The sequence below is a fragment of the Paenibacillus sp. FSL H3-0457 genome, assembly GCF_037981725.1.
In the GTDB taxonomy this organism is placed as follows: domain Bacteria; phylum Bacillota; class Bacilli; order Paenibacillales; family Paenibacillaceae; genus Paenibacillus; species Paenibacillus amylolyticus.
Window position 1 is genome coordinate 57,672 of the sequence record NZ_CP150283.1, and the last position, 230,686, is coordinate 288,357.

Genomic DNA, 230,686 nt, shown 5'->3' on the forward strand with positions numbered 1-230,686 from the left:
TGGGTACTGCTGCTTACGTTTATGGGGTTCCTGCTCGGAAAGGCAATGATCCTGAATGAGTTATCTCCCTTTGCCATTGCTTACTTCGCTGTAATTGCTTTCATGCGCAGGGATTACATCATTCCGGTAGGCGCTGCACTTCTCGCAGGCAGTCTCTTTGCACCGTTTCCAGTACCACTCATTGTTGCATCGGAGATCGCCATCTTTTATCTGCTCTTCCGGGGTCTGGAGTCATATGATCGTGCTGAATTATCTTATGCACCAACGATGGTGTTTACGACTACATTTATGGTCAAGTTATTCGCGGTTGTGATCGGACCATCCTTCAGCTGGTACGCGATGCTGATGCTCACGATGGATTCGGTATTAAGTTTCGTGCTCACCCTTGTTTTTATACAAGCCATACCGATCTTCACCTACCGCAAAAAAAAGTTCAGCCTAAAGAACGAGGAGATCCTCTGCCTGATCATATTGCTCGCTTCCGTTATGACGGGAGCCGTAGGGTGGACCATTCAGTCTTTATCCGTCGAGCATATGCTCTCCCGTTATCTCATATTAATCTTTGCGCTGGTGGGCGGAGCCCCCCTTGGAGCCTCAGTTGGGGTCATTACCGGCTTGATTCTGAGTCTGGCTGACATGTCAGCGGTGTATCAGATGAGCCTGCTTGCTTTTGCCGGGATGCTGGCGGGTATGCTTCGAGAGGGCAAACGTGCGGCGGTTGCACTGGGTATGCTGCTGGGTTCGTCCATTCTATCCATATATCTGGGCGGACCGGGCGATGTGATGAACTCATTATGGGAGACGTGTGCAGCTATCGCACTATTCATGTTAACACCTAAAAGCCTGATGACGGCGATATCCAAATATGTACCGGGTACGCAGGATCATACCAAATCGCAGCATGAGTATGCCAAACGGATACGGGATATCACGGCAGAACGGGTAACCCGGTTCTCACAGGTATTCCGTCAATTGTCACGTAGCTTCGATCAGATGTCGGGTGCAGGAGAGCAGGTACAGAAAGAAGGTGGAATGGACCATTTCATGAATGCGGTTGCCGAGGGCACATGTGCGAGCTGTTTCAAGCGTACACAATGCTGGGATGCGAAGTTTATTCAAACCTACAAATATATGACGGACGTGATGAGTACGATTGAAGGAAACCCTGAGATCTCAGGCAAGCAGATTCCAGTCGACTGGAACAGGGTGTGTGCGAAACCGGAAGAGGTCCTTGAAGTCATGCGTGCCCAGTATGGACTGCATCAACATAACATGCAATGGAAGCGTCAAATTATCGATAGCCGGCAGCTGGTTGCAGAGCAATTGTCCGGTGTATCTCAGGTCATGGAGGACCTGGCCAAAGAAATTCAGCGGGAAAGTGATGAGATGGTACAGCAGGAGGAGCAGATTCGGGACGCACTGGAGTCACTGGGCTTGTCCATTCACTCCATTGAGATCATCAATCTGGAGGCAGGCAATGTAGAGATTGAGATTGTACATGCATATACACGTGGATTCGATGAGTGCCGGAAAATGATTGCTCCGCTGATCTCGGATGTACTGGACGAGCATATTGCCGTCTTGCATGAGACCATGACCGATCCTCGTCAGGGACTGGCAACTGTTACGTTTGGTTCAGCCAAAACGTTCGAGGTAACCACGGGTGTTGCTGCCGCCGCAAAAGGGGGAGATGTGATGTCAGGCGACAGCTTCAGTACGGTTGAGTTAGGCAATGGTACATTTGCAGTGGCGCTCAGTGATGGAATGGGCAATGGAGAACGGGCACGCATGGAGAGCAGCGCGGCGCTGAACATACTGGAACAGTTGCTACAGTCCGGCATGGACGAGAAACTGGCGATCAAATCCGTGAACTCTGTTCTGATGCTGCGCTCCCCTGAAGAGATGTATGCCACAGTGGATATGGCGCTGATTGATGAATATACGGCAGAGACCACGTTTATGAAAATCGGATCGACGCCAAGTTTTATCAAACGAGGACAGGAGGTTATTCAGGTTTCAGCCAGCAATTTGCCAATCGGTATTATTAAAGATATTGAAGTGGATCTGGTGACGGTACAGCTTCAGCCGGGGGATATCCTCATTATGATGACGGATGGCATCTATGATGCACCGGGGTATGCGGTGAACAAAGAGTTATGGATGAAACGGCTCATTCAAGAGATTGATACAGATGATCCACAAGATTTGGCCGATTGCCTGCTTGAAAGTGTCATAAGATATCAGCAGCATGAGATATTGGATGATATGACCGTCGTTGTTGGAAAAGTAGAGCATTTCCGCCCTGAATGGGCCACACTGCGTGTGCCTGGCATCAACCGGATGGAGCGTCCACGGACCGTCAGTTAATTGCATATTCTTCTGTTTGAAGTCTCTTCATTCTGGCAATGCTAGTCATAGAGTTGGAGAGTAACGAATAACGGAGGGATATCGGATGAAGCAAATCTTATTGATCACCGACGGTTGTTCCAATGTAGGACCAAGTCCAGTGCTGGCAGCGGCCGAAGCGCTGGAAGAGGGGATTACGGTTAATGTGGTTGGCGTGATTGATTATGGAACCATTGGTGAGTTGGGTAGCCGGGAGATTGAGGATATTGCCAGAGCCGGAGGTGGAATCAGCCAAATTGTAGGTACACGTCAGCTTGCTCATACGGTGCAGATGATGACAAGGAAAACGGTGGTTCAGACCATTCAGCAGGCGGTTAATAGAGAGTTAACACAAATTTTGGGAGAGAAGGAGCCCAAAACGGTAACCGATCTGGAGCCTGCACAACGCGCCCGGGTCGTGGAAGTGATGGATGATATGGCTGAAACTACAGCCTTACAGGTTATATTGTTAATCGACGTCAGTGCCAGCATGAAGCCCAAACTGGCTGCGGTAGAAGAAGGCATTCGTGATTTAATGTTAAGTTTGCAGGCGCGTATAGGTGAGAGCAAGCTTTCCGTATTTCATTTTCCGGGACGACACAGTGGAGAAGATGCGGTAATGGATATTGACTGGACAACGGATCCAGGCCGTGTTCGGTCCTTGTTTGGAAGGTTGCAGATGAAGGGTGCAACGCCGACAGGTCCTGCAATTCAGAAGGTGATTGATTTTTACCGTTATGGTACACTGGAGAAACAGCAGGAAATAGAAGGGAACTATCGCATTGAAAGAGAAGGGATGCTCGGTGACAACGTTGTCTGACGCCTCTTTCCCACCAGGAACAGTGGTTACAGGGAAATGGAATCGCAGTCGTTACACGATTCGGAAGCTACTGGGCAAAGGAGCTAATGGCATCGTTTTTCTTGTCCAACGGGGTGAAAATGGCAAACACTACGCGCTAAAAATGGGATTTGATCCGGTTGATCTGCAATCGGAAGTCAATGTGCTCAAATCTTTTCAACTACAGCGTAATCATGAGGCCCTTCGGCAGAGCGGCATTCCTTCCTATCTTAAAGATGTGGATGATTATGCCGTTCGTGGCCGGGATATTCCCTTTTATGTGATGCGTTACGTTAGAGGTGAGGCACTTCATCACTTTATTCGGCGTCAGGGGACAGACTGGACACTTCTGGTGGGACATAGACTCTTGCAGAAGCTGGCACAATTGCATCAGGCGGGATGGGTGTTTGGTGATCTCAAACCTCAGAATGTGTTGGTATCCGACTATGGGCAGGTGGAATTGATCGACTACGGCGGAGTTACGTCTATTGGTCGAAGCGTCAAACAGTTCACCGAATGGTATGATCGGGGCTTCTGGAATGCAGGCAGCCGTACGGCAGATGGTACCTATGATGTATTTGCATTTGCATTATTGTTGATTCATGTACTTGAAGCAGACGCGCTCAAGGCACTGGCAGCCGAGGGATTACCGCAACTGCGAAGTGTGAATCAGCTCGTAGCGCTGGTGGAGCGCAGTGAACGACTGGGTCCTTTTCGCAATTGGACAACTCAGGCATTACGAGGTCAGTTTCGTGATGCAGGTCATGCGGCACAAGGGTGGAAGGAAATGATGGCACGCCCCACGCCTCTCCGCCGTCGTTCCAAAAGTACCACACCGCGCTGGCTTAAAAACGCATTCGCTGTATCTGTGATATTACTTATTGGAGTGCTCATCTATGCACTACTTTTCTGATCTGTGAGAGTGCATATACATAACGCAAGGAATGAGGAACAGGTATGGAGGCTTTACGCTGGAACATGCTGGTGAAGAACGTGCTGGATGCAGCGGAAGAGCATCAGTTATGGGTTCCCGGGGATCGGATTGTCGTCGCAGTATCGGGCGGGCCGGACTCGGTAGCTTTTTTGCATATCATGCACGAGATCAGCAAGCGGCATGTGCCACTTGAATTGATCTGTGCCCACGTGCATCATGGCTTCCGGAGTGAATCTGATGATGAAGCGGAGAAAATGATGGAACTGGCACAGCAGCTTGGTATTAAATTTGAATGGACCAAGGCCGATGTACCTTCATATATGGAGTTGACGGGTCAAGGACCACAGGAAGCAGCCCGCAACAAGCGATATGCCTTTTTGCACGAAGTGGCTTCCAAATATAATGCGGCAAGCATCGCTTTGGCACATCATGCCGATGATCAGGCGGAGACAGTCATGCTTCATTTGATTCGTGGAACCGGCTTGTCGGGACTCTCAGGAATGAAGTTTAAAAGACGAGAAAAAAATGTGGAACTTATTCGTCCATGCCTTCGTATAAACAAGACAGACCTTGTAGAAGCTTGTAATACCCAGGGTTTTATGTATTTCAATGATGAGAGCAACGCCCTGCGTAAATATCGGCGTAATGCCATTCGCTTGGATGTGCTTCCTTTTTTGGGGCAGTATAATGGACAACTCACGCCGTCATTGAATCGGCTTGCCGAAATTGTGGGTGATGAAGACGATTTCATGGAGCAGAGTGCATATGACACATACAGGTGTCTAGTGCAGGTGAACGGCGGAAGGCAAACCTTTGAGGTGCCTTCCTTCTTGAAGTTACATGTCGCTTTACAACGAAGGTTGATTAAACTAATATTGAATTATCTGCCTTTGGACAGTGATTTTGTCGACTTTACCCGTATAGAAACCATTCGACGCAAGGTCATGGAGACCCATGTGACGACCTGGAGCCTGGATATAGGACAGACACTCGCCTGCACTCGGGAGTATAATCTGATTTCTTTTGGCATACGGACGGACGTACAGGATCAATCTTACGAGTATCGTCTTGCGCAATGGAGTGGAACTTATGAGCTTTCACTCACCCCAATTAACCGGTATATTCGGTTGATGACGGTGAGTCCCGAGGACTATCATGTACCGGAATCGGCGGATCAAGCCGCGTTTGATGCGGATCAACTGCTTATGCCGCTGGTTGTGCGTTCACGGTTACCTGGAGATACCATGAAAGTGATGGGATTAAACGGAAGCAAAAAGGTGAAAAATATTTTCATCGATGAGAAAATCCCCCCATCTGTCCGTCCACGTATTCCTGTGGTATGTGATGGAGCAGGTCATATCATCTGGTTACCGGGTGTTCGACGGTCCAGTGTGGCTCCTGTCAGGGAGGGCACTTCCGCAATCCTGTACATGACTGTAGGCGATTCAGCGATTCAGGGGTAGTGGTTATGGTTCAGGTAAGGCTTTCATAGTATAACTTAGGAGGTTCGCACAGTTGCAGAACGACATTCAGGAAGTATTGATCAGTGAAGAAGAAATTCAGAGTAAAGTCAAGGAATTAGGCGCAACACTAAGTGCCGAATATGCAAATCGCAATCCTTTGGTCATTTGTGTGCTCAAGGGTGCGTTTATATTTATGGCTGATTTGGTTAAAAACATAACGGTACCTGTTGAAATGGATTTTATGGCGGTATCCAGTTACGGCGCTTCCACCAAGTCATCAGGTGTTGTCAAAATCATTAAGGATCTGGATGTATCCGTTGAAGGACGGGAAGTTCTGATTGTCGAAGATATTATCGACAGCGGACTTACACTCAGCTATCTGATTGAACTGCTAGAAAACCGCGGTGCCGAGTCGGTGCGAGTGGTTACGCTGTTCGACAAGCCTTCAGGCCGTAAAGTTGAGTTGGAAGCTCATTACACAGGCTTTGACATTCCTGACGCGTTCATCGTTGGTTACGGTTTGGATTTTGCGGAGAAGTACCGGAACCTGCCCTATATCGGGATTTTGAAGCCGGAAGTCTATAGTAGCTAATATCCTGCCCGACCCAAGCCTTGAGCTGTTCTTGGCTTCTGTTGAGAAGCCATGTCGGGCTATGTTAAAATAATTAAAGTGTCTCGAGAGGAGGTAGGGGATGAATCGGTTCATCCGGAATTCTGGTTTTTATTTGATTCTTTTTTTAGTTGTGGTGGGGATAGTCCAGTTCGTCAGCAATGGCGGCGAAGCCACCGATAATCCTAGATATGATCAGTTGCGTGCAGCGATCAAAGCCAACAATGTCTCTGAATTGACGGTTCAATTCAACGGTCAAACGTATCTCGTGACCGGTCAATACAAGAAGGCACCTGATGGCGCCAAATCAGAAAATTTCTCAACGTATATTCCTCCTACGGATGAGGCAATTAGTGAGCTTGTAGCTGCAAGTGAAACTAACAATTTCCAATATCATCAGGAGCCAATGAAAGGTGACAGCATCTGGTTGACGTTGCTGACTTCCTTTATTCCTTTGATCATTATGTTCCTGCTGTTCTTCTTCCTGTTTAATCAGGCTCAAGGCGGCGGCGGTAAAGTAATGAACTTTGGTAAAAGCCGTGCTCGTCTCTACAACGAAGAGAAGAAGCGGGTTACATTTGAAGATGTTGCGGGTGCTGACGAAGAGAAACAGGAACTTGTTGAGGTTGTAGACTTCCTCAAGGACCCTCGTAAATTCGCAGCAGTAGGTGCGCGGATTCCTAAGGGCGTATTGCTCGTAGGGCCTCCAGGTACCGGTAAAACATTGCTCGCTCGTGCCGTAGCCGGTGAAGCGGGTGTACCATTCTTCACTATTTCAGGTTCCGACTTCGTGGAAATGTTTGTCGGTGTCGGTGCATCACGTGTTCGTGATTTGTTTGAAAATGCGAAGAAAAATGCCCCATGTATCATCTTTATCGATGAGATTGATGCTGTAGGACGTCAGCGTGGTGCTGGTCTCGGTGGTGGTCACGATGAACGTGAACAGACACTCAACCAGTTGCTCGTTGAGATGGACGGATTCGGAGTTAACGAAGGTATTATCATCATAGCCGCAACGAACCGTGCAGATATTTTGGACCCTGCCTTGCTGCGTCCTGGACGTTTTGACCGTCAAATTACGGTTGACCGCCCTGATGTAAGAGGTCGTGAAGCTGTCCTGAAAGTACATTCCCGTAATAAACCACTGACCAACGATGTGAAGATGGATATTATCGCGAAACGTACAACAGGTTTCTCCGGTGCAGATTTGGAAAATCTCTTGAACGAAGCGGCGCTGATTGCAGCACGTCGTAACCGTAAAGATATTTCCATGAAAGAAGTCGACGAAGCGATTGACCGTGTTATTGTTGGTACGGAGAAGAAAAGCCGTGTCATCAGTGATCGCGAGAAACGCATTGTTGCTTATCATGAAGCAGGTCATACCATTGTAGGATACTTCCTGGAACATGCCGATATGGTACATAAAGTGACCATCATTCCGCGCGGACGTGCGGGTGGATATGTAATCATGTTGCCAAAAGAAGACCGTATGCTGGTTACCAAGCAGGAATTGCTGGATAAAGTAACCGGACTTCTCGGGGGTCGTGTAGCTGAAGAATTGTTCATCGGAGAAATTGGTACTGGTGCATACAGTGACTTCCAGCAAGCGACAGGTATTGTTCGCAGCATGGTTATGGAATACGGTATGAGTGAGAAATTGGGACCTATGCAATTCGGAAGTTCACAAGGACAGGTATTCCTTGGTCGGGATATCGGTCATGAACAGAATTACTCAGATTCCATTGCTTACGAGATTGATCAGGAAATGCAACGCTTTATCAATGACTGTTATGAGAAGTGTAAGGACTTGCTTGTTAAACATTCAAAAGAGATGCACCTGATCGCTCAAACTTTGCTTGAGGTTGAGACTTTGGAAATGGATCAGATCAAGCAATTGATCGAAACAGGTTCTTTGACTCCAAAAGCAGAGAATGACAATGATGGTGAAGGCACACCAACTGAAGGCGGAGAGCCAATCATCGACACCATCGGTGATGTGCGTGTTCGTATTCAAGGTAAAGATGAAACGCCTGAGCCACCAGCCGGAGATATTCCAAACGAAGCTCCGAATCTGGAAAAGGGTAATAACAATAACCCGGATGATGGCGGAACGAAGCCAACGTCTTAATGCACAATACATCTGGCTATAATAGCAGGTGAAATCAAGAGAGCCCTCGGGGCTCTCTTTTTTTATCCATTATTTTAAAAGAGGATAGATAAAGATAAACGGGAGTTAGATGGCGAACCAGTTAGCAAACAGGTGGTTACAGCGCTGTTCCGGGCCTTTTTCATTTATTGACAGAGTCGTGAACGTTGTGTAAATTAGTTGTTAAACCGCTTGTGATTCGTTTCTCAAGCGAAGATAACGACTTAGGTTAGCCCACGAAACAGCGCATGACGCTGTCCCGATAAAGGAGAGGATCACAGGTGGAAGCTCTGGCTTTAGAGCGCAAGGCTGAGATGAACCGCGAGCTGCGTGAGCGGCTTATGGTGTTGAAAAAGGAACGTAATGCCATTATTCTTGCCCATTATTATCAACGTGACGAAGTACAGGAGGTTGCCGACTTCCGTGGAGATTCATTTCTGTTAGCCCAGAAGGCAGCACAAACAGATGCGGATGTGATTGTTTTCTGTGGTGTTCATTTTATGGGTGAAAGCGCTAAAATTCTGGCGCCAAATAAAACAGTTATTATCCCGGACGAACGTGCGGGCTGCCCAATGGCAGATATGGTGAATGTGGATGGACTACGCAAATTGAAAGCACAACATCCTAATGCCAAGGTGGTTACGTATATCAATTCCTCGGCTGAGATCAAAGCAGAGACTGACATCTGTTGTACATCAGCGAACGCAGTCCGGGTTATTCAATCGGTGGATTCCGACGAAATTATCTGGGTACCGGATAAAAACCTGGGACATTATGTGCAGCAGCATACAGACAAGAAAATGATTATCTGGGAAGGTTACTGCAACACTCACGATATGCTTACAGTCAAAGATGTGGTGGAGATGAGAGCCAAGCATCCAAATGCAGAGTTTGTTGTCCATCCAGAGTGTCGCCCTGAGGTTGTAGAAATGGGTGATTTTGTAGGCAGCACAACAGCTATTCTGGAGTATTGCAAAAATTCATCAGCGAAGGAATTTATCGTAGGTACCGAAGATGGTACAGGATATCAGCTTCGTCTGGATAGCCCGGATAAACAGTTCCACTTTGCTACCAAGTTCCTCGTATGTCCCAACATGAAGGTGAACAACTTGAAGAAACTGGTGAAATGCCTGGAAACGATGAAGCCGCAAATCTACGTGCCACCGGCCGTTGCCGACAAAGCCAGAGAATCACTAGAGCGTATGTTGTTGGTAAAATAGGATGCGCTACTCTTGCTCCAAGACAGGTGAATAACATGATACCGCAATATTTAGTTGATTTCGATCTGTCTGCGCTACCCATGGTAGAGACGGATGTACTGGTTATAGGCTCAGGGATTGCTGGTTTGTTTACTGCCATTAAGGCAAGCGAACAACAACGTGTATTAATGATCACGAAGAAGTCATTACTTGAAAGTAACACCAGATATGCGCAGGGAGGCATCGCTGCGGTTATTGCTGAGGATGATTCGCCTGCTTACCACTTGCAGGACACACTTGTAGCAGGAGCGGGCTTATGCCGCTCCGAAGCGGTAGAGGTATTGGTGAATGAGGGGCCGGACGGAGTGAAGGAACTGATTCGTTTGGGTACTTTATTTGATCTGGAGAACGGCGAGTTGGCGTTGACGCAGGAAGGTGCGCATAGCCACCGCCGTATTTTGCATGCTAACGGAGATGCAACAGGATATGAGATTGTACGTGCGCTTGCTGTTGAAGTGAATGAGCATCCCGGGATTGAAGTTTGGGATGAGCATTTTGTTGTTGACCTAATTACGGATCGAGATCGAGGGGAATGCATTGGCGCTCTGGTTCAGAAGGATGACGGATCGCAAGTGTTCGTGAAGGCACAGGCAACCGTTCTTTGTTCTGGTGGGGCAGGACAACTGTACCGATACACGACGAATCCCGATGTAGCTACTGCCGATGGTGTAGCCATGGCTTATCGGGCTGGGGCTATTGTTCGTGACATGGAATTTATCCAATTCCACCCCACCTCTCTATGTTACCCTGGGGCCCCGCGTTTCCTTGTGTCAGAAGCCGTACGCGGCGAAGGAGCATATTTGCGCAATGTGAAGGGTGAGCGCTTCATGGATCGTTATCATGCCCAGCTTGAACTGGCCCCACGAGATATCGTGGCACGAGCGATTGTTAGTGAGATGGAGTCCACCAACAGTACCTTTGTGTACTTGGACATTACACATGAACAGCCAGAGATGATCAAGCATCGGTTCCCTACCATATATGAGACTTGTATGCGTTATGGATTAGACATGACAACGGACTGGATTCCCGTTGCACCTGCTGCCCATTACATGATGGGTGGAGTGAAAACGGATTTAAGTGGAGAGAGCAGCATCTCCCGATTATTTGCTTGTGGCGAGGTGTCTTCTACAGGAGTGCATGGAGCCAACCGCCTGGCAAGCAATTCTTTATCAGAAGCGATTGTATTTGGGCGGAGAATTGTTGATCGTATTCAATCTCTCCCTCCGCTTGGTTTATTACAAGCAAGAGGGGCTAAGCCTTCATCTGTGGACATGAATAACATGAATAACATGAATAGCAAGATCATGAAAGAGCAAAAACCTATATCTGAAAGACGTTTACGACTACAGAAAATGATGGTTCGTCAGGTAGGCTTGCGCCGGAATGGTGAGGACCTGCAGAAGGCCATGGACAAGCTGCAACAGGAATTGCAATTTTTTGATCAGACACTCACGCATAAGGAAGAGCTGGAGTATGCCAACCTTCTGACCTGTGCCTGGTTAGTTACCAGCGGGGCATTACACCGCGAGGAGAGTCGGGGGGCTCACTATCGAGAGGATTTCCCGGCGCGTGATGATATCGTGTGGCAGAAGCATAGTCTGCAACAGCGAGAACAAGCGATTGTGGAGGAATTGATGTCATGATACTGAATGGATATAATGAAGGGCTTATCGAATCGATCAAAAACTGGCTTCGTGAAGATGTTGGTGCAGGTGACGTTACAACGAGTGTGACGATCCCGGCAGGCAACCAATCCAAGGCCATTATACACGCCAAAGACAATGGTATTATTGCAGGCATGACCGTAGCTGAACTTGTATTCCAGGTCGTTGATCCTGATCTTGTATTTACACCGAAGGTAACAGACGGAGACAAGGTTAGCCATGGCACAATTTTGGCTGAGGTAGAGGGAAGTACACATTCACTGCTTACGGGGGAACGACTGGCACTTAACTTGCTGCAACGTATGTCCGGAATAGCTACGCGTACGCGTGCCTACGTGGATGTGCTGGATGGTCTTGAGACCAGGCTCGTGGATACACGTAAGACAACGCCGGGCCACCGACTACTTGAGAAATACGCAGTGCGCGTGGGTGGCGGAGCGAATCATCGATTTGGACTGTACGATGCCGTTATGATTAAGGATAACCACATCAAGGGTGCAGGCGGAATCACCGAGGCGGTACAGCGTGCGCGAACCGTTATCCCACATACGATGACGATTGAAGTGGAGACTGAAAATCTGGAGCAGGTGAGAGAAGCCTTGCAAGCCGGGGCAGATATCATTATGCTGGATAACATGCATCCAGAGCGGATGCGTGAAGCGGTTGAACTTATTCGTGAACAGGCTCCTCATGTGAAGGTTGAAGCATCCGGTAACGTGTCTCTTCAGACCATTCGTGGTATTGCAGAGAGTGGTGTGGATGTAATTTCGGTTGGCAGGTTAACCTATTCCTTTGAGAGCCTGGATATTAGTCTGGATTTAAATGAAAAGAAAGAGGGGTGAACCTCTTTGATTCTAGTTGTAGACGTGGGGAACAGCAATATGGTGCTCGGCGTATATCAAGGCCGGGAATTGCTGCACCACTTTCGTCTGAGTACATCACGTCAGTCAACAGTGGATGAATACGGCGTATTGATTTATAATTTATTTCATATGTCCGGCATCAGGGCAAGTGACATCGAAGGTGTCATCATCTCATCTGTGGTTCCGCCACTGGTGAATGTAATCGAAGCGATGTGTGAGAAGTATGTAGGCAAAAAAGCTTTGCTCGTTGGGCCTGGTATCAAAACTGGCTTGAATCTGCGATACGAGAACCCTCGTGAAGTGGGTGCAGATCGTATTGTTAATGCAGTGGCAGCCGTTGAGAAGTATGGCGGCCCTCTCGTCGTGGTCGATTTCGGTACCGCAACGACTTTTGACTGTATTGACGAGAAAGGCCACTATCTGGGGGGAGCTATTGTACCTGGCATTCAGATCGCCACTGAAGCGCTCTATGAGCGGGCATCCAAGTTGCCTCGTATAGAGCTGGAGAAACCTAAAAAGGTTATTGGCCGTAATACTATTCATGCCATGCAAGCAGGTATTATATATGGCTATGCAGGGCAGGTAGATGGTATTGTAGAACGTATTCGCGAGGAGATGGGAGCGAAGCCCCGAGTCATCGCGACGGGTGGTCTCGCTACACTTATCGCAGAAGAAACCCGTAGTATAGAGGAAGTTGATCCGCTGCTTACGCTTGAAGGGCTGCGTATTATATATGAGCGGAACCGGGAAAGGTGAGCATAGTGACGGCATACAGCGGGCTGAGATTACAGCTTAAGTGTTGTGCCGTTTTTTCTGTGTTACGACTATTATGGCGATACGCCAAAGGAGGCTGAATGACTTGGAAAACAACAACAAGCATGACCGGTTAATTCGTGGTACAGCAATGAATGGAAAGGTAAGAGCCTTTGCTATCCAGACTACGGAACTGGTTGAGGAACTACGCAGAAGACACGATACGTTTCCCACGGCTACAGCAGCCATGGGGCGTACGGTTACAACAGCAGCCATTATGGGTGCAATGCTCAAAGGTGAAGAGAAGTTAACGATACAAGTCAACGGTGATGGGCCCATTGGACAGATTGTAGCTGATGCCAATGCGAAAGGCGAAGTACGAGGATATGTTTCTAATCCGCATGTACATTTGCCAAGTAATAGTATGGGTAAACTGGACGTTGCAGGCGCAGTTGGAACGGAAGGTTTCATCAACATAACGAAGGATTTGGGGCTGAAAGAGCCATATCGTGGCAGTGTGCCTATTATTTCAGGAGAACTGGGCGAAGACTTCACGTACTACTTTGCTCAATCGGAGCAAACCCCTTCTGCTGTAGGTGTTGGTGTGCTCGTTGATACGGATAATTCCGTTATTGTCTCAGGTGGATTCATTATGCAGCTGTTGCCGGGATTGACAGATCCAGAGATCACGGCGATCGAAAACGCCATTAGTACGTTGCCGCCAGTGACGACGTTGCTGGAGCAGGGACTTGAATTGGAAGAGTTGCTTCGCCGATTGTTGCCAGATGTACAAGTGATGGAAGGATTGGATATTCATTTTAGCTGTGAGTGTTCACGTGAGCGGGTAGAGAAGACACTAATCAGCCTGGGCCAAACGGAGATGGAGCAATTAATTGAAGAAGAGGGCCAGGCTGAAGTGGTCTGCCAATTCTGTAATGAAGCCTATGACTTTAACAAAGAACAACTTGAGACCATCCTAGAGCAAGCCAAGAACTGATCTATGCGGGGACGGGATGCGGAATGACAAGACAGGAAAAAGGGTTGTGGACGGCTGTAATTGTCTTGACGCTAGGTATGCTGGTCATGGGTAGTGTGATGGCTATGCATGGTCTCAGACAGGGCAAAGACGAGGCAGATGCGTCTCATGATGCCAATACGGAAGAAGGAAGCACCGTAGCGACGATCAACGGAGAAGTTATCACGGACAAAGAGTGGACCGATGCGCTGAAAAAACGCTATGGCAGCGAGTTATTACTCCAGATGTTAAACCGTAAAGCAGTATTTGCCGAAGCAATTGAACGCAAGCTGATCGTCACTCCCCAAGAGATTGCAAGAGAACTTGCCGCCGCGATGGATGGGTACGATTCAGAGAAATCATATTTTGACGAAATGAAGTCCCAATTGGGTCTGTCGAAACAGGAGCTTGAGTTGGAAGCCGGTTACAGGCTGCTGCTTGAGAAAATTGCAACGATCGGCATACAGATCAAGGATGCAGATATTGAGCATTACTGGACTGAACACCGTGAGGATTACGTTTCCCCCGAGAAATATGACTTATCCATCATCGTAGTGAAGGAAGAAGAGGAAGCCGATTCCTTACTAGATGCGTTGGAGAAGGGGGAAGACTTTGAAGAAGCTGCTCGCAAGCAATCGACAGACAGCTTCTCTCGTGATGCTGGTGGCAGGCTGGGATGGATTGAGCGGAATGATCCATTCCAGTCAGAAGAAATCCTTCAACTTGCTGCCGGGCTGGATGTAGGCGATATTGCCGGACCGGTTCGAGTGGAAGAAGGTTATGTTATTATCAGACTTAATGATAAAGAAGAACGCCAGGTGCAATCTGCCGAAGAAGTCCGTGAGGAGATTCGAATGGAACTGGCTCTGAGTCAGGCTGATCCGTTGCCGCAGGTAGAGCAAATGCTGCGTAACAAGTATGAAGCCGTAATCCTGTCCGAGATTCCTGCCTCCTGAATGCAATGGAAAATATTGTCTCGTACTGCTGCATCTTGATAAAAATACTCTGTCTGCGGTCTTAGGGCCAAAGGCAGAGTATTTTTTTTGAGTACTCATATTGACAATAAGGGTTAACGTTGATAAGATAAAAATAATAAATACCTACTCGTTTACTCGGATATAAAAGATTTATTTATGAACAAAGAAACTTTCGGAAACCTCCGCCCTGTCTAGAAATCTTAGCAGTAAGGGATAGGATCAACAGGATTTCCGCAGTTCTTCTATAACAGCTAGAGGCTATCGGCCGCACAGTATAGGTTAACAGGACTCAAGTTTTATTCATCCACTAAGGAGGGCATTCATATGGCTAAAGTAGTTAATAACGTAACAGAACTCATCGGAGGTACTCCGCTTGTTCGTCTGAACCGTATCGTACCTGAAGGCAGTGCTGAAGTATTCGTGAAGCTGGAGTACCAGAATCCAGGTTCAAGCGTGAAAGACCGTATCGCAATTAGCATTGTGGAAGAAGCGGAAAAAGAAGGCAAGCTAAAACCAGGTGATACCATTATTGAAGCAACAAGTGGTAACACGGGAATTGGACTCGCGATGGTGGCTGCAGCCAAAGGCTACAAGTCCGTTATTGTAATGCCTGAGACGATGAGCTTGGAGCGTCGTAACTTGCTTCGTGCGTATGGTGCTGAGCTTGTGCTTACACCTGGAGCTGAAGGTATGAATGGTGCTGTTAAAAAAGCCGAAGAACTGCTGAAAGAAAACCCATCCTATTTCATGGCTGAGCAATTTAAAAATAAAGCCAACGTGAAGATCCACCGTGAAACGACTGGCCCTGAGATTGTTGAAGCAATTCAATCTGTAGGCGGTACGTTGGATGCTTTCGTTGCAGGAATCGGTACAGGTGGAACAATTACAGGTGTAGGGGAAGTGCTGAAAGAAGCTTTCTCTGGTATTAAAATTGTTGCAGTTGAGCCAGCAGCTTCGCCAATTCTGGCGGGCGGCAAACCAGGACCACATAAGATCCAGGGGATTGGCGCCAACTTTATCCCTGAGATTCTGGATCAGGAAATCTATGATGAGATCATTCACATTGAGAATGATGATGCATTCGAGACGGCTCGTCAGGTAGCGAAGGAAGAGGGCATTCTGTCCGGTATTTCTTCCGGTGCGGCGATCCGTGCAGGTCTTCAGGTTGCGAAACAGTTGGGTGAAGGCAAGCGCGTGGTCGTAATCGTGCCAAGTAACGGCGAACGTTACCTCAGCACACCTCTTTACAACTTCGAAGGCTAAGTCTACAAATGACAAAACCAATCCTCCTTGCCCGTATGACGGGTATGGAGGATTTTTGGCGTAATGCTTTTAAAAGGGGCGACGCTTTAGTATACTATCAGACAATAGAACTAGCGACAGATGGAGGGCGGCACACCGCAATGACACACCTGATGACAACATACGCCGACTGGATGGAGTGGGCTGAACAAGGCTGGACCATGATGCCCTATATCACAAAGTCGGATGAGGGACCGTATCATGGCGGTTTACCGTTATCGTGGGAGGCAGCCTGGGAGCAGGCGTCACCATACGCAATTGTGCTGGAGAATGGCAAAGGCGGGAGATATACATTTCTGGGGTTAGACCCCGTATCCGTTATTTCCGGTAAAGGTCAAGAATCGGTTATTCATGATGTGACGCAAGGAACCACCTCGACGGACAGCGGTAAGCCGCTTGATGTATTGAAGAGATGGACTGCCCCATATAACGCACCCAAGGTTAATGGGGCTCCAGACTTTGGGGGTGGATACGCAGGTTATCTCAGCTACGATGTAGCAAGATCATTGGAGAAGCTTCCAGTCTTGGCTGAAGATAATCCGGCTCTACCGGATTATTGGTGGATGCGCTTTGAAGAAATATGGGCGTATGACCATGAGCAGCAGGCACTTTTCTGCATGGTTCATCTGGCTATAGAGCCTAACCGGAACGAAACGGATATCCGTAGTCTATATTCAGCGGCAGAAGCACGAGCGACAGCGATGCAGAAACGTTGGCTTCATATTATGGGGGCTGCACAGGCTGAGGAACAACAACAGGCACTGGAACGCCGCAACAAGCAGGTCAATCGTACCCCGCAGCCTGAAGATGCGGAAAGGGAATCGGAAGGATGGGAAACCTCCTTTCCCCAGGAGGACTTTGAACAAGCTGTGCGTACGGTACAGGAATATATCAGGCAGGGCGATGTGTTCCAGGTGAATCTGTCCTTAAGACAGGAAAAGCGTCTTCATTCGAGCGCTGAGCATATTTATGAATGGCTGCGCCTTGTGAATCCATCACCATATATGGGTATGCTGCGTAGTCCAGACTTTCAACTGGTAAGTGGTTCTCCCGAACTTCTGGTCAAAGTGGAGAATGGCAAAGTCAGTGCACGTCCCATCGCAGGGACCCGAAGAAGGGGCCGGGATAAAGCAGAGGATGAAGCTATGGCGGATGAACTGCTCAGCAGTGAGAAGGAACGGGCGGAGCATATTATGCTCGTTGATCTGGAACGTAATGATATCGGACGGATTGCAGCCTACGGTTCGGTTCATGTGCCTGAATTGATGACCATCGAGAAGTATTCCCATGTCATGCATCTCGTTTCCCAGGTGGAAGGCAGGCTGGCAGAAGGGTTATCCGTATTTGATGTGATCGCTGCGACATTCCCGGGTGGAACGATTACCGGAGCGCCGAAAGTCCGCACCATGGAGATTATCGAGGAACTTGAGCCTGTGCGGCGTGGGCCTTATACGGGTTCCATCGGGTGGATGGATTACAGTGGAAATATGGAATTGAACATCGTCATTCGTACACTTGCCATTAAGGACGGTATTGGTTATGTACAGGCCGGGGCAGGGATTGTTATTGATTCCGATCCATATCGGGAATACAAGGAATGCCGCAACAAGGCAAGAGCCATGATGAGAGCTGTGAATTACAGCGAAGAGGCGGAAGCAAGCAGAGCTATTGAACAAGAACAAGCGAAAAGAACAGAAGCTGTTAACTAAACTAAACTAAACTAAAATAAAATAAAACGAAGCAACCGTCACTTGTATTGACGGAAGATGAGGAGGAGCAGGCATATGATACTGGTTATCGATAATTACGATTCCTTCACGTACAACCTGGTTCAATATCTGGGTGAACTGGGTGAGACGGTGGAAGTTCGCCGCAACGACGAGATTGATCTGGCAGGCATAGAGGCACTGGCACCTGATCATATTCTGATCTCTCCGGGCCCGTGTACACCGAATGAAGCAGGCATTAGCTTGGCAGTCATTAATCATTTCAAGGGAAGCATTCCGATCTTTGGTGTTTGTCTGGGACATCAGTCCATTGGACAAGCGTTTGGTGGCAATGTCATTCGTGCGGAGCGCATGATGCACGGCAAAACATCCGAGATGCACCACAATGGGACATCGGTCTTTGCCGGATTGCCATCTCCATTCACAGCTACCCGTTACCACTCCCTGATTGTCGAGCGCAGCAGCTTGCCTGACTGCCTGGAGATTACAGCGGAGACAGCTGAAGGTGAAATTATGGGTTTGCGTCACAAAGAATATGCGATTGAAGGTGTTCAATTCCACCCGGAATCCATTATTACAGACCATGGTCATCAGATGCTTCGTAACTTTTTGTCCCAACAAGTGAAGGTATAACATGCAATATGCCGCGATAAATGGAGAGTTGGTCAATATGGCGGCGGCCGTGGTTCCTGTAACGGATCACGGCTTTTTGTACGGACTTGGACTGTTTGAGACGTTCCGGACGTATCAAGGTGTCCCATATCTTTTGGAACGGCATCTGGAGCGCATGGCCTCGGGGTGTAAGGAACTTGGCATTCCTTTTACAACGACCGCGGCAGAGGTGACAGGTTGGCTTCAACGTTTGATGGATGCGAACGGACTTCGGGATGCGTATGTGCGTTATACGGTATCAGCCGGTGAAGCACCGCTAGGCTTACCTTCTGGTGATTATTCGAAGCCAAATCATATTGTATTGGCAAAAGCATTACCTGAACCTTCTCCCTCTTTATATGAAAGCGGCAAAATGCTCCAACGGTTGTCTACACCTCGCAACACGCCCGAAGGAGAAGTTCGGTTCAAGTCGCTGCATTACATGAACAGCATTCTGGCCAAACGGGAGCTTAATGGATACGGTCAGCATGTGCTGGGTGCAGAAGGGCTACAATTAACCCGTGATGCTTATGTGGCTGAGGGTATTGTTAGCAATGTGTTTTGGGTACGGGAAAATGTGCTTTACACGCCAGCACTCTCAACCGGCATTCTGCCGGGTATCACGAGAGCTGTGGTAATGGAGATTGCCTCGCAGCAAGGAATTCCCTGCATAGAAACGCTAGCCTCTTGGGAGGATCTCCTGCAAGCAGATGAAATATTTCTAACCGGCTCGGTGGCCGAACTGGTTCCGGTGACAACTCTGCGGGATCAGGACGGAGCCGAAACGATAATTAGCAACGGACATATTGGCCCGGTTACAGCAGTCCTTCTGGGTATGTACCGGCAGAAAGCGGGGTATACTTCATGACACTTACACCTGTAATCTATGAACGGAACTATGCATGGGGGCCAGCTGAATTGAAGCTGGGTACAAGAACACAGATTATGGGCATTCTTAACGTCACGCCTGACTCGTTCTCGGATGGTGGACGTTATACCAACGTGGAGCGGGCGGTTGCCCATGCCAAGCAGATGATGGAGGATGGGGCGGACCTGATTGATATCGGCGGGGAGTCCACCCGGCCAGGTTCAGATATTGTGGGCGCCGATGAAGAGCTTAGCCGGATTATTCCGGTTATTGAAGCATTGCATCAGCAAGCCCCGGACATTCCGATATCGGTAGACACGTATAAAGCTGATGTTGCACGTCAGGCTATTCTGGCAGGTGCCCATATTATTAATGATGTGTGGGGTGCCAAGGCAGATGCAGATATGGCCCGCACGGCAGCAGAGCTGGGGTGTCCCATCATTCTGATGCATAATCGGCAGGATCGGAATTACACCGATTATCTGAGTGATGTCGTCATCGATTTGCAGGAGAGCATACAGATTGCATTAACAGCCGGCGTGAAAGCAGAGCAAATTATCCTGGACCCGGGCATTGGTTTTGTGAAGGATCTCGGAGAAAATCTGAAGCTCATGTCATCGCTCGGTTTGCTCAATGAAATGGGATATCCCGTTCTGCTAGCCACCTCACGCAAAAGATTCATCCAGAACACCCTGGATGTCGGGGCGGATGATGCGCTGGAAGGAACGGCTGCGACCGTTGCATTTGGCATTGCCCAAGGCTGCCAGATGGTTCGGGTTCATGATGTGAAACCGATTCGGCGGACGGCAGACATGTGTGATGCCATGTTGTATGCTTCTCCGGGTATACGGAGGAAATAATGTGGCGGGTCCCTGGTGACCCGTCCAGTGGAAGCGCAGCGTTTTTCAAAGGCGAAGCTAAGGCATAACTTCAAATAGATTAAAATTTCAATATATATAGAGGGCAGGCGGATCGTATGGATAGAATGGTATTGCATCGTATGGAGTATTACGGATATCATGGTGTTTTTGCAGAAGAACGGAAGCTTGGGCAGCGGTACTATATTGATCTGGAGATTGATATGGACCTGGGTGAGGCCGGACGTAACGATGATCTGACCAAAACGATTAATTATGCGGAGATCCATGAGCTGGTAAAACAGATTGTAGAGAATAAGTCATTCCAGTTAATTGAAGCTTTGGGCGAACATATTGCATCTTCTTTACTAGACACTTATACTATTATCAATGCATTGACAGTCAAGGTGACGAAGCCACATCCGCCATTCGATATTCATTTTGAGGGCGTAACGGTAGAGCTTCGCCGCACAAGAAAGTGAGAACCGATCATGATTGCACATTCGACCTCTGAATCTTCAGAGGCTTATATTGCTTTAGGGGCCAATTTGGGTGACCGGGAACAGACGCTGTTTGAAGCATTGTCTTTGCTGGATGAACACCCTCATATATCCGTTCTGCGTTGTTCTGCACTATATGAGACGGAGCCTGTAGGATATGTAGATCAGCCTGCGTTTCTGAATATGGCAGTCGCCGTACAGGCGATACTGACACCTGAGCAGTTGCTCACGGAATTATTGGATATCGAGAATCGGCTTGGCCGTGTTCGTGATATTCGCTGGGGACCGCGCACCGTTGATCTGGATCTGCTCTGGATGCAAGGTGAGACGCGAGATACCGAATTGCTTCAATTGCCTCATCCCCGCATGGGAGAACGGGCTTTTGTGCTGGTCCCACTGTCGGATATCGTACCGGAGGGCGAGATTTCAGGTTTGTATACCTTTGTACACTCATCGTTGTCTGTACTGGATGGAAAGGATGGAATACAGCTTTGGAAAACATGCAATTGGCCAACCGAATCCGGGCATTCCGGAAGCTGAAAGGTTTAACACAACATGAACTTGCGGCCGAGACCGGCATCTCGCTGGCCATTCTGGGAACCATTGAACGGGGAAACCGTAAGGTATCACAGCAAGAACTCGATCGAATTGCTGGTGTGCTGGCAATCAGTATCGAGGAGTTGCGGGGCAACTAGGACCGTTTCGGTTTCGCCATGTTACAACAACCAAGACACCGATCAAACTTTATATCGTGATATATATACAGAATTAAAAAAGGAGTGGAACGACTACCGTGCTTAACATTGGTGGCATTGAAATGAAAAACCAGGTCGTACTTGCGCCGATGGCTGGCGTATGTAATCCGGCTTTTCGTTTGATCGCAAAAGAATTCGGAACAGGTCTCGTATGCGCGGAGATGGTGAGTGGCAAAGCCATTGTCCATGGCAACCAGCGTACACGTGAGATGTTGTTTGTAGATGAGCGTGAGAAACCGCTGAGCCTTCAGATTTTTGGGGGAGATCGTGATTCCCTTGTAGAAGCAGCCAAAATCGTGGACAAAGAAACCAATGCAGACATCATCGATATTAACATGGGATGCCCTGTGCCAAAGGTAACAAAATGTGATGCCGGTGCACGTTGGTTGCTTGATCCGAACAAAATCTATGAGATGGTATCCGCTGTCGTGGACGCGGTGGAGAAGCCGGTGACGGTCAAGATGCGTATCGGCTGGGATAACGAGCATATCTTCGCGGTGGAGAATGCGCTCGCGGTTGAACGTGCTGGCGGACAGGCGGTAAGTGTACACGGCCGCACGCGTGAGCAACTCTATACAGGCACAGCTGACTGGTCACACATCAAAGATGTAAAAGAAGCTGTCTCTATCCCAGTGATCGGCAATGGTGATGTCCATACACCAGAGGATGCACGCCGTATGCTGGATGAAACGGGTTGTGACGGAGTTATGATCGGTCGTGCCGCCCTGGGTAACCCATGGATGCTGTATCGTACCATTCAATACTTAAGCACGGGGGAATTGCTTCCTGACCCGAATGGCGAAGAGAAGATCCGTGTTGCCATCCTGCATATGGATCGCCTGATCGCATTGAAGAATGAGACAGTTGCCGTACGCGAGATGCGTAAACATCTGGCTTGGTATTTGAAAGGCCTGAAAGGATCTGCCCGCATCAAGGATGTTATTATGGAAGGAACCAAGCGGGACGAGATGGTACAGATTCTGGAGAACTTTGTGAGTCAGCTGAAAAGCGAAGGTAATTTGGAGTCAGAACCGGTAATCACCGGAAATGCATCTTAATTATAAACGCATCTGTAAAACGTTTACACCTATAGGGGACGTAACATTGACTTTTCGAGATCGTTCCCCTATAATTTCTCAGTATAAATTCGCCATGTGCGTTAATAAGGCTATAGCATCAGGAGGAATATTCTATTTCTCTGGAGAACTTCATATAGTTTTGAAGATGTATGCGAGCGGAGCTCTGTAACAAGCACTGATTCCGTTGCCGTACAATCAAATTTATTCCCATGACAGGAGAATCGGTTGAGATGAGCGACAAGGAAGTTATCCTTACACCAGAAGGACTCAAGAAGCTGGAAGAAGAATTGGAAACATTGAAATCAGTGAAGCGCCGCGAAGTGGCTGAACGGATTAAGGTAGCCATCGGGTATGGAGATATCAGTGAAAACTCTGAATACGAAGACGCGAAGAATGAGCAAGCTTTCATTGAAGGACGTGTAATCACGTTGGAGAAATTGCTTCGTAACGCGCGGATTATTAACAGCGACGAGATCGATACCGATGCCGTAAGCGTGGGTGCAACCGTCACTGTAGAAGATCTGGAGTTTGGCGACATCACGGAATATACGATTGTAGGTACTGCGGAGGCAGACCCGCTTCAGAACAAGATATCGAACGAGAGCCCTGTAGGTAAAGCGATTCTCGGCAAGAAAAAAGGTACAGTTGTTGATGTAAGTGTGCCTGCCGGCGTAATTCAATATAAAATTATGGACATTAAAAAGCTATAGCAACGAAGCAGTTGGGCACGGTAAACAAAAGCTTCCTTAGGGAAGCTTTTTCAACATTAGAGGAAAAACGACCTCTCGCGATGCCTGCAATGTAAATAAGGAGATGAATACAGATCATGACGGATGAAGTCTTGAATCAGGAAACCGAACTTAGCGAGCTTTTACAAATTCGCCGTGACAAATTGGACGAGCTCCGCAAATTGGGAATCGACCCTTTTGGCCAAAAATACGTACGTACCGAAGAAGCCGGCTCCATTCTGAAGAAGTATGAAGAACTGACCAAGGAAGAGCTGGAAGAGAAGCACATCGAAGTCAGTATTGCCGGACGGATTATGGCGAAGCGGGGAATGGGTAAAGCAAGCTTCGCACATATTCAGGACCTGAGCGGCAGAATCCAGATCTATGTTCGTCAGGATAGCGTGCCTGAAGACAAGTATGCGGCATTTAGCCTGCTGGACCTTGGCGATATCGTTGGGGTAACGGGTGTGATCTTTAAGACCAAAACAGGTGAAACTTCTGTCAAAGTGAAAGATATTGAAGTGCTGTCCAAATCGCTCTATCCGCTTCCGGATAAATTCCATGGTCTCACTGACGTAGAGCTGCGTTACCGCCAGCGTTATGTTGACCTGATTATGAGCCCGGACGTACAACAGACCTTTATCGCACGTTCCAAAATCATTCAATCGATGCGTCGTTACCTGGATTCCCTTGGATATCTGGAAGTGGAAACACCTACGTTGCATACCATCGCAGGAGGAGCGGCAGCACGTCCGTTCATCACACATCACAATGCGCTTGATATGGAACTGTACATGCGGATTGCGATTGAACTTCACCTGAAACGTCTGATTGTTGGTGGGCTGGAGAAGGTATATGAGATCGGCCGTGTATATCGGAATGAAGGTATGTCCACACGTCACAATCCGGAGTTCACCATGATTGAATTGTATGAGGCATATGCCGACTACAAGGATATTATGCAATTGACGGAGAACCTGGTTGCTCATATTGCACAGGAAGTACTGGGTACGCAAGTGATCCAGTATGGAGATTATGAAGTAGATCTTACGCCACAGTGGCGCCGTGTTACGATGGTGGATGCAGTTAAGGAAGTTGTAGGCGTAGACTTCTCCGTACACATGACGGATGAGGAAGCACACAACTTGGCGAAGGAACATAAGGTTCCGGTTGAAAAACATATGACATTTGGTCATATTCTGAACGCGTTCTTTGAAGAATTTGTAGAAGAGACGTTGATTCAACCGACATTCATTATGGGACATCCTCTTGAAATCTCACCACTAGCGAAGAAAAATGATGTAGATCCGCGTTTCACGGATCGCTTCGAATTGTTCATCGTTGGACGCGAGCATGCCAATGCCTTTACAGAGCTGAATGATCCAATCGATCAGCGTCAGCGCTTTGAAGCACAGATGCTGGAGAAAGAACATGGGAACGACGAAGCTCATGAGATGGATGACGACTTCATCCGTGCGCTCGAATATGGTATGCCACCAACAGGCGGATTGGGAATCGGGGTTGATCGTCTGATCATGCTGCTTACCAACTCCCCGTCGATTCGTGACGTACTGCTCTTCCCGCACATGCGTCCTCGTACGCAAGATTAAATAAGGAACGTAGGATACGTTCATAATAGAAGAGGAACCTGCCGTTCAGTATCATGCTGGGGCAAGTTCCTCTTTAGGTTTACATAGACGCTAAAAATAAAGTTTGTCAGAAGGCCCTTGCTCACAGCACAACATTAGGGTAACACCGCGTCTTGAAATTGTTAGATTAACCTGTTCGTATTTTTGTTAAAAGAGGTGCCCTTCATGAAGTTCAGGCTTCACTTTGCCAAATTCTTATCTCCTCCGTTAATTCTGGTCGGTGGTTTTCTGCTTATCATTGCGATTGGAACGGTGCTTCTCATGTTGCCAATCTCCAACCAAAGCGGTATGCATTTGGCGTTTATTGACGCGCTCTTTACATCAACCTCTGCCGCATGTGTAACTGGACTTGTCGTTGTGGATGTAGGGACGACCTTTAATTTGTTTGGTCAGATCGTCATTATGGTATTAATGCAGCTTGGTGGACTCGGATTCATGACCATGGCTACCCTCTTTGCGCTTGTATTGGGCAAGCGAATCTCACTCAAGGACAGGTTATTACTCAAAGAAGCCATTAATGCAGACAGTATGGAAGGGATAGTACGCATTATCCGCAAGGTGTTGATTTTCTCCTTTACCATTGAAGGGGTGGCTGCTGTCATACTTGCGCTGCGCTGGGCAACGGAGATGCCATTGGGTCAGGCCGTATACTATGGAATATTTCATTCCGTTTCATTGTTTAATAATGGCGGCTTTGATTTGTTTGGCAACAGCTTTCAATACTACACTGGAGACTGGATATTCAATGTGACCGCTTCTGTGCTCGTAGTCTCTGGTGGACTGGGTTTTGTTGTATTGAATGACCTTTTTGAGTATCGCAAACGCCGCCGTTTGTCTCTTCAGTCCAAACTGGTGCTGTCTGTATCCGGAGCGCTGATCGGTATAGGAGCGATTGTCTTGTTTGTTTTCGAATTCACCAATGGACATACACTGGCTTCACTCACATGGAGCGAGAAGATCTATGCGTCCTTCTTCCAGTCTGTCTCTACACGTTCGTCGGGAACGAGCACAATCGATATCACGGAGATGAGGCAGGCTACCCAATTCTTCTTCATTCTGCTGATGTTTATCGGGGCTTCCCCAGGGTCGACCGGGGGCGGAATCAAGACGACTACATTCCTGATCATGATTGGTGCGGTGTATGCCATGATTCGGGGAAATAAGGATATTGTGTTTTTCCGCCAGCGTGTTCCGAAAGAACTGCTGATGAGGGCGTTGACCATTATTATGGTTTCTCTGATCATATTCATGATCGTGGTGATGCTTCTGCTTACGACAGAGGATGCGCCATTCCTTTCACTGATGTTTGAAGCTGCATCCGCAATCGGTACCGTGGGTCTTTCTGTGGGAGTGACTGATGAGTTGACCAATTGGGGAAAAATTATTATTACCTTTACCATGTTTGTAGGTCGGATCGGGCCATTAACCATCGCGTATGCTCTTCGTCCGCGCAAAGAGAAGAAACTGTATCGTCATCCGGAAGGCCGGATCATTATCGGATAAAAAGAAAAACCGTCAGACATTCAGAACTAACTCCTGTTATCGTAACGGGCCTTAGTCACAACGAATGTGCTGCGGTTTTTTTTGGTTTAACGACACAAGGAAGCAAGATGCAAAGTGAGAACATCGTCCATGAGCTTGGCATTCATCTGATCCGGTCTAAGCACGGTGTGTATGCCTAAGCCATCTACCAGTGCATACAATCTCTCGATCTCCAGTTCTTTGTCCAGATCGGGTCTGGAGAGGTCGAGCTTTATCAGGTAGGTGATAACAGAGCCTACAGCTTGTCTGAGTTCATCATATACGGTATTAGCAAGTTCTTTGAGTGTAGGATCGGTTTTCGATCTGGCTGTAAAAGCGTACCACACCTCCATTTCGGCCAGTTTTTCTTCCGTGTTTGGTAAGAATTCAAGCAATAGGCATTTCATATTGTCCATGGGAGAGCCAGTAAAGGACATTTTTTGGACTCGATGAGACACCCGTTCAGATACCAAATTCATGGCATATCGTAGTAGTTCCGATTGAGTAGAAAAGTAGTGACGCATCGAACCGACCGAAACTCCAGCTTCTTCAGCAATATTCCGAACAGAGGCCTGTTCCATGCCATCTCTTCGTATAATACGCCAAGCTGCCTCGGCCACGAGCACGCGCTGTTTATCGTGATCAACAAGTTTAGGCATAGGCATATTATATCACTGTTGATTATTATAGTACACACGTGCTAAATTAAATTTAATACATTTGTATCAAAAAAGGAGAGGCTGAAATGATTGGTTATTTCATTATAGGTTGTGAGATTGCCTTTTGGGTGTTTGTGTTCGCAGGTCTGAGTGTCAGGTATCTCCTTGGCATGAAGCGAATAGGCATCGGTTTGTTAATGGCGACGCCGGTTATCGATCTGTTATTGCTGGTAGCTACAGTTATGGATCTACAGCGAGGAGCTACAGCAAGTATGATTCATGGTATAGCTGCGGTGTATATAGGAGTAAGCATTGCCTATGGTCACCAGATGATCGCTTGGGCGGATCGATATTTCCTATATTGGTTCAAAGGTGGAGAAAACCCTCGTAGTAACAAGTTATATGGTAGAGAACATGCGAGTCGTGAGCGTAGTGGATGGTTTAGACATCTATTGGCTTGGGCTATAGGAAGTGCTTTTTTATTGGCCATGATATGGTGGATTGGAGATGCTGAACGTACAGCTGTCTTCAATAATCTGATCAGAGTGTGGGGAATGATACTCGGTATCGATTTTCTGATAAGTTTTAGTTACAGTTTATGGCCAAGAAAGGTTCCTGCTAGGAATGTTAAACGTTAAAGTTAAAAATGGACGTATGTATGAACTTGCTAAGTTGGGAGAATACCATATGTACGTCTGTATTAGATCGAACCAATTGTTAATATAGTTTCAAAAAAAGACTTGCATTCAATAACTGTACATGGTATATTCTAATTCCGGCCAAGAAAACACGGTTTACACGGTGCGGCAAGCAAATGAAGTAAGCTTCGAAAGAAACTTAAAAAAAGAGCTTGCAAAGTTGGTTTGGATGTGATAAGATATAAAAGTTGCTGAAGAGAACGACATTCGGTAACAAAATAAGTTTGATCTTTGAAAACTGAACAACGAGTGAGTAAACATTCTGCTTGCAGAATGAACGCGAAAGTTTGAAACAAGCCTTGGCTTGGATCGACTAGAGCACAAATGAGATTTTTAATCTCGTCAGATTCAAAATGAGCTTATCGCTCTTTTCAATACTTTATTGGAGAGTTTGATCCTGGCTCAGGACGAACGCTGGCGGCATGCCTAATACATGCAAGTCGAGCGGACTTGAAGAGAAGCTTGCTTCTCTGATGGTTAGCGGCGGACGGGTGAGTAACACGTAGGCAACCTGCCCTCAAGTTTGGGACAACTACCGGAAACGGTAGCTAATACCGAATAATTGTTTTCTTCGCCTGAAGGGAACTGGAAAGACGGAGCAATCTGTCACTTGGGGATGGGCCTGCGGCGCATTAGCTAGTTGGTGAGGTAACGGCTCACCAAGGCGACGATGCGTAGCCGACCTGAGAGGGTGATCGGCCACACTGGGACTGAGACACGGCCCAGACTCCTACGGGAGGCAGCAGTAGGGAATCTTCCGCAATGGGCGAAAGCCTGACGGAGCAATGCCGCGTGAGTGATGAAGGTTTTCGGATCGTAAAGCTCTGTTGCCAGGGAAGAACGCTTGGGAGAGTAACTGCTCTCAAGGTGACGGTACCTGAGAAGAAAGCCCCGGCTAACTACGTGCCAGCAGCCGCGGTAATACGTAGGGGGCAAGCGTTGTCCGGAATTATTGGGCGTAAAGCGCGCGCAGGCGGTCATTTAAGTCTGGTGTTTAATCCCGGGGCTCAACCCCGGATCGCACTGGAAACTGGGTGACTTGAGTGCAGAAGAGGAGAGTGGAATTCCACGTGTAGCGGTGAAATGCGTAGATATGTGGAGGAACACCAGTGGCGAAGGCGACTCTCTGGGCTGTAACTGACGCTGAGGCGCGAAAGCGTGGGGAGCAAACAGGATTAGATACCCTGGTAGTCCACGCCGTAAACGATGAGTGCTAGGTGTTAGGGGTTTCGATACCCTTGGTGCCGAAGTTAACACATTAAGCACTCCGCCTGGGGAGTACGGTCGCAAGACTGAAACTCAAAGGAATTGACGGGGACCCGCACAAGCAGTGGAGTATGTGGTTTAATTCGAAGCAACGCGAAGAACCTTACCAGGTCTTGACATCCCTCTGATCGATGCAGAGATGTATCTTTCCTTCGGGACAGAGGAGACAGGTGGTGCATGGTTGTCGTCAGCTCGTGTCGTGAGATGTTGGGTTAAGTCCCGCAACGAGCGCAACCCTTATATTTAGTTGCCAGCATTTCGGATGGGCACTCTAGATAGACTGCCGGTGACAAACCGGAGGAAGGTGGGGATGACGTCAAATCATCATGCCCCTTATGACCTGGGCTACACACGTACTACAATGGCCGGTACAACGGGCTGCGAAATCGCGAGATGGAGCCAATCCCAACAAAGCCGGTCTCAGTTCGGATTGCAGGCTGCAACTCGCCTGCATGAAGTCGGAATTGCTAGTAATCGCGGATCAGCATGCCGCGGTGAATACGTTCCCGGGTCTTGTACACACCGCCCGTCACACCACGAGAGTTTATAACACCCGAAGTCGGTGGGGTAACCGCAAGGAGCCAGCCGCCGAAGGTGGGATAGATGATTGGGGTGAAGTCGTAACAAGGTAGCCGTATCGGAAGGTGCGGCTGGATCACCTCCTTTCTATGGAGAATCGTTTCCTGCAACGGAAACATTCAAATACGCAGCTTAGCTGCAAAACACTCACTCGTTGTTCGGTTTTGAGAGCTCAAACTCTCAAACAGCTTGCTTTTGCATGGAGCTTGTTCTTTGAAAACTAGATATCGAAACGAAACAAACGCGAATTAGAACATTCCTTTTTAGCTGAACTTGTGTTAAACAAGTTTCAATAAAAACGGTAGATTGCACGTACGATGGTATCGAATGGGAGCGAATTTTGGCTTTGCGCAAGCAAAACAAGGGAAGCGAGCAGTCGAAACCGGAGCACGAGGTTAAGCTACTAAGAGCACACGGAGGATGCCTAGGCGCTAGGAGCCGATGAAGGACGTGGCGAACAACGAAACTGCCTCGGGGAGCTGTAAGCAAGCTTTGATCCGGGGGTGTCCGAATGGGGAAACCCAGCTGGGGTAATTTCCAGTTACTCACAACTGAATACATAGGTTGTGTAGAGGCATACCAGGGGAACTGAAACATCTAAGTACCCTGAGGAAGAGAAAACAATAGTGATTCCGTCAGTAGCGGCGAGCGAACGCGGAGAAGCCCAAACCAGAGAGCTTGCTCTTTGGGGTTGTGGGACGTCTCACATGGAGTTACAAAGGAACCGGTTAAGCGAAGAGGTCTGGAAAGGCCCGCCAAAGAAGGTAAAAGCCCTGTAGTTGAAAGTTGGTTCCCTCCGAGACGGATCCCGAGTAGTGCGGGGCACGTGAAACCCCGTATGAATCCGGCAGGACCATCTGCCAAGGCTAAATACTTCCTAGCGACCGATAGTGAAGCAGTACCGTGAGGGAAAGGTGAAAAGCACCCCGGAAGGGGAGTGAAATAGAACCTGAAACCGTGTGCTTACAAAAAGTCAGAGCCCGTTTTAGGGGTGATGGCGTGCCTTTTGTAGAATGAACCGGCGAGTTACGTTCCCGTGCAAGGTTAAGGTGAAGAGCCGGAGCCGCAGCGAAAGCGAGTCTGAATAGGGCGAATGAGTACGTGGACGTAGACCCGAAACCGGGTGATCTACCCCTGTCCAGGGTGAAGGTGCGGTAACACGCACTGGAGGCCCGAACCCACGCATGTTGAAAAATGCGGGGATGAGGTGGGGGTAGCGGAGAAATTCCAATCGAACTCGGAGATAGCTGGTTCTCCCCGAAATAGCTTTAGGGCTAGCCTCGGAAAACAGAGTCGTGGAGGTAGAGCACTGATTGGGTGCGGGGCCCGCAAGGGTTACCAAGCTCAGTCAAACTCCGAATGCCATAGACTTACTTCCGGGAGTCAGACAGTGAGTGCTAAGATCCATTGTCAAAAGGGAAACAGCCCAGACCATCAGCTAAGGTCCCCAAGTGTGTGTTAAGTGGGAAAGGATGTGGAGTTGCACAGACAACCAGGATGTTGGCTTAGAAGCAGCCATCATTGAAAGAGTGCGTAATAGCTCACTGGTCGAGTGACTCTGCGCCGAAAATGTAACGGGGCTAAACACACCACCGAAGCTATGGCTTGATGCTTTGCATCAGGGGTAGGGGAGCGTTGTATAAGGGTTGAAGGTGTACCGTAAGGAGCGCTGGACATTATACAAGTGAGAATGCCGGTATGAGTAACGAAAAGATCAGTGAGAATCTGATCCGCCGAAAGCCTAAGGGTTCCTGAGGAAGGCTCGTCCGCTCAGGGTAAGTCGGGACCTAAGGCGAGGCCGAAAGGCGTAGTCGAAGGACAACAGGTCGAAATTCCTGTACCACCGTAAGCCGTTATGAGCAATGGGGGGACGCAGTAGGGTAGTGACGCGGACTGATGGATGTCCGTCTAAGCAGTAAGGCTGATGTGTAGGCAAATCCGCACATTGTAAGGCTGAGCTGTGATGGGGAGCGAAAATTATAGTAGCGAAGGTCATGATCTCACACTGCCAAGAAAAGCCTCTAGCCAGGTGATGGTGCCCGTACCGCAAACCGACACAGGTAGGCGAGAAGAGTATTCTAAGGCGCGCGGAAGAACTCTCGTTAAGGAACTCGGCAAAATGACCCCGTAACTTCGGGAGAAGGGGTGCCCCGGTAGTGTGAATAGCACGAGGGGGCCGCAGTGAAAAGGCCCAAGCGACTGTTTAGCAAAAACACAGGTCTGTGCGAAGCCGTAAGGCGAAGTATACGGGCTGACGCCTGCCCGGTGCTGGAAGGTTAAGGGGAGTGGTTAGGAGCAATCCGAAGCTGTGAACCGAAGCCCCAGTAAACGGCGGCCGTAACTATAACGGTCCTAAGGTAGCGAAATTCCTTGTCAGGTAAATTCTGACCCGCACGAATGGCGTAACGACTTGGGCGCTGTCTCAACGAGAGATCCGGTGAAATTTTAATACCTGTGAAGATGCAGGTTACCCGCGACAAGACGGAAAGACCCCATGGAGCTTTACTGCAGCTTGATATTGAATTTGGGTACGATCTGTACAGGATAGGTGGGAGCCTTTGAAGTGTGAGCGCCAGCTTGCGTGGAGGCAACGTTGGGATACCACCCTGATCGTATCTAGGTTCTAACCTGGTACCGTAATCCGGTGCGGGGACAGTGTCAGGTGGGCAGTTTGACTGGGGCGGTCGCCTCCTAAAGAGTAACGGAGGCGCCCAAAGGTTCCCTCAGAATGGTTGGAAATCATTCGAAGAGTGCAAAGGCATAAGGGAGCTTGACTGCGAGACCTACAAGTCGAGCAGGGACGAAAGTCGGGCTTAGTGATCCGGTGGTACCGCATGGAAGGGCCATCGCTCAACGGATAAAAGCTACCCTGGGGATAACAGGCTTATCTCCCCCAAGAGTCCACATCGACGGGGAGGTTTGGCACCTCGATGTCGGCTCATCGCATCCTGGGGCTGAAGTAGGTCCCAAGGGTTGGGCTGTTCGCCCATTAAAGCGGTACGCGAGCTGGGTTCAGAACGTCGTGAGACAGTTCGGTCCCTATCTGTCGTGGGCGTAGGAAATTTGAGAGGAGCTGTCCTTAGTACGAGAGGACCGGGATGGACGTACCGCTGGTGTACCAGTTGTTCCGCCAGGAGCACCGCTGGGTAGCTATGTACGGACGGGATAAACGCTGAAAGCATCTAAGCGTGAAGCCCCCCTCAAGATGAGATTTCCCAGTATGTAAGACCCCTTGAAGACGACGAGGTAGATAGGCTGGGGGTGGAAGTGCAGCAATGCATGGAGCTGACCAGTACTAATCGGTCGAGGGCTTATCCAATAGCAAGTTGTAATTCGCGTGTTTCGTTTCGAATCTAGTTTTCAGAGAACAACAACTCTGAATGTAAGCTAAGCTATGCGTTTGGTGGCGATGGCGGAGGGGTTCCACACGTACCCATCCCGAACACGACCGTTAAGCCCTCTAGCGCCGATGGTACTTGGACCGCAGGGTCCTGGGAGAGTAGGACGCCGCCAAGCAAAGAACCACTGCCGATGTTATTCGGTGGTGGTTTTTATTATATAGTTTTATTATGCAGTATGGGATTAAAATACAGATTGAATTTGTTAATTTATCAGCACAATAGGATGTATACAGGTAACGTTATTCGATACGAATTGACGTTTTTTTGCGTAATAACTAGACTTGTCCGCTCTGGAAAAACAGTTGTGTTCATCAGGCAATACACCTGATATAACCAAGTACTTTTCCTTGACAGTCTAAATATCGCTTTGCTAAGATGGCAATAATAAATTTTTCAGAAAACGTATTTTCGGCGTAAAATACAGCCTGGAATCTTCGGGTTTTGGACCGTAAAGCTGAGCAAACATAAGGAGGAACACTTGCGTGTGGGAAGATAAATTTGGTAAGGAAGGCCTCACCTTTGATGATGTATTGCTAGTGCCACGGAAATCCGAGACACTGCCTAAAGAAGTAGATGTATCTATTCGTTTGAGTGATACTGTAAAGCTAAATATTCCTTTGATCAGTGCGGGTATGGATACAGTAACTGAAGCGACATTGGCTATTGCCATTGCACGTGAAGGCGGTATCGGTATTATCCATAAAAATATGTCGGTTGAACAACAGGCAGAAGAAGTAGATCGTGTTAAGCGTTCGGAGAGTGGTGTTATTACAAACCCGTTCTCACTGACGGCAGATCATCTGGTATCTGATGCGGAAGCAGTAATGGCGAAATATCGGATCTCCGGTGTACCTATTATTGAAGGAGATCAGAAGCTGGTTGGTATTTTGACCAACCGCGATTTGCGTTTTATTCATGATTACGGCATCAAAATTAGCGAAGTCATGACTCATGAGAATCTGGTTACCGCTCCTGTTGGCACTACACTGCAAGAAGCTGAAGGTATCCTTCAGAAGCACAAGATTGAGAAACTTCCATTAGTTGATGAGACAAACACGTTGAAAGGTCTTATCACGATTAAAGATATTGAGAAAGCCATTCAATTCCCTCATGCAGCCAAAGATGCTCAAGGACGTTTGTTGGTTGGTGCAGCGATTGGTATTTCCAAAGATACATTTGAACGTGCAGATGCTTTGGTACAAGCTGGTGTCGACCTGATTACGGTAGACTCGGCTCACGGACACCACATCAATATCATTGAAGCTGTACGTCAGCTTCGTGAACGTTTCCCTAGTCTGACCATCGTTGCAGGTAACGTCGCTACTGGCGCTGCCACTCGTGACCTGATCGAAGCAGGGGCTTCGGTAGTCAAAGTCGGAATTGGTCCAGGTTCGATTTGTACAACACGTGTTATTGCTGGTATTGGTGTACCTCAAGTAACTGCAGTGTACGATTGTGCAACAGTGGCACGCGAATATGGAGTTCCGATTATCGCGGATGGTGGAATTAAATATTCTGGTGAAATTACAAAGGCACTGGCTGCAGGCGCACACGCGGTGATGCTGGGAAGTTTGTTTGCCGGCACAGCAGAAAGCCCGGGAGAAACTGAAATCTTCCAAGGACGTAGCTACAAAGTATACCGCGGTATGGGTTCAATGGCTGCAATGAAACAAGGCAGTAAAGATCGTTACTTCCAAGATGATGACAAAAAACTGGTTCCGGAAGGAATCGAAGGTCGTGTCGCTTACAAAGGGCCTTTGTCTGATACGATCCACCAACTGATTGGTGGCCTTCGTTCGGGTATGGGATACTGTGGTACAAGTAACTTGGAGCAACTTCGTAACGATACAGGCTTTATCCGAATTACAGGTGCGGGACTGCGCGAAAGTCATCCCCATGATGTACAGATTACCAAAGAAGCACCTAACTACTCGTTGTAATCTGAAGAGAGTTAATCATTTCCAGGACAGGCTCGGTGATTTTCACCGGGTCTGTCTTTTTTTGCAGATACCCCTGTGATAGAATAGAACAAGCGGTGACGATCCATGGATGGATTAAGGCGTTGCGGCGGCTTTTTGACGTGAATCTATGAATATGGTTTTGAAAAGCAAATGCAGTGCCAGAAAAGGCTGCCAGATAAACAGAAGCGCGGACGTCCTTTTACATAAGCATTTGCAAAATGCGGACTAAGTGACAATCGATAACGAACTTTGGGAGCAATAATATTGCTCGTTCGATACAGCGCATATAGCACACATCTCATACATCAAACACACAGGTTAGGGAACAAGAAAATCGCAGCATAAGCTGCACTGAAGCAATTAACAATGCTTTGGATCGAAGGGAGTATTCATCATTGAAAGCCAAACACATGAATAAAAAGAAACGCCAAATGCTCAAAAAGAGCGTAGCCTCGGTAATGCTAATTAACATGCTTTGCATGTCTGCAGTAATGCCGGTCATGGCTGCTGCGGACAACTCCAGTCAGGTTCTGACTGCTGCGGCAACAACAACAAAGACGGAAAAAGCCGTAAAGGTGCCTGGGGTAGACTCACTTGGGCTTGAGGTTAGATCAGCGGTGCTAATGGAAGCCTCAACGGGACAGATTCTACTAAATGTCGATGCGGATAAAGCGATGCCACCTGCAAGTATGACCAAAATGATGACAGAGTACATTGTCGCCGAACAAGTCAAACAAGGTAAATTCGGTTGGGACGATATTGTAACTGTTAAAAAGAATGCTGCACAAAGTATCGGGTCGCGAATTTTCCTCGCGGAAGGTGACCAGCACACAGTTAAGGATCTCTATATTGCTATGGCTGTTGGCTCTGCCAATGATGCTACGGTTGCTTTGGCTGAACATGTTGCCGGTTCGGAAGAAGCTTTCGTGAAAATGATGAATGATGAAGCGAAGCGTATGGGCATGAAGGATACATTCTTCATCAACTCTTCGGGTCTGGATCGAGCAGATATGCCTGCTGATTTCCGCCCAGCTGAAGACAAGGAAACAGTGATGTCCGCTCTGGATGCTGCAATTCTATGCCGATACATCATTATGGATCACCCGGACTACACAGAATTTACAACGATTCAATCCTACAAGTTCCGTCCCAATGATAAAGCTCCAATTATCAATTACAACTGGATGCTGGAAGCGAATAAAAATATAACCAATTTCAAAAGCTATGCCTATGAAGGTCTGGATGGAATGAAAACAGGCCATACCACGAACGCAGGTAATAACTTTACAGGTACAGCAGAACGTAACGGTATGCGTCTAATTAGTGTTGTTATGGGCACAGATTCGGAATCCGCACGTTTCAGAGAAACTAAAAAGGTATTGGACTATGGATTTAACAACTTTGAAGTGAAACAGGCTGTTGCAGGCAAGACCAAAGTGACGGGCTGGGAAGCGGTACCTTTGAAAAAAGGGAAAGAAACAACCGTTCCTGTTGTAACAGATAATGCGGTAAGTTTTGTTGTACCCAAAGGTACTCAGAACCTGGATGTGACATTCAAAGCCAACGTAACTGAGGCTGACAAGCTGGTAGCACCACTCAAGGCAGGTACGAAGGTTGGTACGGTAACGTACACGTATAAAGCAGATGGAATTGAGCCACAGGAAAAAACAGTGAACTTGATCACTGCTGAAGAGGCTGAAAAAGGCGGATGGTTCCGTTTGTTCTTCCGTGCTGTGAAGGATTTCTTTGTGGATCTTTTTGACGGAATCAAAAACCTGTTCTAAGCCTTAGCAAACTTCATGGAAAGAGTATGATCATGATTTTAAGCTTACATGGTCATATCATTGACAAAATACAAGTTATTCCGACCGGATGGATTGTATATTTACAATTTTTCCGGTAAAATATCAAGTTAGAATTCACGTATGATGAAGTAAAAAAGTACAATGTTTGTTTACCGTATGCAAGATCGTGGCTGGTAAGAGAAGGGGAATGAGCGTATGAAGATCGGCGTTTTAGCACTTCAAGGAGCTGTCACAGAGCATATTCGAAGTATTGAACGTGCTGGAGCAGAAGGTATAGCTATCAAACAGGTTCAGCAATTGGAGGACTTGGATGGTCTTATCCTTCCTGGCGGGGAAAGCACGACGATCGGTAAACTGATGCGCAAGTATGGGTTTATGGATGCCATTCGGGCGTTTGCTGCTGAGGGCAAACCGGTATTTGGTACCTGTGCTGGCTTGATCGTTATGGCTAAACACATTGCAGGGCAAGAAGAAGCTCATTTGGAGCTAATGGATATGACAGTATCCCGAAATGCATTTGGACGGCAGAGAGAGAGTTTTGAGACGGATTTGCCAGTCAAAGGCATTGAGGAGACGGTAAGGGCTGTATTTATACGGGCGCCCTTGATCGAGAGTGTCGGAGACCAGGTGGAGGTACTCTCCACATACAAGGATGAGATTGTTACGGCTCGTCAGGGACATTTGTTGGCTTGCTCCTACCATCCGGAATTGACGGATGACTATCGTCTGCATACTTATTTTGTAGACATGGCCAGATCCTACAAACACACGGTAGACTCTAAATAATGCATGATGTACAACCTATGATCTCCCGGTCATCGGATCACTTCACCAGAAGCCGTGTAAGGCCACTGGTTGGCAGTTGCATCTGAACGGATGCCTGATGTTGCCTGTATCTGCTTCATAGCGGGAATCGCAGCGGAGGGTGACAAGGGGGATATAGGTTGTTTTTTGGGTTACAGGTTCCGATAAGTATATAGTAAGGTGTATACAGTAGAGTTTTGAGAATGGATTTAACATAAGGCTTCACGTTGTGAGGTTATTTAGGAGGGGTATATCGTGCTTGATGTGAAAATATTGCGGAATGAGTATGCACGTGTAGAAGAAGCATTGACTAAACGTGGCAAATCGCTGGATCTTATCGCTGGATTTACCGAGATGGATGCCAAGCGTCGGGAATTGCTTCAAGAGAGTGAAACACTGAAGAGCCGTCGGAATACGGTCTCTGCGGAAGTTGCTAGACTGAAGAAAAATCGTGAGAATGCTGATGATCTGATTGTGGAGATGCGCGAAGTGTCTGATCGAATCAAAGCCATGGACGAGGAAGTTCGGGAACTGGAAGTGAAGATCAATGATCTCACAATGGCGATTCCGAACATTCCTAACGAAAGCGTACCTATTGGAGCTTCTGAAGACGACAATGTTGAGATTCGTCGTTGGGAAGAGCCAAAGTCATTTACTTTTGCACCAAAAGCACACTGGGAAATTGCACAGGATCTCGATATTCTTGATTTTGAAGCGGCTGCCAAAGTAACAGGTTCCCGTTTTACCTTTTATAAAGGTCTGGGCGCACGTCTGGAACGTGCATTGATTAACTTCATGATGGATCTGCACAGCGATCAACATGGATATGAAGAGATTCTGCCTCCATACATCGTTAATCGGGACAGCTTGTTTGGAACAGGTCAACTGCCTAAGTTCGAAGAAGACCTGTTCAAGTTGAAAGATACCGAATATTATCTGATCCCTACTGCTGAAGTTCCGGTAACGAACTATCATCGCGAAGAGATTCTAAATGTAGATCAATTGCCTAAGCACTTTGTGGCATACAGCTCTTGTTTCCGTTCTGAAGCCGGTTCGGCTGGACGGGATACACGCGGCTTGATTCGTCAGCATCAATTCAACAAAGTAGAGCTGCTCAAGCTATCTACTCCGGAGACTTCGTATGAAGAGCTGGAGCAAATGACTCAAAATGCGGAGCGTGTGCTTCAATTGTTGGGCTTGCCGTATCGCGTCCTGACTTTGTGCACGGCAGATATGGGCTTCACTTCAGCTAAAACGTATGATATTGAAGTATGGTTACCTGAGAGCAATACCTATCGTGAGATTTCTTCGTGCTCCAACTGTGAGGACTTCCAGGCACGTCGTGCCAATATCCGTTTCCGCAGAGAGCCAAAAGCCAAACCGGAATTTGTTCATACATTGAACGGGTCAGGATTGGCGGTTGGGCGGACGGTAGCCGCTATCCTGGAGAACTATCAACAGGAAGATGGTACGGTTGTCATTCCTGAAGCATTGCGTCCTTATATGGGCGGTATCAGTGTGATTGCACGTCGTTCTTAAGTAAGAGTTAGCTAACCATCCTCATCAGGGGGATACAAATTCAATCCGTCATTTTGGAATGGCGGATTGGAGTGTTTTGTATAACTGAGGCAGTTGTCTGATACGGAATTATCAATTTTAATATAAAAAGGTTGCATTATAATGTCGAGATGTGGTATGATACTTTTCGTGGCAAGTTTATAAAAGTTAATTCCCTGGAGAGGTACCGAAGCGGTCATAACGGGGCGGTCTTGAAAACCGTTAGGGGGCAACTCCACGTGGGTTCGAATCCCACCCTCTCCGCCATACTACACTTATAACAAGGATTCGAGCGATATCGCTCGGGTCCTTTTTTGCGTTGTGAGTTTGTCCAGCGTAGTGAGCATACAGGCTGGTGACCGATGTATATGTTGCACAGCACAACGTTATATTTTGAATAAGTCTAATATGTATAAAAACATCATCATCGCCGCACTTTATAGGAGTGGAGGTGGTAAGATGAACCGCGAGTTAAACATCGATCAGACAGAGCTTGTAGGGGCCTGGCAAGAACGTTTGCCTCAAGTCCTGAATGTTGGAGATCAGGCTCAGGTAATGGCCGATGAAGCCGATCAGCAGGCGATTCGGATACACATTGCTACAGCAGGGCACGAGATGTACTCTTTTGATTTCAAATGTGCATATGTCGATTCCCGTGAAGTCAGCGTACAGCTGATTGATGTGGAACGGGATGGACAAACGACGGATGAGCGTACAGAACCGATTCAGGAACTGGCTCACGATTATACACGGCATATTCATGAATGTGCCCAGTCGTTACAATCCCAGACGAGATAATAGCCTGAAATCTGAAGGAGTGAACTCAATTGACTAAAGCCAAAGCGGGAGTAGACAAAAACCTGCAAAATGTAGTCGATGATCTGGAGCAACCTACCGTAAACAGTCATCATGCCCAGCAAATTCAGCAAGATATTAATGATCGCCGTCATCAGGATGCACTGAATCATGACAAAACGGAAGATAGGGACCCATCCCATTCCTAACAATGATGAGGGGGCAATAATATGAGCAAACCAAAAACAATTCCCGTACCGGAAGCGCAAGCATCCGAACAGCATCGTCATTCATCCAAACGTTCTTCCATGCAGGAACCATTATCCGGTTCCAAAAAAGTAAAAAATCAAAATCATGTGGATCATTTGAATCCCCAAGGTTAATAGAAGAAACAGATTCACGCAAAAGTCCCTTGTTACCTAACAGGGGGCTTTTGCGTATTCATACATATATAAAGACAGGCACATGGTTATTCCCAAAGCTGACATAGGTCTTTGTAGCCATTTTAAAGAGGAAAGATCACATTTTTCCCAAATTAGGTTTCGGTATCTGGTGATATGGTATATCATTGATATTGAATTACTTTTTTTTGGGGTTATCACGAGAGGAGAGAAACAAATGACTAAACGTATGGGGGCGCTTCTTCTCACGTTGCTGTTGACCGTATCTATGGCATTGACAGCATGTAGCAGCAAGCAGGAACCAAAAGAGGCATTGAAGACGGCTGCGGCCAATGCTTCCAAATTGACTTCGTATGAAATGAGTTCTAATTTCACTATTAATGAATTGAGCTATAAACCTGGGGATGCTTCACAAACTGATCCTACCATGACTCAGTTTATGAGCATGCTGAAGGATGCTCAGTTGAATGTAACAGGTGTATACCAAAGTGAGCCAATGCAGACAGAGATGACTCTTGGCATCGAGCTTAAAGGCGACATGGGTATGACTTTTAACATCCCAATGGTGATGACGGCAGAGAAACTCTATGTGAAAGTGCCGAATATTCCGTTCTTCCCGATTCCGGAGAACGTTGTAGGCAAATTCCTGGAACTTGACCTGAAAGAACTGGCTGAGCAAGAGGGTACAGAATGGAACCCTGATGCTATGGATGCAGCCAAAACGCAAAAGCTGAGCAACGAAGTTATGGACGCAGTGCTGAGCGAGTACGATCAAGCTAAATTCTTCAAAAATCTAGACACCAAAGATGCAAAACTTCCTGAAGGTGTAGATGCGAAGCAAGTTGTACAATTCTCAGTGAATAATGACAATGTTAAAGAAGCAGTTACTGTACTGGTAACAAAAGCTATGCCTAAAGTATTGGATATTCTGTCCAAAGAGGAATATCGTGAAATGCTGCAAATGGATCAGGCTGATATCGACAAAGCTAAAGAAGATCTGAAGATCACTGAAGCAGATCAGGCTGAAATGGCTAAAGACTTGGATAAATTGAAAGATGTTCTGACAATCAACCAATTCAACATCGATTTCGCATTGGACAAAAACGACTTCCCTGTATATCAAAAGATGGTCGCTGATGTGCTGATCAAGCCAGAAGGTACAAAAGACGAAGTGAAATTGGCATTTACCGGTTCCAATACGTACACTAAGATTAACGAAAAAGCAGCATTCAAAATCAACATCCCTACTGGCGATGACGTAATTACTATGCAAGAGTTCGAAGAACTGATGAACGCTTCATACGGATACTAATCTCGCTGAGTTCAAACCGTCTGTGATTCAAGTGAAGGATAATCTCCTTCCGCTTGGGTACAGGCGGTTTTTTTGTTAGACAGCGTAAGAGGGGATATCCGTAAAATAATTGATCTTTGAAGTTGAATCGTGGATGGTGATATATACAAATAAAACCGCACTCTCTCCTACATAACTAGGGTAGTGCGGTTTTGTACATTAAACTTGTATATTGTTGAATTGGGAATACAGACAGCTTTATTGGGAAGCTTCTAAATCAATTAATTCGTAAGTTCGTCCAAGTCTTCAGCAAGTACAGCATAGATCTGATGATCCTGATATTTGCCGTTGATCTTGAGGTATTTGCGAGCAGTACCTTCAAACTGGAATCCGTTCTTCTCCAGAACGCGCTGTGAACCTTTGTTGGAGGGCAATACTGCAGCCTGAATCCGATTTAACTTTAGCGCACGGAAGCCATAAGCTACGGCCAGTTTAACCGCTGCTGTCATTCGTCCGCCACCCTGATAATCTGGATGGATAAAGTAACCCATATCCGCATAATTGGCAACGCCCAATACGACATTGTTGATACTTACTTGTCCAATTAGCAGGCTGTCTTTAATAGTATAGATTCCAAATTGATATCCTGTACCATCTTCTGCTGCCTTGACCCGATCCTCAATCCGCCGAGTCTGAGCATCCAGTGTATAGAATTCATCGTCTCGCACGGGTTCTACAGACTGGTAGGGGACGCGTGTGACCTGAATCAGGTCCAAATAGGACTGTGTATCTTGGGGTGTGAGCAACCGAAGGCTTATGCCATTGGCTGTATCATAGAGTGTTAGTGCCATTACAGCACACTTCCTTTCTAATTGGGATGTTTGTAGTCGGTGACTACTTTAACTTTTGGCGCAGACTTCTGAAAAATTGAGTTAGCATCGTGGAGCATTCAGGCTGAAGGATATCCGGAATCACCTCGGTGCGATGGTTAAAACGAGGCTCCTGTAACAGGTTCATCAGTGTACCTGCACAGCCTGCCTTGGGATCAGCCGTACCATAGATTACGCGGGGGACCCTGGATTGTACAATTGCACCTGCACACATTGGACAAGGTTCTAGTGTGACGTACAGAGAACAATCCAACAAACGCCAAGCTCCGATGGTCTCGCTGGCCTGACGAATAGCCACCATCTCTGCATGGGCGGTGGAATCCAGTGTAGTTTCACGCAGATTGTATCCCCGACCAATAATTTGGTTATTTTGTACGATTACAGCTCCAATCGGCACTTCCCCAAGAGCCTCAGCTTTGTAGGCCTCGGCAATGGCCTCCCGCATCCAGTGCTCATGCTGAGCTTCCTCAGATAAATGCGCAAGATCGGTCTGAAGAAAATGGTCAGTCATTACTATATAACTCCTTCCAAAATCGTTTATTCAGCGAACAAATATTCGGGTTGTTAACATGTTGTGTATAGAATTGTGGATAACCGTGTAGTTGCTCACATAGTTATAAACAAACTATCCACAAGCCTGTGGGTATGTGGATAAATATAGTGATTAATTTCATTGTAGAGTTCGAAAATGCAAAAAACAACGAATTTCGAGCTTTTCAGTCATTCGGTAACTTTTGGACACAGGTCAATTATCCTTTTCAAAAAGACATACAAGCGTTATGATGGAGATAGGTTTTGCCATATATCGCCAGAGGGTACAAGCCGAGAGGTGAACAAAAAAACTTGTCTATTAAAACGAAATTATCCATGATTATGTCGTGCTCAGTGCTTGTTATTTTAGTGTTGAATATCGCACTGAGTTATTATACTACAGAAGAGAATCTGAGGCAGGACAGTGAAACCAAGATGGTACTCACTGCAAAGCAGATTGCAATTGCTGTCGAACAGAATCAATACAGTTCGGATTATGTAAAACGGCAGATTGGAAACAATCTGTGGCTTGCTGCTGTCATGGCAGCGGAAGAATTGGACCCGGATATTAATAATATCACAAATGAAGAACTTGTACGCTTGAGCCAAAAGGTCGGCGTCTCACATATTTCGTTAATGGAGCAGACGGATGATGACATCGTTGTTAACCGCTCCTCAGATCCGAGAGAAATCGGGCTGTCCACCAAATCCATGACTTATTGGTATCAGGCCTTTAAGCAATTGTTTGAAAAACAACAGGTGACGATTCCCCAAGGGCAGAAGTTGGAGCATTTCTGGTCAGATGGATTCGAATACTCGACATCCAGTCCTTCGGATATTGATATCTGGGGTTACTACCATGATGGAAAGAGAAACTACATAATCAATCCCTTCTATAATAATACGGAAGTTGATGACTATGTGAAAATCTCTAGTCCGGATGAGATTTTAAATAAAATTCGTGAGGTCAATCCCTCCATTCTGGAGATTACAGGCATCAATCCGTTGACTTTTGGCAGCCCGAACATGGGTGATGACGGAAGAGATTCGAACTTTAGCAAGTTGAATAACAGACCGATTCGTTTTGGTACATACCAGTATGGTTCTACGGATGAGGATCATCGTGCTGTGGTGCGCGCCATTCGAACAGGGCAAAATGTATCTTTTGTCAGTGAAACGCACGAACAGAAGGTACTGAAGAGTTTTATTCCCATTTTCACACCCAATCAGTCTTCCTATGTGATCAGTATTGTCATGGACTATAAGCAAATATCCTCCATGGTATCTGAGCAGTTGGTGAGCCATGCCTCCATATCGTTGGTTTTGCTGGAGATTGTGATCTTTGGCAGCTATTTGCTCGCAGGGTATATTACACGTCCGATCCAATCCATACTGGGCAAAGTGAATGATGTAGCGGATGGGCACTTTGATTTCCGTCTGAAAGTACGGAGGAAGGATGAACTTGGCCAACTGGCCAATCGTATTAATGCCATGATTCGTAATCTGGGCCATTATACGAGCCGTCTGAAACAGATGTATGAAGAGAATCGGGCAGTGAAAGAACATCTGGAGTCCATTATCAATCAGACAGCGGATGCCATTCACATTACGGATCTTGAAGGAAAAGTGCTTCGGGTTAACCGCGCATTTGAACAATTATATGGCTTTCGAAGTCGTGAGGTGGAAGGTCGTAATCTGAAGATCATCCCGCCAGAGGCAGAAGAAGAAATGAAACGTCAGCATGCCCAACTCGTTGAGGGGATGTCCATTACGTCCAACGAAACCACCTGGATGAAGAAAGACGGGACCCGAGTAGAGGTCAGTGTCAGTACGGCTCCGGTACGAGACGAGGCTGGAGAGATTACCGCGCTCATTAGTGTCTCCAGGGACATTACAAGTCGTAATCGGATGGAAGAGCTGCTGAGACGTTCTGAGAAGCTAACAACCGTGGGCCAGCTTGCAGCAGGTGTGGCACATGAGATTCGTAATCCACTGACCACGCTGCGCGGATTCCTGCAGTTACAGCAAGAGAGCAACAAGCTGAATCATCGTCATCTGGATCTGATGTTATCGGAGCTGGATCGAATCAACCTTATTGTTGGTGAATTTCTGATTCTTGCGAAACCACAGGCGGTTCATTTTCAGAATCGGGACATTCGTTTTATTCTTGGCGATGTCATCTCGTTATTGGATAGTCAGGCGCATCTGCATGGTGTAGAATTTGTACTGCGTGCCTCATCCGATTCGGCTATGGTACACTGTGAAGAGAACCAATTGAAGCAGGTATTCATCAATTTGCTGAAAAATGGTATGGAGGCCATGCCAAATGGAGGAAACATCCATATCAAGCTCAAGCATGACGAGCAGTCGAAACGCGTCAGAATTGAGATCAGGGATGAAGGCATTGGTATCCCGGAAGAGATGATGCCCAAGCTTGGGGAGCCTTTCTTTACGAATAAAGAGTCTGGAACAGGGCTTGGCCTGATGGTCAGTCAGCGCATTATTCAATCACATAAGGGCATGATGGATATTAAAAGCGTCATGAACAAGGGAACAACGGTTATTATTGAACTGCCTGCATCCGAGCAACAACTGGAAGTTATTGAGGTAGATCAGGTAACAGATGACACACTTACAGATGAAGAGAAATAGATGAGGTGAGATTACCTTTTGCGTATTAATAAATTTATTAGTGAAACAGGTTATTGCTCCCGGCGTGAAGCCGACAAGTTGGTGGATAGTGGTCAGGTAACCATTAATGGAGTTAAGGCTGAACTGGGCAGTCAGGCAGAAGAAGGCGACGATGTACGAATCAATGGCAAGCCAATCAAGGAAAAGAGAAAACACGTATATATCGCGCTGAATAAACCGATCGGGATCACAAGTACAACCGAGCAGCATATTCAGGGCAATATCGTTGATTTTGTCGGGCACGATGAACGTATCTTTCCTATTGGACGTCTGGATAAGGACTCGGAAGGTTTGATCCTGATGACCAATGATGGTGATATCGTTAACCGGATTCTTAGATCAGAAGGGCGCCATGAGAAAGAGTATATCGTTACTGTTGATCGATCTGTAACCCCGAGTTTCCTTAGAGGTATGAGCACTGGGGTGAAGATCCTGGGTGAAAAGACCCTGCCTTGTACAGTGACCCGGATGACGGATCGAGTATTCCGTATCATCCTGACTGAAGGAAAGAACCGTCAGATTCGGCGGATGTGTAGTGCCTTTGGTTACGAGGTTCGTAAGTTGAAGCGTATTCGGATCATGAACATCCATCTTGGAGAAATGGCGACAGGTTCATGGAGGGAGCTTACCCCTGCTGAAAAAGCGGAGCTGGGCGGTCTGTTAGACTATTCACTGGAATAGTTGATTCGAGTTCCACTAATTAACTGATTGAAGCCCTGCTTTCCGAAAAGGAGTGCAGGGCTTTTTGGTGCAGATTTAATGAAGACTAGTCAATAATACCGAATAGTACGGAAATATGTAGATGAACCAGGCATAAGCCTTATAAAACCAAAAAGACCGTTCTCCTTGTACCTGGAGAACGGTCTTTGGTTAATGAATCGCTGCAGGCCTCTAGTTTCCTCCGCCAACGGCTTTTACATTTGTATTGTTACTTTGATACTTCCGAATGATAGATACCTCTACACGGCGATTCTGTGCCCGTCCCGTATTGGTGTCATTGCTGGCAATTGGGTGATACTCTCCATAACCACTTGGTGTGAATTTGGAAGGGTCCAATTTCGAGTTCAGCAACAGGATTTTCAGGAAGTTGAGCGCACGATCTGCGCTTAGATCCCAGTTATCCTTATATTGGTTGTTCGAAATGGGAATATTATCGGTATGACCGGATACAACCACTTCATATTCAGGGAACTCCTGCAGCATGCTTGAGATTGCTTTGGCCAGGGATCGTGATTCAGGCTTCACATCTGCTCGGCCTGAGGAGAACAGGGCGTTATCACTGATGGTGATCTTCAATTCAGACTGATTCAGCTTGGTGTTCAGCTGGTCTGAAAGTCCGTTCTTCGAGATATATTTGTCGAGCCGCTCTTTGAGTTTCTCCAGGTCTTCTTGTTCTTTCTTAGCCATCTGTGCATCTGTAATCTGAGCTGGTGTTTTCTTGGTGATTTCTGTAGGTTCCTGTTTGTTCTTACCCAAATCAGCACCTGGCGTATCCGGATTCATGGACGAATGGTCCAGAATCCCGGAACCTCCATTTAATGCACTGTTTAGTGCGGAAGCCATCTGCTCGAACTTAGCTGCATCGATTGAACTCATACCGAACAATACAATAAACAGAGCGAGCAACAAGGTCATCAAGTCGGAATAGGGAAGCAACCAGCTCTCGTCTATATGCTCTTCATGTGGTTCGTGCTTCTTAGCCTTTTTCACCTGGTGATCCCTCCTTCTCTTCCAGTTGTTTACGTTCGGAAGGTGTCAGGAATACGGATAACTTTTGGTTGATGGCGATGGTGGAGACACCGGATTGTATGGATAACAGTCCTTCAACCATCATCAGCTTGATCTCCATTTCTTGCTTGGACATCCGTTTCAGCTTGTTAGACATCGGGTGCCATAACACGTAACCACTAAATATACCAAGGAGTGTTGCGATAAATGCTGCCGCAATCGCATGGGAGAGTTTCTCCATGTCACTGAGATCGGCAAGTGCTGCGATGAGACCTACAACGGCCCCGAGAACCCCGAGCGTTGGTGCGTACATCCCCGCCTGAGCGAAGATCAAGGCACTGCCACGGTGGCGCTCTTCTGTAGCATGAATATCTTCCATGAGCACATCACTTACAAATTCCTGATCGTTGCCGTCTATAATCATACGCATACCGCCACGAAGGAACTGATCGTCAATCTCTTCTACTTTTGATTCCAGTGCAAGCAAACCTTCACGACGGGTAGTGGAAGCCCAATCCATAAATGTGCCGATCAGGGATACGCGATCAATAAGTACTTGATTTTTGAAAACAATCCCGAAAAGCTTAGGGATTTTCTTAACTTCAGACATCGGAAATGCGATAAAGATGGTTCCTGCTGTACCAACAAAGATAATAATGTAGGCTGCGGGATTGTTAACCAGGTTGATTAAGGGCGCACCCTTCAAGAACATACCAAATACAAGGGAGACCAGCCCCAAAATTAGTCCAATAATCGTTGAAATGTTCATCATACACCTCATCCATGAGATAAAATTGAATCCTTTCAAGCGGCTGTGTTCGGGCTTCCGGACGAATTTTTGGCCGCAATCCGTTCAATGTTAGGCAATCCTTACGGTTGCTAAAACAGTTAAAACGGTCATATATGTATTTATCGACCAGAAGGCCTTTTTTTTTAAGGGCTATTTTCAGGTATAATAAGATCAAATCCGCTCCTTAGGGGCCGAATAGGAGTGAAAAGCCAATGGGCGTAAAGCATGGACGGGATTATGAAGGAATTTTGACAGATCTGACAACGGCAATCGGACGCATACCGGATCGGTATGTTTTCTTTGAAATGGACGCGGAAGAGTGGGGGAGACTGGCTGCATCTGACCAACTTGAAGTGGATGAGGCGTTGGCGGAGGATCTGTTCTATGCGCTGGGCGAGGAGTCCGTTATTCCGGTTGGAAGTGGCGTGGTCATCCATGATAAGGAACAGCACCGCATTCATATTTTGATCGGGGAAGAAGAGTTGACATTTGTACCTTTAATTTAGTGTGTTTACATGCATTTTCAGGGGTATGAATGGAACTGGAATTGTCCTCAAAGCCTTATGGTTAGTGGTTCTATGCCATGTAGTTGATTGGATTTTGAAGCTTGTCCGTGGTAAGATGTTAGTCGTGAAATGGGCCAACCGCATGGCGGTGAGCCTGGCCTTTGAGGTTGCTGTTGATAGCGCCGAAGGTGTCGGTGGTTATACGGACTCACGTCTGTAATGTACCATCCTATGGGGAGGAAGATAACGCATGGTTTTTTCGCAAGAGGAAGTCGAAGCTCATCTGGGGAGGCTGGAAGGCTGGGAACTGGAAGAGGGACGGTGGATTGTACGTAAATTCGTGTTCTCCAACTACATGAAAGGGATTGCATTTGTGGATGAGGTCGCTGCGATCTCGGAAGCATTCAATCATCATCCTTTTATTACGATTGATTATACAACGGTTACGCTGCGTCTCACGTCATGGGATGCGGGTGGTATCACATCTGTAGATATCAAGGAAGCAGGGCAATATAACGAAGCTTATGACAAAATGAGGTCGGAATAACGGGTCAGTTATTATCGCGCGGCCAGAAGTGAGTGAACCATACATGTCAGACTATAATCAGAAACAACCTCTTATTGCTGTCGTAGGCAGTCTCAATATGGATCTTGTGGTGAAGACAGACACAATTCCGGAAGAGGGAGAGACGGTGAGCGGTGAGGAGCTGCATTATCTCGCTGGTGGCAAAGGGGCCAACCAGGCTGTTGCCGCTGCGCGTCTGGGTGGACAGACTACGATGATTGGTGCGGTGGGATCGGACGGTTTTGGCGAACGTCTGCTGCACAGTCTGACGGAAAGTGGTGCAGATGCCTCGAAGGTTCGCATATTGGAAGACACGGTTACAGGGACGGCTTCCATCTGGCTCTCTCGGGGAGACAACCGGATTATCGTTATTCCTGGTGCGAATGGGCAAGTGGTACCTGAGATGCTGGAAGAGGCGGATACGGTAAAAAGCCTGACTGCAGCCGCAGCGGTGCTGCTGCAGCTGGAGATCCCGCTGCCAGCGGTTACCCGCGCCGCCCAACTGGCGGCTGAAGGCAGCGCACTGGTGGTGCTCAACCCGGCTCCCGCGGTGCCGGGTCTGCCCCAGGAGCTCCTGCGGTGCGTCGACGTTGTCACGCCGAACCGCAGTGAGCTTGCCGTGCTTACCGGCCGGGATCATCTCCGGCCGGAAGACCTGGATGCGGCGGTCGCAGAGCTCGCCGCATCCCTCGGGGCCGCTGTCGTCACGACGCTCGGCCCCGAGGGGGCTGTGTACGCGGCGGTGCCTGGTGGCCGCGTACAAGCAGGGCGTGCCGGCGCGTGCCGTGCGCCCGGCTACGCCGTAAGCGCCGTCGATACGACCGGCGCTGGCGATTGCTTCAACGGCGCGCTGGCGGTAGCCCTCGCGCGCGGTGAGACTTTGGACGCGGCCGTAGGCTTCGCCATGGGTGCGGCCGCGTTATCCGTGACAAAGCTCGGCGCCCAGTCCGGGATGCCGTCCGCACGTGAAGTTGAGGCCTTTCTGGCTGAGCATGCGGCAGAGGCCTAATAAATAGCATAACAAAGAGGCGCTTATTCTCCCAAAAGGGGATTAAGCGCCTCTTTGTTATGCGTATGCAGAGATTATTTCTTCTCTGACAGCCACATGGCGATATTTGCAATCTCTTCGTCCTGCAGTTTGCCCTTGAAGGAAGGCATACCACCTTTACCTTTGACAATCGTAGAATAGATCTTCTCCAGATCATCCTGGCTGCCGATGTTGGCCAGAGCAGGTCCTACGCCACCTTGAAGCTGATCCCCGTGACAGGAGATACAATTGGCTTTGACCAGTGCTTCAGCTTGTCCGGCATCCAATGTGACTTCCGGCATGGTTGGCTTGGCTTCTTCAGCCACTTCTTCTTTCCCTGGAAGCGTAAACATTAAAACAATAGCTAAAGCGCATGCTGCAAAAAATACTCCGCTCATGATCCATTTGTGCATCCCTTATGTCCCCTCCAGAATGAAAGATCATCTAACCTGAAACTATCCATATCATTATAACGGAACCTGTACTGACATCATAGCATTTTGTGGGAATTTTTTGAACTAATCACATAACAAGGGGCAAATTTGGTTGTTTTGCAATGGATTCTAACCGCGAGGCCCTTCATAAACCATACAGTGAAAGGGCTTCAAGCCGCTTGGGGTCTGTCGTTCGTATGTATCCTGGGTGACAAATCCACTCTTCAGATAGACTTGAATGGCACGAGCATTCCAAGTGAGTACTTCCAGATCAATCTCATTCGTGGGATTTCGGCGAATAGCTTCCTGTACAATGGCAGAGACAAAAGCTGTCCCTTGACCCTGACCACACAGCTTTGGATGCATGCCAAGGCCAATCCGGGTTACCCCTTGAAGTGGGAAGTATTGAGCAAACCCACATATACGATCGTTCTGATCCAGGACGATCGCATATTGCTCCTGCCGCAGCTGTGCATCTCCGAATTCCACTTCCAGAGCTTTCATCTGCTCCCAGGGGAGCCAGCTGTAGATATTGTAAGGCGGATCATACTGCCAACTGCAGATAAGCTCCGCATGTTCTTCTCGCATGGGTACAACGTGAAACGTCACAGGGGTTTCCTTCATACACCTGCATGCTCCTTTCCTTGAAACAGAACTCTTTGTCCACTCTACAAAAGTGATGTTCATTTAGCAAGTCTTCCTTCCCAAGAAAAAAAATGAAACAAAAGTTCCGGTAATTTCGTTTATATTATAACGGGATGGGTAAAAACATCATAAGGGCACGGACGAACGAACGCAAAATGAACCTGTTGATGTCGCAGGATATGCCCCGAGTATAACTTGCAACATGAATAAGGATTGAAGCACAAAAAAACCGCCGGATACATTCCTGCGGAGAATGTACCGGGCGGTTCTGTTATGCTTCTTGCTTCGTTCCAGTATGGTTAATGGTTACAGCATCATGTTGCTCAGCTTGTCCCTAGTCAAGGGCCAGTGATTCATATGCGTCCGTGCTCATAATCCGTTTTGCGCCAACATAACGATTGGCCCAATAGTTTTCACTCAATGCACTGATCGTAACACCTTTGGAAGAAGAGGAGTGTGCGAACTTTCCATCCCCTACAAAGATTCCTACATGAGATACGCCTTTACCTGTTGTATTAAAGAACACCAGATCGCCAGCTCTCATTTCCATGCGGGATACGGAATCGCCCATGTCGAATTGGGAACTGGATTGGCGTGCCAAATCAATACCCAACTTGTCGAATACATACCGTGTAAATCCGGAGCAGTCAAAGCCGTTGAGCGTTGTTCCCCCACTTTTGTATGTAGTTCCCATTGCTGAATCAATTACTGTGTCCATCTTTGAATCTGCGAATGCGCTACCTGCACCAAGCGATAAAGCGAATGTGATGCTAAGTACAGCTGCGGTTAATTTCTTCTTGAACAAGAGATATTCCCCTTCCAATGCCTGCGAGGTTAGCTTAAGGATTCGGTTGAAGGTCCCCTATGATCCCTCTGTAGCAAGATCAATTCACCCATAACTGGTTCCCCCGCTTCCCAGGTGCCAGGAATTTGGCTATGCTAGTTATGCACCTGCGAAATCAAGAAATGACGATTTAATTTTAAGTAGTTACAAATATGAATGTAAAGATTACAAAGTTGTTACTAAAAACTCACTGCGATTATTGTAACAGAGGAGTACGGCTTTGGCAACGTTTAGCAACAAATTTAGCAAAAAAAACCTCGACCTTTGACGGGGAAAGGTTGAGGTTTGCCTATTTATAAGTACATATTAGGCCATGAGTTTAACATGTGATGGTAACAATTTTTAAACTATCTGCTCTCACCTTTGGATATTTTGGACTGCCATAATCGGAAATGGCTGCATATTTTCCACAGACTCAATAGACATCTGGCAAGTGGATACGTCTGTTGTAGTATAAGTCCGGTCAGTCCCGTTAATAACCATGAGGCTGTAGTGAATGCCCCAAAGACGAGCAGGTGTACTCCGCCCAGCAGTAATGCAATGCCGATTACAGCGATGAGATGACGCAGTGCAATCCAGAGGGCTTTGAGGGTACCGTGAGCCCCGCCTTCTCCTTCTGGTGCCGAAACACCGAACTGCATGTAGAGTATGACATGGTGGATGATCCAACCATATACAACCCAGGCAGCAACATAAGGTATACCAGGCAACAGTAATTGAAGGGAATGAAATCCGTCCATGAGAATCGAGTAGAGCTTCGGTATGAGCCAGTAGGCGGGCAGAAGTATCAATAATGTACGTATGGTGTGGAGCAGCAGCATCGGTTTCCACAGATTTTTGATTCCGCGGACAAACGGAATGCGCTCTTCTGTAGAATTAAAGTGCTGAAGTGAGTAGAGCAGTCCTGCCTGAATGAGGGGGCTGATCAACATGCGAACCAGCAGCATGCCCCCGAGAATCCATAGATAACGATGAACCTCCGGATGGGTAGACAGGTTAAGTTGACTTTCCATTTTGAACAAAAGAGTACTCAGCTCACCGGCATCAGCATCTGGATAGCGAAGGAGTAGTGGGATGACCGCCGATTGTACCATTCGATAGAAGAAATATCCCCAAATGAGTTGATAGAGAAATAAGAGTGCGGCAATGAACATATGCTGACGGACGAGAAACCAGCCTTCACGTATTTTCGCTTTCACCGTTTCCACCTCACCATGACAGACCTCCGAATATGGCTTCTATTAGTTTGGTTACACTCATGCTCCAGCGGGACTTCGCCCGCTCATCCAGTCCGGATTTCAGGAAATTGTTCATATGGCGGTTCTCCAGCACGATCGAGTACAGGGGATCGGTCATGGCCCAGGATACGGGGGATGTGTGAGTTAATTTATACGTGATGCGATCTTCTTTGCCATTCCATTGCTTGGTGAGGATATGTCCGTCTTCAAAAGCAATGCGAACAGGAACGGCGCTGTAATCACTGCCTTTTTTTGCAATTGTCACGGATGACTCGTACAATGTTTGACCGTCTTTCTGTACGGGCGTAACACGAATCTTCTCTACAGCAAAGTCAGCCATCCCGTTACCATAGACATATTGGTCAAAATAATCAGACCAGGAAGTGCGGGTCACTTGTTCCACAATTTTCTGAAAATCAGCCGAAGTGGGATGTTTGAAACGGTACTTCTTCACATAGGTAGAGAGAATACGTTCCATCTTTTTGGTACCGACTTGATGTTCGATACCAAGCAATACAAGCTTGCCACGTGTATAGACATTGGCTGCATACTCATTCTGTGAATCAAACTTCCAGGATTCTTGTGTTAAGGATGAAGGAGACGTAATCAGTCCCGATTGTACCGGCAGATTCGGAATCAATCCGTATTCCTGCTCCATTAGTTTGTCTTCTGCATAAGAGGTGAACCCCTCATCCAGCCAGGCTTCCTCGAATTCGTTGCTGGCAACCATGCCGTAGAAGTACTGGTGTCCGATCTCGTGGACTACGGTACGTTCCAGGTCATAACCTGGCGTAGTGTCATCGGCTCCAAAGGCCGTAACTAGCGTAGGGTATTCCATACCTCCAGCGCCGTTCCCCGCTTTGGGTGGAACTACGATGGATAAGGTAGCGTAAGGATATGGGCCAAACCATTTGCTATAATTGGCTAGAGCGGCCTTCGCGGCGTAGAAGTAACGTTCTTTCAGATCCTGATGAGCAGGGTCCAGATATAACTTGATTCGTACACCAGGCACATTGGGTGCAGAGAAGGGTTCCTCGGCGTAGACAAAATCCGGTGAAGCTGCCCATGCGAAGTCATGCACATCATCGGCGTAAAATTGATAGACCTTTTCTCCATTCTTCACCACGGCTTGCTGCGTCGGAAATCCAGTAGCAGCTACTTTGTATGTTTCAGGCACCCGAATACGCACACTATATATACCGAAGTCAGCGTAAAACTCTGAATTGCCATGGTACTGGTGCAGATTCCAGCCTTCCGTTGTTCGTCCACGTCTGCCCACAGGTTCATAGGCACTTAATTTGGGAAACCATTGACCTGCCATGACAAAATGATCAGCAGTTCCCATCCGGGCAAAAATCTTCGGCAGATTCACTTCAAATCGGGTGTGGAGCGTGATGCTTTCCCCGCCTTTGACGGGTTTGGGCAAGCGTACTTTAATGAGGGTGGTGTCCTTGATATTTCCGTCATCTGGTTGCACATACTGCATCCGGTGTAGCAGAGAGAGCCCGTCCTCCGTTTTCATTTCGGTAATGTTCATAGAGCCGTAGCCATTGGTAGGCATGACATCACCCCGAAGCTTTCCACCGGATTCCTTCATAAAGGTGGTGTCAGCAGAAGAGAAGGCGTTGGGATACATATGAAAGTAAAGCTCGCTGACGGTTTTTTTACCTGGATGTGTCCAGGTAATCGTCTGAGTCCCTTCCAGTACATTCCCTTCGACCAGTTTTACATCCATGTGATATTCCACAACACGGTTGCTGTACACTTCGGCAGTAGGGGTCTGTACACTTTCTGGAGGTGCTGGCGTTGGGGCTATTGCCTTAGGCTTGCCCGATTCGGGGGCGAGTACTGGCAATTCGGAATGAGTTGAGCGATTATAACCCAGAGTGATCCATATCCCTCCGGCAAGTACACACAGGGCCAGGGATGCAGTGAGCCAGCTCTTGGCGCGTCGTGGAATCATCGTTAAATACCTCCCGTTGACAAGCATCTACAGCATGTATATGTTTGCAATGGGGCAATTATTAGTTAAAATATTTGTATCAACCCTTGGAGGTTATAAACATGGACCAAAATGAGCAAAACGGCAAAAAACAGATTGCCTTGAATATCGTTAGTGCAAAAAGCAAGCATAAAGGCTTCGGTGCAGGCTCCATTGAGCTGAATAACCTTTCCCCGGTCATTATTGATAATGGCGAAGCCAAAATCGATATCGGTGCGATGCATGCGAAGAGCAAAGTGGAACGCAATATCAAGTTCTCTACCAATCGTGAAGATGTGCCCAACGGACGCCAGGTATGGCTGGTGTGGGTAGCTGTCGATCGCACGGAGGAAGGCCAACTCTATGGTGGAGCAACGGCATGTGAGATGTGGATTGATACGGAAGCAAGACGTGGATGGAAACTGCTGGCCGAACATGTGAATCGCATGGATTATGCCTTGAAGCGTCGCTTCATGTTGGATGAGCTTGGACCTGAAGCTCGAGCTGCACTTAAGACACTGCTGATCTCACACAACGAAGACTGGTGGAATGCTTCTCCAGATGTATTGAAGGAAGCACTCGCCTAAGGCAGATCTTTCAACACAGTATAAAAGAAAAAAAGCAAAAGGCCCCTTGACCGGAAAGTTCGGTAGGGGGTCTTTTGCTTGTGCTTTAATCCTATTCATCGATCTGAATAATTATGAGTTTTCATCCGAAGTGAATTTCCAATTGTTCAATATAACCAGGGGTTATAGGTGACGCAACTAAGTCATTGCGCATTTGCGTCATTCTACCCACCAACGTTTGAAATCTCCCCACCAGGAATGTTTCTCTTCCTGAATACCTTGTTGATTCTGTACCTGACGGGTCTTCTCATCTTCTCCAGAATCCGAATCATCCGTCGTGCCATGGCATACCTCTGTCGGTTCAGTACCATCAATGAAAACTTCCAGCCGTTTCTCTTCACAACCGTTGCCTGCCAGCTTGCCGGATTCCGGGTCAATATAGACACTTACGACATGATCGGGCACGGTGAAGATTTTGGGTGGTACGCTCGCAAGTGCCTGTTCTGTGAACTGGGCAAAGATCGGCGCTGCCCGGCGGCCATCCGAAGTTGAGATGGCTTTGCCTTGATCGTACCCAACCCATACCGCGGTGGAGAGCTCAGGTGTGAACCCAACCAGCCAGGCATCCGTGTTGGTTGTTCCCGTTTTTCCCGCTACCGGACGTTTGATCGCCTTAGACACCCGGTTGCCCGTTCCTCCATTTTCGAAGACACTTTCCATTAAACGAGTCAGTACATAAGCAGCAGCAGGTTCCACAACGGTCTCAGCCTTTGTCTGAGGCGATTCATAGAGCACACGTCCTGCGGCATCCGTCACTTGCAGAATGGCTACAGGTGGCGTCCGTTGTCCACCAGCAGCAATGACGGAAAAGGCCGAAGCCATCTCCAGCGGGCTGACAGGTGACGTTCCCAGTGCAAGAGAAGGTACGGCACTCAGGTTGCTTGTAATGCCGAGGTTTTTTGCCATACTCACAACCTGCTCAGGACCGATCTGCATAATGGTGTTCACCGCATAGATATTGTCTGAAGCGGCGATCGCCTGTCTTAGATCAATCTCACCCAGATACTTGTCTCCAAAGTTGCCGGGTTTATAGGTTTTGCGGTCATTGTCATAGTGAAAAAGGGTAGGTTCACTGTTAAATATGGATGCACTGGTAAGCTGCTTGGACTCAAGGGCTGCCAGATACATAATCGGTTTAAACGCCGAACCCGGTTGGCGCGTAGTCGCCAATACATGGTTAATCTGATTGGTGCGGTAATTCTTGCCGCCTACCATGGCTTTGATGTAACCCGTCCGAGGGTCGATGGACACCAGAGCCGTTTCCAGCTCACTTTTGGCATCCATACCCTTCGCTATGGCGTCTTCCGCTGCTTTTTGTACACGCAGATCCAGGGTGGTGTAGATGTTCAATCCCCCATGATCCAGCATCGCTTCACTGATTCCCAGCTCTTTGATGGCCAGATTCCGGATATAGTCACGGAAATACGGGGCACTTTCCACCGTTTTACGCTCGCTCTCCGGTTTGAACGAAAGCATTTTCTCATAGGCCTTATCCGCTTCGGCCTGGGTGATCTTGCCGATATCAGCCATGGCATTCAGCACAATCTTCTGTCGGTCTTTAGCATTCTTCATATGGTTATAGGGTGAATAGTAGGTAGGTCCTTTCGGGATTCCTGCTAGCATGGCACTCTCTGCGAGATCCAGCTGTTTGGCTGATTTGCCAAAATACATCCGCGAAGCCGCTTCGATTCCGTACGCACCATGCCCATAATAGATTTCGTTCAGATACATCTGCAAAATTTCATCCTTGCTGTATTTCATCTCCAATTGTGCCGTGTACATGGCTTCCTTGGCTTTGCGAGTCCATGTTTTCTCATGAGATAGATACAGGTTACGCGCCAGCTGTTGAGTCAATGTACTTGCACCTTGCGACATCTGCATATGTTCGAGGTTAACGAGCACAGCCCGTCCCATCCCTTGCACGTCGAACCCGTAGTGATTATAGAATTTGCGGTCCTCTACAGCCAAAGTGGCATGGACCAAATCTGGAGCGATATCCTCCAGTTGAACGGGTACAGAGTCTTTGCCACCTGCGGAGAAGGTAGCGATGACTTCACCCTGACTGTCCAGTAATCTGGAATTCCGATCAGAGTCTGCTAGGGGAAGGCTGGTTGCGTATAGATAGACCAATCCTGCAGCGGTAGCAAGTATGGCGAGCACGGCGAGCAGAGACAGGTTTTTAAACAATTTACGTACACGGAACCCGCGTTTGCGGGTCTTTTGATTTGGCTTGGTCATGGAACGGGCTCCTCTCTTTTCTTCCAGTATGGGACTTGATTGGCAGGGATATTCAATCGGGTGCATAAGCGAACAAAATGTAGCATTTTCGCCGGAAAAACCGTTTTGCAGTATAAACGTCAATCGCGTATAATGCAAAAGGGTAATGAAAAGGTAAGATTCGGCACAAGATACTAAAGCGCGTAAGGACGAACAGACGAATGGTCATTGATTCATTGATTAGTCAGACGCTCTGCATGCTCTGGTCAAATTTAATCTATATAATGAAGTGAACCGCGGACCTTTCCCGCAGGCCAGCAATGATAACGCGATATGGCGCCGAACGCTGGACGTGCTTGGGCGAACCGATTATAGTGCACAGCGCTTGATCGGGTATGGCTGATCATTAACTTTACGGAAAGAAGGTAGAGATTATGGAATTGTGGTTTACGGAGAAACAGACCCCGGTATTCGGGATCACCGCGAAGATTAAGCAGACCTATGTTACAGAGAAAACGGATTTTCAAGATTTGGCCATGGTAGAGACCGAAGAATTCGGTAACATGTTGCTTCTTGATGGCATGGTGATGACGACTGTAAAAGACGAATTCGTATATCACGAAATGGCGGCACACCCTGCGCTGAACACTCACCCGAATCCGAAAAAAGTTCTGGTTGTAGGTGGCGGCGATGGCGGAGTCATTCGTGAAGTCATTAAACATGCTGCTGTAGAAAAAGCTGTTCTCGTCGAAATTGACGGTAAAGTTATTGAATACTCTAAAAAATATTTGCCTGAAATCGCCGGCAAGTTGGACGAGCCTAATGTTGAAGTGCTCGTGAACGACGGCTACATGCATATTATTGAACATAAAAATGAATACGATGTGATCATCGTAGACTCCACGGAGCCTGTGGGCCCGGCTGCGCCATTATTTGAGCGTGGGTTCTACCAAGGCATCTACGAAGCATTGAAAGAAGACGGAATCTTCGTTGCCCAAACAGACAACCCTTGGTTTAAGGCGGATCTGATCCAGAAGGTGAACAAAGACGTCAAAGAAATCTTCCCGATCGTACATGTGTACGGCTGTAATATTCCAACCTATCCAAGTGGTTTGTGGACATTCACCATGGGTAGCAAGAAACATGACCCGCTTGAAGTGGATGAGACTCAAATTCCGGAGATGGATACCAAGTATTACTCTCCACGTCTGCACAAAGCAGCATTTGTACTTCCTAAATTCGTGGAAGATTTAACGAAATAAAAGGGGAAATCATTAATGAAACTGGATCAAGCTTATTCAGGAAACGTATTTATTTGCAGCTCTGAGGATTATGAGAACTCCAAAGCAGTTATCTATGGCATGCCGATGGATTACACCGTCAGCTTCCGTCCGGGTTCCCGTTTCGGCCCATCTCATATCCGTCAAGCATCGGTTGGACTTGAAGAGTACAGCCCATATCTCGACAAAAGCATTGTAGACATGACATACTTTGACGCTGGAGACCTGCTCTTGCCTTTTGGTAACGCTGGACGCAGTCTTGAGGTAATTCATGAATACATCGGCAGTCTGCTCGCTGACGACAAATTCCCAGTTGGTCTCGGTGGCGAGCATCTGGTTACTTGGCCAGTCATCCAACAGATGTACAAGAAATACCCGGATCTTATCCTGATTCATATTGATGCACACGCTGACCTTCGTGAAAACTATGAAGGCGAGCCATTGTCCCACTCCACACCAGTACGTAAAGCAGCTGAGTTGATGGGTGGCAAAAATATCTATCAGTTCGGTATCCGTTCCGGTTCCCGTGAGGAGTTCCAGTACGGTCGCGAGAACATCAACTTCTATCCATTTGAAGTGGCAGCTCCGATGAAGGAAGCTCTTCCGAAGATGGGCAACCGTCCGGTGTATGTGACCATCGACATCGATGTGCTTGATCCGTCAGCAGCGCCAGGAACAGGTACAGCAGAAGCGGGCGGCATTACGTCTAAGGAACTGCTGGAAGCCATTCATATGATCGCAGGATCTGATGTAAATGTAGTTGGTTGTGACTTGGTTGAAGTTGCACCAATCTATGATCCAACACAACAGACACAGATTGTAGCTGCGAAGCTGATCCGTGAAATGCTGCTTGGATTCGTGAAATAATCACAGAATAATCGATAAGTATAACGCTCTCTGTCTGCGCGGGTTCAACTTTGCGCAGGGGAGGGCGTTTTGTATTGTTAACTTTTGTACAGAGTTGTGCTATACTGACTACATAAGTATTCAGTAGTATATTAATTGATATATTACATTCGTGAAGTATATGGTGATCGGGTTCGGTCATATACTAAAAAGAGCCTTTACCGCTGCCAACGGTAAAGACTCTTAGGACCCGAAAGGCTGTGGATTGCCACGGCGCGCATGAACTAAATAATGCTATTCAAGCAAAACCCACCGTCAGGCTTCCGACCTTATGAGGTGGGTTTTCGCTTGCTACGAAACTTTTTGCGCAACCAACGGTAAAGCTTTCGCCCACTCAGTACAATACTGAGGATCGCAGCAATCCATCGGATTACATCAAGCAACGCCACAAGTTTGACCAACGACGTCACCCCCTTTCGGGAAGCTGCGCCGTGGTCTGGAAAACATCCACCGATATTCAAAAGTCCATAACATTAATTATAGCACGTATGTTCCCTTGCCTCTACCATTTATTTCATGTGTTAGTATGGACTCTCCTCTTACACAGATATCGTGCCTTGGTATGACTCTATCTTAATATTTGTGTATAATATGGAAATAGAGGAAGGGCAAGGTGGATGTGAATGCGTGTGATTCGGACTCAATTGAGTATGTATCCCAAGTGGCTGACTGCAGTTTTTATAGTGTTTGTCATCAATTTTGTATTAGCAGTGACGATATTTCTCAACTTTACGTTGATGGTGGCTGATCTGGCTATGCTTTTTGCTGCATATAGTATTCGGGAATATAAATACAACAAAATATATTTTAGTTTATGTCTTTTATTAAGTATCAGTTTTGTTATCCTTGGTATCAGGACATTTCCCATTTAACTTAGAGTACACAACGTTTAGTAATCAACCACCCTTGCCTGCATGATACCAATCATGGGTAAAGGTGGTTTTTTTCTTGCAAAATTGTCATCAGGGTTAATCAGATTGTTACGTTAGAACCATCAAATTTGGGTAAAACCATAGAAGGAGGTGTTACGATGACAACCAAGAGTACAATGACATGGAAACGGATTAGTGCACTCGCATTATCGTTAACGCTGGCTTGGGGGATGGGTCCGGTACATATGCTATCAGGTGCTAACGCTGCATCCTCACAGGCATGTGGAAAGGGAGATCATGGACTATCTGCTACATTAAAAAAGGGCAGCGGTGTGGAAGAGCAACACCTGCAATTTACTGACATTGATTTTCTTAATGATACGACTGGACGAGCTGGGGGTGAAGGCTTCCTGATCGGTACCTCGAATGCAGGATGTACGTGGCAGTCCATATATACCGGGCAGTGGCAATTCACTCAGCTTGATTTTCCCAATAATGTGAACGGATATGCGCTGGCGCGAGTGAAGGATTCACCTGCAACCTATCTGATCCGTACCCATGATGGGGGATCGCACTGGACGCGGCTCGATACGCCGGGCATTCAACTCAAACGAATTGATTTTCGCAATAAAGATGTAGGTTATGGTTACACCTATAATGGTGCATATCAGACAAAGGATGGCGGGGTAACCTGGAGTAAATTGAATACGCCTGCCAACACGCGTGCAGCTGCCTTTGCAACAGAGAAACAAGGGTATGCCGTCGTGGTTGTACCTGGATCGGGGTATCATCTGAAGCAAACGAGTGATGGCGGCAAAAACTGGACAACCTCTCTTCGAGTTGTCTCAGACACATGGAGCGGAGCGGATCTGTATGCACATGGCCAGCAAGTATGGGCCCTTCTGTATGGTGATGCAGGCATGTCCCAACAATCGTACTCCCTCTATGCGAGCGGTAATCAAGGCAAGAACTGGACCCAAGTATTTGCGCAATCCACAGCAGGGGGAGGTCCTGCACCAGGTACAAACAGTACGGGCAAAGGAAACGGACCAGCCAACCCGGGTGGTCACCCCGGCAACATGGCGTTGATTGGTAATCAGACGGCGTATCTGTCTGCAGGTTCACCCGCAGCTGGCAAAGTGGGTATTGGACGTTCTTATGATACAGGTTCCACGTGGAAAAATATTGACCTGAAAGATCCGGGATACAGTTCCCGTATCTCGTTCCCATCGGCCAAGACGGGTTGGCTCGTAGTCACAAGTGATAACTCTCCTGCGATCTATCAGACTACAGATGGTGGAACGACGTGGACACAAAAAATGTTGTTGCCTTCAGAGCAGGATTAAATAGCCTGTGAATCTGAAATAACAACGGAGCAAATCCAAATTAGAAATGTATAAAAATCAATTTGGTAAGTCTCTGTATGAATTTCTATAACAAACAAGCCTCTTCCTAATCAATTACACAGGAAGAGGCTTGTTTGTGTAGAAATAAAAACGGTTGAAACCTACTCTGAAACGAGTTATTGTAAGCGATAACAATATAATTTATGGGGGTTGAAATAATGGTTGATGTTATTTTAAAGGCCGATTCAGATCAAGGATTAATAAATCGCAATATATATGGTCACTTTTCCGAACACTTGGGACGTTGTATTTATGAGGGGCTGTGGGTAGGAGAAGATTCACCTATTCCGAATACGGATGGGATTCGAAATGATGTATTGACGGCCTTGCAGAAGCTTAATATTCCAGTACTTCGCTGGCCAGGCGGTTGTTTTGCCGATGAATATCACTGGAAAGATGGTGTAGGTCCGAAGAGTGAGCGTGCTCGTATGATCAATACACACTGGGGCGGTGTGGAAGAGAACAATCACTTTGGTACACATGAATTCTTGAGATTATGTGAGCTACTCGGCACGGAGCCATACATCAGTGGCAACCTGGGTAGCGGTACAGTGCAGGAGATGCAGGAATGGGTGGAGTACATCACATTTGACGGCGAATCCCCGATGGCGAACTGGCGTAAGAGTAATGGTAGGGAAGAACCGTGGAAAATGAAGTATTTTGGCGTGGGAAATGAGAACTGGGGATGCGGCGGCAATATGCGTCCTGAATATTATGCGGATGAATATCGTCGGTATGCTACATATGTACGTAACTATTCCGGGAACGAGATTTATAAAATCGCTTGTGGGCCCAACGAAGGCAACTATGAATGGATGGAAGTCCTGATGCGGGAGGCTGCTCGCTTTATGGATGGAATCAGTCTTCATTATTACACTATCCCTACAGGAGAGTGGAATGATAAAGGCGCAGCTACAGGATTTGGTGAGGCTGAATGGTTCACTACCTTGAAAAAGACGCTCCATATGGAGGAATTACTGGTGAAGCACTCCGAGATTATGGACAAATATGATCCAGAGGGCAGAGTCGGCATTATTGTGGATGAATGGGGCACGTGGTATAACGTTGAGCCGGGAACCAATCCAGGGTTCCTGTATCAACAGAATACGATGCGGGACGCTGTGCTTGCAGGTGTTAACCTGAATATTTTCAACCAACATAATAAACGGGTACACATGGCAAATCTTGCGCAGATCGTCAATGTGCTTCAATCGCTTGTGCTCACGGAAGGGGACAAAATGCTCCTGACCCCTACGTACCATGTATTTGATATGTATCAGGTCCATATGGATGCACAGCGACTGGATTTGAATTATGAAAGCCCAGGATACACATTCGGAGAAGAGACCATTCCGCAACTCAGCTTATCAGCTTCCCGCAACAAGGATGGGGTCATTCATGTGACAGCTTGTAATCTGAGTCACACGGATGAGTTGGAAGTTGTGTGTCAGCTGGACGCAGCTCAAGCGGCTAAAGTAAACGGGCAGATTCTGCACCATACTGATTTTGGTGCATTTAATACCTTTGAACAGCCGAATCATGTTCAGCCTGTGGCGTGGGATGGAATCACACTGGAGAATAACACACTGCGTTTTGTCCTTCCACCAGCATCGGTTGGGGTGCTCGCTGTCGAGGGTTAATGCATGAAAAGGCAGGAACCTTGCAAAGGCTGTAATGATCAGTACGATGTGAAGATTAGCGATGCCAAAATGGCCAGACTTGTGGAGATTGCCTCACGTTCGCGTCCGACGGTACAGGATGAGGAATATGAACGTCGGCTATCCATCTGCTCTGCTTGTCCGGGATTGCAATATGGCACAACTTGTCGGCATTGTGGTTGTCTCGTACAGGTGCGAGCGAAGCTGAGTGAGTCGACATGTCCTTTTCCTTATGAATCCCAATGGGCCTGATCGGAGGAACGAATCTTATTATAATGAAGCAAAAGGGAGTTGCACTTTACCGGTGCGGCTCTTCTTTTTTGGCTTGATGAGGAAAAAACTCTGAATTTGGATTTGAATTGAGCGAGGGAACTGGATATAGTTATACAGTAGAGTGTAGGATAGCGAGCTATCCGGGAATATGAGCGCGTATAGCGACACAACAATACGGGAAGGGCTGTTCTCACCAGCCGTGCCTGATTTTGCGTCGCCTCGAATATAATGGAGGTTAACATTCATGTCGAACATGCGACCGGTACACATCCGGCTGCACAGCCGTTATGAAGGTGAAGATGTGCTGCAGGAAATGCAGGGTGAAGCCGTGTTAAAAGGGTCTGTTCTTTATGTTCGTTATGAAGAACCGCAGGTTGGACCTGAGGGAGGTACAACCCGTACAACATTGAAGCTGGGCGGACAATCCATCAAGATTATACGTCATGGTGAGGTGGAATCGGAGCAGACTTTTGAGTTGAATCGGAAGCTTCCTGGTTTCTACCGATCACCATACATGTCGTTTGCCCTGTCCACGCATACACAGAAGCTGGAACTTTCCATTCAGGGATTGAGCGCACGCGCAGCGTGGAGCTACGACTTTTACCGCTTTGATGAAGAATCTGGACATTTCGCGATTAGTTTGCATATACAGGAGGAACCAATTTCATGACACGTAATCCACTAGATACGATTAACGAACGGGTAAGTACGGCCATCGGCAACGCCATTGTGACGGCCGGAATTGTTACGCAGGACGAATTGCCAGCCATCACATTGGAAGTGCCGCGTGAGAAGACACATGGAGACTTGGCGACCAATGCTGCCATGCAGCTGACCAAGATTGCCAAGCGCAATCCGCGTCAGATTGCTGAAGAGATCATTGCCAATCTGAATCTGGCTGAAGCAGGAATCGAGAAGGCTGAGATTGCGGGCCCAGGATTCATTAACTTCAAATTGGACAAGAGTTACCTTTATCCAGTACTTGCGCTTGTGCAGGAGCAGGGTAAAGATTACGGAAGAATTAACATCGGAGAAGGACGCAAAGTCGAGATGGAGTTTGTCAGTGCCAACCCGACAGGCAGCCTGCATCTGGGTCATGCCCGTGGAGCAGCTGTAGGTGATGCACTATGTAACATCCTTGACTACGCAGGATATGATGTAACCCGTGAATACTACATTAATGACGCAGGTAATCAGGTGTTTAATCTGGCTCGTTCCATTGAAGCTCGTTATCTGCAAGAGCTGGGTCAGGATGCTGAGATGCCTGAAGACGGTTATCACGGTGAAGATATTAAAGGATTCGCCAAGCAGCTTGTTGCTGAAAAGGGTGACGAATTGCTGTCCATGCATCCGGGTGACCGTGCGGCTTATTTCCGTGACTTTGGTCTGGAGAAGGAACTGGACAAGATCAAACGTGACTTGAATCGCTTCCGTGTTAACTTTGACATCTGGTTCAGCGAAACTTCCCTGTACGATAACGGAGAAGTGCTGCGAGTGCTTGATGAATTGCGTGACCGTAATGAGATCTATGAGCAAGATGGAGCAACTTGGTTGAAAACGATGCAGTACGGTGACGACAAAGAACGTGTATTGATCAAGAACGATGGCACGTATACTTACCTGACGCCAGATATTGCTTATCACCGCGACAAATATGCTCGTGGATACGACACGATGATCAACATCTGGGGTGCCGATCACCATGGATATATTCCACGGATGAAAGCCGCGATGCAAGCACTGGGTAATGACCCTGAGAAACTGGTGGTCTTGATTGCACAGATGGTGAGCTTGTTCCAGAACGGTGAAAAAGTGAAGATGTCCAAGCGTACAGGTAAAGCTGTAACGATGGAAGATCTGATGGATGAAGTCGGCATTGATGCCATCCGTTACTTCTTCACAATGCGCAGCATGGACTCCCATCTGGACTTTGACATGGACCTTGCGATTTCGACATCCAATGAGAATCCGGTATTCTACGTACAATACGCGCATGCCCGTGTATGTAGCGTATACCGTCAGGCTGAAGAACAAGGTATTGAACTGTTGCCACTGGCACAGATTGACCTGTCCAAGCTGACAACAGAGCACGAGTATGACCTTCTCCGCAAAATGGGAGAGTTGCCTGAGGAAATCTCGGCAGCAGCAACAGGATATGCGCCTCATCGTATCATCCGTTATGTATACGAGTTGGCATCCCTGTTCCACAGCTACTATCGTGCAGAACGTGTCATTACGGAAGACACGCAGCAAACTCAAGCACGTCTGGCACTGATCGGTGCTGTACGTACCGTTATCGCAACAGCGCTTCGTCTGGTAGGCGTAACCGCTCCTGACAAAATGTAAATTCCAGGCTAGCGGCACATCCGCCGCTCTGCCTAACAAAAAAGTCTCCAAGTCCACGTTGCAACTGCAACGTGGTACATGGAGACTTTTTTTATTGTGTACCCGGAGTTGAAGAAAACGAAATGCCTGACCCATCCAAGGCACACTAGCCTGCTCTGACATCACAGTGGGCGTAACCTAGAGTTTCAGCCGCTACGTAATACTCCCTCGTGCGTACTGCCTGGTCCGGGCTACTGCGTTTCGCCACGAAGCCTCAATCAAGTTCGGCTGACGGCTGACAGAGCTGGCTCACTCCCCGCCCTCCTGCATTAGCTTCAGGGCATCAATCTCACCACCACGCACCTTGCTCTTTGCTGTGGTAGTCTTGCGAGCACGCAAAGGGATCGTAGCACGTTTGACGAGTGTCTTGATTTCACTAGGGGATAACCCCGGATGTTTGGAGAGTAGCAAGGCGATAGCGCCACTCACATGGGACGTCGCCATGGATGTGCCGCTCATCTCGTGATGCTTGCCTTGTACCCAGGAAGAGACAATTTTATCACCGGGTGCATAGACATCCACATATGCGCCACGATTGCTGAAGGACGCAATACGTCTGTTTTTGTCGGTTGCCCCAACAGATATGGTCTGGGGATACCGTGCAGGGTAATCAATACTGCGGCGTTTGCCGTCATTTCCTGACGAAGCAACAATAACGATTCCAGCATGGTATGCACGATTGACAACGTCAAGAAGCGCCTTGCTGCGTGTTTTCATGCCAAAGCTCATATTGATGATATCGACCTTGTTGCGCACACACCAGTCGATGCCAAGTACAATATCGGATACATAAGCCGATCCGTTGTGGTCAAATGCTTTCACCGGATAGATCAGGGAGCGTGGAGCTACACCAATCATGCCTGCGGTACTGTTGGCAGCAGCGATAGTCCCTGCTATGTGGGTGCCGTGTCCGTTATCATCATGAGGAAGCAGGCTGCGGTTTAACAGATTGATTCCGCGTGCCAGGGAATAACGAAGATCAGGATGGTGATAATCAGCACCTGTATCAATCACACCGATTTTAATCCGGTGTCCGGTAGACACAGACCATACTTTGGGCGCCCGAATCTGCTTCACTCCCCAGGGTATGCCTTGAGCATTGCTTGGTTTGCTGTGGAGTGCGTTGGCATGAAGGGAGATGGGAACGTCTTCTTCAATCGTAATTTCATCCCCATAGCGGTATAGGTCCTCCGGGCGTTGGACTGGAGCGATAATGGAACGAGCTAGTCGCGAGGAACGGACAGCCCCAAGGTCGGTGAATTCATTCCGCATTCGGGACAATTCTACGAGACAGGCCTCGTACTGCTGCGGTTTGGCAAATCGGATCAAATATCGCCCTCCCTGTTCTGGTTCAGGGCGTCGCATTCCGTCAATCAATTGATGCAATAAACCAGTATAGTCCATAATGGGCAGCCCCCTTCGGGATGAACATGCTGAGGTATTCTATGAATGCGCTCATCCCGCCGCATGGGGAACTTGCCCTTTTTTTACAAAAACACATTCTCTTCGTGTCAAAACGGGCGCAGGGACATATGATGGATGGAGAGCTAGAGGGCTCTTGCGGGGAACCTGGTGAGGAGTAATCCTCCAAGGGTATACAGTCAGAAGGCGGAGGGGACTCCGTCTTTTTTATTATGGAGTTGTCTCTTTGGCAAAGAGGATATTCCTGTGGGTTTGATGTCACTTCACGTTTAATATGTGGACATATTGTTGCTGCTCTCCGCATTTGCGTCACATCCGTACATAAAAACTTGCTTTTTAACGCTAAATAGGTTTTACTTAGGTTTGTTAATGGATATGTTATACGTAACAGTCCAGTTCGTAGGGGTTAAAAAGTGAATTTTGTGTGAGAGGAAGTGTCTGCAGTGAGTACCTCGCTCAATTTGAAAATTGATAAAGAAAAGGTAAAAGAGATTCCTTTGGTGGACCTTGCCTTTATGGTGCTGAAAGCGGCTAATACGCCGTATTACTATCGTGACTTAATGAATGAGGTAGCGAAGCAGCGCGGAATGACTGATGAAGAAATCAACGAGTTTATCGCCCAGCTATATACCGAGATTAATATCGATGGCCGTTTTGCTTGCGTCGGTACAAGTCTGTGGGGCTTAAAGCGCTGGTATCCGGTAGCTGGAACAGAAGATTCCATGACGGGTGCGAAGCGTCCGCGTATCATCAACGATGAAGACGATGATCTGGAAGATGAAGACTTCGGTGAAGAAGAAGACAGCTATAGCAGCGATGAAGGCTTCGACAGCACGGATAAAGACGAAGAAGAAGACGAAGAAGAGGAAGAAGAAGACGACATCTTTGACGAAGAAGACAGCGAAGAAGAAGTGCTGGTTGAAGATGACGATCTGGAAGATGAAGACCTCGAAGAAGACGAAGAAGAGTCCGAAAACGAGGATGAATTTGACGACGATTCTGATAATCGGTAGTCATTTTTGACGTCTATAATTTACCCGTTTCCCCGGAATAGTCAGCCTTGACAGCAGACGGGGTAACGGGTAAACTATTGCATGGGCTTATGAATGAGCGACAATATATTTATGTTTTTTATAGAAGGTGCCCCGTCCTGCGGGAGTACTTTTTTTTGTATTTTTAGAGGCATAATTTTGCAAAATGATTTTTTTCCGTATGCTCCCGGCCAACATTTCGTGGCCCGTTTTTGTATATCAAAAACACCAAATGGAATGAAGGCCATCGGAATATTTGCACCATTTTTTGCTGTAGAACAACGTGTATTTAAACCGACTTCGCAGAAAGAGCAGTTCGCAGATGCAGGGAATTTCTGCCATTGCTCTTTTTAACGATGATTACCTGGGAAACAGGTTACGATAACACCATATATCGCCTGAATTTCTGTACTTATATTAGGAGGGTAATAACAGTGACAAAGTATATTTTCGTGACGGGCGGAGTTGTGTCCTCCCTGGGCAAAGGGATTACGGCTGCTTCTCTGGGCAGATTGCTGAAAAACAGAGGGCTTAAGGTAACGATCCAGAAATTTGATCCATATATTAACATCGACCCGGGAACAATGAGTCCTTATCAGCACGGCGAGGTTTTTGTAACGGATGATGGCGCGGAAACGGATCTGGACCTTGGCCACTATGAACGTTTTATTGATATCAATCTCTCCAAAAACAGCAACGTCACGACTGGTAAAGTATACTCTTCCGTCATCAGCAAAGAGCGGCGCGGGGAATATCTGGGCGGAACGGTACAAGTTATTCCACACATTACGAACGAGATCAAAGAGCGTGTATTCCGCGCTGGACGTGAAGCGGGTTCGGATGTGGTTATTACGGAAATTGGTGGAACAGTGGGCGACATTGAGAGTTTGCCTTTCCTGGAAGCTATCCGTCAGATCAAGAGTGATGTAGGTCGCGACAATGTGATGTACATCCACGTAACACTTATTCCTTATATCAAAGCAGCTGGTGAAGTGAAAACAAAACCAACGCAACATAGTGTTAAGGAATTACGCAGCATCGGTATTCAACCCAATGTGATTGTATGCCGTACGGAGTATGAATTGTCTAAAGACATGAAAGCCAAGATCGCTCTCTTCTGCGACATTGATGAGAATGCCGTGGTTGAATGTCGTGATGCAGACACGTTGTATCAAGTACCTTTGAACCTGCGTGAAGAAGGCTTGGATGAGATCGTGGTAAATCACCTGAAACTGACTACTCCTGCACCGGATATGAGCGAGTGGGAAGGGCTGGTTGACCGGATCAACAAGTTGGAGCATACAGTTGAGATCGCTATTGTTGGTAAATATGTAGCGTTGCATGATGCATACCTGAGTGTTGTTGAGTCGTTGTCTCATGCAGGATTTGCATCCAATGCTGATGTGAAAATTCGCTGGGTTCCTTCTGAAGATATTACGGATGAGAATGTAGGCGACTTGTTACATGGTATTGGGGGTATCCTTGTTCCTGGTGGATTCGGAGATCGTGGTATTGAAGGTAAAGTATCGGCAATCCGTTATGCTCGTGAGAAACAAATTCCGTTCTTTGGTATTTGCCTGGGTATGCAGGTTTCCGTTATTGAGTATGCACGCTCCATCGTTGGCTTGAATGGTGCGAACAGTTCCGAAATTAATCCGGCTACGGAATTCCCTGTGATTGACCTGTTGCCTGAGCAAAAAGATATCGAGAATCTGGGTGGCACGATGCGTCTGGGTCTGTATCCTTGTAAGCTTCAGGAAGGTTCTTTGGCGATGGCTTGCTATGATGACGAGCTAGTGTATGAGAGACACCGTCACCGGTATGAGTTTAACAATGAATACCGTGAAACGATCGAAAAAGCAGGACTGGTTATCTCGGGTACATCCCCGGATGGACGTCTGGTTGAGATCGTGGAACTTCCAGGACACCCATGGTTCCTGGCGGTACAATTCCATCCGGAATTCACTTCCCGTCCGAACCGTCCGCAACCATTGTTCCGTGATTTTGTAAAAGCTTCTCTGGAGAATGCGCAGAAGTAATACATGGTTTTATTGTTTAACGTAATAGATATTGGGGATGTTCCTGGCAACCATAGCGGATGCCGGAACATCCTTTTTTTTTCGTAAAAAGTGGGTGGAAATGCTTTTTGTCATTTTGTGAAGGTAGCAGGATTTTAATGGAAGAGGTAGAATACTTATCATGACGACTATGGGATAGTTATCCAGATTCGAAGGTGTGCATGCTTTCCTAATTCTAGGAGGTTACAGAGTGGAAGATAAAAAAGTTTTGATTGTTGATGACCAGAATGGTATTCGAATCCTGTTAATGGAAGTGTTCAGCAGTGAGGGGTATAACACGTTTCAAGCACCCAACGGCAAGGTTGCTCTGGAGATTGTGAATAATGACAAGCCTGACCTGGTATTGCTCGATATGAAGATTCCTGGGATGGACGGTCTGGAAATCCTGAAGCATATTAAAGAAATTGATCCGGGTATCAAGGTGATCATGATGACCGCTTATGGTGAACTGGACATGATTAAGGAAGCCACGGATCTCGGAGCGCTCATGCACTTTACGAAACCGTTTGATATCGACGAGATGCGAGTGGCTGTGAATATGCAACTTCGCAACGGTACCGCCAATAAATGCAGCTGAATCCTGTTGATACAGGATTTTTTTGCGTGTGGAGAACATAGAAGGTACTTGGTGGGAAAATGAGGTATTTCACTCCTTTATCCGGGGAATATTGGAAATGGGGAAGTTATAAAGCGGTGTCTATGAAAACTGTGCTGCAAAGCACAGCATTTTTGCAAATGCTTGTTTAGTATTTGACATGGGATGTGGTATAATAAGCCCGTATGTGATTTCGGCTAAAAACCATAGACACAACCCAAACCCCTAGGAGGATTGAAACCATGCCATTAGTATCTATGACAGACATGTTGAACAAAGCACTTGAAGGAAAATATGCAGTTGGTCAATACAACATCAATAACCTTGAGTGGACTCAAGCGATTCTTGGTGCTGCTGAAGAAGAGAAATCCCCAGTAATCTTGGGTGTATCCGAAGGCGCAGCACGTCACATTGGTGGCTTCTACACTGTAGTTAAAATGGTAGAAGGACTCATTCACGACATGAAAATCACTGTTCCAGTTGCAATTCACCTGGACCACGGTTCAAGCTTCGACAAGTGTAAAGAAGCGATCGACGCTGGATTCACATCCGTAATGATCGACGGTTCCCACCACTCTATCGATGAGAACATCGAAATGACTAAAAAAGTTGTTGAATATGCACACGCTAAAGGCGTTTCTGTAGAAGCTGAAGTAGGTACTGTAGGCGGACAAGAAGACGACGTTATCGGCGGTATCATGTACGCTGACCTGAACGAGTGTATCCGTATCGTTAAAGAAACAGGCATCGATACATTGGCACCAGCTCTTGGTTCCGTACACGGTCCTTACCATGGCGAGCCTAACCTGGGCTTCAAAGAAATGGAAGAAGTTCGTGACGCGGTACAAGTTCCACTCGTATTGCACGGTGGTACAGGTATTCCTAAACACGACATCGACAAAGCCATTTCCCTGGGTACGTCCAAAATCAACGTAAACACAGAGAACCAAATTGCTTTTGCAAGAGTGGTTCGTGAAGTGCTTGCAGCTAAACCAGACGCTTACGATCCACGTACATTCATCGTACCAGGCCGTGAAGCAATTAAAGAAACCGTTAAAGGTAAAATCCGCGAGTTTGGTTCTAACAACAAAGCGTAATTTATCTTTACCAGTTCCATACTGTGAAATGGAAAAACACCGCCTAGCCGGTGTCTTTCCATTTTCACACCTTATTTCTACATCGGAAGCCAACAGCACGTATTGCCGTTCATCGGCTGCAAAACACGTAGGGGGACATTAAGCTTTATGGAAAAATTGATGATTAGTGGCGGACGTCCGTTACAGGGAACTGTAACTATAAGCGGCGCCAAGAACAGCGCCATTGCGCTTATTCCTGCAGCATTGCTTGCCGAGTCAGAAGTCGTGTTGGACAACCTGCCGCTTTTGAGTGACGTGGCGGTTTATGCAGAAATTTTGGAGGAACTCGGAGCACATGTGACTTGGGAAGGCAGTCAGATGAAGATTGACCCTTCTGACATTAAATCCATTCCTATGCCGAATGGTCCCGTGAAGAAGCTTCGTGCTTCGTATTATATGATGGGTGCATTGCTAGGGCGTTTTAAAGAAGCGACCATAGGTTTACCAGGGGGCTGTAATTTTGAGCCTCGTCCAATTGATCAACATATCAAAGGGTTTGAAGCGCTTGGCGCAACCGTAACAAACGAACATGGCTCCATTCATTTGCATGCCAAAGAGCTGCGGGGAGCAAAAATCTATCTTGATGTAAGCAGTGTCGGCGCAACCATTAATATCATGCTGGCGGCTACTCGTGCCAAAGGCTCTACAATTATCGAAAACGCGGCTAAAGAGCCTGAGATTATAGATGTAGCAACACTTCTGAATTCCATGGGTGCCAGCATCAAGGGTGCAGGTACCGAAACGATCCGTATTGAAGGGGTCTCGGAGCTTAAAGGCTGCCGTCATTCCATCATTCCGGACCGTATCCAAGCAGGTACGTATATGATCGCTGCAGCGGCAACGCGCGGAGATGTTCTGATTGACAATGTGATTCCCAAACATCTGGAAGCTTTAACGGCAAAGCTGCTAGAAATGGGTGTTGGCATTGAGGAATTGGATGAAAGTATACGTGTCATTGGTAAACCAAGCTATAACCATGTGGACGTGAAGGCACTTGTATATCCTGGTTTCCCAACGGATCTACAGTCACCCATGACCAGTGTTTTGACACAGGCAACTGGTGTGAGCGTCCTGAGCGACTTTGTATACAGTAATCGATTCAAGCATGTGCCTGAGTTGGTGCGGATGGGCGCAAAGATTCGAGTAGAAGGACGGTCAGCAATTATTGAAGGCAGTGCATTAAACGCGGCCAAAGTAAAAGCATCCGATCTTCGCGCTGGAGCAGCGCTGGTGATTGCAGGTCTCACCGTCAGTGAAGGTGTGACTGAAGTAACGGGGGTCGAATATATCGACCGCGGTTATGATCATCTGGTGACTAATCTGCGCCTGCTCGGTGCAGATGTATGGCGGGAAACTGATTAATAGGAAGCATTATGCATGATTCAGTCATACACAAGTTTTTTTAACTGAACTGCATATCTTTTTGTTGATTAGGTAAACCTGTTTTAATAGAGTTCTCAGTCTCTCCGGCATAAGACGAAATGTTACTGTTTCCTTTACCGGAGGGTCTTTTTTTGAATTAAACTTCATATGGCTGTAAGAACATCATTTCTCATCCCCAACCCCGGTTTTGTTTGAACTGCGCTCCATAGCCGGTCTATCCGGATTGATCGCCTCAATGCATCGTTCACTCAATAGCGGATCTTGCCGAATGTTGGCCATCCCACCCGGAAACTTACACTCAAAGACAAGTATTTGCATTATAACGGTTACATTCCGTACAATGGACAGAAGGGATTGTGGCAGACGCCGCTCTCTATAGCCGGAACATCTAGCGAAACTATCCATTTCACACGGACTTATTAATTGAATAGGTGGTTATTATATGGATCTACAAATTTCCGATTTGGAAGAAATGAAACTAACGGACCTCTACAAACTGGCCAAAAAATATCAGATACCTTACTATGGTACGTTAAAAAAGAAAGAATTAATCTTTGCTATACTACGTGCACAAGCTGAACAGAGTGGCCTGATGTTCATGCAAGGCGTACTCGAGATTTTACCTGAAGGTTACGGATTCTTAAGACCTATCAACTACTTGCCAAGTACGGAAGACATCTACATCTCAGCTTCTCAGATTCGCAAGTTTGACCTAAGAACAGGTGACCTCGTATCAGGTAAGTGTAGAACGCCTAAGGAAAACGAGAGATACTTCGGTTTGTTGCAAGTCAACGCTGTAAATGGTGAGAATCCATCGGCGGCTGCAGAGCGACTTCACTTCCCGGCACTAACCCCACTGTATCCGCAGAAAAAACTGGTTCTCGAAACATCCCCCGACCATTTGTCCACACGAATTATGGATGTGCTCGCCCCGGTAGGATTGGGACAGCGCGGATTGATCGTAGCACCTCCCAAAGCGGGTAAAACGCTTCTCCTCAAAGAAATTGCCAACAGCATCTCAACTAACAATCCTGAAATTGAACTGTTTGTCCTGTTGATTGATGAACGTCCAGAGGAAGTAACGGATATGTCGCGTTCGGTAAAAGGGGAAGTTGTGGCTTCGACATTTGATGAACTGCCTGAGAATCATATCAAGGTGGCGGAATTGGTGCTTGAGCGTGCGCTTCGTCTGGTTGAGGCCAAAAAAGATGTTGTTATCCTGCTGGATAGCATTACGCGTCTTGCCCGTGCATATAACCTGGTTATTCCACCATCCGGTCGTACGCTTAGTGGTGGTATTGACCCAGCTGCGTTCCATCGTCCGAAACGTTTCTTTGGTTCTGCTCGGAATGTGGAAGAAGGCGGAAGCCTGACTATCTTGGCAACGGCATTAATTGATACTGGATCACGTATGGATGACGTCATTTATGAAGAGTTTAAGGGTACAGGTAACATGGAGCTCCATCTGGACCGTCGTCTGGCAGAGCGCCGCATATTCCCGGCGATCGACATTCGTCGTTCGGGTACACGTCGTGAAGAAGTGTTGCTCAGCAAGGAAGAGTTGGATACAATCTGGGCAATTCGTAAAAACATGAATGATTCCCATGACTTTGTTGAAGGATTCCTGAAAAAACTTCGTAACAGTAAGACAAATGCAGAGTTTTTGGCGGCATTTGATTCGGCTGGTAATAGCCCGACAAGCAATTCGGGTACAACAACAACCCGTCGCTCACCTAGACAGACAGCAACGTCAGGTACATCGACTTAAGTGTCGTTCAACCAATAACATACTTTTACAGCGTTGCTGTGAATTTTACAATACACTCGTCGTTAGGTTTAACCCATTAGATGTGAGGAGAACATCATGTATTTAGTATACGCAGATGAAAAAGGTAATGTATTTGATCATCCTTCCCTGTACGGGCTTGCCCGCAGTGGAGATATGATCGTTGAGATTATGGAAGACGAACTCATCCCTTTGCCAGAGGGTGCAACGTTGGTTGGACTCCCGAGCACCCGGCCCATTGGTATGGACCCGGATACCGGTGAGATGCTACCAATGCCAACGGACACACAGGCTGTAGGTGCTTTGCTTCCACAGGGATTCACTCGTTTGTGTCTCCCTGGATACGTGAAGACGGATAAGGAGTATAAGTTGCCGTTATTCGGCTATTCCGCAGTAGTCTGGAAAGATGGCGGTTTCTATGTCACCGCTTCGAAGTCGGATAGTCCTGAAAAATGGAATCCACTCAACTGTGATCGTGACGATGTGCGTTCCGGGGTCAAACGATTGACGGAACAATACCCCGAGAACCGTCTTTACACCCATCTATCAAACTGTGCGCTTGGATATGAATGTCTAACTTCATCAAACACGTTCCTGAATCGTTGGGAAGGTGGAGTGCCGGTATCCTATTCTTGCAATGCGGGCTGTTTCGGGTGTATCTCCGAGCAACCGGATGATAGCGGCTTTGTTTCCCCGCAGACACGTATGAACTTCCGACCACGTGTGGATGAGATTGTGGAGGTTATGCTGGAACACTTGAAGACGCCGGAGTCCATCATTAGTTTTGGACAAGGTTGTGAAGGGGAGCCTTCCACACAGGCCAAGCTTATTATTGAAGCGATTCGCGAAGTGCGTTCCGTAACGGACATGGGGTATATCAACATTAATACCAATGCCGGTCTGAATGATCATATTAGAGGTATTGTAGATGCTGGATTGGATCTGATGCGCGTAAGTACAATTAGTGCACTGGATGACCATTATAACGCCTACTATAAACCGCGTGGTTATACTTTAGCCAATGTTGAGAAATCGATGAAATACGCAGCGCAGCAGGGTGTATACACGTCCATTAACTATCTGATCTTCCCAGGTGTAACAGATCGTGAAGAAGAGATTGAGGCGATGATTGAGTTTGCAAGAAGAACCGATCTACGCTTGATTCAGATGCGTAATCTCAATATTGATCCAGAGAGCTATCTGGAATTAATTCCTCCTGCTCAAGGTGATATCTTGGGCATGAAGCAGATGATTGAGATTTTTGAAGACGAGTTGCCTGATGTTGTGATCGGATCGTATACCCATGTTCCACCCGCTGGAATGGCACGTCCAAAACGGTTAATTACCTCTTAACATTAATGGATTGCAACAGGCGCAAGGTCGTGTTATAATCTCAGGGTTGTGCCATTTACTCTGGGTCCGCTTGAGGCTCAGGGCGGAAAGAGGTGAAAGGTAATGAAAGAAGCAATTCATCCTAATTACACGATTGGTCAAGTATCTTGCGCTTGCGGGAATACTTTTGAGACAGGTTCGGTTAAAGACGGACTTCGTGTAGAGATTTGCTCCGCGTGCCACCCGTTCTTCACAGGTAAACAGAAGTTTATCGATGCTGGCGGCCGTGTTGATCGTTTCAAAAAGAAATACGGAATCTAATTGGACAATTCTTGGAGTTGTCTGCTAATTGCATCCAACACACCCCTGCTGATCTGGCAGGGGTTTTTTATATGTTATATGTAAGCGAAGCCGCATTCACGTTCCTCTGGTTGCAATTTGGATAACCTTACGTTATACTATTTCTTACCGTGCTAGATGGGGAGGTAGCGGTGCCCTGTAACTCGCAATCCGCTATAGCGAGGTTGAATTCCTGCTAGAGGTTTTGCCGATGTGAGGTTTGGTCCCTAAACGTGGTGTTGACGGTTGGGTCCTCCGCAATGAGTACTCATGAACCTGGTCAGGTCCGGAAGGAAGCAGCCATAAGTGAGATCACTCTTGTGCCGGAGGGTTGCCTAGCTCGAGCTATTGTTCAGGGGTGCCACTTGGATCGCAAATATCGATAGCAGGTGCACGGCTTACCTTTTAAATGTAGAGACCTTTGCAGTTGTATGTATGCAGAGGTCTTTTTGATATGTCTTAATAAACCACGCATGAATGAGTCAGATAAAGTTTGGATTCACCCTAGAATATAGTATAATAGGGGAACGACAAAGGACTCGAATGCGAAGTGGAAGGAAGGTAACGCATCATGGAGCATATCGCGTTATACCGGGCTTGGCGTCCCCAGTCGTTTCAAGATATGGTGGGGCAACAGCATATTATTCAGACCTTGCAGAACGCGATTCGTGAACAGCGGACTTCCCATGCCTACTTATTTAGCGGGCCCAGAGGAACGGGGAAGACAAGTGCCGCCAAGATTTTGGCCAAAGCTGTGAACTGCGAACGTGGGCCTGCGCCTGAACCTTGTAACGAGTGTGAAGCTTGCCGCAGAATTACGACTGGCGCTGTGATGGATGTGCAGGAGATTGACGCTGCATCCAATCGGGGCGTTGAGGAAATCCGTGATCTTCGGGAAAAGGTTAAATATGCGCCAACCGAAGTCCGGCAGAAAGTCTATATTATTGATGAAGTGCACATGCTGACAACGGAGGCATTCAATGCTTTGCTCAAAACATTGGAAGAGCCACCACCACATGTGATGTTTATTTTGGCAACAACGGAACCGCACCGCCTTCCGGCTACCATTATATCGCGCTGTCAGCGATTTGATTTTCGTCGGGTGTCCCTGGAAGAGCAGACAGCGAGACTTACACTGATCTGTGAACAGGAAGGCATGGAAGCTGACCAGGATGCGCTCCAATACATTGCCCGTTTATCGGACGGTGGAATGAGGGATGCACTTAGTGTGCTGGATCAGATCTCTTCATTTACGGATGGACGAGTAACGTACCAGCAGGTTATGGACATGACGGGTGGAATTGCTTCAGAGCAATTTGCCAAACTGGCTGCTTCGCTGCTCAAAGGTGATGTTGGTCATATTTTGCAGATGATTGAAGGTTTCATGCATGAAGGAAAGAGTGCAGACAAGTGCATGGAGAATTTACTGTATTATTTCCGTGATTTGCTTATGATTAAGATGGTACCTGATGCAGATAAACTGACGGACCGGGTACTTAATCCGGAGTCTTTCCGTGATATGGCGGAGTCATTCACCAAGGAACAACTGTTCCACATGATTGACACCCTTAATCGGTACCAGAGTGAAATGAAATATGCAGTACAACCACAGACATTATTTGAAGTTGCATTGCTTAAACTGTGTAGTATTCCAGCTCAAGGTGAGGCTTCTGTTCAGGTGGGAGCTTCAGCTCATGCAGCACCTGCTGATGGGGGAGAGATCAACCGCTTGAAGCAGCAGCTTGCTGAGTTGGAGAAGAAGTTGGATCGTGCACTGAAAAGTGGTTTGTCTGGTGGAGAAGGTTCATCGAGTGCTCCATCTCGCCCGGCAACAAGAGCGCCGGTATCGAGAGGCAATTCACCTGCGAAGCTTCCTGCACAGTTGGATCAGTATGTTGCGCGCAAGGGAGCCCCTGAGTTCGCAGAGATCAGCAAAAAATGGAGTCAGATCCTGCAACGAGTGAAGGAAGAGCGGGTTACCGTTCACGCCTGGTTTGTGGATGGTGAGCCGGTATCATTGCTTGAAGACAATGTGTTGGTTGCTTTTAAAAACAATATTCACCGTGAAACGACGGAGAAGCAGGCTAACCGCGAAGTCATTGAGCGGGTGTTGTCGGAACATCTTGGGCGTTCGGCACGATTGGTGACGATGATGCTCAAAGATTGGACCGGAGCAATGGAGGGAGCTTCTGAAGCGCCAAAGGAGGACTTTAAGCTTGAACCTGAGCATGAAGACGGCGGTTCAGGCAACAAACAGCCTTGGATTGATGAAGCCATCCAGCTCTTTGGTGAGGATCTTGTAGTGATCAAAGAATAATGCGCATAGCGCGATAACCATAACAAAGGAGATGAACAATTATGAACAACATGAACCAAATGATGAAACAAGTGAAGAAAATGCAGGAGCAAATGCTGAAAGCACAAGAGGAACTGGCGGACAAAACAGTCCAAGGTACTTCTGGTGGCGGTGTAGTGACGGCTGAAGTTAACGGACACAAGAAATTGCTTGCTATCACGATCAAACCTGAAGCGGTAGATCCGGAAGATGTTGAAATGTTGCAGGATCTCGTTATGACAGCTGTTAATGATGCTATGGCCAAAGCCGATGAGATTGCCAACAAGGATATGGGCAAGTTCACAGGCGGCATGAATATTCCGGGATTATTTTAATTAAAAAATTGATCCTGTCAAAGGAGACACAATCGATTGTATTATCCCGAACCAATAGCCAAGCTGATTGATGCCTTCACCCGGTTGCCGGGTGTGGGTCCCAAGACGGCAGCGCGTTTAGCTTTTCATGTGCTTAACATGAAGGAAGATGACGTTATCGATTTTGCCAAAGCGCTCGTTAGTGTGAAGCGTAATCTTCATTACTGTTCTGTATGTTGTAATATTACTGATACGGACCCATGTCGCATCTGTCAGGATAAGTCCAGGGATGTATCTGTTATCTGTGTAGTTCAGGATTCGAAAGATCTGGTGGCCATGGAGCGCACCAAGGAATTCGATGGGTACTATCATGTGTTACAGGGCGCGATTTCACCTATGGAGGGAATTGGCCCAGACGATATTCGTTTGAAGGAACTCCTGGTTCGATTAAGTGATGAACGTATAAAAGAGATCATCTTGGCAACGAACCCCAACATTGAGGGTGAGGCTACAGCGATGTATATCTCCCGGTTGGTGCGTCCGTTTGAGATCAGTGTGACTCGTATTGCGCATGGATTGCCTGTAGGTGGCGATCTTGAGTATGCGGATGAAGTGACCCTTTCCAAAGCGTTGGAAGGTCGCAGGGAGATGCGTTAGTGTGATCGATTTGTATTACGCAGCGGACTTCCTTGGAAACTTCGGATGCTAAATAAGTTTCGATATGCAAAGAGAGCCTTAGGGCTCTCTTTTTTTATGGAAAAAATGAATGTCCGAGTTCTAAGTTTGTCCTTTCCCTGATAAGTATGAGAATATGCTGTGCTGATCAGGAGGGGGAGAGATTATGTTTTTGTGGCGAAACACACGGAACTCGGTAGAGAAACACAACAGAATGTTGAAGGAACTTGAGGCGGATCAGATCTATGCAGATATTCAGATGGCTAAGCAGGAATGGGAACGGGCTATGAGACAGTTTGAAGATGCACAGGGACAGGATGAGATTGATTATGCTATTTATGTATTGGAGGCAGCTGAGCGGAAGTACCAGATCCACTTGAGAAGAGCAAAGCGAGCCAGAGCTAATGATGATGTTACATCACAGCGAGGGGTTAGTATGTAGAGTCACGTTTACATTAAACACGGAGGTGAAACATATGAAGAGTATTATACTGGGAAGTGTATTGGTTATATCGTTACTGGGGCTTATCGTTATTTTATTCAGAAAGCGGATAGGGTTATCGTTTTTCACGTCATTTGGAATTCATCTGGTGCTGGCTGCAGTAGGGATATATATCGTGAATTATTCCGGCTGGATTACAGGGACCTACATCCCGCTGAACCCTGCAACGATAGGGACGGTAACTGTTTTGGGATTGCCAGGTGTGGGGCTATTATTAGGGTTGAAAATTTCTTTGTTCGGATAGTTGACTCGCAGGATATTTATATGGTACATTATATCTCGTTGCTTTGCTTGCTTGGTTAGATGCTTTAGATGAAATGAAGGAGTTCATTGCGAACTTCGAAAAATAATTTCAAAAAAACACTTGACCAAAACAAACGAAGTATGATATATTATAAAAGTCGCCGCTGAGAGAAAATGGTGACGAAAAAACGAGTTTGATCTTTGAAAACTGAACAACGAGTGAGTAAACATTCTGCTTGCAGAATGAACGCGAAAGTTTGAAACAAGCCTTGGCTTGGATCGACTGGAGCACAAATGAGATTTTTAATCTCGTCAGATTCAAAATGAGCTTATCGCTCTTTTCAATACTTTATTGGAGAGTTTGATCCTGGCTCAGGACGAACGCTGGCGGCATGCCTAATACATGCAAGTCGAGCGGAGTTGATAGGAAGCTTGCTTCCTTGATACTTAGCGGCGGACGGGTGAGTAACACGTAGGCAACCTGCCCTCAAGTTTGGGACAACTACCGGAAACGGTAGCTAATACCGAATAATTGTTTTCTTCGCCTGAAGAGAACTGGAAAGACGGAGCAATCTGTCACTTGGGGATGGGCCTGCGGCGCATTAGCTAGTTGGTGAGGTAACGGCTCACCAAGGCGACGATGCGTAGCCGACCTGAGAGGGTGATCGGCCACACTGGGACTGAGACACGGCCCAGACTCCTACGGGAGGCAGCAGTAGGGAATCTTCCGCAATGGGCGAAAGCCTGACGGAGCAATGCCGCGTGAGTGATGAAGGTTTTCGGATCGTAAAGCTCTGTTGCCAGGGAAGAACGCTTGGGAGAGTAACTGCTCTCAAGGTGACGGTACCTGAGAAGAAAGCCCCGGCTAACTACGTGCCAGCAGCCGCGGTAATACGTAGGGGGCAAGCGTTGTCCGGAATTATTGGGCGTAAAGCGCGCGCAGGCGGTCATTTAAGTCTGGTGTTTAATCCCGGGGCTCAACCCCGGATCGCACTGGAAACTGGGTGACTTGAGTGCAGAAGAGGAGAGTGGAATTCCACGTGTAGCGGTGAAATGCGTAGATATGTGGAGGAACACCAGTGGCGAAGGCGACTCTCTGGGCTGTAACTGACGCTGAGGCGCGAAAGCGTGGGGAGCAAACAGGATTAGATACCCTGGTAGTCCACGCCGTAAACGATGAGTGCTAGGTGTTAGGGGTTTCGATACCCTTGGTGCCGAAGTTAACACATTAAGCACTCCGCCTGGGGAGTACGGTCGCAAGACTGAAACTCAAAGGAATTGACGGGGACCCGCACAAGCAGTGGAGTATGTGGTTTAATTCGAAGCAACGCGAAGAACCTTACCAGGTCTTGACATCCCTCTGATCGATGCAGAGATGTATCTTTCCTTCGGGACAGAGGAGACAGGTGGTGCATGGTTGTCGTCAGCTCGTGTCGTGAGATGTTGGGTTAAGTCCCGCAACGAGCGCAACCCTTATATTTAGTTGCCAGCACTTCGGGTGGGCACTCTAGATAGACTGCCGGTGACAAACCGGAGGAAGGTGGGGATGACGTCAAATCATCATGCCCCTTATGACCTGGGCTACACACGTACTACAATGGCCGGTACAACGGGCTGCGAAATCGCGAGATGGAGCCAATCCCAACAAAGCCGGTCTCAGTTCGGATTGCAGGCTGCAACTCGCCTGCATGAAGTCGGAATTGCTAGTAATCGCGGATCAGCATGCCGCGGTGAATACGTTCCCGGGTCTTGTACACACCGCCCGTCACACCACGAGAGTTTATAACACCCGAAGTCGGTGGGGTAACCGCAAGGAGCCAGCCGCCGAAGGTGGGATAGATGATTGGGGTGAAGTCGTAACAAGGTAGCCGTATCGGAAGGTGCGGCTGGATCACCTCCTTTCTATGGAGAATCGTTTCCCGAGTGGAAACATTCAAATAAGCAGGTTCTTAGAACCTGCGACAGCAATTCATTTCGGTCCATTACTTCGGTGTGGATGAAATGAAGAGCACAAGCAACTCACTCGTTGCTCAGTTTTGAGAGCTCAAACTCTCAAACGTTTGGTGGCGATAGCGAAGGGGTTCCACACGTTCCCATCCCGAACACGACCGTTAAGCCCTTCAGCGTCAATGGTACTTGGACCGCAGGGTCCTGGGAGAGTAGAACGTCGCCAAGCGTAACCCATTTTGGGTTCAAATAGTATATATAATGTGGGCCCTTAGCTCAGTTGGTTAGAGCGCACCTCTGATAAGGGTGAGGCCGGTGGTTCGAGTCCACCAGGGCCCACCATTTGTATCTTTTAATTTTACATGGGGCCATAGCTCAGCTGGGAGAGCGCCTGCCTTGCAAGCAGGAGGTCAGCGGTTCGATCCCGCTTGGCTCCACCAAAAATGTTTTACAAGTTTGTTCTTTGAAAACTAGATATCGAAACGAAACAAACGCGAATTAGAACATTCCTTTAAGCTGATCTTGTGTAAACAAGTGAAGTGTTTTTATAAGGTAGATTGCACGTACGATGGTATCGAATGGGAGCGACTTTTGGCTTTGCGTAAGCAAAACAAGGGAAGCGAGCAGTCGAAACCGGAGCACGAGGTTAAGCTACTAAGAGCACACGGAGGATGCCTAGGCGCTAGGAGCCGATGAAGGACGTGGCGAACAACGAAACTGCCTCGGGGAGCTGTAAGCAAGCTTTGATCCGGGGGTGTCCGAATGGGGAAACCCAGCTGGGGTAATTTCCAGTTACACCTAACTGAATACATAGGTTAGTGTGAGGCATACCAGGGGAACTGAAACATCTAAGTACCCTGAGGAAGAGAAAACAATAGTGATTCCGTCAGTAGCGGCGAGCGAACGCGGAGAAGCCCAAACCAGAGAGCTTGCTCTTTGGGGTTGTGGGACGTCTCACATGGAGTTACAAAGGAACCGGTTAAGCGAAGAGGTCTGGAAAGGCCCGCCAAAGAAGGTAAAAGCCCTGTAGTTGAAAGTCTGTTCCCTCCGAGACGGATCCCGAGTAGTGCGGGGCACGTGAAACCCCGTATGAATCCGGCAGGACCATCTGCCAAGGCTAAATACTTCCTAGCGACCGATAGTGAAGCAGTACCGTGAGGGAAAGGTGAAAAGCACCCCGGAAGGGGAGTGAAATAGAACCTGAAACCGTGTGCTTACAAAAAGTCAGAGCCCGTTTTAGGGGTGATGGCGTGCCTTTTGTAGAATGAACCGGCGAGTTACGTTCCCGTGCAAGGTTAAGGTGAAGAGCCGGAGCCGCAGCGAAAGCGAGTCTGAATAGGGCGACTGAGTACGTGGACGTAGACCCGAAACCGGGTGATCTACCCCTGTCCAGGGTGAAGGTGCGGTAACACGCACTGGAGGCCCGAACCCACGCATGTTGAAAAATGCGGGGATGAGGTGGGGGTAGCGGAGAAATTCCAATCGAACTCGGAGATAGCTGGTTCTCCCCGAAATAGCTTTAGGGCTAGCCTCGGAAAACAGAGTCGTGGAGGTAGAGCACTGATTGGGTGCGGGGCCCGCAAGGGTTACCAAGCTCAGTCAAACTCCGAATGCCATAGACTTACTTCCGGGAGTCAGACAGTGAGTGCTAAGATCCATTGTCAAAAGGGAAACAGCCCAGACCATCAGCTAAGGTCCCCAAGTGTGTGTTAAGTGGGAAAGGATGTGGAGTTGCACAGACAACCAGGATGTTGGCTTAGAAGCAGCCACCATTGAAAGAGTGCGTAATAGCTCACTGGTCGAGTGACTCTGCGCCGAAAATGTAACGGGGCTAAACACACCACCGAAGCTATGGCTTGATGCTTTGCATCAGGGGTAGGGGAGCGTTGTATAAGGGTTGAAGGTGTACCGTAAGGAGCGCTGGACATTATACAAGTGAGAATGCCGGTATGAGTAACGAAAAGATCAGTGAGAATCTGATCCGCCGAAAGCCTAAGGGTTCCTGAGGAAGGCTCGTCCGCTCAGGGTAAGTCGGGACCTAAGGCGAGGCCGAAAGGCGTAGTCGAAGGACAACAGGTCGAAATTCCTGTACCACCGTAAGCCGTTATGAGCAATGGGGGGACGCAGTAGGGTAGTGACGCGGACTGATGGATGTCCGTCTAAGCAGTAAGGCTGATGTGTAGGCAAATCCGCACATTGTAAGGCTGAGCTGTGATGGGGAGCGAAAATTATAGTAGCGAAGGTCATGATCTCACACTGCCAAGAAAAGCCTCTAGCCAGGTGATGGTGCCCGTACCGCAAACCGACACAGGTAGGCGAGAAGAGTATTCTAAGGCGCGCGGAAGAACTCTCGTTAAGGAACTCGGCAAAATGACCCCGTAACTTCGGGAGAAGGGGTGCCCCGGTAGTGTGAATAGCACGAGGGGGCCGCAGTGAAAAGGCCCAAGCGACTGTTTAGCAAAAACACAGGTCTGTGCGAAGCCGTAAGGCGAAGTATACGGGCTGACGCCTGCCCGGTGCTGGAAGGTTAAGGGGAGTGGTTAGGAGCAATCCGAAGCTGTGAACCGAAGCCCCAGTAAACGGCGGCCGTAACTATAACGGTCCTAAGGTAGCGAAATTCCTTGTCAGGTAAATTCTGACCCGCACGAATGGCGTAACGACTTGGGCGCTGTCTCAACGAGAGATCCGGTGAAATTTTAATACCTGTGAAGATGCAGGTTACCCGCGACAAGACGGAAAGACCCCATGGAGCTTTACTGCAGCTTGATATTGAATTTGGGTACGATCTGTACAGGATAGGTGGGAGCCTTTGAAACGTGAGCGCCAGCTTGCGTGGAGGCAACGTTGGGATACCACCCTGATCGTATCTAGGTTCTAACCTGGTACCGTAATCCGGTGCGGGGACAGTGTCAGGTGGGCAGTTTGACTGGGGCGGTCGCCTCCTAAAGAGTAACGGAGGCGCCCAAAGGTTCCCTCAGAATGGTTGGAAATCATTCGAAGAGTGCAAAGGCATAAGGGAGCTTGACTGCGAGACCTACAAGTCGAGCAGGGACGAAAGTCGGGCTTAGTGATCCGGTGGTACCGCATGGAAGGGCCATCGCTCAACGGATAAAAGCTACCCTGGGGATAACAGGCTTATCTCCCCCAAGAGTCCACATCGACGGGGAGGTTTGGCACCTCGATGTCGGCTCATCGCATCCTGGGGCTGAAGTAGGTCCCAAGGGTTGGGCTGTTCGCCCATTAAAGCGGTACGCGAGCTGGGTTCAGAACGTCGTGAGACAGTTCGGTCCCTATCTGTCGTGGGCGTAGGAAATTTGAGAGGAGCTGTCCTTAGTACGAGAGGACCGGGATGGACGTACCGCTGGTGTACCAGTTGTTCCGCCAGGAGCACCGCTGGGTAGCTATGTACGGACGGGATAAACGCTGAAAGCATCTAAGCGTGAAGCCCCCCTCAAGATGAGATTTCCCAGTATGTAAGACCCCTTGAAGACGACGAGGTAGATAGGCTGGGGGTGGAAGTGCAGCAATGCATGGAGCTGACCAGTACTAATCGGTCGAGGGCTTATCCAATAGCAAGTTGTAATTCGCATGTTTCGTTTCGAATCTAGTTTTCAGGGAGCAATCCTTGAATGATGTTGATGATTGTTATTTGGAGAGATACCCAAGTGGCTATAAGGGGACCCTCTGCTAAGGGGTTAGACTGCGTAAGCGGTGCGAGGGTTCGAATCCCTCTCTCTCCGCCATCTTTACCTAAAGATGGACAAGCAATCAAGACACAATTAATATGGCGGTGTAGCTCAGCTGGCTAGAGCGTACGGTTCATACCCGTAAGGTCGGGGGTTCGATCCCCTCCGCCGCTACCATATTACCCAGGAGGCTTAGCTCAGCTGGGAGAGCATCTGCCTTACAAGCAGAGGGTCGGGGGTTCGATCCCCTCAGCCTCCACCATATACGCCGGTGTAGCTCAACTGGTAGAGCAACTGACTTGTAATCAGTAGGTTGGGGGTTCAAGTCCTCTCGCCGGCACCATTAATGCCTGGAACCGTGGTGTAGTTGGCCTAACATGCCTGCCTGTCACGCAGGAGATCGCGGGTTCGAATCCCGTCGGTTCCGCCATTAATCCTAAAAATTAAATATGGCTCGGTAGCTCAGTCGGTAGAGCAGAGGACTGAAAATCCTCGTGTCGGCGGTTCGATTCCGTCCCGAGCCACCTTTAATCCCTGGAGGATTAGCGAAGTGGCCAAACGCATCAGACTGTAAATCTGCTCCCGTACGGGTTCGGTGGTTCGAATCCATCATCCTCCACCAGTTTTATGAGTCATTAGCTCAGTTGGTAGAGCACCTGACTTTTAATCAGGGTGTCGAAGGTTCGAGCCCTTCATGACTCATCTTTAAGAAAAGAGTGATTAATCATTAATTTGATTAGCTGCTCTTTTTTTGTTATGTAATTTTAGCTCAATATGGATATTTATTAATGCTGGGCAAGATATGATAAACTAATAGAAAACATGCAGAGTGGTGACGTTCATTATATGAAGCTCATACCTGATTTAAAACAGCAAATTGAAGTCATTATAGGCACAAATTTGGACGAATATGAAATTACAATAGAAGAATGGATGCAATCTGTTGCCAATCTAGTTGGTAATCATGAAAATTTAGAGACCTTTGGTGATGAAGGTGAGTGTCAGGAGTTATCTGATCAATCTGCACCTCCAATTTCATCCGATGTAATCAGTTTGAATACGGGAAAGCGTATATTTTTTAAGGTTCGGATGAATGAGCAAGAAGAGACTGTCGTGTGTTGGGGATGCCCTGCAAAATCAATTACCGTAGAAACACGACAATTGATTGAGCTTTTGATCCGCACTAACACGGCTCTACCCGATGAGGTACAACCTGTTGTATATGAGAATGATAGGGAGCAGTATTTGACTGAATTGGGTCTCTGGCTTAAAGAGCAGATCGAAGAACCAACCAAGCAGGAATCTGAAGCGGTTCCTGATCGCTTTGTGGTGCCCGCAGGATTAAATGCTGAGAAGATTCTCTTCTTGCTGCAAGGCGATACACCGGATGCACATCGTTTACGGTCCAAGGAACTCAACAAGTTGCTTGAGAGTTACTTTGGCGAGGAAATTGTCTTGATTCCTTTGGGGGAGCAAGAGTGGATTTTTATGGGTGATAAAGAAATTGTTACAGAAGAAGCCGAGGAAGATACAACGGAGGCCAAAAAGGATTCACTGAACGCTTTTTGTCTGGGGTTGCATGAATTGGTTGCCAGTGAGTGGGCTGGGGTGTTCCATCTGTCTGCATCTCTGCCATGCATTCCTGCGCAACAACTTGTATCGGTCACAACTCTTCTTAGAGAGAGTGTTCACTTAGGGAGAGCATTCCATGTTACGCAGCATATTCATCTCCCATGGGATCTTCACCTGGAGAGGTTGGTAGCGAGCATTCCAGATGATCAACGTATACGTTTTATAAAGGAAACTGGTAAAGACACGGTAATCTTCAATGACAGTGAGACACTTGCTACGCTGGAGACTTTTTTTAGCCTGGACTGTAATGTCAGCGAGACAGCGAAACGACTTTTCATTCATCGTAATACGTTGGTATACCGCCTGGACAAGATCAAACAGGAGATTGGCTATGATGTGAGGCACTTCGAAAGTGCCGTTCTAGTGCAGTTTTTACTACTAATGTACAAAGTGACGAAAAAGCATTGATATTTTTGTGCAGTTTGCGAATAGTCAAACCTCACGTAGATAGGGTATTATAAAAATACAAATTGTATTCGATTACAAAATGATCTCTGAGGAGGCAACATTCATGGCTGGAGTACGTTTAGAGCATATTTTCAAAAAATACCCGGGTTCTGATAAAGCAACTGTAGTTGACATTAACCTGGACATTAAAGATAAAGAATTTCTGGTACTGGTAGGTCCGTCCGGTTGTGGTAAATCAACAACACTTCGTATGATCGCAGGCCTTGAGGAAATTTCTGAAGGTAAACTCTATATCGGTGACCGTGTCGTTAATGATGTTGCACCTAAAGACCGCGATATCGCGATGGTATTCCAATCCTATGCCTTGTATCCACATATGAGCGTATATCAAAACATGGCGTTTGGTTTGAAATTGCGTAAGGTTAAAAAAGATGAGATCGACAAACGTGTACGTGAAGCAGCTAAAATCCTGGATATCGAACATTTGCTTGAGCGTAAACCTAAGGCATTGTCCGGTGGTCAACGTCAACGTGTAGCTTTGGGACGTGCGATTGTCCGTGATCCACAAGTGTTCTTGATGGATGAGCCTCTCTCCAACTTGGATGCCAAACTGCGTGGTCAAATGCGTGCTGAGATCACTAAACTTGCGAAACGTTTGGAAACAACTGTTATCTACGTAACGCATGACCAGATCGAAGCTATGACGATGGGTGATCGGATCGTTGTTATGAAGGATGGTATCATCCAACAAGCAGCTTCTCCGGAAGAGTTGTATAACCTGCCGGCTAACCTGTTCGTAGCTGGTTTCATCGGTTCCCCGACAATGAACTTTATCTCGGGTAAACTCGCTGAGCAAGGTACTAGCATGCATTTCATAGCTCCTGGTGTGGATGTTGAAATCCCGCAAGGTAAAGCACAAGTGTTGAAATCTAGAGGATACATTGGTAAAGAAGTGATTCTGGGTGTTCGTCCAGAAGACATTCACGAAGAGCCAGTATTCCTGGAAGCATCCCCGAACTCTGTATTCTCTACACACGTAGATGTTACAGAGAACCTGGGTCACGAAATGCTCCTCTATTTGAGCGGTGTTGGTAATGATACAACGATCGCACGTGTAGACGGACGTTCTAACACTCGTGATGGTTCCACAGTTAAAATGGCCATCGACATGAACAAAGTTCATATCTTTGACAAAGAGACTGAAGTGAACGTACTTCTTCAAGACAAATAATACTGGGATTCCTCGGTGACGATGGAACCTGACAGTTAACGCAATTATACATTGTAATGAGAGCCCCTTCCGTTATTGCTGGAAGGGGCTTTTTTAAGATTAATGAATTTATAAGTTTCGGCAGAGTTGAAGGATTAATAATCGTAAGAAAAACACCCCTTAAACTACGAATGTAGTATCCTAGAAGGTGCTTCGATCAGAAGACTTTTCTTACTAATGGTTGTCGGAGGCTGCGATTGCATTCATCCCGGAATTCATTTAAGATTATTTGAAGGTCTGTCTTCATTTATTTGAGAGAATCGACTGTTGGAAGGGTATGCATTCTGTACCCCATGTTGTGAATGCGCTAATAATGAAAATAACTGATACACGATCTGATGTACATAGAGGGACAGCTAATGCTGAAAGGAAGAGACAAATGGCGAAAAAAGTGAAAGTATCTGAACTGGTGCAGCAATTTCAGTTGGAGGTTGTTTCTGGATCTCACGGATTGAAAAGAGTCATTACGGTAGATGACCTGAACCGTCCTGGTCTGGAAATGGCCGGTTATTTTGAATACCATCCACAAGAACGGGTACAGCTGCTTGGAAGAACGGAGTTAGCTTTCTTTGCAATGTTACCTGAGCAAGAGCGGCGCGATCGTATGCAACGTCTTTGTACGGAAGAGACGCCTTGTATCGTTGTCACGCGTGGACTGGAAGTTCCGCAAGAGCTGATTGATATCAGTGAAGAGCAGAATCTGGCTGTACTTCGTAGCAACATGGCTACTACGATTCTATCCAGCCGGATCACGGGATTCCTGGAAAAGAAATTGGCACCAACAGCAACCATTCACGGTGTACTTTGTGATGTCTATGGCGTAGGTATGCTGATCACAGGTAGCAGCGGTATTGGTAAGAGTGAAACAGCGCTTGAACTGGTGAAACGTGGACACCGACTGATTGCCGATGATGCGGTAGAGATCCGCCAAACGTCAGATTTTCAGCTGCACGGTACTGCACCTGAATTGATCCGCCACTTGCTCGAGATTCGAGGTGTCGGTATTATCAACGTCATGACATTATTCGGGGCTGGTGCGGTTCGGAATAACAAACGGATTACTTTGGTTGTACGTCTGGAAGCATGGCAGCAGGATAAACAATATGATCGTCTGGGTCTGGATGAAGAGACTACACGTATCATTGATACGGATGTACCTCTTGTTACAATCCCTGTTCGTCCGGGACGGAACTTGGCGGTTATTATTGAAGTGGCAGGTATGAACTATCGCCTGAAACAGATGGGTCTGAATGCTGCGCTGCAATTCACGAACAAGCTGACAGCAACCATCTCGGAAGATATGGAAGACATGGATTAAGAAACATTTTATACAAGGAAATGAAGATAAATGGTTGACATGTACTGCTTCTCTTAAGGCGCAGTGTATGCCAACCATTCGTCATGCGTGCGATTGATTGAATAAATAGGAGTGTGAATGAATGGATACATTATTACTGTTGAACCCGATTGCGTTCTCTATTGGAGCGTTAAAGGTTCACTGGTACGGGCTTATTCTTGGTGCTGCGGCACTTATAGGACTCCTGCTCGTGATCCGGGAGGGCAAACGATACAATATTCCACAGGAAGTGTTCATGGACATGGTCCTGCTGGGTGTGCCTTCTGCCATCATTGGTGCCCGCATCTACTACGTAGCATTTAAATGGGAAGATTATAAGGATAATTTCTGGGATGTCTTTAAAATATGGAATGGCGGTATAGCCATCTATGGTGCACTTATTGGTGCTATTATCTGTGCAGTTATTTTCTTCCGTCGTAAAGGATATAACTTCTGGCGTATGGCCGATATCTGTGCGCCTGGACTGCTCGTTGGACAGTTGATCGGACGCTGGGGGAACTTTGTGAATCAGGAAGCCTACGGCGGTCCTGTGGAAGAATCATTTTTGACAGACAAGCTTCATCTGCCGGACTTTATTGTGAATCAAATGAACGTAGAAGGCGTATTCCACCACCCTGCGTTTTTGTATGAATCGATGTGGAGTCTCGTTGGTCTGGTCTTGCTGCTGGTTCTGCGTCGTCAGAAGTTTCTGCGTTCAGGCGAACTGTTCATGTCTTATTTCATCTGGTACTCTATCGGTCGCTTCTTTATTGAAGCTTTGCGTACGGACAGTCTGGGCTTCCAGGCTCCGCAGTGGGTTGCTTCACTAGTGAACGGGTTGTGGTCTCCAATGACTGCAATGGGCTTTGAACAAGGATATCTTGATCCTGCTTACGGTAACGTAAGAATCTCGCAACTGCTCGCGATTGGCATCATTATTGTTGCTGTTGTATTCATTGTGGTGAGAAGAGTGACAGGTAAAGCAGATGTTCGTTATAGTGATCCGATTGTATCGTCCAAAGTTACCTCAGATGATATGGAGCATACGGGAACAGTTGCTGGCAAAGAGAATAAGGTAACACCTCCAGCCAAAGATGAATCCAAGCAAGTTGATGATAAAAAGGAGTAATGCAACATGATTGACACGGTATTGTTTGATCTGGATGGAACGATTATTGATACCAATGAGTTGATTATCAGCTCATTCCAGCATGTCATGGGGGGATGGGAGCATTCAGCTCCATGGACACGGGAACAGATCATTCCACATATGGGTGGCACACTGGAGCAGCAAATGCGCACTTTCTCTGGCCAGGAGGAAGTCTCCGAGTACGTGAAAGGTTACCGTGCTTATAATGATATCCATCATGAAGCGATGGTTAGACCATTTCCACATGTTATTGAGGTAGTAGAGGCGCTGCATCAGGCAGGCATTGTGATGGGTGTGGTCACAACCAAGATTCGTCCATCTACATTAAAGGTGTTGGAGCGTTTTGACCTATTGAAGTATATGAAGACGATTGTAACAGTGACCGATGTGACGAATCCGAAGCCGCACGCTGAACCTGTACTGAAAGCGATGACGGAACTGGGTGCAGATCCTGCCAAAACGTTAATGGTGGGTGACAGTCCAGTGGATATCCAATCGGCACAGAATGCGGGCGCACTCTCGGCGGGGGTTGCATGGTCTCTTAAAGGAGAAACAATCCTGAACGGATATGGACCCGACTATATGTTGCATGACATGAGAGACTTGTTGAAACTCATCCGTATTGAAACGGGACGTTCATGAGAAAAGTAACCCGCTATCCGGTAGAGGACCAGAATGCACTTTGGCATATCTACAAGACAGTGAGTCCGTGGAAGGGCGTTCGTAATTTTATCTGGATCCAGTTGTCACGTTATTGTCCAATCCTATCGGTGAAGAACTGGATTTACCGCCGAATGCTCGGTATGAAGGTGGGAAAACACACAGCCTTTGGCCTGATGGTGATGGTGGATGTGTTTTTTCCGGAGAAAATAACGGTTGGCGAAAACTCGGTCATCGGTTACAACACAACGATTCTCGCTCATGAGTATCTCATTAAGGAGTACAGGCTCGGTGAGGTGATTATCGGGGAAAATGTACTAATTGGTGCTAACACAACGATACTTCCCGGGGTAACCATAGGAGATGGAGCCGTTGTGGCTGCTGGAGCAGTCGTACATAAGGATGTTGCACCAGGAGCTTTTGTTGGAGGTAATCCACTGCGTGATTTATCCCGCGCGGCAGCTTCTACGGAAGAAACTGTCTTTAACACGGATGATTCTTCTCAGGGTAGTGTGCATTGAGTCAATAAAGTAATGAATGAAGATGAATCAATGAAGATGATTCGAAGTAAAAAGCTGCTGACGGCAGCTTTTTTCGTATATAAATACCGATTGGCGAGCGTTACGTTGTGTATATAAAACGATATGTCGATCCAAGGGCAATCAAGCTTTGGTATTGTTGACGGTAGTGCGGATTTCATGTTATCATATCCCATATCCTTTAGTTTGTTAGCACTTTACCATGTGAAAGTATTCTTGGAGAAATGAAGCATGATAAGGATTGGAATAAACCAATAGTTGAAGGCTTATGCGATAATACTGTGATTCAGGTTTATAAGATAGAATGGGGATTTACACTACATAAATCCTGTTGAAATAGAACGAGTGCAACTCTTAAATTACTGACTCGGGGTGAATATTACCAATGTCCAAACCAAAAGGTTTTGAAAAACCGACCGGATTCCGCGACTATACACCACATGTAGTATCCAAGCTGCGGACGATTGAACGCAATGTACTGGAATGTATGGAACGCTGGGGTTACCGTCAGATTATCACACCAACGATTGAATATTACGATACGGTAGGTGTGGCAAGCTCTACATCAGATCGTAAATTATTTAAATTGCTAAACAGCAGGGGAACCACACTGGTACTCAGATCGGATCTAACGGCTCCTATTGCACGCGTCGTTTCATCCATGCTCAAAGATGAGCAGTTGCCGCTGCGTCTGTCCTATCATGCGAACGTATTCCGTTCTATTGAAGAGGAAGCTGGGCGTGAAGCTGAATTTTTCCAGACGGGCGTGGAGTTGGTTGGAGACGACTCACCTGAGGCGGATGCAGAAGTCGTTGCGCTTGCGATCGCCTCTTTGCAGGCAGCGGGCGTGTCTTCTTTTAAAATAGCAATGGGTCATATGGGATTCCTGAACGGATTACTGGAGGAAGTGATTCCAGGCCAGACCGCTGAGCAGGAGCAATTGAAGGAAGGGTTGCTCGGACGTGATTATGTCGGCTATCGCCAGTCAATTGAAGCATTGAATCTGGAGCCTAAGTTGAAAGAACAGCTTGAAGCGATCCTGCGTCTGCGTGGTGGTAAGGAAGTATGCACACATGCGGTAGAGCTAAGTTCAAGTGCTGAAGCAGCACAGTCGATTGCACATCTGTGTGCCGTATTCGAAGTGTTGGAGGCGTACGGTGTATCCGAGCATGTGCTGATTGATCTGACGATGATCGGTGATTTCTCCTATTATACGGGCATGACCTTTGAAGGGTATGCAGCCGAACTGGGATCTCCGGTATGTAGCGGCGGACGGTATGATAATCTGTTACAACAGTTTGGTCGTTCATTGCCAGCTACAGGATTTGCACTGAAAACGAACCGTATTATTGATGGTGTTCATGGCATTACGATTGAAGAGAAAAAACCGATACTTATCCAATATACCCCGAAACGTCGGGCTGAGGCACTAACAGAAGCGGCAAGATTACGCAGTATGGGACAAAATGTAGTGACACTCCTTCTTCCTGAAGATGGGGTTGGGGCAAGTGCCGTATCGGTTGAAGCAAGAACCGCTCAGGCTGAGCAGGTTATTACTTACGGATCTGAAGAAGGAGGACGCTGAGATGTCGGATATTCTGAAGGTGGCCATGCCGAAGGGCCGAATCTACAAAAAAGCCTCCAAATTGTTTCGTGAAGCGGGGCTGGATATTCCAGAAGACGTGGACGATACACGCAGATTGGTCATCGAAGTACCGGAAGCGGGAATGGAATTCATTATGGCGAAGCCAGTAGATGTTCCAACGTACGTGGAGTACGGTGTTGCCGATATCGGAATTGTTGGTAAAGACGTGCTGCTAGAGGAAGATCGGGATGTGTACGAACTGTTGAATCTGGGAATCGCTCAGTGCCGTATGTCTGTGATCGGACTTCCAGACTGGAAGCCAGGCATCCAGCAACGTGTTGCAACGAAGTATCCAAGGATTGCTTCACAGTATTTTCGGGAGCAGGGGCAGCAGGTCGAGGTGATCAAGCTGAATGGTTCCATTGAGCTAGCGCCCCTGATTGGTCTGGCAGACCGGATTGTCGATCTGGTGGAGACAGGTCAGACACTGCGCGAGAACGGATTGGTGGAGATGACAGGCATTCTGGACATCACCAGCCGTCTTATCGCCAATCGGGTAAGTTATCGGATGAAAAATGCACGAATCCAGGCTTTATGTGATGCACTTCAGCAGGTCATTCCAGCATCGAATGAGATTTCGGCGGGAAGCTTTCGGGGATAAACTACTGCGTCAGAAATATAGATGAGAAACATGTAAAGCAGAAGCAGAAGCAAAAGCAAGAGTAAGAGACACAAAAAGGAAACGAATCGGCCACAAAAAGGCAGGCATTACAGAGGATGAGGAGGTTGTACGTATGAAAATTGTACCTGCACGGGAGTTTGATCTGAAGCGGGAAGTGGAGTATGGCACGCCGGAGCAAAATGAAACGGTACGGCGTATTGTCAGCGACATTCGCCGTGAGGGTGATACGGCACTGCTGCGTTACACGGAGCAGCTGGACCGCACAAAGCTGACGGCCGCGGAATTGCGCGTGCCGCAGGAAGAGCTACAGGCGGCTTATGCAGCCGTGGAGCCATCCTTTGTGACGGCGATTCGGCAAGCCGCCGCCAACATTCGTGCGTTTCATGAGAAACAGAAACGCAACTCGTGGATGGATTGGCAGCCGGACGGCAGCCTGCTGGGCCAGGTCATCCGACCGCTGAAGCGGGTCGGCGTCTATGTACCTGGCGGCAAAGCAGCGTATCCATCGTCTGTGCTGATGAATGTGATTCCGGCACAGGTGGCAGGCGTGCCGGAGATTGTTCTCGTGACGCCGCCGTCAACGAACGGTGGCGAAGGTATTAACCCGTACATCCTCGTTGCTGCTGCGGAAGCAGGCGTGAGCGAGATGTACCGGGTTGGCGGCGCTCAAGCCATCGCCGCCCTGGCTTACGGCACGGAGAGTATTGCACCGGTCGACAAGATCTGTGGACCGGGCAATATTTACGTGGCGCTCGCGAAGCGCGAGGTGTACGGGGCGGTCGATATCGACAGTATCGCCGGGCCGAGTGAGATTGTGGTGCTCGCCGATGATACGGCGAATCCGGTGTACGTCGCCGCCGACCTGTTGTCGCAGGCGGAACATGACGAGATGGCATCGGCCATTCTCGTCACGAATTCGGCCACGCTGGCGGAAGCCGTGCAGGGCGAAGTGCAGCGGCAGCTTGAAGTGCTGCCGCGGCGTGATATCGCTGCTGCTTCCGTGGAGCAGTATGGCGCTATTATTGTAGTCGATTCCATCGATGAGGGAATTGACGTGGTGAACCGGCTCGCACCGGAGCATCTGGAGATCATGGTGCAGGAGCCGATGGCTTACGCTGGCCGGATCGAAAATGCCGGTGCGATCTTCCTCGGCCCATACAGCTCGGAGCCGGTAGGGGATTACTTTGCCGGACCGAATCATATTATTCCAACCAATGGAACCGCGCGATTCAGTTCACCGGTGGATGTGGATGATTTTATCAAGAAATCGAGTCTGATCTATTATAGTAAAGAAGCGCTGCTGCAGAACGGAGCGGCTATTATAGAGTTGGCCCGCCATGAGGGTCTTGAAGGGCATGCCCGTGCAATTGCTGTACGGTTAGAACAGGAAGGAAAGGCGGAATCGGACAATGGATAAGCAAAATAATGGTGTGGAACTTGAAAACAAAGGTGCAGTGCGCCAAGCAGAGGTTGACCGCAAAACAAACGAGACCAATATCCAATTGGCCTTTAATGTAGATGGAACAGGACAATCCACGATTGAAACGGATGTACCTTTCCTGAACCATATGCTGGATCTGTTCACCAAGCACGGACAATTCGACCTGAACGTGCAGGCTCGCGGAGATATTGATATCGACGATCATCACACGGTTGAAGACATCGGAATCTGTCTGGGACAGACGTTGCGAGAAGCGTTGGGTGACAAACGCGGTATTAAGCGTTACGCCAGTGTTTTTGTACCAATGGACGAGGCACTCGCTCAGGTCATTATTGATGTGAGCAACCGACCTCACTTTGAATACCGTGCAGAATACCCTTCCCAACAGGTAGGCAGTTTCTCCACGGAGCTGGTACATGAATTCCTGTGGAAATTGGCGCTCGAAGCTCGAATTACGTTACATGTCATTGTGCACTATGGTCAGAACACCCACCACATGATTGAAGCGATCTTTAAGGCGCTGGGACGTGCACTGGATGAAGCAACGATGATTGATCCACGTGTAACGGGTGTGCCTTCCACGAAGGGAGTGCTGTAGACGATGGCGATTGCAATTGTCGATTACGGTATGGGTAACCTGCACAGCGTCGGCAAAGCGGTCGAACGTCTTGGCTACGAAGCGCTGGTCACGGGTGACCGGGAAGAGATTCTTGGCGCAGATGGTGTCATTCTGCCAGGCGTAGGTGCTTTTGGTGATGCGATGGTTCATCTGCGGGAGAGTGGACTGGATACGGTGGTGAAGGAAGCCGCTGCCGGGTCCAAGCCACTGCTCGGTATCTGTCTGGGCATGCAATTGTTATTCAGCTCAAGTGAAGAGCATGGGGAGCATGAGGGACTGGATATTTTGCCAGGTAAAGTGGTGCGATTCGCACCAGGAGAGCTGAAAGTTCCTCATATGGGATGGAACCGTTTGGAATTCCTGCACGCGGAAAATCCTCTATTTACGGGGCTTGAGGCAGGTCACGTCTATTTTGTCCATTCCTATCATGCGCTTACTGAAAACAGGGACGATCTGCTGGCGGTAACGGATTACGGACATCCAGTGACAGCCATTGTAGGCAGAGGATCCAACTTCGGCATGCAATTCCACCCGGAGAAAAGTGGAGAGCTTGGTATAAAGCTGCTCGGCAACTTTTTGGCTCTGACAGGAGCACCTGTACAAAGGTAAAACATCATCTCTTCTTAACTATAGAAAGCGTACAAATCTAATTCATATTCAGGAGGCCTTGTATGTCATCTTTTATCCTATATCCGGCGATTGATATCCGGGACGGCAAATGTGTAAGACTGGTGCAGGGAGATTATAATCAGGAGACCGTGTATAACGATGACCCGGTTCAAGTGGCTCTATCCTGGGAGAAACAAGGCGGTACATTTGTCCATCTGGTGGATCTGGATGGTGCGAAAGCGGGTCATCCTGTTAACGATGAGCTGATCGGGCGGATTGCGTCGGCTGTGAACGTACCTGTTCAGGTGGGCGGCGGACTTCGTACGGTAGCGGATGTAGAACGTTTGCTGGGTCTGGGTGTTAGCCGGCTGATCATTGGAACAGCAGCGATTGAGGATCGTGCTTTTACAGAGGAAGTACTGGGACGTTACGGCGACAAAGTGGCAATTGGCATCGACGCTCGTAATGGTTACGTGGCAACCCGCGGATGGCTTGAAACATCGGAAGTACAGGCAGAGGTGCTCGCGAAGGAACTGGCGGCATATGGCGCAGAAACGTTTATCTTTACGGATATATCCCGTGATGGCATGATGCAGGGTCCTAACGTAGAAGCGATTGTATCTCTTGCCAAGGCGAGCGGACGGACGGTTATTGCTTCCGGTGGTGTAAGTGTGATGGATGATCTGCTTCGTCTGAGTTGTCATGCAGATGATGGTGTTGGTGGAGCGATCGTGGGTAAAGCGCTGTATACTGGGAGTATCGATCTGTCTGAAGCAGTACGTGCGGTAAACAAGTAAAGGATATTCGGGTAGAGAGGAAGAGGTAGCATGCTGGCAAAAAGAATCATCCCCTGTCTGGACGTGAAGGACGGCCGGGTCGTCAAAGGCGTCAACTTCGTTAATCTCCGCGATGCGGGTGATCCGGTAGAGCTGGCGGCGCTATATGACCGCGAGGGCGCGGACGAATTGGTCTTTCTCGATATCTCCGCTTCAGTGGAAGGTCGCGAAACGATGGAAGAAGTCGTGCGGCAGACAGCAGGCGAGATCGCTATTCCCTTTACGGTAGGTGGTGGCATCTCCAAGGTAGAGGACATGAAGCGGATTCTCCGTGCAGGAGCGGATAAAATTGCAGTGAATACAGCCGCGGTACTTAATCCGCAGTTGATTGCAGATGGTGCACGTCGCTTTGGCTCGCAGTGTATCGTGGTAGCGATCGATGCCAAGTATAACGAAGCTTGGGGCGAATGGGAAGTCTATACCCATGGTGGACGGAAACCATCCGGGATCAAGGCGCTGGAATGGGTTAAACAGGCTGAGAGCTTGGGCGCGGGGGAGATTCTTCTCACAAGTATGGACGCGGACGGAACAAAAGACGGCTTTGATCTGAAGCTGACGGCAGCGGTATCCGAATCTGTGCGTATTCCAGTCATCGCATCGGGCGGTGCGGGCAAGGAATCTCATTTCTATGATGTATTTACCACAGGCAAAGCGGACGCAGGGCTGGCCGCAACGATTTTCCATTACAAAGAAATCGCCGTACCGGCGTTAAAACAACATTTGAGAGAACAAGGGGTGGAGATCCGTGACTAAAGTGAGCGATGAAATCAAGGAACAGTTGTCCTTGGAACAGGTTGTGGAACACATTCGTTGGAGTGACGGTTTGGTTCCTGCCATTGTGCAGGATGTGGATACTCGTGAAGTTTTAATGATGGCTTATATGAATCGCGAATCCCTGAAGTTGTCGCTGGAATCCGGTGAGACCTGGTTCTGGTCACGCTCGCGTCAGGAGTTGTGGCATAAAGGGGCAACATCTGGCAACGTGCAGACGATTACTTCCCTAAAATATGATTGTGACGGCGATACCTTGTTGGTTGAGGTGAAACCGAACGGTCCGGCTTGCCATACAGGGGCGGTAACTTGTTTCCATAATGAAATCATTGGTTTGCCAGAGAAATCGGCTGACAAGGCTTCGGATGAAGCGGGTGCGGCATCTGCTTCTGCAAGTTCCGGTTCCGAAAGTCGCTTTGAGGTATTGGCTGAACTGGAATCCGTTATTGCAGAGCGTGAACGTGAGCGTCCTGAGGGTGCATATACAACGTATCTGTTTGATAAAGGTGTAGACAAAATACTGAAAAAAATCGGTGAAGAAGCGTCCGAGACAATCATCGCCGCCAAAAATAAAGATAATGACGAGCTTCGTCTGGAAGTCAGTGACCTGATGTATCACCTGCTCGTCCTGTTACAAGAGCGCAAGCTACCGCTGGACGACATTATGTCAGAGCTGAGCCGCCGTCATGAACGGCCTCGCCGCGATTAGGAGGCGAGCTACGTGCGTATAGACTATCATACACACCATGAGCGGTGTGGACATGCCGTGGGCAAACTGGAAGAGTACGTGCAGCGTGGTGTGGAGATCGGACTATCCCAGATTGGATTGTCCGATCACATGCCATTGTTGCATGTCGATCCGGCTCAATATTATCCGGAAATGGCGATGCCTATGGATGAACTGCCGCGTTATGTAGAGGAGTGTTTCTCCCTGAAAGAACGTTACCGTGGTCAGATTGACGTACGTGTTGGTCTGGAAGGTGACTATATTGAAGGCTGGGAAACAGAGATCCGTGCAATCATTGAGCGTTATCCATGGGATTATGTGATTGGCTCTGTGCATTTTCTTGGGGAATGGGACATTACGGATTTCCGCCAGACCCATCACTGGGAGGGCAAAGACATCCTTGAAGTATATCGTCAGTACTACGATGCCGTAAGCAAGGCAGCCGCCACGGGGATGTACGATATTATGGGCCATACGGATGTCATTAAACGGTTTGGCTTTGTTCCTTCAACAGAGCAGACAGAAGAACGTATCTCACTGGAGAACGCAGCGTTGCAGGCTATTGCCAAAAGTGGCTGCGCCATGGAGCTGAATGCTTCCGGGTTATCGAAGCCTTGTGCCGAGATGTTCCCTAGTCGCAGAATGTTGACGGAAGCCATTCGAATGGGTATTCCATTAACCATGGGCTCTGATGCACATGACCCAATGAAGCTGGGCGATTATTTGCGTGAAGCTGAAGCACTTTTACATGAGTTGGGCTGTACGGAAGTCGCTGTTTTTGAAGGCCGTCATCGCTCGTTCATTCCTTTAAATGTATAAGCCATTAGAGTATAATGAGGGTAGGAAATAACCTTTTAGAGGTAGTTCAAAAAGTCCGCCTTTGATTACGAAGGATGCCTAATGGCATCTTCAGCATCGAAGCTGGAATTCAGCCGAAATAGGTGGATGCTTACGAAGTATGTTTCCTCTGGAAACATTGTGGTTGCTCACGTAGTTTTGCCTACGCTCCGCTACTCCATTTCTAGCTTTATCCCATCTTCTCGGTACCGAAAACCGGTCTTTTTGAACACTCGCTTTTAGATAAGGGATTATATAGGGACTTCAACCCTCGGGAGGGCATTATGCAGCATTCGTTACGTATTTTTTCCGGTTCATCGAACCCTAAGCTGGCAGAACAGGTATGTGACAAGCTGGGTGTACAACTGGGCAAGATCAAGCTGTCCAGGTTCAAGAGCGGAGAAATATACGTTCATTATGAAGAAACGATCCGTAATTGTGATGTGTTTCTGGTACAGTCGTTGTCTCATCCGATTAATGAGCTGTTTGTCGAGCTGTTGGTGATGATTGATGCCGCAAAGAGGGCTTCAGCGCGCACTGTGAACATCATTGTTCCGTATTACGGCTATGCTCGTCAAGAGCGCAAATCCGCTCCACGGGAACCGATCTCGGCCAAGATGGTAGCAGATGTATTAACTACGGCTGGCGCCAATCGAGTGGTAACGATCGACCTGCACGCAGCGGCCATTCAGGGATTCTTCAACATTCCGGTTGACCATATGACATCACTGGATCTGATTAGTGATTATCTGTTAAGCAAAGGAATCGAGAACCCTGTTGTCGTCTCCCCGGATGCGGGACGAGCATCGATGGCAGAGAAGCTGGCGAACCGTCTGGATTCTCCATTTGCCATTATGATCAAGAAACGTCCAAGCCATAATGAATCGGTGATTACCCATGTCATTGGTGATGTAGAAGGACGGACACCTATTATTATTGAGGATCTGATTGACACTGGAACAACCATTCTGAATGTTGTGGAAGGGTTGAAGGAACGTGGCTCCAAAAATGTATATGTATGTGCAACACACGGATTGTTCTCGGATGGGGCAGTAAGTAAATTGAATCACCCGTCAATTGAAGAGGTGGTCGTTACGGACTCGATCGCACTGCCAGATGACCACCCTGAATGCTTCAAAGTGTTACCTGTTGCGCCAATGCTGGCCCGCGCCGTACGCATTATTGTGGATGGTGGCTCCATGGCCACATTGTTTAAAGATTCTGGCATATAGAGCATCGAGGATATAACGTTGTGTTGCCAGATGAACTGTTCCGTGTCTGAGTTGTTGTCTGCTCAGCACGGTTTTTTTGTTTTTGCGCTTTGAATTCAATTCTTGCTTTGTTGCTCAGAGGCTTGTGCTATAATAACATAAAATCAGTTATGATAGCGTTATCATATAGTATTCAGCCCCTAAGGTGAGATGGATGCTGAACAGTAGAACCACGGCTGAGAACATTGGCATCGTGGAGTGAGGAGTGGGGTCTATTGTCGCGTACTTGGTATTATCGACTGTTGTTTTCGTATTTCCCTATTTTCTTTTTTACCATGACGATCCTTATTTTTATCGCATTTGTTTTCATAAATGACGTCTCTAGGGAAGAGACCAGAAAGGCAGATCGGATCTCCTCCAGTTACTTGGAGTCTACACTGGATCGTACGATCCGGGATATTGAGCTATCTGTGACCGAAACAGTACAGAACACACAAGCTTACAAGCTTTATTTTAATAACACCGTCCAGACCAGCTCGGACACGGTCTATTCAATTGCACAGAATTTGCGCGAACTGTCCAGTTCTTCTTCATGGATTCAATCCATCTATATCTACGACAAGAGAAACGACAGAGTTTTGACAGTAAGTGGCTCCAGAGAATCGGACAGCTTCTCGGATAAGGTGTGGATTGATCGGATTGTTAACGGGCCAATCGGGTCGGGCTGGCAACCAGTCCGGGAAATCGAGGTGGACTTTCAGCAACCTGTACGGGTACTGACAGTGAATAAGGGCATGCCTTTACCTTTTGGCTCCGAGGGTACACTGGTCATTAATATCAAGATGAGCAGTATTGAGCAAAGTGTGGATAGTATGGTTAATGGGCAACTTTCCTTTCTGACGATTACGGATCGTGAGGGCAAGATTGTGTATAATGCCCATTCCGATTATGAAGGCGCAGTGAATGGAAAGGAGCTAAACCATTTACCGCTAGACAGATTGGGCTGGACCCTGTCCAGTGGAATTAAGGCGGGCAACTTGTTTGGCTGGGTATCCGTAGTTTCCTACGTGTGGATTGTAATTGGAATGGTGACTGTTATCTGTGCCATCGTTTATATAGTCTATATTACTCGTCGTAACTATAAGCCTATTCAGATTATCATGAACCGGATTGAAGCTCATCAAATCCGTGCGTTGGAAAACTCAGGCACTCGGACCGATGAGATGAAGATGATTGATGGTGTTCTTGAGAATCTGATCAATCATATGATGGACTATGATAAGAAGAGCAGAGAGAACGCACTTTTACAACGCAGCAGGCTGTTTAATGCCTTACTGCTTGGGGAACATATGGATCAAGTTTCAGAGCAATTGAAGGATCTGTCTCCTTTTGATGAAGTGCATGACTCGTCCCGTTTTGCCGTTGTGGTTGGAGAAATCAACAAGTATGAAAAGGGGTTCCAGGAACGGTTTACGAGAGGTGAACAAAATACGCTGAAGTTTGCTTTGATGAACGTTCTGCAGGAACTATCACGTAATATGGGAGTACAGTGCTGGGCGGAATGGATCAGCGCAGATCGAGTAGCGATACTCTTTCTGTCCAAAGAAGATAGTGACAGTAACAGCTCGGATATGTCAGGGAAGATTCGCATTGTGGCAGAGGAATGTCAATCTTGGGTGGAACAGAATCTGCGTATTTCCCTTAGCTTTGGTATTGGGCCTATTGCTGAAGGCATAGGATCGATTCGGGATTCCTATGCAGCAGCCGAGACGGTAATGCAACGCAAGCTTTTGATGAATGGTGACGTGGGGCAAGCCGAGTGCGGAGAGCATCAGCATCCTTTGCTGGATACTTACACTTACCTGCAGATGATTGCCGACTTTGTTAAACGATTCCGCATGTCGAGTGTTCAGTGGCGTGATCAACTGGAAGAGATTTTCACAGCATTTGAGCGAAATAAACTGCCAGATGACGAGATTCGCTCTCTCATCCAGGCGATGTTACAGATGCTCAGTAGAGAAGTCGCAATGATGTCAGAGAAGCTGCAAGAAGAGCTGTCAGAAGAGAACATTAACAAGTGGCTCAAGTTGATGGAAGAGGCAGAGACACTTGAGGATATCAAAGGCCTTCTGTTTGATAATCTGACGGATCTGTTCAGAACCTATGTGTCGGTCACTGAAACCAAGAGTTACAAAGCAATGGTTAACGAAATGAAAGCCTATATTGAAGAACAGTTTGCTAATCCAGATCTTTCATTGAAACATCTGAGTGATCGATTTCAGATTACGGGCAAACATGCGAGTTATTTGTTTAAGACCGAATTCAACATGAAGTTTGTTGATTTTGTTACAGAGCTTCGCATGAAGGAGGCCGAACAGCTTCTGTTAAAAACGGATCATTCCTTGCAGGACATTGCTTTGAAAGTAGGATACGCGAACGGGATTACTTTAGGCCGTGTGTTTAAACGGGTGATGGGTATTACACCAGGGGATTATCGTCGTTTGAAACGTGAACACCTTGATCTCGAAGAATGACAAGAATATAGATGTTCATGGCTTAAGTAAATACAGGGTGAGTTTTAGGCAGTCGCTCTTCACTGAGAGAGCGGACAGTCTGGGATTCACCCTGTTTGTATTATTCAGTTATAAACTGAAAGGGAAGTAACTACTTGTGTGCGAGATTACAAGGACATCCCCACTTTTTTCTATTTACGATTATAAGCAGTATGTGAAAATGGTTTATCCGAATATGAGCAGAGTGTTCTGTGTCAGAGGGGGCAGACTAGCACTAAAGCCTTTAGTAGCAAGGGGTTGGAAAATAGTCAGTCTGCGATAATAATCAGAGTGTATAAACCATAATTCGTATGTAAACGCTTACGAAACTAGTTTATTGTAAGAAAGACGAGAGATGTGGAATACTCAGAGCAAGCTTTTAAAAACATTCACGCAAAGCCAAAGGGGATGAACGGAATGACAAGAAAAGGGAGTCTAAAGAAGTTGATGGGTTTGGCGCTTACAGCAGTAATGGGCGTCTCACTACTTGCGGGGTGCTCATCTGCTGATAACAAATCAGCAGAAGGTGGGGCATCTGGCGATGGAAAACGCGTCACATTAAAGGTGGAGCTTTTCGACCGTGGTAAAACACCTTCTCAGTACACGATCTCAAATAACTTTATCTCTCAAATGATTCAAAAGAATTTTGGTGATCCGAACAACATTGACGTACAGTTCGTACCTGTTCAACGTTCTGAGGAAGTAACCAAGCTGAATGTCCTGATGGCTAGTGCTTCGGACGTTCCGGATATTGTCTTCGTTTATGACTCCAGCGTGTTTTACCGCTATGCACAACAAGGCGGGTTGACAGATGTAGGTGATCTGATTAATCAGTATGGACCGAATCTGAAAAAGTTTTTGGGCGAAGATACATTAAAGTTTGGTCAAGTGGAGGGACAGCAGTTTGCTATACCGGGTAAACGTGCGATTACAGCGCGGTACAGCTCCTTCATTCGTCAAGATTGGTTAGATAAGCTGGGAATGCCAGCACCTCAAACAACAGATGAGTTGTATAACACAGTGAAAGCTTTTAAAGAAAAAGATCCTGGCAATGTGGGAAGTCAAAACATTCCTATGGGTTTTGCGCTTGCACCAGCTTCCTATGAACCACTCATCTATTCTTTCATTAAGCCAATCGCTGGTGATAAGACTTATGCTCAACGCTATGAACTGCCTCTGCATGAAGGATTCAAAGAATCCATGCAGTTCTTGAACAAGCTATACAACGAAGGATTGATCAGTAAGGATTTCAGCTTGGATAAGGATAAAACCCAGTTAAACAAAGACGTTGCAAATGGAAATACTGGTTTCTTCTCTGAAGATGTGGACTCTATTTTCTGGCCAGATGGATCTTATGATCTTTTGAAAACAAACAAACCGGACAGCAACTTGGCTCCGCTCGATGCATACACCAATGCGAATGCTGATGGAAAACATATCAAGTCTCGTTATGGTTCGAATGGTATGTACATCATGATTCCGAAGAGCAGCGAACGTGCGGCAGAAGCAATTAAATATCTGGATTGGATGGCTTCCGATAAAAACCTCACTGCCATTTATGATGGTGTGGAAGGCGAGAACTATGATCTGGTAGACGGCATTCCGGTTGCTAAAGCAGACGCTACTCAAGAAGCAAAAGATCGTCTGTTCAATGCAGGAGATACCGCAATTATTTCGAACGGTAAAAACCTTGGTGATCAAGCACAAAATGAAAAAGCTTGGATCATGGGATTCCCTCCAGCGAATCAGGAAATTTTGAAAAAAGCACTTGAAGTTGCAAACACAGATACTGTTGGACCAATTGTCTTCAGCAAGCCAATTCAGACAGAGATGAAGTATAGCACAGCACTGACAGATAAATTGGACGTTATTATCGTAAAAACAGCGATGGCAAAACCTGAAGAATTCGATGCTGTATTTGAAAAAGAAATGGCTGACTACATGTCCTTGGGTGGAACAGAGCTGAAAAAAGAATTGGAAGCTGCTGAACAATAAGTTTGAACAAAATGTGTGTAAATTGAAGTGTTTCGATGAAGCCTGTGCCGTCTCTTGGATGGCGGCATAGCGTTTCTTCGTTTGTGAGGAGGAGAGAGAGACATGACCACATACTTGAAGAGATACTGGCAACTGTATGCGCTAATTTCACTACCCCTTATTTATTTTATCATTTTCCGATACGGACCAATGTACGGTGTGCAGATCGCTTTTAAAGACTTTAACCTGTTTCAAGGTATTAACGGTAGTGAATGGATCGGTTTTGATGCTTTTCGCGAGGTATTCGCAATGCCGGACTTCTACACTACGCTACGTAACACATTTATGCTGAATTTTCTTGATCTGATCGTTTCATTCCCTGCTCCAATCATTCTGGCCATTATGCTCTATGAGGTAAGGTTTAAATGGTTTAAGAAAATTTCACAGACCATTTTGTACATTCCTCACTTTATCTCCTGGGTTATCATCGGGGGAATTGTATACCAATTGTTTGGTAATCAATCCGGTATGGTAAACGGTATTCTGGAAAGTATGGGCCTAAATTCAATTCCGTTTTTGACAGAGAAAAACCCTTGGCTTGTTACTTACCTGTTCACAGGTGTGTGGCAAAGTGCTGGGTGGGGAACCATTCTATATCTGGCTGCATTAACCGGCGTTAACAAGGAATTGTTCGAAGCAGCTGAGATTGATGGTGCAACGCGGCTGAAGAGAATCTGGCATATTACACTGCCAAGTATTAAACCAACCATTGTAACCTTGCTTATCCTTAATCTCGGAAATATGGTCAGCATCGGTTTTGACCGGCCTTATGTTATTGGTAATACGGCTGTTCGTGAATATTCCGATGTACTCAGTACCTTTGTATACAGAATGGGTATACAGTCTGGACAGTATACACTTGCAACGGTTGTCGGCTTATTCCAGGCTGTTGTCGGATTGATCTTTGTACTCGGCTCAAACTATATCTCGAAGAAAACAACCGGTGAAGGAATACTATAATTTTAGGGAAATAATAAAATTTGTTACATTTGGTTTGTTGAACGTATAGACCATCAGTAAAGGAGTTGTGCGCAGATGAGTGACCGCACCTCGAACCGGATTTTTGATATTGTCAATGTCTCCTTTATCACCTTATTTGTTATATTCTGTCTTGCTCCGTTTCTGCACACGATTGCGATATCGCTAAGTTCGAACCGGGCCATTACATCAGGTGAAGTAACCATCTTCCCAAAGGAATTTAACTGGGATGCATATGGGCAAGTATTTTCGGATCATTCCATGATCTATTCACTAGGCTTCACCACGGTTCTTACGATAGCTACGACAGCGCTGTGCATGTTGTTTACCATTGCTGCAGCGTACCCGCTCACGAAGAAAAAATTAAAAGGTCGCAAAATGTTTATGTACGTCATCATCATCACCATGTTCTTCAGCGGAGGGATTATTCCCGAATATTTGCTGATTCGTGACCTGCATTTGCTGAATTCCGTTTGGGCTTTGATTCTACCAGGATTAGTGAGTCCGTTTAACTTGATTATCCTGATCTCCTTCTTCCGTGGGATACCGGAGAGCTTAGAAGAATCGGCTGAGATCGACGGAAGCTCACATGTACACACGCTCTTTAAAATTATTCTGCCATTATCCATGCCAGTAATCGCTACACTCAGTTTGTTCTATGCGGTTGGACGCTGGAATGGTTTTCAGGATTCCCTGATGTACATCACGGATCCGAAGCTATATCCACTTCAACTAAAGCTCTATCAAATGGTACAGAACAACATGGTTAGTGAGCTTACATTAATGGAAGGTGCCAACCGGACCAGATTAACTCCAGAGAGTCTTAAGGCTGCAACGGTCGTGTTCGCAACAGTACCTATCCTACTGGTATATCCATGGTTGCAAAAGTATTTCGTCAGCGGTGCGATGCTGGGAGCGGTTAAAGGATAATTTTGGGTGATCCCCGTACACACAAGAACTGATACCAGGGGAAGGAGAAGGAAATGAATATGCAGGGAGAAGACAAGGGCGAATACTCATTCTCGACATGTTGGAACATCAGGAAACATCCCATAGGGGAAGATATGATTCGGGAGATTGCGGATCTCGGCTTTCGTCGGGTGGAGCTCAATTATAATGTGACGAAGGAGATGCTTACGACGATTGAGCCCATGATTGAGCGTGGAGAGATCGGAATTTCTAGTGTCCACAACACCTTTCCACATGACCCTGATCCAGACTACGGTACGGATTCCATCTTGCTCGGCTTCGAAGATGAAGTGAAACGTAAACGGGCGATCGAATTGCTGGTAGAGTCGGCTGAATATGCCCAACGTTATGGTGGAGAAGCAGTTGTTGTACACCCGGGAGAGGTACCTTTTCCTGAGGATATCAGCAAAGACCTTGGAAAGATCTATAACGAGGAAGGTCCGGATTCACCGAAGTATCACAGCAAATGGGCTGAATTGATGGAGCGGCGGGAAGCTCTCAGTTCAGGGTATGTAGAGAAAATTATTGCCAGTCTGGATGAGGTATGTAATCGGGCGGCAGCTAAAGGTCTGGATGTTCGTTTTGGTATCGAGACGAGATCCAGACCACAACAGATTCCTACCCTTGCCGAAGCCAAGACTATCATCACAGCTCTCAAAGGGGCTCCGGTTGGTATCTGGTACGATACAGGTCATGCCATCATGATGGACCGAATGGGCCTTTATGACAGTGTGGGAGAAATGCAAGGCCTGATGGATGATATCGTAGGGGTCCATATTCATGAGACACTTGGTCTCTCTGACCACTGGTGCCCGTATGTACACAGTAAGGATATGAACTTCTATGATGCCTATCTGCCGATGATTCGCCGCGCACAGGTGAAGGTGTATGAGTTGAAGTCTGCCTGTAAGGCAGAAGAGATCCATGAGAGTCATGACTTGCTTATGAAGAAGCTTGGAGTGACAGAGTAGGCGCGGTGATGTGGGAAACAGTTTGCATGTTCACAGCATGTGTTTAACGACTGTTTTCTCAGTGACGGAGACCCATAAATATGTAGTAAAACAAGCACAGATTTTCTAGCGACTTTTGTAGAAATATGATATATACTGACGAGAAAAATGAACTCACCTACGGGCGGTATGAGTAGGCTTCCGGTCTGAATTGAAGGCACTGAAGCAACATACTCCGCACATCGGGAGAATGCATTGGTATGGAGGGGACTGCACATGTACAAACAACTGGTGGACAGTAATGACAGAGCGGTAGAAAGAGGCATATCCCGGCAGATGCTTGACCCGGAAAGCCGTTACTATGGAGGGACAATTGATCCCTTCACAGGTGTTGCCTGGGTCAACCATACGACTGGAACGCCCACGGATATGTGTTACTGGGGAGCTGCGCTCTCCAATCCGGACTCTATCTACTACCGGGATGAATCGTTGTTAAATCGACTGCTGTTAGCTACGGAATTTGTACTCCGCTTCCAGCATGAAGACGGTTCAATATCGCCTGGCTGGACCAATTACCATTCCCCTCCAGATACTGCATTTGTCGTTGTAGGGTATTCACAGTTGTATCAGCTTCTTCAGCAACAAGAATGGGAGCCGCTTCAACCTGTATTGAACAATATGAGGCTGTTTCTGGAACGGACAATCCCAACCATGCTTACGGGAGGTTGTCATACGCCCAATCATCGCTGGGTGCTATGTGCGGCGCTTGGTTTCCTGCATGAAATATTTGATCTGGAGGAAGCTGTGCAGCGCGCAGAGCAGTGGATGGATGAAGGCATGGATATTACACCCGATGGGGAGTGGACAGAACGGAGCAATGGGATATACAGCGCAGTTAGCGACATCATGTTAATTCATGCTGCGCGCCTGCTCAATCGTCCTGAACTGCTGGAACCAGTGAGGCTTAATCTCCGCATGATGGTGTATCTTGTCCATCCAACGGGTGAAATTGTTACGGATTATTCAGGGCGACAGGATCTGGGCAGTGTTCATGATCTGTCACCTTATTATCTGCCTTATGCCATTTTGGCTCGGCTGGACGGTGATCCACTCTTAGCCGGTATGGCAGCCTGGGCTGGAGATACATTGACAGATCCGGGAGTATGTTCGGTGAATACGCTCATTCGATTAATGCTTGAGCCGGAGCTTCAACAGACCAATGACACACGTGATGCATTACCGGAACAGTATGAGGTCATGCTGAATGAACATTTTGTACGGGGAGAATATCTGGAGCAGATGGACGCAGTAGGGCATCACGGTCGTATTTCGCACAGTCGGATGCATACGGATTTTGGTGCTCCGGTAGCCCGAATTCGGGATGATGCTACAAGTGTGACTGTGATGACAGAAGTTCCTTCTTTCTTCGCGCTTCGTCATGGCAAGGTACGCCTGCTGGCTGTGCAACTGGCCTCTTACTTTAATCCAGGGTATGTACCTATGCAGCAAATGACGAGGCTGTCCGAAGGCTATCGACTAACTGGTGAGCAGAAAAAAGGTTATTACGGCCCAATCCCTGCGAACCTGCTGCCAGAATCGGCTGCATCAGATATAAGTCCATGGTATTTGTTACCTCATCAGAGTCGTCAGCTTACTCATGAGCAGACATTCCGTGTAGGAGCAGAATTACAGCCAACGGAAAACGGCTGGAACATGCATCTATCTGGACAGGAACCGGAGGACATTATGATGCAGTTATCCTTTGTATTCGGAAGCGAAGGTGAGCTGACCTGTGAGGACGCGATTGAAACGAGTGAGGGTCACTATTTGTGGAAAGGCGGTACATTACGCTATACCTGCGGAGAAGACTGGCTGGAGATCACCGGGGGCGAACTGGGTCATCTGGCGGCAACGGTACGTGAGGCAAAACTGCCGGACAAGTGTAAGGTTGTGCTGGTCAATTTCATGACGCCGTTTGATAAAACCCTTCATATTTCACTTTCTCCTTCGATGGCGTCGAAGATCTAGATTTATTAGATATTTAAGCCATAACAGTTAGAAGACCGAGCCCAAATGCTCGGTCTTCTTTTTTTACGAATGACGAATGACTGCAATTAACGTTCTAAAATGATATTCCCACTGTCGAGCTCAGTCCAGTAATGTATGAACTAGTATCATTTCAGTTGCTCTAACGCAGTTTCGATTGGTTTAGTGAACAGAGGATCATCTTTGGTTTTGCTCCAATAAACGATAAGAACATTTCCTTTCTCATATAGAAAAGGGAATGTTGTAAATTGGGCGCTTTCCATGTGTTTATTGAATTCTTTTGTCCCGTTGATGCGATCCTTTTCAGAATTGAAAATATAAAAATGTATAAATTCAGGGCTATAATATGGTTCTTCTTCCACGGGCACTTCAACGGAGTAGACCTCAGGTACAACATCATTTAATTTCAAAGGATACCCGGTTATACCAAAGGACACTAAATCCAGTTCTTGAGACTCGAGCGCGCTCAGTACATCCTCTAATGTGAACTTATTTTCTATGTTGTCTATATCTTTTGAACATCCATTCAAAGCAAACAAGCAGATTAAGATGAATATAAGTGGTTTTATCTTTGAGATTCTCAATATAACATCCCCTTAAAATATTTATTTTTTATTACATACGTGAAAAAGAGGCTGACCGTCAGAGCTAATATACGTTGTTTGATTTTTAATGGAGATAAACTACTAAAAAGGACAATAAGGATAATAATACCATAGGCCACTCTCATTATAACCGGTCCGAATCCAGTTAGACGCCGCGTAACCGACAAGAATGTACTAATGCAATGCTACAAAGAGAGTCTATGGCAAGTGAGTGTAGGAGTCTCTAGGTAAACATGGTTTTCCTTTGAATAAACAACGCTCCAAGGTGATAGGTTTCCGCAAAATGGAATATCATCTTCTTTTGCATTTTTTTCATAAACGACATGAAACTACATATTGAGAAGTGGGCCTTAAGATGTGTTATACTGAAGAGTATGAATGAAATGCAAAGAGGAGGTGCCTTGGAAGATGAAGGGCAAGCTAGTGCGGGCTGAGGGACACCTTGCCAATATTATACCGATTCACTTGGATGCTTCTTTCTTCTTTGAAAGAGCTGTCCGCTCGCTGGACCGTAATCATGTCGACAAGGCATTAAAATATTTTCGCAAAGCTGTTGAATACGAACCGGAAAATCCGGTAAATCATTGTAATATGGCGGGTATATTATCGGAGAAGGGGGATTACGAAGCCTCCAATGCCATTCTGGCTAACGTGCTGGAAGTGGTAGATCCGTCGATGACGGAATGTTATTTTTATATGGCGAACAATTATGCAAATATGGATCGGTTTGAGGAAGCCGAGCAAGCACTTGTTACCTATCTGGAGGAGGACACTCAAGGTCAGTTCATGACGGAAGCCGAAGAGATGATGGAGCTTCTGTATTATGAGCTGGATCGTCCGACTAAACTGAATCGAATCAAATCACGCAAAGGTGTAGTGGAGCACGATCAGGCACGGGAACTGCTGGAAGAAGGAAAATTTGCACAGGCTGCTGAATTGCTTGAAGGCATGTCTTCTGATTATCCTGATTACTTGGCTGCCCGTAACAATCTGGCACTCGCCTACTATTATATGGGTCTGTTTCCCAAAGCAAAAGAGACTATTGCCGAAGTGCTTGAACAGGAACCAGGTAATCTGCATGCACTCTGTAATCTGGCCATTTTCCATCAAAATGAGAACCGGGCTGATCAAGTGCTGCTTCTGATCAAAAAATTGCGGGTCATCGTGCCCTTCCAGCACGAACAAGTCTACAAACTGGCGACAACGATGGGAATTCTGGGCCAACACGATACGGCTTATGTTCACTTCCGGCGTTTGCTCAAGGACGAAGAGACAGCTGCTGATCCGGCACTTGCTCACTATGCAGCCGTGGCGGCTTATAATACAGAACGTTATGATGCTGCTGAGCGTTTATGGCATCATGTGTCCAAGCTTGATCCGGGTTCCGAAGTATCCCGGTATTATCTGTCAGGTCTTGAGGCTGTAAAACAAGGCGAGCAAGAGCCAGAGAAGCTAAGTTATCACTATCATCTGCCATTTGATGAGCAATTCAGACAGTGGGAGAACTACGGTAGTGGCATACCTGAAGAAATGAAGAATGATCCACTGATTCGCTCATCCTTCTTCTGGGCATTGCGTCATGGTGATCGGGCAACCAAGCTACAGGTTATTCATGCGCTTGGGATGATCGGTGACTATGAGGTGCAACAGGCTCTGCAATCCTTTATTGAAGAGCCTGGAGAAGAACAGGATCTGCTTGAGGTAGCACAAACTGTACTGAACGGATTGAAATCGGCTGAACATGAGGATCGGAATACTCAGGTGGTTCGACCCTTTTCTCCTGTAGCCTTGAAGTCTATTGGGAAGGTTCAATCCACATCAGAACAATCGGACACTGGTTCAACCTCCCATTGGCAGGCGGTTGTTGATCGTGCGTTACAGATGTCTGAAGCAAAGGCTGAGTTGCAGCAAGAGATGGAACGGCTCTGGACGGATTATGTATCCCGGGTACATCCGGAAGTTCCGGGTACGAAGCAGATTGAGGGTTGGGCTGCAGGACTTGAATATTTGGCAGCGAAGAATCACAGTCGGCCCGTTACCTATCAAAGCATTGCTGAACGGTATGGGATATCGGCATCAACGGTTAGCAAGTATGCTAAACAGATTCATTCGGTTTGTAACAGCAAGCCACCACTAGTATAGAAAGTTCGCTTCAACTCGTTTTCAGAAAGACATCATCAGGTGAAGGATACAACAACCGGGAAAACGGGTAAACTTAACGAATGGGCTTCGTAAACGCCTGTAGGGTATCATCTTGGCAAGTTCATCGCTAGTACAACACATTCTCACCTTAATTAAGGAGGCTGTATCTATATGTCTAAATACAGAACGATTGTGATCGGAACGGGACCTGCGGGTCTGACAGCAGCGATATATCTGGCTCGTGCTAATCTGAAACCACTGGTTATCGAAGGTCTTCAGCCGGGTGGTCAATTGACGACGACAACGGAAGTTGAGAATTTCCCCGGTTTCCCGCAAGGTATCATGGGTCCGGAACTGATGGACAACATGCGTAAGCAAGCTGAACGTTTTGGAGCGGAATTCAAAAACGGTTGGGTGGAAGAGGTTGATTTCAGCAAACCGCCCTTCAAGGTCAAAGTTGGAGGAATCGGTGAACTGGAAGCTGAATCGATCATTATCTCCACAGGTGCTTCCGCTCGTTACCTCGGTATTCCGGGCGAGCAGGAAAATGTGGGACGTGGCGTAAGTACATGCGCGACATGTGACGGCTTCTTCTTCCGAGGCAAAAAAATCGTGGTCGTGGGCGGTGGAGACTCCGCGATGGAGGAAGCGAGTTTCCTGACTCGTTTTGCAACAGACGTGACATTGGTTCACCGCCGGGATGAATTACGTGCATCCAAGATTATGCAGGATCGGGCTCGCAGCAATGAAAAGGTGAAGTGGGCGTTGAACCGTACTCCAATCGAGGTCGTACCAGAAGCTTTGGGTGTCAAAGGGCTGAAAGTGCGCAACAACGAGACGGGGCAAGAAGAGTTGCTTGAAGCAGATGGCGTATTCGTTGCCATTGGTCACACACCGAATACCGAATTCCTGGGTAATGCGATTGCACTGGACGAACATGGCTATGTTGTCGTTAAACCCGGAACAACGGAGACCAATATTCCGGGTGTATTCGCCTGTGGTGATGTCCAGGATACGAAGTATCGTCAAGCTATTACGGCTGCAGGATCAGGATGTATGGCCGCGATGGATTGTGAGAAGTTCCTTGAAGGAAGCATTGTCCATGATTGGAGCGAAACGTTGGATAAATAAGCATTACATGCGTGAGGTTAGGCATACGCTGGGAATAAGAGACAACGGGAAGTCTCATGAAATGAGAGAAGCCGGAAGGCTTCTCTTTTTTTGAAACTACAGTGGGCATGAGATCGTATACATATAGGGCATATTAGCTGTGAGGTGAAGATTTTGGGGGAAATGATAAAAGATTGGTTACAGAATGCGACAGTGAGACGATTTTTGATCTTGCTCTTGTTCTGTTTAATTTTGTTCAGTATGGGGAGTATGCTGCACATGATTCTGCTGTTGTTCCTGGTGACATATGTCATGAACAGGTTACAGCATTTCATTACAGGTGGTTTGAATCGGTTGTTTCCAATCAATTATAAAGTTGTGGTCATCCTACTCTATATGATTGTGATCGCAGTCATTGTGCTTGGCATTTCCAGATATTCACCACGGATCGTGGATCAGGTCGTCCAGTTGACAAACGAGATTATGAAATTTCTGGATAGTGCAGACGGTGATAATTTTGCATCCAAAATTGCGGGTTATCTTCAATCCTTCGATATTAAAAATTACACCAATGATGCATTGAAATATATTTTCGCTTTGAGCAAATGGCTGGAGTTTATTCTGCTCGTTATCATTCTGAGTCTGTTCTTCTTGTTGCAGAAGCAGGAGATATCCAAGTTCACGTCCAAGTTCAAAACAAGTAAAATTGGATGGTTCTACAATGAAGTTGCTTATCTGGGAGACAAATTCGTATCTTCTTTTGGTAAAGTCATTGAGGCGCAGCTTCTTATTGCGGTGTTTAATACAGTACTGACGATACTGGGCTTATGGATTCTGGGTTTCCCGTATCTGTTCGCTCTGACCATTCTGGTGTTCATGCTCAGTCTGGTTCCCGTTGCGGGGGTTATCATCTCACTTGTACCGCTCTGTCTGATTGGGTATCAGATGGGTGGACTGAAATTAAGCATTATTGTGATCATCATGATTATTGTTATTCATGCTTTGGAGACGTACTTCCTGAACCCAAAACTGATGGCACACAAGACCAAATTGCCAATGTTCTACACCTTTATCGTACTAATTCTGTCGCAACACTTCCTGGGGATCTGGGGACTGATCATTGGTATTCCGATCTTTGTCTTCCTGCTCGATATTCTGGATGTGAACAAGATGGAGAAGACGGAAGAGCCGGTACGTGTAGAAACGAAGTTATAACGTAGAAAAATCAACTGAGTCAGCCCAATTTCTACAATTTCAGATTTTCATAAAAGTAAGGGAGCCTTCCTGTGGATGGAAGGCTCTTTTTTTGTTGGCAATACCGTCATTAGATAGCTTTCTGCGTAAGAATGACAGGTGGCGGGGTGCATAAGATGAGTCACCTATATGAGGGGACGATGTTGATCTTTTATGAATGGAACGAGTGAAGATGCAATATCATGAGTTGAGGCTTCCTCTGTTATAGAGGAAGGAATGAAGCGTGCGTTTATAAATGAAGGTAATGAGGATGTATACGTATTCAAAAACGGTGTGTGATGTGGTTCACAACCCCGGCGGAGCAGGAGGTACTAGAGGTCTTCTCGTCTTGACCCAGGCGTATCCTTCAATTATAGTTGGTACGTAGGACTTAAACTATTTTAGATAGATAAAGGTGGCTTGCAGCATGTCTGAGAAAATCTACGTTGGGGTCGATCTCGGCGGAACAGCAATCAAGGTCGGTATATGCGATGAACAAGGTCAGCTAATGCATACGTATGAAGGACCGACTGAAGTGGATAAGGGCGTAGACACGGTCATCGCCAACATCGAGAAGTATGTCCGACATATCGTAGCCGAATCACCTTACAGTTGGGAACAGCTTGAGGGTGTAGGTGCTGGAGTGGCCGGTTTCACGAATGTACGCGAGGGAATTATCGTTCATGCCCCTAACATCGGATTTCGGAATGTGGCCATTCGTTCGATTCTGGAAGAACGTCTGGGCAAGCCAATCAAAATAGATAACGATGCAAACGTGGCTGCACTGGGTGAAGTCTGGGCAGGTGCCGGCAAAGGCGTAGACAACTGCGTATGTTATACACTCGGTACGGGTGTTGGCGGAGGCTTGATCCTGAATGGTAACATTTATCAGGGTTTCTCCGGTATGGCGGGAGAACTGGGTCATATCAGTGTTGTACCTGATCTGGAAGCCATCAAATGCGGTTGTGGTAAAATGGGATGTGTAGAAACAGTATCGTCTGCAACGGGTATTATCCGTATGGCAAAGGATGCCGTAGAGCGCGGGGATCATACGTCACTGGCACTCGTCGACAAGATTGCAGCCAAAGAAGTATTTGATGCTGCCAAGGCAGGCGATGAAGTGGCACAGCGCATTGTGAATCGTGCGGCCTTTTACCTGGGCAAGTCCATGGCTACTGTAGCAGCTGTCATTAACCCGGAGATGTTCATCATCGGTGGCGGCGTATCCAAAGCGGGCAATTTCTTGTTTGATGAAATCCGTACTGTGTTTGCTAAGCTGACGCCAGAACCGTTGCAAGATGGGGTTCAGATTCTGGAAGCTACACTTGGTAATAATGCAGGTATTGTGGGTGCAGCAGGTCTTCTCTTGCGTTCCTAGTATCCTCGTAACAATATATGAAGACAGCAATATGATAAGGAGGGGACATTTATGCTTGAAGGTGAAGGATCACCAGGCACAGGCGCCACGCTCATTATCATTACGGGCATGTCCGGAGCAGGTAAAACCATTGCAGTACAAAGCCTGGAGGATCTGGGTTTCTTCTGTGTGGATAATCTGCCGCCGGTATTGATTCCGAAATTTGCGGAACTAATTGAACAGTCAAACGGCAAGATTGGTAAGGTTGCATTGGTTATCGATCTGCGCGGGCGTGAATTCTTTACGGCTCTGTCCGAGTCTTTGAACTATATTAAAGATCATTTTACCATTCATTGCGAAATTTTATTCCTGGATGCTACAGATTCTGTACTTGTTCAGCGTTACAAAGAAAGCAGGCGCAGACATCCACTGGCTCCTGAGGGCATGCCGTTGGACGGCATCCGACTGGAACGCAAGATGTTGGAGGAACTCAAAAACTCTGCGACTCAGGTACTGAATACAAGTACAATGAAGCCTGCTCAACTGAAAGAACGTATCATATCCCGTTTTTCTCATCTCGAGAGCCAAATGCTGTCGGTGAATATTACGTCGTTTGGATTCAAGTATGGCATTCCGATTGATGCTGATCTGGTGTTTGATGTACGTTTTTTACCGAATCCGCATTATATTGATCATTTGCGACCGAATACGGGACAGAATAGTGATGTGTACGAATATGTTATGAAGTGGCCAGAGACACAGGCATTTCTGACCAAGCTGCTGGATATGCTGCATTTCCTGATTCCGCAATACCGGAAGGAAGGCAAAAGCCAGGTTATTATTGGAATCGGCTGTACCGGAGGCAAGCATCGTTCGGTAGCAATATCGGAATATTTGGGCAAGATGTTGGGAAGCAGCGAGACAGAAGCTGTTACCGTGAGCCATCGCGACGCTGACCGGGACCGTCATTGAAGAGGGTGAAGGGATGAAAGAGGCCGGACCACGAAGAGAACGTCCGAGAATAGTTGTAATGGGCGGCGGAACCGGATTATCCGTGATGCTGCGCGGTTTGAAAGAGAAGCCGCTGGATATCACGGCCATCGTCACAGTTGCAGATGACGGTGGAAGTTCAGGCATCCTGCGCAATGAGCTACAGATGCCGCCTCCGGGCGACATTCGCAACGTGCTTACGGCACTGGCTGATGTAGAACCATTGCTTTCAGATATGTTGAAGTACCGTTTCAATACAGGCGCGGGGCTTGCAGGCCACAGCTTGGGAAATTTGATTTTGGCTGCAATGACGGATATTTCGGGCGACTTTGTGACCGCAGTGCGGGAGCTTAGCCGCGTGTTTGCCGTTCGAGGTGAGGTATTGCCAGCAGCCGGGCAGGCCGTTGTGTTGCATGCGGAGATGGAAGATGGGACAATTATTACAGGTGAGTCCAAAATCCCTGAGGCGGGTGGACGCATCAAACGTGTTTTCCTTGAACCGGATCACGTGGAGCCGTTGCCAGAGGCAGTAGAGGCGATTCGTCAAGCTGATGCTATTCTGATCGGGCCAGGCAGCCTCTATACAAGCATCCTTCCCAATTTACTCGTACCTAAGCTTGCAGAAGCTGTGGTAGAGGCTGATGCGGTGAAGATGTTTATCTGTAATGTGATGACACAGCCGGGAGAAACGGATAACTATACGGTAAGTGACCACCTTAAGGCGGTACACGAGCATATAGGTCATCAGCTCTTCGACTATGTTATCGTAAATAATGGTGACATTCCGCTGCAAGTGCAAAATAAGTATGCGGAAAAAGGAGCAAAACCGGTTGTACTGGATATGAATGTACTCGAAAGTGCCGGTTATCAGGTGGTTGCAGATACCCTTGTTCTGTTCAAAACCTATCTGCGTCATGATGCCGACAAGTTAAGTCATCACATCTACCAACTGGTACAAAATTGGATGTTACGGAAGAGGTGAAGTCCCATGTCGTTTGCAGCACAGACCAAAAAAGAGTTAACCATGATCGAGAGCGAACCGTGCTGCGAAAAGGCGGAACTTTCAGCCCTCATCCGTATGCTTGGTGCAGTGCAGTTATCGAATAAAAAAGTGATCTTGGATATTTCGACGGAGAATGCCGCGATTGCAAGACGGGCATACTCTCTGCTTAAAAAGCATTTTCAAGTGCATACGGAATTACTGGTCCGCAAAAAAATGCGGCTGAAAAAGAACAATGTATATATTGTTCGTATTCCAACCATGGTGCAGGAGATTCTCAATAGTCTTCATATTGTATCTGAGGGCTTTCTCTTTACCCCAGGGATCAGTACGGAATTGTTTCAGCAAAACTGTTGTAAACGGGCCTATCTTCGCGGTGCATTTCTCGCAGGTGGATCGGTTAATAATCCGGAAGGTTCCTCGTACCACCTGGAGATTGCGTCTATGTATGAAGAGCACTGTCAGGCACTGGTTGACCTGGCCAATGAATTTCATCTGAATGCCCGGTGTATAGAACGGAAAAAAGGATTCATCCTATACATTAAGGAAGGCGAGAAAATCATTGAGCTGCTCAGCATCATTGGTGCTCATCAGGCCTTGTTCAAGTTTGAAGACGTACGGATTATGCGCGACATGCGTAACTCCGTTAATCGGATTGTCAATTGTGAGACCGCCAACCTGAATAAGACCATCGGAGCGGCGGTGAGGCAAATCGATAATATCCGGTTGTTACAAAAGGAAGTTGGTCTGGAATCTTTGCCTGAGAAGCTTCGCGAAGTGGCGGAGGTTCGACTGGCTCATCCGGATATTAACTTGAAGGAAGTTGGCGAGCTCCTTAAAGGTACAGTCAGTAAGTCGGGAGTGAACCATCGGCTTCGTAAAATTGATGAGCTGGCTGAGAAAGTACGCACAGAACGTTATGGTTAAGACGGAGTAGGGTAAAGTAACAAGGTCGGGAAAGTTAGCCCTTAAGGATCTGGGAGACTCACTTAGGTCATTGGATGAGCTGTGCAAAAGATGAAATTAGGGCAAGATAATGTCCTCCAAAGCACCCTGAGTTTTTTCTTCTAGTGTCCTGCACGGGTTAATGGTATAATGTTGTATAAATATAATTGTGTATTTAATGTCCAGATTTCATAATAGGGGGTAAGTTTCCATGACAAAGCACCCGGTAGTTGTCCGTTTGAAAACGGGTCTCCATGCCAGACCTGCGGCACTGTTCGTTCAAGAAGCGAATAAGTACTCGTCTGAAGTGTTCGTCGAGAAGGACGACAAAAAAGTTAATGCAAAAAGTATCATGGGGATCATGAGCCTTGCAATTAGCACAGGTACGGAAATCCAGATTAGTGCAGAAGGCGCGGATGCCGAACAGGCTGTAAACGCTTTAGTTAGTCTGGTAAGCAAGGAAGAGCTCGAAAACCAATAAGATATGATCAATCTAATGAAGAAGTCCCGAAAGGGGCTTTTTTGTGTTTTTCACGTTTATGCTATCGTCAAGTGCAACATTATGGAATTTGTCCCGTCTGTTAAGGTATCAAATCGTTTAAAGTTTGAGATGTTAACACATAAGGAGGCTATCGTGATGGGTAAACAATGGATGAAACCGTTTGGTGCGGTGCTGGTGGCAAGTACGTTGCTTGTTGGAGGAACAGCATGGGTTGCACCAGGTAACTATGCTTACGCTGCAGAGGTTCAGGGTGTACAACAGAATGTGATTAATGTTGTGGGTAAAGGTGAGATTCAGGTGAAGCCTGATATCGCTTATCTGTCCATTGGTGTGAACAGTACTGCAGAGACAGCTGCATCTGCTCAAAAAGCGAATGCTGCCAAAGTTCAAAAGGTATCCAACTTGCTGAAGAATACGTGGAAGATCAGTGCAGACGACATTCAAACGAGTCAGTTCTCTGTACAACCCAACTATACGTATAGCGAAAAAGACGGACAACAAATTAAAGGATATACAGCGCATCATACGCTGACAGTCACATATCGTCAGATGGACAAGATTGGCGAGTTGCTCGATGCTGCTTCGGGTGCGGGTGCCAACAATATTGAAAACGTACGCTTTACTGTAGAAAATCCGGAAAGTTATGAATCCCAAGTGATTGAAAAAGCTGTTGCCAATGCAGATGCGAAAGCGGGCGCCATTGCAAAAGCAGTTAAGCGTCAACTGGGTGCTGTTCTTTCCGTGAGCCAAGGTGATGCCAATGTGCCTGTATTCTATGCAAGCGAGGCGTTGATGTCCAAAGCACAAGATACAGCAGGTGGTACTGAGATTGAAACGGGCCAGGTTAAAGTAAGTACAATCCTGAATATCACGTATGAAATGAAATAAATAAGAGTGAACTAAGGATTGTAAACTCAAGAACCTTTTTAAGTGTCATTTGAAGGGTACAACGAAATAATGACAAAGACTTTGTCCTATGGACAGAGTCTTTTTTTGTTGGAAAAGCAAACTTTGATGAAGTTATATAGAAGGGTACCTTTTTGAAGCAACATGAAATGCTGTATATTGGTATCTTTTTTGTATAGTTGTTCGTGACAAAAAGGTCATATCCCCATATATTTTCCTACTGATATTCATCAACATTGTAACTCGAGCTGTAAACCTTTCCGAAATCGGGTTAATTATAATAGAGAGGTGAGCGTATGAGATATGCGATCAGGTCAGGATTACATACGCAATGATCCCTAATTGTGAATTCAGAGAGGAGTTTTATATATGACATCATGGAAAAAATGGACAAGTGCGTTGCTTGCAGCAGGAATTATTGTAGGTAGCGGTTCGGTGTGGCAGGACAGTTCGGTTCAGGCGGCATCGGTATCCTCGAAAGTGACAACCACAGCTGAGGTGACCCTGAAGTCGGGTGGAAAAACACTGACTCAAAAAGGACTTCTTCAAGGTGGTTCAACTTGGGTATCTCTTACGGCAGTTAAAGATGTGGCAGGTGGAACGCTGAAATATGATGCGAAAACCAAGTCATATACGGTAACGGCAGCCAACAATGCGATGACCGTTAGCCTGATGGATGGACAGCCAAACGTTTATATTAACGGTTATTACCCTCAGGTGGAAGCAAAATTGATTCAGGGTCGATTATATATCCCATTCTCGGCAATGAGAGATTATCTGGGTGTACAGGGGAATTGGGATGGCAAAACCAAAACGTTGACACTCAGCAAGGTGAAACAAAATAACGTTAAAATTAAAGCGGCAACAGTTAATGTTACTGTAAAAAATGCTGAAGTAGATGTTCAATATCCGCAAGTGAGTGGACTTGCCAGCAAAGAAGCTGAAGCGGCGATCAACAAAGTGCTGAAAGACGAAGTGGATGCTTATGTAGCTGACTTCAAGAAACAGACATCTGAATTCGGCGGTGCAACAGCCAACCGTCCATATGCATTTGAGAGCTCCTATGTAGTGACGTACAACGAAAAAGGCGTGCTGGGACTCATTACACAACGATATGAAGATTATGCTGGCGCTCATGGCATGACATACCGTACTGGCCACACCTTTGCACTGGACACAGGCAAGGAGCTTACATTAGATGATGTGCTGCAAAATAACAAAACCATGCGCGAGACGTTGAGTAAAAAAGTGGGTGAACAACTGAAAGCCCGCGGTGGATACCTCGACGGTTACAAAGGGCTGAATAAAGATCAAGATTTCTATGTGACACCAACGGGTGTAGTTGTGTTCTTCCAGTTGTATGAGTATACGGCGTACGCAGAAGGATTCCCTGAAATGCCATTTACGTATAAAGAGCTTCTCCCTAAAGGCACGGAACCTTTCAGTAATGTAAATGGAACCAAATAAAGAATCATTATTATGCACTCTTAAGTTTTCTTCCTTATAAAATGAAAAAAGAAGCCCCCATCATAATTATGATGAGGGCTTCTTCTCGTATAGACAACACAATTATATGTTGCTGATTACGTTAGGTGTTGATTATGTTAACGCATAGACCGTGGTCTACGTCACACTTAGATGCCTTGTGATCCTACGTTTTCGATGACTTTATCAATGATACCGTAATCGGCGGCTTCAGCAGCACTCATGAAGTAGTCACGATCTGTATCTTTCTCAATCCGCTCCAGCGGTTGACCTGAACGCTCAGAGATGATGCGGTTCAACGTATCACGCATTTTCAGGATGCGGCGAGCACGGATTTCGATGTCAGAAGCCTGACCTTGTGCACCACCAAGTGGTTGGTGAATCATAATTTCACTGTTTGGTAATGCAAAACGTTTACCTTTTGCACCGGCATTCAACAAGAATGCACCCATGGAAGCCGCCATACCTACACAGATGGTAGATACATCCGGTTTGATGAATTGCATTGTATCGTAAATCGCCATACCGGCTGTAATCGATCCGCCTGGGCTGTTGATGTATAAGTGAATGTCTTTCTCCGGATCTTCCGCAGCCAGGAACAACATCTGTGCCATAATGGCATTAGCCACTACGTCATTAACATCGCTACCAAGGAAAATAATACGATCCTTCAGCAATCTGGAGTAGATGTCGTAGGCGCGCTCACCCCGGTTGCTCTGTTCAACGACCATTGGAATAAAACTCACGTGAAAAACCTCCTTGGAATGTAAATGTTATTGGTGTTTATACTTAAACTGTTACCGTATTACCCACATAATAAACAATTCCAAACAAAAAGTCAAAGAAAGTCAAACTAACTTGCAAAAAAAAGAAACCTTTCCGGTTTCATTGGTTAAATGGGTTATGAGCTGTTAAATAAAAATGGCGCGCCCGCCAAGAATCGAACTTGGATCTCAGGCTTCGGAGGCCTACGTCATATCCATTGGACCACGGGCGCACATTAATTTGCTACCAATTTATGTAGCTTTCTAAATATATGACAGCAATAATGATTATAGCTCATGAAATATTTAATTGCAAGCAGTTCGTTGTGGTATTGGTTTGGATTAACCTAAAAATGATCATGATGAAGAAGAGTGGATAAAGAGTGCATTTAAGTAAATGCTATTAGAGGTTTTGGACATGCCGTATGAAATGTAATTCTGAGCGATATGTAGATTGAATTCATTTGTTTCTTCTATATATGGTATGTGTGAGCTAGTCCTAGATCATGGAAGTCTGGGATTGTGAAAATAGGCGCGTACAAACGCTGAATGCGTGTCGAAATAACACGTTGAAACACTTGCATGTCGCGTCAGTTTTAGGTAGAATAGACGTGGGACTTAAAAAGTTAACCCGGGACGTTTTAGGGCCACGAAAGAGAGCTTAGAACGAGAACTTGCGGGAGTGGAAAGCATGCGAACGATTTTAGAAGTACAAAAGCAGCTTCTGCCTGATCTCATGGATATCTTGAAAAAGAGGTATACGATTCTGCAACAGATCATGTTATCGGATGTGATCGGACGGAGAACGTTAGCTAATTCCATGCAGATGACCGAGCGGGTTCTGAGGGCTGAGACCGATCTGTTAAAGGCTCAGGGACTTATTGAAATTGACAGTGCAGGAATGAAGATCAGTGAGGCAGGGTATGATTTGCTGCAGCAGTTAGAGCCCGTAGCCAAAGAGCTGTTCGGATTATCCGAGCTGGAAGAGCGCATCAAGCAAGCCTACGGTCTGCAAAAGGTAGTTGTGGTTCCTGGTGATTCGGACGTTTCTCCATTTGCCAAAAGGGAACTGGGCAGAGCCGGAGCGAAGGCTCTCGGCAATATCATGAGTGACAACGACGTTGTCGCCGTTACTGGTGGTTCAACAACGGCCGAAGTCGCAGAACAACTAAATCCGCCAACATCGCTCAAAGGTGTCTGGTTCGTACCAGCACGCGGTGGACTTGGAGAAAGCCTTGAAATTCAGGCTAATACGATCGCATCCACAATGGCAAAACGGGTAGGGGCGCAATACAAACTCCTGCATGTACCGGATTTGCTCAGTGATCATGCCTATGAATCATTAATCCAGGACCCTAGTGTTCAGGAGATTCTGCAGCTGATCAGGCAATCACGGATTGTTATTCATGGAATTGGTGATGCCGTAGAGATGGCCAAAAGACGCAAACTTGCGACGGAGATTATAGATGAACTTCAGGAGCAAGGGGCCGTATCTGAATCTTTCGGTTATTACTTTAATGATCAGGGTAAGGTGGTACATACCATGCTTACACTGGGTATGCGACTTCAGGATATTGAACGAACCGATGTTGTGATTGGAATTGCAGGTGGCAAAAGCAAAGCTGCTGCTATACATTCCGTGTTACGATTTGGTCAGGAAGATATTCTGATTATTGATGAGGCTGCTGCCGAAGTCATCGTTGCTGAAATGGAATAAGGTTTTACTTTGTATCACAACTATTGTTGTCTTGACGGACTTCACCGTCTGTCTTGAATATATAAGTTTCATAAAAAATTAATCAAAACTTGGGAGGAACTTACTCATGATTAAAGTAGGTATTAACGGTTTTGGACGTATTGGACGCTTGGCATTCCGCCGTATTCAAAATGTAGCAGGCATCGAGGTAGTAGCAATCAACGACTTGACTGACGCTAAAATGCTCGCTCATTTGCTCAAATATGATACAACTCAAGGTCGCTTCGATGGCGATGTTGAAGTACACGATGGCTTCTTCAAAGTGAACGGCAAAGAAGTTAAAGTATTGGCTAACCGTAACCCAGAAGAACTTCCTTGGGGCGACCTGGGCGTAGATATCGTTCTGGAATGTACTGGTTTCTTCACAACTAAAGAAGCAGCTGAGAAACACTTGAAAGGTGGAGCTAAGAAAGTTGTTATCTCCGCACCAGCTACTGGCGACATGAAAACCATCGTTTACAACGTAAACCATGAAATCCTCGACGGTACTGAAACTGTAATCTCCGGCGCATCTTGCACAACAAACTGCCTGGCACCTATGGCAAAAACACTGCAAGACAAATTCGGAATCGTTCAAGGTTTGATGACTACAATTCACGCTTACACTGGCGACCAAAACACGTTGGATGCTCCACACCCTAAAGGTGACTTCCGTCGTGCTCGCGCAGCAGCTGAAAACATCATCCCTAACACAACTGGTGCTGCTAAAGCAATCGGTCTGGTAATCCCAGAACTGCAAGGCATCCTTGATGGTGCAGCTCAACGTGTACCAGTAGCTACTGGTTCCCTGACTGAGCTCGTAACTGTTCTGAACAAAAAAGTAACTGCTGAAGAAGTTAACGCAGCTATGCAAGAAGCTTCCGATCCAGAAACTTTCGGATACACAGAAGACGAAATCGTATCTTCCGATATTCAAGGAATCACTTTCGGTTCCCTGTTTGATGCAACTCAAACTAAAGTTCTGACTGTTGGCGACCAACAATTGGTTAAAACTGTAGCTTGGTATGACAATGAAATGTCCTACACTGCACAATTGGTTCGCACTTTGGAGCACTTTGCAAAAATGATTAAGTAATATCTGTAATAACATAGAGCGGAAACAGATGCTATATTGTTTCCGCTCTTTATATATCTACATTTTGCAAATTTCTCAAAAACACCAGGATTGACGAGGGATTTTAGCTCTTGATTGGTCCACCAAATACATGGGTGCGGAGGAAATACAGATGAACAAAAAAAGTGTACGCGATATCGAATTGACAGGAAAACGGGCTTTTGTCCGTGTAGATTTCAATGTGCCGCTCGAAGATGGTAAAATTACAGATGACAAACGTATTCGTGCAACGCTTCCTACAATCAACTTCTTGATTGAAAAAGGCGCTAAAGTCATTTTGGCAAGCCACATGGGTCGTCCTAACGGCGAAGTGGTTGAATCTTTGCGTTTGACTCCAGCAGCTGAGCGTTTGTCTGAATTGCTTGGTAAAACAGTTGTTAAAGCTGACGGTTCTGTTGGTGACGCTGTTAAAGCTCAAATCGCTGAACTGAACAACGGCGACGTATTGTTGCTTGAAAACGTTCGTTTCCACGCAGGCGAAGAGAAAAACGATCCGGAACTGGCAAAACAATTTGCTGAACTGGCTGACGTTTTCGTTAACGATGCGTTTGGCGCGGCTCACAGAGCACACGCTTCGACTGAAGGAATCGCTCACTTGCTTCCAGCAGTGTCCGGTTTGTTGATGGAGAAAGAACTTGAAGTGTTGGGTAAAGCAATCTCCAACCCTGAGCGTCCTTTCACAGCTATCATTGGTGGATCCAAAGTTAAGGACAAAATCGATGTAATCGACAACCTGCTGAACATTGCAGACAACGTAATCATCGGTGGCGGTCTGACTTACACGTTCTTCAAAGCACAAGGACATGAAATTGGACAATCCTTGCTGGATGATTCCAAACTTGATGTTGCTCTCGGTTTTATCGAAAAAGCGAAAAAATTGGGCAAAAACTTCTACCTGCCGGTAGATATCGTAGTGTCTGACGATTTCAGTGCGAAAGCAAACACACAAATCGTTGACATCGATGGTATCCCAGCAGATTGGGAAGGTATCGACATCGGTCCTAAAACACGTGAGATCTATGCTGATGTAATCAAAAACTCCAAATTGGTTGTTTGGAACGGACCAATGGGCGTATTTGAAATCGAGCCATTCTCCCACGGTACTCGTGCAGTAGCGGAAGCTTGCGCTGAGACAGAAGCTTACACTGTAATTGGTGGCGGTGACTCCGCAGCAGCAGCTGAGAAGTTCAAATTGGCTGACAAGATGAACCACATCTCTACAGGTGGCGGTGCATCGCTCGAGTTCATGGAAGGTAAAGTACTTCCAGGCGTAGTGGCATTGAACGACAAGTAAGTTTTAGTAGTCTATAGCATGAAGGAGTTGAAACCCATGAGAACACCGATTATCGCAGGTAACTGGAAAATGTTCAAAACGGTTTCCGAGTCCAATGACTTCATTCAGGAAGTTAAAGGAAAAGCGGAAGTTGAAGGCGTAGAAACTGTAATCTGCGCACCGTTTACAAATCTGCCATCCCTGGTAGAAGCGGTTAAAGGTACAAACATCAAAATTGGTGCACAAAATCTTCATTTTGAAGATAACGGTGCATTCACAGGTGAAATCAGCGGCGTGATGCTGAAAGACCTGGGTGTGGATTATGTCATTATTGGTCACTCGGAGCGCCGTCAATATTTTGCGGAAACCGATGAGACTGTCAATAAAAAGTTGCATGCAGCATTCCGTCACGGTTTGACTCCAATCTTCTGCCTTGGTGAGACGCTTGAAGAGCGTGAAGCGAACCAAACAAAAGACGTATGCAAAGTGCAAACAGTAGCTGCTTTTGCAGGTCTGTCTGCAGAGCAAGCGGCACAAGTTGTTATTGCTTATGAGCCGATCTGGGCGATTGGTACAGGCAAATCCTCCACTTCCCAAGATGCGAATGAAGTTATTGCTTACATCCGTACGCTGGTGAAGGATCTGTACAACGAGACGGTTGCGAATGCAGTTCGTATTCAATACGGCGGCAGTGTTAAACCGGAGAACGTAACAGAATACCTCGGACAAAGCGACATCGACGGCGCACTTGTTGGCGGTGCCAGCTTGCAGCCGGCTTCGTTCATCGCGCTTGTTGAGGGGGCGAAGTAAGATGACAGCTCCAAAACCTGTAGCACTGATCATCATGGATGGCTTTGGTCTGCGTAACACGGTGGAAGGCAATGCGGTAGCGCAAGCCAAAAAACCGAACTACGACCGTTTCATGAGCCAATTCCCACATACAACACTCACTGCTTGCGGTGAAGCTGTAGGTTTGCCAGAAGGGCAAATGGGAAATTCCGAGGTAGGTCACCTGAATATTGGTGCCGGCCGGATCGTATACCAGGATTTGACTCGTATCTCCAAATCCATTCGTGACGGCGAGTTCTACGACAATGAAACACTTGTCAAAGCTGTTCGCGAAGCGAAACAAAGCGGCAAAAAGCTTCATCTCTACGGCTTGTTGTCCGATGGCGGCGTACATAGTCACATCGACCACCTGTTTGCTATGCTGGATCTGGCCAAAAAAGAAGGAATGAATGATGTATATATTCATGCTTTCATGGATGGCCGTGATGTTATGCCAGACAGTGGTAAAGACTTCATACAGAAGCTGATCGCTAAGATTGAAGAAGTCGGTGTAGGACAAATCGCAACGGTTCAAGGTCGCTATTACGCGATGGACCGTGACAAACGTTGGGAACGGGTTGAGAAATCATACCGCGCCATCGTTTATGGCGATGGACCAAAATACACTGACCCACTCAAAGCGGTTGAAGAATCGTATGAGAAGTCCGTATTTGATGAATTCGTTGAACCAACGGTTATCGTCAAAGCGGATGGTGAGCCGGTAGGTTTGGTAGAGAGCGGCGATTCCGTTATCTTCCTCAACTTCCGTCCTGACCGTGCGATCCAGTTGTCGCAAGTATTCACGAACCAGGATTTCCGCGGTTTCGATCGTGGTCCGAAGTTCCCTGTGGGCTTGCACTTTGTATGCTTGACTTTGTTCAGCGAGACGGTTGAAGGTTATGTGGCTTATTCGCCGAAGAACCTCGACAACACCCTGGGTGAAGTTCTGGTACAGAACAATAAAAAACAACTGCGTATTGCAGAAACTGAGAAATACCCGCACGTTACCTTCTTCTTCAGCGGCGGTCGTGATGTGGAGCTTCCGGGCGAAACTCGTGTACTGATCAACTCACCAAAAGTTGCAACGTATGATCTGCAACCGGAGATGAGCGCGTATGAAGTAGCTGACGCATGTGTTCGCGAGATCGAAGCAGACAAACATGACGCCATCATTCTGAACTTTGCTAACCCTGACATGGTTGGACACTCCGGCATGCTGGAGCCTACCATCAAAGCGGTTGAAGTAACAGATGAGTGCATGGGCCGTGTTGTGGATGCAGTACTTGCCAAAGGCGGCGTTGTACTGATCACGGCGGATCATGGTAACGCGGATATGGTGTTCGATGAGAAAGGACGTCCGTTCACAGCTCATACAACGAACCCGGTTCCATTCATCGTTACTGATGCAAATGTAACGATGCGTGAAGGCGGAATCCTGGCAGATATCGCGCCAACGATCCTTGACCTGATGCAATTGCCTAAACCGGCTGAAATGACAGGTACATCTGTCATCGCTACCCGTAAATAAGTTACACAACAACATATATAATTGGGCGGTTTGGTGTTTGCGCATTGAACGAAGGCAGCAGAAATAGTCTGAAGAAGCGAAGCGTTCGCCTTTATCACATGATTTCAACTTATGAAAATAAGTTCAAAGAAATCAGGGGATAACAGCGATTGGAAGACGATTCTGCTGATGTAGTAAAATAAGAGCAAACACAAGTTGGTCCAAAAATTAAATCCCAACTATAAAGGAGATTATCACAAATGACTATTATTTCTGACGTGTACGCTCGCGAAGTCCTCGACTCCCGCGGTAACCCTACAGTAGAAGTTGAAGTATACCTGGAGTCCGGCGCAATCGGACGCGCAATCGTTCCATCTGGTGCATCCACTGGTGCCCACGAAGCAGTTGAGCTTCGCGATGGCGACAAATCCCGTTACCTCGGTAAAGGCGTTCTGCAAGCTGTTAAAAACGTAAACGAAACAATCGCTCCAGAAGTTATCGGTATGGATGCATTGGATCAACTGGGTATCGACAAATTGATGATCACTTTGGATGGTACGCCAAACAAAGGTAAACTGGGCGCTAACGCAATCCTGGCTGTATCCATGGCAGTAGCTCGCGCAGCTGCTGACGCTCTGGACCTGCCATTGTACGTTTACTTGGGCGGATTCAACGCTAAAGCATTGCCAGTTCCAATGATGAACATCATCAACGGTGGTGAGCATGCTGACAACAACATCGACGTTCAAGAGTTCATGGTTCTTCCAGTTGGAGCACCAAGCTTCAAAGAAGCTCTTCGCGTAGGTGCAGAGATCTTCCACAACTTGAAATCCGTATTGAGCTCCAAAGGCTTGAACACAGCTGTAGGTGACGAAGGTGGTTTCGCACCGAACCTTGGTTCGAACGAAGAAGCAATCACTACAATCATCGAAGCAATTGAAAAAGCTGGTTACAAACCAGGCGTTGACGTATTCCTGGGTATGGACGTTGCTTCCACTGAGTTCTACAAAGATGGTAAGTACACACTTGCTGGCGAAGGTAAATCTTACACTTCTGCTGAGTATGTTGATCTTCTGGCTTCATGGGTTGAGAAATACCCAATCATCACAATCGAAGACGGTATGTCCGAAGATGACTGGGATGGTTGGAAATTGCTCACTGAGAAATTGGGAGACAAAGTACAACTCGTTGGTGATGACCTGTTCGTAACAAATACTGAGCGTCTGGGCAGAGGTATCAACGAAGGTATCGGTAACTCCATCCTGATCAAAGTTAACCAAATCGGTACATTGACTGAAACATTTGATGCAATCGAAATGGCTAAACGCGCAGGATACACAGCTGTAATCTCTCACCGTTCCGGTGAGTCCGAAGACAGCACAATCGCTGATATCGCTGTTGCAACTAACGCTGGTCAAATCAAAACGGGTGCTCCTTCCCGTACTGACCGTATCGCGAAGTACAACCAATTGCTCCGCATTGAGGATCAACTGGGTGAACTGGCTCAATACAATGGTCTTAAAGGATTCTACAACCTTAAAAAATAAGCTGGATATCCAGCTTTTACGGGCAAGCCGGGTAACCGGCTTGTCTTTTTTATTGCAACGAAGTAATGGTATAACGTAAGGATCACGCAGATGGTGAAATTTAGGGCATTGTATAAACTGTACTACTTGTAGTACAACCATAGCTATGTTACAATTAAAGTAACTGTTTTTATGGTGAGATGTATGCCCACATGGGTAGGAGGTGGAAAGAATGGATATTGCTTTGAAATTGCTGCTCGTTGTTTTCTCGATCGGTCTAATCACTGTAGTATTACTGCAGCACGGGAAAAGCGCTGGTTTGGCGGGTGCCATCTCCGGTGGTGCGGAACATCTTTTCGGTAAAACGAAAGCGCGCGGATTGGATCTCTTCCTGCAACGTGCAACGGTGGTACTGGGTGCAGGATTTATGATTTTGTCTATTGTTGTTACGGTGGCTTCCAAGTAAGAATTGGAACTGCTGTTCAATGAATAGCTTAAGCTAATGTCTTAATTGATGAACCTTCGTTTCGTGAAGAAACGGGGGTTTTTTAATAAATTCTTACGCGTCCAAACTTTCCCAACAATTTAATCTATAGACTCCATGATTTTCGGTCTTCTTCTCACTTCTGTTCGGTTTTCCTTCCTTAACATGCAACACACCCCTATCATGTATGGTATGTCCCTCGCTTATTCGTTACGCGAACTCACTCCCTATAATGAATGTCATGTGTACAGAAAATTTTCGGATGTAGTCCTTTTCCAGATGCGCACAGCACGTGTATCGCATAAAATGCTGTAGAGATACGTGAAAGCGTGATTTTAGAGGAGCGCCCGGCAACTGTGGTTTTTTTGCGAGGTACGGATGGGCCGGATTGAATTCGTGTATACTAGGGTATGAGATAGTATGGTTGTACTACTACACTCTTCACAGCAATGATATTGTATTGCATGAAAAAGGTAAGAATTCCGATACATAAAGAGATGAGACTTGCTTACACTTTTATGTTTCCCGAGGTGAATATATTAATGATAACAGAACAACAATTGCTCGACTTCATGCGGGAAACCGCTTATAAACCTATGACTTATCAGGAGTTGGAACAGCACTTCGCTATTGAAGATGCAGCTGATTTCAAAGCCTTTTTGATTATGCTTAATACGCTGGAGGAATCCGGTAAAGTTTTGCTGACCCGTAACAATCGCTATGGCATGCCAGAGCGCATGGATTTGGTACGTGGACGTTTACAGGCTCACGCCAAAGGTTTCGCTTTCCTTATCCCTGAGGATCGGGAGCACCCGGATGTGTACATTCACGCCAATGATATGAAAAGTGCGATGAATGGTGATACGGTATTGGTTAAAGTCACATCTCAAGGACCTTCAGGTGGTCGCCTGGAGGGTGAGATCGTCCGTATTGTTACTCGTGCTGTGACACAAGTCGTTGGTGTGTTCCAGAGTCATGAGGTGTACGGATTTGTCATTCCGGATGATAAACGGATTAATCGCGATATTTTCATCCCACGTACCAACTTTGCTGGGGCGGTTGATGGACAGAAGGTCGTAGCCAAGATCGTCAGCTATCCGGAGGGTCGTGCGGCGGCCGAGGGTGAAGTGATCGAGATTCTCGGTCATAAGGATGAGCCGGGTATTGATATTTTGTCCGTCATTCGCAAGCATCAGCTGCCTGAAGCTTTCCCTGATGAGGTGGTAGAAGAGGCGGAGAAAGCACCAGACTCCATCACGGATGAAGAGATTGTACAACAGGGTCGCCGTGATCTGCGCGGGCTTAACATTGTCACGATTGATGGCGAAGATGCCAAGGATCTGGATGATGCTGTTAACGTAGAGAAACTGCCTAACGGGAACTATCGTTTGGGTGTTCATATTGCCGACGTTGGCTATTATGTGCAGGAGAATTCCAAGCTTGATCAGGAAGCCTACAACCGTGGATGCAGTGTGTATCTGGTGGATCGGGTTATTCCGATGCTGCCACAGCGTTTGTCCAACGGGATCTGTAGTTTGAACCCGCAGGTAGACCGCTTGACACTGTCTTGCGAGATGGAGTTTAACGACCAGATGAAGGTTGTTAAACATGACATTTTCACAAGTGTAATCAAAACCAAAGAGCGGATGACGTATTCCAACGTCCGTAAAATCCTTGAGGGTGAAGAGCCGGAATTGCTCGAGCGTTATAAGGATCTGGTAGATGATTTCCATCTGATGAAAGAGATTGCTTTGAAGCTGCGTGCTATGCGTATGCGCCGTGGTGCGGTTGACTTTGATTTTGAAGAATCCAAAATCATTGTGGACGCAGAATGCAAACCGGTAGATATCGTAAAACGGGAGCGTTCGATTGCAGAGCAAATCATTGAGGAATTCATGTTGGCAGCGAACGAAACAGTGGCAGAGCATTTCCACTGGTTGAAGGTTCCTTTCATTTATCGTGTGCACGAAGACCCGGACCAGGAAAAATTGCAAAATTTCCTCGCCTTTGCGGCGAATTTTGGACACCAGGTCAAAGGACGTGGCAATGCGATTCATCCACGGGCGCTTCAATCGTTGCTTGAGGATATCAAAGAAACAAAAGAACAAACCGTTATTAGCACAATGATGCTGCGTTCTATGAAACAGGCGAAGTATGATTCTGAAATGTCAGGTCACTTTGGCCTCGCGGCAGAATTCTATAGTCACTTTACGTCTCCAATTCGTCGTTATCCCGACCTCGTCATTCACAGGGTGATTCGCGAAGTCATTGAAAATAATGGTGCTTTGCCGGAGAACCGTCAGGAATATCTGGCAGCGCGCATGTCCGATATTGCGCAGCAGTCTTCGGAACGTGAACGTGTGGCGGTAGAAGCTGAGCGGGATACGGAGAAAATGAAAAAAGCCGAGTACATGCTCGACAAAGTAGGCGAAGAGTTCGAAGGCATGATCAGCAGTGTGACCAGCTTTGGTATGTTCATTGAACTGGAGAACACGGTTGAAGGTCTGATTCGCCTGAGCGCACTCACGGACGACTATTACCATTTTGACGATCAGCATATGGCTCTGATTGGTGAACGTACCTCGAAAGTCTTCCGCATCGGTGATGAAGTGAAGATCCGTGTGGCACGTGTAAGCATGGAAGAGTATACGATTGATTTTGAAATGGTCGATATGAAACCTCGCGGTGAACGTCCTGGCGGCTTCGGTGGCGGACGTGGCGGTAAAGGTGGTCGCCCAGCAAGTGGTGGCGGTCGCGGCGGTGCCAAGGGTGGACCAGGTGGATTCAGCGGTTCGCGAGGCGGCAAAGGCGGCTCATCCGCTGCTGGAGCCAACCGTGGTGGCAGATCAACGGAAGAAAGCAGCAAAGGTGGACGTGGCGGTCGCGGTGGAGCAGCGAGTGCAGGCGCGGGCGCAGGCTCATCTGGTGGCTACGCAGGTAAAGGCGGCGGCAAACCAAAAGGTGAGCGTCGTGCTGGTGATGCTGGAGGATCAACTGGCCGGGGTAAAGGCGCAGTGAGCTTTGGTTTTGGCTCAGGTAAAGGCGGTTATAGCTCTACATCGGGTGGATCGGATACTAGTTCAACCGGTGGACAAGGAAGTGGCCTGAACAGCGGCAGCGGTCGCGGTGAAGGAAGCTTTAAGTCAGGCAAGGGCGGCAATAAAGGTGGCAAAGGCGGAAGTGGACGCAAAAACACTTCGCCGAGCGGCGTATTTATTGGAGAGAATGCAACTCCTGGTGGCGCTCAGGAAGGCGGAGCACCACGACGCAAGCGGAAGAAGAGCAAAGGTGAAGCTGGTAACGGCACGGCAGCTTTTGTACGGAAAAAGAAAAAATAAAGCTAACGTAACTTGGAGAAATGGATTACAAGTCGTTCCTCCAGGTTAAGCGTTGGAGAAAATAGTCACTTCAGCCGGTGTGTTGTTTCGCACAGTCTGAAAGTGGTGTAATGAGGAGGGGCGGCAGAGGTCGCCTCTTTCTTGATTTTAACAGCCGTACTTGCTACAATTAGGGTCTGGCACGTGGTACCTTGGTGCAACATTGGGTGCGCTGCTATAGAGCATGGTACCGGCTTATTTTACGGAGAAGGAGTGAGGACATGGGCAAGAATGATGGACAGAGTAAAGTGCTCGCACAGAATAAAAAGGCTTCCCATGACTACTTCATTGAAGATACGTATGAAGCGGGCATGGTGCTTACCGGAACGGAGATCAAATCTCTTCGTAACGGCCGTGCGAATATTGGTGATGCATTTGCCACGATTCGAAACGGTGAGATTCATATTCATAATATGCATATTAGTCCTTTTGAACAAGGGAACCGAAATAATCCGCTCGATCCGACACGTACGCGCAAGTTGTTGATGCATAAAGTGCAGATTCACAAGCTGCTCGGGCTGTCGAAACAGGATGGGTACAGCATTGTGCCGCTGAAAATCTATATCCGCAATGGTTATGCAAAGCTCTTGCTTGGACTGGGTAAAGGTAAGAAACAGTATGATAAACGGGAGACTGCGGCTAAGCGGGATGCACAACGTGATATCCAACGGGTACTGCGCGAAAAGCAGAAGGTTGCGCGTTAAGTGGAGCGCTGGGCGTAAAGGCTTTACTTTAAGTGTATAAGATAGTTTTTTATGATGAAGCTAGGAAGATTGATGTATGAGTTAAGGAGTCTCAAGGTTTGTCCTGCAATGGGCAAGATTGAGGCTTTTTTTATTTGTGTTTGGGGAAGGTGATTTGATGTGAATAGCCGAAGTGTGCAGTTGGCTGATTTTTGTTGTGTGTGACTAAGAAAATTGCCAGGAGCATGGAGAGTGCGGTGATGAATTTAAATTATCAGCTGTTGCGTAGTTTATCAGGCGCGTGGGTAAAATACTAAGGTACAGTTGTTCGTGAGCCGATCTGGGTAAACTTTACTTCCGATTGGCGACGCGGTATAATATGTAGACGATTGAGCCTGTTGTATTGGATAACCTTGTACACATGCTCAGCCTGCTGGAATGTCTTCCAGCAATCTGTACTATTTCGGTGATGTGTCCTGTGTTATGATTACTCATGTAGCAGACTGGAATGCCGAGTTTGAAAGAAGCATCTTTTTACCTTGGAGGAAAAAGATGTGCAGCACCTTTGCTCCGTATTCACGGATTAATCCTGGAGCCCTTCTTCATTGAGGGGGCGTTTATGGATTCGACGGGGATAGTTCGAGCATGGGTAGCGGGTAGTGGGGACGCGTCCGCTTTATCAACGCTAAAGCCTATTAAACGGCAAACAACAAACAAACTACGCTTTCGCAGCCTAAGAAACTGTGTGCGTGCTTCTACCCTGCATCGCCCATGTGACAGGGATAGGGGCTAACTAGTAGTGGGATACGCTGTCACATCTCCGCCTGGGGTGTGCTGAAGAAGACAATCAGGCTGACCCAACGTATAGCCGGTTACGGGGCGATACTCGGGTGACATCAAAACTGTGACTACACCCGTAGAAGCTTATGTGTCGTTATCTTCGGACAGGGGTTCGACTCCCCTCGCCTCCATTAGAGTCAAAAACCATCAACCAGTAAATCTGGTTGGTGGTTTTTTAGTTTATGATATAATAAACAGAAATTTAGATTGGGGGACTCAGGATGTTTACAAATCGAAAACAACTCCAAGAAATTTTAAACAAAGCAAGTCAACATGCACGGAAACAAGCTAAAGAATCAGGCGCCTCTATTTATTATATAAAGAATAACAAACGCGTTCGTGAGGATGCTGCGGGTAATAAATTTGAAATTATATTTGATGCTACTGGGAAACGCCAGGAGTTTGAGTATCATGAGTGAAATCAGACCAGTCATGACGGTATTTGCTGGAACCAATGGAGCAGGGAAAAGTACACTCAGTATGCAAATGAGAGAGTGGCTTGGTGAACTGGTTGATCCGGATCAAATTGCAAGAGAGTTGAAGCCAGAGAATCCGCGCAGTGCTGACCTGTCTGCTGGCAGGGAAGCTGTGAAAAGAATCCGATCTCTCATTAAAAGTGGTGTAAACTTCGCTATTGAAACGACATTGTCCGGATCATTTGTTTTAAAAAATATGGAAATTGCAAAAGAAAACAGTTACGAAATTGTCGTATACTATATCGGCCTTGAGGATGTGCAAATGCATATAGATCGTGTTGCCTCTCGTGTTGAACAAGGTGGACATTGGATTGCAGAAGAAGACATTCGTTATCGATATGGTCAGTCTTTGAAGAACCTTAAACCGGCTCTATCTATCGCAGATCGGGTTATCATCATTGATAATACATACGAGCCTTTAATTGTTGCTGAAATCATACAGGGTGATTTGATCTATTGTGTTGAGTCCATACCTGCTTGGGCTAATCCTGTTCTTGTGGGTTACTGATACACGGGACATCACAACAGTGACTATACCCGTAGAAGCTTTTGTTCCGTTATCTTCGGACAATTGTTCGACTCCCCTCGCCTCCATTAAAGTAAGCAAAATCCACCAACCATTGTTCTGGTTGGTGGATTTTTATTTTATGATATAATAACCTAAATTATATAAATGGAGGGAATCGAGGTATATGTAGGTCGAAAAGCTTTAAGAAAGTATATCAGGTACATTTAGGTTCTGAAACGTATGTAGGTATCTATAGCCTGCTTTAACTAGACCAAATTATGATAATAGAAAATACATACGGGCCATCCATTGTTATGAGGATTTTTAATAGCTTGTTGATTCTATTTTGTGGAGCCTACGTTGATTTGTGCTCAAATTTAGTATTAAGAAATTAGATTAGGTAACATCCATACTGAGACTACTCCCCGCAGATCTTTGGAAGAGGCTTGACTCTCAGGGTCTATTTTATGAAAAACTAATTTTATAGTGTGTAACATTACATAGCACAATGTTGATTCTATAACAGAGTAAAGGAGTAGTTATTTTGGATACGTACTTATATTTGTTTTTTCATCTTCTATCACATGCTCTTCTTGGGGCGGTAATTGCATACTGCTTTTTGCCAAGGGATACATGGAAAAATCTTATGATATGTTTATGTTCGGGTGCACTGTGTGGAATAATTCCTGATATTTTTGGGGATAGAAGTGTAGCTCCGTGGTCCCATTCTGTATTATTTACACCTTTTTTAGTTTTAGGAATAGCATATTTGACAAAATTATTCTATAAAAAGACAAGTTTCAAATTAATCTGGGGATCCTCTATTTTGTCTGTCTTGTTTGGACACTTATTTTTAGACTATATGGGACATGATTTACCAGCATTCTACCCCCTTAGCGATAAATCATATATTATGGAAGCCATTACATTGGGAGATCCATGGATATGGTTTCCGTTAATTATTGGTCTTGGATTGAGTGTTTTTTTGAGGGACAAGCCTAAATTACCCGTAGTTACTTCGATACTATTCATATTGGTATATTTAGTTTTTCGAATAATATCAAAAGAAATAATCGAGCACAAAGTTCAAGTTCAACACCCAGTTCCTGAAAAGTCATATATTATAGTGGAGCCCGATAGTCATTTTGAATTTCCTTTAGATCCGAGAAAGTGGTTAGAGTTCAGGTTTCGAGTCATCAGTCCTCATTTCTCTAAAGGTGGTGATGCAGGTATACTGGGAGAGAAATCAGACAAACTATTCTGGTACGATTTTTATCCAGTAGCCTTTGAGATAAATTTATCAAGAGGAAAGTATGTTCCAATAAATTCACAGGATTCTAAAGTTGTGATATCTGTTACTAAGGAATGGAAAGAAGCGGGTTCTAACTTTATTCAGGGAAAGTATGATGGAAACCTTCTTACCTACAAAGAAACCACCAATGGTCAGTGGGAAGAAGTTATACCGCAATAGTTTTCTACAGTTTCTATCCACCATCAACCAGCGGTCTGGTTGGTGGTTTTTCTGTTTATGCTATAATCTTTGTAAAATAAGCTGATGCAAGCCTAATTTACTCTGTAATCTCCCAAAGGAGGCAAAAAAGCATGAGCCAAACGCAGCAACAGATCCGCGAGTTTGTTGCAGGGGTACAAGCATATGTGTCGCCAGTAAATGTGATTAATCCTTGGAGAGATTATGTGAAGGGCTATGATATCGGCCCCGAAGCGGTGAAGATTCGGTCGGAACATATGGTCAGGTATTTCGAACCAAGAATGTTCAAGGGGCGGTACATTTTTATTGCTGAAGCTGTGGGATATCAAGGGGCGAGGTTCTCCGGTGTACCCTTGACGTCCGAGCGAATGGTTACCGGGAATCATTCGCTGGTGAATCACGAGATGATTTTTTCGGGCGAGCCGGGCATCCGAACAAGCCTGCCCAATATCGCCAAACCTAACCGGAGTCAGGCGCTGTATGGTTTTGCAGAACCGACAGCATCCATCATATGGGGTGAAGTGTTATCCAGTTCAAGGTGGAAACTAACGGACTTTATATTTTGGAACATTTATCCCTTTCATCCTTATCAATCTGCCGAAAACAGGATGACGAATCGAACGCCGACTTTGGCAGAGTTGGAGGATGGTTTGCCGTTTGCCAGACAGCTTATGCAACTAAATCCTGATGCTCAGATTGTGGCTATTGGCAGAAAGTCAGCAGACACGTTAAGCTCCCATTTCATTAAATATCATCATGTTCCCCATCCTGCAAATGGAAGAGCAGTACAATTCCAAAAAGCAGTAAGGTCAATGATCTAGCCCATTTTGAACTGGAGGAGTGTAAGGCTGAGATATGAACTCTTATCGTCTAAGTGTCCGCACATAACGTAATGCCCTATCATATAAAGATTGGTTGGTGAAGCTAAATGAGTGAAAAATACTGGCTTGTGGTGCAATATCCACTGAAGAGCGCGCAGGGCAGCAAACGAGATCATTGGTTGAAGGAAAAGGTGATGGAATATCTGGAAACCGTTCTGACCCAGGCGGAGTTGGGAGAGCTGGATGGATGTGACCTGGGCAGCCGTGTGGCTGATCCGAAGGAATATGTAATGAACATTTTCTGTGTGGTAACGGACGAAGATCGGAGCATAGCGCTGATTAAAAAAGTGCTGAGAGAGAGTCGGTTGGATTATACCCGCATCCAAATCGCTACGATGCCATATGGCACAGAAGGAAGCTACACGCTGAAATATGCCTCCAAAAAAGGCGTTACCGAATTCTCGCTTTGATCACGATTCGCTGTTTCTTACCATAACGAACTCTGTACTTGTCCTGCCCGAGGGCAGTTTGCCCCCAATATTTTCCCCACTTAAATTCATCATACGAGAAGACCATAATTGGACTTCCCAGCCTTAACCACTCGATCAACACTCTGTAAGTAGTAAGATTATGCCCGTAAATATTCTAATCTTGCTCAAAAGTATGCCATATCGAGGTAGACGTTTATCATCTTCTTTTGTGTACTCAGATCCTCCGCCTCTCCCTCGCCTCACTCTCCATCCGGCACAAACCACAACTTATTATCTGTACCTCCAACATTTTATAAAGCAGTACTTCTTGCGGCTCCAATTAGGGGCCCCTACCCGCAGCACTCACCACGATCAGATCCCCAAAGCCTCATTTCACTTCACTCAGTCAAGCTATATCCAAGCGATAAAAAGAGTTGAGCCTCCTCCATGCACAGTCCTATAATATACAATTGTATAAAATCCGAGAGAGTGGTGGATATCACAACAGGTCATCCGATCCCAGCCGATAAACCCATCACACCTCGGAACCAAAGGAGGGTCACATCGAATCAAAGAGCCAAAGATGTAACAACAGATGCAGGAGCAGCAACAGAAGGAGATGAAAAATAGAAGTGAAAGCAACAGTCCAATCAGATATTGAGACCGATGCAGAAGTAAACGCAAATGCAAAAGCGAACACCAGCGCAATGAAGAAGAATTGGACGGCCCGTTTCAAAGCGTTCATTCAACGCAAGCCCAAGACGCTGGCTTTTAAAATCCCGTTTGCCTACTTTGTCATTATTCTGCTAACGGTGGCGTTCAGTGCATTGGTGTTGAATCGAATCTCGGAAAATGACGCGCAACGAAAGATCAATGAGGCATCACTTCAGACGATTACATCCATTGAGACCAACGTTAATCTGATGATCGAGAACGTGAACAATTATTCGAAAATGATTTTCTCCGATCCCAACTTGCAAAACCTGCTGCGGCAGGGCAATGTGTACTCCAATTTACAGACACAGTCCAAGGTCAGCGCGTATTTGACCAATCTTATGCAAGCGGTTCCAATTATCGATTCAGTATATATTTACGATAATTCGGGGCACCGATTCTCGGTTGGTACACAGGAATGGCCCACGTTTATGGAAGCAAATGTGAAGGAAGCGCCGTGGTACGAACAGGCACTGAAGCACAACGGACGATACCTGCTCAGGCTGAATGGTGGCAACAACGACAGCGGAGTCTCGGCGACGGGGGAGAATGATGGGCAAGAGGTGGTCTCGTTTATTCGCCTCATTCGGGATTTGGATGATACGTCTCCGCTGGGATTTTTGGTCATGAACATCAAGGGCAAATCCATCGCTCAAGCCTATGCTAACCTGTCTGCACCGGATTCATTTCAGGTCGCCATTCTGGATGAACATCAGCGGGTGATCGCAACGAACGCAATCGATGGAAAGAAGGCCGTGCCTGCTGTATCCGACGAGCCCATGCCAGCAGCTTCTGGACAGGAAGGGATGCAAGAGATGTTAGAGGCCAATCAGGCCAAGTTAAAACAAACCTTTCAAGAGCAATCCTCTGGCTTCATCACCTTGCAATCGGGTGGTCAGGAATATGCGGTGACCTATCGTTCGGCTGGTGATGATCGGTGGAAATTCATCAGCATGAGTCCATACCAGGCTACTGATACCCGTAATAAATCCATGGTGCTGCTTGCGCTAATATTACTGGCGGTGAACGGGACGGTCTTTTTCGTCAGTTCATTCATCATCTCGCGCAGCGTCATTAAGCCGATTCACAAGCTGCTTCGTTCCATGCAGAAAGCGCCAAGTGGAAACTTCCGCAAAGTGACGGTTGAACTGAACAGCTACGAATTCGCACAGCTATATGGAGGATACAACCAGATGATTGAGCAGATTGACCAGATGCTAAAACGCATCATTCAGGAGCAGCAGACGATCCGCCGAGCAGAGCTGAATACACTTCAGGCGCAGATCAAGCCGCATTTTCTATACAACACACTTGATTCCATTACCTCCCTGGCGATGTCGGGCATGAACGATAAGGTATGTGAGCTGTTAGAAGCGCTTGGAAGTTATTATCGGCTGAGTGTCAGCAAAGGGCGTGAACTGATTACACTGCACGAGGAGGTTGAGATTGTACGCAATTATCTGACGATCCAGCAGGTGCGATACCCCGGTGTATTTGAGGTGCAGTACGATATCGATTCAGGCTGTGAACGAGTGATGATTCCCAAGCTTGTGCTCCAGCCGTTGGTGGAAAATTCGCTGTATCACGGTATTCGTCCTAAAGGCAGCCCAGGTACGATACGCATTCAAGCTCGTCGCTCCAAGGAGGGAGTACTTCTAACGATCACTGATGACGGAGTCGGCATGTCCGAGGAAGAAGTGAAGCAGATTCAACGAACAGAAATGAACAGGTCTAATCGCTCGAACTCATCTAACCCATCTAACCCATCTAACACTTCTAACTCTTCTAATCCTTCTAATCCTACTCATAACTCTAAACACAATCCAAGCTTTGGCTTGTGGGGAACGATGGAGCGGCTTCGCATTTTCTATGACAGAGAAGATGGACTTAAGCTGCATAGCGAGGTTGGAAAAGGAACCACCATTATCATAACGATCCCGAAGGGAGCCGATGAATCATGGAACTAACTGTGGAACCATTAAAGGTATTGATTGTGGATGACGAGTACCTCATCCGTAATCTGCTGCGCATGCGTATCGATTGGGAGCAGCAAGGCATGAACATCATTGGAGAGGCCTCCGATGCTGCAGAGGCTTTGGAACAGGTCGAGCTGTTGCGCCCGGACATCGTGTTCACGGACATATACATGCCCAAGATGGACGGTATTGAACTGAGCGGCATCCTCATGGAGCGTTACCCAAACATAAAAATCGTGGTAGTGACGGGACATGATGAATTCGAATATGCTCGTCAGAGTGTGAAGCTGGGCATATCCGATTTTATTTTGAAACCTATTCGTGCTTCTGAATTATTACAGGTTACGACGAAGCTGCGAGTGGCAATCGAGCAGGAGATAGGGCGTCAGTACGAGCTGATGAACCTGCGGGAGGAGATGAAGCAGAGCTTGCCTTATCTCAGGGAGAGATTTGTAAATCAATGGTTAAGTGATGTGATATCTGAGGATGAACTACAAGAGAAGGCGCGTTTCTTCGGCATTCCTATCTCGTCTGGTGAACCTGGATCACGCATCGCAGTAATGGAGGTGGAGGTTGCTGTACCGCAAGCTAAGATAGCTGCACCAGAGGTATATCCACATCTGTCCGAACCATATCACCAAACACGCCAAACACACCAAACACATGAAGCACATCGAGGACCCCAACAACAACATGGTCAGCCCCAATTAAGCCAGCATCAAACAGAAGCCCATCGACAACCCGCTGAGGAAATACATATTTTGCTGCGAATGGTAGGCATGAAGCAGGTGCAGGCATTTTATCCGCAGGATTCACAAACCATTATCGTCATGGACCCGCATAACCGGATAGTTGTGCTCTCACTTGGTGCGGATACGGAATTTACCAATCAGGTACAGCAGCTTCAGGAAGAACTTCAACATACACTTAAGCTCGAAGGGTGTGAAGTTGATGTGACCGTAGGGATTGGGCAATGGCAATCAGGATGGGGAAGGGCCTGTGTGGGATACCGGGAAGCTTGTCGTGCACTCGATTATCAGGCGTTTGTGGGGAAAAATCAGGTTATTTGCTTCGAGGATCTGGTCATCGAAAACGGTAAGAGGCCCTACCACTCGGATGCTCAGTTGCTCCAACAACTGCAATTTTACGTCAGTGTTGGTGCGGGGGAAGAAGCCGTATTGTTGCTGGAGCGTATGCTGTCTGTGCCGTTCTCGGACGTTTCACAGTTTCGGATGGCAGCCATGGATGTGGTTACGGAGTGCCAGCGTGCTGCCATAGAGCAGCAGATTGTGGGAGAACACGCATTGAACAAAGAGGCCGTTGCGGCCATTTTTACAGCAGGTCATCTGCCTGAACTAAAAAGCATGTTGGAGCAGCACCTCCGTACTGTATCAGATGTCATACAAGCCAAACGACAGGCCAAGGAAGGCAATCTGATTGACCGGGTGATGGCTTATCTTGAAGAGAACATGGGCAATGCGGAAGTGGGGCTTTCCAGCACTGCGGCTGCTTTTTACGTAAGTTCGGGCCATCTGGGGCGGCTGATGAAAAAAGAAACCGGGCAGACATTTGTGGAATATATGACGCAGCTTCGTATGAGAAAGGCCGAAACGTTGCTGAAGCAGACCGATTTAAAGGGGTATGAGATCGGGCAGCAGGTAGGCATCCCGGACCCGCATTATTTCAGCGTCTTGTTCAAAAAACATATCGGTCGGTCCATGAACGAATATCGGAATGTAAAAACCTGAACAACGAGAATGTAAACCCCCACACTACCAGTTCCAATTCCACATATGTTCGAATATTACAAATCGATGCCTGTTTTCTAAATGGAGAACAACGCACATTTCGCCTAAAATATGGGCTAGAACGAACTAAAACACATAGGGAGGTCCATAGAGATGAAAGCGCTATTAAAAAAATCAGCAAGTCTAATTCTGACTCTGGGAATTGTAAGCAGTCTGGCGGCATGTTCATCCGGTTCGTCCGGTGGTACACAGGGGGAAAGTAATGGCAAGATCAAGCTGACGCTATGGGATCAATCGGTTGGCAATACCGATCCTTCGGCCAAGCTGCTGCCCGAGATTGTTGAGAAATGGAACAGCGAGCATCCGGACATCCAGGTTGAACGTACGGGCACGACAGGAGAACAGTATAAAACCAAAGTCAAAACATCGATTGCGGCTGGTGAGGCGCCAGACCTGTTCTATGGCATGGGTGGCGGCAGCTTCATGCAACCGTACATCAAATCCGGCAATGTGCTGGAAATCTCAAGTTACCTGACGGACGATATCAAAGAACGAATGGGCCCGGGAATGGCTGAGGCCATTAATATGGACGGCAAAATCTACACATTGCCCGTGTACACACATATCGCCAATCTTTACGTGAATACAGAACTGTTCGGGCAGGCGGGTGCCAAGATTCCGACCACCTATAACGAACTGCTGGATGCAGTCGCCAAGCTGAAAGCGGCGGGGATCACCCCAGCTGTGATTGGGGAGAAGGACCGCTGGCCGGGCATGTACTGGTACGACATTATTGCGATGCGTCAGGCAGGCAATGCTGCGGTGATGGAAGCCTTTAAAGATCCGTCGAAATGGGATTCGCCCGACTTTGTAGCCGCCGCGACTAAAATGCAGCAGCTCGCGCAAGCAGGAGCGTTCAACAGCAGCATGTTCAGCATGAGCTATGACGAGATGCTTGGGGCATTTAATGCAGGCAACGGGGCGATGATGTTCCAGGCCAACTGGGTGAATGCAGGAATTGAGGACCCGTCCTCCGCAGTCAAAGGCAAAGTGAAAGTGATTCCGTTCCCAGTGTTTGAGGATGGCAAAGGCACAAATACCGAAATCTTCGGCGGAGCCGTCGATGGTTTCTACATCAACCAGAATACCAAGCATTCGAAGGAAGCCGTGGAATTCCTCATGTATCTGAGCGAGCAGCTTGGTACACAAGGTTTCCTGGCTGGAGCCGGTCTGCCAAGCTGGAAAACAGATGCACTCGACACATCCAGCCTGTCCTCCCTTGATCTGTCTGCGGCAAATATTATGAAAACGGCGACCTCATTCATCGCGTGGTGGGATAACATTCTGCCAGCGGAGTCTGCCGAAGCGCACAAAAACTTGATTGCCCAGCTGCTTGCCGGCGATGTAACACCGGAGGAGTTCTGCAAACAGATGGCACAGCTCAAACCAACAGAGCTGAGCCTGTAGGTCGCGCAGGTTAATATGTGCGCAACTGTAATCCTTACATGTGTACGCTTGTGAGCTTGCCAAGCTGAAGCCTGCTAACAATGAAGATGAACCCAAACAAGGCGTGGTCCGGAATATCCCGGTCACGCCTTTGAGAGGAGAACAACAATGAACTCTGTATTTTCCAATAAAGGTACGATAGCCGTCTTTGTACTGCCCACACTGATTCTCTTCTGCGGCATTGTGCTCATTCCGATCTTTGTCTCCAGTTATTACAGTCTGCTGGATTGGAACGGCGTAGGCAGGGGTACATTTATCGGCCTGGACAACTATGTAGAGATGTTTAATGATACCCGTGTGCTGAATTCAATCAAGAACTCCCTGTTATTCGCAGGTGCTTCGGTGTTCATTCAACTGCCGATCTCGCTGGTGCTCGCACTGATTCTGGCGTCCAACGTCAAGGGGGAAGGTTTCTACCGGACCGTATATTTCATCCCGGTGTTGATCTCAACGGTGGTTATTGCCCAGTTGTGGTCAAAAATCTACAATGCCGATTACGGCCTGCTGAACGTGCTGCTGCAAAGTATCGGTTTATCCAGCCTGGCGCAGGACTGGCTGGGGCAGAAGGACACCGCGCTGGCGGCATCTTTTATTCCAACCTTGTGGCAGTACGTGGGGTATCACATGCTGCTGATGTATGCAGGTGCGAAGTCCGTGTCTCAGGATGTGCTCGAAGCGGCTCGAATGGATGGTGCTTCCCGTATTCGGACGGCGTGGTCCATTATGATCCCGCTGATGAAGCCAATTCTGAAGGTAAGCCTTGTTTTTTCGGTCATCGGTGCATTCAAGGTGTTTGACCTGATCTATGTGCTGACAGGTGGCGGGCCATTTTACACCACTGAAGTGCCAAGCACGCTGATGTACGCTACCATTTTTGATACGTTCCGGTATGGATATGGCAGTGCGATCTCGGTCTTTATCATTGTGGAGTGTCTGGTGTGTACGATCCTCATTAATTCATTGTTCAAAACGGAGTAGAGGGAGGCATAAGGCATGAGTACCGTAGAAGTCATGTTGCAAAAAAAGCCCAAGCCGAGGTCCATCTCCGGACCGATCGGGAAAGTGTTCCTGCAAGCGTTTCTGATCCTCGTTGCGATTGTGCAGATCTACCCGCTCATCTGGCTGGCGCTGTTTTCCCTGAAGGATAATAGTGAGATCTTCAGCGGTGATGTGGCCGGGTTGCCCAAAGCGTTTTTGTGGAGCAACTACACCAAAGCAATGTCCGACGGCCATGTGCTGACCTATTTTATGAATAGTGTGCTGGTTACTGCGGCCTCCATTGTCTTGGTACTGATCCTGTCCTCCATGACGGGATACGCAATCACAAGAATGAACTGGAAGCTCAGCGGGTTGACGATGACGATTATTTTGCTGGGCATGATGGTGCCGATTCATGCGGCGCTGCTGCCATTGTTTATTATTTTGAAGAATCTGAGCCTGCTCAACAGCTACTGGTCTCTGATCATTCCCTATGTGGCATTTGGCATTCCGATGGCGGTATTCATTCTGGGCAGTTTTTTCAAAGGTATCCCAAGAGAGATGGAGGAGTCGGCGGTTATCGACGGCTGCGGCATATACCGGACGTTTTTCTCCATTGTCCTGCCTCTGGTAACCCCGGCTATATCAACGGTAGCCATCTTCACATTTCTGTCATGCTGGAATGAGCTGATGTTTGCAGTTACGTTTATCAATAACACGGCTTACCAGACGTTGACGGTGGGTATGATGTCGATGGTGGGAACGTACATTACGCAATGGGGTATCATTGGTGCTGGACTGATGATTACGACGGTGCCGACGGTGGTCATCTATCTGCTGCTGAACAAACAGGTGCAGAAGAGTATGATCGCAGGTGCGATCAAAGGTTAGCTGGAGGCTGGACTGGAGAGCGTGGCAGTAGAAGCGCTTACTGCTCGCTCGCTGTACTCTCTTTCTGGTAGATATCGGCTTGATTCAGGATTTCGCAAGGTGTGGTTTCTGGACTAGACCGCGGTCTATGAACATGGAATAATAAGGGGTATGTAGCCAGTCAGTTGCAGAGAGGGGTCATTATAGTATGGTCAATATCGTGATGGTAGAGCAGGAGTCTGTTCGGGAAAAGGTTGTGGCGTTCACGTTTGATGATGGGCCACATCCGGTGTATACACCTCAAGTGCTTGAGATATTCCGGCGTGCCGGTGGGCGGGCGACGTTTTTCATGATTGGCCAAGAGATGGAGAACCACCCGGAGATTGCGGCGGAGGTACACCGGGAAGGGCATGAGATCGCCAACCATACGTATACGCATCCAGACCTGACCAAGTTGACGCTGGAGGAAGCCGGGGAGGAGCTGCAACGCGCAGAAAATCTTGTTCAAAAAGTTACGGGGCAACCTGCCCGATGCTTCCGCCCGCCGTATTTTGGCGTAAACGATGATATACTGTCTCTGGCAGCGGAGCGTGGATATCGTACGATTGGTGCAGTCAACGGTGATGCTAGGGATTGGGACAATCCCGGTGTTGAACACATTCTGGAGCATACCCGGTCTGCGGTGAAACCTGGCAGCGTGCTCATATTCCATGACGGGTACGGGGAGCGTTCCCAGACGGTGGAGGCGGTTCGTGTGCTGGTGGAGGAACTGGTCGCGGAAGGGTACCGTTTGGTGACGGTAAGTGAGTTGTTAGACATTTCTCGTGAGCATGATATAAAGACGACATAATTAAGTGGACCCATCATTCTTTGAATGACAGGGTCCTTTTTTAATATATATAATACATAGGAAGAACGGAGCGGAAGCACAAACTTTGCTTGCCCTCTCAAACTACTTTATAATAATAGGCTAAACTAGATTATGTCAGGAGGAAACAATGGACTTTATCAGAAATCAACTAGAAGAACTCGGCATGAGTGGACCCTCCATTGGTTATCTTTCAAACATCATTATGATTATTTTTATAGCAGTGATCTCGATATTGGCGAATGTGATTGCCAAGCGAGTGGTACTGAAGACGGTCCATCGTATCGTAAGTAACAACCGTTTCAAGTGGGGCCATATTGTGGTTCAGAAAAATTTATTTCAGAAGCTGTCGCATCTTGTGCCAGCCATTATAATCTATTATTCTGCTTATATTTTCTCGCCCTATCAGGCCATAATTGAAAAATCAGCAATGACCTATATGATTGTTATTATGATTACGGTTCTGAATGCTCTGCTGAATGTCTTCGATGATATCTATCGTACCTATGAGGTGTCGAAGATACGCCCAATCAAGAGTTACATTCAGGTAGCCAAGATTGTCCTGTTCATTATCGGGGGCATTATCGTTATTTCCAGCCTGATCGGACAGAACCCACTCATTATCCTTAGTGGACTTGGGGCGTTATCGGCGGTATTAATGCTCGTATTCAAAGACTCAATCCTGGGCCTCGTGGCCGGTGTACAGCTATCGTCGAATGATATGGTGCGCGTTGGTGATTGGATCGAGATGCCAAAGTATAATGCGGACGGTGACGTCATCGACATTACATTGAACACGGTAAAGGTTATGAATTTTGATAAAACGATTACGATGATTCCAAGCTACGCCCTCATTTCGGATTCGTTCCGTAACTGGAGAGGCATGCAGGTGTCCGGCGGCAGAAGGATTAAGCGGAGTATCTATATTGATATCAGCAGTATCCGTTTTTGTACGGAAGAGATGGTAGCTGAATTTGAGAAAATCCACTACCTGACTGATTATGTCACGGCAAAATTGAAGGAAATTCAAGCATACAACATGGAGCACGAGGTGAATACCGAAAGCAACGTGAACGGCAGACAACTGACAAACGTCGGTGTATTCCGGGAATATATCCATCAATATTTGAGGAATCATCCAAAAATCAATAAAGATATGACGATGATTGTGCGACAACTAGCACCGGAAGATCGTGGGCTGCCTCTGGAAATCTATGCATTCAGCAATGATATCAACTGGGGTGTATATGAGAACGTTCAGGCGGACATCTTTGACCATATCTTCGCGGTGGCGTCGACATTTGGACTACGTGCCTTCCAGAATCCAACTGGACATGACATTGTGCAGCTGAAAGAGGATAAGCAATATGCGCGAGAGTATTAAGAAGATTTATCAAAATAGATGTGACGGCCACCATATTGGTGGTCGTTTTTACGTTTGGATGCCCCTCCAATTTGGCCAAGGGTGAGAACACGTCGAGTGTTGGTAAGTTGGCTAATTTTTAAAATCACAGGAACACATCCAAATGTTTTATTTATGAGACTGACGGTCAGTTCATGGGAAAGGGTTCAGTGCAAGATAACAAAACATAATGTCTACAAAAACAAGTAGACATTATGTATTTCTTTACATTATAATCTAATTAATTCCATATTTTGAAAGGGGTGATTTGGAGCTTTTTCTGATCAGGCGTGTCTATGAACGAGGGAAAAGCATGAAGTCTCTTTGGCGTGCTAACTTTTCAAAAGAAATGGAGGGAGAATGAAATGAAGAAAACATTGTATTCTGCTATTATGATAACGCTTTTATCAGGATCGATTGTGGGTACGGCCTTGGCGGATAATTACGAGTCGAATGACACTTTGAGCAGCGCGTATAAAATCCCAACGCAAACGGTGGCCACTCCCTACGGTCCGGCTTACTGGGGTGGAAGTGCTTGGTCTTATCTATCATCCCCGACAGATGTAGACTACTTTACATTCAGAGGGCATGGCAAATCTGTCGTGCTGGGTTCTCCTTCCGGCTATGATTACGATCTGTACGCCTATGACAGCGCTGGAAATTTGGTTGCTTCTTCTACGAATACGTCAGGAGCGGATACAGTTCTTGTCGACTACAATAATGTATATTTTAAAGTGATAAGCAAAGATGGACGATACAGCGATACCGATGCTTACAGCGTAACCTTTTATAAAAGGGATGTCTGGGTGCCGTGACCAGCTCGTGAGAGTAAAATAACGTTAGGTATCGTAGACTTTAATGCTTCCGTCTCATGAATAGGAACTCTACCGCCTCAATGAGGTAGTAGAGTTTTATTTATTCAAGCCAATGCTCTGGAAGAATGGGTTACCATAGCCCCCACTTGAGTGCATTGGAAAATTTAATGGAGGTGAGTGCCGTGGCACGTGTATTAGTTGTGATGATCCCTGCAGAAGGCCATATCAATCCGTCGCTTGGATTAATCAAGGAACTGGTAGAGAACGGTGATGAAGTGGTCTACTGTTGTACCGAAAAATACCGGACGAAGATTGAAGCGATAGGCGCACAATTTAAAGCCTACTCCTTCAACGAGGCAACCCTGCTCAACAACCCTGGTATGAAGCCATTTGAACTCAAGCATCCTTACCAATTTTTATATATGATATTGGAAAAAGTTATTCAAAGGTTTATTCCAGATGTTCTGAATCTGATCGAACATGAAACCTATGACTATATCATTTTTGACTCCATAATAGGCTGGGGAGGACAAATTCTAGGTGAGAAGCTAGGTATACCAACGGTATGCTCAACCAGCACCTTTGTTTTTGTGGAGCCTCTTGGGTCAGACAATCAACTGAAGGATGATACGGAGGAGGTCAAGGAGCTATATAACAGCATCGTGGAAGTGTCCCAGCAAATAGCTTCCCAGTTCGATGTGGCTGTACCTTCCCTGGCGGAACTTTTAGAGCATTCAGGACAACTGAAGATTGTGTATACAAGTCGTTATTTTCAACCCATGGGGGAGAAGCTGGATGACAGCTTTGTATTCACTGGCCCATCTATTATCCCCCGAAAGGATGCGCCAGGCTTTGCAAAGGAGTCACTGTATGCTCTTTACAAACAGGCAGTTTATATTTCGATGGGAACCATTTTAAATAAGGATCTTGATTTTTATAAGCTTTGCTTTACGGCCTTTCGTGATTTGCCTGTGCAGTTTATCTTGTCTTCTGGGAAGGATACCGATATAGAGCCCATTGCTGATCTCATTCCTGACAATTTCATCATAAGACCCTATGTCCCTCAACTGGAAGTGTTGCAGTGTGTAGATGCTTTTCTAACACATGCAGGCATGAACAGTACCAGCGAAGCTTTGTATTACAATGTACCATTAATCATGCTTCCGTTAACATCGGATCAGCCGCGTGTAGCAGGCCGGGTACAGGAGTTGGGAGCAGGGGTCATCGTGGACAAAAATAACCTTACACCCGATGTGCTTAGAAACGCAGTATTAGAAGTGCTCGGTAATGCCTCCTACAAGGAGCATGCTGAGGTTATTGGGAAAACGTTACGCGATGCTGGCGGGTATAAGCAGGCTGCTATGGCTATTAAGAACTTTATAGGCAATCAACGGTTATCGGCCACGCCCATCTCTTCGTTTGAATGAAAAGGAGACCGTTCTTCATGGGAGCTAGAAGAGGAAGCCGTCACCTGACTAAAACGGAGTGGTGGCTTCTAATTGATTCAAGCGCGTATGGAGGGGTAGATAAACGGAGAGGGGCATTATTTTTACCATATTGTTCGTATACCTTTTGCAAAGGAGAGTCTTCAGATGAATCATCAAATTCCGGAATATACATTGAACGATGGCTTGAAAGTGCCTGCAATTGGATTTGGTACCTATAGTTTAAAAGGTGAAGAAGGCGTTAAATCGATCGCGTCCGCAATGGATGCGGGTTATCGATTAATTGATACGGCGTATAACTATGAGAATGAGGCAACGGTGGGCAGAGCAATCAAACAAAGCTCCATCGCCAGAGAAGAACTACTCATTTCCTCGAAGTTGCCGGGGCGTTATCACGCTCATGATAAAGCACTTGTGGCGATCCAGGAATCCCTGTACAGAGCGGATCTGGATTATTACGACCTGTATCTGATTCACTGGCCCAATCCGAAAAAGGACATGTATGTCGAGGCATGGCAAGCACTGATCGAAGCCAAAAAACGTGGATATATCCGATCCATTGGAGTCAGCAACTTCCTGCCTGAGCACAATGATCGGCTGATTAAGGAAACGGGGATAGCGCCGAGTCTGAATCAGATTGAGCTGCATCCGTTCTTTGACCAAGCCGATCAGCGGGAACAGGATACAAAGCATGGCATCGTGAACGAATCCTGGAGTCCGATTGGACGTGGCAATGATGCCGTACAGGATATTCTGAAGGATGAGAACATTCTTCGGATTGCGGAAACGCATGGCAAAACGCCAACCCAGATCATTCTGCGCTGGCATGTTCAGCTGGGTTCCATTCCCATTCCGAAAGCCGGCTCCTTGCAGCATCAACAGGAAAATATCGATATATTTGATTTTGAGTTGAGCACAGAAGAGATGCAGGTCATCTCTGCATTTAATCGTCCAGATGGACGTTTGTGGGATCAGGACCCAAGCGAGTACGAAGAATTTTAAAGAACGACAAATGAAGGGCTGCTCTCATGTCAGATATGACAGGTGGCAGCCCTTTATTGCTTTATTGTTGAAGCATATTAAGCAATGTTGCAGTTTTTCATGTTGCGTAATTTCTGTTTACTGTTCAGCAGGGATACGGAAGGTCAGAATCTCATACGGTTTGATATCAAAAGAAATTCGAGCATTTTCCACAGCGTATTCCGCTTCGTTGTTCTCGAGCAAATCACATGCGTACGCCGTAGCACCTGCTGCCTCAGGCAATTGCAGGGAAGCACGGCTGCGGCGGCCATGTGCTTCGTAGACTCGGATGATCATATCATCGTTGTTCTCGGCTTTTTTGATAACCTCCAGCACGACATTATCCTGATCGACCGATGCAATTGACCATGTTCCCGGCAACGTACCGGTTTGCGGACTTACTTCACGGGCAACCAGCGGACGGTTGAGATCATAAGCAGCTTGGATGACACGTCCTTCACGGAAGTCGCCCTGATGCGGATAGAGCGCGTAGGTGAATACGTGCTGCTCTTTGTCTGCATTTTCATTCGGGTACGTTGCGCTCTTGATCAGCGACAGTCGCATCACCGAGTTATGAATATCATATCCGTATTTGCAGTCGTTCAGCAAAGCAGCACCGTACCCGTTCTCCGCCAGATCGGCCCACTTCTGCCCGCATACTTCAAACCGGGCTTGATCCCAGCTCGTATTACGGTGGGTAGCACGCTCAACGTTGCCATACTGGATTTCGTAGACGGCCTTTTCACTCCAGATATCGAGCGGGAAAGCGGCTTTCAGCAGCAAATGCTCCTGCTTCCAATCCACAAACGTACGGAAATCAATCCGGCGTGTGTGCGCATAGAAGATGATCGTTTGCTCAATGACCGAGTCCAGGAACTGTCGCTTCACTTGAAGCACGGAACGTACCGGCCCACTTTCAACCCACTCCAGCGACTGCAGGTCATTAATCTCCCACATATGCTGTTCATAATAATCGTCAATGTTCCATGCCTCGTATTCCGCAGGTCGATCCTCGAACACTTGCAGCACGTTACCACGCTTGCCAGACTGGAGCAGCTCACGGCCCTCCAGCTTGTCCCATACGGATGTGAACTCGGCACTTTCATTCAGGTGAATATCGTACCAAGGTGTGTGGATATGGCGCCGATCTGCTTCCCACTGTGCAACCGAAACTCCCGCGACAAGCTCGTCTGTTAGATCTGGTGTGATTCTGAAAGATTTATACCCGGATGCAGGCACGTTCTCTGCTAGGAACACGAGGCCTCCCTCGGGAGTCCGCTGGCTTGGTACAGGGCAATCTCCATCATAGACGGTTACTTTTCTCGCAAAAGCAGGCAGTTCAACCACATCCGTCCGTACAAATCCGGTCGTGTTAAATACTACAATTGCTTCGCCATCAGATGTAATTCGGCTTGCAATGCCGTTCAGCGCACTGTCTTTCAGCTCATCCGTGACACGCAGAACTTCTTCATATTGCTCCTTGGAATCCACATATACCTGCTCAATGGAGCTGCCCGGGAGAATATCATGGAACTGGTTCAGCATCGTCAGCTTCCATGCATGCTCCAGTGCATCGGTTGGATAGGCCGCCTGTGCATTCGCCTGACGATGAATCATGGCATACAGCTCGGCATCGGCCAGCGCAAATTCACTATGACGGTTGTACCGTTTGTTACGCGCCATGGAAGTATAGGTACCCCGGTGATACTCCAGATACAGCTCACCCGACCAGCGAGGAACGGAAGGAACATCAGCCAGATTTTGCTCCAGCTTCTCGAAAAACTCGCGTACAAAGGTACGTTTCACCGCGGGTACACCAGGCAATCCAACATCAAGTCGTCTGCCATGCTCCAGCATCTCCTCAGTTGGTCCACCGCCGCCATCTCCGAATCCGAAACATTGCAGGACATCTGCATTGATGTTTTTGTTCTGGTATCGCTGCCACGTACCTTTTACTTGCGAAGCATTAAACCGACCATTATAGGTCGTTTCGAAGCGACGCTGCCTGAAATCAGGGTGTTTGTCATAGTCTGTTGCTGTGATGAAATGGGTCAGGACTTCTGATCCGTCGATTCCTCGCCAGTACATCGTGTCGTTTGGAATCTGGTTGGTATCATTCCAGGCGATTTTGGTTGTCATAAAATAATCAATGCCGCTCTTGCGCATAATCTGCGGCATCGCTGCACTATAACCAAATACATCCGGCAACCAGAGCACACGGTTCTCCACACCGAATTCTTCCTTGAAGAAACGTTTCCCGTATATAATCTGACGAATCATGGATTCACCCGAGATCAGGTTACAATCGGCTTCCAGCCACATTGAACCTTCCGCTTCCCAGCGGCCTTCGGCCACCTTTTCTTTGATTTTCTCATATAGGGACGGGTAGTCTGCTTTCAGGTATGCATACAGCTGGGGCTGAGAGGACATGAAAGTATACTCTGGGAACTTGTCCATCAAGTAGAGTACACTCGCAAAGCTACGAATGACCTTCTCCCGAGTCTGATCCAGCGTCCACAGCCATGCCACATCGATATGCGTGTGTCCGATACAGTGCACGGTAGGGATGTGATCACCGGCAGGACGGATATCACCATAGACATGATCTTGCAGATATCGGCGCGCTTCCAGTACCGACGCATGGAATTCTGCACTGTTTTCCTGACGCAAATCCAGCAGATTCACGGCTTTATTCAGATGTTCGACCAACTTCAGGCGCTCCAGATCATCCTCACGCAGCAGATCCGCAGCATCCAGCGCAGCCTTGAGATCGTAATACAAATCGGAGACTTGCTGATGATGCTCGGCGATATATACATTTAGAAAAACATCCGCGGCAGACGTACTGCAATACGCATATAATGCCAGTTCGAATTCATCACCTTTTGCCGCAGCGGGTGTCAGGTCAATTTCCGTATGGTTCACGTCTAGACCGCAGATCAGTTCCCCATTGAGGAATGCTAAGAATTGCGGATTATCGTAATTCCAGATGTCATCAGCACCAGTAACGATGGCACACACGACCTTTTTTCCTTCCAGATGATCCGGAATTTGAATGCGGGTTTTGAAGCAACTGTGTACGTCTTTGCCACCCCAGCCATCACCCTTACGGAATACGTTCCAGGAGGAAGGGTCCTCATGCACCAGTTCCCAGGAGTGGTAACCACTTTCTTTATGATAAAGCTCAGGGATATATGTCTTTGAGGTAAGTCGAGCACGTTCCAAGTGTTTAACAATGGTATGGATTCGAGTATATAAGGAATTCATTTTCATGTTGGTTTCCCACCTTGGTTTGTAGTAAGTACAGGCTGTAGTCGTTGTTGGAGTGATAATAATGCAAGCGCTAACATATCAACTCTATCATAACAAAAGAGAAATGGGCGAAACTATGTATTGTATGCTGAAAATAACGTCTTTTTATTGCATTTCATGCTAAAATAAAATCATTAGAATCAGGATAGGGGGCATGTCCATGACACCATCGGTTCTGGCATACGAGCAAGGATATGCGATCCATGTGAACCAGCCTGGAGATTCACTTTTTTATCATCTGGATTATGACGAGCGCTCCTATGAACTGAATATGGAATTTCAGCATTTCCATGATTTCTATGAAATCTGTATCCTTCTCGATCGCACAGCTGCGCACATCATTGAAGGCAGTTTATATGAGATCCAGCCTCTGGATATCGTTCTGTTGCGGCCTTCATTGCTGCATAAAACGCAATATCCGAAGGGTGCTCCGCCGAAACGATTGATGATCACCTTTGCCATGCCACGTAATACACCTGGTCTTGAGAGCGGTTACACAGAGCTGTTCTCGATTTTTGATAAACCGGTCCCGATATTCCGATTTACAGAAGAAAGACGCAAGGAAGTCCTCGCGCCGATCAATGATATTTTTGCTATATCGCAGCAGTCTTCTGTCCTTCAATCGGTTATGATTCATAGCAAGTTCGTGGAGTTTCTCTGTGCTCTTCATCGTTACTCACCAGAGAACGGGTATGTGCGTGAAGAGACTGGATCAACGATGTCCAGGCGCATGTATGCCATTGCCTCTTATATTCACAGCCATTATCAACAGGATTTATCTTTGGACGAGGTATCCAAGCGTTTTTATGTAAGTGCCCATCACTTGTCTCGCCAATTCAATAAGGTTACCGGCTTCACCTTCACAGAGTACGTGCAGATGACCCGTATTCGGAATGCCCAGCAAATGCTGCTGAATTCGAGTGAGAAAATCACAGATATTGCTGCACAGTGTGGGTTCACAAGCTTTTCCCAGTTCAATCGCATCTTCAACAAACAGAACGGAATGTCACCAAGTGCATATCGCCGAAGCAGACGTTCGCAGAGCGAGCGTGAAGTTATGCTTGTGGGTGAGAGACCCGGACCACTTGGGAGCCTAGAGTGAGAGGGACGAGGAGAGTGATGGACAGACCTAAAATCTACTTAACATGTTACTCTTTTCTGAATAGAAGCTTTTTATAAAAGAAAGAATAGAGAAGAGAAATGGTATATTGTTTGGTCCATATATTTACGATTCAGCTAGGGACAAACCGCCATCATACATCCGATATACTCTGTCACAATATTCAAGCATGCGCTCATCATGGGTAACCATAATGGCCGCCTTTTGGCGTGATTTCACTTCTTGCGCGATTAGACTAACCACTTCATGGGCTCGTTTGGTATCCAAACTGGCGGTTGGTTCATCGGCTAAGATGATGTTGGGATTATTCATTAAAGAACGAGCAATGGCTGTCCGTTGTTTCTCACCACCGGATAACTCTTCGGGAAAACTTTTTAACTTCAAACCCAGCCCCAGTTCTTCCAGCAGCTTGGTGGCAAATGCCTTATCCTCTTTTTTAATCGTCCCGGCCATCCTTTTTACAACTAGCAGTTGATCCAGAACATTTAGATAGGGAACTAGATTTGAAGATTGCATAATAAATCCAACTTCTTGCAGCCTTATATTAGATAACTCTTTCTCCGTAAGCTTCGAAATATGATTTCCGTTTAGTTGAATATCTCCTTCGGAGGCTTTCAGCATGGCCCCAGCAATAGATAAGAATGTACTTTTACCAGAACCAGAAGGTCCAACTACAGCAACAAACTCCCCCGGTTCCACGGATATGGATACATGATCAAGCGCGGTGATCCGATTGTTTCCTTCGGCATAATACATAGTCACTTCCCGCATGTGCAGTCCCTTACTCATTATTCAACCCTCCCGAGCGCCTTAAGCGGATCAATCTTAGTAATTTTGCGAACAGATACCAGCGAACTTAACATAGCAATAACCAGCAAGATAACAGAATAATTGAAGACAAGACTGGTTTCCAGCTTAAATGGCATTCCTTTTGGCATAATTGCTGCTGTCCCATAAGTCAGCAAGATTCCAACAACAATACTAGTCAGCGAAAGTACAAACACTTGCGAGATAATGGCTTTTCCCAAGAAACGGTTACTAGCGCCTATCGCTTTCATAATGCCAAACTGGTTGGTTTTTTGCATCGTAATGACATAGAAGAATACCCCGAGTACAAATGCAGAGATCGCTAGTAGAAATGCAAGCATCATCAGAATAGTTCCGTTCTCCTCTTTGTACCCTGGCATGCCTTGCACAGCTTCCGACCGGGTAACTGTATCCGTGCTGGATAACTCTTTATTTATAGCTTCTGGATCAATATTCTCGCCTTGTAACATGATCGCATTAACCGGTCCGGCAATTCCTTTATCTGAACCTGGAGCCGCAAAGGCAATCTTCCGCCATTCAGCCATTGGGGTAAATACGGATGCAACGTGGTTATACGTCTGATTCTCCACATATCCGATAATAGTCAATGATTCCGTCGTGCCATCCAGTTGAAACGTGTCCCCAAGTTGATAGCCCTCATCTTTCATGGTTGAATTCACCACGACACCCGTAGGGTTCTCGGAAGACAGGCTTTCACCTTCTACAATAGCTGGTTCCAAAAAGCTTCCTGGGTCAATTCCTATAATCGCTATATCTACCTTATCTTCATTCTTGGTGCTATTCTCTTTCAGTGCCGTTGCCATCGTACTTCCCATAGGTGATGCAGCATCCACATTAGGAAGTTGTTCCGCCTTCGCCACCAGTTGATCTGACAGCAGTGACTTGCTCATGGAAGACTGAGCTCCTTCTTCAAAGATGACATAATCAGCCTTCATGGTCTTGAATGTTGATGCGGCTAGCGTAGATAATCCATTTCCCAGACCGGATAAAATAAATACCAACCAAGCCATTAGTACGAAGATAATGATAATCATTAAAAACTTCATTTTACTATGCATTAACTCCTTCATCGCTAAAAACATGATCTGTTCAACTCCTTCTTTCATTTTTATTGACACATGTGTCAAATTAGAGGTACAGCCACGCGGTCTTCATTATTAAACGATATAAATGACACTTGTGTCAAATTAAAGCCAAGAATAAAGTTAGCTCTTGGCTCCTCCGATCCACATTTGGAACAGCAACTTTCCCCAATCAGGCGTAGGGATATTTAGCATATTAGGAGTATTAATTAAGTTAAAAAAAACACCAATAAGTACAGGTAGAGGAATATCTTGTCGCAGGGCTTGATCCTGCTGAGCGCGTTCAAACAAGCGTGATAATTGAATTTTTAGGGTCCTATGTGCTTCCTCAATAAATTCAAGATCTCTCGCTGCCGCAGCAGAATTAGTTGTATTAATTTTACTGGCATCTCCCAGAAGTTGATGGAGCGTAGATTCTTCTGCGTAGATCAGAAGCAGTTGCTCAAGAGCATCCATTGGATCAGTCTCATCAATGGCTAATGAATTCTCTAATACGGTTGCAATTGATCGCTTCATACAAGCAGCGACGATCTCTTCTTTATTCGCGTAATATTGATATATCGTGCTCCGGGCTCCGGACAGATGCTGTGAGAGCAGCTTGAGATGAAAACCGTCATAGCCATGCTCAAGTACTAATTTTTTAGTTGTGTCCAGTAGCTCTGTTTCAGTAAAAGATTGTTTTCGTCCCATTAAATCTCTTCCTTTTTATCATTTAAAGTCGGTGTGAACTTCACGTAATCGATGTGTACTGCAGGTCTGTAGAAGTTCTTCATTTTACTTGCTTATTATGATCAGTTTAGCATATGTTTGATGGCCATAATACCAACCAAGACTATTGTTCTGGATAAATGGGCGGACGATATACAAAAAGGCAAACCCTTGAACTTACAGAGGGTTTGCCTTTTTCCTTCTATTTATTGAATACCGAATATATACCGATACGAATACAATTGATCTTACGATCAGACTCACGCATGTACCGAATGAATCTTGATGTTATCCCTGATCCTTCGGCGCCAGCTCAATAGCAGAGCGGATGGCAGCCAACATGCTTTTATCATCGGCGATATTTTTGCCAGCGATATCAAAGGCCGTACCGTGGTCAACAGACGTACGGATGATACCGCATTTCAGACCAACGGTGATGTTCACGCCTTCCTCAATGCCCATTACTTTGATCGGCGCATGGCCTTGGTCGTGGTAGCAAGCTACGACGATATCGAAGTCGCCGCGACCAGCGCGGAAGAAGAGTGTGTCCGCCGGGAGTGGACCAACGACGTTAATGCCTTCCTTCTGTGCACGCTCAATGCCGGGCTGGAGTTTCTCTTCTTCTTCTCCATTACCGAACAAGCCGTTCTCTCCAGCATGAGGATTGATTCCGCATACGGCAACGCGCGGATTCTCAAAGCCTGCTTTTTTCAACGTATCATGAGCAAGCTTCACGACGGTGTAGGTTCTTTCCGGGTTAATACTTGCAATGGCATCGATCAGACCCATGTGTGTTGTCAGGTGAATAACGCGCAGATTAGGCGTGGTCAGCATCATCGAGAAGTCCTGTGTATCGGTCAGGTCAGCCAGAATCTCGGTGTGCCCCGGATACAGGTGCCCCCCTTGATGGAGAGCTTCTTTATTCAAAGGTGCGGTGCAGATGGAGTGAATCTGCTGTTTTTTGGCAAGATCAATGGCTTTGGCGAGAAACTGGAATGCTGCATCTCCAGCCACGGCAGATACTTTACCGTATTCCAGATCCGCAGGAACGAGGTTCAGATCAATCACATCCACAGTACCGAATTCATACTTGGCTTCAGAAGGCTCTTGAATCGCATTAACGTTCAGACTTGAACCGATGACTGGCAACACACGCTCCAGAATCTTTGCATCACCGATAACGAGTGGATTGCACTGATCGTACATTTCTTGATGACCCAGTGCTTTCATAATAATCTCCGGTCCAATACCTGCTGCGTCGCCCATCGTAATTCCAATTGTAGGTTTCATACGAGAATACCCCCTTTTAATTTTTGAATCGCATGGATAAAGACATCCGGTTTACCGAATCCGCCTGCTTTGGTAATCACATGCAGATCATCAATCCCTATAAACTTGGAGATCGGCACGCCGATTTCAAGCTCATCCAGCAACTCGAAGCCGCTAATATTCCATTTCAGACAGATTTGTTTTGCTGTATCGCCACCGGTCATGGATACCCCTTTGAACAATCCCTCTTCCAGCAGTTTGGCACAGATCTCACCCATCGCAAGTACAATCTCGTTGCTGACTTCCGTGTGATTGAGACCACGAATTTCGCCCGTTGCTCGTGCCAGTTCGATATCCACCTGTTCAGCGGTGGAGTAGAGGACAACATCTTGTCCTTCCAGCGCTTTGTCTCGAACCTCGTTATATACACGTTCCATCTCTTCCGCGCGGTCTGCGGTTGCGGATACCGCTTTGAAAGAATGGAAGGAGACTGAAGCTACGCGGGACTTGCGCATCAAGCGATGCAGCTGCTCTCGGGAGTTTTTGTTCACGCTGCCAACCACCGTTAGGATTGGACCGGGATTCTCCGGGATATCAAGTGACGAAGCCCTGGATTCCAACTCGTAATGTGCGGGGAGGTAATTGGCAATGCCCGCCGAACCTGCCCAAGTAAAGGTATACTCCAACTCGCGAGTCATCTGCAGAATCAGTTCCAGATGTCTTTCTTCGGTGGAGTCCACCATTACATACGGGATATTCTTTGTTTTCAACTGCTCTAGCTTGGTGCGAATATGATTCTGCCCGGCTTCCAGATCGGCGACGGTGATCTCGCCAACTTCGTACTTGGTCTGTTGTTTCAACAAGTCCGGAAGGTAGGAAATCGTTACAGGTGTCTTCGGATCATGGGCAATTTCAGTATCTGCCAGCGGAACGCCGTTCAGGTAATGGATTCCTTCAAATATCGTCCGGTTATTTTTTGGATAACCCGGGGCAATCATCATAAAGTCCGGCTTTACGACATCATATACAGCATCAATCTCGATGCCGATATTACCACGCATGGTGGAGTCCATTTTTTTGAAAATCGTCTCAAATCCGTTGTTCGTCAGCAATTCAGCAGCCTGATATACACGGTCATACGCTTCCTGCGAGGATATGGAACGACTATCTGTATCAAAGACGACGGCATCGTAACGTGTAAGAGGGCCTTCATCTATATTAAAAAGAACACTGGTCTTTAAGCCGTGACGGGCAAGCTGCACCCCGCTGTCATTGGCACCGGTCAAATCATCTGCAATAATGGCTAATTTCATGCAGTCATCCCTCCTTGTAAGCACAATTTAATAAAAAGTCCGTTCAGATCATCCATTAAGCACAGATTAAGCACATTAAATCAGGTGATACCCATTTATGTGGTTGGTCGTTGATTGTATTTCTCGACTCCACCTGATTTCTCTAATCGTTTGGAGAGGAACCCGATGAAGATCGGCAACAGGATGGCTGTTGTTACAACGCTCGCTGCAATTTGCACCGTAGCAATCTCGGCAATTGGGCCAAATGAAGCATTAGCAGCCACGATGGCAGCAGGTGTACCTACGGCATTCCCGGCTGTTGAACCTTCGGAAGCACCCACGATGGGGTTCCAGCCGATGGCTTTAAAGAGTAGGAAACCGATTCCGCCCGTTAATAACACGGTTAACACACCCAGTAAAATTCCGCTAAGACCACCTTGAATGATGGAGGAGAAGCTAATGTTCATACCCAGAGCAAATGCAAAGAACGGAACAAGTTTGTCACTGCCTTTATGCAGCCATTCCGCCAGATTGCGGTCCAGATTACCAATAATGACACCAACGATGAGTGGAAGCAATACCGCAACAAAGGCCATAGGGGAAAACATACCGTTTGCAAAACCCATCGCACCAAAGATGGAGAGCGCTACCATGGTCAGGAAAGGACCATCACTGAGAGCGAGGAAAGGGTAGGCTGCTTTGTCATCTTCTTTCCCGTATTGGCCGGCGAGAGCAATGTACAAACCGCCATTAGAGTTAGTCATCGCAGCAATAATGGCAAGCGGGGCCAGACCGAGAAATAACCCGTTTGAATCCGCGAACAAAATAGCGATAAAACCAAGGGCTGCACCAATCACCCATTTGAACGTAAGCAAGGTCAAACCTTTGCCGACAGAGGAACCTGCTGTTTTAAACGTAATCTGTGTACCCGCAATGAACAGGAACAGGGCAATCAACGTACTGGCACTGTTAACAAAAAGTGCTTCCGTGAATCCGCCAATGCGCAGGGCATTCGGGAAGAATGTATTAATGGTTGCACCAAGTAACAGGGGAACGACCATCATACCGCCAGGGATGCGATCTAAAGTTGCTTTAATGTTCATAGTAGTAGCTCCTTATGAAGTAATCGTTTTTATGAAGCGCTTGCAGGGATTATATTATCCCATATCGTTTAATATAGCAACAATAAATTATTGTAAATTTTAAATACGCTGTTAACTGTTTAAAAATGCAACACATAAAAGCGATAAAAAAGACGCAAACTTAAAGTTAATCTTTAAGTTTACGCCATAATGTGGCCCGGTTAATCCCCAGACGCTCTGCGGCCTTTGATTGATTGTTATTTTCCTCCTGAAGCACGAACTGAATAACTTCTTTCTCAATCTCCTTCAGCGTACCGTTCAACTTCATTGGGCTTGAAGAAGGTTGCTGATCCAGCAAGCGGGACAAGGTAGCCGTGGTGATTACATAATCTTGTTCGTTGAGTGCAGCCTGCTTGATCAGATGTTTCAGCTGGTTGACATTCATATGTGTGATCTGATCTTGGATCAGCTGTAGAGCATCTTCTTTGATTCTCACCGCAGTAGTTCCGTATTTGTGGTAGTAATCCGTCAGGAAATGCTGCATCAGTGGAGCCAGATCCTCTGGTCTATCCGCAAGATTTGGCATCATGATTGTATTAAGCTCCAGATCAAGTGACCACTGCGGGTTCATTATCTGTTCCCCGAGTATAAACACCCCAATCTGATTTTGAAGGCAGTTCTGGATAAAGGCGAGCAACTCCGGATCTTCCATACGTGTTTCCATTTGGTTAATCTCTACATTTCTAACCTTGGCGAGTGGTATCTTGTGCAAATGACCGGGCGGAACTTGCGAGAGATCCATCTGTAATAAGAGTCCGCCACCTGAGTACATCTGATGAATATGTTTGACCAGAAAAGATTTACCGGAATCTGCTTCACCCCGCAGATAGATCGGTTCATGATTCTCGTAGAGTGCCCGAATGTTCTGTAATACCGCCTGCATGGCAGGGGATTCGGCAACGATAGGCTCCATCGATGCGTCCGTAAACGTTGTTATGCCGAATTGTGCAAAGGCATAGGGTTGTCCTTTTTCCAGCATATATACCTTGTAGTTCTTGTTGTCCAGGGTCGTTTCATAGGCGTTAACCGTGAGCTGGTAATCGTCCACCATGAACACATTTTGGATCTGGGATTGATGGAACTCCAGGCTGGTGTTGGTCAGATATATGTGATTATCGGTTAGCGGATTTTTCTCAAAATCGGTCAGGTTCTCGAATACAACTTCATTCCGTTCATTTAAAATAAGTAAATTGGGATGTTCCCGTGTAACCAGGTCATTCAGGATGATCGATATCGCATGATTTTTGCTCAAATAACGGTAGACCAGCTGTGCATCCTCCATCGCTCTAAGGATGGATTCCTGGCCAGATTGGATTAACAACCCCTCCAGACCATAGGTCTTCGCGGTGTTGACGGTGATCACATCTCCGACAATCTGTCGGTACCCGGAAGCTTTCAACTCCAAGAGTAATCGTGCCACATCTTCCGAGCTATGTATGGTATAGACCTTGAGGGGCAGATCCATCAGATCAATAATGGATTGTGCACCAGAGGTGATGTTGGAGAAGCCAACAATAGCTGTTTGGCCGTTAAACTGGCTTGCCAGTGTAAGTGAACGAATCATATCATAGCCCGATAACTGCACATCAATGACGGGAATGGTCACTGCTTTTTTAATGAGTTGGGCGGTTCCGCCGCGGCTGATGATAATCTCTGCACCGTTTTTCTCAGCTTGAGTTGCTAATTCCACACCGTTCGCCAAGTCGCCCACGTCTGTCTGAATGGTTAACTGGGGAAAACGAGGAATGCACTCTTGTATAATAGGAATCATCGATTCGTAGGGAGCAATAAAGTGAACTCGTGTACGCATAATTTTCCTGCCTTTATAGAAAACTTTGATCCCCTTATTATAGCCAACTTACGAAGGAATGGCACCTATGGGGGAACCAGCCCTGTTGTGTCTGCAAAATGCCTGTGTGTTATGCCTTCATAACTCTCCGAGTGGAATGTGATGAAGTGCACTGAATCGAATCGTTATGTATTTCAAAATTAATGCATAATTGCACACGATAAGTATAGAGAAATGAGGAGATTTCATATGGGAGACATTCATAAAGTAGCTGAGCCGGATCACATCATTAAGGATGTTGTCGGGAGGTTCCCGTGCAGGGTGCTGTGGAGTGAGGGCCGTCCATGTCTGGAGTATCAGAGGGAAGAGGATGTGGCGTTAATAACCGAATACGTCCGCATTACGTACAACGTTGAGCTACTGGATGTGTTTTTCACAGCGGTGGAGAGCCTTCCGGTGGAGCCATAGATTTAGGTAGGGATTTATTAGAGCGCGATGAGAAAAGGATTAAATCTCATATAACTTCCAATGTACATGATAAAATAAATAAGAGTGTACATCACGTTGGAGGGGAACCAATGAGAATTGTGTTGAAGAGATTGGGGTATGGTGCTTTGGCAATATTGGGTGTCATGCTAATGTTCATTGTAATTAGTTTCACGAATCATACGATTAAGCTTAAGAGTGAGTTGAGTATTCTGTCGCCGCCAGGTGCAATGGTTAACGTGAATAATCACCAAATGCATGTCTATACAGAAGGTTCTGGGTCACAAACACTGGTCTTTCTGTCAGGTGGGGGTAAATCCGCTCCTGTATTGGATTTCAAGGCACTTTACTCCAGATTGTCTGAACAATACAAAATTGCTGTAGTTGAGAAGGCAGGGTATGGCTTCAGTGAAACGGCCAAGGTGTCCCGCGATATCGATACGATATTGGAAGAAACCAGAACAGCGCTGACTTTAGCTGGCCAGAATCCACCGTATATGTTGTTTCCGCATTCCATGTCAGGCATTGAAGCATTATATTGGGCACAACGGTATCCAACCGAAGTTAAGGCGATTATTGGATTGGACCCTGCTATTCCAGAGGTATATGAAGCATATCCTTTGCCCTCGGGAGGCATGATGAGTCTGACAGGTTTGGGAGCACGAATGGGGATTACACGCTTTTTCCCCGGGATTGTGGATTCATCCGCTGCGATTAAGGAGGATCACCTGTCTCCTCAGGAAGAGGAACTTTACCGGGCGCTATTCTACAAGAATACGCAGACATCGAATATGAATGATGAAGTCAACATGATTAAACAGAATGCAGCAAAAGTTGCTACACAGGGAATTCCGGATGTGCCGATGTATTTTTTCATATCTAATGGAGAAGAGTTACCCGTTGAGAATTGGAAAACGTACCTAATAACTTATATCGAGTCTGTGAAGATGGGACAATATCAGATTTTAGATGGCGGTCATTACATACATAATATGGATCCAGATCGGATTGCAGAGGAAAGTGTGCTGTTCATTAAAGGACTGTGATTGAGGAAGAATGATACTGATAATTATGAGTGATTTTTTTGATTATAAGGCGACACTATAAGTGCTCGTCTTTTCTTATATTACGTTTTTATAGTACGGATTTGGATACTATTAACTCCCCTTGCCATCGTGAAATGTGAAACGTATGTGGGTGTATTCATGTATTATAGTATACATATGAACTTTTCGGAGGAGGAACAAGTAATGGGAATCTTATCGAGGTTTAGAGACGTGATGAAGGCCAATGTGAACCACATGTTGTCGCGGGCGGAAGACCCGGAGAAAAGCGTGAATGAGTATATGCGAAGCCTGAGCAGTGATCTGGGTCAGGTGAAGGCTGAGACAACGGCGGTGTTGTCGGATGAGAGCCGGGCGAAGCGAGCATTGGATGAGTGTAGCGCCGAGGTCAAGAAATTACAGCGGTATGCGGAAAAATCAGCGGAGTCGGGAGACGAAGACAAGGCACGTGGTTTTCTGGAGAAGAAAGTGAAGCTGGCTGACAAATTGAATGAATTACAAGCCGCCTATGAACGTGCTTCCGCCAAAGCCAAGATGATGAAGCATATGAACGATAAACTGGTTGCAGATCTGGGGCAACTGGAAGCGCGACATGCAGAACTGAAAGGTCGCATGGCAGATGCAAAGGCGCAGCAACAGGCCAACGAACGGAATGCATCTACGGGCAGAGCTGATGCTGCATTGAAGGCCATGGAAGACAAGGCGAATCAGGCGCTGAACGAAGCAGAGGCTTTGGCAGAACTTCGAGCTGGCGCACAGGAAGATGATTTGGACGAATTAATTGCCCAGTTGGAGAGGGACATGAACTCAGATGCGGGTAATAATGAGAATGCATCGCCAAGTGCAGAGAAAGAACTCGCAGCGATTCAGGAGAAGCTGAATAATAAGTAATACGTTACACCATTTCGTTAACATTGAGGTGAGCAGATGCCGGTTATTGAATATAAATGTCCAAACTGCGGCAGTGGCATGATCTTTGACAGTGTGTCAGGTGCATTATCCTGTCCCAGCTGCGGCCGCCAGGACAACATAGAGCAGATCCCCGATCCTTTGAAAAGACAAGTATTCACCGAAAACGAGGTCAAGGAATACCACTGTAACAGCTGCGGAGCTGACATTGTGACAGAACCGGAGACCAGTGCGACAACATGTAGTTTCTGCGGTGCAGCGGTTGTACTCAGTGATCGGCTGACGGGCAATCTGGCCCCTGCGATGGTGATTCCCTTTTCGATCAACAAGGATCAAGCCAAGCAGGCTTTCAAAAAGTGGTGCAAAAACGGCCTTTTAACGCCAAGTGGCTTCATGTCCGCCGATCGGATTCAGAGTATTACTGGCATGTACGTGCCGTTTTGGTTGTATGAGTTACATAACAAAATCGAAGTGCATGGTCGTGGCACCAAGGTCAGATCCTACACCCAGGGCGACTACCATTACACGGAAACACAGCATTTTGATATATACCGCCGGATTCGGCTGAATTACGTGAACCTGCCCATCGATGCATCGGAGAAAATGAAAGATGAACTGATGGATAAGCTTGAGCCTTTTCCATATAATCAGCTGAAATTGTTCAAGACCCCGTATCTGGCGGGGTACATTGCGGAAAAATACAGTTATACGGACGAGGAACTTTTTCCACGGGCCAAGGATAAAACGAGATCTTATATTGATTCTTATATTGCCTCAACTGTATCCGGATATACCAGCGTGAGCTACACGGACAAACAGATTGATACCACGCTCAAAAATGCAGACTATGTGCTGCTCCCGGTGTGGATGGTCAACTATGACTACAATCGGGCACAGTATACCTTTGCCATGAATGGTCAGACAGGTAAAGTGGTCGGTAAACCGCCGATCAGCAAAGCCAAAGTGGCTGGATGGTTCGCAGGGGTATCTGCGGTCTCGTTACTGTCACTGAAGCTGGTTTCCTGGATTATGGGAGGTGGATTCTTATGAGAAAAAGAACCCCTCTGGCCGTGATGGCTACGCTCATTTTACTTATGATCACCCTTGTTGCTCCGTTGATTCCCATGTCATCGGCATCCGCAGCGGAGAGCAAAAATCTCATCTACGATGAGGCCAACCTGCTGAGTGAGCAGGAGAAAAGTGAACTGAATCTGCTTGCGAATCAGTATGGCGCGGAACGGCAGACGGACTTTGTAATCTATACCTCCAATAATGAGGAGCATAAAAGTGAAAAACTGCTTACTGAAGACTTTTATGACGATCAGGGATTTGGTTACGATAAAACGCATGGAAACGCAGTTATTCTTACAATAGACATGTACAATCGGAAGATGTATCTGGCTGGTTTTTACAAAGGGGAAGAGTACATCGATAATGGCAGAGCCGATAAAATTACGGCCAAAATTGCCCCAGATGTATCGGATGGAAATTATAGATTGGCTTTTGAAAAATATCTGGAGCTCTCCTACGAATATATGGATCTTAAGCCCGGGGTAAACCCGGATAATATCCTCTTCAATACGTGGTTTCAACTTGCTGTATCCGTGGCAATCGGAGGAATTGTAGTTGGTATCATGACCCATCGTTCTGGCGGGCGAGTTACTGTCAATCGTGCAACGTATGAGGATTCCAGTAATTCTAGTGTAATTGATCGTCAGGATCGGTACATTCGTACAACTGTCACCAAACGCAAGATTGAGAAGAACAATAATAATGGTGGCGGAGGCGGCGGTGGAGGAACCACCCGAGGTGGCCATTCCCATAGTGGTAGCAGCCGATCGTTCTAGCATCACGGACACTCGCAATAACTTAACGCAGGCATGATGGCACACAATGCTTACTAATAGAAGGGATGGGAATTAGTATGGGATTTTTCAGAAATCAATTTTCGAATGTGGTGGAATGGGAAGAGTTCAGAGATGACATGATATTTTGGAAGTGGAGTAACCGGGAGATCAAGAAGGGGAGTAAACTCATTATCCGTTCCGGTCAGGACGCCATTTTCCTGAATAACGGTAAGGTGGAAGGCATTTTCGAGGACGAAGGATCATTTAATATCGATTCCGAGATCATTCCGTTTCTTTCTACCTTAAAAGGGTTCAAATTCGGATTCAACAGTGGCATGCGGGTCGAAGTCTTGTTTGTAAATACAAAAGAGTTCACCGTGCGGTGGGGCACACAAAGTCCGGTGTTGATTCCAACACCACAACTCCCGGGCGGGATGCCAATTCGGGCCAACGGTACATTTAATTTTAAAGTAAGTGACTATGTGACCCTGATTGATAAGATTGCAGGCATCAAACAAAGTTATCTGGTGGAGGATGTCAAAATCCGAATCACTTCCGTGCTGGATCAGCTTCTAATGAAGTGGATTAGCCGCGAAGGGAAGGATATGTTCAACCTGCAGGCCAATGCATCGGATATTGCCAAAGGTATTCAGGAAGATCTGGATATGCAGATGATGGACATCGGAATTGGGATTACCGGTTTCCAGGTGATGAGCTTCAACTATCCAAAAGAGATTCAGGATATGATTACAAAGACCGCTTCGCATGAGATGATTGGTAATCTGCAAAAGTATCAACAGGTGAGTATGACAGACGGCATCTCATCCGGTAAAGTACAGGGCGGCGGCGCAGCTTCGGATATGGCGGGCATGATGATGGGTATGAACATGGCCAATGAAATGATGAAGAACATGAACCAGAACCAAGGCCAAAACCAGAACAATAATTCCAATTCGTCTCAGAATCAGAATAACGATCAGAAACCAGCGGGAAATAGCAACGGTGATTCAAATACATCTTCATCTACAGAAGGCAACAAGAAGCCAAACTTCTGCCCGAACTGTGGAGCCAAAAATGAAGGAGCCAACTTCTGTCCGAATTGTGGTCAAAAGCTGGGCTAATTAAATAAATACACGTAGGGCTAGTCCAGCAGTGGTTGAGTTATTGCGGAGCTGGCCCTTTTTAATTTTGATAAAAGAGTTGACAACTGCTCACAAATCATTTATCTTTAACTTAAGATATTTAATTTAAATATAAATAGCAACCAAAACAAATATCTTTAATCCATTACACAAGGAGAGATCAAGATGATGATCCCAACATTGACCAGAATAAATGAACTTTCGAGAAAAGCCAAAGAGGGCGGATTGACTGAGATGGAGAAAGAGGAACAGGTTCGTCTTCGCCAGGAATATCTGCAAACTTTTCGCGGTTCGGTCAACGACATTCTGCTGAATGCAACCATCTATGATCCAAACGGCGATGACGTGACTCCTGATAAATTGAAACAAGAACAGGCCAATCAAAATAACAACTAGAATACAATTCGCTAGATCATATATCTTAATTTAAAGATAATACAAACTTACTATAAATCAATTAACACAATTAACTATAACACCTACTCAATTCAAAACATGCTTACCAAACCAAGGAGGAATTAATCATGACTATTCAAACAGCAGGTATTCACCATATTACAGCTTTCGCAGGAGATCCACAGGCCAACGTTGATTTTTATGCCGGAGTTCTGGGACTTCGTCTGGTGAAAAAAACAATCAACTTCGATGCACCTGATGTATATCATCTGTATTTTGGCGATGAGCACGGAAGCCCAGGTACCATCATTACCTTCTTCCCATCCGCTGGATCACCACGGGGGAAAATTGGTGGAGGTCAGGTCGGCATCACTTCCTATGTCATTCCTCCTGGGTCAATTGGCTTCTGGCAGAATCGGCTGGAACAGTATAACATTGAGGTAACCAAAACAAGTCGCTTCAATGAAGACTTGCTTCAATTCGAAGATGGCGAAGGCCTGCGGCTTGAGCTTGTTGAACGGGAAGAGGGAGCAACCAGCACTTGGGCGCATGAAGGGATTCCGACCGATAAAGCGATTAAAGGCTTCGGTGGTGCTGTCCTGTTCAGTGTTAACCCGCAAAGAACGATGGATGCTCTTGAGAAAATTTTGGGATTTGTCAGAGTGAGTGAAAATGAAGAGTATGCTCGTTTCCGGTCCAGCGGGGATATCGGTAATGTCGTAGATGTTCCAGTGACCCGTATGGCTCTGGGTATGGGCGGCGCAGGTACCGTGCACCATATTGCATGGCGCGCCAAAGACGATGAGGAGCATGCACAGTGGAGTGAAGCTGTACGTGATTATGGGTACCAACCAACTCCAGTTCGGGATCGTCAGTACTTTAACGCAATCTACTTCAGAGAAGCTGGCGGCATTCTATTTGAAATTGCTACAGATCCTCCGGGCTTTGCCAAAGATGAACCTGCTGATTCGCTTGGACAAAAATTGATGCTGCCTGAATGGTTTGAGAAATACCGCCCTCAAATTGAGGACAATCTGCAACCGATTGTGGTAAGAACGCTCGTACCTGCTACAGCTGCGAATTAATAAGAGTTCTAGAAAAAACCTGAAAAAGCGAAGCGTTCGCCTGAAAGCTTTCTGAAAGAAAGCTACATCGGAAGTATACGCTATCCCCGGATTTTCCCTTAGGAAAAGGGAATTGAAAAATCTGGGGATAACAGCGATTGAAGGGTTACTCGTCATCGAAGTGTATGTGTAAATGAAAAACCTAAAGGAGCAACGAAGGATGATGGAGAAAAAGGTTACCTGGCTGGAGCTGTTTTACGATCTGCTCTTTGTAGCAGCGGTCGCCAAAGCGGGTCATGTCTTGTTACATGCCGAACATGGAGTAATTACGTTTGAATATTTAATGAAGTTTGTGCTTATTTTTATCCCTGTTTGGTGGGCATGGGTCGGTCAGACCTTGTTTATTAACCGTTATGGTCAAGACATCCTGATCCATCGAATATTCCTCATCCTTCAGCTTCTGTCCGTTATGGTCATGACGGCGAGTCTTTCTACCCATTTTGACCAATACTACTTGTCCTTCTTCATAGGATATATCGGCTCGCGGGCATTTACGGCGATTCAGTATCTGACGGCTCACAAGTCAAAAGGCGAGCATCAGCAGCGAGCGGCCCGTTATTTGGGTATCTGTTTCCTCATTGGCATATTGATCTCATCAGGTTCATTGTTCTTCGATTCCTGGTTACGCTACGTGATTTTGTATGTGGGGATTGCCGTTGACATCGTACTTCCGTTGATTGGACGCAAAAATCTGGTGAAAGTACCGGTTCAGACCCATCATTTGTTGGAACGTTTCGCGCTCTTTACACTTATCCTGCTGGGTGAATCGGTGGTAAGCATTATCGCTGTGCTGCAAGCCGATCATTGGGATATGAAATCCATTCTGTTTGCCGCCTTTACGTCCATCTTTGTCATTGCGATATGGTGGCAATACTTCGACAACGTGGAGAAAAAAGTCAGCAAAGAGATTCAGACTGCCGGGCAAGCGATCATATACGGCCATCTGTTCATCTACATCTCTATGAGTATGATCGCTGCTTCAATTCAGCTGTTATATCAGAATCAGTTGAACTATGTGTTCATGCTAGGGTTTGTATTTGGATCAGCGCTACTATATTTCTTGTCGACATCACTTGTGTTCCATCGTTACAGACACGCACATCTACGACTCCGGCCACGTCATCTGGCAGTCATGGTGGGGTTACTGGTGGCATTTGTCCTTGTTGATCTGGTCTACCGGGTTCCTGCTTATGTGATCATGGGCGAAGACATGTTATTCTTCTTGGTGTATGCGAAACTTACGACTTAATATATCAAAGGAATTCTATAGCCTTCTAGGTAGCAAAACAAACTAAATAACCGTTTTCCAGTAGTATACCGGAGAACGGTTATTTAGTTTGTACCTGAAATCGATTCCAGATGAGACACCATTAATAGTTATCTGATGATTCAGAGATGTTGATAGCAGTAGAGGCTACTGGTGTATCGGGTCTTAACATTTTTAAGGTCTTAACAATGGGTATGGGTCCTTTTTGACCATCAATGAACGTAGTGCCCGAATTTATTTGTGTTATCGGTTCGATAAGAAACGTTCTTGCTACATATGTTCCTTCCACTATTTTATCTATTCCAAGATGGATGTAAGCATTGTGATACACATCAAATATTAATAGGGCACAATTAATACTATTAACAGGTTGAGTGTAGTAAACGACTTGTGTTGAAGACATAAGTAGCTTGGGAATGAGATGGAAATTAACTAATTTACTTTTTACACTATTGAATCCACCCTTGTTTTTCTTTTTTAAATCTTCAAACGTAATTATACCGTTCATAACACCATTGAAACCTGGCATGCCCCTATATTTTGAAGCTGCGCGTTCCTTCAAAGGTTTATTGACAATACTTTGTAAGCCTACAAGATGACAAAAGTTTTCTTTGTTAAAATCTAAGTGAAGTATGGAGCCGTCTCCCAAGTGGTATGTAAATCGATATGGTAATAGATAGCTGATGTAGTAGTCGAGGAGCAATTTTAGGTTAATCTGATCTATTCTTGGTTTTACATCTAGTGAGTGTAAGTCGTGGACATGTGATATCCTTTCGAGCATATAGGTTCCCTCACAGTTTCTATTTACAAACTAAAAAAGACGCTAGGTAGATAGAACCAGCGCCTTCACAATTACAATATGGTGGCGACTAAAAGCTCTGTTCCGCGTCTTATTTAAAGTCCACCGCGGAGTGGAACTAGGGGTCGCCTTCCCCAGTGACCCTAGGGGTCCAAATATAGTATATTCCGTATTACCGTGTGTTATGCAACTAATTACTCTATTCCGCATCTTATTTAAAGTCCACTGCGGAGTGGAACCAAGGGTTGCAACCCTGGTGAGCACAGTACGCTCCTAATTTGTTGATATCACTAGTATACCACAAAAGCCTTTTAGTTCAACAAAATGGGAGATATTATCCATACGTTTATCGGAATAATTCCCTAAATATTATCCTTGAATCATTGTATTCTTAACGAATAATTGATTGAATGAGCGTGTTCTTACATCGTGGAACCGCGTAATTGTGTCTGCAACTTTTGACGTTAGGGTAATTTCTTCTCAAAAGCACAAATCTAATTTAATTTCTTCTATAGAATCTGTTAATATGAGACTATGTACAAGTGAATCTACCAGATCATATTGAATGGTCTTATTCGTTCGTAGATATGGGGATGACAATCAGGAGGGAAATCATTGAGCACACATCAAATCGGAGTTCCATTGGAAGGGTTTGCAGAGTTTAGTCGTACGGTTGCCGCTGAAGGAGCCGTTTTACTCAGAAATGAAGGCCAAGTGCTTCCACTTCGTGAAAACGAAAACGTTTCAGTTTTTGGACGGATTCAAGTCAATTATTATCGGAGCGGCACGGGTTCAGGCGGTAGTGTTCATGTGGCCTACACAACGAATCTATTGGATGGTCTGCGCAGCAAGAAGAATATAACGGTCAATGAAGAGCTGGCAGCTGTCTATGAGAAGTGGATTGAGGAAAATCCATTTGATGATGGCGGAAAAGTATGGGCTGCCGAGCCATGGAATCAGAAAGAAATGCCTTTGACGGATGAACTTGTTGCACAGGCTAGAAGCAAATCCAGCAAAGCCATTATCGTGATTGGACGTACAGCAGGAGAAGACCAGGATAATGCGGATGCGCCAGGAAGTTACCAACTGACAGAAGATGAGAAAGCGATGTTGAAGCAAGTTACTTCGCAGTTTGAACACACAATCGTTGTGTTGAATGTCTCAAATATCATCGACATGAGCTGGTTAAACGAAACGTATCTACATCCGATCCAAGGCGTAATTTACTCCTGGCATGGCGGTATGGAGGGTGGTAATGCGATTGCCGATGTGCTGGCGGGGGACGTTACACCAAGCGGTAAACTGACAGATACCATTGCATATTCCATCGAAGATTACCCTTCGACCAGCAACTACGGCAATGAGTTCAAGAACCTGTATCAGGAGGATATCTATGTAGGTTATCGTTATTTCGAAACGTTTCGACCTGAGCGCGTTCAGTTTGAATTCGGTTACGGCCTGTCTTATACGACGTTTTTGGCCCAGCACGAAGAAGCAAAATCCGTGTCCAAAGACGGTAAAACCTACATTGAAGTTCGTGTAAATGTGACCAACTCAGGCACAACATATGCGGGCAAAGAGGTTGTGCAGGTCTACTATGAAGCACCACAAGGCAAACTGGGACAACCGGTGAAGGCTTTGGTGGCTTTTGGTAAAACAGGATTGTTGCAGCCGGGCGAGTCAGAACTTCTGACGATCAGCTTCCCGATCCATGCCATGGCATCTTACGATGATGCAGGCGTTACAGGTCTTGCTTCCGCGTACGTATTGGAAGAAGGCACATACCGACTGCATGTAGGAACCAGTGTGAAACAAGTGCAGCATATCAGCATTGATGGCCAGGATGGATATGTGATTGAATCTCTTCAATTGGTGGAGCAACTGCAAGAAGCGATGGCCCCAACTGAAGATTTTACACGGATGAAACCAGGTACGCGCAAGGAAGATGGATCTTATGAACTGACTTATGCAGAAGTACCGAAACGTAAGATATCCATGGCAAACCGGATCGAGCAGAATCTCCCGCAAACGCTGGAGCAGACAGGTAACCAGGGCCACAAGCTGAGTGACGTTAAGGCTGGCAAGGTGAGTCTGGAAACCTTCATCGCTCAACTGAGTGATCAGGATCTGGCGGCGATTGTCCGTGGTGAAGGCATGAGCAGTCCGCTCGTTACTTCGGGGACGGCATCTGCATTTGGTGGTGTCAGCGACAGCCTGTTTAACTACGGTATTCCGGTAGCATGTACGGCAGATGGCCCGTCCGGTATTCGTATGGATAGTGGCGAGAAGGCAACACAGGTATCCATTGGTACGTTGCTTGCCGCGACATGGAACAAGGATCTTGTTGAAGAGTTATATGTGATGGAAGGACAGGAATTGCTGAGAAATCAGGTAGATACCCTGCTCGGACCTGGACTCAATATCCGCCGGAGCCCGCTTAATGGCCGGAACTTTGAGTACTTCTCCGAAGATCCACTGATCTCGGGTGTATTTGCCGCAGCATGTACGAAAGGTATCATGAAGGGTGGTTCCAATGCCACACTGAAACACTTTGCCTGCAACAATCAGGAGAAACACCGCAGTAAAGTAGATGCTGTTGTCTCCGAACGTGCACTGCGTGAAATTTACCTGAAAGGGTTCGAAATCGCTGTAAAAGAAGGCGGAGCAAACTCCATTATGACCTCCTACAACCCGGTTAACGGACACTGGGCGGCATCCAACTACGACCTGAATACCACGATTTTGCGCGGTGAATGGAATTTCGAGGGTATCGTCATGACCGACTGGTGGGCGATTATGAATGATGTGACCGAAGGTGGAGAGGCTGATCGCAAATACACCAACTGGATGATTCGTGCGCAGAATGATCTCTACATGGTTGTACCGAACTACGGCGCAGAGATCAATGGCTGGGACGACAACACGATTGAATCCTTGGAAAATGGAACATTGACTCGCGGAGAGCTGCAACGCTCGGCGATTAATATCTGCAAGTTCATCATGAATGCACCGGTGTCCGGCAGAAAACATGAGATCGTGGAGAATGTCGCTTCGTTCCAAGCGAATGCCTCCCTATCTGCTGCACAAGCTCAGGATCTGGTTGAGAACGCACAGGTGAAACCTGCAGTAGCTGAACCCGTCTACATGAAAGTGAGCGAGGCCGGCCATTATCGGATTATCGTACAGATCATGTCCCCTGAGCCGGAACTCGCTCAAAGTGCATGTAACCTGCTCCTGAATGACCAGTTGGTAACCACCATCCAAACAAATGGTACGGAAGGCAAATGGATCAGACAGAAACTTGTCAAAATAGATCTTGAAGCAGGACTGTATGAATTGAAACTGGACTTCACCAAACCAGGTCTCCAGATTGATTGGATCGAATTCAAGCAGGTGTAGAAGATAAGCGGAAATATCAGGTGATAAGAGCAATCGAAAGATTGTTCTGTCATCCAAAGCAGAATACGTTGGTATATGACAAAGGACACTGTACGCGGGTGTCCTTTGTTGTAACACAGAATAGCTACTGTTATGATAGTGTTATGAGATTCGTAGTTCTGAACAATGGGGTCAGGGGTGTTGCGAGGAATGAGAAATTATAATTTTTTGAGTCCAATTCTGCTGGTTGTGGTGGCGCTGATTGTAAGAGGCCTGGTGACTAACCTGGGAGTTCTTTTCGGACTATCACAAGAAGTGGCGAGTAATATTGCCATGATAGCCATGATCATTGCTGCACTGATTATGTTTAATCGAATGACGAAGGCTCGGCGTAGAAAATAGAAAAAACTCGGATAACCAGAAGGTTATCCAAGACACGAAGACACCCTCCGGGTGTCTTTTTTTGTATTGACGTTCTGATCCTAACGTTTTAGACTATTGCTAATAAATAATAACATTATAAATAACAAAAATAACAAAACTTATCAAACAAAGTATATGATGTCCGTTGCGCTCTCTATTTGCTAGCCCATTCCGGTCCCCAAAGGAGAATCCAATCATGAAGATCATTACCGACAAATCATATATCGTTCAGGACGGCCAGCCTTTGCAGATTGCAATCTGGAAGCTGACCATCGTCAAATAATGATGAAGAAGGGCCACAGGAGCGCTGATGAAGCGTTTAGTCGGTCCTTTATGTCATGGATCAGACCGTGTGCAGTTCGAGAGATGTGTATCGATACGGGTTAACGGTTTTGGAATAATCTACGATGAAGTGAAGGGAGCTACATTATGGAAAGACAGCCTGTATTGGAAGTCATCGCTGTAGATGCGGCAGATGCCAAAGCAGCTGAGGAGGGAGGGGCTGATCGGATTGAGCTGGTGTCTGCGATGTCTGAAGGAGGACTTACCCCCAGTTATGGCGTCATGGAGCATGTGGTATCCCAGGTATCCATTCCGGTGTATGTCATGATCCGTCCCCATAGCCGCTCGTTCCGCTATAGCGCAGATGACATCCACGCCATGACCCGGGATGTAAGCGTGGCGAGGGAACTTGGAGCCGCTGGCATCGTGATCGGCGCCCTCACCGGAGATGGTGAAGTGGACCTTTTATCCATGCAATTATGTATGGCCGAAGCTCAGGGTTTGGGCGTTACGTTTCATCGTGCTATTGATGTGAGCACAAGCCTGACTGAGGCGCTCAAGGCCATTAACACATTGGGCAACGTGGGGCGTGTACTTACATCGGGAGGGAAACAGACAGCGCCTGAAGCCATACTGGGACTGAAACAGCTTCAGCAATTGGGGCAAACCTTGAACATCGCTGTCATGGCAGGGTCGGGGGTCACCGTAGAGGGAATTCAAACGATCGTGAGTCAGACGGGTATCACGGAAATCCATATGGGATCAGGCGTGAGGTACGAAGGCAGCTTTAATTATCCCGTTGATCCACATTTGGTTGAAGAAGCCAAGCAGCAGTTATTGCTTGCATCACAGCCATTCATGGACAGTAGTGCACTGAGTAGCAGTCCAAGCAAGGGTAGGGATGCGCGAAATAAAAGGAGTGATACGCCATGAATTATGAACTGCAAGCAGCCGAATGGATTAAGTCCGCAGCACAGGTCAGCCCATCCGAACGCCAGCTAAGATTGCAGGAGATGGAGTTCTATGCGTTTATTCATTTTACGGTAAATACATTTATGGATCAGGAGTGGGGCAATGGGGAGGAAGACCCGGCTATCTTCAATCCTTCTGAACTGAGTGCAACGCAATGGGTGCAGGCGTGCAAGGCTGCGGGGATGAAGGGGCTGATTCTGACATGTAAGCATCATGATGGATTTTGTTTGTGGCCCAGTCAGTTTACACCGCATACGGTCGCGGCTAGTCCGTGGAGGAATGGTACGGGGGATTTGGTTCGGGAAGTTTCCGATGCCTGCCGTGAGGGCGGGTTGAAGTTTGGCGTGTACCTGTCTCCTTGGGATCGTCATGAAGCCACTTATGGAGATTCCGAGAGGTATAACGAGTTTTTTCTCCAACAGTTACGCGAGCTGCTTACGAATTATGGCGACATCTTCTGTGTATGGTTTGATGGTGCATGTGGGGAGGGTCCGAATGGCAAAAGGCAGGTCTATGACTGGGACGCCTATTATGCGCTTATTCGTGAACTTCAGCCTGAGGCTGTCATCTCAGTATGTGGCCCGGATGTTCGCTGGTGCGGCAATGAGGCGGGGCATACACGGGAATCGGAATGGAGCGTTGTGCCAGCGCATATGCAGGATAATGAGAAGATTCAGGAGCAATCACAACAGGTGGATGATGGTGAGTTTGCTACAAGGATCAATACGCAGGACAGTGATTTGGGAAGCCGAGAGGTCATTTGTTCCCAAGGTGAGCAACTGATCTGGTACCCTGCCGAGGTGAATACCTCGATTCGCCCAGGATGGTTCTATCATGCCAGTGAAGATGATCAGGTCAAAACATTGGAAGAATTGCTCACCGTCTATTACGGCGCAGTTGGGGGCAACGCCACCTTTTTACTCAATCTGCCACCGGATACGCGTGGTCTCATTCACGAAACGGATGTCGAGCGACTACAGGAATTGGGAGATTCGCTGCGAACCATTTTTCAGGGAAATTTCGCCTTGCAGGCGCTGGTAAAAGCATCGGAGACGATGGATGAACAACATGCCGTATCGGAGGTGCTGACAGAACGCCGGGATACGTATTGGCGTCCCCTTGAAGGAACGGAGCAGGCTTGGATCGAGCTGGATTTGCAGGAAGAACGATCGTTTGACCGGGTGGTGCTGATGGAACATATCCAGACAGGCCAACGGATTGAGCGTTTTACACTGGAGTCGCAGAGAGCAGATGGTGGTTGGGAAACGTTTTACACGGGGACGGTGGTGGGGTATAAGCGAATTTGCTGTTTCCCACAGGTCACATCGAGAAAGATGCGATTGAGCATTCAAGAATCCAGATGGTGCCCTACGTTGTCTGGGTTAGGCATATATCTGAGCGAGCGGGGAGGGTTGTAAAATGGCGGTGCTGACGTATAGAGGTTCACAATTTATGTATGATGGCGAGCCCATTCGGATTTTGTCGGGTGCCATCCATTATTTCAGAGTGGTCCCCGAATATTGGGAGGACCGGTTACTCAAGCTGAAAGCCTGCGGTTTCAATACGGTGGAAACGTATGTGCCGTGGAATGTTCATGAGCCCCAGCCGGGGCAGTATTGTTTTGAAGGCATGGCTGATCTGGAACGTTTTATTCGCATTGCGGGAGATGTGGGTCTGCATGTGATTGTTCGTCCAAGTCCTTATATATGTGCCGAGTGGGAGTTTGGCGGATTACCTGCCTGGCTGCTTGCCGATGATGAAATTCGTCTGCGGTGTAGTGATGCAAAATTTCTGGAGAATGTGGATCGTTATTATGATGTGCTTTTGCCCAAGTTGAAACCTCTTCTGAGCACCCATGGCGGGCCGATCATTGCAATGCAGATTGAAAATGAGTACGGCAGCTTCGGGAACGACGCGAGTTACCTGCATTATTTACGTGATGGCATGGTAGAGCGCGGTATGGATGTGTTGTTATTTACCTCGGACGGACCGACAGACCACATGCTGCAAGCGGGATCAGTCCCGGGGCATCTGGCTACAGTTAATTTTGGATCAGGAACGGAAGGAGCGTTCGCCAAGTTGCGTGAATATCAGGCGGATGAACCTTTGATGTGCATGGAGTATTGGAACGGCTGGTTCGATCACTGGGGTGAGTCACATCACACCCGAGAAGCCACAGATGTGGCTGGTGTGTTTGAGGAGATGCTTCGAGCAGGAGCCTCGGTTAACTTTTACATGTTCCACGGTGGAACGAACTTTGGATTTTATAACGGGGCGAACTGTCAGCAGAAGGATCAATATGAACCGACGATTACAAGTTACGACTATGATTCACTGCTCAGTGAATCCGGGGAGCCGACAGCGAAGTTCCATGCGGTGAGGGACCTTATTGCTCAGTATAGCGGCGAAGATCTGGGTGAGCTTGTGCTGCCAAAATCGAAGGGGACTATCGCCTATGGGCGAGTGGAGTTGACCCAACAGGCGTCATTACTGGCGCAGATGGACCGGATATCAGTCCCGGTACAACGCACGAATCCAGAACCGATGGAGAAGCTGGGTCAGGATTATGGCTTTATTTGTTATCAAACCCGAATATCCGGGCCCAGGGAGCGACAGGAACTGGTGGTTCAGGAGGTTCGTGACCGTGCGCTTGTGTTTGTTGATGGGCAATTTCAGGGCGTGCTGGAACGGGGGAATACGGCATTATCGGTTTCCTTTGCAGTGCCGCCTGAGGGCGCAGATCTATTGATCCTTGTTGAAAATATGGGGCGAATCAACTATGGTCCGTACCTGAGAGATCCGAAGGGCATCACCGAAGGTGTGCGACATGGCTTTCAATTTTTATATGATTGGACGATTCATTGTCTGCCATTAACTGATCTGTCGGGTTTACAATTTAGTGATGTGATTAGCGAAACAATTAATGAAGTACAGGGACCAGCATTTTATCGAGGAGAGTTTAATATCACGGATGTAAGAGATACTTTTCTGCGACTGGATAGCTGGACCAAGGGGGTTGTATTTGTAAACGGATTCAATCTGGGGCGCTACTGGAATAAAGGACCGCAAAAAACGTTATATGTACCAGCCCCGCTTCTTCGTGAAGGTGAGAATGAAATCATCGTATTCGAGCTTCATCAGACGGATGATCTGGCAGTAACGTTTGTGGATACACCGGATTTGGGCTAGAAAAAGGAAAATAGTAGAGTCAAACGATTAATGGCAATTGTCGTGTCCGCCGGAAAAAGGTATACGTTGGGTATGGACATTGACTACAAGAGAGGATGAGGAAAAATGAAAGTTGGACTCAGCACCTACAGTCTGCAACAAGCATTGGATCGCAAAGAATTAACCGTACCAGATGCCATTCGTTGGATCGCCGATCAGGGCGGGGAACATGTGGAGATTGTACCGATGGGATTCAGTCTGATCGATAATCCGGAGTTGATTGATGAGATTAAAGCTGTGGCAAAAGAGGTCGGGATCGACATTTCCAATTACGCCATCGGCGCAAACTTCGCTGTTCAGGAGGACGCCGAAGCGTTGGAGCAAGAGATCCAGAATGTGATGCGACATGTGGATGTGGCTGCAGCGCTCGGTGTGAAGTTAATGCGTCATGACGTGGCTTTCCGCCCTGCACCAGAAGGAACCGTAACACAGTTCGAGATCGACCTACCGGTACTGGTGAAAGCCTGTCAGCGGATAGCCGATTATGCAGCGGATTTTGGAATTACAACAAGCGTGGAGAACCATGGGTACTATGTGCAGTCGAGTGAGCGAATTCAGCGTTTGTTACACGAAACGGCGCGGAGTAACTTTAAGACCACACTGGATGTCGGCAATTTCCTCTGTGTGGACGAAGACCCGGTGAGTGCCGTGAATAATAACATTCCGTACGCTTCGATCGTGCACGCCAAAGACTTCTACTGGAGACCTTCCTACCGGAACCCCGGTGAAGGCTGGTTCCAAACCTCGCATGGCAATTACCTGCGCGGTGCCATTGTGGGCCATGGCGATATCGACATGCCTGAGGTGTTCCGTGTGTTGAAACAATCCGGATATGACGGATACATCTCGGTTGAATTTGAAGGCATGGAAGATTGCAAAACGGCCTCACGCATTGCCATGGATAACGTCCGTCGCCTATGGGAAGAGGCATAGGGCGGAGTACTTGTTTTAAATGAAATATGGCTTGTTACGTATGGCTCAAACAGAAAGTTAGTTCAGTCAGAAAAAGTAGTGTAGGGGGCGAAATCGATTCTGAAGAAACGAAGTGTTCGCCTTTATCACCGGATTTCCCCTTTGGAAAAAGGGGATTAAAGAAATCAGGGGGTAAGAGCGATCGGAAGAACGATTCGCAACCGGAACGTCTACCTGCTGGACGTTAATTATTTTATTTATGGAGGAATCAGCACTATGTCCAAATTGAAAGTCGCCGTTATCGGTGCCGGATCCATATCCGACTGCCATTTGCAAGCCTACGCCAGTAACCCGGACGTTGAAATATACGCTATCTGCGACCTGAATGCAGAACGTGCCACAGAAGTGGCGAAGCAATATAATGCACCTCATGTGTTTACCGATTACAAAGAATTGCTCGCACTGCCCGAGATCCATTCCGTCAGCATCTGTACATGGAACGACTCCCATGCGGAGATTAGTATTGCTGCTCTGGACGCAGGCAAAAACGTGTTATGTGAGAAACCACTCTGCCAAACGGTGGAGGATGCGCTCGAAGTAGAGAAGGCGGTTCATCGTAGCGGGAAGCTGCTGCAAGTTGGTTTTGTTCGCCGCTATAGCGACAATGCACAAATTCTGAAGAAGTTTATCGACGAGGGTGAGCTGGGCGAGATCTATTATGCCAAAGCCTCCAGTCTGCGTCGTCTGGGCAATCCGGGTGGTTGGTTCTCGGATATCAACCGTTCCGGAGGTGGTCCGCTGATCGATATCGGGGTGCATGTGATCGACATATGCTGGTATCTGATGGGCAGACCAAAGGTGAAATCCGTCTCCGCTAACGTGTCTAACCGATTGGGGAATCGCTCGAACATTAACAATCTGTCGTTCTACAAAGCAGCAGACTATGATGCGGAGCAAAACACCGTTGAGGATATGGCAAATGCCCTGATTCGTTTTGAGAACGGAGCGAGCCTGCTCGTGGATGTCAGCTTCACGCTCCATGCCAAAGCGGATGAGACTTCGGTCAAACTATATGGGGACAAAGGTGGTGCGGAGCTCGAGCCGGAAATTTCGATCATAGGCGAGAAATTCAACACCATTTTAAACATGACGCCACAGGTGGATTTCAAATCATTCGACTTTATGGGATCGTTCCGCAATGAAATCAACCATTTTATCGATAGCACACAGGGCCGCAAAGAAACACTTAGCCCCGTTGAAGACGGCGTCGAAGTGATGAAAATGCTCTGTGCCATCTACGAATCGGCACGCCAGGGCCGCGAAATCACGCTGTAAAGGTAGGATTGTATTGCGTTGTTACGCTACGTTGATACTTTACTACTCCGTTTCATTGAAAGTTATGAGCACTTCATTCCTTTTCGATGAAAAGCTCCGCTCGGGGTGGGATTCGGAGTCGACTTCTTGGCCCGCGGTTGGAGTAGAGCAGGGAGCGAGTGCTAACGAATCTGAGGCGTCTTATTCAAGGATTCGAAGCGCTGGCAGAAATCTAAGGAACCTGACACATGCTATATCAGAATAAGCAGCAGTTTACAGCGTTTTTACCACCTAATTTCGGGAAATAACGTGTCTGATGTTCCTTACAATTTAAAAAGTGGACCTAAGGATCAAATAAGACGCCCTGAGTTCTTTAGAAAATTTTCTACCCATTCGCCAGGATCACCCGCTTGGATTTCAAGACGTTATAAACGCGCTGACATCCATCATCGTATATCTTCCCTGAACTGAAGTTGAAGACACACCCTATAGAAGACTTACCGTTTACGCTATAACAGAGAGTGCAGAACTAATCCAAAACAACGAATCGCATTCTCTCTGCTCTTGTATTTCCCTATAGAAACGAAGTGAATATGGGGTTCCATGGTAATTGAAGATGGCACCGCACTCGAAATAACAGAGTTACTAAGCCCCTTAATAGTCACATTAAAAATGACAGGATTTGCGATGTCCTTCTTAGTTGAATTAAACATTACACGATAACGGAGAGGGCAGAAGAAATCTGAAGAAGCGAAGCGCTCGCCTTTATCCCCGGATTTCCCCTCTAGGGAAATAATCAAAAAAATCTGGGGATAACAGCGATCGGAAGATTATTCTGACCGCGCAGTGGCCGAGTGTAAACCTATGTGTTCAGCGTTTGACATGAAATCCAAAGGAGATGAAACAGGATGAGCGAAGCCAAAGAAACCGTACTGGAGCAGGAAGAGCAGATTGTCGAAGCCGGCGTGCACAATTTTAGCAAAGAGGATGAATGGATCAAACCGGAAGATCCGCTGCTGAATGAGCGGCTGGAGTGGTTCAAGGATCAGAAGCTGGGGTTGATGATGCACTGGGGACCGTATTCCCAGCTTGGCCTCGTGGAATCTTGGGCGCTGAGCGACGAGGACGGCGATTGGTCTCGCGATGACATCGACTGGACGGATGACATGGAAGACTTCAAGCGGGAATATTTTGATCTGAACAAAACCTTCAATCCGATTCGTTTCCAGCCTGAGGAATGGGCACAAATGGCGGCAGATAACGGGTTCAAATATTTCCTGTTCACCACCAAGCACCATGACGGTTTCTGTATGTGGGATACCAAGACGACGGATTACCGGATTACGGGCAAGGACACGCCTTTTCATACCCATAAGTATGCGGACATCTGTCGAGCATTATTTGATGCATTTCGGGCCAAAGGACTGGGCATCTCAGCGTATTTCTCCAAAGCGGACTGGCATACCCCGTATTACTGGGCACCGGGCATGGAGCGTGGACGTCATATGTGGCGCGGGCCCTCGTATGATCCCCATAAGTATCCGTGGCTGTGGGAGAAATTCGTGGAGTTCACACATGAGCAGATCATGGAGCTACTGACGAATTACGGGCGAATCGAATGTCTGTGGCTGGATGCCGGCTGGGTGCGCGAAGGTCGCCATGGTCAGGATATCAGGCTTGGAGAAGTCGTGGAACGGGCACGTCAGACTACACAACCTTGGCTCCTGTCCGCAGATCGCACTGTCGGTGGACCGTATGAGAATATCGTTACCCCCGAGCAGACCATACCGGAACATCCGATGAACATTCCATGGGAGAGCTGTATTACGGTGGGGAACTCCTTTGCCTTCGGATTCGATGATCAGTATAAAACGGGAAGACAGCTGGCACATATTCTACTCGAAGTTGTGTCCAAGGGCGGTAACCTGGCGCTGAATGTAGGACCACAACCGGATGGGCGTCTGCCAAAAGGGGCAATTCGAGGCATCAAGGGCCTCGGTGAATGGTTGGGTACTCATGGAGAAGGCGTCTATGGAACCCGGATATGCGGGCCTTATTTTACGAAAGATTGGGCTTTCACACAGAAAGAAGAGATCAACACCGTATATGCCTTCCGGATATACCGAAACGAGAATGAGACCGTACAACCACAGTTAATCATTCCTTATCTGGAAAAGGTAGAGCGGATCGAACTCGTCGGTAGCGATGACGTACTTTCGTATCAGCAGACGGGAGACGGACTTCTCGTGGAACTGCCACAGTCCGCTACAACCAATGAAGCTCCCATCACACATACGTTCAGATTGGTCACAAGCGCATAGAGGTTGTTCAAAAAGTCCCCAATTGATCACGAAGTAAACCACGAAGCGAACTCGACATCGAATCTTGCGTTCACCTTCGGAGTCCGGTGCTCATGTAGGTTTGCCTACACTCCGCTCCTCCTCCTTCAGGTTCTCGCAACCTTCTCGGTGCTGAATCGTTAACTTTTTGAACTTGCATGTAAGAATGCCATGTCAATTCCGGGGGAGATATAACCACCTCCGGAATTTTTTTATTCATACATAAGGGACACAATTCCCAATAGAAATGGCTCGCAATCGCTTGTCACACAGGGGTTTGTGGAATAAAGAGAAGTCGGAGAAAATTGCAAATTGATAAAAGTTTACCGTGCGATGTACTATCAAATCAAGAAAGCGCTACCTGATAAGAATGTTTACATCACCTTTGTTGAACAAGGAACTAGGAACAGAAAAAAGGATGTTTAAGGGATGTAAATGTAATGTATTATTACACTTGAGGTGTAGAAGGAGTGACGCAAATGAGTCGAGCTACGGAAAGCATACCCGCCAAGATGGAACTCCAGCAGAGGAAACATGTGGAGCCCAAGCGGCAGCATCCATTCATCAAAAGCCTCAAGAAACACTGGGAGCTCTACCTGCTCGTGCTGCCCCCGGTGTTGTATCTGTTGATCTTCAAGTACATCCCTATGGTGGGTGTCCAGATCGCCTTCAAGGACTTCAGTGTGGTCAAAGGAATCTGGGGAAGCCCGTGGGTCGGATTCAAACACTTTGAGGCCTTCTTCCAATCTCCAAACTTCTGGCTGTTAATCAAAAACACGATAGGCATCAGCTTTTATTCCTTAATTGCCGGTTTCCCCATTCCCATCTTGCTGGCGCTGGCGCTGAATGAGATTCGAACGGGTTACTTCAAGAAGACCGTACAGATGGTCACCTACGCTCCGCATTTTATCTCAACGGTTGTTATGGTATCCATTATCATTCTGATGCTCTCCCCACATGTGGGCGTGGTAGACAAGCTGTTCACACTGCTCGGCTTCCCGATGACGAACTTCATGGGTATTCCGGAATACTTCAAATCGATCTATGTCTGGTCAGGTGTGTGGCAGGGCATGGGATATTCATCAATTATATATATCGCAGCTCTTGCTGGTGTTGATCCATCTCTCTATGAAGCAGCAAAGATGGACGGCGCATCAAGGCTTCGGAAAATATGGCACATCGACCTCCCGTCGCTCGTTCCAGTCACCGTTATCATGCTGATTCTGAGTCTGGGCAGCATTATGGGCGTGGGCTTTGAGAAAATATACCTGATGCAGAATCCACTCAACACAAGCGCTTCGGAGGTCATCTCCACGTATGTGTACAAGGTGGGTCTGATCGGGGCGAATTTCAGCTTCTCCTCGGCAGTAGGGTTCTTTAACTCCATTATCAACCTGATCCTGCTGGTTATCGTCAACGGCATATCGCGCAAAGTATCCCAGAACAGCTTGTGGTAAAGGAGGAGTTTATCCATGTTCAACCTGATTAATCGTAACCGGATCAAGGACCCACTCGGTGACCGCATTTTCATGACATTCAACTATATCTTTCTGTTCGCCATACTGCTAACAGTGTTTTATCCGCTTTTGTATATCATCAGTTCTTCGTTGAGCTCTTCACGAGCCGTGACATCCGGTCAGGTGTGGCTGTTCCCGGTAGACTTTAACATCAAGGCGTACATCTCCATTTTCAAAAGCCAACAGCTTATGCTCGGTTTTTATAACACGATCATCTACACCGTGGTGGGCACGTTCATTAACGTGGTGCTGACCGTCATGCTGGCGTATCCTTTGTCACGAAAATCGTTTTATGGACGAGGGGCCATCATTATTTTCATGATGATCACGATGTTCTTTGATGGTGGTCTGATTCCCACCTACCTCCTGATGAAGGACTTACACCTGCTGGATACACGTTGGGCGATGTGGTTGCCCGGGGCGCTCGCAGTATTCCAGGTCATCGTGGCGAGAACGTTCTTCCAGTCTTCCATCCCGGAAGAGCTTGGAGAGGCCGCAGAAATGGATGGTTGCCGGGATATCCGGTATCTGATCAGCGTGGTTCTTCCCTTATCCAAGCCCATTCTGGCGGTCATGACACTCATGTATGCCGTAGGTCACTGGAATGCGTACTTTGATGCACTGATCTACCTGCGTTCCGAGAAGTTGTTCCCTCTGCAATACGTGCTTCGCAATCTACTCATCCTGAACGCGGCTGATCCGGCGATGCTTGCCAATACCAGCCAACAGATGCGGGACCAAGGGTTCGAGCAGGTGTTGAAATATGCACTGATCGTTGTCGCGAGTATTCCAATTCTGATCATGTATCCATTTGTACAGAAGCATTTTGTTAAAGGGGTCATGGTGGGTTCCCTCAAAGGTTAATCCTTGTGAATTAAGCCCGGTTGCCTCTTGAAAGGAGGTGGAAGGAACACGCCGGCTTCCGGGGTCGATTTTATATACGTGCAGTACAAGTCAATAATTTGCCGTTATGAACAAAAAGGAGGAGTCAGATTGAGAAAATCTTGGATTTCGATGTTGTTTCTGGTCTTTGCTTCGATGGCTTTGTTGTCCGCATGCAGTTCATCCGAGGAATCGGGTGGAAGTAGCGACGGTAGCGGGGAGAGCGGCGGTCCTGTAACCATGACCCTCTTTGCTCCGCAAGGCAAAGCGTCCATGGAAGAGAATGAATTTACCCAATTTATCGAAGACAAGTTCGACGTTACCCTAAAATGGGATCTGGCCCCAACGGACGCCTTGCAGGATCGCAGACAATTACTGCTGGCTAGTGGTGATTATCCCGAAGTGTTTCTTCACGGCAAGTTCACCACCTCAGACCTTCAAACCTATGGAAAACAGGGCGTGTTCCTTCCGCTACAGGATCTGATTCAGAAGTATGGTCCGAATCTGACCAAGATTATGGAGGAGAAGCCATACTTCAAAGAAGCCATCACGGCACCGGACGGCAACATCTATGCGCTGCCGATCTTCAATGAGTGTTACCACTGTACGTATGCACAGAAATACTGGATCAACACGGAATGGCTCGATAATCTGGGTCTGAAAATGCCAACCACAACTGATGAACTGTATACCGTACTGAAGGCGTTTAAGACACAAGATCCAAACGGTAACGGGAAAGCGGACGAGATTCCACTCACGGGCGCACCGAACAAGTATGTATGGAATGGCAACATTGATGCCTACCTGATGAATAGCTTTATATACAATGACAACGACAAATATCTGATCGTGAACGATGGCAAGGTGAGTTTTGCCGCCAATCAGGAAGGCTGGAAGAAAGGGCTGGAGTACATGAACAAGCTCTATGCAGATGGCCTGATTGATCCGGCTTCCTTTACACAGAATGATCAGGCGATTGGACAGCTGGGGAACAAGGAAGGCGATGAAGTGGTCGGCTCCATTACAACGGCGCTGGTCAGTTATCTCGTGAATACTTATGACAAAGACATCACCCGTCATCAACACTGGGAGATCGTTCCTCCATTGAAAGGACCAGATGGAGTGCAGACGACAGGTGCCACACAGAGCGTAGGTGAGTTTGAGTTTGCCATCACGAACAAAGCGACAGAAGCACAGCAGATTGCTGCTATCAAAATTGTGGATTACATGTTCAGTGAAGAAGGCGCACTGTATGCGGAGTATGGTCCAACCGAAGGCAAGGGCTGGAAGAAAGCAGATGCCGATGAGAAAAACATCAATGGCGAGCCTGCCAAATACAGCTACTACAACCTGCCTGAGCGTGATCCGAACGTTGTTGTGAACGAGAGTTGGTCACAGATCGGAGCACATGACTTGTCCAACACATTCCGTAATCTGTTTGCGGAAGGACAGAATCCTTTAGAAGCAGAGGGTTATGGTACACGTCTGGCTCAAGCAACTAATGTGTATGAACCTTATGCACCAAAAGAAGTATACCCTGCGAACGTATTTATTCGTCCAGAGGATACGGAATCAGCTGCACAACTGACTACGGCCATCAAGGATTATGTGCAGACAAATATGGCACAGTTCATTATTGGCAGCAAGAGCATTGATAAGGAATGGGATTCGTATGTCAAAGGCTTTGATGGTCTCGGACTGAGTAATTACCTTGAGATCTACCAGCGTGCCATTGAGAAGAATCAATAATTGAAGGATTCAATATAGAGGCTGTCCCGTCTGTCACCCGTGACCGGGACGGTCTTCTCCTATGACAACCCCACGTCATCCGATATAATGTACTGAATATTTATGGAAAATTAGCGATCAGCACAGATGTTTGTCGTCATTCAGCATGAACAGTAATGGTGGGGGGATCTCGGAGATGAACAACAATTGGTTTAGACGTTTGCTGTTATCGTATCTGCCTGTTTTCTTTATTGTGACGACTATTCTATTCTTTATTTTCTTTCAAGTGTTCAATGAACAGAACCGTAGAGAAGCGCTCAAGGCCAATGAATTTCTGGCCTCTCAGGTCACGCAATATCTGGACAACTCCCTGCGTTCCATCGACTTCAAGGTACTGCGTGAGATTTTGACCAACCCTAACTTGAAGAATTATTTCTCGGTATCTGGCAGCGATGATGTGTATGCCGGCATTCAGGCGGTCCAGGTGGTTGATGAATTGAAAATAGAGTATCCGCTGATTGATTCAATTTATCTCGTTCGATACGGGGATGGCACGGTCTTCAGTAACGGGAAGGCTGTTCCGATTGAAGAGTTCCCGGATGCAGACTTTATTGCAGATAGCCGGTCAAGGGATGAACAGAAGTGGGCAGGGGCACGAGCGTTCCGAGCTTTTCCTTCACAAGCGACGGAGCAGGTGATTACGATTGTGCGAAGTGTAGGAAACGGCAAAGGACTTGTGGTGACAAATGTGGACCTAAGTACCCTGAGGAAATCCATTATGCAGATGTATGATCCGGAATTTACGTTTGTGAACATCTTCAACCGTTCGGGCGGCAATCTGTGGGATAGCAGCATGCCAGGAGGGGTTGCAGCTTCTACTAAAACCACGTCGGGAGAAGTCTTCTCCGAATTTACGTCGAGTTATAGTGGTTGGAAGGTGCAGACAGGTCTCAATAATGGAAAAATCGTCAAATGGACTCTGCAATTTTATAATATCTGGTTTGCCTTTGCTGTAGTGGTTGTGTTGATCGGGGTGGTGTGGGTGATCTACGTGACCCGCAGAAACTACAAGCCGATTCAGCAGATTGTTACGTTAATTCAGACCGTCTCTTCGCAGAAGCAATCGGGGCTCAACTATGGCAAGGAGAATGAGTTTCGATTCATCCATACAACACTGGAACGCATGATTGATCAGACGAGGCAATATCAGGAGGAGCATGAAGAGAATCTGATTTTGCAGAAAAAAATGTTCTTTCAGGAGTTGCTGGAGGGCACACGAGACTTTACGAGCACGGAGCTGACAGCCGAGATGAAGAAGTTCAAACTGCCTGAGCTGGAGCATCGTTGGGCCGTCATGGTAGTTGAAATGGATCGGTATGATGCATTTGTGACGGAGTATCATGATCAGGACCAATCCCTCCTGAAATTTGTGTTATCCAGTATTCTGCAGGAGAGTGCGCGTCATGAAGGAACGGAAGTGTGGGCTGAATGGATCTCCGATCAGCGTCTGTACGCCATCCTCTGGATTCCGGACATGGAACAGGCCGAGGAGACTGAGCATCGATTGCTTGCTGGTTATCTGGACAGAATCGATCAGTATCTGAACTTCACCGTGACCATTGGTGTTGGTCGGGTTGCTGTCGATATTCGGGGGTTGAGAGCTTCATTGAAAGAAGCTGTGCACGCGCTGGAGTACAAGGCTGTAATGGGGATAAATCGCATCATTCCGTGTAGTGATGTGCCGAATTCGACCAATGATGTGTATGAGTTCCTGAAGACCATCTCACTGTTGGTACAGGCGATGCGTTTATCGGACGATGTCTGGGAAAAGCATTTTGAAAGACTGTTTGAACAAATCGGTGAGTCCGTTCTGTCCCGTCAGGAGATTATGAATACGATCCAATTGTTATTCCAACATTACAATCGGGAATTCGCCGAACTTCCACGGGAGTACCAGGATTCGTGGGCCGCTATATTCACCCCGCTTCTCCCAAGGCTTGAGGGCTGGGAGACGTTAGATGACCTGCGTAAGCTGTGTTGGGAAGGGTTCAGGGAACTGGCGCTGCAGATGCAGACGCTGCATTGTTCCCGAAAACACAGATCACATATTCTGGAGATTCGAAAATACATCGAAGAGCATTACAACAATCCTGATCTGTCACTAAACTACCTTAGTGATCTATTCGATATTAATCCGAAGTATCTGAGCAAGCTTTTCAAGGATGAGATTGGGGAGAAGTTTGTGGATCTGCTCATTAGCCATCGCATCGAAAAAGCTAAGCTACTCATGCAGGAGACGGATAAGGCTATTCAGGAGATCAGTGAGGAAGTGGGATACACAAACTATAATTCCTTCAACCGGGCTTTCAAGAACGTGGTGGGTGTGGCACCAAGTGATTACCGCAAAGCGATGTGAGTGCATGCGCCTAACTAATTCCGAACGCATAAGGAGAATGTGCATATGGACTATAAAGATGCTTCGCTTCCCATTCAGGAGCGGGTTCAGGATCTGATCGGACGGATGACAACGGCAGAGAAGATTGGACAACTCATTCAGCCGATGGGATGGAAGACGTATGATAAAGCAGATGATGGTACAGTACAGGTGACGGAAGAGTTCAAAGCGGACATGGAACAGGGTGGTGTCGGTTCTCTGTACGGTGTGCTTCGGGCCGATCCATGGACCGAAGTGACGCTGGAAACGGGGCTTACCCCACGGCAGGGAGCCGTTGCCACAAATGTCATTCAGCAGTATGCCATGGAGCATTCCCGGCTGGGCATACCCATTTTGTTTGGGGAAGAGTGTTCCCACGGGCATATGGCGATCGGGGCAACAGTTTTTCCGGTACCGTTAATGGTGGGAAGTACGTGGAATATGGAGCTGTACCGCAAGATGTGTGAAGCCATTGCTGTGGAGACCCGGAGCCAGGGGGGAGCGGCAACGTATTCCCCGGTGCTTGATGTCGTACGTGACCCGAGATGGGGACGGACGGAGGAATGTTTTGCCGAAGATCCATACCTAATCGGTGAATTTGCAGTAGAAGCCATGAAGGGACTACAGGGTGACCGTCTTGATTCCAGACAGACGATTGTCGCGACACTCAAGCATTTTGCGGCTTATGGCAGTTCAGAGGGTGGGCGCAATGCAGCACCTGTGCATATGGGATTACGTGAATTGCATGAAATAGATCTGTTGCCGTTCAAAAAAGCAGTGGAAGCCGGGGCATGTTCCGTGATGACCGCTTATAACGAGATTGATGGCGTACCGTGCACGTCCAGTACGTATCTGCTGAATGACCTTCTGCGCGAGCAGTGGGGTTTTGATGGATTCGTCATTACTGATTTTGGCGCCATTCAGATGCTGGTCCATGGACATAACACTGCTGAGAACGGGGAGCAGGCCGTAGCACAGTCCCTTCGGTCAGGGGTAGACATGGAGATGTCCGGGTACATGTATCGCAAACATCTCGGTCAGGCGCTGGAGCAGGGATTGATCGAAGAGAAGGATCTGGACTTGGCTGTGAGGCGGGTGTTGGAGATGAAATTCAGACTCGGATTATTCGAACAGCCTTTCGTAGATCCTGACTTTGCAGAGCGGGTTATCGGATGTGAAGATCATATTCAGCTGGCAAGGGAAGTCGCAAAAGAGGGGATTGTTTTACTGAAAAATGAAGGAAATACCCTTCCGCTTGCCAAAACAGGTACAAAGCTAGCTGTCATTGGTCCGAACGCGAACCATATCTATAACCAACTTGGGGACTATACCTCGCCACAGCCGAGAGAGCAGATCGTCACCGTACTGGATGGCATTATGCGCAAGCTTGGTGCGGATTCGGGTCAGGTGCTGTACGCACCCGGCTGCCGGATTAAAGGCGATTCCAGAGAGGGCTTTGCACAAGCACTCGCCTGTGCGGAACAGGCCGATGTCATCGTGATGGTGATGGGTGGTTCCAGCGCCCGCGATTTTGGTGAAGGTACGATCGACTTGCGGACAGGTGCGTCTGTGGTAACCGATGATCCATGGAACGATATGGAGTGCGGTGAGGGCATTGACCGGGCTTCCCTGAATCTCATGGGTGTTCAATTGGAGCTGGTGCAGGAGGTACATAAGCTGGGGAAACCCGTTATCGTTGTGTATATTAACGGCCGCCCCATTGCTGAACCTTGGATTGATAAGCATGTCCATGCCATTGTGGAAGCGTGGTACCCCGGACAGGAAGGTGGTAACGCGATTGCGGATATTCTGTTTGGCGATGTGAATCCATCTGGCCGTCTTACGGTTTCCATTCCCAAGCATGTTGGGCAACTTCCGGTCTACTATCATGCCAAACGCACTCGTGGCAAGCGGTATCTGGAGATGGATCTGGCGCCGCAGTATCCGTTTGGATATGGACTGAGCTACACTGAATTCAAATACGAGAATGTAAGAGTAATGCCAGAAATCATCGGCCCGGACGATGAAGCTCAGGTGATGGTTGAAGTCACGAATACCGGAGCGGTTGCGGGAAGCGAGGTTGTGCAGTTGTACATCACGGATGTGTCGGCTTCGGTTACGCGGGCTGAAATGTCACTTAAGGGTTTTCGTAAAATTCATCTGAAGCCAGGACAGACCCAGACCGTTACATTCCCTGTGCAAAAAGAACATCTCGCACTGATCGACTCCCGTCTCCAGTCTGTCGTAGAACCGGGTGAATTCAGGCTCATGGTTGGCCGCAATTCTATGAATTGGACCGCCTGCAGTCTGCACATTCAGAAGGTGGGGGTGGAGGTATGATTCGAATTCAGCGATTCATCGAAGATCTGAAACAGCGACAATGGCTGGATACGATCGAGCTTCCAGCGTGGGAGATGCAGAGGGCCAGATACATTCGGCCAGGGGAATACGAGTACGAACAGGCATATGAAAATGAAGATGAACAGGCAGAAAAGGCCATGCAAAGCTTGAATCCGCTGAACAGCGTACACGGCACGACGTATTTTCTGAGCAAACGTGTGGAGATTCCGGCGGAATGGCAAGATCAAGCTGTTGGGCTGATCTTCGAGGCTGGAGGAGAAGGGCTACTTAAGGTGAATGGCATACCTTATCACGGATTGGACCGGAACCACGGGTTCGTACCCCTTCCGAGAAGTCGGGTAGGAAATACACCGCAGTTGGAGATTGAACTCTACGATCCGATTCCAGAGCCGCATGATCCACTCAACCGACAAGCTGTCATTCAGCCGCCTATTCAGGGCATTCGGGCAGCGTTGGTTCATGTTAATCAGCCACTGCAGAGCCTGATGTACAGCGTTACGGTACTCGCCGAGTCGCTCCGGGCATATAACGAGAAGGAGCCCAAGCGGATGGCACTTGTTCAGGCTATTCATCAGGTGATGGATAACATGTACAATGACCCGGAACGCTGGAATGATGCAACCTGGATACAGAACTTCGAATATGTATTAGCACAGTCAGTACAGCAGGAAGACCCGGAGGAATATCGAAGTGGCTTCATGCATCTGGTTGGACAATCCCACATTGATATTGCCTGGCTGTGGCCTGTACGTGAGACGGTTCGCAAGTCCAGTCGCACGTTCTCGACCATGTGCACCTTGATGGATACGTACCCGGATTTTGTGTATTCCCAGAGCCAACCGCAGTTGTATGCCTTCGTGAAGGATCATTACCCGGAGCTGTACGAGCGAGTTAAAGCCCGTATTGCTGAAGGCCGCTGGGAGCTGGTCGGAGGCATGTGGGTCGAGCCGGATCTGAATATTCCGAGTGGCGAGTCGTTAGTTCGGCAGATTCTGTATGGACAGAACTTCTATCAGGCGGAGTTTGGCAAACGCTCCAACATCGAGTGGCTGCCGGATACCTTTGGTTACTGTGCTTCCTTACCGCAGATGCTAAAGCTTGCGAATATTCCTTATTTTATGACCACCAAGCTGAATTGGAATGATACCAATGCGTTTCCGTATGACCTCTTCGACTGGGTAGGCATTGACGGTACTTCGGTGCTTGCGTATCTGAACCATGGAGTGAATGAGCATACCCGTCCCAAAGATGTGGATGAACATTGGCAATCATTTAAACAAAAGGATGTGCACCCTGAGCAAATGTTGCTTTACGGACATGGCGATGGTGGTGGCGGCGTGACGAATGAGATGGTGGAGTTTGCGGAGCGATCCCATTTGATGGTGGGACAGCCAATCAGCAAATTCAGCACAGCAGGTGCTTTTTTTGAAGACATATCATTAAATCATCCGACGTTGCCGAAATGGCACGGGGACTTGTATCTGGAACTGCATCGCGGAACGTACACAACTCATGCGAGGAACAAACGTAGCAATCGTAAGGCAGAGGTATTATATCGGGAAGCGGAGATCTGGGGGCAATTTGCCGGAGCTTGCGCCGAACACACGAAGAACGATCTGGATGAGGGCTGGAAGCTGATCATGCTCAACCAATTCCATGACATTATTCCGGGAACGTCGATTCCTGAAGTATACGTAACGTCCACCGAGGAGTACACGAAGGTATTTGCACTGGGTACATCCGCACTGCGGGAAACGCTCGATACACTTGCAGAGAACATTGCAACAGATGAAGTCGATGGTCTCCCCTATATTATATTCAACAGCCTTGGCTGGGAACGTGGAGAGAATATCACCATTACAGGGGATGCCCACCTCGCCGGGATGGCAGCATTTGATCGTCAAGGAAACCGTCTGGCCTGTGATCTTGAAGAAAAGGAAGACAAGTATACGCTACTCGTGCATGTTCCATCGATTCCTGCTTTTGGGTATACAACCATATGGCTGCGCGAGGCATCGGATGTTATCCTTCCATTAAGGGAAGAAGAATCTTTCCCTTCCACGTGGGAAACTGAATTTTACACGCTTGAGTTTAATGACTTGGGAGAGATCACTCGATGGTATGACAAAACGGTAGGACGTGACTGGCTGAAGCCCGGTGATCGGGCGAATGAGTGGCAGTTTTTCCACGACAAACCGACGTACTGGGATGCATGGGATATCGATCCACGATTTGAATCCCAGCGAGCTGGTGCGGTGCAGTTGATCTCCAGAGAGGTTGTACAGCGCGGGGCTACGCGAGATGTACTTCGTTTTGTCTGGAAGCTGAATCAATCGGAGATCAGTCAGGATATCATTTTGCATCGTTACCAGCGGCGTGTTGATTTCCGTACAAAAGTGAACTGGAATGAGAGCCATAAACTGCTCAAGGTGGCATTTCCGGTGGACCTGGTGGCAGCCAAAGCGGCTTATGAAATTCCGTTTGGAGCGTTGGAGCGTCCAACTCATAACAACACCAGTTGGGAGCAGGCGCAGTTCGAGGTCTGTGGACATCGTTGGGCGGATATCTCGGAGGGCAACAGCGGTGTGAGTTTGCTGAATGATTGCAAGTACGGGTATGACATCAAGGATCAGACGATCCGCCTGTCTCTGCTTCGTGCTCCGAAATGGCCGGATGAACATGCCGATCAGGGCGATCATGAATTCACGTATTCGATCCTGCCCCATCAGGGCGATTGGCGACAAGCTGCCGTCGTTCGCCGGGCGATGGAGCTGAATCATCCGGTCGAAGTTGTGGCAGCGAGTCAGTCTTCCGGTCACTTGCCAGCTGAACACGTTTGGGTTCAGTTCCGCAGTGAGCATGTCATTCTGGATGCAATCAAGCCCGCGGAAGACGGCTCGGGAACGGTGCTGCGTTTCTACGAATCATCAGGAGGTCGGGAAACGGTGCAGGTTCAGTGGACTGAGAAGGAAATCAAGGCATCCATCATTAATTTGTTAGAGGATGAGATCCATCCGTTGGCTTGTTCAAACGGCACAATCGAATTGACATTCAAACCTTATGAGATCAAGTCGGTGAAACTTGTTGATATCAGTAATGAGTCGAACCTTACATTTACATGAGAACGTAGAGTTACTCACTCAATCACAGGAGGTATGACATGAAATTAACGAATAAGATCGGTGTCATCGTGGATAGCTTTGGCGTAGGTGTACGGGAAGGGTTGAACAAAGCCAAAGACGTAGGTGCAGAAGGTGTGCAGATCTACGCCGTCAAGGGAGAGATGGACCCTGAAAATTTGTCACCTGCGGCGCGTAAAGAGTTGAAGAGTTACATCGATTCTCTGGGTCTTGAAATTTCAGCACTGGTTGGCGACCTGGGTGGACATGGTTTTCAGGTCAAGGAAGATAATCCGTGGAAAGTAGAGAAGTCGAAGCGGATCGTGGATCTGGCCCTCGATCTAGGCACCAACATTGTCACTACACATATCGGCATTGTTCCACATGACCCTTCATCAGAAGTTTATGCCACGCTGCATGCTGCTTGTGAGGAACTGGGCCAATACGCCAAAAGTGTTGGCGCATACTTTGCCATTGAGACAGGACCGGAAACGGCTGCTGACTTGAAAGGATTCCTGGATACGTTATCGACCAACGGAGTATCGGTGAATTTTGACCCGGCGAATATGGTGATGGTGACCGGAGATGATCCGGCGAGGGGCGTTCATCTGCTCAAGGATTACATCGTACATACTCATGTTAAGGATGGTGTGCGGCTGAAGGAAGTTGACCCACGAGACGTATACGGAGCGGTCGGTTATGCCCCTATGGATCACGATAAGATTGCCGAGATGGTCTCTTCCGGGACTTTCTTCCGTGAGGTGCCGCTGGGCGAAGGTGGCGTTGATTTTGACGGATACTTTGCAGCGCTTCAGGAGGTTGGTTACACCGGTTATCTGACGATTGAACGCGAGGTTGGTCATCAGCCGGAGGAGGATATTCGCAAGGCGGTTCGATTTATCCAACAATATCGATAGGGAGCTGAGCAGATGAAAGTGGGCCTGAGCACGTATAGTTTGTTGAACGATTTGAATTCCGGTGAGATGACGGTGCTGGATGTGATCGACTGGATTGCGGCGAACGGCGGCGAGCATATGGAAATGGTTCCTTACGGTTACACTGTTGAGGATAATCACGATCTGGCGGATGCGATTCGGGAACGGGCAGCGTCTAAGGGTATTGAACTGTCCAACTACTCGTTGCCAGCGAACTTCGTGCAGGAGACGGAAGAGGCGTTTGAAGAGGAGATGGCTCGGGTCAAAAGACATGTGGATGTCGTACACCGGATGGGTGTAAAACATCTGCGTCATGACGTCACGGCGTTTAGCCTGCCAAAGGAGAAGATGACCATTGCCTGGTTCGAGCAAAATCTGCCGCTGATGATGCGGGGAAGCCAGATCATTGCGGACTATGCCGCGCAGTTTGGCATCACGACAACCATTGAAAATCACGGTTTCAGCGTGCAGGCGAGTGATCGGGTGCAGCGTGTTCTGCATGCTGTAGATCGTCCGAACTTCAAAACAACACTCGATATTGGAAACTTCATGTGTGTGGATGAGAATCCGATCATTGGTGTCATGAAAAATCTGCCGTACGCTTCTCTGGTCCACTTCAAAGATTTTTACTTCCGTCCTTATGATGAGCATCCAGGTGAGGGTGAATGGTTTACGACGACCAACGGTAACTTCCTGCGTGGGGCCATCGTTGGACAAGGTGACATTCCAATTCGTAAAATTGTAAAGCTGATCAAAGACTCCGGCTATGATGGCAATATTACAGTGGAGTTTGAAGGCATGGAGGAATGTAAATCCGCATCCAAAATCGCCATGGACAACCTGCGCCGCTTCTGGGAAGAGGCGTAACGAAGCATGATGAAACATAATAAGGGAATGGATCAAGGGCCACTTTTCGAAGTGGCTCTTATTGTTGATCATCAGGATTCTGGACTGTCCATCGGTCCAGGATCATTTCGATGTAACGCATGGTATCCGTTGTCATACCATATACACGAGCTGACTGATCATCCTCTGGGGTGATATAATCCCAATATTTTTCTGCCAATTCTGCATTTCCTTGAAAAGCCCTTTCAGCATAATCAGAGATTCGGATGGCCAGTAACCGTGAGGCTTCGGAATCCGGAGGTTCCATCTTGTATGTATGAACATCTTTAAGAATATCGGCCCATTCCATGGATATTGAATCGTTCTGATTATTCAGAGGTAACGATTCCATTTCTTCAGGTGTAAAAACATCTTGACGGAACTTGCCCGGAGGTTGATCCAGTTCACGGATGAAACCCAGCATCTCATCCAGACTGATTTTACCGGAGGCTCTGATGGCATATATAGTTGAAAAAAGAAGATGCTCGACCTTGCTTAATCTCTCCTGCTGTTCCTTAACGACGGCCAGTTGTTGTTCCAACGTATTATTCCATAAAGTGAGATTACTTTCTGGTTCAGAGCGAGTAGCATCCTGATCGAGGAATTCTCCAATCTCATTCAATTTAAAATGCATTTTCTTCAGAATGGTAATCTGCTGAAGCCGTAAAATATCCTTTTCACCATATAAGCGATACTGATTGTTCTCATTACGGGCCGGTCGCAGTAAACCCAGCTTCTCATAATAATGCAGTGTTCGGATGGATACTCCGGTATGTTTGGATAGTTGTCCAACGGTATACAACAGGCAGATCCCTCCCTCATGATTTATGTATCCTCCACCAGCGCCATGCATTGAGCACCGTCAGAATGATCCCACCGACGAAGATTATCATCATATACAAAATAAATATTTCGGCCAACCCGTTATCTTGCGCGGTATAGCTTAACAATGCCGGTCTATCACCTGGCATAACAACGAATCTGGCTACCTCCAGGTAAGCGACATGAAATCCGATGGAGGCCCATAGAGAACCGGTCAAACTGCGCAGAAGCTGTAACGTAATTCCATAGGTCAAGAGCAGGATCATATAATCCAAGGTTATCCGGTTTCCGGCATCCATACCGACGAGTTCTTGCAATAGGCTGACACTCATCGGAACCAGCAGAAAGAGTATGATTTGAGTTACATAAGCGAAAAACACAGGAAGTCGCAGTCTGGAGCGTAATCCATCATAGACCATGCCTCGCATGGATAGTTCCTCTGGCAAAGCTTCATACAAGAAAGCAATACAACTATTAAGTACGACAGCAAGCAAGAACTCGGCTGAGAAGTGCCACTCCGTAATCGTAATCCAGTTGTTCATACTAGCTATCGCTAACCCGATGAAGGCCAGAGAAGTGGCAAATAATGCGCCAAAGAGCAAGTGAATTATGCTTTTTCCTGTCAGAGGAAGAAGAACGGACTTCATATGGAAGTGTCTTCGAATGACGAATAGTACGGGCAAGACGATACTAATAATGACAACAGCTTGGGTGAGATGAACCATCCAATCAGCAGCACCAATAGTGCTGACAAACTCCCCTGCGAGTGTAGCAAAAAACAGACCCAATGTCATCGTTAACCAACTCATTCCAATAATAGCTATTCCACTACTGCGTCGTTTCTTGGTTACATGTTCAGGTGACATACTCATGCTAATCCCCTCCTGAAGCCAGTATAAACCCTCGAGTTAACGTCAGGGTCAAGCAGGAAATATGCCTATCAGAATATGGTTCTGCGCAAGGATTAAGTTACGAGCAGCACAAGTGTGGTATACTGGATATATTCAGCCTGATAATAACTGGCTATGGATAGGAGATGTCACTGATCTATGCAGGTATTCGAGGACTGGAATCAGAAAGTAAAGAGGACGTTTAATGCTACGAACCCCGAGGTAGTGTTGACGGTATCGGAAGCTGGAAGTTTGCTTGGTTTGACCAAAGACCAGATGAAACTGTACGTGGACAAGAACAAACTAACGAAGGTCCCGATCATGAGAAGTGTTCACCGATACCTCTTATTGAAAAGTGAAATAGATAACATCGTTCAAGCTCGATAACTTCATAGGATTGAACACAACCATTTTACCGACAGGATTCGGGAGAGTGGTCTTTTTTTTATGGGAAAGGGGACGGAACGTGCTGAATAAAGTGTCAAATTGGTTCTATCAGCGGGTGAATTGGAAATGGGTTGCAGCTGCGGTTGTTGTTTTTGCCTGTTTCATTGCATTTATTCTGCCCTGGCAGGCGGCAAAGTCGGAGGAGGCCACAGGTGGTGGGCAGTCCCCGGATTCATCGTTTCTGTACACGGCGGATGATCTTTATCAGATGGCTGAGCAGTATGGAGAAGCAGGGCGGAGCGCCTATATTCAAGCACGATTCACATTTGACCTCATATGGCCCTTGGCCTATCTGTTCCTCTTGGTTGTTCTGTTATCGATACTCTATCGCGTGCTTCCGGTAAAAAGTCGCTGGCATTGGGTGAATCTGATTCCGGTCTTCGGTTGGGCTATGGACATGCTTGAAAATATAGGTGCGTCCCTGATCATGTATCGTTATCCTGAACGTACGCCTGTGCTTGCCGAACTCACTCCGCTATTTACCCTGTTGAAATGGTGTCTGATCTATGCCAGTTTTGCAGCACTGGTTCCGGGTGTTCTGATCACGGTTCTCTACTATATACGCAGGCGCAAGAAGTAGTGGAGAGAGGGATGGATTAAGAATATGTTGGTAACCCTAATCGTGTAACGGTCTGCAGGGATGAGTGAAGAAATATACGCTTGTCAAAGGACAACCTGTTCATATATACTCATGTCGCAAGTGACGTGAATCGTATAAATTACATGAGCCCAAGGAGATGAAGAACGCATGTCGATCAGCTTGAATGTGTATCTGATAACAGATGGTAATGGACGTGAAGCGGTAGATTTTTATCAAAAGGCATTTGGAGCGGAAGTGCTCGCACTACAAACATTTGGCGAAGGTCCATCCGACCCGAATCATCCCATCCCGCCAGAAGCGAAAGACCGTATTATGCATGCTTCTTTGCAGATTGGCAGCTCGGTATTAATGTTGTCCGATACATTTCCAGGCATGCCGTACACCATAGGTAATCATGTTAGTATTACTGTGAACACGGATACTGTGGATGAAGCCAAAGCAATTTTCAGCCAACTGGAAGATGGAGGCGTAGTGGAAATGGCGATACAAGAGACGTTTTGGAGTCCAGCCTACGGCACGGTTGTCGACAAATTCGGCGTACATTTTCAGATTAATGCTACGCCTGGACAAGCTTAAGAGTGTACTCTTCGCTAATATAGCCTACAAATGGCAAAAACCTCCGCGATCTGCTTCAGGCAGTCTTGGAGGTTTTTTTGTGCTAATTTTTGTAATGATTCGTAATTAATCTCACTTGATTAGTCTTCCTTCTGAATCTTGGAAGGATTGTTGATTTTATAGGGAACCGGGTTACGTGTCAGCTTCTTCTTGATAATTTTCGCTTCAAACGTGATAACATCTCCCACTTCCAGTTCCTGTTTCTTAACGGTGGCACTGTGGCTTGACCAGGCTTCCCCAACATCAATGACGTCTGGCTCCGTAATGGTAACTGCTTCATAGATGATGACTTCATCGTCATTGTCAGAGAAGTGATTCGGTACGGTGGTGAACTCTTTGACAACGGCACTCATCTTCACTTTGCCTTCGGGCAGATCAATCTTGACGCTCTTAGCTTTGCTCGCTGTTTTGGCTTTGGGTTTGGCATCACTGGCTGCCTCAGACTGAGGTCCAACATACTCTTCTACTAGCCCATCCGGATCACCCTTCATCCCCGAGGAGAATTCATCTGTGTCCGTGTCGTCCGAATCATCCAGATCCGACGGAATTTCATCCGGATTAACCAAGGCATCTGGAGTTTGCGTAAGTTCAGCAGGGGTAACTGGTACGACTGTATCCGAAGTTGAGGGTTCTGTGCTGCGATCTGACCCGACATTACTTATGCTTCTGGCGCTGTAACTGGACGCTTGCATTTCCTTCAGATACGACGGGTGAATACAATGCTTTTGTCCATTATCCAGTTGAATAACGGCTGCCATGTGATCCACATATCCAATGATGGTACACGGCATGTTCAGACCGTTTCCTTTATAATAGAACGTTTTGAGTTTGGTCGCTTTACCGGAAAGCAGGCCCCACTCCTGACATTTCTCAATCAGTTCATCTTCGTTATCCAGCGCAATAAAATCCTGCGGTTCAATCATAAATGCGTATGTCATATGGAATTTCCGCCCTTCCAATCCATTCTTCATGTTCATCGTTTCCAAATTACAACCAGTGTATCACAAATGAGCATTTTGCATAAATCGAAACGCTGAAATCTGTACTCGGAGATGAAGATTATCAACGCCTGCTAACAGAGGCCTATGCTATAATTTGATCAGAATATACGGTGGGAAGATATAGCCCTGATATACATATTTCAGGAAGGGAAGATCTGTATGGAGAAGAAGGTGAATCATCAAGCCGTATGGCTTGCTATAGGAACGGCTATGGGAGTCAGCATTGGTACGGCTACGCAGCAGCTTGGACTCGGGATTGCTTTTGGCTTGGCGCTTGGCATAGTGATTGGTTCGGTGGTTAGCAAACGTGCGGGGTCAGACTCGGAACATATGCTCAGCGAGCATGTCCGGGAATTGCACAAACCAGATGACTGGGAAGACGCGCTGCATTGCTCGCAGGATCATCCGGTGCTTATCCTGAAACACAGCACGACTTGTCCAACCAGTGCGAGAGCGTACAGAGAGTTTATGGCGTTTGTAGGCACCCATGCATCAGATCCCAAACAACCTATGGACTACCGCATCGTCAAAGTGATTGAAAATCGCTCGTTGTCCCGTCACATTGCGGAAGAGACAGAGGTTCACCATGAGTCACCACAGGTACTTCTGCTCGATCAGGGAAAAGTCGTCCATCATACCTCTCATGGCAAAATCACGAAGAAGAGATTATTGCAGTGGGCACAGAATCCATTTGGATAAATAGTAAACCTTATAGACCCGTTCTTTTCAGCCCATTGCTGAGGAGAGCGGGTCTTTTTTACGTTTTTTTTACAGCCATGGAGGCATTTCTTTACCCCTTTTTTACAGCGTTTCGTATTACGATTTTACATGTAGCAGTTGCAGAGAACGGTAGAGAGAGGGAGGAAGGGCGCATGGTGAATGATGCCACGATGATTGGATTGGTTGTGCTGCTGTTTGCGGTTTTCTGGGGATTTGTGAAATTCTGCGAGAAGGCTTGAGGGTAGAGAGGGGGATGCCAAATGATCGTCATCGGCATGATTGTGCTCTCACTGGTGATATATCTCGGTTATGTGCTGGTGAAGCCGGAGAAATTCTGACGCTGACAATGTGCGTAATGCAGGAACAAGGGAACGTCGAATAGGGAGGAAATGCGGATATGGGTATCGGTGTAGTGCAAGTAGCGGTGACGCTGCTGATCATCCTGCTGCTGGTGAAACCGGTGGGAAAATATATAGTGAACGTGTTTGATGGACAGCGAACGGGGCTGGATCGGGTTTTTGGCGGGCCGGAGCGACTGCTCTATCGAGTGATGGGGGTACGGGAGAACGAGTCCATGGGGTGGAAAAAGTACCTCACGGCCGTTCTCCTCTCCAACTTTGTAATGTTGGTATTGATGTTTCTGGTGCTGCGGCTGCAAAAATATTTACCGCTCAATCCGGATGGAATCGGCAATATGCCAGCGGCGCAGGCATTTAATACGGCCGTTTCGTTCATGACCAACACGAACTGGCAGTCGTATACGGGCGAGAACGCCTTGTCGTATCTGTCACAGATGCTGGCCGTGACGTTTCCGATGTTTACGTCGGCAGCGACCGGATTCGCGGTGGCTATTGCGTTCATTCGCGGGCTGATAGGCCGCCGGGATGAACTGGGGAACTTTTACGTCGATCTTGTACGGTCGATTACGAGGATTTTTTTACCGCTGAGCTTCATCGTAGCCTTGTTCCTTGTATTCCAGGGGGTGCCTCAGACGCTTGCGGGAGCGGTGAATGCAACCACGCTGGAAGGCGCGCAGCAGACGATCACACGTGGACTGGTCGCTTCGCTGGAGTCGATCAAACACATTGGCACCAACGGTGGTGGCTGGTTTGGAACCAATGCTGCACATCCATTCGAGAATCCGACGGCCCTGAGCAATCTGGTGCATATCGTCTGTATGATGCTGTTACCCACTGCACTGGTATACGCCTTCGGCTTGATGGTCAATAACCGGAAGCAGGGTTGGGCGTTGTTCGCGGCGATGAGTTTTCTTTTCCTAGTGATGTTGACCACCGTATTTGTCTCCGAATATCGCGGTGTACCCGCGCTGGATGCAGTAGGCCTTCAGGCCAATATGGAGGGGAAAGAGGTCAGGTTCGGCATACCCGAATCGGCTTTATTCACAGCGGTCACGACGGCGGCTACAACAGGTTCAGTCAACAATATGCACGAGTCGCTCACTCCGCTTGGAGGTCTGGTGTCACTGGCTCAGATGATGCTCAATAACGTGTTTGGGGGCAAAGGGGTAGGGCTGATCAACGGACTACTGTATGTGATTCTGGCTGTGTTTATCTGTGGATTAATGGTGGGACGAACACCTGAGTTTCTGGGCAAAAAAATCGAGGGCAAAGAGGTAAAGCTCGCATCCATCGCCTTGCTCATTCATCCTTTGATTATTCTGGGGCCAACGGCAATCGCGCTTATGCGGCCCGAAGCCATTGCGTCCATCTCGAACGGGGGCATGCATGGCCTGACTGAAGTTCTCTATGCTTTTGCCTCGGGAGCAGCCAATAATGGATCGGCCTTTGCCGGACTGAATGCCAATACAGACTTTTACAACATCGCAATTGGTATCGTTATGCTGCTGGGAAGGTACGTTTCGATGATCGCCATGCTGGCTATTGCGGGTTCACTCGCCACCAAACGGGTTGTGCCTGTAACTACGGGCACGTTGCGGACACACACACCTCTATTTGCTGGCATTCTGGTCATGATGATCATTGTAGTCGGTGCACTCACATTCTTCCCGTCGCTTGCTCTTGGACCGATCGCAGAGCATCTGGCAATGATTCAATGAGAGATATGACAGGGGAGCAACAGAGGAATTGGTATAAGGACGTAACGTACGGAGGTGGCAGTGCACGATGAATGCAGTCGAACGAAAGAAGGAGCAGACGATGCAACACATGGATACAGAAATGTTTAGAACGAAGGGCAATGAGCCGGATAAAAACGGCGATAATATTCAACGTGATTCCGGATCGAAACGGTCGTTAAGCAAGGATATGATACTTCAGGCTTCACTCGATGCGTTCAAGAAGCTGAATCCGGTGGTCATGGTCAAAAATCCGGTCATGTTTATTGTCGAGGTGGGTACATTCATTACGCTCTTATTATGCATCAACCCCGATCTGTTCACCGCATCCGAGGCTGGGCGCGGGTACAACATTGCCGTGTTTTTCATTTTGCTGTTCACGTTGCTGTTCGCCAACTTCGCCGAAGCACTTGCAGAAGGTAGAGGTAAGGCGCAGGCGGATACGTTACGCAAGACGAAGTCGGACACCCTGGCCAATCTGGTGCAGAAGGATGGAACAATCCGGCAAGTATCTTCGACCCAGTTGAAAAAAGGCGATATGGTCCGTGTGGAAGTCGGTGAACTGATCCCGACGGACGGTGAGATTATGGAAGGCTTGGCCTCCATTGATGAATCGGCCATTACGGGAGAATCCGCCCCGGTCATCAAGGAAGCAGGGGGAGATTTCTCCTCCGTTACCGGCGGGACACGTGTCGTGTCCGATTACATCGTCATGCGTGTTCAGACCGATCCGGGTGAGTCATTTCTTGACCGAATGATCTCTCTGGTTGAGGGGGCACAGCGCCAGAAAACACCAAACGAAATCGCGCTGACAACCCTGCTCGCCGTATTAACTCTGATTTTTCTGATTGTCATACTCACGATGGTTCCAATGGCGAATTACCTGGGTATTCGACTGGATCTGGCGACATTGATCGCACTGCTCGTCTGCCTGATCCCAACCACAATTGGTGGATTGTTATCGGCCATTGGTATTGCCGGGATGGACCGTGTTACGCAGTTTAATGTGCTCGCCATGTCGGGTAAAGCGGTGGAAGCAGCCGGGGATATCGATACGTTGATTCTGGACAAAACGGGGACGATCACATACGGAAACCGTATGGCATCTGAATTCATTCCAGTTCAGGGCATTACTTCATCAGAGATGACGCGGGCTGCTTTACAGGCTTCTGTGCGAGATGAGACCCCGGAAGGACGTTCTGTTGTGGAATTGGCAGGCAAACAAGGCCAAAGTTGGTCTGAGACGGAGTATGCCAATGCGGAAAATGTGGAGTTCACGGCAGAGACCCGGATGTCTGGTCTGAATCTGATCAGCGGAATGAAGATCCGCAAAGGAGCGGTGGATGCAATCAAACGTTATATTGCTTCCGAAGGAGGCCGTATACCGGGAGATCTGGATGAGATTGCAAATCATATTGCGAAGGCCGGAGGCACGCCGCTTGCTGTGACCATTGATGAACGAATCTACGGTGTGATCTATCTGAAAGACACTGTGAAGCCAGGGCTGAAGGAGAAGTTCGCTGAGATGCGCGCCATGGGCATCAAGACCATTATGTGTACAGGCGACAATCCGCTGACCGCAGCAACCATAGCGCTGGAAGCGGGCGTGGATGATTTTATTGCAGAAGCGAAGCCCGAGGACAAGATTGCGGCGATCAAAAAAGAGCAGCAGGAGGGCAAACTTGTCGCTATGACGGGCGACGGTACCAATGATGCTCCTGCTCTGGCGCAGGCCGATGTGGGCCTGGCGATGAATTCGGGCACCATGGCGGCCAAAGAAGCGGCCAACATGATTGACTTGGATTCCGACCCGACCAAGCTATTGTCGGTCGTCTCCATTGGCAAACAGTTGCTGATTACACGCGGCGCACTCACAACCTTTTCGATATCCAATGATATCGCGAAGTATTTTGCCATCATTCCAGCTATGTTCATTCTCGCCATGCCACAACTTCAGGCGCTGAACATTATGAATCTGGCTTCGCCGCAGTCTGCGATCCTGTCGGCGCTGATCTTCAACGCAATTATTATTCCGATGCTTATTCCCATTGCGATGAGAGGGGTTAAGTATCGGGCGATGTCAGCCGAACGACTGCTTGGTCGCAATGTGTTCATCTATGGCGTAGGCGGCGTGATTGTACCTTTTATTGGCATTAAGTTGATTGACCTGGTTCTGTCGGGAATCCTTTAACGAGATAAAATGCTTATCAAAATGTTTTTTTATCCTAATGAATTCAGGAAGTGATCTGTATGAACATGTTCTTGCCCGCCATACGGTTATCCGTTGTGCTTATGCTGATATGCGGCCTAATCTATCCCCTCGTAACGACTGGCGTAGCTCAACTTCTCTTTCCTGCGCAGGCGAATGGAAGTTTGATTACGCAAGATGAGAAAATCATCGGCTCGTCCCTGCTGGCGCAGGAAATCCAATCGCCGGGGCTGTTCCAGCCCCGGGCATCAAATGCCAATTATGATCCAACGGCTTCAGCCGGTTCGAATCGCGCCGTAGCCTCGGAGGAGTATATCGGCGAGATGAAAGAAAAGATTGCTCAGCTCCAGCAGGAAAACCCGGGATTGAAGCAGATCCCTGCTGATCTCGTGACGGGTTCAGGCTCTGGACTTGACCCGGATCTCTCTCCCGAAGCCGCTGAGGCACAGATCCCGCGCATTAGTGAAGCTACAGGGCTTAGTGAACAGCAGCTTGTGCAACTTGTAAATGAGCATACGGAAGGCCGTCAGATGGGTATATTCGGGGAACCACGTGTGAATGTAACGGCTCTGAATCTGGCGCTGACAGCAGAACTGAACTAACGAACGAACGAACATATTAGCCTGCTCTCGATATATCGGGAGGGGCTTTCTCCATTTTTATCTTCACATTAACAAGAAAGGGGAGAGGACGGATGGAAGACAGCTTTAAGCGCAAGTCACCGGAAGAGATGTTGAAGATGATTACGAAGCTGCAGCAGGGTACCCTCAAAATCTACATCGGCCCAGTCAGCGGATCGGGCAAAACGTATCACATGCTGCGGGAAGGGAACACATTACGCCAACAGGGCATTGATGTGGTCATCTGCGCCGTGTCCACGATGCGCAGACCGGAAACGGTAGAACAGCTTGGCGCACTCGAAAGGATTCCAAGCATTCACTGGGTGCGCCAGAGTGATGATGTAGAGATGAAGGATCTGAACTTGGATGCACTATTGGCGCGTAATCCGGAGGTTGTACTGGTGGATGGTTTGGCACATCGCAACAGAGAAGGTGCTCGGTATGCTACCCGGCTGGAGGATATTCAGTTTTTGCTCCGAAACAACATCAGTGTCATGACAACGGTGAATGTGTATGAGCTGGAAGGGTATACCGAGCTGGCACGACAACTTACGGGGATCGCAGCAGAATATACGGTGCCTGCCGATACATTGGAGCTTGCGGATGAAGTGAAGCTGATAGACGTCACGCCGGAAACGATACTGAACCGTCTTGCAGAGGGTCATTTGCAGGGACATGAGGGTGAAGCTGTATTTCGTCAAGGTAATCTGGGTATTCTGCGCGAACTGGCCCTGAGATTGGTTGCGGAAGGGGTGAATGAATCCCTGCGTGAGCATCGGGAGGAGATGGGAATTACCGTCACAACAGGCATCATGGAGCGGATTCTGGTGTCCACCCAATATCATTGGAACGGCTCCATCTATATCCGGCGTGGGCAACAGATTGCCAAACGGCTGAATGGTGATTTATGCGCTGTGGTTTTTCGGAATATGAAGCAGCCATTAACCAAAGAGGCAACCGTATTTCGGCGTAATATGATCAAGCTGGTAGAGAAGTTTGGCGGCCATATGGAGGAGTTGTCTATATTACACCGTCGCAACATCCCGTCTACGCTGGCGCGTTACGCCATGGAGCACCAGATTACCCGGATTGTGATGGGACACTCCCGGCGTACACGCTGGCAGGAACTGTGGCAAGGGTCCGTTGTTAACTCGCTGCTACGCAGATTACGTGGCGTTGATCTGTTTCTGGTTGCTGATCGAGCTGCCCGGGAGGGTGAACGTGTGGTTCCGGCCAAGGTAAACGATGTGGAGTCACTGACATACCGCAGACTAAGCGAGCAGGAAATGAAGGAACAGATTGGCCAGATTCAGCGCGGTACATTCAAAATATATATCGGAGCCGCGCCCGGTGTAGGCAAAACCTACATGATGCTGCGGGAAGGCAATGATTTGCTCCGTAAGGGCATCGATGTGCAAATCGGTTTGCTGGAGACACATGGGCGGGCGGAAACCGTGGAGCAGATGGGTCACCTGTCTGTGATCCCTCGCGCGAAGCGCGTTTATCAGGAGACTCGTCTGGAAGAGATGGACACGGAGGGTATTCTGCAACTTTGTCCGGAAGTGGTGCTTGTGGATGAACTGGCGCATACGAATGTGCCCGGAAGTGTCCGGCAAAAGCGTTATGAAGATGTCCTGCTCCTGCTGAATGCAGGCATCTCGGTGATTACCACAATGAACGTACAGCATCTCGAAAGTCTGAATGATGCCGTTGAACATATTACCGGTGTTCGTGTCCGCGAGACCGTACCCGATCGGATCATTCAGATGGCGGATGAGGTGCAGCTGATTGATGTGGCACCCCAGGCCTTGCGGCAGCGCATGAGGGAGGGTAAAATCTATGCAACTGCCAAGGTCGAGCAAGCCCTTGCGAATTTCTTCAAAATCGGCAATCTTATTGCCTTGCGTGAACTTGCCCTGCGTGAGTTGGCGGACGATGTGGATGAACGGCTTGAAACACAGCAGGCCAAAATTACACTTCGAGGACCTTGGCGCAGACAGGAAGCAGTCTTTGTATGTGTAAGCAGTGATCGTCATGCCGAGCGGCTGATCCGGCGCGGATTCCGTATGGCTTATCGTCTAAAAGCCATCTGGCATGTACATCATATCCACATCGGTGAGTCCATGAGTGACGAAGTGAAGTGCCATCTGGAAGCATTGGAGCAGCTGACGATTCGGCTTGGTGGTCAATTTCATATTCATCACAGTCCAAGACTGCGCGATGTACCTGAGATTTTGGCAAGAAAGGCATCGGAGGCGAGAGCAACCCAGCTGGTGGTCGGGCAGGCAAGACGGGTGTGGTGGCTGAATGGCTACCGAGGCTCAGGCTCGGTGGTCAACCGACTTGTACGCTTGTCTCGGCATCTGGATGTATTAATCGTTGCAGATTATGATTATGAACTGAGCGGGATGTGAATGATTTTGTCTGAACGAATAAAAAAAGAAACGCCGGCAGCCCATTGGAAAAGGGTTCCGGCATATGCATATGTATGGGTGACCCTCGGGGTGACGCTGCTAACTTTGCTGTTTCATGCCATCGGCATGAGTGGTGATCTGGTCAATGTTGGGCTTGTATACCTGTTTCCCGTCTTGGTGAGTGCTGTGTATTGGGGAATGGGACCAGCTGTATATGCTGCGAGTATTAGCGTCATTATGTTTGACTTCTTTTTTGTACCGCCATATCTGAGCTTCACGGTTGAGGATTTGAGATATCTCATCTCCTTTGTTGTGTATCTTGCGGTGGCAATCCTGACAGCCAGTCTTGCAGGTCGATTGCGACAACAGCTGGAGATGGTAAAAGCACGTGAGGCCACGACTAACTCTCTGTACGCATTGAGTCGTCAGATGACAGCCATTACGGATCTGAATACCTTACTGGTTAACATTGCAACCCAGGTTTCGCTCACCTTGGGCAAACCAGCAGCTGTGTATCTTCCGGATGGGCAGGGGGATATGCTGGTTACAAGCTCTTCTGCACCCGCATCAGAAGGGGAAAAGGATGGCTGGGGAGATGGAGAGTCGGAGATTGCCATTGCCAAATGGGTGTATCATCACGGACAGATCGCGGGTAAAGGATCATCCGCTTTACGGGAATCTCCCGGACTTTACGTGCCGCTACGCACAGAGGAGCAGATTCATGGCGTGCTCGCTGTGAGCATGGACGCTGGTGAGGTTCATGAGCAGCAAGAACAGCTTCGTTTGCTGGAAGCATGCGGAGGACTGGCCGCAGGTGCTATTGCCCGAGTGAAGCTGGCGGAAGAGGCCAGATTGGCGCAGATTACTGCTGAATCAGAGCGCATACGCACAGCGCTGCTGGACTCTGTCTCTCATGAGTTGCGTACGCCCCTAACCGCCATTATCGGCTCGGCTACGGGATTGTTGGAGAATGATACTCTTTTTACACCCGAGGATCGGAGAGAATTAACAGGCAACATTAGGGATGGAGCTTTGCGTATGAATCGTCTCGTCACGAATCTGCTGGGTATGGTTCGGCTGGAGAGCGGCATGTTGCAACTGAATCGGAAATGGTGTGACGTGGGGGACATGATCAGCGTTGTACTGACACAGGTTCGGGAATTCAGTCCGCATCGTAACATTCAAGTTGAACTGCCTGATGATCCGGCCTTCATTTACGGAGATGAAGTATTGCTGGAGCAGGTACTGGTCAATATCGTCAGTAACGCCATCAAATATTCGCCTGATGAGAGCCAGATTGTCATCACTGTGACGAGTGATAAGAGTCCAAGTCAATTGACGATCGTGGTAGCTGATCAAGGCATCGGTATACCGGAAGCGGAAAGAATACGTATATTTGATAAGTTCTATCGCTCGGAGTCGACTCAGCATGTCACAGGAACGGGGCTTGGTCTGGCGATCTGCAAAGGCATTGTGGAAGTCCACGGAGGTACTATTGTAGCAGAGCCGAATCCGGGCGGGGGAACGAGAATGCGCATAGATATTCCCATGGAGGCTCACGGATCACGGTTTCCCTATTCAGAACAAGGAGAGGTTGAAGAATAACATGAATGCACCACTAGGGGCTCGCATACTGGTGATCGATGATGAGCCGCAGATTCGCAAATTGCTCAAGGTCACCCTTCAGGCACACCAATTCGAACTCCACGAGTGTGGGGATGGCGAAGAGGGCGTTATTCAGGCCAGTATTGTACATCCGGATCTGATCATCCTTGATCTTGGTTTGCCAGGCATGTCTGGCATGGAGGTGCTTCGCCGGATTCGTGAATGGTCACAAGTGCCGATTATTGTGCTGACAGCGAAGGATCAGGAGGGAGACAAAATTGCCGCGTTGGATGGTGGTGCAGATGATTATGTGACCAAACCATTTGGAATGGGTGAGTTGGTCGCCCGTATTCGGGTGGCGCTGCGTCATGTAGCCAAAACGACGGATGAGCCGATACTACGCTTCGGATCACTCACGATTGATCTGGCCCAAAGGCAGGTGGAACTGGAGGGTACTTTGGTCAAATTAACCCCAACGGAATATGAGATGCTGAAGGTGCTCGCCTCGAATGCGGGGAAGATCATCACCCAGCGTCAGCTTTTGCAGCAAGTATGGGGAGGGCATCATCATGAGTCTGACAGCCACTATCTTCGGGTATATGTGGGACATCTGCGTAAAAAATTAAATGAAGATCCGACGAATCCGCGATATATTCAAACGGAGCCTGGCATTGGTTATCGCTTTTTGCTTCCTGCCGAATAAGGTTCAAGGGAGAGCGGGGGGGTTCTTATCAAATGATATGATTACGCTTCAGTGGGTGAGCGCTACGGAACGAACAAAACACCGTCCCTTTTAGCTACAAAGGAAACGGTGCTTTTATATTATGACGTGTATTTTGGCAACCAGTCGCCGTGAGCCTCAATCAACTCATCACACATCGCTACGATGTCATCGATAGACAGTTCCGCAGCCGTGTGTGGATCAAGCATGGCGGCGTGATAGATATGTTCTTTTTTGCCAGTGATTGCCGCTTCAATTGTTAGCAGTTGCGTGTTGATGTTTGTCCGGTTCAGTGCTGCGAGTTGTGGAGGCAGATCCCCAATGTACGTAGGGCTGATCCCTGATCCATCCACCAGACAAGGTACCTCGACACATGCCTCGCGCGGCAGGTTCGTAATCAATCCGTTGTTCATGACGTTGCCGCCAATCTTGTATGGGTTATTCGTCTCCATCGCTTCGATAATATGCGATGCGTATTCACGGCTGCGGGTATGTTCAATATTTTCGCTGGCAAACAGCTTGGTACGCATTTCTTTCCAGCCTTCAATCTGGTTCACACAGCGGCGGGGATATTCATCCAGTGGAATATTGAAGCGTTCAATCAGCTCCGGATAATTCCGCTTGATGAAGTAAGGGTGGTACTCGGCATTATGCTCAGAGGATTCCGTTACATAATAGCCAAAACGCTCCATCAGCTCAAAACGAACCATGTCGTCATGCTGTTCCTTCTGTTTTTCCTTCGCCCGACGTTTAATCTCGGGGTATAGATCCTGCCCGTCTTTTGTAACTTCGAGCAGCCACGCCATGTGGTTGATCCCTGCAATCTTAGCCACAACACCTGTCTGATCGATCCCCAGTGCATCAAACAGATGTGGTACACATACCTGCACACTATGACACAATCCTACGGTTTTGATCCCGCCATGCACATTCATGACGTTGGTAAGCACGGCCATCGGGTTGGTGTAGTTCAGGAACCATGCATCCGGACATACTTCCTGCATATCTCGGGCAAAATCCAGCATGACTGGAATCGTCCGCAAGTTACGGAAAATTCCGCCGATACCGAGTGTATCTGCAATCGTTTGACGCAGTCCGTATTTCTTCGGAATCTCGAAGTCTGTAATGGTACAAGGATCATATCCACCGACCTGGATGGCGTTGATGACATATTTGGCTCCGCGCAGCGCTTCTTTGCGGTCATGATATACGTTCACAACGCAACGACTTCCGAGTGAACGGGCCAGACTGGTCAGCAAACGCTCTGAATCGCTCAAACGTTCAGCATCGATATCAAACAATGCTAATTCAAAATCCTGCAGTGCTTCGGTCATCATGACATCACCCAATACGTTTTTAACAAAGACGGTGCTTCCCGCACCGAGAAACGTAATTTTATTCATTTAAGTTTAGCCTCCCTGAAAAATGTTGTACCCCAACTATAGGCCGATTCGGCACATATAACTATGGCTCAAACCCTTTCAAACATGGCATAATCCCATTTTTGTTCCCGCTTTCAACTAATATGGAAGCACTTTAGCTGTTATAATATAAAATATTAAATAAAGAGGTAAGCGGAACGAAGTCAGGATGGAGGGCGAAAAATGAGTCGCATTGAGATGAATGTGGTTCCCGCAGGCTGGACACAGATGGAGCTGATGTTGTTGTTTTTCGGGTGGGAGGCCTGTGATCCTGCGCATTATTGGGGACCCGGTGTACGTGATTCTTACATTGTTCATTACATCCATGAAGGACGGGGCACCGTGTACATGGGAGATCAGAAATACAAGCTTAGCGAGGGACAGGGTTTTGTCATTCTCCCGGACACACTTATTCATTATGAGGCGGATCCGAAGGAGCCCTGGACGTATTCGTGGTTTGGTTTTAAAGGCATACAAGCCAAAGCATTCATGCAACGTGCCCAATTGAGCCCGGAGCACCCGATATATAATGCCCATGATACAAATACGATGGAAAAGTTGTATACGGAGATGGTCCAGGCTTCCACGCGTCCGGGAGGCGATGTGATGAATCAAAGTCTCTTGTACCGCTTGGTGGCAGAATTAATCTCTTCTTCGCCTGTGAAGGAAGAAATAGGGCATCTCCTTTCGAACAAAGAGACGTACATCCGGCAGGCGGTGCAATATATGGAGAACAGATACAGTCAGCAGACCTCCATTCTGGATATTGCCCAAGCTGTGGGGCTGGATCGCACGTATCTGTCGGGATTGTTCAAAGAGCGATATGGCATGTCGCTACAGTCCTTTTTTCTGGAGTACCGCATGAATCGGGCTGCCGAACTTCTTCAGAATCCAGGGCTGTCGGTCAGTGAAGTGGCCCATTCTGTCGGTTATACAGACCCATTACTGTTTTCCAAGATGTTCAAGCGAGTGACGGGTGTGTCTCCAAAGGGTTCGAGAAATCCAGATTAGACGTATTTAGTGTTTCAAATTTGAAAGAAAAGTTTTGATCATTAAATGTTGTCCCGCGTTACTGATACAGAAGTGTAATTGAATATGTGGAACTTGGTGCTTTGCCCGTCAAGGTGGAAGCTTAATAGGGAAGTCTGGTGTGATACCGGCGCGGTCCCGCCACTGTAACAGAGGAGTCAAGTAGCGATAATCCACTGGTTTAAGCCGGGAAGGAGCTGCAAGTGACGATGATTCCGGAGCCAGGAGACCTGCCAGGTTTAAGAAACACAGTAGTACCCTACGGGAGATAGGAAGTTGTTTAGAGAGCATGATTTTTTCTGAAAATCTGTTTATTTAAGGCGTTCTCATTCACTAACACGGAGAAGGACGCTTTTTTTGATAGAATTTATAAGATTTCAGCGGAGTTGTGGACGAAGAACATCATGGCACATACAAAAAGTTGTGGGGAAGGACGTTAGAGCATTTGAGCAGATATCGTTAAAAGATTATTACAACTGGTAGTCGTATTGTTCGGCATCACGTTCCTGACGTTCCTGCTAACCTACCTGTCTCCTGGAGAAAGTCTGTCAGGATAATACTAATGTGCGGGTTTTCTTTATAGTCTAAGTAAGGTTATAAAAAGAGAATGATGCAAGAAGGGTTACCCCAGAAGTCCATAGATGACTTTCAGGATAACCCTTTTGTTGTATAACAGGCATGTTGTGTGTAGTTGGGATGTGATACAGCAATAGCTTGTGAATGCTTCATCTTATGTCGTGCAGTTCACCTATGTCATTGAGTACACCGTAGTTTTGTGAAGGCTGCATAGTACTCAGTCGGGCACTTCATGGCTATTTCATCATATATTTATTGATTGCTTCATTGGGTGATTATCGGTATACAGATATTCAGTCTTCTTTTGGAGAGGTACTCCGCATACAGACTCTTCTGTCCACATGTAGTTGGCTACATATGCTTAGCCAGTCGTGCTGACATGAGAGATTCAAACTAGTGCGGTACTTGGGATTGGAAGTCATTCCGGCTGGACTGATCAGCATGGTAAAAGACAATATCGCCATCCTTCAGAGGCCAGGTTCTGCCTCGAGTGTCTGTTGGTTTTTTGTTGAAACCTTCCATCTGCCATTGATTCATCAGTGGTGCATGAATGTATTGCAGATGGGGCGCCTCTGTATTTCCATTCCGCAGGCTCTCCATGTTGAAGTTGACTACGATATAACCATTCTTTAGAAAAATATTCGATTTCTCATCCAGCTGATTTTGTCGAGCAAGAGGTTCGAGATCTGTACCTTTTGGTACGGCATATACATCGGCTGGCAAGCTGTACTCCCCGTACCAACGCTGGATTGCTGCATTGGCTCGGTCCGCGTTGACCCCAGAAGGAATGTCCGTTTTAGGTCCAATGAGTGTCCTAATCGGAGCGGAAAGGATCATCCAATCATAACGACCTACCCATGTTTTTTGATGAGAAGTCTGATCGACCAGGCGAACCATATGTTCTGCCAACGTACGCAGATTGCGTTCTTCCGCTGACAGTTCATAAGTATACTGGTAACGCGCTGTATCGCCTAACTCTGTGCCGGGTACATTTCGAAGACGTGAGTTCAGGACAACAAAGCGTTTCTCCAGATCCTGCGCCGATCCGATACGGATTAGGCGTTCCTGGCCTCGATGGTAGTACAGATCCACTTCTTGGCGGGAGGACCCGTCTTTACTCACAAAAGCAAAAGTGGGTGTAATTCGAATACCATCCTGTTTGCCAAACATATTGCCCTTGGTCTTCAGATCAAACTTGAAATGGTATCCTGTCTTCACAGTCGCGTTAGCAAATCCCTGTACCGGGTGGCTTCCCGGTCGAATGGGCAATACAAATGGAGCCAGGTTACCTCGCGGATCACCATCAATGCTATTCATCCCTGCCCAGTAGCTAAGGCCCGTTGGGTCGGGACTACCCAATCGCTTGCGAAATACATTTTCCCAGTTGTAATCAGAGATATCAGTGACGTGAAAATCATATAACCTTCCGATGACATCTACCGGTACGGTATCTGCTGCAACATGATGTGCCAGATTGGTATTGGCATCCTGTTGCTCGGTAAAGTTTGCAGGTGCATTCTCTGCAATATTGCGGAATACAATATGGTATTTGCCTTCGTCTACCCATACAGGGAGATAGAATGTGGTGTCCAGTTGATCGACCGGAATATCCACCCATGTCTTAGCAGGGATAAACTGGCTCCGATCTGCGTTATAGACATCAAACGGGAATTGCACCTGTTTGATTCGAAAATATTTGGCATAGTCCCGATTCCCATAACCGGGATAACTCACTGCGTCCAAGTGCTGTCCCGATGTGGGAATTCGCACAATGAACGGACGTTCCAGAATGAGTGCAGCGCTGGTTGGGTCCGGTACGGTTTTCTGATTGTGCGGGTGATCATCCGATACCCAGGCGTAGTTGACGACAGGGGTGTGTACCGTGACCGTGTTGATGCCGTTAATCGGTAATATTTTATTGGCACCGCCATTCACGTTACCCGGTAGCAAATCATAATAGATTTCACCAGAGCTTGTGGTGTTTGCTTTATTAAGCAGGGAATTGCTGATCATATTACCCGGTTTGTACAGCACATCACGCCCAATCATCGTTGGATTAGGAATATTGGATGGCGTTGGGCCATCTTTGGTTGCTTCCACATCATTCATAATGGTTGTGTTGTTGAATTTCACTAGATCATTATTCACTTTACTTTGAGGTGTGTTGGACTCAGCCATCCCTTTTAACAGTGATGTATCATCTGGCACACTGGGAGGTTGGTTCAAACCACCTGTTAATTTGGGTGGAGTATATGAGATTGAAGTGGTTTGCCCTGGTCGTACATGGCTTTCTACGGATTCATCATTTTTAGACTCTAGTGTTGGTGGTGTGTATCCTGTTGGATTCATCGTAACGGTCTCACCGGGCAAAGCGTAATTATTCATGGTTGCTTTAGCGATCTTGTATACTTCCAGATTGTTAATTTTCCAGTAGGAGTAGTCTCTTGTGATCTGGAAGTTGTATGGCTTGGGTACCGTGTCGTTCGCGGGTACAGGTGGCCCTGGTGTACAACCATCATCATCACATTCCTCTGGTCCAGGTACTGTCCACTCTCTGTCGTACGAGATTGTGACATTACAGTTGTATGTAACTTTACCGCTCATTTTCGCCCAAGCTTGTTTAAACAGATAATTGTCAGCAAAGGCATTTGTGTAGAGTGACTCGGAAGTAGGGATTCCTCTTAACACATTGAATGTCACATTATCTCTGTTATCTGACTTGATAACACCGTTGGTATTTGGATCGAGATCATTCATGCTCATGATGGTTCCAGCAGAAGGTGGTCCAATCGTTGGTGTGCAACCCCCACCGCCTTCGTTACCGTCGCCTTCGCCAGTACCTGGGCTCTCTTCAACACCGATGTTTGTTGTGGTAGTTAGCTCAAAATCATCCTTTTCCCACAATACGGTGATGGTTGTGGTTCCCCTACTGACAGCTTGAACTAATCCGGAATTACTAACGGTAGCAACACCAGGATTGGATGATTCCCATGTAGTTGTACCACCGCTGCCGTTGTTTACATTGGTTTCTGCACCAAAGTTTCCATCTCCATTTTTCGTTTTGACCGTTGCATTCAATTGTTTGGACTGGTTCAAGCTAATTTGTCCACCAGCGGTTAGGTTGATCTCTTTGGTTATTTCAGCCAATGCCTTCCAATAAAGATCAGTTCTGAAAATGTAGTCCGCTGACCATTTCGGAGGGTTATACTCTCTTGATGCAGTAGGGGCGATTGCGCCCCCAATTTGCATTTGGAACTTGGTGCTCAATCCATCGAATTCATCTACAGAAATCAAAATTGGATCTCCAATTCTATAATAGCTAGTGTTGTCCATGTAGTGCGGTTTCTTTGATCTTTCAGTTATTGTAGATGAAGGGGGTTGCTCATTGTTTTTATCTTTGTACTCTGTTGGTTTGTATACATCTTTATCGAGATCTAATTGTACACATACTCTGGATGATCTAGGTAGGTTAGTTGAACTATCATTAAGTAAATCAATGCCGTTACACTGACCTTCCACCCTCCAATCCAAATTATCAAGTTGAAAGATATAGATACCAAGATTTGTTTTTGCTTCTCCTTCAAGAGGAATAACTTTCTTCTGGGACTTTGCTGGTCCTGAGGGTTCCATGTGAAATGGTTTAACTTCTTCTTTAGTGCCTGGCCCTCCGCCAGCTTCAATCGTTGAAAAGGGGGCTAATAATGCACTTATTGTAAAGGCTGCTAAAAGAAATCGACTTAAATTACTTTTTAATGCCAAAATCATCCCATCCTTATTTATTATCGATCACACTAAATGTAACTCCCTCTTTAGTTGTGAGGGTAATTGCAGAAATCAGAGCTTTATCGAAATGCAGTAGTCCATCTCCCCAGAATACAGGATCTTTGACAGTGAAAACTCCTTTATTTTTTAGATATTCAATATTAGTCGGTATTCCGAATGAAGCACTAGTTTTTGTTTTTGGGGAAAGAAGAGGATCAACAGCACTTGAGTTTAATAGACTTCCAGCTTGTAACTGATTCATAGATGAACTTTTAATATTTAATTCAAATTCGACAAATGAGTGGTAGGCACCTCGTAAAGTTGTAATAACTCCTTCATCAACAAATACGGGATAATAAATGCTCCGTTTTGCTCCTACTGCATAAGGACTAACAACAATCCAATTGTGGATTTTGAGATCGGAATAATTTGTTAGTGTTACGAGATTCTTATTTCTTATTTTTGAAAAATCCTCTGTTACAGAATCATAGTCAATGTTAGGATTAACCTTTTTCTCAGGTGTTTTCTGATACTTAGGCGCAATAATATTCAAATTCGTCCCCGTCAAGCCCACCGCCCGCAGCTCATTCAGACCCTGAAAATCGGCAGGTTTTGTCTTGGCAACTGCTGCATAACGGGCAATCAACACAGCAACCTCCGCCCGAGTGGTGGTACGATCAACGCCAAATGTTTTATCGTTTGCTACACTCATCAGCCCTGTTCCCAGGGCAACGGCTACTGCATTTTTTTGACTGCTTGCGAGTTTACCTGTGAAATATTCCTTTGCAGGCACAACGGTGTTGGTCACATCAGAGAGTGCTTGTTTGTACTCAGGATCAACCACGGTTAGCCCTTGCGTCAGCCAAGTAGCCATTTCGCCTCGTTGAAGAGCGCCTTGTGCGTCCAATTTGCCCTTGTAATTAGAAGGGTTGATAAAACCTTTTGCTATAGCAGTAGAGACACCACTTTTTGCCCACTCGGGTATGTCGGTGAAATTGTTTGGTTCTTGTGTCGTTGCATTAGGCTGGTCGGATAAACGTCCCAGAATACTTGCCATTTCAGCTTTTGTGACTGGTGAACTTGGTTTAAATGTCCCGTCGGCATACCCCTTGAAATAACCTTGTTCCACGGCCGAATTAATTGCTGAAGATGCCCAGTGTGTAGAAGGAACGTCCTTGAATGTAGTTGTAGCTTGTGCGGCTTCTACAGAACTCCAAACGCCTCCAAAACCTACGATACCCCCTGTTAATAAAGCTAATGCCGTGACGCCGGAAATTATCATTTTTCTCATGAATTTTACTCCTCTCAATTGTGAATTTTTCTCCTTGATATGTACTTTTCAGGCTACTAGATACTAAATTTGTAATAATAATCAATATTCTACCATGTAAAACTAGGCTGTTGGTATGATTTATCAATATATTTCCTCCTCTGCATAGAACTCTTACTACTTCTCCAGACCTATATTTCCTCCAAAAAACACAAAAAAAGGCCACGAATCCGCAGATTCACAGCCTTATGCTTTAAGGTCTCCAACATATGTAGTTGCATCAATAGTCAATTCAATAATCAATACATCAAGGATACTCGATTTCCAAACATTTGAAAAGCCCTATTCTTCTTACTCAAAATAAAGTCAGGCTATCGGTGTTCCATTAGGTAATGGACTATCCGGTGTGAGCAAGACAACATCGCCTTCACCAGGCACGCCGCCTAGCACAAGTACTTCAGAGACAAAACCGGCAATCCGCCGGGGTGGGAAATTAACTACAGCAATGACCTGTTTGCCAATGATCATGTCAGGCGTGTAGCGCTGGGTAATCTGAGCACTGGAACGTTTCAGGCCAAGTGGTCCGAAGTCGATCGTCATTTTAATAGCGGGTATGCGAGCCTTGGGGAATGGTTCGGCTTCCACCACGGTACCAACCCGGATGTCATGCTGCATGAACTCTTCAAAAGTAGCCATAGGGGTAGATCTCCTTTCAACTATTGGGGACTATTATAAATGAAAAATCAACAAAAAATCCAGATTACGCTGTATCGTAACCTGGATTTCTGTTGTGTTGCTTTGAAACAAATTAAGCGCCGTTCCAATTCTCTCCGGTGAGGTATTTCTCGGTGAGGATGGATAACATCTGAATACCTACTTCATTATGTCCGCCTTCTGGAATAATGATATCGGCATACTTTTTGGATGGCTCGATAAAAGCATCGTGCATTGGTTTTACCGTTTCAAGATATTGTTTGTACACGGATTGGATCGTGCGTCCGCGTTCCTCAATATCCCGCAGCACTCTACGTAGAATCCGCACATCGGAATCAGTATCAACAAATACTTTGATGTCCATTAGACTGCGAAGATGTTCGTCGATCAGCACATGCAATCCTTCTACAATGACAATATGGTTCGGTGCCAGTTCAACCGTCTCATTGGCAGCACGGTTATCTATGGTGAAGTCATATACGGGAGCATACGCCGCTTGGCCTTTTTTCAACAGGGTGAGATGCTCAATCAACAGATCATTATCGAATGCAAACGGGTGATCGTAATTGGTGAGTCGGCGTTGCTCAGGTGTGAGCTGCGACTGGTCTTTGTAATAATTGTCTTGGGAGATAAACGTAACTTTAGCTGATCCCAGACGGTCTATGACGGAGCGAGCTACCGTCGTTTTACCGGAGCCGGTTCCTCCGGCGATACCAATAATGAGCATGGTTGTTCCATAAGCCTCCCTAAAATGGCAGCATGATGAATGGATAAAAGCGCATCAGAAATCCTTCGTTCATGGCCTTTATCCACATGTCTGTCTCTGAATACACAATTCCTTCATTGTACCATAGCACTCGACTTTTTTCATCTTGGTGTATGGACCATGTTTTGCCTTCAAGGGGCGTTATGCATGCTCATATTCATTTTACTGCATATTTTTGGATGATACTCCCTGTGGTGACTCCCATAGTGCCATTAGTCGCTGGCCGATGGAACTTTTGGTGAACAGATTCAGGATGATAAAACCAAGTACACTTCCTGTTGTATTGGCTATTATATCGTTCAGATCAGTACTGCGACCGTTGCCTAAGGTTACTCGGAGCAGCAACTGTGTTATTTCAATGAGGAAACTTACGGTCAATCCTGCTAATGCTGCTGTTTGTATCGAATGAATCCAAGGCTTTATGAAAGGAAGCATGAACCCCAGTGGCATAAACAGCACAATGTTGAGGAGAAAGCTTGGTGCATCCGCTGTCAGAAGCGGAATCCATTGAATGCTTTGATACCATGGGGTCTGATTGGCATAAATTCCGATGTTCACGTCGATAGGGAAAAATACAAAGTGCATAACGCCCAACATATATATGGCAAATGCGAGCATCGACACATACTGCCTAACCGTGTACCTGGTTTTGCTCACCCTGGCATGG

General features: G+C 47.1%; 186 protein-coding genes, 12 tRNA genes, 6 rRNA genes, 2 other RNA genes and 2 riboswitches (2 of these 208 only partly in view). Of the genes, 172 read left to right on the plus strand and 34 right to left on the minus strand.

From position 1 onward, the window contains the following. The 24 genes from spoIIE to MHH25_RS00395 all read left to right on the plus strand — a co-directional run. Positions 1-2,367 carry the 3' portion of a stage II sporulation protein E gene (gene spoIIE, locus MHH25_RS00280; RefSeq protein ID WP_340018845.1) on the plus strand. The gene continues 141 nt to the left of window position 1, outside the view, so only the last 2,367 of its 2,508 coding nucleotides appear in the window; its start codon lies beyond the left edge, outside the window; the stop codon is at positions 2,365-2,367. An 85-nt stretch (positions 2,368-2,452) separates the two neighbouring features. After that, complete coding sequence (locus tag MHH25_RS00285; RefSeq protein ID WP_340018846.1) at positions 2,453-3,205, plus strand: VWA domain-containing protein; 753 nt, start codon at positions 2,453-2,455, stop codon at positions 3,203-3,205. Further along, entirely contained in the window at positions 3,189-4,136 is a 948-nt protein-coding gene (locus MHH25_RS00290; RefSeq protein WP_340020429.1) for a serine/threonine protein kinase, read from the plus strand. Before MHH25_RS00285 ends, MHH25_RS00290 begins: the two co-directional genes overlap by 17 nt. Positions 4,137-4,180: 44 nt before the next feature. Further along, on the plus strand, positions 4,181-5,620 hold the full coding sequence (gene tilS, locus MHH25_RS00295) for a tRNA lysidine(34) synthetase TilS (protein ID WP_340018847.1): 1,440 nt from the start codon (positions 4,181-4,183) through the stop codon (positions 5,618-5,620). 52 nt (positions 5,621-5,672) lie between these two features. Beyond that, on the plus strand, positions 5,673-6,212 hold the full coding sequence (hpt, locus tag MHH25_RS00300; protein WP_017691352.1) for a hypoxanthine phosphoribosyltransferase: 540 nt from the start codon (positions 5,673-5,675) through the stop codon (positions 6,210-6,212). Between the two features lie 100 nt (positions 6,213-6,312). Next, entirely contained in the window at positions 6,313-8,358 is a 2,046-nt protein-coding gene (gene ftsH, locus MHH25_RS00305; protein WP_340018848.1) for an ATP-dependent zinc metalloprotease FtsH, read from the plus strand. Between the two features lie 299 nt (positions 8,359-8,657). After that, positions 8,658-9,596 carry a quinolinate synthase NadA gene (gene nadA / locus MHH25_RS00310; protein WP_036606114.1) on the plus strand — a complete coding sequence of 313 codons (939 nt, stop codon included), beginning with the start codon at positions 8,658-8,660 and terminating at the stop codon, positions 9,594-9,596. Between the two features lie 35 nt (positions 9,597-9,631). Beyond that, a complete protein-coding gene (nadB, locus tag MHH25_RS00315) occupies positions 9,632-11,281 on the plus strand; it encodes an L-aspartate oxidase (RefSeq protein WP_340018849.1) in 1,650 nt (549 codons plus the stop codon). Further along, on the plus strand, positions 11,278-12,144 hold the full coding sequence (gene nadC, locus MHH25_RS00320; RefSeq protein WP_338707453.1) for a carboxylating nicotinate-nucleotide diphosphorylase: 867 nt from the start codon (positions 11,278-11,280) through the stop codon (positions 12,142-12,144). Before nadB ends, nadC begins: the two co-directional genes overlap by 4 nt. 6 nt (positions 12,145-12,150) lie before the next feature. Then, a complete protein-coding gene (locus MHH25_RS00325; RefSeq protein ID WP_036606111.1) occupies positions 12,151-12,921 on the plus strand; it encodes a type III pantothenate kinase in 771 nt (256 codons plus the stop codon). A gap of 73 nt (positions 12,922-12,994) precedes the next feature. Further along, positions 12,995-13,915, plus strand: coding sequence for an Hsp33 family molecular chaperone HslO (gene hslO, locus MHH25_RS00330; protein ID WP_338707454.1), 921 nt, complete (start codon positions 12,995-12,997; stop codon positions 13,913-13,915). 23 nt (positions 13,916-13,938) lie between these two features. Then, the gene (locus MHH25_RS00335) at positions 13,939-14,889 is read left to right on the plus strand and encodes a peptidyl-prolyl cis-trans isomerase (RefSeq protein WP_338707456.1); all 951 of its coding nucleotides are present in this window, start codon (positions 13,939-13,941) and stop codon (positions 14,887-14,889) included. Between the two features lie 345 nt (positions 14,890-15,234). Further along, the gene (gene cysK, locus MHH25_RS00340; protein ID WP_036606108.1) at positions 15,235-16,173 is read left to right on the plus strand and encodes a cysteine synthase A; all 939 of its coding nucleotides are present in this window, start codon (positions 15,235-15,237) and stop codon (positions 16,171-16,173) included. A gap of 140 nt (positions 16,174-16,313) precedes the next feature. Next, entirely contained in the window at positions 16,314-17,921 is a 1,608-nt protein-coding gene (locus tag MHH25_RS00345; RefSeq protein ID WP_340018850.1) for an anthranilate synthase component I family protein, read from the plus strand. 75 nt (positions 17,922-17,996) lie between these two features. Continuing rightward, positions 17,997-18,572 (plus strand): aminodeoxychorismate/anthranilate synthase component II, encoded by a 576-nt coding sequence (gene pabA / locus MHH25_RS00350; RefSeq protein ID WP_076320273.1) that lies wholly within the window; start codon positions 17,997-17,999, stop codon positions 18,570-18,572. Between the two features lies 1 nt (position 18,573). After that, positions 18,574-19,458, plus strand: a complete 885-nt coding sequence (locus tag MHH25_RS00355) for an aminotransferase class IV (RefSeq protein ID WP_340018851.1) — start codon at positions 18,574-18,576, stop codon at positions 19,456-19,458. After that, positions 19,455-20,318: a dihydropteroate synthase gene (folP, locus tag MHH25_RS00360; RefSeq protein ID WP_340018852.1), complete on the plus strand. Its 864-nt coding sequence runs from the start codon at positions 19,455-19,457 to the stop codon at positions 20,316-20,318. Before MHH25_RS00355 ends, folP begins: the two co-directional genes overlap by 4 nt. Before the next feature lie 116 nt (positions 20,319-20,434). Beyond that, positions 20,435-20,797 carry a dihydroneopterin aldolase gene (folB, locus tag MHH25_RS00365; RefSeq protein WP_036606103.1) on the plus strand — a complete coding sequence of 121 codons (363 nt, stop codon included), beginning with the start codon at positions 20,435-20,437 and terminating at the stop codon, positions 20,795-20,797. A gap of 9 nt (positions 20,798-20,806) precedes the next feature. Next, positions 20,807-21,355, plus strand: a complete 549-nt coding sequence (gene folK, locus MHH25_RS00370) for a 2-amino-4-hydroxy-6-hydroxymethyldihydropteridine diphosphokinase (protein WP_340018853.1) — start codon at positions 20,807-20,809, stop codon at positions 21,353-21,355. Further along, positions 21,307-21,510 carry a helix-turn-helix transcriptional regulator gene (locus MHH25_RS00375; protein WP_047844502.1) on the plus strand — a complete coding sequence of 68 codons (204 nt, stop codon included), beginning with the start codon at positions 21,307-21,309 and terminating at the stop codon, positions 21,508-21,510. The genes folK and MHH25_RS00375 overlap by 49 nt, the downstream gene beginning before the upstream one ends. Positions 21,511-21,608: 98 nt before the next feature. Continuing rightward, the gene (gene dusB, locus MHH25_RS00380; RefSeq protein WP_047844501.1) at positions 21,609-22,628 is read left to right on the plus strand and encodes a tRNA dihydrouridine synthase DusB; all 1,020 of its coding nucleotides are present in this window, start codon (positions 21,609-21,611) and stop codon (positions 22,626-22,628) included. Between the two features lie 251 nt (positions 22,629-22,879). Then, the gene (gene greA, locus MHH25_RS00385; RefSeq protein ID WP_036606099.1) at positions 22,880-23,359 is read left to right on the plus strand and encodes a transcription elongation factor GreA; all 480 of its coding nucleotides are present in this window, start codon (positions 22,880-22,882) and stop codon (positions 23,357-23,359) included. Positions 23,360-23,475: 116 nt separating this feature from the next. Continuing rightward, on the plus strand, positions 23,476-24,987 hold the full coding sequence (gene lysS / locus MHH25_RS00390; protein WP_036606098.1) for a lysine--tRNA ligase: 1,512 nt from the start codon (positions 23,476-23,478) through the stop codon (positions 24,985-24,987). A gap of 204 nt (positions 24,988-25,191) precedes the next feature. Beyond that, complete coding sequence (locus MHH25_RS00395) at positions 25,192-26,529, plus strand: TrkH family potassium uptake protein (RefSeq protein ID WP_036606097.1); 1,338 nt, start codon at positions 25,192-25,194, stop codon at positions 26,527-26,529. Positions 26,530-26,615: 86 nt separating this feature from the next. On the opposite strand, the gene MHH25_RS00400 is transcribed toward MHH25_RS00395, so the two are convergent. Beyond that, positions 26,616-27,206, minus strand: a complete 591-nt coding sequence (locus MHH25_RS00400; RefSeq protein WP_340018854.1) for a TetR/AcrR family transcriptional regulator — start codon at positions 27,204-27,206, stop codon at positions 26,616-26,618. An 86-nt stretch (positions 27,207-27,292) separates the two neighbouring features. On the opposite strand from MHH25_RS00400, the gene MHH25_RS00405 reads away from it, so the two are divergent. The 13 genes from MHH25_RS00405 (at position 27,293) to MHH25_RS00465 (ending at position 41,785) form a co-directional block, all read left to right on the plus strand. Next, positions 27,293-27,844: a hypothetical protein gene (locus tag MHH25_RS00405; protein WP_036606096.1), complete on the plus strand. Its 552-nt coding sequence runs from the start codon at positions 27,293-27,295 to the stop codon at positions 27,842-27,844. A gap of 439 nt (positions 27,845-28,283) precedes the next feature. Then, positions 28,284-29,836: ribosomal RNA gene (locus MHH25_RS00410) — 16S ribosomal RNA — on the plus strand. Between the two features lie 306 nt (positions 29,837-30,142). Next, positions 30,143-33,068, plus strand: a 23S ribosomal RNA gene (locus MHH25_RS00415). An 80-nt stretch (positions 33,069-33,148) separates the two neighbouring features. Next, positions 33,149-33,265: ribosomal RNA gene (gene rrf, locus MHH25_RS00420) — 5S ribosomal RNA — on the plus strand. Together the 16S, 23S and 5S rRNA genes form the textbook arrangement of a ribosomal RNA operon. A gap of 367 nt (positions 33,266-33,632) precedes the next feature. Beyond that, positions 33,633-35,090, plus strand: a complete 1,458-nt coding sequence (gene guaB / locus MHH25_RS00425; RefSeq protein WP_036607306.1) for an IMP dehydrogenase — start codon at positions 33,633-33,635, stop codon at positions 35,088-35,090. A gap of 416 nt (positions 35,091-35,506) precedes the next feature. Continuing rightward, a complete protein-coding gene (locus MHH25_RS00430; RefSeq protein WP_340018855.1) occupies positions 35,507-36,895 on the plus strand; it encodes a D-alanyl-D-alanine carboxypeptidase family protein in 1,389 nt (462 codons plus the stop codon). 216 nt (positions 36,896-37,111) lie between these two features. Next, positions 37,112-37,702, plus strand: a complete 591-nt coding sequence (gene pdxT, locus MHH25_RS00435; RefSeq protein WP_036671585.1) for a pyridoxal 5'-phosphate synthase glutaminase subunit PdxT — start codon at positions 37,112-37,114, stop codon at positions 37,700-37,702. A 273-nt stretch (positions 37,703-37,975) separates the two neighbouring features. Continuing rightward, positions 37,976-39,259, plus strand: coding sequence for a serine--tRNA ligase (serS, locus tag MHH25_RS00440; RefSeq protein WP_149846226.1), 1,284 nt, complete (start codon positions 37,976-37,978; stop codon positions 39,257-39,259). Positions 39,260-39,455: 196 nt separating this feature from the next. Continuing rightward, positions 39,456-39,544: transfer RNA gene (locus tag MHH25_RS00445), tRNA-Ser, on the plus strand. Positions 39,545-39,736: 192 nt separating this feature from the next. After that, a complete protein-coding gene (locus MHH25_RS00450) occupies positions 39,737-40,075 on the plus strand; it encodes a hypothetical protein (protein WP_076254819.1) in 339 nt (112 codons plus the stop codon). Positions 40,076-40,104: 29 nt separating this feature from the next. Next, a complete protein-coding gene (locus MHH25_RS00455) occupies positions 40,105-40,281 on the plus strand; it encodes a hypothetical protein (RefSeq protein ID WP_179087979.1) in 177 nt (58 codons plus the stop codon). Positions 40,282-40,302: 21 nt separating this feature from the next. Continuing rightward, complete coding sequence (locus MHH25_RS00460; protein WP_036607296.1) at positions 40,303-40,455, plus strand: small acid-soluble spore protein P; 153 nt, start codon at positions 40,303-40,305, stop codon at positions 40,453-40,455. A gap of 235 nt (positions 40,456-40,690) precedes the next feature. After that, on the plus strand, positions 40,691-41,785 hold the full coding sequence (locus MHH25_RS00465) for a hypothetical protein (RefSeq protein WP_047841148.1): 1,095 nt from the start codon (positions 40,691-40,693) through the stop codon (positions 41,783-41,785). Positions 41,786-42,045: 260 nt separating this feature from the next. Here MHH25_RS00465 and MHH25_RS00470 read toward each other — a convergent pair whose 3' ends face one another. Continuing rightward, entirely contained in the window at positions 42,046-42,615 is a 570-nt protein-coding gene (locus tag MHH25_RS00470) for a GNAT family protein (protein ID WP_036607294.1), read from the minus strand. A gap of 43 nt (positions 42,616-42,658) precedes the next feature. Beyond that, positions 42,659-43,165, minus strand: a complete 507-nt coding sequence (tadA, locus tag MHH25_RS00475; RefSeq protein WP_017691321.1) for a tRNA adenosine(34) deaminase TadA — start codon at positions 43,163-43,165, stop codon at positions 42,659-42,661. A 332-nt stretch (positions 43,166-43,497) separates the two neighbouring features. On the opposite strand from tadA, the gene MHH25_RS00480 reads away from it, so the two are divergent. Together MHH25_RS00480 and MHH25_RS00485 are read left to right on the plus strand one after the other, a co-directional pair. After that, positions 43,498-45,837: an ATP-binding protein gene (locus MHH25_RS00480; protein WP_340018857.1), complete on the plus strand. Its 2,340-nt coding sequence runs from the start codon at positions 43,498-43,500 to the stop codon at positions 45,835-45,837. A gap of 18 nt (positions 45,838-45,855) precedes the next feature. Then, a complete protein-coding gene (locus MHH25_RS00485) occupies positions 45,856-46,557 on the plus strand; it encodes a pseudouridine synthase (RefSeq protein WP_340018858.1) in 702 nt (233 codons plus the stop codon). Positions 46,558-46,767: 210 nt separating this feature from the next. On the opposite strand, the gene motB is transcribed toward MHH25_RS00485, so the two are convergent. Together motB and motA are read right to left on the minus strand one after the other, a co-directional pair. Then, positions 46,768-47,586: a flagellar motor protein MotB gene (gene motB, locus MHH25_RS00490; RefSeq protein WP_127551369.1), complete on the minus strand. Its 819-nt coding sequence runs from the start codon at positions 47,584-47,586 to the stop codon at positions 46,768-46,770. Beyond that, positions 47,573-48,373, minus strand: coding sequence for a flagellar motor stator protein MotA (gene motA / locus MHH25_RS00495; protein WP_036607291.1), 801 nt, complete (start codon positions 48,371-48,373; stop codon positions 47,573-47,575). The genes motB and motA overlap by 14 nt, the downstream gene beginning before the upstream one ends. A gap of 233 nt (positions 48,374-48,606) precedes the next feature. Between motA and MHH25_RS00500 the strand changes: the two genes are divergently transcribed. From MHH25_RS00500 to rbsK, 4 genes are read left to right on the plus strand one after another with little or no spacing between them, the layout of a single operon-like run. Continuing rightward, the gene (locus tag MHH25_RS00500) at positions 48,607-48,900 is read left to right on the plus strand and encodes a hypothetical protein (RefSeq protein WP_036607290.1); all 294 of its coding nucleotides are present in this window, start codon (positions 48,607-48,609) and stop codon (positions 48,898-48,900) included. Positions 48,901-48,925: 25 nt separating this feature from the next. Beyond that, a complete protein-coding gene (locus MHH25_RS00505) occupies positions 48,926-49,120 on the plus strand; it encodes a hypothetical protein (RefSeq protein ID WP_211085584.1) in 195 nt (64 codons plus the stop codon). Positions 49,121-49,150: 30 nt separating this feature from the next. Further along, positions 49,151-49,447 (plus strand): 4a-hydroxytetrahydrobiopterin dehydratase, encoded by a 297-nt coding sequence (locus MHH25_RS00510; protein WP_062838136.1) that lies wholly within the window; start codon positions 49,151-49,153, stop codon positions 49,445-49,447. A 43-nt stretch (positions 49,448-49,490) separates the two neighbouring features. Then, complete coding sequence (rbsK, locus tag MHH25_RS00515; protein WP_340018859.1) at positions 49,491-50,474, plus strand: ribokinase; 984 nt, start codon at positions 49,491-49,493, stop codon at positions 50,472-50,474. 74 nt (positions 50,475-50,548) lie between these two features. Here rbsK and MHH25_RS00520 read toward each other — a convergent pair whose 3' ends face one another. From MHH25_RS00520 to MHH25_RS00540, 5 genes are all read right to left on the minus strand, one after another. Next, positions 50,549-50,905 carry a cytochrome c gene (locus MHH25_RS00520; RefSeq protein WP_036607288.1) on the minus strand — a complete coding sequence of 119 codons (357 nt, stop codon included), beginning with the start codon at positions 50,903-50,905 and terminating at the stop codon, positions 50,549-50,551. A gap of 150 nt (positions 50,906-51,055) precedes the next feature. Further along, positions 51,056-51,550 (minus strand): GNAT family protein, encoded by a 495-nt coding sequence (locus MHH25_RS00525; RefSeq protein ID WP_340018860.1) that lies wholly within the window; start codon positions 51,548-51,550, stop codon positions 51,056-51,058. A 355-nt stretch (positions 51,551-51,905) separates the two neighbouring features. Further along, positions 51,906-52,340 (minus strand): C40 family peptidase, encoded by a 435-nt coding sequence (locus tag MHH25_RS00530; RefSeq protein ID WP_223199955.1) that lies wholly within the window; start codon positions 52,338-52,340, stop codon positions 51,906-51,908. 39 nt (positions 52,341-52,379) lie between these two features. Further along, a riboswitch (cyclic di-AMP (ydaO/yuaA leader) is annotated at positions 52,380-52,517 on the minus strand. Positions 52,518-52,762: 245 nt separating this feature from the next. After that, positions 52,763-53,614, minus strand: a complete 852-nt coding sequence (locus MHH25_RS00535; RefSeq protein WP_340018861.1) for a hypothetical protein — start codon at positions 53,612-53,614, stop codon at positions 52,763-52,765. Between the two features lie 10 nt (positions 53,615-53,624). Continuing rightward, positions 53,625-55,616: a M1 family metallopeptidase gene (locus tag MHH25_RS00540; protein ID WP_340018862.1), complete on the minus strand. Its 1,992-nt coding sequence runs from the start codon at positions 55,614-55,616 to the stop codon at positions 53,625-53,627. Positions 55,617-55,717: 101 nt separating this feature from the next. Between MHH25_RS00540 and MHH25_RS00545 the strand changes: the two genes are divergently transcribed. Next, positions 55,718-56,221, plus strand: a complete 504-nt coding sequence (locus tag MHH25_RS00545) for a YwhD family protein (RefSeq protein ID WP_017691308.1) — start codon at positions 55,718-55,720, stop codon at positions 56,219-56,221. Between the two features lie 198 nt (positions 56,222-56,419). Here MHH25_RS00545 and MHH25_RS00550 read toward each other — a convergent pair whose 3' ends face one another. Next, the gene (locus tag MHH25_RS00550; RefSeq protein ID WP_100528572.1) at positions 56,420-58,498 is read right to left on the minus strand and encodes a PBP1A family penicillin-binding protein; all 2,079 of its coding nucleotides are present in this window, start codon (positions 58,496-58,498) and stop codon (positions 56,420-56,422) included. A gap of 413 nt (positions 58,499-58,911) precedes the next feature. Here MHH25_RS00550 and speE point away from each other — a divergent pair, with 413 nt between their 5' ends. Next, entirely contained in the window at positions 58,912-59,739 is an 828-nt protein-coding gene (gene speE / locus MHH25_RS00555; RefSeq protein ID WP_017691306.1) for a polyamine aminopropyltransferase, read from the plus strand. 15 nt (positions 59,740-59,754) lie between these two features. Then, positions 59,755-60,624, plus strand: a complete 870-nt coding sequence (speB, locus tag MHH25_RS00560; protein ID WP_036607280.1) for an agmatinase — start codon at positions 59,755-59,757, stop codon at positions 60,622-60,624. A gap of 308 nt (positions 60,625-60,932) precedes the next feature. On the opposite strand, the gene MHH25_RS00565 is transcribed toward speB, so the two are convergent. After that, positions 60,933-61,064, minus strand: a complete 132-nt coding sequence (locus MHH25_RS00565; RefSeq protein WP_017691304.1) for a hypothetical protein — start codon at positions 61,062-61,064, stop codon at positions 60,933-60,935. A gap of 629 nt (positions 61,065-61,693) precedes the next feature. Between MHH25_RS00565 and MHH25_RS00570 the strand changes: the two genes are divergently transcribed. From MHH25_RS00570 to argS, 5 genes are all read left to right on the plus strand, one after another. After that, entirely contained in the window at positions 61,694-62,881 is a 1,188-nt protein-coding gene (locus tag MHH25_RS00570; RefSeq protein WP_074092943.1) for a hypothetical protein, read from the plus strand. Positions 62,882-63,099: 218 nt separating this feature from the next. Next, positions 63,100-64,581: an alpha-N-arabinofuranosidase gene (locus tag MHH25_RS00575; protein ID WP_340018863.1), complete on the plus strand. Its 1,482-nt coding sequence runs from the start codon at positions 63,100-63,102 to the stop codon at positions 64,579-64,581. A 3-nt stretch (positions 64,582-64,584) separates the two neighbouring features. Then, the gene (locus tag MHH25_RS00580) at positions 64,585-64,851 is read left to right on the plus strand and encodes a DUF6171 family protein (RefSeq protein ID WP_036667692.1); all 267 of its coding nucleotides are present in this window, start codon (positions 64,585-64,587) and stop codon (positions 64,849-64,851) included. 265 nt (positions 64,852-65,116) lie between these two features. Further along, the gene (locus tag MHH25_RS00585) at positions 65,117-65,542 is read left to right on the plus strand and encodes a DUF1934 domain-containing protein (protein WP_017691299.1); all 426 of its coding nucleotides are present in this window, start codon (positions 65,117-65,119) and stop codon (positions 65,540-65,542) included. Continuing rightward, entirely contained in the window at positions 65,539-67,218 is a 1,680-nt protein-coding gene (argS, locus tag MHH25_RS00590) for an arginine--tRNA ligase (RefSeq protein WP_036667693.1), read from the plus strand. The genes MHH25_RS00585 and argS overlap by 4 nt, the downstream gene beginning before the upstream one ends. Before the next feature lie 288 nt (positions 67,219-67,506). Here argS and MHH25_RS00595 read toward each other — a convergent pair whose 3' ends face one another. Next, positions 67,507-68,661 carry a S8 family peptidase gene (locus tag MHH25_RS00595; RefSeq protein WP_036667694.1) on the minus strand — a complete coding sequence of 385 codons (1,155 nt, stop codon included), beginning with the start codon at positions 68,659-68,661 and terminating at the stop codon, positions 67,507-67,509. Between the two features lie 461 nt (positions 68,662-69,122). Between MHH25_RS00595 and rpoE the strand changes: the two genes are divergently transcribed. The 49 genes from rpoE (at position 69,123) to MHH25_RS00840 (ending at position 113,885) form a co-directional block, all read left to right on the plus strand. Beyond that, on the plus strand, positions 69,123-69,692 hold the full coding sequence (gene rpoE / locus MHH25_RS00600; protein ID WP_047841137.1) for a DNA-directed RNA polymerase subunit delta: 570 nt from the start codon (positions 69,123-69,125) through the stop codon (positions 69,690-69,692). Positions 69,693-70,144: 452 nt separating this feature from the next. Then, entirely contained in the window at positions 70,145-71,749 is a 1,605-nt protein-coding gene (locus tag MHH25_RS00605; RefSeq protein ID WP_100528576.1) for a CTP synthase, read from the plus strand. A gap of 229 nt (positions 71,750-71,978) precedes the next feature. Further along, positions 71,979-72,365 carry a response regulator gene (locus MHH25_RS00610; protein ID WP_017691292.1) on the plus strand — a complete coding sequence of 129 codons (387 nt, stop codon included), beginning with the start codon at positions 71,979-71,981 and terminating at the stop codon, positions 72,363-72,365. A 260-nt stretch (positions 72,366-72,625) separates the two neighbouring features. Continuing rightward, on the plus strand, positions 72,626-73,480 hold the full coding sequence (gene fba / locus MHH25_RS00615) for a class II fructose-1,6-bisphosphate aldolase (protein ID WP_036607263.1): 855 nt from the start codon (positions 72,626-72,628) through the stop codon (positions 73,478-73,480). A gap of 147 nt (positions 73,481-73,627) precedes the next feature. Further along, positions 73,628-74,881: a UDP-N-acetylglucosamine 1-carboxyvinyltransferase gene (locus tag MHH25_RS00620; protein WP_036607261.1), complete on the plus strand. Its 1,254-nt coding sequence runs from the start codon at positions 73,628-73,630 to the stop codon at positions 74,879-74,881. Between the two features lie 463 nt (positions 74,882-75,344). Next, positions 75,345-76,670 carry a transcription termination factor Rho gene (gene rho / locus MHH25_RS00625; RefSeq protein ID WP_017691288.1) on the plus strand — a complete coding sequence of 442 codons (1,326 nt, stop codon included), beginning with the start codon at positions 75,345-75,347 and terminating at the stop codon, positions 76,668-76,670. 96 nt (positions 76,671-76,766) lie between these two features. Further along, positions 76,767-78,041 (plus strand): radical SAM protein, encoded by a 1,275-nt coding sequence (locus MHH25_RS00630; RefSeq protein WP_074092949.1) that lies wholly within the window; start codon positions 76,767-76,769, stop codon positions 78,039-78,041. Between the two features lie 102 nt (positions 78,042-78,143). Next, positions 78,144-78,341 carry a 50S ribosomal protein L31 gene (gene rpmE, locus MHH25_RS00635; protein WP_036607255.1) on the plus strand — a complete coding sequence of 66 codons (198 nt, stop codon included), beginning with the start codon at positions 78,144-78,146 and terminating at the stop codon, positions 78,339-78,341. Positions 78,342-78,488: 147 nt separating this feature from the next. Further along, positions 78,489-78,756, plus strand: an RNA gene (gene ffs / locus MHH25_RS00640) — signal recognition particle sRNA large type. A 174-nt stretch (positions 78,757-78,930) separates the two neighbouring features. After that, positions 78,931-80,676, plus strand: a complete 1,746-nt coding sequence (gene dnaX / locus MHH25_RS00645) for a DNA polymerase III subunit gamma/tau (protein WP_036607251.1) — start codon at positions 78,931-78,933, stop codon at positions 80,674-80,676. A gap of 41 nt (positions 80,677-80,717) precedes the next feature. After that, positions 80,718-81,029, plus strand: coding sequence for a YbaB/EbfC family nucleoid-associated protein (locus MHH25_RS00650; RefSeq protein WP_036607248.1), 312 nt, complete (start codon positions 80,718-80,720; stop codon positions 81,027-81,029). Between the two features lie 36 nt (positions 81,030-81,065). Then, the gene (gene recR, locus MHH25_RS00655; protein WP_036607246.1) at positions 81,066-81,665 is read left to right on the plus strand and encodes a recombination mediator RecR; all 600 of its coding nucleotides are present in this window, start codon (positions 81,066-81,068) and stop codon (positions 81,663-81,665) included. A 184-nt stretch (positions 81,666-81,849) separates the two neighbouring features. Then, on the plus strand, positions 81,850-82,125 hold the full coding sequence (locus tag MHH25_RS00660) for a DUF2508 family protein (protein WP_036607244.1): 276 nt from the start codon (positions 81,850-81,852) through the stop codon (positions 82,123-82,125). Between the two features lie 34 nt (positions 82,126-82,159). Beyond that, positions 82,160-82,429, plus strand: coding sequence for a pro-sigmaK processing inhibitor BofA family protein (locus tag MHH25_RS00665; RefSeq protein ID WP_036607241.1), 270 nt, complete (start codon positions 82,160-82,162; stop codon positions 82,427-82,429). A 348-nt stretch (positions 82,430-82,777) separates the two neighbouring features. After that, positions 82,778-84,330, plus strand: a 16S ribosomal RNA gene (locus MHH25_RS00670). Positions 84,331-84,487: 157 nt separating this feature from the next. After that, a 5S ribosomal RNA gene (gene rrf, locus MHH25_RS00675) occupies positions 84,488-84,604 on the plus strand. 36 nt (positions 84,605-84,640) lie between these two features. Next, a tRNA-Ile gene (locus tag MHH25_RS00680) sits at positions 84,641-84,717 on the plus strand. Between the two features lie 22 nt (positions 84,718-84,739). Beyond that, a tRNA-Ala gene (locus MHH25_RS00685) sits at positions 84,740-84,815 on the plus strand. 204 nt (positions 84,816-85,019) lie between these two features. Further along, a 23S ribosomal RNA gene (locus MHH25_RS00690) occupies positions 85,020-87,945 on the plus strand. An 81-nt stretch (positions 87,946-88,026) separates the two neighbouring features. Continuing rightward, a tRNA-Ser gene (locus MHH25_RS00695) sits at positions 88,027-88,118 on the plus strand. A 43-nt stretch (positions 88,119-88,161) separates the two neighbouring features. After that, a tRNA-Met gene (locus tag MHH25_RS00700) sits at positions 88,162-88,238 on the plus strand. 9 nt (positions 88,239-88,247) lie between these two features. After that, positions 88,248-88,323, plus strand: a tRNA-Val gene (locus tag MHH25_RS00705). Between the two features lie 5 nt (positions 88,324-88,328). Beyond that, a tRNA-Thr gene (locus MHH25_RS00710) sits at positions 88,329-88,404 on the plus strand. Positions 88,405-88,413: 9 nt separating this feature from the next. Next, positions 88,414-88,491, plus strand: a tRNA-Asp gene (locus MHH25_RS00715). Between the two features lie 21 nt (positions 88,492-88,512). Then, a tRNA-Phe gene (locus MHH25_RS00720) sits at positions 88,513-88,585 on the plus strand. Positions 88,586-88,597: 12 nt separating this feature from the next. Then, positions 88,598-88,683 (plus strand) — tRNA-Tyr (locus MHH25_RS00725). A 7-nt stretch (positions 88,684-88,690) separates the two neighbouring features. Beyond that, a tRNA-Lys gene (locus MHH25_RS00730) sits at positions 88,691-88,763 on the plus strand. A gap of 144 nt (positions 88,764-88,907) precedes the next feature. Beyond that, positions 88,908-90,101 (plus strand): helix-turn-helix domain-containing protein, encoded by a 1,194-nt coding sequence (locus tag MHH25_RS00735; protein ID WP_340018864.1) that lies wholly within the window; start codon positions 88,908-88,910, stop codon positions 90,099-90,101. Between the two features lie 103 nt (positions 90,102-90,204). Next, entirely contained in the window at positions 90,205-91,332 is a 1,128-nt protein-coding gene (gene ugpC / locus MHH25_RS00740; protein ID WP_017691279.1) for a sn-glycerol-3-phosphate ABC transporter ATP-binding protein UgpC, read from the plus strand. A gap of 418 nt (positions 91,333-91,750) precedes the next feature. Next, on the plus strand, positions 91,751-92,689 hold the full coding sequence (hprK, locus tag MHH25_RS00745; RefSeq protein ID WP_017691278.1) for an HPr(Ser) kinase/phosphatase: 939 nt from the start codon (positions 91,751-91,753) through the stop codon (positions 92,687-92,689). 121 nt (positions 92,690-92,810) lie between these two features. After that, positions 92,811-93,836: a prolipoprotein diacylglyceryl transferase gene (lgt, locus tag MHH25_RS00750; RefSeq protein ID WP_100526424.1), complete on the plus strand. Its 1,026-nt coding sequence runs from the start codon at positions 92,811-92,813 to the stop codon at positions 93,834-93,836. 6 nt (positions 93,837-93,842) lie between these two features. Next, on the plus strand, positions 93,843-94,499 hold the full coding sequence (gene ppaX / locus MHH25_RS00755) for a pyrophosphatase PpaX (RefSeq protein WP_100526425.1): 657 nt from the start codon (positions 93,843-93,845) through the stop codon (positions 94,497-94,499). Beyond that, positions 94,496-95,038, plus strand: a complete 543-nt coding sequence (locus MHH25_RS00760; protein ID WP_036616162.1) for a DapH/DapD/GlmU-related protein — start codon at positions 94,496-94,498, stop codon at positions 95,036-95,038. The genes ppaX and MHH25_RS00760 overlap by 4 nt, the downstream gene beginning before the upstream one ends. A 403-nt stretch (positions 95,039-95,441) precedes the next feature. Beyond that, positions 95,442-96,641 carry an ATP phosphoribosyltransferase regulatory subunit gene (locus tag MHH25_RS00765; protein WP_340018865.1) on the plus strand — a complete coding sequence of 400 codons (1,200 nt, stop codon included), beginning with the start codon at positions 95,442-95,444 and terminating at the stop codon, positions 96,639-96,641. Between the two features lies 1 nt (position 96,642). Next, complete coding sequence (hisG, locus tag MHH25_RS00770; protein WP_036674770.1) at positions 96,643-97,302, plus strand: ATP phosphoribosyltransferase; 660 nt, start codon at positions 96,643-96,645, stop codon at positions 97,300-97,302. A 133-nt stretch (positions 97,303-97,435) separates the two neighbouring features. After that, positions 97,436-98,740, plus strand: coding sequence for a histidinol dehydrogenase (hisD, locus tag MHH25_RS00775; protein ID WP_340018866.1), 1,305 nt, complete (start codon positions 97,436-97,438; stop codon positions 98,738-98,740). After that, a complete protein-coding gene (gene hisB, locus MHH25_RS00780) occupies positions 98,733-99,362 on the plus strand; it encodes an imidazoleglycerol-phosphate dehydratase HisB (RefSeq protein ID WP_036674766.1) in 630 nt (209 codons plus the stop codon). Before hisD ends, hisB begins: the two co-directional genes overlap by 8 nt. Positions 99,363-99,365: 3 nt before the next feature. Next, positions 99,366-99,992 (plus strand): imidazole glycerol phosphate synthase subunit HisH, encoded by a 627-nt coding sequence (gene hisH / locus MHH25_RS00785; protein ID WP_076216872.1) that lies wholly within the window; start codon positions 99,366-99,368, stop codon positions 99,990-99,992. A gap of 62 nt (positions 99,993-100,054) precedes the next feature. Next, positions 100,055-100,789 carry a 1-(5-phosphoribosyl)-5-[(5-phosphoribosylamino)methylideneamino]imidazole-4-carboxamide isomerase gene (gene hisA, locus MHH25_RS00790; protein ID WP_340018867.1) on the plus strand — a complete coding sequence of 245 codons (735 nt, stop codon included), beginning with the start codon at positions 100,055-100,057 and terminating at the stop codon, positions 100,787-100,789. 30 nt (positions 100,790-100,819) lie between these two features. Then, positions 100,820-101,581: an imidazole glycerol phosphate synthase subunit HisF gene (gene hisF, locus MHH25_RS00795; RefSeq protein ID WP_017691268.1), complete on the plus strand. Its 762-nt coding sequence runs from the start codon at positions 100,820-100,822 to the stop codon at positions 101,579-101,581. A gap of 1 nt (position 101,582) precedes the next feature. Continuing rightward, positions 101,583-102,308, plus strand: coding sequence for a bifunctional phosphoribosyl-AMP cyclohydrolase/phosphoribosyl-ATP diphosphatase HisIE (gene hisIE, locus MHH25_RS00800; RefSeq protein WP_076216873.1), 726 nt, complete (start codon positions 101,583-101,585; stop codon positions 102,306-102,308). Positions 102,309-102,320: 12 nt separating this feature from the next. After that, positions 102,321-103,145 (plus strand): histidinol-phosphatase HisJ, encoded by an 825-nt coding sequence (hisJ, locus tag MHH25_RS00805; RefSeq protein ID WP_340018868.1) that lies wholly within the window; start codon positions 102,321-102,323, stop codon positions 103,143-103,145. 302 nt (positions 103,146-103,447) lie between these two features. Beyond that, positions 103,448-104,395, plus strand: a complete 948-nt coding sequence (locus MHH25_RS00810; protein ID WP_036616184.1) for a ribose-phosphate pyrophosphokinase — start codon at positions 103,448-103,450, stop codon at positions 104,393-104,395. Between the two features lie 254 nt (positions 104,396-104,649). Further along, positions 104,650-106,908 (plus strand): AraC family transcriptional regulator, encoded by a 2,259-nt coding sequence (locus tag MHH25_RS00815; RefSeq protein ID WP_339284992.1) that lies wholly within the window; start codon positions 104,650-104,652, stop codon positions 106,906-106,908. Positions 106,909-107,343: 435 nt separating this feature from the next. After that, positions 107,344-108,921, plus strand: coding sequence for an extracellular solute-binding protein (locus tag MHH25_RS00820; RefSeq protein ID WP_157116011.1), 1,578 nt, complete (start codon positions 107,344-107,346; stop codon positions 108,919-108,921). Positions 108,922-109,023: 102 nt separating this feature from the next. Next, a complete protein-coding gene (locus MHH25_RS00825) occupies positions 109,024-109,920 on the plus strand; it encodes an ABC transporter permease subunit (RefSeq protein ID WP_074092961.1) in 897 nt (298 codons plus the stop codon). 75 nt (positions 109,921-109,995) lie between these two features. After that, positions 109,996-110,868 carry a carbohydrate ABC transporter permease gene (locus tag MHH25_RS00830; protein ID WP_074092962.1) on the plus strand — a complete coding sequence of 291 codons (873 nt, stop codon included), beginning with the start codon at positions 109,996-109,998 and terminating at the stop codon, positions 110,866-110,868. Positions 110,869-110,927: 59 nt separating this feature from the next. Further along, positions 110,928-111,878 (plus strand): TIM barrel protein, encoded by a 951-nt coding sequence (locus tag MHH25_RS00835; RefSeq protein ID WP_340020430.1) that lies wholly within the window; start codon positions 110,928-110,930, stop codon positions 111,876-111,878. 255 nt (positions 111,879-112,133) lie between these two features. Beyond that, a complete protein-coding gene (locus MHH25_RS00840) occupies positions 112,134-113,885 on the plus strand; it encodes a hypothetical protein (RefSeq protein ID WP_340018869.1) in 1,752 nt (583 codons plus the stop codon). Positions 113,886-114,031: 146 nt separating this feature from the next. Here MHH25_RS00840 and MHH25_RS00845 read toward each other — a convergent pair whose 3' ends face one another. Continuing rightward, positions 114,032-114,487, minus strand: a complete 456-nt coding sequence (locus tag MHH25_RS00845) for a hypothetical protein (RefSeq protein WP_340018870.1) — start codon at positions 114,485-114,487, stop codon at positions 114,032-114,034. 429 nt (positions 114,488-114,916) lie between these two features. On the opposite strand from MHH25_RS00845, the gene MHH25_RS00850 reads away from it, so the two are divergent. From MHH25_RS00850 to MHH25_RS00895, 10 genes are all read left to right on the plus strand, one after another. Continuing rightward, complete coding sequence (locus tag MHH25_RS00850; protein ID WP_076329606.1) at positions 114,917-116,650, plus strand: tetratricopeptide repeat protein; 1,734 nt, start codon at positions 114,917-114,919, stop codon at positions 116,648-116,650. A gap of 171 nt (positions 116,651-116,821) precedes the next feature. Next, a complete protein-coding gene (trxB, locus tag MHH25_RS00855; protein WP_340018871.1) occupies positions 116,822-117,781 on the plus strand; it encodes a thioredoxin-disulfide reductase in 960 nt (319 codons plus the stop codon). 162 nt (positions 117,782-117,943) lie between these two features. After that, complete coding sequence (locus MHH25_RS00860) at positions 117,944-118,975, plus strand: AI-2E family transporter (RefSeq protein WP_036616412.1); 1,032 nt, start codon at positions 117,944-117,946, stop codon at positions 118,973-118,975. A gap of 445 nt (positions 118,976-119,420) precedes the next feature. Further along, on the plus strand, positions 119,421-120,371 hold the full coding sequence (locus MHH25_RS00865; RefSeq protein ID WP_017691252.1) for an ROK family glucokinase: 951 nt from the start codon (positions 119,421-119,423) through the stop codon (positions 120,369-120,371). Positions 120,372-120,422: 51 nt separating this feature from the next. Continuing rightward, on the plus strand, positions 120,423-121,322 hold the full coding sequence (gene rapZ, locus MHH25_RS00870; RefSeq protein ID WP_017691251.1) for an RNase adapter RapZ: 900 nt from the start codon (positions 120,423-120,425) through the stop codon (positions 121,320-121,322). Between the two features lie 13 nt (positions 121,323-121,335). After that, positions 121,336-122,322: a YvcK family protein gene (locus tag MHH25_RS00875; RefSeq protein WP_017691250.1), complete on the plus strand. Its 987-nt coding sequence runs from the start codon at positions 121,336-121,338 to the stop codon at positions 122,320-122,322. A 6-nt stretch (positions 122,323-122,328) separates the two neighbouring features. Then, a complete protein-coding gene (whiA, locus tag MHH25_RS00880; RefSeq protein ID WP_036616210.1) occupies positions 122,329-123,267 on the plus strand; it encodes a DNA-binding protein WhiA in 939 nt (312 codons plus the stop codon). A gap of 229 nt (positions 123,268-123,496) precedes the next feature. Further along, on the plus strand, positions 123,497-123,766 hold the full coding sequence (locus MHH25_RS00885) for an HPr family phosphocarrier protein (protein WP_017691248.1): 270 nt from the start codon (positions 123,497-123,499) through the stop codon (positions 123,764-123,766). A 156-nt stretch (positions 123,767-123,922) separates the two neighbouring features. Then, complete coding sequence (locus MHH25_RS00890) at positions 123,923-124,675, plus strand: SIMPL domain-containing protein (protein ID WP_340018872.1); 753 nt, start codon at positions 123,923-123,925, stop codon at positions 124,673-124,675. 387 nt (positions 124,676-125,062) lie between these two features. Then, positions 125,063-126,160 (plus strand): DUF4163 domain-containing protein, encoded by a 1,098-nt coding sequence (locus tag MHH25_RS00895; RefSeq protein WP_340018873.1) that lies wholly within the window; start codon positions 125,063-125,065, stop codon positions 126,158-126,160. Positions 126,161-126,327: 167 nt separating this feature from the next. On the opposite strand, the gene clpP is transcribed toward MHH25_RS00895, so the two are convergent. Together clpP and MHH25_RS00905 are read right to left on the minus strand one after the other, a co-directional pair. Beyond that, positions 126,328-126,924, minus strand: a complete 597-nt coding sequence (gene clpP / locus MHH25_RS00900; protein WP_017691245.1) for an ATP-dependent Clp endopeptidase proteolytic subunit ClpP — start codon at positions 126,922-126,924, stop codon at positions 126,328-126,330. 176 nt (positions 126,925-127,100) lie between these two features. Further along, positions 127,101-127,175: transfer RNA gene (locus tag MHH25_RS00905), tRNA-Arg, on the minus strand. A gap of 458 nt (positions 127,176-127,633) precedes the next feature. Between MHH25_RS00905 and MHH25_RS00910 the strand changes: the two genes are divergently transcribed. The 25 genes from MHH25_RS00910 (at position 127,634) to MHH25_RS01030 (ending at position 157,418) form a co-directional block, all read left to right on the plus strand. Continuing rightward, positions 127,634-128,659 (plus strand): sugar-binding domain-containing protein, encoded by a 1,026-nt coding sequence (locus MHH25_RS00910; RefSeq protein ID WP_036616216.1) that lies wholly within the window; start codon positions 127,634-127,636, stop codon positions 128,657-128,659. A 106-nt stretch (positions 128,660-128,765) separates the two neighbouring features. Beyond that, a complete protein-coding gene (gene gap, locus MHH25_RS00915) occupies positions 128,766-129,773 on the plus strand; it encodes a type I glyceraldehyde-3-phosphate dehydrogenase (protein WP_017691243.1) in 1,008 nt (335 codons plus the stop codon). A 151-nt stretch (positions 129,774-129,924) separates the two neighbouring features. Beyond that, positions 129,925-131,106: a phosphoglycerate kinase gene (locus tag MHH25_RS00920; protein ID WP_036616219.1), complete on the plus strand. Its 1,182-nt coding sequence runs from the start codon at positions 129,925-129,927 to the stop codon at positions 131,104-131,106. Between the two features lie 36 nt (positions 131,107-131,142). Further along, entirely contained in the window at positions 131,143-131,895 is a 753-nt protein-coding gene (gene tpiA / locus MHH25_RS00925) for a triose-phosphate isomerase (protein ID WP_036616221.1), read from the plus strand. Position 131,896: 1 nt separating this feature from the next. Next, positions 131,897-133,441 (plus strand): 2,3-bisphosphoglycerate-independent phosphoglycerate mutase, encoded by a 1,545-nt coding sequence (gene gpmI, locus MHH25_RS00930; protein ID WP_340018874.1) that lies wholly within the window; start codon positions 131,897-131,899, stop codon positions 133,439-133,441. A gap of 239 nt (positions 133,442-133,680) precedes the next feature. Then, positions 133,681-134,967 carry a phosphopyruvate hydratase gene (gene eno, locus MHH25_RS00935; protein ID WP_036616228.1) on the plus strand — a complete coding sequence of 429 codons (1,287 nt, stop codon included), beginning with the start codon at positions 133,681-133,683 and terminating at the stop codon, positions 134,965-134,967. A gap of 211 nt (positions 134,968-135,178) precedes the next feature. Continuing rightward, positions 135,179-135,412, plus strand: coding sequence for a preprotein translocase subunit SecG (secG, locus tag MHH25_RS00940; RefSeq protein ID WP_017691238.1), 234 nt, complete (start codon positions 135,179-135,181; stop codon positions 135,410-135,412). Between the two features lie 560 nt (positions 135,413-135,972). Then, positions 135,973-138,768, plus strand: a complete 2,796-nt coding sequence (rnr, locus tag MHH25_RS00945; RefSeq protein WP_047841463.1) for a ribonuclease R — start codon at positions 135,973-135,975, stop codon at positions 138,766-138,768. A 260-nt stretch (positions 138,769-139,028) separates the two neighbouring features. Further along, positions 139,029-139,511, plus strand: coding sequence for an SsrA-binding protein SmpB (gene smpB / locus MHH25_RS00950; protein ID WP_036674736.1), 483 nt, complete (start codon positions 139,029-139,031; stop codon positions 139,509-139,511). A 588-nt stretch (positions 139,512-140,099) separates the two neighbouring features. Then, positions 140,100-140,464: a transfer-messenger RNA gene (gene ssrA / locus MHH25_RS00955) on the plus strand. A gap of 87 nt (positions 140,465-140,551) precedes the next feature. Then, entirely contained in the window at positions 140,552-140,749 is a 198-nt protein-coding gene (locus tag MHH25_RS00960; protein ID WP_036674733.1) for a hypothetical protein, read from the plus strand. Next, entirely contained in the window at positions 140,742-141,314 is a 573-nt protein-coding gene (locus MHH25_RS00965; RefSeq protein WP_340018875.1) for a zeta toxin family protein, read from the plus strand. Before MHH25_RS00960 ends, MHH25_RS00965 begins: the two co-directional genes overlap by 8 nt. Positions 141,315-141,858: 544 nt before the next feature. Further along, positions 141,859-142,785: a metal-dependent hydrolase gene (locus MHH25_RS00970; protein ID WP_340018876.1), complete on the plus strand. Its 927-nt coding sequence runs from the start codon at positions 141,859-141,861 to the stop codon at positions 142,783-142,785. 131 nt (positions 142,786-142,916) lie between these two features. Then, a complete protein-coding gene (locus MHH25_RS00975; protein WP_340018877.1) occupies positions 142,917-143,624 on the plus strand; it encodes a uracil-DNA glycosylase in 708 nt (235 codons plus the stop codon). 107 nt (positions 143,625-143,731) lie between these two features. Beyond that, a complete protein-coding gene (locus MHH25_RS00980) occupies positions 143,732-144,094 on the plus strand; it encodes a hypothetical protein (RefSeq protein ID WP_340018878.1) in 363 nt (120 codons plus the stop codon). A gap of 632 nt (positions 144,095-144,726) precedes the next feature. Beyond that, entirely contained in the window at positions 144,727-146,775 is a 2,049-nt protein-coding gene (locus tag MHH25_RS00985; RefSeq protein ID WP_340018879.1) for a sensor histidine kinase, read from the plus strand. Beyond that, entirely contained in the window at positions 146,766-148,532 is a 1,767-nt protein-coding gene (locus MHH25_RS00990; RefSeq protein ID WP_340018880.1) for a response regulator, read from the plus strand. Before MHH25_RS00985 ends, MHH25_RS00990 begins: the two co-directional genes overlap by 10 nt. A 153-nt stretch (positions 148,533-148,685) precedes the next feature. Further along, positions 148,686-149,999 (plus strand): extracellular solute-binding protein, encoded by a 1,314-nt coding sequence (locus tag MHH25_RS00995; protein WP_340018881.1) that lies wholly within the window; start codon positions 148,686-148,688, stop codon positions 149,997-149,999. A gap of 147 nt (positions 150,000-150,146) precedes the next feature. After that, positions 150,147-151,016 (plus strand): sugar ABC transporter permease, encoded by an 870-nt coding sequence (locus MHH25_RS01000; RefSeq protein ID WP_340018882.1) that lies wholly within the window; start codon positions 150,147-150,149, stop codon positions 151,014-151,016. Positions 151,017-151,031: 15 nt separating this feature from the next. Then, positions 151,032-151,907, plus strand: coding sequence for a carbohydrate ABC transporter permease (locus MHH25_RS01005; RefSeq protein WP_340018883.1), 876 nt, complete (start codon positions 151,032-151,034; stop codon positions 151,905-151,907). Between the two features lie 187 nt (positions 151,908-152,094). Beyond that, positions 152,095-152,736, plus strand: coding sequence for a polysaccharide deacetylase family protein (locus MHH25_RS01010; RefSeq protein ID WP_340018884.1), 642 nt, complete (start codon positions 152,095-152,097; stop codon positions 152,734-152,736). A 148-nt stretch (positions 152,737-152,884) separates the two neighbouring features. Next, positions 152,885-154,138 carry a mechanosensitive ion channel domain-containing protein gene (locus MHH25_RS01015; protein WP_076254274.1) on the plus strand — a complete coding sequence of 418 codons (1,254 nt, stop codon included), beginning with the start codon at positions 152,885-152,887 and terminating at the stop codon, positions 154,136-154,138. 383 nt (positions 154,139-154,521) lie between these two features. Next, positions 154,522-154,971 carry a hypothetical protein gene (locus MHH25_RS01020; RefSeq protein ID WP_047841473.1) on the plus strand — a complete coding sequence of 150 codons (450 nt, stop codon included), beginning with the start codon at positions 154,522-154,524 and terminating at the stop codon, positions 154,969-154,971. A 182-nt stretch (positions 154,972-155,153) separates the two neighbouring features. After that, entirely contained in the window at positions 155,154-156,398 is a 1,245-nt protein-coding gene (locus tag MHH25_RS01025; protein ID WP_340018885.1) for a macrolide family glycosyltransferase, read from the plus strand. A 165-nt stretch (positions 156,399-156,563) separates the two neighbouring features. Continuing rightward, entirely contained in the window at positions 156,564-157,418 is an 855-nt protein-coding gene (locus tag MHH25_RS01030) for an aldo/keto reductase (RefSeq protein ID WP_340018886.1), read from the plus strand. A 117-nt stretch (positions 157,419-157,535) separates the two neighbouring features. Here the strand turns inward: MHH25_RS01030 and MHH25_RS01035 are convergent, their stop codons facing one another. Continuing rightward, a complete protein-coding gene (locus MHH25_RS01035) occupies positions 157,536-160,709 on the minus strand; it encodes an alpha-mannosidase (protein ID WP_340018887.1) in 3,174 nt (1,057 codons plus the stop codon). Positions 160,710-160,908: 199 nt separating this feature from the next. On the opposite strand from MHH25_RS01035, the gene MHH25_RS01040 reads away from it, so the two are divergent. Further along, positions 160,909-161,850, plus strand: coding sequence for an AraC family transcriptional regulator (locus MHH25_RS01040; RefSeq protein WP_340018888.1), 942 nt, complete (start codon positions 160,909-160,911; stop codon positions 161,848-161,850). A gap of 123 nt (positions 161,851-161,973) precedes the next feature. On the opposite strand, the gene MHH25_RS01045 is transcribed toward MHH25_RS01040, so the two are convergent. The 7 genes from MHH25_RS01045 to MHH25_RS01075 all read right to left on the minus strand — a co-directional run bounded on the left by MHH25_RS01045 (position 161,974) and on the right by MHH25_RS01075 (position 169,999). Then, a complete protein-coding gene (locus MHH25_RS01045; RefSeq protein WP_307415394.1) occupies positions 161,974-162,657 on the minus strand; it encodes an ABC transporter ATP-binding protein in 684 nt (227 codons plus the stop codon). Further along, positions 162,657-163,778 carry an ABC transporter permease gene (locus MHH25_RS01050; RefSeq protein ID WP_340018889.1) on the minus strand — a complete coding sequence of 374 codons (1,122 nt, stop codon included), beginning with the start codon at positions 163,776-163,778 and terminating at the stop codon, positions 162,657-162,659. Before MHH25_RS01050 ends, MHH25_RS01045 begins: the two co-directional genes overlap by 1 nt. Before the next feature lie 123 nt (positions 163,779-163,901). After that, positions 163,902-164,468, minus strand: a complete 567-nt coding sequence (locus tag MHH25_RS01055; RefSeq protein WP_100526455.1) for a TetR/AcrR family transcriptional regulator — start codon at positions 164,466-164,468, stop codon at positions 163,902-163,904. 306 nt (positions 164,469-164,774) lie between these two features. After that, entirely contained in the window at positions 164,775-165,776 is a 1,002-nt protein-coding gene (gene pdxA, locus MHH25_RS01060) for a 4-hydroxythreonine-4-phosphate dehydrogenase PdxA (RefSeq protein ID WP_340018890.1), read from the minus strand. Beyond that, positions 165,773-167,068: a four-carbon acid sugar kinase family protein gene (locus tag MHH25_RS01065; RefSeq protein ID WP_340018891.1), complete on the minus strand. Its 1,296-nt coding sequence runs from the start codon at positions 167,066-167,068 to the stop codon at positions 165,773-165,775. Before MHH25_RS01065 ends, pdxA begins: the two co-directional genes overlap by 4 nt. A gap of 95 nt (positions 167,069-167,163) precedes the next feature. Next, on the minus strand, positions 167,164-168,150 hold the full coding sequence (locus MHH25_RS01070; protein WP_036616292.1) for a 2-keto-3-deoxygluconate permease: 987 nt from the start codon (positions 168,148-168,150) through the stop codon (positions 167,164-167,166). A gap of 166 nt (positions 168,151-168,316) precedes the next feature. Continuing rightward, entirely contained in the window at positions 168,317-169,999 is a 1,683-nt protein-coding gene (locus MHH25_RS01075; RefSeq protein ID WP_340018892.1) for a PrpR N-terminal domain-containing protein, read from the minus strand. A gap of 228 nt (positions 170,000-170,227) precedes the next feature. Between MHH25_RS01075 and MHH25_RS01080 the strand changes: the two genes are divergently transcribed. From MHH25_RS01080 to MHH25_RS01120, 9 genes are all read left to right on the plus strand, one after another. Further along, positions 170,228-170,446 (plus strand): hypothetical protein, encoded by a 219-nt coding sequence (locus MHH25_RS01080; RefSeq protein ID WP_340018893.1) that lies wholly within the window; start codon positions 170,228-170,230, stop codon positions 170,444-170,446. Positions 170,447-170,556: 110 nt separating this feature from the next. Beyond that, positions 170,557-171,510 (plus strand): alpha/beta hydrolase, encoded by a 954-nt coding sequence (locus MHH25_RS01085; protein ID WP_340018894.1) that lies wholly within the window; start codon positions 170,557-170,559, stop codon positions 171,508-171,510. A gap of 204 nt (positions 171,511-171,714) precedes the next feature. After that, entirely contained in the window at positions 171,715-172,419 is a 705-nt protein-coding gene (locus tag MHH25_RS01090) for a PspA/IM30 family protein (RefSeq protein WP_340018895.1), read from the plus strand. Between the two features lie 36 nt (positions 172,420-172,455). After that, the gene (locus tag MHH25_RS01095) at positions 172,456-173,487 is read left to right on the plus strand and encodes a TFIIB-type zinc ribbon-containing protein (RefSeq protein ID WP_340018896.1); all 1,032 of its coding nucleotides are present in this window, start codon (positions 172,456-172,458) and stop codon (positions 173,485-173,487) included. Then, entirely contained in the window at positions 173,484-174,284 is an 801-nt protein-coding gene (locus MHH25_RS01100) for a TPM domain-containing protein (protein WP_340018897.1), read from the plus strand. Before MHH25_RS01095 ends, MHH25_RS01100 begins: the two co-directional genes overlap by 4 nt. A gap of 77 nt (positions 174,285-174,361) precedes the next feature. Beyond that, positions 174,362-175,405 carry an SPFH domain-containing protein gene (locus tag MHH25_RS01105; RefSeq protein ID WP_076210220.1) on the plus strand — a complete coding sequence of 348 codons (1,044 nt, stop codon included), beginning with the start codon at positions 174,362-174,364 and terminating at the stop codon, positions 175,403-175,405. A 189-nt stretch (positions 175,406-175,594) separates the two neighbouring features. Beyond that, positions 175,595-175,822, plus strand: a complete 228-nt coding sequence (locus MHH25_RS01110) for a DUF896 domain-containing protein (RefSeq protein ID WP_076254330.1) — start codon at positions 175,595-175,597, stop codon at positions 175,820-175,822. Between the two features lie 128 nt (positions 175,823-175,950). Further along, a complete protein-coding gene (locus MHH25_RS01115) occupies positions 175,951-176,907 on the plus strand; it encodes a ring-cleaving dioxygenase (protein WP_339190317.1) in 957 nt (318 codons plus the stop codon). Between the two features lie 199 nt (positions 176,908-177,106). Then, complete coding sequence (locus tag MHH25_RS01120) at positions 177,107-178,195, plus strand: low temperature requirement protein A (RefSeq protein WP_340018898.1); 1,089 nt, start codon at positions 177,107-177,109, stop codon at positions 178,193-178,195. 121 nt (positions 178,196-178,316) lie between these two features. Here MHH25_RS01120 and MHH25_RS01125 read toward each other — a convergent pair whose 3' ends face one another. Beyond that, complete coding sequence (locus MHH25_RS01125; RefSeq protein ID WP_340018899.1) at positions 178,317-178,994, minus strand: PBECR4 domain-containing protein; 678 nt, start codon at positions 178,992-178,994, stop codon at positions 178,317-178,319. Positions 178,995-179,627: 633 nt separating this feature from the next. Here MHH25_RS01125 and MHH25_RS01130 point away from each other — a divergent pair. The 16 genes from MHH25_RS01130 (at position 179,628) to MHH25_RS01205 (ending at position 205,703) form a co-directional block, all read left to right on the plus strand. Then, a complete protein-coding gene (locus tag MHH25_RS01130; RefSeq protein ID WP_340018900.1) occupies positions 179,628-182,411 on the plus strand; it encodes a glycoside hydrolase family 3 C-terminal domain-containing protein in 2,784 nt (927 codons plus the stop codon). A 189-nt stretch (positions 182,412-182,600) separates the two neighbouring features. Continuing rightward, a complete protein-coding gene (locus MHH25_RS01135) occupies positions 182,601-182,792 on the plus strand; it encodes a hypothetical protein (RefSeq protein WP_017691199.1) in 192 nt (63 codons plus the stop codon). 450 nt (positions 182,793-183,242) lie between these two features. After that, on the plus strand, positions 183,243-184,028 hold the full coding sequence (locus tag MHH25_RS01140; protein WP_340018901.1) for a copper homeostasis protein CutC: 786 nt from the start codon (positions 183,243-183,245) through the stop codon (positions 184,026-184,028). Next, on the plus strand, positions 184,025-185,485 hold the full coding sequence (locus MHH25_RS01145; protein ID WP_340018902.1) for an alpha-L-fucosidase: 1,461 nt from the start codon (positions 184,025-184,027) through the stop codon (positions 185,483-185,485). Before MHH25_RS01140 ends, MHH25_RS01145 begins: the two co-directional genes overlap by 4 nt. Before the next feature lies 1 nt (position 185,486). After that, on the plus strand, positions 185,487-187,256 hold the full coding sequence (locus MHH25_RS01150; protein WP_340018903.1) for a glycoside hydrolase family 35 protein: 1,770 nt from the start codon (positions 185,487-185,489) through the stop codon (positions 187,254-187,256). A gap of 105 nt (positions 187,257-187,361) precedes the next feature. Next, positions 187,362-188,228, plus strand: a complete 867-nt coding sequence (locus MHH25_RS01155) for a sugar phosphate isomerase/epimerase (RefSeq protein ID WP_340018904.1) — start codon at positions 187,362-187,364, stop codon at positions 188,226-188,228. A 255-nt stretch (positions 188,229-188,483) separates the two neighbouring features. Then, positions 188,484-189,542 carry a Gfo/Idh/MocA family oxidoreductase gene (locus MHH25_RS01160; protein ID WP_340018905.1) on the plus strand — a complete coding sequence of 353 codons (1,059 nt, stop codon included), beginning with the start codon at positions 188,484-188,486 and terminating at the stop codon, positions 189,540-189,542. Positions 189,543-190,429: 887 nt separating this feature from the next. Next, entirely contained in the window at positions 190,430-191,842 is a 1,413-nt protein-coding gene (locus MHH25_RS01165) for an alpha-L-fucosidase (protein ID WP_047841494.1), read from the plus strand. A 530-nt stretch (positions 191,843-192,372) separates the two neighbouring features. Then, a complete protein-coding gene (locus MHH25_RS01170; protein ID WP_223868815.1) occupies positions 192,373-193,317 on the plus strand; it encodes an ABC transporter permease subunit in 945 nt (314 codons plus the stop codon). A gap of 15 nt (positions 193,318-193,332) precedes the next feature. Further along, entirely contained in the window at positions 193,333-194,241 is a 909-nt protein-coding gene (locus MHH25_RS01175; protein WP_340018907.1) for a carbohydrate ABC transporter permease, read from the plus strand. Between the two features lie 129 nt (positions 194,242-194,370). Continuing rightward, positions 194,371-196,008: an extracellular solute-binding protein gene (locus tag MHH25_RS01180; RefSeq protein ID WP_083677571.1), complete on the plus strand. Its 1,638-nt coding sequence runs from the start codon at positions 194,371-194,373 to the stop codon at positions 196,006-196,008. Positions 196,009-196,183: 175 nt separating this feature from the next. Then, the gene (locus MHH25_RS01185; protein WP_340018908.1) at positions 196,184-198,403 is read left to right on the plus strand and encodes a helix-turn-helix domain-containing protein; all 2,220 of its coding nucleotides are present in this window, start codon (positions 196,184-196,186) and stop codon (positions 198,401-198,403) included. A gap of 45 nt (positions 198,404-198,448) precedes the next feature. After that, positions 198,449-200,761, plus strand: coding sequence for a glycoside hydrolase family 3 N-terminal domain-containing protein (locus MHH25_RS01190; RefSeq protein ID WP_340018909.1), 2,313 nt, complete (start codon positions 198,449-198,451; stop codon positions 200,759-200,761). Further along, a complete protein-coding gene (locus MHH25_RS01195; protein ID WP_340018910.1) occupies positions 200,758-203,904 on the plus strand; it encodes an alpha-mannosidase in 3,147 nt (1,048 codons plus the stop codon). Before MHH25_RS01190 ends, MHH25_RS01195 begins: the two co-directional genes overlap by 4 nt. A gap of 38 nt (positions 203,905-203,942) precedes the next feature. Then, on the plus strand, positions 203,943-204,818 hold the full coding sequence (locus tag MHH25_RS01200; protein WP_340018911.1) for a sugar phosphate isomerase/epimerase family protein: 876 nt from the start codon (positions 203,943-203,945) through the stop codon (positions 204,816-204,818). A gap of 12 nt (positions 204,819-204,830) precedes the next feature. After that, positions 204,831-205,703 carry a sugar phosphate isomerase/epimerase gene (locus MHH25_RS01205; RefSeq protein WP_340018912.1) on the plus strand — a complete coding sequence of 291 codons (873 nt, stop codon included), beginning with the start codon at positions 204,831-204,833 and terminating at the stop codon, positions 205,701-205,703. 58 nt (positions 205,704-205,761) lie between these two features. Here MHH25_RS01205 and MHH25_RS01210 read toward each other — a convergent pair whose 3' ends face one another. Beyond that, entirely contained in the window at positions 205,762-206,523 is a 762-nt protein-coding gene (locus MHH25_RS01210; protein WP_340018913.1) for a MerR family transcriptional regulator, read from the minus strand. 16 nt (positions 206,524-206,539) lie between these two features. Next, entirely contained in the window at positions 206,540-207,415 is an 876-nt protein-coding gene (locus MHH25_RS01215; RefSeq protein WP_100526476.1) for a CPBP family glutamic-type intramembrane protease, read from the minus strand. Positions 207,416-207,592: 177 nt separating this feature from the next. Here MHH25_RS01215 and MHH25_RS01220 point away from each other — a divergent pair, with 177 nt between their 5' ends. From MHH25_RS01220 to MHH25_RS01230, 3 genes are all read left to right on the plus strand, one after another. Then, complete coding sequence (locus tag MHH25_RS01220) at positions 207,593-207,820, plus strand: hypothetical protein (protein ID WP_017691180.1); 228 nt, start codon at positions 207,593-207,595, stop codon at positions 207,818-207,820. A 79-nt stretch (positions 207,821-207,899) separates the two neighbouring features. After that, positions 207,900-208,460, plus strand: a complete 561-nt coding sequence (locus MHH25_RS01225; protein WP_340018914.1) for a hypothetical protein — start codon at positions 207,900-207,902, stop codon at positions 208,458-208,460. A gap of 168 nt (positions 208,461-208,628) precedes the next feature. After that, the gene (locus MHH25_RS01230; RefSeq protein WP_340018915.1) at positions 208,629-209,057 is read left to right on the plus strand and encodes a VOC family protein; all 429 of its coding nucleotides are present in this window, start codon (positions 208,629-208,631) and stop codon (positions 209,055-209,057) included. Positions 209,058-209,176: 119 nt separating this feature from the next. Here the strand turns inward: MHH25_RS01230 and MHH25_RS01235 are convergent, their stop codons facing one another. Beyond that, positions 209,177-210,034 (minus strand): hypothetical protein, encoded by an 858-nt coding sequence (locus MHH25_RS01235; protein ID WP_339285069.1) that lies wholly within the window; start codon positions 210,032-210,034, stop codon positions 209,177-209,179. A gap of 222 nt (positions 210,035-210,256) precedes the next feature. On the opposite strand from MHH25_RS01235, the gene ytxJ reads away from it, so the two are divergent. The 7 genes from ytxJ to MHH25_RS01270 all read left to right on the plus strand — a co-directional run bounded on the left by ytxJ (position 210,257) and on the right by MHH25_RS01270 (position 220,463). Further along, the gene (gene ytxJ / locus MHH25_RS01240; RefSeq protein WP_340018916.1) at positions 210,257-210,796 is read left to right on the plus strand and encodes a bacillithiol system redox-active protein YtxJ; all 540 of its coding nucleotides are present in this window, start codon (positions 210,257-210,259) and stop codon (positions 210,794-210,796) included. A 424-nt stretch (positions 210,797-211,220) separates the two neighbouring features. Then, complete coding sequence (gene kdpA, locus MHH25_RS01245) at positions 211,221-212,894, plus strand: potassium-transporting ATPase subunit KdpA (protein ID WP_340020431.1); 1,674 nt, start codon at positions 211,221-211,223, stop codon at positions 212,892-212,894. 208 nt (positions 212,895-213,102) lie between these two features. Continuing rightward, on the plus strand, positions 213,103-215,103 hold the full coding sequence (gene kdpB, locus MHH25_RS01250; RefSeq protein ID WP_340020432.1) for a potassium-transporting ATPase subunit KdpB: 2,001 nt from the start codon (positions 213,103-213,105) through the stop codon (positions 215,101-215,103). Between the two features lie 59 nt (positions 215,104-215,162). Beyond that, positions 215,163-215,723, plus strand: coding sequence for a potassium-transporting ATPase subunit KdpC (kdpC, locus tag MHH25_RS01255; RefSeq protein ID WP_340018917.1), 561 nt, complete (start codon positions 215,163-215,165; stop codon positions 215,721-215,723). Positions 215,724-215,815: 92 nt separating this feature from the next. Next, positions 215,816-218,155, plus strand: a complete 2,340-nt coding sequence (locus tag MHH25_RS01260) for a histidine kinase (protein ID WP_340018920.1) — start codon at positions 215,816-215,818, stop codon at positions 218,153-218,155. After that, positions 218,156-219,760: an ATP-binding protein gene (locus MHH25_RS01265; RefSeq protein ID WP_340018921.1), complete on the plus strand. Its 1,605-nt coding sequence runs from the start codon at positions 218,156-218,158 to the stop codon at positions 219,758-219,760. Between the two features lies 1 nt (position 219,761). Next, positions 219,762-220,463 carry a response regulator gene (locus MHH25_RS01270; RefSeq protein ID WP_076210273.1) on the plus strand — a complete coding sequence of 234 codons (702 nt, stop codon included), beginning with the start codon at positions 219,762-219,764 and terminating at the stop codon, positions 220,461-220,463. A 119-nt stretch (positions 220,464-220,582) separates the two neighbouring features. Here MHH25_RS01270 and MHH25_RS01275 read toward each other — a convergent pair whose 3' ends face one another. Beyond that, on the minus strand, positions 220,583-221,884 hold the full coding sequence (locus MHH25_RS01275; RefSeq protein ID WP_340018922.1) for an alpha-glucosidase/alpha-galactosidase: 1,302 nt from the start codon (positions 221,882-221,884) through the stop codon (positions 220,583-220,585). Between the two features lie 201 nt (positions 221,885-222,085). Between MHH25_RS01275 and MHH25_RS01280 the strand changes: the two genes are divergently transcribed. Next, positions 222,086-222,913 (plus strand): AraC family transcriptional regulator, encoded by an 828-nt coding sequence (locus tag MHH25_RS01280; protein ID WP_340018923.1) that lies wholly within the window; start codon positions 222,086-222,088, stop codon positions 222,911-222,913. Positions 222,914-222,990: 77 nt separating this feature from the next. Continuing rightward, positions 222,991-223,184: riboswitch (cobalamin riboswitch) on the plus strand. A 716-nt stretch (positions 223,185-223,900) separates the two neighbouring features. On the opposite strand, the gene MHH25_RS01285 is transcribed toward MHH25_RS01280, so the two are convergent. The 5 genes from MHH25_RS01285 to MHH25_RS01305 form a co-directional block, all read right to left on the minus strand. Then, positions 223,901-226,801: a DUF5704 domain-containing protein gene (locus MHH25_RS01285; RefSeq protein ID WP_340018924.1), complete on the minus strand. Its 2,901-nt coding sequence runs from the start codon at positions 226,799-226,801 to the stop codon at positions 223,901-223,903. 478 nt (positions 226,802-227,279) lie between these two features. After that, on the minus strand, positions 227,280-228,560 hold the full coding sequence (locus MHH25_RS01290) for an S-layer homology domain-containing protein (RefSeq protein ID WP_340018925.1): 1,281 nt from the start codon (positions 228,558-228,560) through the stop codon (positions 227,280-227,282). A 345-nt stretch (positions 228,561-228,905) separates the two neighbouring features. Then, the gene (csaA, locus tag MHH25_RS01295; RefSeq protein ID WP_076333520.1) at positions 228,906-229,235 is read right to left on the minus strand and encodes a chaperone CsaA; all 330 of its coding nucleotides are present in this window, start codon (positions 229,233-229,235) and stop codon (positions 228,906-228,908) included. Positions 229,236-229,347: 112 nt separating this feature from the next. After that, complete coding sequence (gene udk, locus MHH25_RS01300; protein ID WP_036616377.1) at positions 229,348-229,980, minus strand: uridine kinase; 633 nt, start codon at positions 229,978-229,980, stop codon at positions 229,348-229,350. A 201-nt stretch (positions 229,981-230,181) separates the two neighbouring features. Further along, on the minus strand, positions 230,182-230,686 hold the 3' portion of the coding sequence (locus MHH25_RS01305) for a VanZ family protein (RefSeq protein WP_340018926.1). It continues 77 nt past the right edge of the window; the window shows 505 of its 582 coding nt (coding positions 78-582); its start codon lies off the right edge, out of view; the stop codon is at positions 230,182-230,184.

Coding starts and splice junctions, on each gene's coding strand:
- MHH25_RS00285 (WP_340018846.1), top strand. CDS start 2,453: ATGAAGCAAATCTTATTGATCACCGACGGTTGTTCCAATGTAGGACCA.
- tilS (WP_340018847.1), top strand. CDS start 4,181: ATGGAGGCTTTACGCTGGAACATGCTGGTGAAGAACGTGCTGGATGCA.
- ftsH (WP_340018848.1), top strand. CDS start 6,313: ATGAATCGGTTCATCCGGAATTCTGGTTTTTATTTGATTCTTTTTTTA.
- nadB (WP_340018849.1), top strand. CDS start 9,632: ATGATACCGCAATATTTAGTTGATTTCGATCTGTCTGCGCTACCCATG.
- nadC (WP_338707453.1), top strand. CDS start 11,278: ATGATACTGAATGGATATAATGAAGGGCTTATCGAATCGATCAAAAAC.
- hslO (WP_338707454.1), top strand. CDS start 12,995: ATGGCGATACGCCAAAGGAGGCTGAATGACTTGGAAAACAACAACAAG.
- MHH25_RS00335 (WP_338707456.1), top strand. CDS start 13,939: ATGACAAGACAGGAAAAAGGGTTGTGGACGGCTGTAATTGTCTTGACG.
- cysK (WP_036606108.1), top strand. CDS start 15,235: ATGGCTAAAGTAGTTAATAACGTAACAGAACTCATCGGAGGTACTCCG.
- MHH25_RS00345 (WP_340018850.1), top strand. CDS start 16,314: ATGACACACCTGATGACAACATACGCCGACTGGATGGAGTGGGCTGAA.
- pabA (WP_076320273.1), top strand. CDS start 17,997: ATGATACTGGTTATCGATAATTACGATTCCTTCACGTACAACCTGGTT.
- MHH25_RS00355 (WP_340018851.1), top strand. CDS start 18,574: ATGCAATATGCCGCGATAAATGGAGAGTTGGTCAATATGGCGGCGGCC.
- folP (WP_340018852.1), top strand. CDS start 19,455: ATGACACTTACACCTGTAATCTATGAACGGAACTATGCATGGGGGCCA.
- folB (WP_036606103.1), top strand. CDS start 20,435: ATGGATAGAATGGTATTGCATCGTATGGAGTATTACGGATATCATGGT.
- folK (WP_340018853.1), top strand. CDS start 20,807: ATGATTGCACATTCGACCTCTGAATCTTCAGAGGCTTATATTGCTTTA.
- greA (WP_036606099.1), top strand. CDS start 22,880: ATGAGCGACAAGGAAGTTATCCTTACACCAGAAGGACTCAAGAAGCTG.
- lysS (WP_036606098.1), top strand. CDS start 23,476: ATGACGGATGAAGTCTTGAATCAGGAAACCGAACTTAGCGAGCTTTTA.
- MHH25_RS00395 (WP_036606097.1), top strand. CDS start 25,192: ATGAAGTTCAGGCTTCACTTTGCCAAATTCTTATCTCCTCCGTTAATT.
- MHH25_RS00400 (WP_340018854.1), bottom strand. CDS start 27,206: ATGCCTAAACTTGTTGATCACGATAAACAGCGCGTGCTCGTGGCCGAG.
- MHH25_RS00405 (WP_036606096.1), top strand. CDS start 27,293: ATGATTGGTTATTTCATTATAGGTTGTGAGATTGCCTTTTGGGTGTTT.
- pdxT (WP_036671585.1), top strand. CDS start 37,112: ATGAAGATCGGCGTTTTAGCACTTCAAGGAGCTGTCACAGAGCATATT.
- MHH25_RS00450 (WP_076254819.1), top strand. CDS start 39,737: ATGAACCGCGAGTTAAACATCGATCAGACAGAGCTTGTAGGGGCCTGG.
- MHH25_RS00460 (WP_036607296.1), top strand. CDS start 40,303: ATGAGCAAACCAAAAACAATTCCCGTACCGGAAGCGCAAGCATCCGAA.
- MHH25_RS00465 (WP_047841148.1), top strand. CDS start 40,691: ATGACTAAACGTATGGGGGCGCTTCTTCTCACGTTGCTGTTGACCGTA.
- MHH25_RS00470 (WP_036607294.1), bottom strand. CDS start 42,615: ATGGCACTAACACTCTATGATACAGCCAATGGCATAAGCCTTCGGTTG.
- tadA (WP_017691321.1), bottom strand. CDS start 43,165: ATGACTGACCATTTTCTTCAGACCGATCTTGCGCATTTATCTGAGGAA.
- motA (WP_036607291.1), bottom strand. CDS start 48,373: ATGAACATTTCAACGATTATTGGACTAATTTTGGGGCTGGTCTCCCTT.
- MHH25_RS00500 (WP_036607290.1), top strand. CDS start 48,607: ATGGGCGTAAAGCATGGACGGGATTATGAAGGAATTTTGACAGATCTG.
- MHH25_RS00505 (WP_211085584.1), top strand. CDS start 48,926: ATGAATGGAACTGGAATTGTCCTCAAAGCCTTATGGTTAGTGGTTCTA.
- MHH25_RS00510 (WP_062838136.1), top strand. CDS start 49,151: ATGGTTTTTTCGCAAGAGGAAGTCGAAGCTCATCTGGGGAGGCTGGAA.
- rbsK (WP_340018859.1), top strand. CDS start 49,491: ATGTCAGACTATAATCAGAAACAACCTCTTATTGCTGTCGTAGGCAGT.
- MHH25_RS00520 (WP_036607288.1), bottom strand. CDS start 50,905: ATGCACAAATGGATCATGAGCGGAGTATTTTTTGCAGCATGCGCTTTA.
- MHH25_RS00525 (WP_340018860.1), bottom strand. CDS start 51,550: ATGAAGGAAACCCCTGTGACGTTTCACGTTGTACCCATGCGAGAAGAA.
- MHH25_RS00540 (WP_340018862.1), bottom strand. CDS start 55,616: ATGATTCCACGACGCGCCAAGAGCTGGCTCACTGCATCCCTGGCCCTG.
- MHH25_RS00545 (WP_017691308.1), top strand. CDS start 55,718: ATGGACCAAAATGAGCAAAACGGCAAAAAACAGATTGCCTTGAATATC.
- MHH25_RS00550 (WP_100528572.1), bottom strand. CDS start 58,498: ATGACCAAGCCAAATCAAAAGACCCGCAAACGCGGGTTCCGTGTACGT.
- speE (WP_017691306.1), top strand. CDS start 58,912: ATGGAATTGTGGTTTACGGAGAAACAGACCCCGGTATTCGGGATCACC.
- speB (WP_036607280.1), top strand. CDS start 59,755: ATGAAACTGGATCAAGCTTATTCAGGAAACGTATTTATTTGCAGCTCT.
- MHH25_RS00570 (WP_074092943.1), top strand. CDS start 61,694: ATGACAACCAAGAGTACAATGACATGGAAACGGATTAGTGCACTCGCA.
- MHH25_RS00575 (WP_340018863.1), top strand. CDS start 63,100: ATGGTTGATGTTATTTTAAAGGCCGATTCAGATCAAGGATTAATAAAT.
- MHH25_RS00580 (WP_036667692.1), top strand. CDS start 64,585: ATGAAAAGGCAGGAACCTTGCAAAGGCTGTAATGATCAGTACGATGTG.
- MHH25_RS00585 (WP_017691299.1), top strand. CDS start 65,117: ATGTCGAACATGCGACCGGTACACATCCGGCTGCACAGCCGTTATGAA.
- argS (WP_036667693.1), top strand. CDS start 65,539: ATGACACGTAATCCACTAGATACGATTAACGAACGGGTAAGTACGGCC.
- MHH25_RS00595 (WP_036667694.1), bottom strand. CDS start 68,661: ATGGACTATACTGGTTTATTGCATCAATTGATTGACGGAATGCGACGC.
- fba (WP_036607263.1), top strand. CDS start 72,626: ATGCCATTAGTATCTATGACAGACATGTTGAACAAAGCACTTGAAGGA.
- MHH25_RS00620 (WP_036607261.1), top strand. CDS start 73,628: ATGGAAAAATTGATGATTAGTGGCGGACGTCCGTTACAGGGAACTGTA.
- rho (WP_017691288.1), top strand. CDS start 75,345: ATGGATCTACAAATTTCCGATTTGGAAGAAATGAAACTAACGGACCTC.
- MHH25_RS00630 (WP_074092949.1), top strand. CDS start 76,767: ATGTATTTAGTATACGCAGATGAAAAAGGTAATGTATTTGATCATCCT.
- rpmE (WP_036607255.1), top strand. CDS start 78,144: ATGAAAGAAGCAATTCATCCTAATTACACGATTGGTCAAGTATCTTGC.
- dnaX (WP_036607251.1), top strand. CDS start 78,931: ATGGAGCATATCGCGTTATACCGGGCTTGGCGTCCCCAGTCGTTTCAA.
- MHH25_RS00650 (WP_036607248.1), top strand. CDS start 80,718: ATGAACAACATGAACCAAATGATGAAACAAGTGAAGAAAATGCAGGAG.
- MHH25_RS00660 (WP_036607244.1), top strand. CDS start 81,850: ATGTTTTTGTGGCGAAACACACGGAACTCGGTAGAGAAACACAACAGA.
- MHH25_RS00665 (WP_036607241.1), top strand. CDS start 82,160: ATGAAGAGTATTATACTGGGAAGTGTATTGGTTATATCGTTACTGGGG.
- MHH25_RS00735 (WP_340018864.1), top strand. CDS start 88,908: ATGAAGCTCATACCTGATTTAAAACAGCAAATTGAAGTCATTATAGGC.
- ugpC (WP_017691279.1), top strand. CDS start 90,205: ATGGCTGGAGTACGTTTAGAGCATATTTTCAAAAAATACCCGGGTTCT.
- hprK (WP_017691278.1), top strand. CDS start 91,751: ATGGCGAAAAAAGTGAAAGTATCTGAACTGGTGCAGCAATTTCAGTTG.
- lgt (WP_100526424.1), top strand. CDS start 92,811: ATGGATACATTATTACTGTTGAACCCGATTGCGTTCTCTATTGGAGCG.
- ppaX (WP_100526425.1), top strand. CDS start 93,843: ATGATTGACACGGTATTGTTTGATCTGGATGGAACGATTATTGATACC.
- MHH25_RS00760 (WP_036616162.1), top strand. CDS start 94,496: ATGAGAAAAGTAACCCGCTATCCGGTAGAGGACCAGAATGCACTTTGG.
- MHH25_RS00765 (WP_340018865.1), top strand. CDS start 95,442: ATGTCCAAACCAAAAGGTTTTGAAAAACCGACCGGATTCCGCGACTAT.
- hisG (WP_036674770.1), top strand. CDS start 96,643: ATGTCGGATATTCTGAAGGTGGCCATGCCGAAGGGCCGAATCTACAAA.
- hisD (WP_340018866.1), top strand. CDS start 97,436: ATGAAAATTGTACCTGCACGGGAGTTTGATCTGAAGCGGGAAGTGGAG.
- hisB (WP_036674766.1), top strand. CDS start 98,733: ATGGATAAGCAAAATAATGGTGTGGAACTTGAAAACAAAGGTGCAGTG.
- hisH (WP_076216872.1), top strand. CDS start 99,366: ATGGCGATTGCAATTGTCGATTACGGTATGGGTAACCTGCACAGCGTC.
- hisA (WP_340018867.1), top strand. CDS start 100,055: ATGTCATCTTTTATCCTATATCCGGCGATTGATATCCGGGACGGCAAA.
- hisF (WP_017691268.1), top strand. CDS start 100,820: ATGCTGGCAAAAAGAATCATCCCCTGTCTGGACGTGAAGGACGGCCGG.
- MHH25_RS00810 (WP_036616184.1), top strand. CDS start 103,448: ATGCAGCATTCGTTACGTATTTTTTCCGGTTCATCGAACCCTAAGCTG.
- MHH25_RS00820 (WP_157116011.1), top strand. CDS start 107,344: ATGACAAGAAAAGGGAGTCTAAAGAAGTTGATGGGTTTGGCGCTTACA.
- MHH25_RS00825 (WP_074092961.1), top strand. CDS start 109,024: ATGACCACATACTTGAAGAGATACTGGCAACTGTATGCGCTAATTTCA.
- MHH25_RS00830 (WP_074092962.1), top strand. CDS start 109,996: ATGAGTGACCGCACCTCGAACCGGATTTTTGATATTGTCAATGTCTCC.
- MHH25_RS00835 (WP_340020430.1), top strand. CDS start 110,928: ATGCAGGGAGAAGACAAGGGCGAATACTCATTCTCGACATGTTGGAAC.
- MHH25_RS00840 (WP_340018869.1), top strand. CDS start 112,134: ATGTACAAACAACTGGTGGACAGTAATGACAGAGCGGTAGAAAGAGGC.
- MHH25_RS00850 (WP_076329606.1), top strand. CDS start 114,917: ATGAAGGGCAAGCTAGTGCGGGCTGAGGGACACCTTGCCAATATTATA.
- trxB (WP_340018871.1), top strand. CDS start 116,822: ATGTCTAAATACAGAACGATTGTGATCGGAACGGGACCTGCGGGTCTG.
- MHH25_RS00860 (WP_036616412.1), top strand. CDS start 117,944: ATGATAAAAGATTGGTTACAGAATGCGACAGTGAGACGATTTTTGATC.
- MHH25_RS00865 (WP_017691252.1), top strand. CDS start 119,421: ATGTCTGAGAAAATCTACGTTGGGGTCGATCTCGGCGGAACAGCAATC.
- rapZ (WP_017691251.1), top strand. CDS start 120,423: ATGCTTGAAGGTGAAGGATCACCAGGCACAGGCGCCACGCTCATTATC.
- MHH25_RS00875 (WP_017691250.1), top strand. CDS start 121,336: ATGAAAGAGGCCGGACCACGAAGAGAACGTCCGAGAATAGTTGTAATG.
- whiA (WP_036616210.1), top strand. CDS start 122,329: ATGTCGTTTGCAGCACAGACCAAAAAAGAGTTAACCATGATCGAGAGC.
- MHH25_RS00885 (WP_017691248.1), top strand. CDS start 123,497: ATGACAAAGCACCCGGTAGTTGTCCGTTTGAAAACGGGTCTCCATGCC.
- MHH25_RS00890 (WP_340018872.1), top strand. CDS start 123,923: ATGGGTAAACAATGGATGAAACCGTTTGGTGCGGTGCTGGTGGCAAGT.
- MHH25_RS00895 (WP_340018873.1), top strand. CDS start 125,063: ATGACATCATGGAAAAAATGGACAAGTGCGTTGCTTGCAGCAGGAATT.
- MHH25_RS00910 (WP_036616216.1), top strand. CDS start 127,634: ATGCGAACGATTTTAGAAGTACAAAAGCAGCTTCTGCCTGATCTCATG.
- gap (WP_017691243.1), top strand. CDS start 128,766: ATGATTAAAGTAGGTATTAACGGTTTTGGACGTATTGGACGCTTGGCA.
- MHH25_RS00920 (WP_036616219.1), top strand. CDS start 129,925: ATGAACAAAAAAAGTGTACGCGATATCGAATTGACAGGAAAACGGGCT.
- tpiA (WP_036616221.1), top strand. CDS start 131,143: ATGAGAACACCGATTATCGCAGGTAACTGGAAAATGTTCAAAACGGTT.
- gpmI (WP_340018874.1), top strand. CDS start 131,897: ATGACAGCTCCAAAACCTGTAGCACTGATCATCATGGATGGCTTTGGT.
- eno (WP_036616228.1), top strand. CDS start 133,681: ATGACTATTATTTCTGACGTGTACGCTCGCGAAGTCCTCGACTCCCGC.
- secG (WP_017691238.1), top strand. CDS start 135,179: ATGGATATTGCTTTGAAATTGCTGCTCGTTGTTTTCTCGATCGGTCTA.
- rnr (WP_047841463.1), top strand. CDS start 135,973: ATGATAACAGAACAACAATTGCTCGACTTCATGCGGGAAACCGCTTAT.
- smpB (WP_036674736.1), top strand. CDS start 139,029: ATGGGCAAGAATGATGGACAGAGTAAAGTGCTCGCACAGAATAAAAAG.
- MHH25_RS00960 (WP_036674733.1), top strand. CDS start 140,552: ATGTTTACAAATCGAAAACAACTCCAAGAAATTTTAAACAAAGCAAGT.
- MHH25_RS00965 (WP_340018875.1), top strand. CDS start 140,742: ATGAGTGAAATCAGACCAGTCATGACGGTATTTGCTGGAACCAATGGA.
- MHH25_RS00975 (WP_340018877.1), top strand. CDS start 142,917: ATGAGCCAAACGCAGCAACAGATCCGCGAGTTTGTTGCAGGGGTACAA.
- MHH25_RS00980 (WP_340018878.1), top strand. CDS start 143,732: ATGAGTGAAAAATACTGGCTTGTGGTGCAATATCCACTGAAGAGCGCG.
- MHH25_RS00990 (WP_340018880.1), top strand. CDS start 146,766: ATGGAACTAACTGTGGAACCATTAAAGGTATTGATTGTGGATGACGAG.
- MHH25_RS00995 (WP_340018881.1), top strand. CDS start 148,686: ATGAAAGCGCTATTAAAAAAATCAGCAAGTCTAATTCTGACTCTGGGA.
- MHH25_RS01000 (WP_340018882.1), top strand. CDS start 150,147: ATGAACTCTGTATTTTCCAATAAAGGTACGATAGCCGTCTTTGTACTG.
- MHH25_RS01005 (WP_340018883.1), top strand. CDS start 151,032: ATGAGTACCGTAGAAGTCATGTTGCAAAAAAAGCCCAAGCCGAGGTCC.
- MHH25_RS01010 (WP_340018884.1), top strand. CDS start 152,095: ATGGTCAATATCGTGATGGTAGAGCAGGAGTCTGTTCGGGAAAAGGTT.
- MHH25_RS01015 (WP_076254274.1), top strand. CDS start 152,885: ATGGACTTTATCAGAAATCAACTAGAAGAACTCGGCATGAGTGGACCC.
- MHH25_RS01020 (WP_047841473.1), top strand. CDS start 154,522: ATGAAGAAAACATTGTATTCTGCTATTATGATAACGCTTTTATCAGGA.
- MHH25_RS01030 (WP_340018886.1), top strand. CDS start 156,564: ATGAATCATCAAATTCCGGAATATACATTGAACGATGGCTTGAAAGTG.
- MHH25_RS01035 (WP_340018887.1), bottom strand. CDS start 160,709: ATGAAAATGAATTCCTTATATACTCGAATCCATACCATTGTTAAACAC.
- MHH25_RS01040 (WP_340018888.1), top strand. CDS start 160,909: ATGACACCATCGGTTCTGGCATACGAGCAAGGATATGCGATCCATGTG.
- MHH25_RS01045 (WP_307415394.1), bottom strand. CDS start 162,657: ATGAGTAAGGGACTGCACATGCGGGAAGTGACTATGTATTATGCCGAA.
- MHH25_RS01050 (WP_340018889.1), bottom strand. CDS start 163,778: ATGTTTTTAGCGATGAAGGAGTTAATGCATAGTAAAATGAAGTTTTTA.
- MHH25_RS01055 (WP_100526455.1), bottom strand. CDS start 164,468: ATGGGACGAAAACAATCTTTTACTGAAACAGAGCTACTGGACACAACT.
- pdxA (WP_340018890.1), bottom strand. CDS start 165,776: ATGAAACCTACAATTGGAATTACGATGGGCGACGCAGCAGGTATTGGA.
- MHH25_RS01065 (WP_340018891.1), bottom strand. CDS start 167,068: ATGAAATTAGCCATTATTGCAGATGATTTGACCGGTGCCAATGACAGC.
- MHH25_RS01070 (WP_036616292.1), bottom strand. CDS start 168,150: ATGAACATTAAAGCAACTTTAGATCGCATCCCTGGCGGTATGATGGTC.
- MHH25_RS01075 (WP_340018892.1), bottom strand. CDS start 169,999: ATGCGTACACGAGTTCACTTTATTGCTCCCTACGAATCGATGATTCCT.
- MHH25_RS01080 (WP_340018893.1), top strand. CDS start 170,228: ATGGGAGACATTCATAAAGTAGCTGAGCCGGATCACATCATTAAGGAT.
- MHH25_RS01085 (WP_340018894.1), top strand. CDS start 170,557: ATGAGAATTGTGTTGAAGAGATTGGGGTATGGTGCTTTGGCAATATTG.
- MHH25_RS01090 (WP_340018895.1), top strand. CDS start 171,715: ATGGGAATCTTATCGAGGTTTAGAGACGTGATGAAGGCCAATGTGAAC.
- MHH25_RS01095 (WP_340018896.1), top strand. CDS start 172,456: ATGCCGGTTATTGAATATAAATGTCCAAACTGCGGCAGTGGCATGATC.
- MHH25_RS01100 (WP_340018897.1), top strand. CDS start 173,484: ATGAGAAAAAGAACCCCTCTGGCCGTGATGGCTACGCTCATTTTACTT.
- MHH25_RS01105 (WP_076210220.1), top strand. CDS start 174,362: ATGGGATTTTTCAGAAATCAATTTTCGAATGTGGTGGAATGGGAAGAG.
- MHH25_RS01110 (WP_076254330.1), top strand. CDS start 175,595: ATGATCCCAACATTGACCAGAATAAATGAACTTTCGAGAAAAGCCAAA.
- MHH25_RS01115 (WP_339190317.1), top strand. CDS start 175,951: ATGACTATTCAAACAGCAGGTATTCACCATATTACAGCTTTCGCAGGA.
- MHH25_RS01120 (WP_340018898.1), top strand. CDS start 177,107: ATGATGGAGAAAAAGGTTACCTGGCTGGAGCTGTTTTACGATCTGCTC.
- MHH25_RS01125 (WP_340018899.1), bottom strand. CDS start 178,994: ATGCTCGAAAGGATATCACATGTCCACGACTTACACTCACTAGATGTA.
- MHH25_RS01135 (WP_017691199.1), top strand. CDS start 182,601: ATGAGAAATTATAATTTTTTGAGTCCAATTCTGCTGGTTGTGGTGGCG.
- MHH25_RS01140 (WP_340018901.1), top strand. CDS start 183,243: ATGGAAAGACAGCCTGTATTGGAAGTCATCGCTGTAGATGCGGCAGAT.
- MHH25_RS01145 (WP_340018902.1), top strand. CDS start 184,025: ATGAATTATGAACTGCAAGCAGCCGAATGGATTAAGTCCGCAGCACAG.
- MHH25_RS01150 (WP_340018903.1), top strand. CDS start 185,487: ATGGCGGTGCTGACGTATAGAGGTTCACAATTTATGTATGATGGCGAG.
- MHH25_RS01155 (WP_340018904.1), top strand. CDS start 187,362: ATGAAAGTTGGACTCAGCACCTACAGTCTGCAACAAGCATTGGATCGC.
- MHH25_RS01160 (WP_340018905.1), top strand. CDS start 188,484: ATGTCCAAATTGAAAGTCGCCGTTATCGGTGCCGGATCCATATCCGAC.
- MHH25_RS01165 (WP_047841494.1), top strand. CDS start 190,430: ATGAGCGAAGCCAAAGAAACCGTACTGGAGCAGGAAGAGCAGATTGTC.
- MHH25_RS01170 (WP_223868815.1), top strand. CDS start 192,373: ATGGAACTCCAGCAGAGGAAACATGTGGAGCCCAAGCGGCAGCATCCA.
- MHH25_RS01175 (WP_340018907.1), top strand. CDS start 193,333: ATGTTCAACCTGATTAATCGTAACCGGATCAAGGACCCACTCGGTGAC.
- MHH25_RS01185 (WP_340018908.1), top strand. CDS start 196,184: ATGAACAACAATTGGTTTAGACGTTTGCTGTTATCGTATCTGCCTGTT.
- MHH25_RS01190 (WP_340018909.1), top strand. CDS start 198,449: ATGGACTATAAAGATGCTTCGCTTCCCATTCAGGAGCGGGTTCAGGAT.
- MHH25_RS01195 (WP_340018910.1), top strand. CDS start 200,758: ATGATTCGAATTCAGCGATTCATCGAAGATCTGAAACAGCGACAATGG.
- MHH25_RS01200 (WP_340018911.1), top strand. CDS start 203,943: ATGAAATTAACGAATAAGATCGGTGTCATCGTGGATAGCTTTGGCGTA.
- MHH25_RS01205 (WP_340018912.1), top strand. CDS start 204,831: ATGAAAGTGGGCCTGAGCACGTATAGTTTGTTGAACGATTTGAATTCC.
- MHH25_RS01215 (WP_100526476.1), bottom strand. CDS start 207,415: ATGAGTATGTCACCTGAACATGTAACCAAGAAACGACGCAGTAGTGGA.
- MHH25_RS01220 (WP_017691180.1), top strand. CDS start 207,593: ATGCAGGTATTCGAGGACTGGAATCAGAAAGTAAAGAGGACGTTTAAT.
- MHH25_RS01230 (WP_340018915.1), top strand. CDS start 208,629: ATGTCGATCAGCTTGAATGTGTATCTGATAACAGATGGTAATGGACGT.
- MHH25_RS01235 (WP_339285069.1), bottom strand. CDS start 210,034: ATGACATACGCATTTATGATTGAACCGCAGGATTTTATTGCGCTGGAT.
- ytxJ (WP_340018916.1), top strand. CDS start 210,257: ATGGAGAAGAAGGTGAATCATCAAGCCGTATGGCTTGCTATAGGAACG.
- kdpB (WP_340020432.1), top strand. CDS start 213,103: ATGATACTTCAGGCTTCACTCGATGCGTTCAAGAAGCTGAATCCGGTG.
- kdpC (WP_340018917.1), top strand. CDS start 215,163: ATGAACATGTTCTTGCCCGCCATACGGTTATCCGTTGTGCTTATGCTG.
- MHH25_RS01260 (WP_340018920.1), top strand. CDS start 215,816: ATGGAAGACAGCTTTAAGCGCAAGTCACCGGAAGAGATGTTGAAGATG.
- MHH25_RS01265 (WP_340018921.1), top strand. CDS start 218,156: ATGATTTTGTCTGAACGAATAAAAAAAGAAACGCCGGCAGCCCATTGG.
- MHH25_RS01270 (WP_076210273.1), top strand. CDS start 219,762: ATGAATGCACCACTAGGGGCTCGCATACTGGTGATCGATGATGAGCCG.
- MHH25_RS01275 (WP_340018922.1), bottom strand. CDS start 221,884: ATGAATAAAATTACGTTTCTCGGTGCGGGAAGCACCGTCTTTGTTAAA.
- MHH25_RS01280 (WP_340018923.1), top strand. CDS start 222,086: ATGAGTCGCATTGAGATGAATGTGGTTCCCGCAGGCTGGACACAGATG.
- MHH25_RS01290 (WP_340018925.1), bottom strand. CDS start 228,560: ATGAGAAAAATGATAATTTCCGGCGTCACGGCATTAGCTTTATTAACA.
- csaA (WP_076333520.1), bottom strand. CDS start 229,235: ATGGCTACTTTTGAAGAGTTCATGCAGCATGACATCCGGGTTGGTACC.
- udk (WP_036616377.1), bottom strand. CDS start 229,980: ATGCTCATTATTGGTATCGCCGGAGGAACCGGCTCCGGTAAAACGACG.